Raw genomic sequence first — 229,585 nt, 5'->3', positions numbered from 1 at the left:
GATCGCCTTCGGCATCAGATCCTGGCTGTCCTCGCCATAGATGCCGAGGCGTGGATCGTAACGGAACGGCCGGTCGATCTCTTTCGCGTAAGGATCGGTCAGCAGTTTGGAGGGATCGAACCAGAGGCCGTTGTCGGGCGCATAGATGCCGTCGGCGCGATAGCCGTAGCGGGCGCCTTGCCTGAGGCCGTCGACAAAGAGACGATGAATGTGGTTGCCATCGCGCGCCATCGGCAGGCGCGCGAATTCCCTGTTGCCGTCATCCTCGAAGAGGCAGAGTTCGATCTGTGCGGCATGATGCGACCACGCGGCAAATTCGACGCCGGTCTCGAAGACGATCGCGCCCCGCGCCGAATTGCTATCCCGCATGCTCCCCCCGGATCAGGTGATCACGGTTGGCTCGTCGCGTCCCGTGCGCTCACGAATACTGGCGATGCTTTCGGCGGCCGCGATCAGATCGGCGAGCGCTTCCTGCGTTTCGATGTTGTGGCGAGTCGAATCCGGCTCGTAGCGCTCGATATAGACACGCAAGGTTGCGCCAGACGTGCCGGTGCCGGACAGGCGGAAGACGACGCGGGAGCCGCCCTCGAAGAGCACGCGGATGCCCTGATGCTCGCTGACCGACTTGTCGATCGGATCGTGATAGGCAAAATCGTCGGCCTTCTCGACCTTGAGGCTGCCGAAGCTCTTGCCGGGAAGCGAGGAAAGCTGGCTGCGGAGATTGTCCATCAGGCCGTTCGCGGCGTCGGTGTCGAGGCCTTCGTAATCGTGGCGTGAATAGTAGTTGCGGCCGTAGGTCTGCCAGTGCTGGGTGACGATATCGACAACGCTCTCGCCGCGCACGGCAAGGATGTTCAGCCACAGCAGCACGGCCCAGAGGCCGTCTTTTTCGCGGACGTGATTGGAACCGGTGCCGGAGCTTTCCTCGCCGCAGATCGTCGCCATGCCGGCGTCGAGCAGGTTGCCGAAGAACTTCCAGCCGGTCGGCGTCTCGTACATGCCGATGCCACGCTTTTCGGCGACGCGGTCGGCCGCACCCGATGTGGGCATCGACCGGGCGATGCCGGCGAGGCCGCCGGAATAGCCGGGGACGAGATTGGCGTTGGCGGCAAGGATCGCCAAGCTGTCGGAGGGCGTCACGAAAATGTCGCGGCCGATGATGAGATTGCGGTCGCCGTCGCCGTCGGAAGCGGCGCCGAAATCGGGCGCGTCATCGCCCATCATCTCATCGAAGAGTTCCTTGCAGTGAACCGGGTTCGGATCGGGATGATGGCCGCCGAAATCCGGCAGCGGCATGAAGTTGCGCACCGAGCCCGAGGGGGCGCCGAGGCGATTTTCGAAGATTTCCTTCGCATAGGGGCCGGTGACGGCGCTCATTCCGTCGAAGGCGATGCGGAAGCCGAGGCTGATCAGATTGCGGATGGCGCCGAAATCGAACAGCTCCTCCATCAGCGCGGCATAGTCTTCGACCGGATCGATGACCGATAGGATCATGCCGCCGGGAAGCTCGTCCTTGCCAATGCGATCGAGATTGACGTCGGCGAAATCGGCGATCTTGTAGCTGTCGATCGTTTTGGAGCGGGCATAGATCGCGTCGGTGATCTTTTCCGGCGCCGGGCCGCCATTGTTGATGTTGTACTTGATGCCGAAATCTTCGGTGGGGCCGCCGGGATTGTGGCTGGCCGAGAGAATGATGCCGCCGAAGGCCTTGTATTTGCGGATGATGTGAGATGCTGCCGGCGTCGACAGGATGCCGCCCTTGCCGACCATGACCTTGCCGAAGCCGTTGGCGGCGGCCATCTTGACCGCCTTCTGGATGACTTCGCGGTTGTAGTAGCGTCCGTCGCCGCCGATGACGAGGCACTTGCCCTGATAGCCTTCCAGAGAATCGAAGATCGACTGGATGAAGTTCTCCGCATAGTTCGGTTGCTGGAAGACCGGAACCTTCTTGCGCAGACCCGATGTGCCGGGCTTCTGATCCAAATAGGGCGTGGTGGGTACGGACTTGATCATTTTAGGTCACATGCCTTTCGAGACGAGGCTTGAATAGAGGGCAGCGTAGCGTTCGGCGCTCTTCTCCCAGGAGACATCCGATTTCATGCCTTGCTTTTGCAATTGGGTCCAGAGTTTTCGGTCCGCGTAAAGATGCATCGCACGGCGGATTGCCTGTAGCATGCCCGTTTCGGTTATGGGTGCAAATTGTATGCCCGTTGCCACTTTCGCCGCAAGTGCGGCGTGATTGGCGTCGATGACAGTATCGTTGAGGCCGCCGGTGCGGGCGACGATCGGCACGCAGCCGTAGCGCAGGCCGTAAAGCTGTGTGAGGCCGCAGGGTTCGAAGCGCGAGGGAATGATGATCGCGTCGCAGCCGGCCTGCATCAGGTGCGACATCGGCTCGTTGTAGCCGATCGAGACGCCGATCCGACCGGGATGGCGGGCGGCCGAGGCGAGCAGGGCGCCTTCGAGCGCCGCGTCGCCCGAGCCGAGCACAACGAGTTTGCCGCCCATGGCGACGATCTCATCGGCGACGTTGGCGACGAGATCCATGCCCTTCTGCCAGGTGAGGCGGCTGATGACGCAGAAGATCGGGGCATCGTCGTTGTCGAGGTGGAAGAACTCGGCGATCGACCGGCGGTTTTCCTCGCGGTTCTTCAGCGTCGTCGGGCCATAATGAGTGTGGACGACGGGATCGGTCGCTGGGTTCCAGATATCGGTGTCGATGCCGTTGACGATGCCGTGCAGATGGTCGATGCGGCTGGTGATGACACCCTCCAGCCCCATGCCGAATTCCGATGTCAGGATCTCGTCGGCATAGGTCGGGCTGACCGTGGTGATCGCGTGGGCGGTCTGCAACCCGCCCTTGAGGAAGCCGATGGTGCCGTAATATTCGATGCCGTCGACAGCGAAGGCATGGCTTGGCAGCCGCAGGGCGGGAAAGATTTCAGGGCCGAACTGGCCCTGGAAGGCGATGTTGTGGATCGTCAGCACGCTCGGCAGTTCCGGCGTCGGATAATAGCGCATATAGACCGACGTCAGCGCGGCCTGCCAGTCATGGGTGTGGACCAGGTCCGGCTGCCAGCCGGGCAGCAGGCCGGCGGCGATTTCGGAGGCTGCGAGCGAGAGAGCCGCGAAACGGCGCCAGTTGTCGGGAAAGTCCTTGCCGAGCGGATCGAGATAGGGACCGCCCGGCCGGTCGTAATAGGCGGGCGCATCGAGGACGAGCAGATCGAGGCCCTCGTGCTGGACCTCCAGCACGGTCGCCCGCTCACCGAGCAGGTCGGGAAATTCGAGTTTTGCGACGGGATCGCGAATGACCTTCATGACGGCGGGATAGCCGGGCAGAAGGGTCTTGGTCTCGATCCCGAAGGCTTTCAGAGCAATGGGCAGGGCGCCGGACACATCGGCCAGGCCCCCTGTCTTGATCAAAGGGAAGACTTCGGACGAAACCGAAAGAACTTTCATAAGTCAGATATCCAGCTTGTCGATCATCGGTTGCGTGATCAGGCAGATGCCGCCTTCCGACCGCCGGAAGCGTTTGGCGTCGAGTTCGGGGTCCTCGCCGACGACCAAGCCTTCCGGAATGACGACACCATGGTCGATCACGACGTTCTTGAGCTGGGCGCGCCTTCCGATCTTCACATTCGGCAGGATGACCGCTCCTTCCAGCTTGGAAAAGGAATTGGCCCTGACACCGGTGAAGAGCAGGCTCTTATTGAGGCTGGCGCCCGAGATGATGCAGTCGCCCGAGACGACGGAGGAGGTGGCCGAGCCGCGGCGGTCCTCGTCGTCATGGACGAATTTCGCCGGCGGGGTGATCTCGGCATAGGTCCAGATCGGCCAGGACTTGTCGTAGATGTCGAGCTCCGGGACGATCGCCGTCAGGTCGATATTGGCCTGCCAATAGGCATCGATCGTGCCGACGTCGCGCCAGTAGGGCTCGTGCTCGAAATCGGAACGGACGCAGGACTTGGCGAAGCGGTGGGCGACCGCCTTACCGTGCTGGACGATATAGGGGATGATGTCCTTGCCGAAATCGCGGCTCGAATTCGGGTCGGCGGCGTCGCGGCGCAGCGCGTCGAGCAGGAATTTCGTGTGGAAGACATAGATGCCCATCGAGGCGAGCGCGAAATCGGGCTTGTCGGGAATGGCAGGCGGATCGGCCGGCTTCTCGACGAAGGCGATGATATTATCCTTTTGGTCGACATGCATGACGCCGAAGCCCACCGCTTCCATGCGCGGCACTTCCAGGCAGCCGATGGTGACGTCGGCGCCGGAATCGACGTGCTGCTGCAGCATCCATTCATAGTCCATCTTATAGACATGGTCGCCGGCGAGGATGACCATGTATTCGACGCCGTAATCCTCGATAATATCGATGTTCTGATAAACGGCGTCGGCGGTGCCTTCATACCATTGCGTTTCGGAAACGCGTTGCGAGGCGGGCAGGATGTCGAAGCTTTCGTTTCGTTCCGGGCGGAAGAAGTTCCAGCCGCGCTGCATGTGGCGGATCAGCGAATGCGCCTTGTATTGCGTGGCGACGCCGATGCGGCGAATGCCTGAGTTCAACGCGTTCGACAAAGCGAAATCGATGATGCGAGCCTTGCCGCCGAAATAGACGGCGGGCTTGGCGCGCCGGTCGGTGAGTTCCTTGAGACGGCTCCCCCTGCCGCCCGCCAGAACATAGGCCATTGCATCGCGGGCAAGTGGCTGAATACGCTTTTCTACCATTTTCTCCTCCCACCAGTCTTAATTTTCAGGTTCAAGCATGATCGTTGCCAAAGGCGGCAGCGTAATCGAGCAGGTGATTTCGCCGCCGGCATTGACGGCCTGCACGCGCCCGCCATTGCCCTTGCCGCTGCCGCCGTAAATATCGGCATCGGTATTCAGTATCTCCCGCCAGCGGCCTTCGGACGGCAGGCGGATCGAATAGTTCTCGCGGTAAACAGGGGTGAAATTGGTGATGACGGCGACGGGCTTCTGGCCGGGCGCCTTGCGCAACCAGGCAAAGACTGAATTCTCGCTGTCGTCGGCCACCAGCCATTCGAAGCCGTCACCCTCGCAGTCGCGCTCATGCAGCGCCGGTTTGCTGCGATAGGTGAAGTTGAGGTCGCGCACCAGGCGGCGCATGCCCTCGTGCATACGGTACTGAAGCAGGTTCCAGTCAAGCGACTTCGCTTCGCTCCATTCGCTCCATTGGGCGAATTCCTGGCCCATGAACAGCAATTTCTTGCCGGGATAGCCCCACATATAGGCATAATAAGCGCGCAGATTGGCGAATTTCTGCCAGTCGTCGCCGGGCATCTTGGCAATCAGCGAGCCTTTTCCGTGGACGACCTCGTCATGCGACAGCGGCAGCACGAAATTCTCCGAATAGGCGTAGAGCAGGCCGAAGGTGAGCTCGTTGTGATGGTGCCTGCGGTGCACGGGATCGCGGCTCATGTAGCTCAGCGTGTCGTGCATGAAGCCCATGTTCCACTTGAAGCCGAAGCCGAGGCCGCCTTCGTGCACGGGCTGGGAGACCTTCGGCCATGAGGTCGATTCCTCGGCGATGGTCATGACATTAGGGTGCTGGCCGTAGATGCGGATGTTGAGATCCTGCAAGAAGCGGACGGCTTCGAGGTTCTCGTTGCCGCCATATTCGTTCGGGATCCATTCGCCGTGTTTGCGGGAATAATCGAGGTAGAGCATCGAGGCGACGGCATCGACACGCAGGCCGTCGAGATGGAATTTCTCCGCCCAGTAGAGGGCATTGTTGACGAGATAGGAGACGACCTCGGTGCGGCCGAAATTATAGATCGCCGTGTTCCAGTCGGGGTGGAAGCCCTTGCGCGGGTCTTCGTGCTCATAGAGCGCCGTGCCATCGAACCAGCCGAGACCATGTTCGTCGGTCGGGAAATGCGCCGGTACCCAATCGAGAATGACGCCGATGCCGACCTTGTGGCAGCCATTGACGAAACGGGCAAAACCCTCCGGCTCGCCGAAGCGGGCCGTCGGGGCGTAAAGGCCGGTCGTCTGATAGCCCCAGGAGGGATCGTAGGGATGCTCGGTGATCGGCAGGAATTCGATATGGGTGAAGCCCATGTCGACGCAATAGGGGATGAGGTTCGAGGCGAGTTCGTCCCAGGAGAGCATGGTGCCGTCCTGCCGGCGCTGCCAGGAGGCGGCATGCACCTCGTAGATCGAGATCGGCTGGCGGCGCTTGTCGGTTTCGCGCCAGTGCTTCAGATGGGCTTCATCCTCCCAGACCTGCTCCAGCTCGGCGGCGGCGATGGAAGCGGTTTTCGGCCTGAGCTCGCTGCGGCGGGCGAAGGGATCGGCCTTCAGCGGCAGCAGGACGCCGTCCTGGCCGCGGATCTCGAACTTATAGGCAACGCCGAGCGGTACATCGGGGGCGAAAATCTCCCAGATGCCGCTGTCGGCGCGAAAGCGCATAACGTGGCGACGGCCGTCCCAATTGTTGAAATCGCCGACGACGGAGACGCGCTGCGCATTCGGCGCCCAGACGGCGAAGTGGACGCCCTGGGCGCCGTCATGCTTGATGAGGTGGGCGCCCATCTTGTCGAACAGGCGCAGATGCGAGCCTTCGCGGGCGTAATAGTCATCCATCGGTCCGAGCACCGGACCGAAGCTGTAGGGATCGGTCACCGCCCATTCGCCATCGCCGCGCCGGGCGCGGTAACGCACCGGCTGGAGCTTGGTCAGCGAAACCGGTCCGGCGAAGAAGCCGTCGCCATGGAGCTGCTTCAGTTCGCCGATGACGCTGCCGTCGAGCGTCATGGCGGTTACTTCTTCGGCGCCGGGAATGAAGCACCGGGTGACGAAAGCGTCGCCGGCCTGGTGCACACCTAGGACGGCAAAGGGATTGGAATGCGAGCCGGCAAGGATCGCCTTGATTTCATCTGCCGAAATTTCCCAGGAAAGCTTTACTTCAGGGACTGTTTTCGGCGTTTTCATCCGGCTCTCCAGATTTCGTCTGCATATTGCCTGATCGTCCGGTCGGAAGAGAACCAGCCCATCCGCGCGGTGTTGTTGATCGTCTTGGTGTACCAGGCGGACTGGTTGGTCCAGATCTGGTCGACTTCGCGCTGAGCCTGGGCGTAAGCGTCGAAATCGGCGGCAACCATGAACCAGTCGTGCGAATAGATGCCGTCGATCAGCGCCGTGTAGCGGTTGCGGTCATCCGGCGAGAAGACGCCGGAGCCGATGGCCGAAAGCGCTTGAGCAAGTTCGCGTGAGCCTTCGATGATGGCGCGGGGATTGTGACCGTCGCTGCGGACCTTTGCAACTTCGTCTGCCCGGAGACCGAAGATGACGATATTGTCCTCGCCGACATTGTCACGCATTTCGACGTTGGCGCCGTCGAGCGTGCCGATCGTTAGCGCGCCATTGAGGCCGAACTTCATGTTGCCGGTGCCGGATGCTTCCATGCCGGCCGTCGAAATCTGCTCGGAGAGGTCGGCGGCCGGAACCATGACTTCGGCGAGCGAGACGTTATAGTTCGGCACGAAGACGACCTTGAGCAGGCCCCGCACCGAGGGGTCATTGTTGATGGTACGGGCGACGTCGTTGATGAGCTTGATGATGAGCTTGGCGTTGTAGTAGCTCGGCGCCGCCTTGCCGGCGAAGAGTTTTACGCGCGGCACCCAATCCAGCTCGGGATGCGAGCGGATCTGGTCATAGAGAGCGACGGCTTCGATGATGTTCAGAAGCTGGCGTTTGTATTCGTGAATGCGCTTGATCTGAATGTCGAACATCGCCGACGGATCGAGCTTGACGCCCATGCGGCTCGCGACGAGGTTGGAAAGCGCCACCTTGTTCGCCCGCTTCACGGCGGCGAACTTCTGCTGGAAGCTCGGATCGAACGCATGCGCTTCGAGCGGACGAAGCTTTTCGGCGTCATCGAGGAATTCGTCGCCGATCGCTTCGCGGATCAGGCCGGTGAGACCGGGATTGCACTGTTGCAGCCAGCGGCGCGGCGTAATGCCGTTGGTCTTGTTGTTGATCCGGTCCGGGTAGAGCTTGTGCAGGTCGGCAAAGACGGTGACCTTCATCAGGTCGGTATGCAGCGCCGAGACGCCGTTGATCGAGTGCGAGCCGATGAAGGCGAGGTTGCCCATGCGCACCCGGCGGTCGCCGCTTTCCTCGATCAGCGAGATCGAGCGGATTTCGCTGTCGGAGAAATTCTTGCCCTTGCGCGCGTCGAGCAGGATCTTGGCATTGATCGCATAGACGATCTGCATGTGGCGCGGCAGCAGACGTTCGAAGAGGGGAACGGGCCAGCTTTCCAGCGCTTCGGGCAGAAGCGTGTGGTTGGTGTAGGAGAAGGTGCGGCGGGTGATATCCCAGGCCTGGTCGAAATCCATGCCGTGCACGTCGCAGAGCAGGCGCACGAGTTCGGCGACCGAGACGGCGGGATGGGTATCGTTCAGCTGAATGGCCACCTTGTCCGGCAGCGAGGTGAAGTCGTCATATTGCTGCAGATGGCGGCGCAGAATGTCCTGCAGCGAGGCCGACGAGAAGAAGAATTCCTGGCGCAGGCGCAGTTCCTGCCCGGCGGGCGTGGCGTCGGCGGGATAGAGGACGCGGGTCAGGCTTTCTGCCTTGTTGCTTTCGCGCAGCGCGCCGATGTGATCGCCGGCGTTGAAGGCGTCGAGCAGGATCGGGTCGATCGGCTGCGCCGACCAGAGGCGGAGCGTATTGACGCGTTTTCCCCGCCAGCCGACGACGGGTGTGTCGAAGGCAGCGGCGATGACACGTTCGGCCGGCTTCCAGACATAACGCGGCTGGTCGTCATGGGTGGTGATGAATTCGACCGCGCCGCCGAAGCCGATTTCATAGGCGCTCTCGCGGCGCTCGAACTCCCAAGGGTTACCGTGGGCGAGCCAGTTCTCGGGCAGCTCCACCTGCCAGCCGTCGGCCAGCTGCTGGCGGAAGAGGCCGTGGACGTAGCGAATGCCGTAGCCATAAGCCGGTACATCGACCGTCGCCATGCTCTCCATGAAACAGGCGGCCAGACGGCCGAGGCCGCCGTTGCCGAGTGCGGCATCCGGCTCCAGGCCGGCGATGACGTTGATATCGACGCCGAGCGAGGTGAGCGCATCGCGCACCTCTTCCATCAGGCCGAGGTTGGAGACGGCGTCGCGCATCAGGCGGCCGATCAGGAATTCGAGGGATAGATAATAGACGCGCTTGGCGCCGGTCGCGTAGACTTCGCGCGTGGAAGCCATCCACTTGTCGATGATGCGGTCGCGCACCACGAGGATCGTCGCCGTCAGCCAGTCATGCGGCTTTGCCACCTTGGCGTCCTTGCCGATGCGGTAGGTCAGGCGTTCGATGATTTCTTCTGCGAGAATTTCCGGCCTTGAACTGCGGGGAGCGGGGGAGGGGATAACCGGCTTGGGAACAGTGTTCATCGTCAGATCTCGCCAATTTTAATTTGGTTTCAGGATGTTATGCCTGATGCAATCAATTTCTCGCTTGCGCTGCCGACAGTTTATGCATCGTTACTAAGCACTTGCAACAAGGGATTTGGACAAACGAAAAATTTGCGAAACCTTCATATTCACGTCGTTCAAAGAGGTTGATTTCAATCGCTTTTCCCGATCTGATGCGTGGGATGCGATAACGAAAAGCCGCGCCGGTTTGTTCCGGCGCGGCTTTTCGTTCGGCCTTTAGCCGATACTTATCAGTTCGTCAGGCGCGTCACCTGGGCAGAGGCCTTTGCCCCGATCGCCTTGAACGCGGCAAGCAGGTCTTCCATCTTTTCCGCCTGGAAATAATGGGCGTCATCGGAGGCGCAATAATGCAGCAGCGCCTGTCCGCCCTCGGGCGCCATAAAAGCGATCGTGTAGATTTCGATACCCTTTGATTTGGCGGTGTCGCATGTCGCCTTGGTCAAGGTGTCATATGAACGGCCGTAGTTGCTGTCGTCGTTATTGTCGCCGTCGGTCATGAAGACGATGTATTTCTTGGGCACCTGTCCGGTCTTCAGCTTGTGGGCGGAGTCCTCGGCGTCGTTCCCGGCGGCATTCTTGGCCGTCAGAGACGTGTAGGCGGTGCTCATAGCACCGCTTGAATTCGTGCCTCCACTTGCCTGCAGCGCGTTAACGTAACTCGTGACGCCGGCCGTTCCCCAAGCGAGACTGCTGGGTGAGTATTGAATGATATCGTAGGATACCGCGCCGGTGCGCACGTATTCCGCATTGGGATCGGCGCTGTTGAGCTGGCCGAAGAGATTGCCGGCCGCGATCTTCAGCGCCTCTATTTTGGTGTAATAGTGCGCACGACTGCCGGTGCAGGTGTCGTAGATTATTTTGGTGCCCTTCTTGTTGAGGTGGGGGTTGCAGTCATAGGTGAAGGACTCCGTCGGATCATCCGCGTTGACGGTTGCGGTGGCATCGCCCATCGACCCTGACTTGTCGAGTGCGAGGAACATGGAGATCGAGCCCTGGCTCTGCGAATGGCCGCTGGTCGTCGTGCCCGAGGTCGAAAGATGCTGGGTGCCGAACCCGACCGCTTGCATGAGCGGATTGACCGCGAGATCATAACTCGGCGAAACCGTTACCTGGTAGGATGTCGATTTGCCCGATGTCGTCGTCTGGACATTGACGGCGGTGCCGCTCGTGATGTCGACCCCGCTCTGCAGGTAATTCGCCATCTGCCCGGCGACGAAATTCCGCGCGAAGGTCTCGGCTTGCGAGGTCTGGATCGTGCCGTTCGCGAGCGCGGTAGCGGTTGCCAGAGCAGCCGAATCGGCTGCTTCCTGCAACTGTTGTTTCGAGAGCAAGATATCGCCCACCTGGATCGCCATACCGGCAGCGCCAAGAAGAACGGGCATCAGGATCGCGGTCATAATGCCGAAGTTACCGCCGCGATCGCTAAACATGCGACGCAGGCAGGGATGCGAAAAGGAGGTGCTCATCATGTTCACCTAACTGGAAACCCTGTGAGGTGATTTACGCACGCCCTCCTTTCCATCGTCCTTACGACGTCAATACAATTTTAACGAATCGGCGGATTTTTCCAGTTTTGGGATTATTTCAGCGGGATCACGTCGACCGCCTGGACCGCACGCTGGCCGCCATAGCTTTTCAAGACGCCAATGACGGGAACGACGTCGGAATAGTCCCGGCCGTAGGCGACGACGATGTGGTCCGTGCCGGCGGGGATGTTGTTGGTCGGGTCGAGCTCGATCCAGCCGATCGTTTCGCCGCACCAGACCCGTACCCAGGCGTGCATGGCGTCCGCCCCTTCCAGCCGCTCCTTGCCGGGCGGCGGGATGGTGCGCAGGAAACCGGAGACGTAGCCCGCCGGAATGCCGAGGCTTCGAAGCGCCAGGATCATGATATGGGTGAAATCCTGGCAGACGCCGCGCTTCAGCTTGAAAGCTTCGAGCGGCGTCGTGTCGACGGTCGTCGCATCGGGGTCGTAGGTGAAGTCCTTGTTGACGCGGGCACAGAGCGCATGGGCGATCTGCATTACCGTCAGCTGAGGAGTGGCGCAGCTTCGCGCATAATCGGAGATTTCGCGCGCTAGCGTCAGGCGCGGGCTGTCGCCGAGGAAATGATGGGGCGAATCCGGCGCCAGTGACCAGATGCCGGATAATTCCTCCGGCAGGTCGGCAAGGAGCGGCGAGAAATCGGCGGCGATCGGCTGGCTTTCGACCTGCACGCGGGCCTGCATACGGATGTCGAGCGTCTCGTGCGGCGCGCGCAGCATGAACGAGGTGGCGGGGTGATCGAAGAAATCGACGAAATGCGACTGTTCGTCCGGCGTCGGCGAGATGGTGATCGAGCCAGCGACCAGGCGCTGGCGATTGGTCAGCGACAGCGGCATCAGACGCATGATGTGGCGGGCGCCGGAGGCCGGCACATCGTAGCTGTAACCCATGCGGAGAGTGAGATCGTAGAGCATCGCCGTTACCCGAGATAGGTCTGGGCGAGCAGATCGGAAAGCTGCTCCAATTCGCGTTCGAGCCGCTGGTAGACCTCGACCCCCATGCCCTCCGGCGTCATCACAGCCAGGCCGGAATGAAGCCGCATCGCCTCGCGGTAGAAGGGGGACATCTGACCGTTGATCAGGGCGTTCGGCAGCTGCTCGACCTCATGGTGGATCTCGTTCACCTGGAACAGGACCGAGCGCGGGTTCAAGGGGTCGAGCGCCAGCAGGTCGGTGACGGTCAGCCGCGCCGTGTTGACGTTGTAGCGGCGGCGGTGGGTCATGACGCTGTCGCCGATCTCGAGCAGCATGTCGAGCGCGCCGTCGGGCGCTTCCGGGCCGGACATGTGACCGAGCAGGCGGGTCATATGCAGGCCGCGTTCGATATAGCGGCCGAGCGAAAGGAAGCGCCAGCCGGTAAAGCGGTACATGTTCTCATGGACGAGGCCGGCGAAGCCGGCGAGCTTGCGCAGGAGGATCGTCATCGCATGGCTGGCGTCGTCGCCAGCAGAGACGGTAACGCGGAAGCGGCGGGCGGTCTTTGCGAGATCGTTGAGCGCCAGCCAGCCGTCCGGTGAGAAACGGTCTCGGATGTTGCTGGCCGAATAAACCGCGCTGTCGATGTTGCGCAGCAGCGTTTCCGGCACAGGTTCGGCGGTATCGATATCGACGGCCGCGAGATAGGCGGAGACGTCGGCGAGCAGCGGCTGGCTCGGATCGGCGGCTTCGGCAAAACGCGCATGCCAGGCACGCAGGATGCGCAACGCCCCTTCGGCGCGCTCGATGTAGCGGCCGAGCCAGAACAGATTGTCAGCCGCCCGGCTCGGCAGGCTGCCCGGCATGTTGCGGGTGAAGCTGCCTTCGGCCGGAAGCAGGGTGTGGCGCTCGACCGGCTTGTCGCTGACGATCCAAACGTCGGCTGCCGCTCCACCCGATTGCATGGCGATTGCCGCGACATCGGCGCCGGAACCGATACGGGCGAAACCGCCGGGCATGATCTGCCAGCCATTGGCCGTGCGGGCAGCGAATACGCGCAGCGACATCGGCCGCGGCACGAGCTTGCCGTCCACCCAGGCCGGCGTCGTCGAGAGCGTCACGACCTCCTGTCCCACAAGTTTCGGGCCGTCGGAACTCAGCCAATCGGTGATGGAATCCTTGGCGGTCGCGCGCAGCGACGAGCCGAGCACGGATTCGCCGTTGTCGTCGAAGAAGGGGGCTCGCGAATAGGCCGGGCCGATCACCATCTTCTCGATATTTTCGGCGACATGGTCGCGCTCTTCCTGCTGGCCGCACCACCAGGTGGCGATCGACGGCAACTGCAGATCCTTGCCCAGAAGATGCCGGCAGATGGTCGGCATGAAGGCCAGGAGCGCCCGGGTTTCGAGGATACCGGTGCCGAGCGCATTGACGATGGTGACGCTTTCGGCGCGTAGCGCTTCGACGAGGCCTGGTGTGCCGATATGCGAATTCTGGTTCAGTTCCAGCGGATCGGCGAAGGCCGAATCGAGACGGCGCCAGAGCACGCCGATCGGTTTCAGGCCGGCGACCGTGCGCACCATGATGCGGCCCTTGACGACGGCCAAATCCTCGCCCTCGAGCAGCATGAAGCCGAGATAGCGGGCAATGTAGGCGTGCTCGTAGTAGGTCTCGTTGGCAGGACCTGGCGTCAACACGGCGATGCGATCGTCGCCCGAATGCTTCATGCCCTGCAGCGCGTCGCGGAAGGCGCCGAAGAAGGAGGCAAGGCGGTGGACCGGGGTTTCGGCATAGACATCCGAGAAGGCTCTCGTCGTTGCGACGCGGTTTTCCAGCGCGAAACCGGCCCCGGATGGCGCCTGCGTCCGGTCGGCCAGCACCCACCAGTTGCCATCGGGGCCGCGGCCGATCTCGAAGGCGCAAAAGTGCAGATAGTGGCCGGATGCCGGCCGGATGCCCGCAAGCGGGCGCTGAAATTCGGGGTTGGCGGCGATCAGCGCCGGCGGCAGGAGGCCTTCCTGCACCAGCCGGTTCTCGCCGTAAATATCGGCGATGATCGCTTCCAGGAGGTCGGCGCGCTGGACAAGACCCGCCGACAGCGCCTGCCATTCGCGTTCGTCGATCAGCACCGGGATATGCGAGATCGGCCAGGCGCGTTCGCCGGTGCCCTTGCTGCCATAGGCACGATAGAAGACGCCGGCATCTCTGAGATAACGGTCGGCGCGAGCGAAACGCTCGGCAAGGTCTTTTTCCGGCATCGTGGTCAGATGCGAGAGGAACCGCTGCCAGACGGGACGGATCGCGCCCTTATTGTCGACCATTTCGTCAGCCGAGCCGGGAAGCGGCGCATAGTCGAAGGCCGCATCCTTGCCGATGCTGCCTTCTGCCTCCTCTTTGCGCTCCACTGCCGGTCTCTTACCCATCAAAAACCCAACCTCAACCCTCGGCCTTAGCCCCGGCCTCAAATTCCGGCGGGCCGCCTCAGATCCAACGTCAGCGGGAATTCCGGCGAACCCGCCTCGGCGCGCGGGATGTAACCGCCCGCCGTATGTCCCCACGGCTCAAACCGCGCGAGCCGCCTTGCTTCCGCCTCGTTGCCGTTGACCGGGAAGGTGTCATAGGTCCGGCCGCCCGGATGGGCAACATGATAGATGCAGCCGCCAATCGAACGCTTCGACCATGTATCATAAATGTCAAAAGTCAAAGGCGTGTTGATCGGAAGCACCGGATGCAGGCCGGAGGCCGGCTGCCAGGCCTTGAAACGCACGCCGGCGACGGCGACGCCCGAGGCGCCGGTCGGTGTCAGCGGCAGGGTGCGGCCGTTGCAGGTGACGGTGTAGCGCGAGGCGTTACTGGTTTCGAGACGAACCTGCAGGCGCTCGACGGAAGAGTCGACATAACGCACCGTACCGCCGACTGCGCCCTGCTCGCCCATCACATGCCAGGGTTCCAGCGCCTGGCGAAGCTCCAACTTCGAGCCTTCATATTCGACTTCGCCGCAGAAGGGGAAACGGAATTCGAGCTGTGCCTTGAACCATTCGGAGCTCAAATCGAAACCGTTTTCGCGCAGGTCCGCCAGCACGTCGAGGAAGTCGGCCCAGACATAATGCGGCAGCATGAAGCGGTCGTGCAGCGAGGTTCCCCAACGCACGAACTTGCCTTCGGCCGGATTCGTCCAGAAGCGGGCGATCAGCGCGCGCACCAGCAATTGCTGCGCCAGCGACATGCGGGCGTTCGGCGGCATTTCGAAACCGCGGAACTCCACGAGGCCAAGACGACCGGTCGGACCATCGGGGGAGAAGAGCTTGTCGATGCAGATTTCGGCGCGGTGGGTGTTGCCGGTCACGTCGATCAGCAGGTTGCGAAACAGGCGGTCGACGAGCCAGGGCAGGGGCTGGAGGCCGCCGCCGGGCGCCGGGATCTGCGCCATGGCGATCTCCAGCTCGTAGAGACTGTCGTGGCGGGCCTCGTCGATGCGCGGCGCCTGGCTGGTCGGGCCGATGAACAGGCCGGAGAAGAGGTAGGAGAGCGAGGGATGGCGCTGCCAGTGCAGCACGAGGCTCTTCAAGAGGTCGGGGCGGCGCAGGAAGGGGCTGTTGTTCGGATTGCTGCCGCCGACGACGACGTGGTTGCCGCCGCCGGTGCCGGTATGACGGCCGTCGATCATGAACTTGTCGGCGCCGAGGCGGCTCTGACGGGCCTCCTCATAGATGGCGGTGGTGATGTCGACCGTTTCCTTCCACGTCGAGGATGGATGGATATTGACCTCGATGACGCCGGGGTCGGGTGCCACGCGGATGACGTTGAGGCGTTCGTCCTGCGGCGGCGGATAACCTTCGATATGAACGGCAAGGCCGAGGGCTGCCGCGGCGCGCTCGGTCGAGGCGATGAGGTCGAGATAATCCTCCAACGTTTCCGTCGGCGGCATGAAGAGGCAGAGGCGGCCGTCGCGCGGCTCGACGGAGAGCGCCGTGCGGACGTGGCCGCCGATCTCGCTGGACGATTGCGGCGTCACCCGCTGCTGGCCGGTAAAGGGCTGGAAGTGCGCGGCCTGCAGGGGGCGCCCGCCATCCTGCCCGAAATCCGGCAGCTCGGGGCGCTGCACGAAAGGATCGAGAGGGTTGATATAGGGATATTGCGAGGGTGGGATATAGGCGAGCGAATTGAGCGGCAGGCGGTAGCCGACAGGGCTGTCGCCCGGCATGAGGAAGATGCGGCCGCGCCGGGTCGACCATTTCTCGCTCACCCAGCTGCGGCCGCTGGCGCGTGCATTCCAGGCCTGGACGGGCAGGACGTAGCCGGTCGGGCGCGTCAGCCCGCGGTCGAAGACGCGGGCGATACGGCTGCGTTCCTCGGCATCCTTGAGCTTTGAATTGGCGGGATCGACATTCTCGGGCAGGCTTGCTTCCTTGACCAGCCATTCGGCGGGGTCCTCGAAGGCGGGAACCACGTAGTCCGGCGCCAGGTCGAGCTCGCCGGCAATCGCCGTCAGCAGCCGGCCGGCATCGTCCTCCGTGGCCTTATAGTCTCGGCCCTCGGTGGCGACGAGATCGTCGTCGGACCAGATCGGCAGGCCGTCCTTGCGCCAGTAGAGCGAGAAGGTCCAGCGCGGCAGGCTTTCGCCCGGATACCATTTGCCCTGGCCGTAATGCAGGAATCCATCCGGCGCGAAACGGGCGCGAAGCCGGCGGATGAGCGCGTCCGCCTTTTCTCGCTTGGTCGGGCCGACGGCCTCGGTGTTCCATTCGGCCGACTGGAAATCGTCGATCGAAACGAAGGTCGGCTCGCCGCCCATGGTGAGGCGTACATCCTCGGCCTCGAGGATTCGGTCGACCTTCTCGCCCAGTTCGTTGAGCTCGTTCCAGCTTTCATCGGAGAAGGGCTTGGTGATGCGCGGATGTTCGGCGACGCGCGAGACCTTCATGTCGAAGGCGAATTCGGTTTCGGCCTCGCCGAAATAACCGCCGGAGATCGGGGCGGCGTTGCGGTAATGCGGCGTTGATGCAAGCGGGATGTGGCTTTCGCCGGTCAGGAGACCGGAAGTGGGATCGAGGCCGACCCAGCCGGCGCCGGGCAGATAGACCTCGGCCCAGGCATGCAGGTCGGTGAAATCGACTTCGGTGCCGGAGGGGCCGTCGAGCGCTTTCAGATCCGGCGTCAGCTGGATGAGGTAGCCGGAGACGAAGCGGGCAGCAAGGCCGAGATGGCGCAGGATCTGGACAAGCAGCCAGCTGGTGTCGCGGCAGGAACCCTTGGCGCTTTCCAGCGTCTCCTCGGGCGTCTGGACGCCGGCTTCCATGCGGATGACATAACCGATCTGCCGCTGCAGGCGGGCATTCAAACCGACGATCATGTCGACCGTCGGCTGACCAGGCGACCAGTCGAGCGTCGGAAGCAGCGCCTTCAGGCGCGGGCCGGCCGGCTCCGGCGTCATGTATATCGACAGGTCCTCGCGGATCGTTTCAGGATAGTCGAAGGGCCATTTGGTCGCCTCCTCTTCGACGAAGAAGTCGAAGGGATTGTAGACCGTCATGTCGGCAACGAGGTCGACCTCGATCTTGAATTCCGTCACCGGGTCCGGGAAGACGTACCGGGCAAGATAGTTCCCGTAGGGATCCTGCTGCAGGTTGACGAAGTGATTGGAGGGTGTGACCTTCAGCGAGTGGCTGAGCACCCGTGTCTTCGAATGCGAGGCCGGTTTCAACCGGATGATCTGAGGGCCGAGGCGGACCGGTTTGTCATAGGTGTAATGCGTCAGATGATAGATGCTGGCTTTGATCGACATATTTCTCTTTTTGTCCGGCGCGCATCGTTGTGCGGCTTGCTGTTCCCGAATTCAGTGTGTGCAATGCAGCGAGAGAAAGCAAGGGCAGAAGGCTGAAGACCCGCCGGCTTTTACGCCGCCTTGGCAAAGGTGACCGCCGCCTTCAGCCCCCTGCCGCCCGCGCCCGGCTCCAGTGTCAGGGCGGCGTTGAAAAGATTGGCGATTTCTTCGACGATCGGCAGGCCGAGGCCGGCGCCTGGCGCGCCGGAATCATTGCCGCGCGAAAAACGCCCGCGTACGGCCTCCAGTTTCTCACTGGGAATGCCGGGGCCATTATCCTCGACTTCGAGGCGGATCGTCTCAGAAGCGGCGATGATGCGGACGGTAACTTCGGCTCCCTTGCCGGCATAGGCGATGGCATTGCCGGCGAGATTGCGCAGCATTTCGCCGATCAGCAGCGGCTCGGCGCGGATCATCGCCGGGCTCTCGCCCTCGAAGCCGAGATCGATGCCGGCGACCGCGGCCGTCGGGATCTGCTCGCCGGTGATTTCCTGGGCGATGGCTGCAAGATCGATGGCGGAGGCGGTCAGCGCCTCCTTGGCAGTGGCGGCGTCGATCTTCGCCATCAGGAGAAGCTGGGCAAGGATGCGCTCGGCATGCGCAACGGCCTGATCGCCCTTCAGCGCCGCCGCCTGGGCCTCGTCAAGCGATCCGGCGCGGGCGGAAAGGGCGAGCTGGGTGCGGATGATCGCGAGCGGCGTGCGCAGCTGATGGCTGGCATTGCCGGTGAAGTGTCGTAAGGCATCGAGCGCCGATTGCAGGCGGACCATGAAGGAGTTGACCGTTCCGACCAGCGGCTCGACTTCGCTCGGCACGGTCTCCTCGATCGGATGCAGGTCGTCGGGACTGCGCTCGCCGATGGCGTCACCAAGCTTGTAGAGGGGACGAAGCGCCACGGTGACGGAGATCCAGACGATGACGGCCGCGCCCAGGATCATGAAAGCGAGGCGTAGCGCCGAGCGGACGAGGATTGCTTGGGCCAATTGCCGGCGGGCGATGGTGGTCTCGGCGACGGTGACGACGAAGGGTACGGAGCGGATACCGGTCGAGGCGGAGCGTTCGAGCGTCGCCACACGGATCGGCTCGCCGCGGAAGCTGTCGTCGGCGAAGGCGGCGGCCTCGCTCGGCGCTTTCTTGAGGACCGGCAGGGACTGGTAGCCGGTGATGAACTGGCCCGGCGGGCCATCGACCCGGTAGAAGACGCGATCCTGCGCGGCCGAGGTCAGCATTTCAAGCGCGACATAGGGGATATCGACCTGCAGCGTTCCATCCTCGGCGACGACGACTCGCTCGGCGATCGCCAGTGCCGAGCCGGCGAGCACGCGGTCGGATACGATATTCGACGTCTGGACGGCCTCGCGATAGGTATCGGCGAGCGCCAGCGTTCCGATGACGGCCGTCGATACCAGCAGCCAGAAGAGCAGGCGGCGCCTGAGCGAATAGGCTGATGTCATGAGGCCTCTGGCAGCTTGTCGAGATAATAGCCGATGCCGCGGGCGGTCTTGACCGTGAGCCCATGCGGGGAGAGGCGTTTCCTCAGACGGCTGACATATTGCTCGATGGCATTTGCGGAAATGTCGTCGTCGAAGGCCGTCAGTGACTGCATGATCGCTTCCTTGGCGACGACCTTGCCGGCCCGCATGAAGAGGATTTCGAGCAGGCCGAGCTCGCGGGCGGGAATGTCGAGGGTGTCGCGCCAGATGAAAAGGTGCGTGACGTGAGGTCGAAGGAAATGCCGCCGAAGCCGACGGTCGCCGAACGCAGGCCCGCCTGGCGGCGCAGCAGCACGCGCACGCGGGCTTCGAATTCGGCGATGTCGAAAGGTTTGATCAGATAGTCGTCGGCGCCGAGATCGAGACCTTTCACCCGCTCTTCCGGCGTGCCGCGCGCCGTCAGGATGAGGACGGCCGCCTGGTTCTGCCGGGCGCGCATGGCGCGCAGCACGTCGAGCCCATCCATCTCGGGCAGGTTGAGGTCAAGAATGACAAGATCGAAATTCTCTGCCGCGATGACGGCGTTGGCCGACGCCCCGTCATGGACGACATCGACGGCATGGCCCGTGCCGCGCAAGATCGCCGACAGGCCGTCGGCCAGCGCGATGTTGTCTTCGGTGAGCAGGATGCGCACGGACGTTCCCCCTGTTTTTCAAGGGAGATTACAGAGGTGACGCGGCGATGTCACAGCGATTTTGAAGATTGGTGCCCGATCGGGAAAGGTTCTAGCTCGCAGTCCTTTCGATCCGCTCGCGTTGCGTCAACGCCGCGGCAAGCAGCTTGCGGAAGCGAGGGTCGTGGCGGATGTTGTCGAGATCGGAGTCATTGTTGAACCATTTGATATGATAGACGGAACTGTTCGGCAGCAGCTTCTCCAGGAGGTCGATCGCTTGGTCGACATCGCCAAGCACGGAATAGACGCAGGCGAGATTGTACTGGGCGACGATGTCGTCGGGATCGATGGCGATGGCGCGTGCGGCCCAGTCGCGTGCCCTCTTGATGTCGCCGATATGGGCAAAGGCCAGCGCGCCGCGATGGGCAGGGCCGGAATTTTCCGGGTTGAGATTGAGCGCGCGTTCGGCCCGCTGCAGGCCGAGGCGCGCCCAGTTTTCCGTATCCACGAGGCGGCCGAGCGAGCGGTAGGCGGCCATCAGATGGATCGGCGAGACGTAATCGTCAGGCCGGATATCGGCGGCGCGGGTGAAATACTGAACGGCCTCGGCGAAATTGCCGCGCATGAAAAAGAAGCGAGCATAGTGGAAATTCGCCTCGTAGAGGTTCGGATCGAGCGCCAAGGCGCGTTCGAAGGCGGCGGCCGCCCGCTCATCATCGCCGCTCTGATGCAGGGCCAGCCCCCGGGAGGCGTGGGCTTCGGGAAGATCGGGATCGAGCTCCAGGGCACGGGCGCTCATGTCGAGGATGCGCCTCAGGGGCACGTCGTCGGGAGCCCAATCGCGGATCGCCGCGTCGCAATCAGCAATACCGGCATAGGCGCGGGCATAATCCGGATCGAGCTCGACCGCCTTGCAGAACATGCGCCTTGCAAGCTGCAGGTATGATTTCGTCCAGGTGTGGGAGAGCTGGCGGCCCCTGAGATAATAGGTATACGCCTCGACATTGGCCGTCGGCTCGTTGGCGATCGCCTGCTTTTCTTCCGGCAGCAGGCGTACCTTCAACTGACCGACGATCGCGTGGGTGATCTCGTCCTGGATCGCGAAGATGTCGGTCAGGTCGCGGTCGTAACGCTCGGCCCAGAGGTGGTCGCCATTGGCGGTGTCGATCAATTGGCCGGAAATACGGACGCGCTTGCCGAAGATGCGCACACTTCCCTCGAGCACGTAGCGCACGCCGAGCTCCTGGGCGAGCGGCTTCACCTTCACCGATGTGCCCTTGTAGGTGAAGATGGTGTTGCGCGGCACGACATGCAGGCTGGAGATCTTGGAGAGATCGGTGATGATGTCTTCGGTGATGCCGTCGGAAAAATAGTCCTGATCGGCGTCACCGCTCATATTGGTGAAGGGCAGAACGGCGATGAAGCATGTGTTGCGGTTCTGCGCGACTAGCCGGGTGGAGGGCGGCGGCGCGAAAGTGACGGTATAGACCTGAACCGGCTGCCTGATGTTCTTCAGCGTGTGCTCGCCGATGGATTCGAAGCCGAGATTGAGGCGTGAGCCGACCTGGTCGCGCACCGAGGCGGAGACTGCGATGCCGCCTGGCGCAGCGATGCGCTCCAGCCTCGCGGCAAGATTGACGCCGTCGCCGAATATGTCGCCGTTCTCGACGACGACGTCGCCGAGATTGATGCCGATGCGAAATTCGACGCGTTCGTCCTTGGGGACGTTCTCGTTGCGGGCCGACATGCTGCGCTGGATTTCGGCGGCGCAGGCGACCGCATTCACCACGCTCTGGAACTCGGCAAGGATGCCGTCGCCGGTGAGTTTGACGATCCTGCCCTTGTAGTCCGAAATCCTGATGTCGACCAGCTCGCAGCGATGGCGGTTCAGCGCCTGCAGCGTGCCTGACTCATCGATGCCCATCAGTCGGCTGTAGCCGACGACATCCGCAGCGAGAATAGCGCTCAGTCGTCGTTCCATGACCCCTCCCATGGATCTTCCCAGGTTAACCTAGTTTTTTCAGAGTTTTGTCGCGTAGAGCCTTCCCCCGAATAGACATCCGGGCGGTCGTTTGACGCAGCAGCGCACCCTATAACGTCGCCAATCTTCATCAATACTCTAAACGGGCTAAGGACGGCGCCAAACCATAATCCTTTATGGCGAGAACCGGCCCTCGACCAGCAAAAGGAATGTTTTCGCTCCATCCCAATACTTTGCAAGTCGGGCAAAAACCGGACGTCGATGCCCAATCAGACCGGGGAAAATCATGATCAAACCGCCGCACCGGCGGCTGCATGAAGTGGTCCCTGGCGATTGCCAGGAGGCTGGCTAGGCCTCCGGGATCAGCAAGACGGTGATTCGGTGAGGTTTCACGTCCCCGGCCTCAATATGCGCCGTCGAAATGACCGGTAAAATTGCGGGAAAGAGATTCCATGATGCTATTCCGTGAAAATTTCATCGAAGAACTATCCACTTTTTACAACCGGTAGCCAAATCGCGCAGCAGATTTTACGTGGCTGCTCAAAAGTAGAATCTTGTTAGCCATTGCCGACACGTAATCGTTCCAGGGGGCGCGAATTGGCTGGAGTTTCAAGCCCCTACGCCGCTCGAATGACTCGATATGGCTTTCTCCACCCTGACATCTTTCATTCGCCGAAGTGAAGCGGAACGATCATGTTTACTTTTTTCAATAATATCAGAATCCTGGGCAAAATGGCGCTCGTCTTTTCGCTGCTGCTCGCCCTCAGCACCATTATCAACGTCTTGAGCTACAGCTCACTGGCGACCCAGGAGAAGGCCGCGGGCTGGACCGAACATACCTATACGGTGCTTGGAACCCTGAACAACATCGTCGCGGCCATGGTCGACCAGGAAACCGGCATGCGTGGCTACCTCCTGTCGGCAGACGAAAATTTCCTTGCGCCGCAGAAGGCCGGAGCCAAGTCCTACGCCGACAACATGCAGAAGGTGCGCAGCCTTACAGCGGATAATCCGGCCCAGCAGGCGCGGCTCGACGAGCTGGCTTCCCTGGTCGACGGCTGGACGAAGGATGTCGTTGTCCAGGAAACGAAGCTGATGGCGGCCAAGGAGACCGTGCAGCAGGCGCGCGATCTTGAGGTCTCCGGCGTCGGCAAGAAATGGATGGATCAGATCCGCGCCAAAGCAGGTGAAATCGCCGGCATCGAGCAGGCTCTCCTGAAGACGCGCTCGGCCGAGGCGGCAGATGCAGCCGTGACGGCGCGTTATGCGATCATAACCGGCTCGGTCGCCATGATCGTTTTCGGCCTCCTCATGCTGTTCGTCGTGAACAGAGCCATGATCCGTCCGCTCGCCGGCATGACAGCTGTCATGCGCAGGCTCGCCGAGGGCGATACTTCCATCACCGTAAGCGGCTCCGACCGCCGGGACGAGATCGGCGCAATCGCCGGCGCCGTCGAAGTTTTCCGCCAGGCAGCCGTGACCAATCGCAAACTCGAGGCGGATGCCGATGCCAACCGCGAGCGCCAGGCGAGGGAGCAGGAAGAAATCAACCGCGTCAAGGAAACCGAGGCAGGGCAGGTCGCCTTTGTCACCAGCAATCTTGCCACAGGCCTGAAGCGGCTGGCGGCAGGTGATCTGGCCTTCCAACTGGACGATGCCTTCGCACCGAATTTCGAGCCTCTGCGCAACGACTTCAACCAGTCCATCCGCCAGTTGGCAACCACGCTTGCGGAAATCTCCGAATCCGTCTCGGGCATGGATAACGGAACCCGCGAAATTTCTTCGGGCGCCCAGGATCTCTCGCGGCGCACCGAGCAGCAGGCTGCCTCGCTGGAGGAAACCGCAGCGGCGCTCGATCAGATCACCGCCAACGTTTCCAATTCCACCAAGCGTACCGAGGAAGCACGTATCGTCGCCAGCCGCGCGAACCAATCGGCAGTCCAGTCGGCAGCGGTCGTCAGCCACGCCGAAGAGGCGATGACGAAGATCGAGGATTCCTCCCAGCAGATTTCCAATATCATTGGCGTCATCGATGAAATCGCCTTCCAAACCAACCTTCTGGCGCTCAATGCGGGCGTGGAAGCGGCGCGCGCCGGCGATGCCGGCAAGGGCTTCGCCGTCGTCGCGCAAGAGGTGCGTGAACTTGCCCAGCGTTCGGCTCAGGCCGCCAAGGAGATCAAGGGCCTGATTCACAACTCCTCCGCCGAGGTCGAAAGCGGCGTGAAGTTGGTGCGCGATACCGGCGAGGCGTTGAAGACGATCGGCGGCTTCATCATCGAGATCAATGGCCATATGGAATCGATCGCGGTCTCGGCCAAGGAGCAATCGACCGGGCTTGCGGAGGTCAATACCGCCGTGAATGCCATGGACCAGACGACGCAGCAGAATGCCGCGATGGTGGAACAGTCGACCGCCGCATCCAGCACCCTGGCGCAGGAAGCCGTCAAGCTTCGCAACCTCATCGGTCAGTTCAAGCTCGACGGCGTCGGGACGGGGTCTTCCGTGGTTCGCCAACCGGCTCGCGCCGCCGCGGCCGGCAACAAGCCGGTGTCCTCTCCCGCCCGTGCGCTCGGCCAGAAACTCGCCGGCGCCTTTGGTGGCAGAGCGGCAACTGCCACGGCTGTCGCCGCTGAATGGGACGAATTCTGATGGCTGACGTCGCACAATACGAGAAGCTTTCGGATGCAGCACTGGAAATCATTGCCTTCCATCTCGGCGACCAGCAGTTCTGCATCAAGACCACCTCGATCCGGGAAATCAGGGGATGGGCAGCGGCGACGCCGCTGCCCCACGCGCCGGCGCACGTCCTTGGCGTGATGAATTTGCGCGGCACGGTCATACCGGTGATCGACCTTGCCGCGAAACTCGGCGTGCGCAGCGCGATCGATGCCAATCGCAGCGCCATCGTCGTGGCCGAGGTGAGAAACAGCATCATCGGGCTCGTGGTTGACCGCGTGTCCGACATCCTGTCGATCGGCGGGGATCGAATTCAGCCGGTGCCGGATTTCGGCATCGGTTACGACCCGGCGTTCTCTTACGGGATCATTCCTTTCGACCAAGGAATGGTCTGCTTTCTCAATCTCGACCATATGTTTGCGGCCATCGAATACGCATCGGCCGCATAACGGGTTCCATGAAACAGGCGGCGGCCGTCTTCGGCCGTCGCCCTTGCTCCTCTTTGCCCGCTCGGGCATTGTTGCGGCATGAGGAGAGTTTTCATTTTGCTGCTGGCGCTTTGGCCGGGCTGCGTCCTGGCCGATCAGGCCTTTTATCCGGCGAAATCGGGCAATGCCGATGCCGCGGTGCTGACCGTTTACTCCTCCCTCGACGAGCCGCTGGCGCAGCCGATGATCCGGGGCTTCCAGGAGGCCAATCCCGACGTCGCGGTCAAATACGAGGACATGCTGACCGGCGACATCTACGACCGGATCGTCCGGGAGACGGATGCCGGTGAGAAGACGGCGGATTTCGCCTTCTCTTCGGCGATGGACCTGCAGGTGAAGCTTTCCAACGACGGTTATGCGCAGGTCAGCAATCTGCCGATGAGTTCGTCATGGCCGAAATGGGCGAACTGGCGCAACACCGCCTATGCCCTGACCTTTGAGCCGGCGGTCTTCGTCTATCACAAGCCGAGTTTTGCGCACGAAAAGGTGCCGAGCTCACGGGCGGAATTCGTCGACTATCTGAAGCGCAAGGGCAATGCGGTGTATGGCCGGATCAGCACTTACGATATCGAGCGCTCCGGCGTCGGCTTTCTCTTCATGGCGCGCGACCAGGAACAGTTCGGCGATATCTGGTCGGTGATCGGGGCGATGGGGGCTGCCGGCGTCAAGCTTTATTCGACGAGTTCGGCGATCCTTGAGCGCGTCGCCGATGGGCGCTTCGTGCTCGGCTACAATATTCTTGGCTCCTATGCGGCCGACTGGGCTTCACGCCACCCCAATGTCGGCATCGTGCTGCCGAAGGATTATACGGTGGTGATGTCGCGGATCGGCTTGGTGCCGCAGGCGGCCGCCGAGCCCGAACTCGGGCGTCGCTATCTCGCCTTCTTCATGTCGAAGGAGGGGCAGACGATCATGGCGCGCGAGCTGCAGATCCCGGCCGTCAGCCCCGAGGTGGCGGGGGAAAATACTGCCAACACGCTACAGGAACTGCTCGGCGCCCAGCTTCGGCCGGTGCCGGTCAGCCCCGGGCTGATGGTCTATCTCGACCAGGTGAAGCGGGCGCGGCTGATCGCGCATTGGAACGAGGTTCTGCGGGCGCAGTGAAACGCGTCAGCTTCAAAGGCGGCGGAGTACCGTATTCAGACCGGCGTCCGCCAATTGCGGCAAAAAAGTGTCCTTTCCGTCTGATTATCTCGCCGATGTCAGCTGAATGACAGGTTGTTGTGGTGGCTTTGGCTACTTCTTCTCCGTGGAGGCGGAGAGCTGAAGCCTTGGGAGGAATTCCGCTCGTCACTCAGGACAACCGTGTCCGCTGGCCGGCCATCCTTCCCGATTCCTGGAGAACAACAGGCGGCCGCTCAGCCGCCCACGGAGGACATCGTGAAGCACACGTTCATCGCAACCATTTTCGCAGCCGTCATCGCGCTGCCGGCCTATGCGGCTGACTACACCATCATCGCGCCTGCCGCTCCCGGCGGCGGCTGGGATCAGACGGCCCGTTCGCTGCAGACCGTTTTGCAGCAGGAGAAGATCGCCGGCAACGTACAGGTCCAGAACGTTCCGGGCGCCGGAGGCACCATCGGCCTTGCGCAGTTCAGCAGCCAGGCTGCCGGCAATCCGAACTCGCTGATCGTCGGCGGTTACGTCATGGTCGGCGCGATCCTCACCAACAAGTCGCCAGTGACGCTGAAGAACGTCACACCGATCGCCCGCCTGACCGGCGAATATGAAGCGGTCGTCGTTCCCGCCTCGTCCGACATCAAGACCATGGCTGACCTGGTTGCGGCACTGAAGAAGGATCCGGGTTCTGTTTCCTGGGGCGGCGGTTCAGCCGGCGGCACCGACCACATCACCGTCGGCCTGATCGCCAAGGCTTCCGGCGTCGATCCGACCAAGATCAACTATGTTGCCTTCTCCGGCGGCGGTGAAGCGCTCGCGGCCATTCTCGGCAACCAGGTCACGGCGGGTGTTTCGAGCTACAGCGAGTTCGAATCGCAGGTGAAGTCAGGCATGCTCCGTCTTCTCGCCGTCTCCAGCGACAAGCGCATCGACGGCGTCGACGCCCCGACGCTGAAGGAAGCCGGCACCGACGTCAGCATCCAGAACTGGCGCATGGTCGCCGCTGCCCCCGGCCTGTCGGCAGACCAGGTCGCAGCCGTCACCGCCGATTTCGAGAAGCTGCACAGCTCCGCCACATGGCAGGAAACCCTGAAGACCAAGGGCTGGGCAGACACCTATCTTTCCGGTGACGCCTTCAAGGCGCAGCTCGAAAAGGACGTCGCCGCCACCGAAGGCATTCTCAAAGAGATCGGACTTGTTCAATGAGCGAGGACAAGATCTCCTCGGCAAGCGAGCGCCGCCCTGATTGGGCGGCGTTCATCATTGCCATTTTCCTCTTCGCCATCGCGGGCATGATGGCCTGGGATGCATCGCACCTGAAAACGATCGCGCAATATGACCGCATCGGCCCGTCAACGGTGCCCGAGGTGGTGGCGTTCGGCCTCTTCTGTCTTGGTGTCTGGACCGTCGCCGAAGCCTGGCGTGGCGAGTTTCCGGAACGCGAGACGCAGGAAGTGTCGCCGGTCATCTGGATCGTCGCGGGTCTTGCCGGGCAGATGCTGCTTCTGCGCGTTGCCGGATTCTCGATTGCAACAGGCGTGCTGTTTGCGCTGACGGCACGCGGCTTCGGCAAACGCAAGCTCTGGATCTCGCTGCCCTTCGGCATCGCCTTGAGTTTCGTCGTCTGGACGATCTTCTCGCAGCTCCTGCAGCTGACGCTGCCGGCCGGCCCGCTCGAACACCTGTTCTTCTGACCGCGCCGGATGCGCTGTCAGCTCTTTTGATTTTTCGCGGCGCCCGATTGCGAAATGCAGGGCCGGGAATGCCGCCTGGGACACCAAGATGAGCACATTCGAATTCCTATGGCAGGGTATCCTGGTTGCGATGCAGCCGATGAACCTGGTTTACGCGCTGGTCGGCGTGACACTCGGCACCGCCGTCGGCGTGCTGCCCGGCATCGGCCCGGCGCTCACCGTGGCGCTGCTGTTGCCCGCCACATACAAGCTCGATCCGGGCGGCTCGCTGATCATGTTCGCCGGCATCTATTACGGCGGCATGTATGGCGGCTCGACGACCTCGATCCTCCTCAATACGCCGGGTGAAAGCGCCTCGATCGTCACGGCGCTCGAAGGCAACAAGATGGCGCGCGCCGGGCGCGGCGGACCGGCACTCGCGACGGCGGCGATCGGCTCCTTCGTCGCTGGCCTGATCGCCACACTCGGGCTCGCCTTCATCGCGCCCTATATCGTCAAGCTGGCGCTGGTCTTCGGGCCGCGAGAATATTTCGCGCTGATGGTGCTCGCCTTCGTCACCGTGTCGTCGGCCTTCGGCGATTCGGCGCTCAGGGGCCTGACCTCGCTGTTTATCGGCTTCGCGCTCGCCATGGTCGGCATCGACCAGCAGACGGGGCAGGCGCGGCTTTCCTTCGGCATCCCCGACCTGCTCGACGGCATCGAGGTGACGACGCTTGCCGTGGCGATGTTTGCGATCGGCGAAACGCTTTACATCGCTGCGCAGGGCAACCGGATCGCGGAAAAGGTCGAGGCGGTCAAGGGTTCGCTCTGGATGAATGCCGAGGACTGGTCGCGTTCGTGGAAGCCCTGGCTGCGCGGAACGCTGATCGGTTTCCCGATCGGCGCGATGCCGGCGGGCGGCGCTGAAATCGGCACCTTCCTGTCCTATTCGACCGAAAAGCGGCTGGCGAAGAACCCGGAAGAGTTCGGCCACGGCGCGATCGAAGGTGTGGCAGGCCCTGAAGCGGCCAACAATGCTTCGGCCGCCGGTACCCTGGTGCCGCTTCTGACGCTCGGCCTGCCGACGACGGCAACGGCGGCGATCATGCTTGCCGGCTTCCAGCAATACGGGCTGCAGCCGGGACCGCTGCTGTTTGCCACCAATCCGCAGCTCGTCTGGGGCCTGATCGCCAGCCTGCTCATCGCCAATGCGATGCTGCTCGTCCTGAACCTGCCGATGATCGGGCTCTGGGTGCGGCTGCTGACGATTCCGAAGCCGTGGCTCTATGCCGGCATCCTGCTGTTTGCGACGCTCGGCACGATCGGCGCCAATCCGTCGGTGTTCGAGCTCGGCATGCTGCTCGCCTTCGGCCTGCTCGGCTATGTGATGCGGCTCTTCGGCTACCCGATTGCGCCCGTTGTGGTCGGCCTGATCCTTGGGCCGCTCGCCGAACAGCAGCTGCGCCGGGCGTTGGCGATCAGCCAGGGCGACATCACGACGCTGGTGATGTCGCCGATCGCGGCAGGCCTGTTCATCGTGGCGGCGGCCGCCTTCCTCATCCCGTTGATCCTGCGCATCCGCGGCCGGGGCCAGGTGCTGTCCCAGCTGGCGGCAAACGAAGACTAAAAAGACCAACCTACCCCTCCCTCAGGGCCGGCCATGGAGACATGGGCCGGCCTCTTCTTTTTGCATGGCTGGGGTGATGTTACGTGCGTTGTCGCGACCTATGCGCGTTTCCATCTATGAGAGGTCAATCACAGAGCAAGAGAAAAAGACAATGTCCGCTATCCGCAATGCCATCCATACCGGTTTCCTTGGCCGCGCATTCGCTGCGCTCGGCGCCGCAAATGCCGTCAGCGCCGCCGTCGAAGCAGGCCGCCGTCCGCGCGCTCGTGACCTCAGGGAACTCGGCATCGACCCGGTCTCCTTCGGCCAGGTCATCCGCTAAGATCTGCACTTCATGCATGAATGAAACAGCCCGCAACCGGATGGTCGCGGGCTTTATTTTTATCCGATTGGAGATGCCGCAACGCCCGGCGCTGCGGCATCGTGATCGTCAGGCGTGAAGCTCTTCCCGTTGGCCGGGGTGATCTTCCGCCTGCTCGCGCTTGTTGTGGCGGATGGACGACCAGAACGACAGGCCGATCAGGGCCGCGCCGCCGAGACCGGTGATCACCTCGGGGATATGCACCAGGGTCTGGGCATACATGATCACCGAGAGGATCAGGATGGCGTAGAAGGCGCCGTGTTCGAGGTAGCGATATTCGGCAAGCGTTCCCTTCTCCACCAGCATGATCGTCATCGAGCGCACATACATGGCGCCGATGCCGAGGCCGATCGCGATGACGAAGAGGTTCTGCGTCAGCGCAAAGGCGCCGATGACGCCGTCGAAGGAGAAGCTGGCATCCAGCACCTCCAGATAGATGAAGGCGCCGAGACCGCCCTTGGCGGCAGCGCTCATCGTCTGCTGCGAGGCATCGAGCAGCCCGCCGACGACCTCGACCGCGAGGAAGGTAAGCAGGCCGTAGATGGCGCAATGGACGAAGACAGTGGCTTCCTCGCCGCCGATCAGCCAGGAGAAGACGAGCATCAGCGCCAGCACGAAGGCGATCTCGACGCCCTTGATGGTGGCGGAGCGCGCCATCACCTTTTCCAGGCCCGGAAGCCAATGGATCTCCTTCTTATGATCGAAGAAATAGCTGAGGCCGACCATCATCAGGAAGGTGCCGCCGAAGGCTGCGATTGGCAGATGCGCGTCGTTCATGATGCGGGCATATTCATCGGGCTCGCGGGCGGCCAGCACCAGAGCGTCCCAGGGGCCGATCCGCGCTGCGATGGCGACGATCGCCAGCGGGAAGACGATACGCATACCAAAGACCGCGATGACGATGCCCCAGGTGAGGAAGCGTTTCTGCCAGACCGGCGTCATCTCCTTCAGCTTGTTGGCGTTGACGATGGCATTGTCGAAGGAGAGCGAGATTTCCAGCACCGCAAGCACGGTGCAGATGAAGAAGACCGTCGCCATGCCGCCGATCGTGCCGGTCGTCTGCCAACCGAGCACGGCGCCGAGAATGAGCCCGACGGCCGTGACGACGAAGGCCCAGCGGAAATAGCCGAGCGAGGATTTATGCGGTGCAAGCTGATTCATGGCCGCACCTCGCGACCGCAAAGCTGGTTGTAGAGGGTAGGGACAGTGGAGAAACGCGGCATGCCACAACGGGCATGCTGACAAGGCATGGTGAGCTTTTTCATCGATGAAAAATCCGCCGGCTAAGCTGCAGGCGGTACCGACATCACGAGAGCGCCGTAAAAACTCTCGCCAGAGGGGCCCGGCACCAATGTTCCCCGCAGCCGATGTCTGGAAGGCGGCGGGATGGGTCCTAGGTAATCAACTTCCCGGGCCAGTCAAGGCCGACCGTCACATGGAAATTGGCGATTTTTTGGGAACCATCCGACAGCCCGCCCGTTACGCTTTGGTTGAGCTTAAAAAAGGAGGCCGATGATGCACACCTCGACCCATGTTCCCGACAAACGCACGGAAGCGTCCGACCGCATGAAGCGGGCAAGGCCGAACCGTATGCAGAAGGCCCAGGTGCTGCCGCCGCATCATGTCGACCTGACTCTGACGCCTGGCGTCATCCACGACATTCATGTGCCTGCCCATGTCAGCGGTGCGGATCTTTCCAAGGGTGGTCCCGACATCAAGGGCAAGAAATAACGGATTTTCGCAAGCCGCCGGATTTGAAATAGGATGAGAAACATATGACTGTGAATTTTGTGCCCCGCGATATCTACATCAGGCACGAGAATGAATGGCAGTCCGTCCGTGAGGCGGCGGACGAGCATATCGATATCGGCAAACGTCCAAAGCCGTCTGCTGCGTCCGGCAGTCGCCCGGCATCGATTGGGAAAAGCGAAGCTTCGGCCGCGCGCCCCGAATGAGCAACGGCCAAATTAACATGCAGACGCCCGGTATGATGCCGGGCGTTTGTTTTTTGATTGAAGTTCATTCCGATCGATGCGCCTTCAAAGATGATGGGTCACGCCAACCTTTCGGAAAGGATTGAGCGGCGATAATCCCGGCCTCACGGGAATCGGACAGATGGCCAAGACAGCGACACGAAGCCGCCGCAAGGCGCCGGCGAGAGGAAAGAGCAGGACGCGCAGCGGCAGTGGGCTGTTGCCGTGGACGGTGATCGGCGTTGCCGCGATCGCCGGCATTGCGGCCTACGACCATTGGAAGAGCATCAAGCCGATGCTTGGCCGGCAACCGGCGGCATTGATACGGGAAATGGCGGAGGAGAAGCCTGCTTTGCGGAAAGACGCGCCGCCGAAGCAGGTGGCGCTCGCGTCTCCGGCGCCGAAGCCCGCACCGGCGGCGGCCGGGCCGCTGCCGCCCGCAGCCATTCCCACGCTGACTGCCCAGCCGGTCAAGGCGACACCGTCTCCTTCCTCTCCCGCTACCCCGGAGACGGGGACAGCGGCCTTCGGCTATTGCGGCCAGGGCGCCCATATCAACTGCGTCGGAGACGGCGGCGTCTTCTGGTACAAGGGCGAAAAGATCGTGATCGCCGACATGGCGAGCCCGATCGTCGACCGGGCGCGCTGCGATGACGAGCGCAGGGTCGCCTTTGCCGGCAAGGCGCGTCTGCTCGCGCTTCTGAACGCCGGACCTTTCACCATGAATGCGGCGGGCAAGGCCGATCCCTCCGGCGCGCCGCGTGTCGTTTCGCGCGACGGGCGCTCCTTCGGCACGCAACTGATCAACGAGGGCCTGGCCCGTAAGCCGGGTGCTGCCGGCGGCGCCTGGTGCGCCGCCTGAGGAGGCTGGGCTACTTGTCTTTCTTCACCAACTGGCCGCCGGTGCGGAAGCTGCCTGTGAAGGAAGAATCCTTGCTTTCGGCGGTGCATTCGATCGCGAACGGCTTGCCGGCATAGGGATTGCCGAAGGTGCAGAAGCCGGCGACCTTGACCTGGCCGGTCATCTTGTTGCCGACACCCGTGGTGACGAGGCTCAGCGGCAGGCGGGCATTGCCGTTGGAGGCGGGCTTGATGCCGGCGCCGTCTCCCTGAAAGCCGAGCGCCTTACCGTCCGAAGTGAAGATGAAGGTCACCGTGCCGTTCGCCAGCGTGACACTGGCAAGCTCGTTCTTGCAGCCCTTGGTGGCGTCGAACTTTGCGACGACAAGCTTGGCGCATTTGCCGGAAAGCGTAATGACGCCGGGCGCGCCGGGAAACGTCTCGGGGGCGGGCGCCGGGGCGGCGGCGGCCGGCAAGGCGAGGGCGGCAGAAAAAATTGTGGCGGCAGCAAGCGCGGATAACTTCATTTCGATCTCAAACCCCATGTCCTGGCGAGACGAATCGCTGGCTCGCCTTCGGTTCGCCATGGCATGGTTCTGTGTCCGAATTTGGTTCCATGATTCCTGCAGTGCGAAGAATCCGCCGGTGACCGAGCGAGCTTGGCAGTGGGCCGCAGATGAACGAAAAGTCCAGTCAAGCCCGCCGGTTGCAAGGTCTCGCGATGGTAAAGGCGGCCTGATATTCACAACGAACCGAATGCACGATAACGGCAGGCGCTTCTGGGGCACCTGCCGTCTCGTATGCACGTCTGGTCAAGGGAATGGGCCCAGGCAGGGAAGTCCAGACCCATCCTTTCCCGATCGGAGGTCAGTCAGATCAGGAATTGGTCATCGCTGGCGGTCTACAGCGCCCGCGCGTCTTGTCAGACGCGTAAAGGGCGCTGTAGCACTTTGAATTGCTGCATAATTTTCCGCTTAAATCGATTCCGATTTAAGGAATCATGCAGCGGCCGGCAGCCTTTTCATCAGAATGCGCGCTGCAGGCGGAAGTAGCCCGAGGTTACGTCATCAGCGTTGTCAGCATCGAGGTACTGAACCGAGACCTTTGCCGAGAGGTTGTCGACGATCTGGTAGTCGATCGTTACACCGGCCTTCCAGGCGTTGACGTCGTCGTTGAACTTGCCAGCGGTGATGCCGTAGTTGTCATAGTACTGAACAGCCGGAGTGATCTTCAGCTTGTCAGTCGCCTTGATGGCGTATTCAGCGGCGATCGCCCATTCGGCCTTGTTGTAGTAGGCGTTCGGGTTGGAAGCGTAGACAGCTGCGAGGCCGAGCGTGCCCGGACCGACGGCAACCGTACCCATAGCGCGGACGGCGCCTTCTTCGTTGTCGGTGTCGTAACCGGCGGTGATCTGGTAGCTGAAGATACCAGCCTTGCCGCCGAGACCGACTGCAACGCCCCAGTTGTTGGCGGCTTCGCCGTTGTAGACCGGGCTGTCTTCCAGCTCGTCAACGCTGATGCCAGCGTAGAAGGCGTCGGTTTCGTACTGATAACGGATCGAGTTATGCAGCGTTACCGGAGAACCGATATCGTCGGTTTCGCCGGAGAGGCCGTCGTCCCACCAGCTGTAGAACAGACCAGCGCGGAAGCCGGCAATGTCGAGGTAAGCGGAGTCGAGCTGGGCCTTCTGGGCCGAAGCGTTGTCAGCATTGAACTGCATGACGATAACGCCGGTCAGCGGACCGTATTCGGTGTCGCTCTTGGCGGTGAACTGAACCTGGCCGCGCGTACGGGCGTCCCAGTCCGAGTCGTTGGCGACAGAACCGCCGCCGCCGGCGCCGATCGAGCTGGCGTGCGGGCCGACGTCAACCTGAAAACGGATGTAGCCGTTGATCTTGAGGCAGGTTTCGGTGCCCGGGATGTAGAAGTAGCCGGTGCCGTAAGCGTCGCAGACGCGGACATATTCAACCGGTTCCGGCTCAGCAGCAACGATAGCGTCAGCAGCGTGAGCACCGGATACTACTGCGAGAGCAGCAGCGGAGCCGAGAAGAAGGCTCTTGATATTCATGGAATAACCTCCAGTTCAGATGCAAGAGGATGAAGACCGTTGCCATCGGCAGTCCCTATGGATCTTCACCCCGTGTGATCGAAGCGGCACCTTTTTAGCTCGGTCCCTGCCCCGCTGCGGAAGTGACATAGGTGATGCTGCGCTGCAACGACATATCCGATTGTGACATTGAGCCGCACTTGCTATGTGGCTGAAATAACACGCATTTCGTCACAAATTTGTCATCTGTCCGTCACAAAATCGCAGTTCTGGATGCAAAGCCAACGAGGGGCTGAATTTGGGCGGAGGTATGCAATTTAAGCTCGTGTGAGCATATGTTGATATGCGAAAATGTCATAACTGCAATCTGCGCGGATCGGCAAAGGGCGCGCGCGCAGGGTTTGCCGGGGCGTGCTGATCGACCTGGAGCATGCGAATCAAGGATTGCGATATGCTTTAGTTGCCTGCCTCGGGACTTGCCGTCATCATGTTGCCGACGCCCGCGTTGACGCGGCTCGGCGGCAGGCGGATATGGCCATTGAAGGCGGGAGTGCTCCCGATCGGGAAGGGCGGCGGCCTCAGCCTCTTGCGCCCTGGGGATTACTCCAGGATGGCTTCCTTGCGCGCAATATTGCCGCTGACGTCGATATCGATACCCAGCATCGTGCTGCCGGTCAGGTCGACGCCGAAGTCAATGAGGTTTTGTCGCGTCAGGGGGAGCATGACACGGCCGGCTTGCTCGACCGGCCTGCCCCGCATGTGGGACACGACATATTCGGCGGTGACGGGGTAGCGTCCCTGCGGAAGGCTGATGCCTTTTGCCAGCGAAATCTTGTCGCTGGAAACCACGAGAGTTTTACGTCGTTTGATGACCTGTGCCACGCTGAAGAACTCCTACCGGTCAGGTTTATCAAACCTGTAACCCGAATGTAAAAGGCCTCTCGATTTCTCGAAAGGCCTTATAGATCAAGCAATCTGGATGGTGGGCGTGACAGGGATTGAACCTGTGACCCCTACGATGTCAACGTAGTGCTCTCCCGCTGAGCTACACGCCCATCCGATGGCGGCGCATAGATCACAAAACCTTCGGAGCCGTCAATAGGCTTTTTTCAGTTTTGTGACGCACCGGCCGGCAAGCCTTACGCGGCAAGCATTTTGTTGACCTCGTCGACGAGGTCGCGCAGGTGGAAAGGCTTGGAAAGGACCTTGGCATCCTTCGGCGCCTTCGAATCAGGGTTCAGCGCGACGGCGGCGAACCCGGTGATGAACATCACCTTCAGGTCGGGGTCGAGTTCGGTGGCGCGGCGCGCCAGCTCGATGCCGTCCATTTCAGGCATGACGATATCGGTCAGCAAAAGGGAAAACGGCTCCTCGCGCAGCCGGTCATAGGCGCTGGCGCCATTGTCGTAAGAAAGGACCTTGTAGCCGGCCTTTTCGAGCGCTTTCACCAGGAAACGGCGCATGTCGTTGTCGTCTTCGGCGAGAAGTATCTTCTGAGTCATTAATCCAGACCGCTGATCAATAGGTTTTGGGTGGGCTACCAGCCGTTTACACTAGTCTTTACCCGGTAAACAACCGGTGAATTGCCTATGTGCGACCGCCATCCCTTCTACATAGTATGGACTTGAGGCCGGGCAACTGGCAACATGGGCGAAGCAGTCAGTTCATGACATGGTAAAGAGGCCCAGAAGTGCCGGAAATCCGCGAATACGAGCTTTTTGACGTTCATGAGCCCGTGTCGCAGACCATTCCCTTCGTCTACAACTCTCCCCACAGCGGCCGTATTTATCCACCGGAATTCATCGCCCAGTCCAGGCTCGAGGGCATCGCCATCCGCCGCTCCGAGGATCATTACGTCGACGAGCTCTTCAGCTCGGCGGTGGCGCTCGGTGCGCCGCTGCTCGCCGCCAACTTTCCGCGCGCCTATCTCGATGTCAATCGCGAGCCCTACGAGCTCGATCCGCGCATGTTCGACGGGCTCTTGCCGCCCTATGCCAACATCAATTCGCTGAGGGTCGCGGGCGGCCTTGGCACCATTCCGCGCATCGTCGCCGAGAACATGGAAATCTACGCGCGGCGCCTGCCGGTGCAGGAAGGGCTGGACCGGGTCGAAGCCGTCTATAAGCCCTATCATGCGGCGCTGCGCCGGCTGATCGCGCGAACGCACGTGCAGTTCGGTTTCGGCGTGCTCATCGACTGTCACTCGATGCCCGGCAACGTCAGGGTCGCCGGCTGCACGGCGCGGCCCGATTTCATCATCGGCGATCGTTACGGCACCAGCGCTTCGGCCGAGCTTTCGCGCGCTGCGATTGCCATCCTCGAGGAAATGGGCTTCACGGCGATCCGCAACAAGCCCTATGCCGGCGGCTTCATCACGGAACATTACGGCCGGCCTTCACGTGGTCTGCATGCGCTGCAGATCGAAGTGAACCGGGCGATCTATGTCGATGAGGTGACGCTGGAGAAGCGCGACGATTTCGCTGCGGTGGTTGATTCGGTCACCTGCTTCATGCGGCAGATGGCGGAATATGTCGAAAAATTCGCTGGCGATCGGGCGCTTGCCGCCGAATAAAGCCGCTTACTCTTCCGACTTCGTTTTCCCTGGCCAAAAAAAACCGCGCTTGAAGCGCGGCTAGTCTAGGGAGGAAACACCCAAGGAGGGTATTTACAGTCAGAAGACTGTACTGATGACGTTACTATTGCATTGCACAAATGTCAAGCAATATATTGCGTTGCGATATCTTTGGGCATCCGTCGCATAATTGCATTCCTGCTGCTTTTCGCTATGAAGGCGATATCCCGCCAGCAAAACGGTGCCACCATGCTTCCTGACCGCTCGTTCTTCAATCGTCTGGCGGAGGCCGCCAAGGCCGAGACCCTGCCGCGTTTCCGCTCCGGCCTCGATGTCACGAATAAGCTTTCCTCAGGGTTCGACCCGGTAACGGAAGGCGACAGGGCGGCCGAACTCGCCATCCGGGCGCTGATCGAGGAGAATTTTCCAGACCACGGTATTCTCGGCGAAGAGCATGGCGATGTTGGGCTCGACCGCGAGTATGTCTGGGTGATCGATCCGATCGACGGCACGCGCGCCTTCATATCGGGCGTGCCGGTATGGGGGACGCTGATCGGCCTGCAGAAGCAAGGCCGGGCGATCATGGGCATGATCGAGCAACCGTTTACCGGCGAGCGGTATTTCGCCGATGAGAATGGTTCGATCTATATCGGGCCGGAGGGCGAACGGCGACTGGCGACACGCCGGTGCGAGACGCTTTCCAACGCCATTCTCTTCACGACGTCGCCGCATCTCTTCACCGGGCAGGAGATGGAGAAATACAGGGAAATCGAGCGTCAGGTGCGGCTCTTCCGCTATGGGTGCGATTGCTACGCCTATGCGCTGCTCGCCGCCGGTCACATCGACCTCGTCGTCGAAAACAGTCTGAAGCCCTATGACGTCGGCGGCATCATTCCCGTCATCGAGGGGGCGGGCGGCATCATCACGACCTGGGACGGCGGGCGTCCGGAAAATGGCGGCTCAATCATCGCCGCCGGCAGCCGTGCGGTCTACGAGCAGGCAATCGCCATTCTGCAGCGCTGATTCTAGCTTAGCGGCATCACGTCCCGAGCGCGGCGACGTCCTGGTTTTCCTCGGCATCGCTGCCGGGAATGAAGGCGTGGAAGGCGGCGAGCGCTGCGGCGCGGTAGATATCCCGTTCCTGAAAGATCTCGTGGCGGGCTCCGTTGATCGGCACCAGTTGACCGGCGCGGAAATAGCGCGAGAGCCGCTCCTGCGCCGTATAGGGCACGACGCCGTCCCGCGTCGGGGCGATGACGATCGTCGGGATAGTGATCGAGAAGAGATGATAGGGCGAGGTAACCCGCTCCATCGTGTGGAAGGCCTCGGTCAGCCAGCGGGCCGTCGGCGGCCCGAGCGTCAACTCCGGGTGAGCCTTCATCATCGCGATATTGCGTTCGAAGCGGGCTTCGTCGGAGGTCAGCGGATTGTCGCGGAAATCCGGCTCCTTCAGTTTCGAGGTCAGCGGCAGGGAGCCGAGGCCGAGGGCCGTCATCATCCCGGCAAGAGTGCGGATGGTGCGGGGCGAGGCCGCCTGTCCCGTCAGGCCGATGAAGGGGGCTGACAGCACCATGCGATCGATGCGGGTGTTGAGATAGGGAGCTGCCGACAAAGCGATAAGCCCGCCTGTGGAATGGCCGAGCAGGTAGAAGGGTAGACGGGTATCCGGCAGCACCACTTTTTCGAGGAAGGTGTCGAGATCGCGCTCATAATCGGCGAAGCGGCGGATGTGGCCGTGGTTGCGGCGCTTGAGGAGCCGCGACGAGCCGCCCTGGCCGCGCAGATCGAAGGTCGCGACCCAGAGGCCCTTGGCGGTCAGATCGCGAATCGTCTCGAAATATTTCTCGATATATTCGTTGCGGCCCTGGATGATGACGACCGTACCCTTGGCGACCTGGGCGCTGGAGCGGAAAACGGCGTAGCGCAGACGGTGGCCGTCATAGCTCTCGAAAAACCCCTCGGTGCGGTTTCCCGGGGCGGGATTGTCGGGCGTCGAATAGAGAACCTGATCCATGACCTTGCCACTGCGCCGCTGCTGACTGCTTCGCTATTAGAGCGCCGTGCATCCTTTCGGAAGCACGATGCGTTAGGGATAGCGCATGGCATGCGGCTTGGAAAGCGGCGCGCCCGCAAGGCGGGCGGCGGCAAAAGGGCCGGCAGGAGCATGAGGGTGCTCGCAGCCGGCCGAAGTTGGGCCGAAGAAGAAGGGACGATGCACTTCAGCCATCGGGACCAGATTTACCCCGACACCGAAATTCCTAGGCGAATGCGCCTGAATGCCTTCCGAACCGATCGTTCATATCGGGTTCACCGGGCCGAGCGGTGCAATTTCAAAAAGGTTCTTGAACTCCACGAAACCCATCACCATCTCCATCCTGCGGGTGCCAAAAGGGCCTGCGCAACCGTCCCGAGGCCGCCAAAGATGGGGTTTCAGGGGCATTTTATCGCAACACGTCGCTTCCACAGGAGGACATCATGCGTCACGTAGACTTCTCTCCCCTTTATCGCTCCACCGTCGGTTTCGACCGGCTTTTCACCATGCTCGACAGCCTTGCCCAGCCGGAGCAGGCGCAGACTTATCCGCCCTACAATATCGAGCGCACCGGTGAAAACACCTATCGCATCACCATGGCAGTCGCCGGTTTCGACGAGACCGAACTTTCGATCGAGGCTCATGCCCATGTGTTGTCCGTGAAGGGTGAAAAGAACGAGGAAACCGCTGAAGGCGGCGAATTCCTCTATCGCGGCATTGCCAAGCGCACCTTCGAGCGCCGCTTCCAGCTTGCCGATCATGTCGAGGTGTCAGCCGCTTCGCTGAAGAACGGCCTGCTTCACATCGACCTCCTGCGCAACATTCCCGAGGCCATGAAGCCCCGCAAGATCGCGATTGCCGCCGAGCCGGTCGAGGCTCCGAAGGCCATTGAGGCGCAGGTCATCAACGGCTAATCATTGCTCCCTTGCAAGGAAACGGACGGCGCTCCATCGGGGCGCCGTTTTTCTTTGGTGCTCATTTTATTTGGTGCTCAGGCCGGGCTGGCGGCGTCCGCCAGTTGCTGTTCCGTCGCGCGCCGGGCCGCGGCGGCGGCATATTTCTGAGCGATGACGGCGCAGGCCATGAGCTGGATCTGGTGGAAGAGCATCAGGGGAAGGACGATCGCGCCGATCGACTGGCCGGCGAAGATGACGTTTGCCATCGGCACACCGCTGGCCAGGCTCTTCTTCGAGCCACAGAAGGTAATGGTGATCTCATCAGCCTTGTTGAAGCCCAGCCGGCGGCTGCCGAACATCGTCAAAGCAAGGACAAACGCCAGAAGGACGATGTCGGCAACGATGACGACGGCGATGTCGGCAATCGAGAAAGTGTGCCACAGCCCTTCGACGACCGCCGTCGAGAAGGCGAGATAGACGACCATCAGGATCGAGCCGCGGTCGACTGGCATCAGGATCTTCTTCTTGGCGCGGATCCAACCGCCGATCCAGGGCTGCAGGATCTGGCCGACGATGAAAGGGGCAAGCAAATGCAGCAGGATCTGCTGAAGTGCATCGAAGGAGAAGCCGCCGTGACCGCCGACCGAAAAGAGCAGGCCGACGAGTAGGGGCGTCAGGAACATGCCGAAAATGTTGGAGGCCGAGGCTGAACAGATCGCGGCAGGCACGTTGCCGCCTGCCATTGAGGTGAAGGCGATCGACGACTGCACCGTCGAGGGCAGCACGCAGAGGAAGAGGATGCCGAGATAAAGCGGCTGCGGCAGGATCGTATCGGGGACCAATCCGAGCGCCAGGCCGAGCAGCGGGAAGATGCCGAAGGTGGTCAGCAGGATGACGAGATGCAGGCGCCAGTGCAGGAGGCCAGCAATGACGACGTCACGCGACAGGCGCGCTCCATGCAGGAAGAACAGTGCCGCAATGGCAAGATCGGTGGCGATGCCGAAATAGCCCGCGAATGTGCCGCTCGCCGGAAGCAGTGAAGCAAGGATGACGGTGCAGACGAGCAGGATCGTGAAAGTATCGGGCAGAAAGCGGCGCATGGCGTTCTCGCGGCGTAATAACAGTCATTGTTCTGTCGTCCATTATGATCCAGGATGCAAGGAATAACAGTTATCGAAAAACTGGATTTGTCATGCTGGATCTTTCGCAACTCCGCAGTTTCGTCGCCGTCGAACAGATGGGCAGTTTCACGCTGGCCGCAGAAAGGCTTGGCCTTGGCCAATCGACGGTCAGCCAGCACATCCAGCGGCTGGAGACCACACTCGGGCGCAAGCTGCTTGCGCGCGACACGCATAAGGTGATGCTGACGGGCGATGGCGAGGCGCTGCTTTCGCATGCGCGCGCCATGCTTCAGATCGAGGGGCAGGTCCAATCGCTGTTCAAGAGCCACAGCCTGCGCGGCAGCCTGCGGCTCGGCGTGTCGGAGGATTTCGTTACCAGCCAGCTGCCGGCAGTGCTGGAGGATTTCGTGCGTTCGCATCCTTCCGTCGACCTTGAGCTGACCGTGGCACTATCAGGCGTCCTTTACGAGATGCAGGACAATGGCGAGATCGATCTGGTGCTCGCCAAGCGTCGGCTCGGCGATGCGCGGGGAAAACTCGTCTATCGCGAGCCGCTCGTCTGGCTGGCGCGCGATCCCGAACATGTGCTCGCCTCCGGTCTCCTGCCGCTCATCGCCTTTCCGCCGCCGAGCGTGACGCGAGCCATCGCGCTGGAGGCGCTTGGTCGAAACGGCGTGGCGTGGCGGATCGTCTGCACCTGCGGCAGCCTGAGCGGGCTGACGGCGGCGGCGCGGGCCGGCATGGGCGTCCTGGTGCAGCCACGCAGCATGGCGCCATCGGGGCTGAAGGAGATCGCCGCGGGAAAGCTGCCGGTGCTGGAGGACGTGGAGTTCGTGCTGGTGCCGCGCAAGGGCGCAGATCAGGCGCTGGTCGCCGCACTTTCGGAGGATATTCTGCAAAAAGTGAGGAGGCTGAAGTCAGCGTGAGGCATCGCGCCGCTCGACAGGCCCGCCGCACCGGCAGGCCAGTCGATCGGAGGTCATGCGGAGAGGCACTTCAGGAAACCATCGACATCGGCCTCTGTCGTCGCGAAGCTGGTGACGAGACGGATGAGGGTCTCGCTTCCGGAAACGAGATCCGGCGTTGTCGCCGGCACCGGCCATTCGTAGAATTTCGCGCCCTTCTCCTCCGCGGTTTTGGCCGCGCTTTTGCTGACGACGGCAAAAACCTCGTTGGATGCGGTCCGCCAGGCGAGGCGGGCGGTACCGCTCGCGCCGATGCCGGCGCGCAAGCGCTCTGCCATGCCGTTCGAATGGCGGGCGAGATCGAGCCAGAGGCCGTTTTCGAAATAGGCATCGAACTGGGCGGCGATGAAGCGCGACTTGGAGAAGTGCTGGGCGGCCCGCTTGCGGATGAAGGGCATTTCCTTTGCCTGATCGGGATTGAAGAAGACGATCGCCTCCGCGCACCAGCAGCCGTTCTTGGTGCCGCCGAAGGACAGCATGTCGACGCCGCGCTTCCAGGTCATCTCGGCTGGGGTGGCGCCAAGCGCCACCAGCGCGTTGGCAAAGCGGGCGCCGTCCATGTGGAGCGGCATGTTGCGCTTCCTTGATATGGCAGCGATCTCGCCGATCTCAGGCAGGGAATAGACGGTGCCGATCTCGGTCGCCTGGGTGATGGTCACCGCGCTGGCGCGGCCATGACGGAGGGCGTCTTCGGGGAAGTGCGCGATCCTTGCCGAAAGCCTGGCCGGATCGATCTTGCCAGCTTCACCGTCGACAGCAACGAGGCGGGCGGAGCCGGAGAAGAATTCCGGCGCGCCGCATTCATCCTCGATCACATGGGCTTCCGAATGGCAGAAGGTGATGCCGCCGGGGCGCTGGACGCTCGCCAGAGACAAGGCGTTGGCAGCGGTGCCGGTGGCGACGAAGAAAACCGAAACCTCACGCTCGAAGATCTCGGAGAAGCGGGCCTCGACCTTTTTATCGAGATCGCCGGCGCCATAGGCAGGGGCAAAGCCGGCCGATTCCGCCAGCAAGCGTTCGGCAATGGATCTGTGGGCGCCGGCCCAATTATCGGAAGCAAAGAACATGAATGGAGACCTGGGGCGTGGATCGGGCTGGGAGGTTCGCAGCGGACCTTACGCCAAAGCTTCACGGGATCAAGATTGCCACGCCTGACACATCACGAAAATTGAACTACGCAATCAATAAAAAGAATAATGCAGTAAGGAGTAATTTTATTTCGCCATCGGGGTTTATCTGGCAATCTTCCGTCGCAAAATCACGATTTTTAACGGGACGCTCTTGCGGACCATGATCGTTTCTGGCATAGAACTGATGAATTAGGACAGTGTTGCTGTCCTACTTTGGCCCTTGCGGCCGAAGAGGTGCCGAAAGCCCTGGAATGGAACGGCTTTCACGCTATAGTTCTTCCGAGCGCCAAACCCTTGGACGGGCGGCGTGCGGAGGCGAATGGCAGGCGCGGAACGCGACGGTTTGCTTTCCCGAGCAGATGTCTGCGGCCGATCTTCACAATGCAACAGCGCTGTCATGCGACGGACCTATTTTCGGGTTGCGGCGCAAGACGAAAAGCCGCCCGCGGCCCCGCGGGCTTCGACAGGAGGAAAGACGATGACGAAGACGCCATCCATGGAATTTGACCGGTTTGCTGCTGCAGATGTGCGCGCGACGGCCAATATGTCCAAATCCGGCCTGCCGAAGAAGCAAGGGCTTTACGATCCTGCCAACGAACACGACGCCTGCGGTGTCGGCTTCGTCGCGCATCTGAAGGGCGAGAAGTCGCATCAGATCGTCAAGGACGGCCTCTTCATCCTCGAGAACCTGACGCATCGCGGCGCCGTCGGCGCTGATCCGCTGATGGGCGACGGCGCTGGCATTCTGGTGCAGATCCCCGATCGCTTCTTCCGCGAAGAGATGGCCGCGCAGGGCATCACCCTGCCACCGGCCGGCGAATATGGTGTCGGCCATATCTTCATGCCGCGCGACGAAAAGCAGATCGAACACTTCAAGAAGGTAATCAAGGACGTCATCATCGAAGAGGGCCAGGTCTTCATCGGCTTCCGCGACGTGCCGGTCGATAACTCCTCGCTTTCCAAGGCGCCTGACATTGCCGCGACCGAACCGCATCATGTGCAGGTCTTCATCGGCGCCGGTGAAGATGCCGAAAATAACGACGAGTTCGAGCGCCGGCTGTTCACGCTGCGCAAGGTGATCTCCAACCGTATCTATGACGAATTCGACGGCGAGGAGAGCAATTTCTATCCGGTGTCGCTCTCCTCGGCGACGGTAGTCTACAAGGGCATGTTCCTGGCCTATCAGGTCGGCGCCTATTATAAGGACTTGGCCGACCCGCGTTTCGAAAGCGCGGTCGCTCTCGTGCACCAGCGCTTCTCGACCAACACCTTCCCGTCGTGGAAGCTCGCGCATCCCTATCGCATGGTCGCCCATAACGGCGAGATCAACACGCTGCGCGGCAATGTCAACTGGATGGCGGCGCGACAGGCCTCGGTTTCCTCGCCGCTGTTCGGCGAGGACATCTCCAAGCTCTGGCCGATCTCCTACGAAGGCCAGTCGGATACCGCCTGCTTCGACAATGCGCTGGAATTCCTGGTGCGCGGCGGTTATTCGCTGGCGCATGCGGTGATGATGCTGATCCCGGAAGCCTGGGCCGGCAACCAGTCGATGGCCGCCGAACGCAAGGCCTTCTACGAATATCACGCCGCACTGATGGAGCCGTGGGACGGGCCGGCCGCTGTCGCCTTCACCGACGGCAAGCAGATCGGCGCCACGCTCGATCGCAACGGTCTGCGGCCGGCGCGCTATCTCGTCACCGATGACGACCGCGTCATCATGGCGTCCGAAGCCGGCGTGTTGCCGGTTCCGGAGGAGAGGATCATCCAGAAGTGGCGCCTGCAGCCGGGCAAGATGCTGCTGATCGACATGGAAGAAGGTCGCATCATCTCCGACGATGAGGTGAAGTCGCAGCTTGCGACGGCGCATCCCTATCGCAGCTGGCTCGACCGCACCCAGCTCATCCTCGAAGAGCTGAAGCCGGTGGAGCCGCGGGCGCTGCGCCGCGACGTGTCGCTGCTCGACCGCCAGCAGGCCTTCGGCTACACGCTCGAGGATACACGCATCCTGATGTCGCCGATGGCGACGACCGGCCAGGAAGCGATCGGCTCGATGGGTACCGATACGCCGATCTCGGCGATGTCGGAAAAGCCGAAGCTGCTCTACACCTATTTCAAGCAGAACTTCGCGCAGGTGACGAACCCGCCGATCGACCCGATCCGCGAAGAGCTGGTGATGAGCCTCGTCTCCTTCATCGGTCCGCGTCCGAACATCCTCGACCATGAGGGCATGGCAAACGCCAAGCGCCTCGAAGTGCGCCAGCCGATCCTGACCAATGGCGATCTCGAGAAGATCCGCTCGATCGGCCATACGGAAGACCGCTTCGACACCAAGACCCTCGACTTCACCTATGATATCGAGCGCGGTGCGGCAGGCATGCCCGAAATGCTCGACCGGCTCTGCGAGCGCGCGGAAGCGGCCGTCAAGGGCGGCTATAACATCATCGTGCTCTCCGACCGCCAGATCGGGCCTGACAGAATCGCCATTCCGGCGCTGCTCGCAACGGCTGCCGTGCACCATCACCTGATCCGCAAGGGGCTTCGCACCTCGGTCGGCCTCGTCGTCGAGACCGGCGAGCCGCGCGAGGTGCATCATTTCTGCCTGCTTGCCGGCTACGGCGCGGAGGCGATCAACCCCTATCTCGCCTTCGACACGCTGCTCGACATGCATGCCAAGGGCGAATTCCCGAAGGAAGTGGATGCCTCCGAAGTCGTCTACCGCTACATCAAGGCGGTCGGCAAAGGCATCCTCAAGGTCATGTCGAAGATGGGCATCTCGACCTACCAGTCCTATTGCGGCGCGCAGATCTTCGATGCGATCGGCCTGGCATCGGAACTGGTCGACAAGTATTTCTTCGGAACCGCGACGATGATCGAAGGCATCGGCCTCGAGGCGATCGCCGAAGAGACCGTTGCCCGCCACACTGCGGCCTTCGGCAAGGATCCGCTGCTGGCGACGACGCTCGATATCGGCGGCGAATATGCTTACCGTATGCGCGGCGAAAGCCATGCCTGGACGCCGGATGCGGTTGCAGCCCTCCAGCATGCCGTGCGCGGCAATGCCGAGGATCGCTACCGCGAATTCTCCGAGATGGTGAACAATTCGGCGCTGCGCATGAACACGATCCGCGGGCTCTTCAATATCAAGAGCGCCGAAGCGCTTGGCCGCAAGCCGGTATCGGTCGACGCGGTCGAGCCGGCGGCCGATATCGTCAAGCGTTTCTCGACGGGGGCGATGTCCTTCGGCTCGATTTCGCGCGAAGCGCATACGACGCTGGCGATCGCCATGAACCGGATCGGCGGCAAGTCGAATACCGGCGAGGGCGGTGAGGAATCCGACCGCTACATGCCGCTCTCCGACGGTTCGATGAACCCGGAACGTTCGGCGATCAAGCAAATCGCGTCGGGCCGCTTCGGCGTCACCACCGAATATCTCGTCAATGCCGACGTACTGCAGATCAAGGTGGCGCAGGGTGCAAAGCCCGGCGAAGGCGGCCAGTTGCCGGGCCATAAGGTCGACGCGACCGTTGCCAAGACCCGCCATTCGACCCCGGGCGTCGGACTGATCTCGCCGCCGCCGCACCATGACATCTATTCGATCGAGGATCTGGCGCAGCTGATCTACGATCTGAAGAACGTCAACCCGACATCTGACGTGTCGGTCAAGCTCGTCTCCGAAGTCGGCGTCGGCACGGTTGCCGCGGGCGTTGCCAAGGCGCGCGCCGACCATATCACGGTCGCCGGTTTCGACGGCGGCACGGGCGCCTCGCCGCTGACCTCGCTCAAGCATGCCGGCAGCCCTTGGGAGATCGGCCTTGCCGAAACCCAGCAGACGCTGGTGCTGAACGGGTTGCGCTCGCGCGTCGCGCTGCAGGTGGACGGCGGTCTGAAGACCGGTCGCGACGTCATCATCGGGGCGCTGCTTGGGGCCGACGAGTTCGGCTTCGCCACCGCACCGCTGATCGCGGCCGGCTGCATCATGATGCGCAAGTGCCATCTCAACACCTGTCCGGTAGGTGTTGCGACGCAGGATCCGGTGCTGCGCAAGCGCTTCAAGGGCACGCCCGAGCACGTCATCAACTACTTCTTCTTCGTCGCCAACGAAGTGCGCGAAATCCTTGCCTCGCTCGGGTTCACCCGGCTCGACGAGATCATCGGCGCCTCAGAGCTTCTGGAGAAGGACGAGATGCTGGCGCATTGGAAGGCCAAGGGCCTCGATTTCAGCCGCATCTTCCACAAGGTCGACGCCCCGAAGGAGGAGACTTTCTGGACGAGCCGGCAGCAGCACCCGATCGACGACATTCTCGATCGCAAGCTGATCGAGCAGGCACAACCGGCGCTGACCGACAAGACGCCCGTCGCCTTCGAAGTCGGCATCAAGAATGTCGACCGCTCGGCGGGCGCGATGCTTTCCGGCGAGGTCGCCAAGCGCTTCCGCCACCGCGGGCTGAAGGAAGACACGATCAACGTGACGCTTCGCGGCACGGCGGGGCAGAGCTTTGGCGCCTTCCTCGCGCGCGGCGTCACCTTCAACCTGATCGGTGACGGCAACGACTATGTCGGCAAGGGGCTTTCGGGCGGCAAGATCATCATCCGGCCGCCGGAGAATTCGCGGATCGTCGCCGAAAACTCGATCATCGTAGGCAATACCGTGCTTTACGGCGCGACCGAGGGCGAATGCTATTTCCGCGGCGTGGCGGGCGAACGTTTCGCCGTGCGCAACTCGGGTGCGATCGCCATCGTCGAAGGTGTCGGCGATCATGGCTGCGAATACATGACCGGCGGCGTCGTCGTCGTGCTCGGTGGCACAGGTCGCAACTTCGCGGCCGGCATGTCCGGCGGTGTCGCCTATGTGCTCGATGAAACCGGCGATTTCGCCAGCCGCTGCAACATGGCGATGGTCGAGCTCGAGCCGGTGCCGGAGGAAGACGACATGCTGGAGAAGCTGCATCATCATGGCGGCGACCTCATGCACAAGGGACGTGTCGACGTCTCGGGTGACATGACCCGACACGACGAGGAGCGCCTCTACCAACTGATCTCCAACCATCTGCACTATACGGGTTCGGCCCGCGCCAAGCAGATCCTGGACAATTGGGCGGACTACCGTCCGAAGTTCCGCAAGGTCATGCCTGTGGAATACCGGCGTGCGCTCGAGGAAATGGAGCGCAGCCGGATGGGCATCGCCGCGGAATGATTTGAACCGGAGCATCCGCCATCTCATCGCAGATGGCGGATGACGGAAACATCTCGATGACTCCACACGAACATGACGACGGCGATGGGCCGTCCGGATCGTACGGTGTCCTACAGGAGATCTGTTCCAATGACGGTCAAGACAAGCAACCCGCCCGGAACTCCGGGGACTGACGACAGACAACTGGCCGCGGTGAGGCGGTCATGAGGGTAAGGGACGAAGAAATGGGTAAGGTTACAGGATTTCTGGAAATCGACCGGCAGGTGGCGAAGTACCAGCCGGCGTCGGATCGCATCCGGCATTTCCGCGAGTTCACGATCCCGATGTCGGACCCGGAAGTGCAGAAACAGGCCGCGCGCTGCATGGACTGTGGCATTCCCTATTGTCACGGTCCGACCGGCTGCCCGGTGCACAACCAGATTCCCGACTGGAACGACCTCGTCTACAACAACAATTGGGAAGCGGCGATCCAGAACCTGCATTCGACCAACAACTTCCCGGAATTCACCGGCCGCGTCTGCCCCGCGCCCTGCGAGGAAGCTTGCACTTTGAATCTCGAGGATGCTCCGGTCGCGATCAAGACGATCGAGCAGGCGATTGCCGACAAGGCCTATGAGCTCGGGTTCATCAGGCCGCAGCCGGCCACCGTCCACACCGGCAAGAAGGTCGCCGTCATCGGCTCCGGTCCTGCCGGCATGGCTGCCGCCCAGCAGCTGGGCCGCGCCGGTCATGACGTGCATGTCTACGAGCGCGAGACGAAGCCGGGCGGACTGTTGCGCTACGGCATCCCCGATTTCAAGATGGAGAAGAACTTCATCGACCGCCGTGTCGAGCAGATGAAGGGCGAGGGCGTCACCTTCCATTGCGGCGTCAATGTCGGCGTCGACGTCAAGGTCGAGCAGTTGCTCGCCGATCACGACGCGGTTCTCTACTGCGGCGGCTCCGAGACGCCGCGCGAGGCGGGTATTCCGGGTACGGATCTTGCCGGCGTGCATGATGCGATGCCCTATCTCGTGCAGCAGAACCGCCGCGTCGGGCGCGAAAACATCGACAGCGTCGGCTGGCCGTCGGACCCGATCCTGGCCGGAGCCAAGCATGTCGTCGTCGTCGGCGGCGGCGATACGGCCTCGGACTGCGTCGGGACGGCGTTCCGCCAGGGGGCCGTCAAGGTCACCCAGCTCGACATCCGGCCGCAGCCGCCTGAGAAGGAAGACAAGCTCGCCGTCTGGCCCTTCTGGGCGACGAAGATGCGCACCTCCTCCTCGCAGGCCGAGGGCGCCGTACGCGAATTCCAGGTGGCGACGCTCGAATTCGTCGGCGAAGACGGCGTGCTGACGGGCGTCAAATGCTGCGAGGTCGACGAACGCCGGCGTCCGGTTGCCGGCACGGAATTCGTCATCCGCGCCGATCTCGCCTTCATTGCCATCGGCTTCCGCGGCCCGTTCACGACAAGCGTGCTGAAGGAGCTCGAGGGCAAGCTGACGCTCAATACCGACAAGCGCGGCTCGACCAACGTCGTCGCCAACGACCACGACTACAAGACCTCGGTCGACAAGCTCTGGACGGCAGGCGACGTGCGCCGCGGCCAGTCGCTGGTGGTCTGGGCGATCCGCGAAGGCCGCCAGGCGGCGCGCGCGATCGATGAGGCATTGATGGGCTCGACCGTCCTGCCGAACTGACGGTCGACATAGGCTTCCGAGGACATGAACTCCGCCTTTCCGGCGGAGTTTTTTTTTGTGTGCGCCAGGCATGGCGCGTGGTGCGAGAGCACCGTTTGACCGGGATGGTATCCGGTTGATGACTTGGAGGTGAAAGTCCTCTGCAGGCCCTGGTGATGGGAACTGCTAGCCGAACAACAAGGGCGTCGTTGCAAGGCGAGGTCTGAAGGAAGTTGTAAGCAAAGTGCCGGCCTGACGAACAGGAAACGCATATGAGGCGACCGCATCCGGACGAAGGTGCACAAATGCCTGAAGTCCAATATCACCCGGAGGATGCGGCCGTAGATGCGACAGGTATATGGCACGAAGGTCACGCGTCTTACCCTGGGAGACCTGCCGACCTGCCCCTGGTTTCAGGTGTGCTACCGGCGTCGCGAGGCGTCGGGATGGGGCGGCAGGGGTCAGCAGAAGCCGTATTAGCCGACCAAGCGGTGAAGGGCCGAACATTGAGTGCCGGACGGAGGCCGGTCTTTCGATGGTGAGGACAGACGCAGAAGACGGGGCTGAGACGCCCCGTGCCCATGCTGAGAGCAGCGGCCGGAAGCCGCGAGGGCAGGCATTGGGTGCATCAGACACCACGGCAGGGCCGGGATCCTCTCGACCGGAGGCGAATGAGCGACTGATGGAGGCGATCCTCAGCCGCGAGAACATGATGGCGGCTTACCGCCGGGTGGTGGCGAACAAGGGTGCGCCGGGTATCGATAAGATGTCTGTCGAGCAATTGAAGCCATACCTTGCGGAGCATTGGCCGCGCATCAGAGAAGACCTGCTGGCGGACCGCTACAGACCGACGCCGGTGCGTGGGGTGGAAATCCCCAAGCCTGGCGGCAAAGGGATGCGGCAATTGGGCATCCCGACGGTCCTGGACCGACTCATCCAGCAGGCGATGCATCAGGTGCTGATGCCGATCTTCGACCCGGACTTCTCTGCTTCCTCCTACGGCTTCCGGCCGGGGCGGAGCGCCCACGACGCGGTTCTTGCCGCCCGGTCTTATGTGGCCGGCGGCCGTCGCTTTGTGGTCGATCTTGATTTGGAGAAGTTCTTCGACCGAGTGAACCACGATGTCTTGATGGCACGCGTGGCACGCAAAATCGGAGACACGCAGGTGCTGCGGTTGATCCGCCGTTACCTGCAGGCTGGGCTGATGACGGGCGGGATCGTAACGGCACGCAGCGAAGGCACGCCGCAAGGCGGTCCACTCTCGCCGCTGCTGTCAAATATCCTGCTCGACGATCTCGACAAGGAATTGGAGCGGCGCGGTCATGCCTTCTGCCGCTACGCCGACGACTGCAACGTCTATGTACGTTCGCAGCATGCCGGCGAGCGGGTCATGGCCTCGCTCACCTGCTTCCTTACCGAACGGCTGAAGCTCACGGTCAATGGCGCGAAGAGTGCCGTGGACCGTCCATGGAAGCGTACCTTCCTCGGCTACACCATGACCGCCCACAAGGCGCCGCGTCTGCGGATCGCGGCGTCGAGCGTGGCGCGGTTCAGGGGCAAGCTGAAGGCTGCCTTCCGTGCCGGGCGCGGTCGCGCCCTTGGCGCCACCATCAAAGACCTTACCCCGATCCTGCATGGCTGGATTGCTTACTTCCGGCTGACCGACAGTAAGGGGATTCTCGAGGACCTTGATGGCTGGCTGCGGCGCAGGTTGCGCTGCATCCTGTGGCGGCAATGGAAGAAACCGGCCACGCGCGCTATGCGGTTGAGGCAACGAGGACTGACGGAACAGCGTGCCCGTGACTCGGCGGGGAACGGCCACGGCCCTTGGTGGAATGCCGGGGCCAGCCACATGAACGACGCCTTCCGAAAAGCCTTCTTCGAACAGCTGGGGCTAGTCTCACTCCAACAGGAACTCCGACGCCTAAACCACACTCGATGAACCGCCGTGTACGGAACCGTTCGCACGGTGGTGTGGGAGGAGGGTGCCGCAAGGCTCCCTCCTACCCGATCCGACAGCACGCCTTGTCGCGGGTGCGACCGCTTGACGCGCCGGGCTGCGCCGCAAGCCTCAGGCAATGCCGGAAAGAGAAATTTTGCATCGGACGCGGGCTCGAGCGGAGCCGGCGGCGACCGGAGCGGACGTGCCCCGCCGTTTCGGCTGCGCAAGCATTTCACCATCGGCCGCGGCTGACCGCCGCAAACGATCGACAAGGATTTTTCAAATGGTTTCCGCACTCGATAATACCAGGATGGTTTCGGCCCAATATGCCCTGAAGAACCTCCGGAGTTCCGATGAAAGCTCCGGGGATACGCAGGGTTCGTCGGTCGCCAGCATCCTCAGCGGCTACGGGCTCGATTCGAGTTCGGCCTCGCTTCTTTCCAATCAGGCCCTGTCGGGGCTGCTCGACACGCTGTCGGCCAGGAGCGACACCTCTAATGAGGCCGATGCCAGCGGCGACAGCACCGACGTGACCAGTGCCTCCTTCATGTCGATGCTGAAGCAGCAGTTGCAGGATGCGGCTGCGGCTGAAGGCGAGAGCGGCAAGGCTCACGACATGCTGGCCGCACTGAAAGCGGGCACGCTCACCATCTCCGATCCCACGCAGGGGGTGTCGATCGCCGCCTGGGACGTCGACGATCCCGATGAGGCGGATACGAAAAGCAAGGCCGGCAAGGCGATCGACGTCAGCGGCTGGAGCGACTTCCTCAAAGCACATCTGGAGCGCGGCTCCGACGGCGCCTTCGTCAAGAAAAACGGCAGCTATGTCGACCAGACGAACGACAGCAACGCCTTCTTCGGCCAGATCGGCTCGAACTACTATTATCTGAGCTGGCCGCAGGCGGCGTAAGCGAGATGGCGGCGGCCCCGCGCCGCATTTTTATTTTACCGAGACTTCGGCCGGCGGCTTGGCCGCGGGCAGGCGATAATCGTCGACGCGGCCGGAAGGCGCGGGCGTCATCTCGCCTTGCTCGACCAAGAGGTCGCGCGGCGATTTCGCCAGCGTCACAGGCGGCGGCCTTGCGCCGAGAAGCTCGGCGCCGCCATCGAGATTGGGATCGGAGAGGCTGATCGGCACGGTATGCTCGACCGGATTGGCGGGCAGGCCGAGACCGGGCAGATTGCTGGAGTCGAGGCGGACCAGATCCGGGCTTGCCTGCGTACCGAGTATGCGGCGGGCGGGTTTTTCCACATAGAAAGCAAGCTTGCGCCGACCGGCCTGGGTCAGGTTGATGCCGTCGGAGGTGCGCAGGCGCACCTGCTGACCGTTCACATCGGAACCGGTGACGATGAAGGTACCGTTTTCGTCGACGAAACCATCCCAGATATCGACGAACTCGCCGTCGATGCTTTCGACCTGATTGCGGTAAAGCTGGTTCATCTGGACGGCATCGGCCGTCATCGAATCGGATTCGAAGGCAGGAAGGCCGACCCAAAGCAGCGGAATCTTGCGGTCGGTGACTTCCTTGCCGAAGGAAAGGACGCGGCGGCGATATTCGGCGAACCAGCCATCGGTGCGGAATTTCTCCTTGGCGGTATCGGTCACCATCTGCTGGCGATCGTTGGCGCCGATCATGACGACGACCATGGCCGGCTTCATCTCGTCGATCATCTTCGGCAGCTGTTCCGGCCAATTGTAATAGTCGTCGCGAACGAGACCCGACGAGACGTTGCCGCGGGCTTCGACGACGACGCCCGGCGACGTCTCGAAGGCGGCGGTGAGGCCGTCGCCGAGGCCGCTGGCGAGGAAATCGCCGACGATCAGGATCTTTCGGGCGTCGGCGAGCTTTTCCACCGCCGGCTCCTCCTCTTGTACGGGAGCGCGAACCGGTGGTGCGGTGCGGGTATTGACGATGGCTTTCTGCGCCGGCGGGCGTTTGCGCTGCTCGCGTTTCGGCTGCGGAACGTCGGGGGCCTGCGGCCCGTCGTCGAGATAGCGCCTGCCGAGGAGGAAATCGAGGATCGAACGCCGCTGATAGCGCTGCTCCTGAGCTTCTGCCACGTGTGCCGGCGCAAGTGCGCCGAGGCAAAGCGAAGCCGCCGTCAAGGCGAGCATCAGCCAACGGATTGGGGTGCGATCAGTTTTCTTCGTCATGGGCAGTTCCGCATCTGCCGGCATCTTGCACGCCGGGTAGGCCAGCGTCCACTCCCGCTGTTATGTAGGTCACGGTTGCGCCGCTTCTAGCGGCGAAGCGCGTTCAGAAGCGGCAGCGAGGGCTCGCCGTCCGGCTGCATGCCAAAGCGCTCCTGCACGGCCGAGATCGCCGCTTTCGAACCCGAGCCGAAGTTGCCGTCTACCTCGCCGCTATAATAGCCGAGCGTCTTGAGACGGGTCTGCAGCTCGAATTTCTCGGTGATGTCGAGCGCGCCGTCCGGGCGCGGCCAGCGCTGCTGCAGGCCGCCGTAGCCGGCGATCTGGTCGGCCAGCAGGCCGACGGCAAGCGCGTAGCTATCCGAGGCATTGTAGTTCTTGATGGTGAAGAAGTTCGCGGTCATCAGGAAGCCCGGGCCATCAGGCCCGGCCGGCATCTTCAGCATCGCCTTGGTATCGCCTTCGCGGAAGGCCTTGCCGTTCGGGCGTTTCAGGCCGAGTGCGGCCCATTGGGCCAGCGTATGGGTCTTGCCGACCTGCTTGGCCGCGGCCGCGGGAACGACGACCTCGTAGCCCCAGGTCTTGCCGGTGTCCCAGCCGTTCTTCATCAGGAGATTGGCCGAGGTCGCCAGCGCATCCGGCACGGAGTTCCAGATGTCGCGATGGCCGTTGCCGTCGGCATCAACGGCATAAAGCAGGTAGCTTGTCGGGATGAACTGGGTGTGGCCCATGGCGCCGGCCCAGGAGCCGGTCATTTCACGTGCCGGCACATCGCCGTTCTGCAGGATCTTCAGCGCGGCGATCAACTGCTTCTTGGCGAATTTGGCGCGGCTCGGATCGGCATATCCAAGGGTTGCCAAAGCGCGCGGCACGTAGTGCAGCCGGTCGTCCTTGTTGAGGATCGCGCCATAATTCGATTCCATCGACCAGATGGCGAGGAGAATGGTCTTGTCGACGCCGAAGCGCTGTTCGATCGCCGCCAGCGTTCTGGCATGCTTGACGGCCATCTCGCGGCCGATCTTGACGGTGTAGGGATTGACGCGGGAATCGACATAGTCCCAGATCTTCGAGGTGAATTCCGGCTGGAAGGCCGCCTTTTCGAGCACGGTCGGATCGGGATCGGTCACCCCGGAAAAGGCCTTTTGATAGGTTGCCTTACTGATGCCACTCTGAGCGGCTGTCTGGTAGAAATCCGCGATCCATTTCTGGAACCGGGAATCAGCTTTCGCGTTGTCGGGGACGAGCCCCACCTGGGCTGCGACAACGAAGGCGAGAGCAAGGCCACGAAGGGAGTTTTTGTGATTCTGGGTCATCGACAGTCGTATCCCACATCTTCAGTTTCTGGCGCAGCGGGGCATCATGTCCGCCCAAACCCGAGACTACAGGAACGGAGTCAACAAATTCTTTACCATGACGACCCGCCGGGGTCACCAGTTGCAAAACAGTAGCAATTCTATACTAACTGAAGCTAAAAAGCTCTATTTCCAAAGCGATATGATCGAAGCAGGAGGCCGGTGTGGCTCAACACAACAAAGTCCGTAAAGCAGTATTTCCGGTTGCCGGATTGGGAACGCGATTCCTGCCGGCAACAAAGGCTGTTCCGAAGGAAATGTTGACTGTCGTCGACAAGCCAATCATTCAATATGTCGTCGATGAGGCGATCGAAGCAGGGATCGAACATCTGGTTTTCGTGACCGGACGCAACAAGCACGTCATCGAAGATTACTTCGATATTCATTTCGAGCTGGAACAGACACTGCGTGAGCGCGCCAAGAAGGCGGAAATCACCCTTCTCGCCCAGCAGCTGCCGAAGGCCGGCACGGTGAGCTTCACCCGCCAGCAGGAGCCGCTCGGCCTTGGCCACGCCGTGTGGTGCGCCCGCGAGATCGTCGGCGACGAGCCCTTCGCGCTGCTGCTGCCCGACATGATCATGAAGGGCGACAAGGGCTGCATGAAGGGCATGATCGATCTTTACGGTCAGAGCGGCGGCAATATCATCGCCGTCGAGGAATGCGCGCCCGACCAGGCGCATAAATACGGTATCGTCGGCGTCGGCGAAGCGATCGGCGAAGGCTTCCGCATCACCGGCATGGTGGAAAAGCCTGCCAAGGGGACGGCGCCTTCCAACTTCTTCATCAACGGCCGCTACATCCTGCAGCCGGAGATCTTCAAGATCCTCGAAACCCAGGAGCGCGGCGCCGGCAATGAGATCCAGCTTACCGACGGCATGCTGAAGCTGCTCAAGGAACAGGATTTCGCAGGTTACCACTTCCGCGGCACCACCTACGACTGCGGCGCCAAGGACGGCTTCATCCTGGCCAACGTCGCCTACGCCCTCGAACGTGCGGACATTCGTCCGTCGGTCGAAGGCGGCTTCAAGGAACTGCTGGCCGGCCTGAACTAGGCCCCCGTTCAGCATAAATGGCAGAGCGCCGCGCGTCCCGTTGGATGCGCGGCGTTTATCTTTTCAGCTTCAGGCCGACGCCGGCGCGCCATTGCTGCGAGTCGGGACCGTCCTTGCGTGCCGTCAGCTCGTAGCCGAGCGTGCTGGTCAGATCGAGATATCGGTTGATGTTCCAGGTGAGGCCGGTCGCCGTGGTATAGACGAGTTCGTCGTTGATGCTGCTGTCCGAGGGATAGTCGCGCCACGTCACCCCGCCGATCATTGTCGCGACCAGATTGTCGCGCAGTTGGTGGGTGACCGTCGTCGTCAGCGCGTGTGAGACGTAGCCGCTCTCGCCTGCCGTGGTCGAGGGCTGGATGCTCGTCTGCAGGCCGAGATTGACATCGGTGCCGCGGATCGGCGACCAGAGCAGGCTCGCATCGAGCGTGGCCGTATCGATCGAGGACAGCCGGCTGTCTTCGAAATCCGCCATCGCGTAACCGACGCCGACTTCGCCTTTCAGCTTTTCGCCGAGATCGACCTCGACGCCCGCCTTGGCGCCATAGCTGTGGCCCGAACGCTCGTAGCCCGCGGAATCGCGTGTCTCGTCGTAGAGCGTGCGGCCGATCGTGGCCTCGATGAAGGGGATGAGCGCCGGAGAGAGCTCGTAGCCGACGCGGCCGCGCAGTGTGCCCGTCGTCTGGTTGCGGTCGCTCATGTTCACAGTCGTGCCGCTTGCGAGCGTGGCATCGGAATAGACCGAGCGGGTCAGCGCCAGCGCGGTCGTGCCGCGCAGGATGCCGAAATCGCGCTGGATGGAGGCGCCGGCCGAAAATTCCTGCACGTCGGATTGCTGGGTCGCACCTGCGATGGCGTCGGGGTCGTCCGTATCCTCGCGGTAGAAGTTGTAGCCGCCGGTGAGGTGCGCGACCGCATCGCGGGAGAGATCCAGCCTGAGATCGCCGTTGACCTTGAAGGAAGGCTGCTCCTCGCCCTCGCCGCTGACATTCTTCTGCCAGGCGCCTTCCGAGGTGACGCTCAGCTGGTGCCGGCTCCAATCGGAGGTGAGCGTCGCGGCCGCATCGGTTTCGAGAAAGGCGCGCTGCTGCCTGGTGTTGCCGTCCTTGGTCGTCTCGGTGTTGATGCTCTGGGTCACACTCGGGCGGAGCACGAAAGTGCCGATCGGAATGCCTGGCGTCTCCGCGGTCGAGGCGCTTTCGGCGGCCTTGCGGCGCGGCAATGCCTCGTCGACCGAGGCTTCGCGGGTGTTCAGCCGACGTATGTCGTCGTCGAGTATGGAGCCGGTGATATCGTCGCCCGATTGCGCGTCGGGGATGGCGGGCCTTTGTTGAGCGTTATCCGCGTTTGCGGTGGTGCCGCTTGCGGCCGGAATGGCTGAATCGTCGGTCTCGCCATCGAAACCGGCGGCGGCCGCATTGATCGTGGCGCGGTAGTCCTGGGAGGTCGCGGAGCGGTTCGCTGCCGCGCCCGCCTGCTGCGACACGGCGGACTGCGCTAGGGCTGACTGGCTCAAAAGCAGACCACCGAACGCAGCAAAAGAGACGGCACGGCTCATGGCGCGGAGCGGCGTCACACTGCTCGTCTGTTTTGGTTGGCCCATCAATTCGCGCCTGACATGCTTTTCGGTTCTTACCCAAAGGTAAAGCCTTGTGGTTAATCATTCGTTGCCGCGGGCGGACACTGTTCACAATTCGGAAATAGTGCGGGGTGGACTTGGAAAGTGAAAAGGTCTAACGCATCTCCATGAACAAAAGAGCGATAAAACTCGTTGAAAACAGCGTGCTCGAATCGGCAAAACGCACGATAGAGACCGAAAAACGCGGTCTTGAGGCGCTCGAACGGGCTTTCGACGACGGATTGGCCGGTCCTTTCACACGCGCCGTCGAGATCATCGGCGACATCTCCGGACGCGTCATTGTCACCGGTGTCGGCAAGAGCGGCCATATTGGTGCCAAGTTGGCGGCAACTTTCGCTTCAACAGGCACACCCGCCTTTTTCGTGCATGCGGCCGAGGCCAATCACGGCGATCTCGGCATGATCGCGCGCGACGACGTCGTCCTTGCGATTTCCAAAGGCGGCGAGAGCGCCGAACTCAAGAGCATCATTTCCTTCACCCGGCGCTTTTCCATTCCCCTGATCGCGATCACCTGCAGCGAACGGTCTTCACTGGCGACGGCTGCCGATATCGTCCTTCTGGTGCCGAACGAGCAGGAGGCCTGCCCTAACGGACTGGCGCCGACGACTTCGACGCTGATGCAGCTTGCCCTTGGCGACGCGCTGGCTGTGGCGCTGCTCGAGGCGCGCGGCTTTACCGCCACGGATTTCCACGTCTTCCATCCCGGCGGCAAGCTGGGCGCCAGCCTGATGCATGTCGCCGATATCATGCATACCGGCGAGCGGCTGCCGCTGGTGGCCAAGGGCACGTCGATGCCGGAGGCGATCACGGTGCTGTCGCGCAAGCATTTCGGTTGCGTCGGCGTGCTTGACGAGGATGGGCGGCTCTGCGGCATCGTCACCGAAGGCGACATGGCGCGCAACCTGACGCGCAATCTGGCCGAACTCGCTGTCGACGATATTATGACCAGGACGCCGAAGACGGTGAAGCCGACGGTGCTGGCGACGGCCGCTCTGGCGCTGCTCAACCAGCACCACATTGGCGCGCTGATCGTCATCGATGACGACAACAAGCCGCTCGGGCTGGTGCATTTCCACGATCTGCTACGGATCGGCGTCGCCTGATCACGCCTGTTTGTTCAGAGTGGCTCGACCTTCAGGTCGCGGCCGTGACACGAGACCACCTTCACCTGCGTTCCCACGGGAAGATCGGGTCCGATTACTTGCCACAGCGTATCATCGAGGCGGATGCGGCCGCGGCCTTCGCGGATCGGCTCGTGCAGCGTCGCCGTGCGGCCGACGAGGCTCGCGCCGCGCTGGTTGAGGAAAGGCTCGTCCGTCGTGGCATTTCGCAATGTCAGGTGGCGGCCGGCGAAAGTCGTGGCAACGGCGAGAAGCGCAAAAAGAAGCGCCTGAAGCTCCCAGACCCAGAAGGCGCTGTCCCAGAAGAGCAGCGATAGCGCTCCGACGATCAAGGCGGCAAGGCCGATCCAGACCAGGAAGAAGCCGGGAACGATCATTTCCGCGGCGAGCAGGACGAGACCGGCGACCCACCAGCTCCATGGTCCGAGTTCGGCGACGATCTTCGCCAGCATGGCCTATCGCTCCGGATCGGGGTTGAAGGGAGTGTTGGAGATCGGCGGATTGATCGGCGGCGTCGAGCGCGCCGGGGCGGGACGCGGGCGCGGTGGAGGCGGGGGCGGCGGATTGCCCGCATCGCCGAAGACCTCGCGGGCAATGGCGCCGATGCCGCCGAGCGAACTCAGGATGGAAGAGGCTTCCATCGGCATCAGCACGATCTTGGAATTCGGCGCCGAGCCGACCGAGGCGAGTGCTTCGGTGTATTTCTGGGCGACGAAGTAGTTGATTGCCTGGACGTCGCCGGCGGCGATCGCTTCGGAGACCATCTTCGTCGCCTTGGCTTCGGCCTCGGCCAGGCGTTCACGGGCTTCGGCATTGCGGAAGGCGGCTTCGCGCTGGCCTTCGGCCTGCAGGATGGCGGATTGCTTGGCGCCTTCGGCCCTGAGGATCTGCGCATTGCGCGCACCTTCGGCCTCCAGCACCTGGGCGCGCTTCTCGCGCTCGGCCTTCATCTGGCGGGCCATCGCATCGACGAGGTCGCGCGGCGGCTGAATGTCCTTGATTTCGACGCGCGTGACCTTAATGCCCCAAGGCTGCACGGCCTCGTCGACGACGCGCAGCAGCCGGTCATTGATCGCATCGCGGTTGGAAAGCAGCTCATCGAGATCCATGGAGCCCATGACCGAGCGAATGTTGGTCATGGTGAGATTGAGGATGGCGTTTTCGAGGTGGGACACCTGGTAGGCGGCCTGGGCAGCGTTCAGCACCTGAAAGAAGGCGACAGCATCTGCCGAAACCGAGGCATTGTCCTTGGTGATCACTTCCTGGGTCGGCACGTTCAGCACCTGCTCCATCACGTTCATCCGCGCCCCGACGCGCTCGATGAAGGGGGTGATGAGATTGAGGCCCGGCTCCAGCGTGCGGGTATAGCGGCCGAAGCGCTCGATGGTGTAACGGTAGCCCTGCGGCACGGTCTTGATCCCGGCAAAAAGCACCAGGATGACAAAAATCACCAGCACGATCACGACGATGTCGAAGCCGCCGAACAGCATGAAAAATTCCTCCCATCGGCGCATGCCAACGCGCCCCACAACTGATGTGGTGAGTTAGCATGTTCTTTGCGAGGAAGAAATGACACACCGATGCCACACTTCCGGTGAGGAGGAGGTTTGTCTCGGCGAGTTCCTTAGGCCTATCAGCTTGACGCCGCTTGCTCGCGAGGTCTCAAGCCCAGCCCTGCAATTCGCGGCGGACAACCTTTTCCAGCACCTTCATGCCGTCATCGCCGTCATTGAGGCAGGGGATATGAGCGAACTTGTCGCCGCCATTCTCATGGAAGGAGTGGGCCGCCTGCTCGGCGATCTCCTCAAGCGTTTCCAGACAGTCGGAAACGAAGCCGGGATTGATGACGGCGATGCGCTTGACACCGTCCTGGGCGAGCTTTTCCACCGTCTTGTCGGTATAGGGCTGCAGCCATTCCTCCGGCCCGAAGCGGGACTGGAAGGTGACCATGAAGTTGTCCTTGGTGAGCCCGAGCCGTTCGCGCAGCAGCCGGCCGGTCTTCTGGCACTGACAGTAATAGGGGTCGCCCTGCTTGAAATAGGACATCGGAATGCCGTGGAAGGAGGCGAGCAGCATCTCCGGCTTCCAATCGAGCGTCGCAAGATGCTTTTCGACGGATTGGGCGAGCGCCTCGATATAGGCCTCGTCGTCATGATAGTCGGGTACGGTGCGCAGCGCCGGCTGCCAGCGCATGGTCAGCAGCTTCTGGAAGGCCTTGTCGTTGACAGTGGCGGTCGTTGCCGCCGCATATTGGGGATAAAGCGGGAAGAGCACGATGCGGTCGCAGCCTTCTTCCTTCAGCGCCTCGATGCGCGAGGCGATCGAAGGCGTGCCGTAACGCATCGCCCAATCGACCTTGACGTTTGTGAGATCCTTCAGGCGCCCGGCCATCAGATCCGACTGGTTGCGCGTATAGGTGCGGAGAAAGCTTTCGTTCTTTTCCTTGTTCCAGATCAGTTCGTAGGCCTTGCCCACCTTCTGCGGGCGTCTGTTGAGCACGATGCCGAACAGGATCGGATACCACTTCCAAGGCGACCATTCGATGACCCGGCGATCGGTCAGGAATTCCTTGAGATAGCGGCGAATCGATGTGTAATCGGTGCCGTCGGGCGTGCCGAGATTGACCAGCAGAACGCCGACCTTGCCTGACTTGACGGCCGGATGGTCCGCTGGACGGAGTGAAATATCTGCTGTCATACTGGCCCCAACGCTCTTTGCTCCGTCGGCTCATACGCAGCCTCGGGATCATGGTTCACCCTATAGAAAGAAAAGCCGGCCCGGGAAACCCCGGACCGGCCGATGGCATCGGGACAAATCGTCTTACTTGGCGGGAACCTCGATCTCCTTGCCGATCGTCAGGTGATGTGGGTTCGGCTTGCCATTGGCATCCGACAGTTTCCGCCACAGCGTACCGTCGCCATAGAAGGTTTTCGCCAGATCCCAGAAAGTATCACCGGCGGCGATGACATGGGTGGATGGCGTCGTTCCGGCGGGTGCGGAGGCTGCCGGAGCCGGCGTCGGTTCCGCGGCAGGTGCGGGTGCTGCAGGGGCAGGTGCCGCAGGCTCGGTGGCTGGTGCCGGTGTTGCCGGTGCGGGAGCAGGAGCGGCCGGTTCGGCCGCGGGCGCCGGCGCGGCAGCTGCGGCGATTTCGGTGACGCGGCCGTCGGTATAGGGCTTGTAGGGCGAGTGGGCAGCCAGATACTCGGCGGTCACGTCGGCAAGGTCCGGGCCGTAATCATAGGCGTTCTTGCCATCCTTGAAGATCGAATAACCGTCGCCGCCGGCCCGCATGAAATTATTGGTGGCGACCTTGTAGGTCTTGGCTGGATCGATCGGAGCGAAATTGTCGCCCTCCTTCACCTTGATATCGCTGACGCGGCTGCCGACGGACTTTGACTGGTCGAAGGAGAATTTCAGTCCGGCGACCTGCGGGAAGCGCCCGGCGCCCTGGTCGATCTGGCTGACGCCGTTTTCGAGCGCTTTGGCGATATCCGCGCCGGTTGCCTCGAACGTGGCGAGCGTATTCTGGAAAGGCAGGACGGTGATGACTTCGCCCTGGGTGACGTCGCCGCCGTCAATCGAGGCGCGCAGGCCGCCGCCGTTCTGGACGGCGATGGTGACGCCCTGGTTCTTTGTCCGGTCGAGAATGGCATCGGCCACCAGATTGCCCATTGAGCATTCCTTGACACGGCAGACCTTGCGGTCGCCCTCGATCGGGCCTTCGGAGGAGCCGATCACCTTCTTGCGCAGTTCATCGATCGGCTTTGCCAGTTCGGCAATGCGGGCGACGACGGCCGGATCGGGCGTAAAGGACGAATCGATCAGGATCGGATCGCCCTTGGCGTCCTTGACGACGCCGTTATCGTCGAAATTGACGACGAGATCCCCGAGATACTTGCTGTAGGAGGCGGCCTGGACGACCGGCACCTTGTAGCCGCCGGGATTGTCGACCAACGTCGGGTAAGGACCCTCGGCTTTGGGGTCGGTATTCGAGAGCAGGCTATGGGAATGGCCGCCGACGACGATATCGACATCGGGGATCTTGGCGATCAGGGCGAGATCACGGGGATAGCCGACATGGGTCAGCGCGATGATCTTGTTGACGCCCTGGCCTTTCAGGTCCTGAACGGCTGATGTGATGCTCTGGACGTCGTCTGATATCGTGACGTTCGGGCCGGGCGAGGAAAGCTCGGGCGTGTCGTTGGTGACGGCGCCGACGACGCCGATCTTCTGGCCGCCGACATCGAGCACCAGCGACGGCTTGATGCGGTCGCCGAGCTTGGAGGCGGCCGCGGCCTTGACGTTCGCCGTCACCACAGGGAATTGCACCTTATCGAGGAAGGTCGCAAGCCCGTCCTCACTGTCGTCGAATTCGTGGTTGCCGACGGTCATGGCGTCGAACTTCATCAGGTTCAGGAGTTCCGCTTCGGCCGCGCCCTTGTAGGTCGTGTAGAAGAGCGAGCCTTGGAAATTATCGCCGGCATTCAAGAGAAGGACGTTCTTGCCCGACAGCGCCTGGCGGCGCTGGTCGATCGCAGTCTTCAGGCGGGCGGCACCCCCGAAGCATTCCTTCTTGCCCTCTTCCTCGGCCGAGCAGGTCGAGTCGAACTTGTTGATCGATTCGATGCGTGAATGGAAATCGTTGATATGAAGAATATTGAGTTCGTAATCCGCAAAGGCGGCGCCCGCGCTCAGCGTCAGCATGGACGCGGTCAAAAGACCGAAGCTGAAAGACTTCGTCATCCCTGTTCTCCTGATTGAGGCGAGAGATCCCCCTGATCCTCGCCGATCCCTTCCATGGTCACCGGAGCGGTTCCCGGCATGCTGATGTTTCATCAGACGGTGCATGACCGCAAGAGAAAGCTGGGCCAAAGGGAATGCTTTCCAAGAGGTGGAAGACAAAAAAGCCGGGTGGCTAAAGCGCGTCGCGATCTTTCAGATTCGCTCTTCACGCTTTAGGTCTTTGTTTTACGCATGTCGTTAACGCAAAACCGCTGCACACTTTTGCGCGACATGCTCTAACCCAGGCATTCCCCGTCGACGGCGTTTCGGTAGAGTTCGTGCGTGGCTTCCGCAATGTTGGGAAGAGTGGCGAGCGCGACGATCAGGCAGAGAAGGGAAATGACGCGGCGCAAGCGCCCGCCGCTCCGGTGGCCGAGGAACGCGCCGGCGCCATAGATCAGCAGGGCCGGCAGGGCGAAGATCAAAACCTGCAGCGGCCCGTCGCAGTCGGGAGCGGCGATGCCCTGGGCGCGATAGACGTTGGCCGGCAAGACGACCGCCAATGTTGCAAGCGGTATTGCAAGCAGCAGGACGAGGTAACCGGCCGAGGCTTGGATGGTGCTAGTCCGCAAGCCTATCGCCCTGTCTCTTCATTAGCCGCGGCGGGAAAGAGTGAATTGCGAACCTGTCGCGGTGGTGCAGTTGAGCTGACTTGGTCCAATCAAAGCGCAGTTAACAAGCGAAGTCGTCCTTTTGACATTCGAATAGAGATTTATCTGAATAATGCCATCGGGACTGGTGGTGTATGTACCCGATGCCATCTGTGTATTTGTCCCGTCGCTTGTGCGAGTGACAAATTGCCCGCTTGTGAAGGTAGAGGTTAAGCCGTTGGCGTCTGTCCAGGCGCCTTCGACGCCGGTGGGAGCGGGCGCAGTTGCAACCGGCAGGGGGCGCGGTCCTGATGAAACGCAGGCGGCAAGGGCTGCGGTTGCACCGACAAGAACGAGACCAGTTTTGATTTTCATAAGGCTTCTCCCGGCGAATCGGCGCGGCGGACAGCCGCCAAGTTCGGGCAAAACATGGCGCGGCCCCAGCACTATGGCAAGCCTTGGAGGGCTGAAGGCGGCATTTATACAGCAGGCGTTACAAAAATGCCCGCCTTGCGGCGGGCATCTTCAAGGTTGTATTCGCAGTCTCAGCGAACGAGGATGTTCCTGAACTGCCAGGGATCCTTGGTGTCGATATCCTCGGGGAAGAGACCCGGACGGCCGTCGAGCGGGGTCCAGTCCGTGTAATGGCCTTCGACCGGACCGAGATAGGGCATCTGCACTTCGAGGCAGCGCTTGTAGTCGATCTCGTCGGCTTCGACGATGCCGGCCTTCGGGTGTTCCAGCGCCCAGACCATGCCGGCGAGAACGGCTGACGTGACCTGCAGGCCGGTGGCGTTCTGGTAGGGCGCGATGCGGCGGGTTTCTTCCAGCGACAGGCGCGAACCATACCAGTAGGCGTTCTTCTCATGGCCGTAGAGCAGGACGCCGAGTTCGTCGATGCCGTCCTCCAGTTCGTCTTCGTCGAGAACGTGATGAACCGGCTGCGGCGTGCCGCCGTTGCCGAACATCTCGTGCAGCGAGAGTACGGCGTCGTTGGCCGGATGATAGGCATAATGGCAGGTCGGGCGGAAGGTCACTTCGCCGTCCTTGTCGCGGACCGTGAAATAGTCGGCGATCGAAATCGACTCGTTATGGGTGACGAGGAAGCCGTATTGCGGACCGGGGGTCGGGCACCAGGTGCGCACGCGGGTGTTGGCGCCGGGCTGCTCCAGATAGATCGCAGCCTTGTTGCCCTTCTTGTGCTTCTTGGCGTTCTTCGGCATCCACTCTTCATGCGTGCCCCAGCCGAGTTCGGCAGGCTGCATGCCTTCGGAGATGAAGCCTTCGACCGACCAGGTGTTCCAGAAGACGTTGAGCGGCTTCGGATGCTTAGTGCGCTGGGTGTCGCGTTCGGCGATGTGGACGCCCTTGACGCCGAGCTTTTTCATGAGCTTGGCCCAGCCCTCGCGATCGTGCTGGTCCGGTTCGTCGAACTTCAGGCCGATATCGTTGGCGAGGTTGACGAGCGCCTGCTTGACGAACCAGGAAACCATGCCCGGATTGGCGCCGCAGGTGGAGACGGCCGTAGCGCCGCCCGGGTTCTTCGCCTTTTCCTTGCGCATGGTTTCGCGCAACGCATAGTTGGTGCGGTCGGCATTGCTCATGCCCTTGTCGAAATAGAAGCCGAGCCAGGGCTCGACGACCGTATCGATATAGAGAACGTCGAGCTTGCGGCAGAGCTTGATGATGTCGAGCGAGGAGGTGTCCACCGAGAGGTTGACGCAGAAACCCTGGCCTTCGCCTTCCGTCAGCAGCGGCTTCAGCAGCTCCTTGTAATTGTCCTTGGTAACATATTCCTTGATGTGGCGGACGCCGTGCTTCTTGAGGATCTCCATGTCGGAGGGCTCTTCCCGCGGGTCGATGACGACCATCCGGCTCTTGTCGAATTTGAAGTGGCGCTCGATCAGGGGCAGGGTGCCGCGGCCGATGGAGCCAAAGCCGATCATCACGATCGGACCGGTAATTTCGGCATATACCGGATAGTTCTGTTCCGTCATTCTTTTCTCCTGTGGAAGGCGACGAAGGCGTTCAGCCCGAAGAATTCTTTTGAAATTGCCGCAGAAATTGCGAGGTGACCGGCTCTAACCACAAAACGGCGTCACAATAAAGAGCGTTGACGGGGAAAGGTCAAATATCGGGCGCAGCGAGATTATCTGACCGAAAAATCAGCGCTTCAGGATTTCCAGCCCTTCGACGGCCGTCGTCACGGCAAGCTCGGTGATTTCGTATTCGGCGACCCCGTGGATGGTGAAGGGATCGGCGGCGACAAAGGCTTCGATTGCGGCGCGCTCGCCGATCGCAAGCACCACGCCGCCGGTGCGCGGCACCTTTCGGCCGGAGGCGAGGAACCAGCCCTTGGCATAGCCTTCCTTCACCCAGGCCATGTGCGGCTCCATGTGCTTGTCGGCTTCCTCGTTGGGTTTCACATAGGTGAGGGAGAGAATGAACATGGTCAGTTCCTGACGAGGTTTGCGCGGATCAGGCCGCGCAGCGAGTTGCCGAGGTAAAGCGTGCCGGCATCGAGATCGGCAAGCGTGAGCCGGGCGATGCGGGCCTTGCGTGCACAAATAAGCTCGGTGCGCAGCACGCCGGCGAGCAGGCCGCAGGAGATGGCCGGCGTACGCAGAATGCCGGTCCCGTCGTCCAGGAAGATGGAGGTGATGGTGCCCTCGCAGACTTCGCCGCGTTCGTTCAAGAGGATGACTTCGTCGGCTTCTGCCTGAGCATATTCGGCGCGGGCGGTCTCGTAGACGGCACGCCGTGTGGTCTTAGCGCGCAGCAGCCTGTCGGAGGAATCGAGGCGGGTCTTGGCGATACGGACGGTCCAGACGGTCTCCGGGGCCAGCGGCACGAAGGCGGCGCTCGTCACCTCAATCTTACCTTGCGGATCGAAGGTCAGGCGGATGCGCCGCGGGCCCGCGGCCTCTACGACCGCTTCGTCGAGCTTAGCCGCCGCGTCGACAGGCTGCGGGAAGCCGAGGCGACGGGCGGAGCGTGACAGCCGGGCGAGATGCAGGCGCAGGCGGATGAAGCCCTCGTCGGGCTGCCAGCGCAGCGTCTCGATCAGCGAAAAACCGGTCATCGGGCGATCCATTGTTCGCCGACGGCGAAGCGGGCCTTGAGCAGGCATTCCTCATATTCGGCCTCGGCCGTGGAATCGAAGACGATGCCGCCACCGACATTGAAGACGGCCCTGCCGCCATCAAAAAGCGTGACGGTGCGGATGGCGACGGAAAAACGCATGGCGCCGCCCGGCGAGATCATGCCGATCGCGCCGCAATAGGCATCGCGTGGGCCGTCCTCGAGAGCGTGGAGAATCTCCATTGCCCGCAGCTTCGGCGCGCCGGTGATCGAACCGCAGGGGAAGAGGGCGGCAAAAATATCGCGGATCGAAAGCCCCGGGCGGAGCCTTGCCTGAACATGGCTCACCATCTGGTGGACGGTCGGATAAGTCTCGACGTCGAAGAGCTTCGGGACATCGAGCGTGCCGACCTCGGTGATGCGGGAGATGTCGTTGCGCAGGAGATCGACGATCATGCGATTTTCGGCTTGCGTCTTGATATCGGCACGCATGGCCGCGATGATTTCGGCGTCTTCGGCAGGGGTGGCGCCGCGTTTTGCCGTGCCCTTCATCGGATGGGTTTCTATCCAGCCCTCTTCGTCAATGCGGAAGAAGAGTTCGGGTGAACGCGACAGGATGACCGGGCCACCGAGATCGACCAGCGCACCGTATTTGACCGGCTGGCGTTCGATCAGCGACCAGAAGGCAGCGCTGGGATCGCCGGCCCAGCGCGCCTCGATCGGCATGGTGAGGTTCGCCTGATAGGCATCGCCGAGCCGCAGATGCTCGTGAAGGCGGTCGAAGCGCTCTTTATATAGGGGGAAATCCCAGGCGGCTTTCGGCGCGGTGAGGAATTCCTCGTTTTCCAAGCGATGTTTCGGCTGGGCGCGCGGGTGCGTATCCGGCTGCGGAGCGTTGAAGACGCCGAAACAGAGGAGTGGCGTTTCGCGATTTTCCCAGGCGAAGGGAGCGAGTTTTTCCTCGAAGAAATATCCGGCTTCGTAGGCCATGTAGCCCGCAAGCCATTTGCCCTCGGCCTTGGCCTCTTCCATGCGGGCAAGGCCTGCGAAGAATTCGGCGCGCGTCCCGGCAATGATGATCTCAGCCGGCTCAGCGAACAGCATTACCTGGCCGGCCGCGTCGTCGCGGAAGAGAATATAGGGTTTGTCTGCCACGCGACGCTTTCGGTTTGTTCCGCTCCTGAGGGCGAAGGACGGGTTCTGCCGAGTCGCCCCTCCGCCTGCCGGCGCCTTCTCCCCCACCGGCAGAAGGGACGCTCTCTCAGCCCTTATCCAAAGCTTCCAACTCGTCGATCAGCCCTTCGATCATCGACAGGCCCTGGCTCCAGAACGACGGATCGGTGGCGTCGAGGCCGAAAGGCTTCAAGAGCTCGGAGTGGTGCTTGGTGCCGCCGGCCTTCAAGAGCTCGAAATACTTCTCCTGGAAGCCCTTCTCGGCCTTCTGATAGACGGCATAGAGCGAATTCACCAGGCAATCGCCGAAGGCATAGGCGTAGACATAGAAGGGCGAGTGGATGAAGTGCGGGATATAGGCCCAATAGGTCTCGTAACCCGCCGAAATGTTGATCGCCGGCCCGAGGCTTTCCGACTGGACGGAGAGCCAGAGCTCGCCGATGTCGTCGGCTGTGAGTTCACCAGCCTTGCGGGCGGTGTGCAGTTTGCGCTCGAATTCGTAGAAGGCGATCTGGCGCACGACCGTATTGATCATGTCCTCGACCTTCTGGGCGAGCATCGCCTTGCGCTCGCGCTTGTCGGTGGTCTTTTCGAGGAGCGCACGGAAGGTCAGCATCTCGCCGAAGACGGAGGCGGTTTCGGCAAGCGTCAGCGGCGTCTGGCACATCAGCGCGCCCCGCGCGCCGGCGAGAACCTGGTGCACGCCGTGGCCGAGCTCATGGGCAAGCGTCATCACGTCGCGCGGCTTGCCCATGTAATTGACGAGCACATAGGGATGAGCCGAGGGAACCGTCGGATGGGCGAAGGCGCCGGGTGCCTTGCCGGGGCGGACCGGAGCATCGATCCACTGTTCGTCGAAGAAGCGCCTGGCGATCTCAGCCATTTCAGGGGCGAAATTGCCGTAAGCGGAAAGCACCGTTTCCCGTGCTTCCGGCCACGAGATAATGGCGCTGGAAGTTTCCGGAAGCGGCGCGTTGCGGTCCCAGAAATTCATCTGCTCCATCCCGAGCCATTTCGCCTTCATCTTATAATAGCGGTGCGAAAGGCGGGGATAGGCTTCGCGAACGGCGGCAGCCAGGGCATCGACAACCTCGCGTTCAACGCGGTTTGCGAGATGCCTGGAGTCGGCAATGTCTTCGAAGCCGCGCCAGCGGTCGGAAATATCCTTGTCCTTGGCGAGCGTATTGGTGATCAGCGTGAAGATGCGGATATTCGCCTTGAAGGTTTCGGCGAGCGCCATGGCGGCCTTGCGGCGCACCTCGGGATCCTTCTCCTGCAGCATGTTCAGCGCCACTTCGAGCGGCAGTTTTTCGCCATCGATCTCATAGCGGAGTTCCGCCATGGTTTCGTCGAAGAGGCGGTTGAAGGCGGCGGCCGAGGTCATCGACTTTTCGAGGAAGAGCTGTTCCAGCCTGTCGTCGAGCTGGTAGGGCTTGTCTTTCCGGAGGTCGACGAGCCAGGGGCGGTAGTGGCCGGCATCGGGGTCGTTGGCCATGCTGGCGTCGATTACGGCGTCGTCGACACGGTTCAGCTCCAGCGCGAAGAACAAGAGATGGCCGGAAAATTCAGTGATCTTGGCCTGCACGTCGCCATAGAGCTTGCCGTTTGCCGGATTGGTGGTGTCGGAGAAATAGGTGAGGCCGGCAAAGGAGCCGAGGCGGCCCATGAGGTCATCAAGCGCCTCATATTCCTTCAGCGCCGCGCCGATGCCCTCGTCGCCCGTTTTCGTCGCCGCGCCGGCAAGTTTGCCCTTCCACTTTTCTTCAAAGGCGGTCGCCGCCTTGCCGGCCTTTTCCATGTCGGCGACGAAGGCGGTTGACGTGGCGGAGGGATAGAGATCCTGCAGCTTCCAGACCGGCAGATCGCCGAGCGCGGGATCGGCAGCCCCAGCTGGCGCTGCTGCCGACAAGAGTAGGCTGGCGTGCGGAAGCTTGATTTTCATGGGCGCAATTCCTCTCCACTTTATAACAGGTCTGCTTGTCTAGCGCATCGGCCTGAAAATCGGAATCGATTTTCAAAGTGTTACAGCGTGCTTTGCGCGTCTGAAACGACGCGCGGCGCTGCAGGCGTCACAAGGGCCGGCATCAAGGGCCTTTCGGTGGACGAAAGGCGTCGCTTCGGCACGAAAATGACCCGTTCCGATCGTTAAAATGCAATTGTTTCTCAAAACTGGATGTTCAAGCCTTTCTGCCAGAGTGCGCTTCATGGTTTCGCATGAAGTGAGGCGACAATGACCGGTTACAATGAGCTCAAGGGAGCAGGGCAAATCCTCGTGGTCGAGGACGACCCGGTGCAGCGCCGCCTGCTCAAAAACGCAATCGAGCGTCACGGCCATGTCGTGCACCAGGCGGAAAACGGCCGCATCGGCCTTGAAATGGTCAAACGAGACAGCGGCCTTTTCAACGTCATCGTGCTCGACCTGATGATGCCCGAGATGACCGGCCTCGAATTCCTCGACGCGCTCCATGAATTCGGTACGCAGATCCCCGTCATCGTGCAGACAGGGCAGGGCGGGATCGAGACCGTCGTGCAGGCGATGCGCGCCGGCGCCTTCGATTTCGTCGTCAAGCCGGTCTCACCCGAACGCATCGCGACCTCGATCTCGAACGCGATGAAGCTCGACCAGCGCGAAGTGAAGGCGCGGGCCGGACGCCGGTCGCGCTCGGGCTCGGTCGGATTCGACGACATCGTTTCGGCAAGCCCGGCGATGCTCCGCGTCATCGATCTCGCGCAGCGGGCGGCACAATCCAATATTCCCGTCGTGCTCGAGGGCGAATCCGGCGTCGGCAAGGAACTGGTGGCGCGCGCCATCCAATCCGGCGGCGAGCGCTCGAACAAGCCGTTCGTCACCGTCAATTGCGGCGCCATCCCGCACAACCTCGTCGAGAGCATCCTCTTCGGTCATGAGAAGGGGGCCTTTACCGGCGCAACCGAACGGCACATCGGCAAATTCATGGAAGCCGACGGCGGCACCATCTTTCTCGACGAAATCGGCGACCTGCCGCTCGAGGTGCAGGTGAAGCTCCTGCGCGCCGTGCAGCAGGGCGAAATCGAAACGGTCGGCGCCCGTACCGCGCACAAGGTTAACGTTCGGTTGATTTCGGCGACCAACAAGGATCTGATCGAGGAGGTCAAGAACGGCCATTTCCGCGAGGATCTTTATTATCGCCTCAACGTCTTCCCGATCACCATTCCGGCGCTGCGCAAGCGCAAGGAAGACATTCCGCATCTCGTACGCGTCTTTGCCGACCGCTTCTCCAGCGAGCAGAAGAATGGCCGCCGGATGACGGTCAATTCCGGCGCGCTGGCGCTGCTGACCGCCTATGACTGGCCGGGCAATATCCGCCAGCTCGAAAACGCGATCTTTCGCGCGGTCGTACTGGCCGAGGGGCCGGAGCTGACGGAGGCGGACTTCCCGCAGATCGCCGCCCAGCTTCCGGAATATGACGTGGTCGATCACCTGGCGCTTGTTGCCGACAATACCGGCCTCGATCCTGACGAGGCCTATGGCGAGGATTTCAGGGCGTCAATGCCGGGAGAGGTGCACCACCGTCTGCCTGAGCCCTCCGGAAACGCGATCGCCAGCGTCAATCCCGCAGGCGACGTGCGCAAGCTTGCCGATGTCGAGGAGGAACTCATCCGATTCGCACTCAAATTCTATCGCGGCCAGATGAGTCAAGTGGCACGCAAACTTGGCATCGGTCGATCCACGCTTTATCGTAAGCTCAAAGATTACGGCATAGACCCCGACAATCCCCAGAAAGATGCGGCTTAAGCGCTTTTTATTAAGACTAAGGCAACCACGATTTGTTACTGATCATAAACCACTTGTTAGTGGCTCGTTCACTATGTAAAGAAAAGGTTGATCATGTGTGGCATTTTTGCCATCGTGTGACCGCATTTGACAGTCATCTGGGACAGTACGGGACATTGTCTGTCTGACGGGGATCGAGTTGCCGAATCTGAATGGGAATTCCAAGCCTTCGCGCTTGAGCTGGCGTTTGTGCGCCGACATCTGCGGAAAGGCAATGAGGACGGCGGCGGCCGCCCTTCTTGCGCTTGCGGTTTCCTCACCGGTATTCGTTGGTACGCCTTCCCAGGCAGCGGGTGAAACCCGCAGCCTCAAGCTCTATTTCATTCATACCGGCGAAAAGGCCGTCATCACCTACAAGCGCAACGGCAAGTTCGACCCCAAAGGTCTGGAGCAACTGAATCGCTTCCTGCGCGACTGGCGCAAAAACCAGCCGACGAAGATGGATCCACGCCTGTTCGACCTCATCTGGGAAGTCTATCGCCAGAGTGGTTCGAGGGACTACATCAACGTCGTCTGCGGATTCCGCTCGCCGGCGACCAACGAGATGCTGCGCGGCCGTTCGCGTAATTCCGGCGTCGCCGAAAAGAGCCAGCACATGCTCGGCAAGGCGATGGACTTCTTCATTCCCGACGTCAAGCTTGCGACGCTGCGCGGCATCGGCATGAAGATGCAGGTCGGCGGTGTCGGCTTCTATCCGACGTCGGGCTCGCCCTTCGTGCACATGGATGTCGGCGGCGTCCGCGCCTGGCCGCGTATGAGCCGCGACGAACTCGTGCGGCTTTTCCCGAACGGCAACACCATTCATATTCCGGCTGACGGCAAGCCGCTGCCCGGCTACCAGCAGGCGATGGCCGACTATAAGCGCCGCGTCAGCGGCACACAGATCGAGATTGCCAGCGCTTCAGAATCGTCGCCGAAGCACAAGACGCTGTTTGAAGCGCTCTTTGGCGGTGGGGCGGACGAGCAGGAAGACGATTCGGATGATTCCGCTCCTGTCGCCGTTGCCAAGGCGACGCCGCCGAAGGCCGCCGAGCCGGCTCCTGCCGAGCCGCAACAGACCGAAGTTGCCGATTTGAACGCGCCGGTGCCGCAGGTTCGCCCGGCATTCAGCAATCAGCCGGCCGGCAGCGAAGTGGCGAGCGCTCTCGTAGCGCCGTCGTCGGGTAATGCCGCTCAGCAGGCCCTTGCCGCAGCACTTCCAGCCGATCAGGCCCAGCCGCAGCAGTTTGCCGATCTCAGCGCCTACAGCATTCCGGTTCCGTCGCTACTCGGTCAGCGTCGGGCGCCCGGCGACGCCGAGGTCGCCTCGGTCGATCCGAACATGCAGAACGGGTTGCCGGTTCCCACACCCGTCGAACGCCCTGCCGTTGCCGAGAACCTGCTTGCCGCGGCCAATGCGGACCCGGAAGCAGAGGCCGACGAGGCCGATCAGGATGAACTCTCTCCTGCCGTCGCAGCGGCGCTTGAGCAGCAGAACAACAAGGCTGCGGAAAGCCAGGTTGCTTCGCATCAGCCGCAGATGAGCGTTGAGCAGGCCATTGCCGCTGCGATGCCGCAGGAAAAGGCGCCTCCGGCAAAGCCGACACTGCAGGTCGCCGCATTGGCGCCGGCGACGAAATCGGCGAGCTTCGGCGATGCGTTCGACGCACCCGCCGCCGCAGGCGCCGCAGCGCAGGCCCTGCCGACCAAGGGTGGACGCCCGACGCAGAAGGAAGCCGCCGCGGCGGATGCCGGCCGTGCAACGGTGCGCACCGAACCGAAACTGACGCAGAAGATGATCTCGCAGTGGGCGCTGACCAACGCCCGCCTCGAAATGGCTTCCAAGCAGGTCAAGGCGCCGCGCTTCGTCAGTCAGACGATGCGCGCCCAGCCGACCGCAGTCTATGCCGAGGGCTTCAACGTCAAGACCGCCTCGGTCGATCCGGCCCGCTTCAGCGGCACCGCCGTCAACTTCATGGAAGTGCGCAAGTTCAACACCAATTGAGCTGCCGATCATCTGGTATCGAAAGCTGCCGAGGCGATCGGCAGCCACTGGCTAGTTGTCGATCCATGGATGCAATGGCGCCCAGCCCGCTTGCAGCTAATATCCTTGCCGAAAATGTCTTCCTGAAGCATTCTGCGCGCTCAATCCCCTTGAGGGGCGAAGGGAGAGATGCCGTGACAGAGCATGCTTTGCCAGCCGCATCGGTGATCAGACGCGCGCGCCGATCTGATGCCAGGGCCTTGTCCGGCTTCGCGGCGCGACTGTTCCGCGACACCTACGGCAGCGACACGGCAGCGTCCGATCTCGAATCCTATATCGACAAGAATTTCAGTACGGAACGGCAAGAGGCCGAGATCGCCAACCCGTCAGCCGCGGTTTTTGTCGCGATATCCGACGATCTGATCATCGGATATGCCGATGTGGTGTTGCGCTCAGCCGATGGGGCCTCTGCTCTTCTCAATCGAATTTACGTCGATGCCGAGTGGAGGGGACGCGGCTTGGCCGGCGGTCTTCTCGACGCTGCTATCGGGGAGTCTGCTCAGCGTGGTGCAACCCACCTGGAACTGACGGTGTTCGAGCGGAACAGTCGAGCCTTGGCATTCTACAAGCGGGCCGGATTTGCTGCGACAGGCAGCACGACATTCATGGTTGGCGACGATCCGCAGACCGATGTAGTCATGCAATTGGACTTGATCGGACGGCTTGACGGTAGATCAGTCTGAGAAAGAAAAGCCGCCGGAAGGTCCGGCGGCTTTTATCGAAATCGGCGATATCGGCGGATCAGCCTTCCGGCGGGGCTTCGATCATGCCGAGCGCGTGCAGGTAGGTGTCGAGGATCGCTTCCTCTTCCATGCGCTCCTGCTCGTCCTTCTTGCGCAGCGCCACGACCTTCTTCAGGATCTTGGTATCGAAGCCCATTCCTTTGGCTTCGCCGTAGACGTCCTTGATATCGTCGGCGATGGTCTTCTTTTCTTCTTCCAGCCGTTCAATGCGCTCGATGAAAGCGCGAAGCTGATCGCGGGCGACGCCATGAGCATCAGACATCGTGTTCTCCTGATTGGATGATCGTTTTTTGGATGCCAGTGACTGCCGCGAAAGCGGCGTCACGGTCAAGCCCGTTCGCGGCTGCCCGAGCTATTTGTGCGGGTTGTTCAGTTCAAAAGCGGCCTTTTGCACAGGCGAGGCCTCGTTCTGGTGGAGTTTTTTCCAGTCCTCGTAGGGCATGCCGTAGACTATTTCGCGTGATTCGTCCCTGCTTACCGCGACGCCTTCGGCTTCGGCGGCTTCGCGATACCAGTTCGACAGGCAGTTGCGGCAGAAGCCCGCCAGATTCATCAGGTCGATATTCTGGACGTCGCTGCGTTCGCGAAGATGTGCGACAAGGCGACGGAAGGCGGCGGCCTCGAATTCGGTCTGCTGTTCCTTGCTGAGCGCGGTCATCTCGCTCTCCTTTCATATTCAATAGGGGCCGGTGCGCGACAGGTGCACGTCATATGCGTGCAAGGCGGGATCGGCATTCATCGCCGCAAAGATCGGCGCCAGCCGCCCGGCCCATGCCGATATGCCGGCCTCGTCGGCGATCAGGTCCTGGCGCACCTCGAGCAGCGCGTGGGGAATGCCTGTGACCATGCAGTGGTGGTACATGGTATCGCCCTTCAGCGCGCCGTCATAGGGTTCGTTGTCGCCGACGACCAGATCAGGGTCGGCGCGCAGCATGTCGAGCAGCGGGCTGACGGCGCGCCGGTCGCTGTCCCAGAGGACCGCGGCGTGCCAGGGCCGGGGAATGCTCTTCCAGGCCGGTGTGAAGGAATGCAGCGACAGCACCAGTGGCGCCCTGCCGGTGGCATTCGCCACCTTGTCGATCGTTTCGGCCACAGCGCCGTGATAGGGGCGGTGAAAGGCTTCGATGCGGTAGTCCCACTCCTCAGGCGTGATCGGATGGTTGCCAGGTATGACGGCGCCGTCCGATATTTTCATGATCAGTGTCGGATCGTCCTCGCCGCGGTTCGGGTCGATCAACAGCCGCGAGAAGCCGCCGAGCACTGCGGGAACGTCGAGCTTTGCCGAAAGCTGCCGCGTCAGGCCTTCGATGCCGATGTCATAGGCAATGTGACGGGCAAAGGCAGACTCTGGCAGGCCGAGCCTCTCATATCGGGCGGGAAGACGGTTCATCGCATGGTCCGCGAGGATCACCATGCCTTTGTCATGTTTTCCGGATAGGATTTCGAAGGATTGGAAGTCGTCCATGAAGGAATTGCCGTTCGTCATTGCGCAGTCGGACCTAGTGATCGCATGAGGTTGCGGCCGGTTCAAGCGCGGCAGGCGGTAAGTGGCGGATATGAACGCTCAACGAGCAGTTTATGAAAGGAAATATAATCGATTAGCATTGCGTTGACTTTCGCATGACGGCGGCGCAAGAAGACACGGACAACGAATAACCGTGGAGCTATTTGGGAGCCGTGTTGATCCAAGCCGCGCCAAGTTTCCTCACGCGGTCCGGGCCGCTGGTCCGTCTCGCATTGTTCGCTCTTGCAGCCGCCATGCCGTTCTTCATCGCAGATGCCGCGCGCGCGGATTTTCGCGTTTGCAACGGAACGCAGAATCTCGTCGGCGTGGCGATCGGCTATCGGGCCAAGGACGGCTGGATTACGGAAGGCTGGTGGCAGGTGCCGGCAACGACTTGCGCCACGCTGATCGAGGGAGAATTGCAGTCGCGTTATTATTACCTCTATGCAGAGGACGCCGCCCGGGGAGGACGATGGACGGGTGACGTACAGATGTGCGTAGCGGAAAACGAATTCAAGATCACGGGTGTGCAGGATTGTTATGCCCGGGGTTACCAGAAGATGGGATTCAAGGAATACGACACGGGCCGCCAGGGCAGCTGGATGGTCCAACTCTCCGACACCCCAGGGACGCAAGAAAGTCAGAATTGATGAAGCGTAATCGCAAAATTAAAATCCTCGCCACCCTCGGGCCTGCCTCCTCCGAGGAATCGATGATCGAGAAGCTGCACCAGGCCGGTGCCGACGTCTTCCGCATCAATATGAGCCATGCGAGCCACGACCTGATGCGCACGCTCATCCAGCGCATCCGCTCGGTCGAGGCGCGCTCCGGCCGGCCGATCGGCATTCTGGCTGACCTGCAGGGACCGAAACTGCGCGTCGGCAAGTTCGCCGACAGCAAGGTCGACCTGAAACCCGGCCAGACCTTTACGCTCGACAACAATGAAGCGCTCGGCGACGCCACGCGCGTCTATCTGCCGCATCCCGAGATTCTGGAATCGGTGCAGCCTGGCCACCGCCTGCTGATCGACGACGGCAAGCTCGCGCTGCGTGCCGAAAAGTGCGACGGCAAGAGCATCGTGACGACCGTGATTTCGGGCACGCGCATCTCCGACCGCAAGGGCGTCAGCCTTCCCGACACGCTGCTCGGCGTCGGTGCGCTGACGGACAAGGACCGCGCCGATCTCGACGCGGTGCTTGCCACCGACGATGTCGATTGGGTAGCGCTCTCCTTCGTTCAGCGTCCCGACGACCTTGCCGAAGTGCGCAAGATCGCCCGCGGCCGCGTCGGCCTGATGTCGAAGATCGAAAAGCCGCAGGCTCTCGAGCGCATCGAGGAGATCATCGAGCTTTCCGACGCCTTGATGGTTGCCCGCGGTGACCTCGGCGTCGAAATGCCGCTCGAATCGGTTCCGGGCATCCAGAAGCAGTTGATCCGCGCCTGCCGCCGTTCGGGCAAGCCTGTTGTCGTCGCCACGCAGATGCTGGAATCGATGATCTCGGCGCCGGTGCCGACGCGCGCCGAAGTCTCCGACGTCGCCACCGCTGTCTTCGAAGGTGCGGATGCCGTCATGCTCTCGGCCGAATCGGCCTCGGGCGACTATCCTGTCGAGGCGGTCTCGACCATGGCGTCGATTGCCACCGCCATCGAGCGCGAGCCGCATTATCCCGGGATCATCTATGCCCAGCGCGCCCAGCCGGAAGCGACCGGCGCCGACGCGATCTCGCTCGCCGCCCGCCAGATTGCCGAGACGCTGAAGCTGTCGGCCATCGTCTGCTACACCTCGTCGGGCACCACAGGCCTTCGCGCCTCGCGCGAGCGCCCGCAGGTGCCGATCCTGGCGCTGTCGCCGATCATCAAGACGGCGCGCCGCCTTGCCATCGTCTGGGGCCTGCATTGCGTCGTCACCCATGACGCGACCGATCTCGACGACATGGTCAACCGCGCCTGCCGCATCGTCGCGGACGAAGGCTTCGGCAAGCCTGGCGACCGCATCATCATTTCGGCTGGCGTGCCGCTCGGCACGCCCGGCGCCACCAACATGATCCGCATTGCCTATATCGGCTCGGACGGCCAGAGCGGCATCTGATCCGATCGCTTCCCTTCGAAAGCCCGCTGCCTGAAGAGGCGGCGGGCTTTTTCGTTCATGAGACGAGGCATTGCCAAGGATCGCGGCGTGTGCAAGTTTCGATTCCTGGGTTCGGAGGGGTCATCATGGATATCGTCACGCTTCTGGCTTTTGCAGCCGTTTCCTTCGTCGGCATCGCCACGCCGGGACCGACGGTTCTGCTGGCGCTGACCAACGGTTCGCGGCATGGCCTGCGCAGGGCGGTCGCCGGCATGGTTGGCGCGGTGCTTTCCGATTTCGTTTTGATCGGCGCCGTGGCGATCGGGCTCGGGGCGCTGCTTGCGGCATCGGAATTCTGGTTCTCGATGCTGAAATGGGCGGGCGCCGCCTATCTCGCCTTCCTCGGCATCATGCTGCTACGCTCGAAAGGCACGATCGATGCGGCGCTGAACGCTGGCGCATCGGCGGGTGCGAGATCGACCTTTTCGATCGGGCTGAAGAGCTTCATGGTCGCGGCGACCAACCCGAAGGGCTATCTGTTCTTCTCGGCCTTCCTGCCGCAGTTCATCGATCCAACCCAGCCGCAGGCAGGGCAATATGCGGTGCTCGCGCTCGTCTTTGCCGCACTCGATTTCATCATCATGTTCGGCTACGCCTTCTTCGGTTCGCAGGCCGTGCGCTTCCTGAAGACGTCAGGCGCCATGTGGCTGGAGCGTGCCTGCGGCGGGGCGCTGCTCGCCCTTGCGGGATCGCTTGCCTTTTATCGCCGGGCTACCGCCTGAACTCATCGGGCCAAGGACATATGGCCGACGCGATAGGCCTGTGTGTGTTCGCCGATCTCGCGAGGTTCCCGCCATAAGCTGAAACGTACGCGGGTCCATGTTGTCGGCTCGAAGCCGGAGACGGAGGCGAGCGCGCCCGCCGCCACATCGGCTTCGGCCTCTGCGCTTTCGGCTCGCCGGAGATCGGCAAGCGGTGCGTGGGGTTCCGTCTGCAGGATATTGCGGGTCGCGAACGCGGCGGCGCCGATATCGGGCGAGAATTGCGCCTCCCAGACAATCCAGGTCTTCACTTGCGGCCGGCCGAAGGCACTGGTGAGCGCTTCGAAGCCCGGGCTGCAGAGGAAATCGCTTGCCCCCTCCGGCTTCTGCCAGAGGTAGAAGGGCGCATAGAGATTGTCGCGGCTGCCGAACTCGCCCCTCCGGGCGCTGAGATAGGCTTTGAAACCGAGATTGGGGAAGCCGTCGAGGAGCGGCCCCTTATCGCGGATGCGGCGGTCTATGATCGACATGTCGTAATCGGCCGGCAGGGTAAAGCTGTATTGCATGGCGATCATGGCTGAGCCTCCACTGGATCGAGCCATTCGACAAAGCTGCCGTTTTCCGCCGGCTGGATACTGATATAGCTGAAGGGGCTGTCATCGGCAGCGCCATGCCAATGGCGTTCGCCGGGCGCAAACCAGACCGCATCGCCGGCGCGCAGTTCTTCGACCGGGCCGCCCTCGTTCTGCGCCAGGCCCTGTCCCGAAAGCACATAGAGCAATTGCCCTCTGGGATGGGTGTGCCAGCGGGTGATGGTGCCGGGATCGAGCGTGGCGCGCATCGCGGTGTTCTCGCCGTCGGCGCCTTCGAGCAGCATCTCCACCCAGAAAGGTGCGGTTGCCACGCCCTCCGGCGAGCGGACCACCTTGCCGGGACGGCTCACGGTCATCGTTTTCGGGTTCGAAGCGTTCATTGCCGGCCTCCGGCCACCTGTAGTCGCCAGTCCGGATCGGTCATCTGGGCGATGCCGTTGCCGAAGGACCAGTCATCAGGCGAGCTCGTGCTGATGACGATCATGATGTCCTCAGGCCGGAGGCCGGGCGAAACAGCCAGAAGATCGGCGAGCCGCCGGTAGAGCGCTGCCTTCATCTCGGCCGTGCGGGGCCTGCCGATCGTGATCGAGATGTAGACGAAATCGCTCGAGCGCGGACCTGCGAGATAGCTGCGGTCGAAGATCAGCTCATTCTCGTCGTGCTGGTGGATGGCCTGGAAGCGGTCGTTTTCGGGCACGTCGAAAGTCTCGACCAGGGCGCGCTGGATATTGTCGGCGAGCGCTGTGAGGTAGTCCGGCGACTTGCCTTTACGAAGAGAAATGCGAACGAAGGGCATCGGGTTCTCCATGGTTCTGGCCGGTCCCCGGCCTTGACAACGAAACCATCGCACAGCACGATAATGCTGAAAATCAGAATTTTTTGAATCAATGATCCCAAAAATCAGGACTATCCGATGCGACGGACAATCTTCGATCTCGATGTGCTTCGAACCTTTTCGACAGGTATCGAACTCGGCAATTTCGCCAAGGCGGCGGAAAAGCTCGGGCGGTCGACTTCGGCCGTCAGCGCACAGTTGAAGAAGCTGGAGGAGCAGGCGGGTACGCCGATCTTCCGCAAGTCGGGGCGTGGGCTGGCGCTGACCGATGCCGGCGAGACGATGCTTGGCTATGCCAGACGGTTGCTGGATCTCAACGACGAAGCGGCGGCGGCCGTTCACAGTGTCGAGCTGGAGGGCTGGGTGCGGCTCGGTCTGCAGGAGGATTTCGGCGAGAACCTGCTGCCTGACGTGCTCGGGCGTTTCGCGCGCGCCCATCCGAAGGTGCGCATCGAGGCCCGAGTCGTGCGCAATGCCGAACTGCTCGATCGCGTCACCTCGGGCAAGCTCGATCTGGCGCTCGCCTGGAGCGATGGAACGCTGACGGCACATTGTGAGGCGATCGGCGAGGTGCCGATGTGCTGGATCGGCCCAGCAGAGGGGCAGCCGGGCTGGCGTGCCGCGAGCGGCGAGCCAATGCCGCTCGCCTCGCTGGAGGCGCCGTGCCTGCTGCGCAATGCGGCCACTCGGGCGCTCGACGAGGCCGGCATTTCCTGGCGGCTCGCCTTTGTCAGCCCCAGTCTCGGTGGCCTCTGGGCCGCGACGGCGGCCGGCCTCGGTGTGACCATCCGTACGCCGGTCGGTTTGCCGGCAAAGGTCCGGACGCTTCAGCCCGAGGCCATCGGTCTGCCTGCTTTGCCGAAGCTCGGGCTGGTCCTGCACCGGGCCGAAGCCGAACTGCAACCAGCCGCGGCGCGGCTTGCCGAGCTCGTGCAACAGTCGGTGCGTGCCGCCCTGCCTGGGAGTAATGGCCTGATATCCCAGCATTGACCCCTCAGGCACGCGGCTGTAGCTTTGTTGCCATGACGATGACGACTCTCAATATCGCTACGGTCTTCTTCCTGAGCCTCTAAGGCTCCGCCTTCGGGCGTCAGGAGATGCGGCCGCTTGCTAGCCTTCGGCTGGTACGCTGCCGTTGGCTGTAAGCACCCTGCATCTGGCCAATGAAAGAGCCGGCAGGTTTGGCGATAGAGAGATATTTCATGACACCAGCTGTTTACCCGCCGGCGCTCAGCGCCGCGCAGATCGAGCAATTCATCGAGGATGGTTTCGTCAGGATCGATGATGCTTTTCCTCGCGCGCTGGCCGAGGAAGCCCGTGCCATCATGTGGCGCGACATTCCCTTCGATGCCGACAATCCAAGCACATGGGCGGAGCCGGTCGTGCGGCTTGCCGGATACGGTGGCGGGCCGTTCGAGAAGGCCGTCAATACGCCCGTTCTGCAGTCCGCTTTCGACCAGCTCGTCGGCGCCGGGCGCTGGGAGCCGCGCGATGGGCTCGGCAGTTTTCCGGTCCGTTTTCCCCACACTGATGATCCAGGCGACACCGGTTGGCATGTCGATCTGAGCTTTCCAAGCGAGCATTCCGATCCGAACGAGGAGCGGGACTTTTCCGCCTGGCGGGTAAACGTCACCTCACGCGGACGGGCGCTCCTGATGCTCTTCCTGTTCTCGGATGTCGGGCCGGAGGACGCGCCGACCCGCATTCGCGTCGGCTCGCACAAGGATATCGCACGCCTCCTGGCACCCGCGGGCGAGGCGGGAATGGCGCACCTCTGGCTGGAACATGTGGGGGAGGACCGGCCGCTGGCGTTGGCGACAGGTTCGGCAGGCACGGTGTATCTCTGCCATCCGTTCCTCATCCATGCGGCGCAGATGCATCGCGGCAAAGAGCCGCGTTTCATGGCGCAGCCCGGCCTTGCGCCTTCCGAACCTCTTCGGCTCGACCGGGAGGACGGCGGCTATTCGCCGGTCGAGATCGCGATCCGCCGGGCGCTTGACCTGTAGCAGCGAGCAAAAAGCACGCGGTCGTCGCAGACCGGGTGCTCACATCTGCCGTTCCAGCTGGGCGTTGCGGCGGATCGCCTGGGGCGGCTGACCGAAGACGCGCAGGAAGGCGCGGCGCATGCGTTCGCGATCGGCAAAGCCGGTCTCGTCGGCGACCACGTCGATCGGATGGCGGCCTTGCTCCATCATCAGCCTTGCGGCTTCGAGCCTTAAGTTCTCGACGGCCTTGGCCGGCGACTGGCCGGTTTCGGCGCGAAAGGCGCGGCTGAACTGGCGGGGGCTGAGATGAGCGGCTTCCGCCAGCTCTTCCACCGAAAGCTGGGATTTCAGATTGCTGCGCGCGAAATCCAGCGCCTTCTGAATGCGGTCCGATTTCGGTTCGAGCTCCAGCAGCGCGGAAAACTGCGACTGACCGCCGGCGCGGCGGTGATAGACGACGAGCATGCGTGCGATGGCGCGGGCGACCTCGATGCCGTGGTCCTTCTCGACCATCGCCAGCGCAAGGTCGATCCCGGCGGTCATGCCGGCGGATGTCCAGACCGAACCGTCGATGATGAAGATGCGATCCTCCTCCACCCTGATTTTCGGGTAACGCGCCTTCATCTCGCGGGCGAGGCACCAATGTGTCGTCGCGCGGCGAGCATCAAGAATGCCGGCTTCGGCGAGGAAGAAGGCGCCGGTGCAGATCGAAGCGACGCGGCGAGAGGCACCCAGTGCGGCGCGAATGAAGGTGATTTCGCCAGGCTTCGGCAAGACGAGGTCGGGTGCGCCGACGACGATCAGCGTGTCAAAGGCCGGATCGCCGAAAGGTTCGGTCTCGACCGACATTCCGAGCGAGGTGCGCAGTGTGCCGCCGGCCTCGGAGATGTAGGTGATGTCATAGGCCTTCCGGCCGAGTTCGAGATTGGTGAACTCGAAGACCGAGACGGCGGCCAGGCTCATGATCTGAAAGCCGGGATAGAGCAGGAAAGCGATGTGCTGCATGGCTGAACCTCCAATGTCCTAAAAGGTGGTATATATGACATTCAGGACGCCGACAAGCTGGCGTATGGTTCTCTGGAGGCGCAGGCATGGGTCAGCGCAACGAAAGAGACCGAGCATGACACAGGAATATAAGGGTACGGCGCTCGTTACCGGCGCATCCTCGGGCATCGGCGCGATTTATGCCCACCGGCTGGCGCAGCAGGGCTACGATCTGATCATCGTCGCCCGCAATGAAGAGCGGCTGAAGGCATTGGCAAGCCGGCTGACGACGGAGACCGGCAGGATGGTCGAGACCCTCGTCGCCGATCTCGGCAGCAAGGCGGACTTAGCCCGCGTCGAGCGCGTGCTGAAAGAAGACAAGAGCATCACCCTTCTCGTCAACAATGCCGGCTTCGGGGGAACGGCGCCGCTGCTTTCTGCCGATGTCGACAAGATGCAGGAGATGATCGAGCTCAACGTGACGGCGCTGATGCGGCTGACCTATGCCGCCGTTCCCGGTTTCGTCTCGCGCGGCGGCGGTACGATCATCAACATCGCTTCGGTCGTCGCGATCGCGCCGGAACTATTGAACGGCGTCTATGGCGGTACGAAAGCCTTCGTGCTTGCCTTCAGTCAGTCGCTGAAGCATGAACTGGCAGAAAAGAACATCCGTATCCAGGCGGTTCTGCCGGGCGCCACCGCGACTGAGTTCTGGGGCATCGCCGGCACGCCTGTCGAGCACCTGCCTGATGAGATCGTGATGTCGGCGGAAGATATGGTCGATGCCTCGCTCGCAGGCCTCAAGCAGGGCGAATTCGCGACGATCCCCGCACTCGAGGATGCCGGTCTGCTGGCCGCCTATGAACAGGCGCGCCAGGCATTGATGCCGAACCTTTCACGTACCGCGCCGGCGCAACGTTACAAGGCGGCCTGACCAAGCCGCCGGTCCATTTCAGCCGAAGCGTTCCAACGCCATGGCGAAGATATCGGAGTCGACATTGCCACCCGAGGTGACGGCGACGACGGTTTCGCTTTCCAATGCCTCGCCGTGAAAAAGCGCGGCGGCGAGCGCCACGGCGCCGCCGGGCTCGACGACGATCTTCAACCGCGAGAAGGCGAGTGCCATGGCGCGCAGTGCCTCTTCATCGGTGACGACGATACCGGGGCCGGCAAGGCGCTTCAAGATCGGGAAGGTGATATTACCAGGCTGCGGCGTGAGGATCGCGTCGCAGATCGAGCCCGATATCGAGGCGTTGCGCTCGATCCTGCCAGAGGCGAGCGAGCGGGTGGCGTCGTCGAAATTCTCGGGTTCGCAGGGACGGACGCGAAAGCCTGGGGCGCTGGCTTCAAGGGCGAGCGCGATGCCGGAGGTCAATCCGCCGCCGCCGCAGGGAGCGAGGACTTCAGCTGATGTGATGCCTTCGTCTTCGGCCTGTTCGGAGATTTCGAGGCCGGTCGTGCCCTGGCCGGCAATGACGAGCGGCTCGTCGAACGGCTTGATCAGCGTCAGGCCGCGTTCTGCCGAAAGCCTCGCGCCGATTTCGTCGCGATCCTCGTTGGCGCGATCAAAGAGCACCACTTCGGCGCCGAACGCGCGGGTGTTGGCGATCTTAAGCTTCGGCGCATCGCTCGGCATGATGATGACGGAGGGCACGCCGTGCAGCTTGGCGGCAAGCGCGACGCCCTGCGCATGATTGCCGGAGGAGAAGGCGATGACGCCTCTTGCGCGTATGGCCGGATCGAGACCGGAGACGGCAGACCAGCCGCCGCGGAACTTGAACGAGCCGGAATGCTGCAGGCATTCCGCCTTCACGAACAGGCGCCGGCCGGCGATCTCGTTCAGGAAGGGGGAGGAGAGAAGCGGCGTACGTCTGGCATGACCGCGCAGGCGGGCGCGGGCGGCAACGATCATTTCAATGCTGGCCATTCGGGAATCGTCCTGCTTGCGGAATTCGATCATGCATAGGGCGAGGCAAGCCGTTTGTGAACGGTGACTTTGTCACCGTGACACGAATGGTCTTACGCTCGTCATCGGCTGGTCAATAGCCGTTGGCCGATCCTTCCGCCGCACGGCTGTCCATGGCGCCGTTATACCGTGCGCCGCCGCCTTTTGCGATGGCGGCAAGGCTCTTGCCGCCGACGAGGATACCGGCGGCCTGCCCCCAGACCGGCCCGTCATTGCCGCCATCGAAGCTGTAGCCCATGGCGGCAAGCGTCTTTTCGGTATCCGGCGAAAGCGCATAAGGCTCGAGATAGATCTTGTCGGGCTGCCATTGATGATGGAAACGCGGGGCGTTGACCGCCTGGCTGATATCCATGCCGAAATCGACGACGTTGAGGATCGCTTCCAGCGTGATGGTGATGATGCGCGAGCCGCCGGGGCTGCCGATCACCATGAAGGGTTTGCCATCGTGGGTGACGATCGTCGGGCTCATCGAGGAGAGCGGCGTTTTCTTAGGCGCGATGGCGTTCGCCTCTCCCTGCACAAGGCCGTAGAGGTTCGGCACGCCGGGCTTCGAGGTGAAATCGTCCATCTCGTTGTTGAGAAGGACGCCGGTGCCCGGCGCCACGACGGCCGCGCCGAAGGAACCGTTCAGCGTATAGGTGACGGCAACGGCATTGCCCTGATCGTCTATGATCGAATAATGCGTCGTCTCGGTGCTTTCCTTACCACCGAGCGGTTTCAGGTTCGCCGAGGTCCCGGCCTTGTAGGGATCGATCTTTGCGGCGATCTCCTTGGCATAGCTCTTGTCCAGCAGCTTTTCGACGGGGTTCTCGACGAAATCAGGATCGCCGAGGGCAGCATTGCGGTCGACATAGGCGTAACGCATCGCCTCAACCATGACGTGGACCGTTTCGGCCGAGCCGTAGCCGAGATAGGAGAGCGGGTATCCCTCAAGAACGTTCAATATCTCGCAGATGATGACGCCGCCGGAGGAGGGGGCGGCGACGAGATGATGTCGTAGCCGCGGTAATTGCACTCGATCGGCTTCAGTTCGCGCACGGCATATTGCTCGAAATCCTCCTTGGCAAGGACGCCGCCCTTGGCCTGGCTTGCCTTGACGATCGCCTCGGCGGGTGCGGCCTTGTAGAAGGCGTCGGGGCCTTTTTCAGAGATGGCCGAGAGCACCGCCGCGAGATCCGGCTGCTGGAGTTTTTCGCCCGAGGCATAGGGCTTGCCATCCGGTTTCAGGAAGATCTTCGCCGCTTCTTCATCCCTGGCGAGGCGTTTGGCATTGCCGGCGAAACCAGCGGAGTCGCCCTGTTCCAGCGTGAAACCTTCCCTAGCGAAGCGGAGCGCCGGGGCGATCAGATCCTCACGGGGTCGGGTGCCGTATTTCTCGCGCGCCGTCTCCAATCCCATGACGGAGCCGGGAACGCCGACGGCAAGATAACCGTCGAGGCTGGCGCGCGGCACGATATCGCCCTTGGCATCGAGATACATGGTTTTCGTTGCGGCGAGCGGCGCGCGTTCGCGGAAATCGAGGAAGGTCTTCGTGCCGTCCTTCAGGCGGATGGTCATGAAGCCGCCGCCGCCGAGATTGCCGGCCGAAGGATAGACGACAGCCAGCGCATAACCGACGGCGACCGCAGCATCGACCGCATTGCCGCCGCTTTTCAGCACCTCGACGCCGACATCGGTCGCCAGATGCTGGGCGGTGACGACCATGCCGTGCTCGGCTTCGACAGGCGCCGGCGATGCGGCGAAGGCCGTGGTCAGGCTCAGCGACAGCGCTGATATGACGGAGATCGTCCCGATATGCAGGCGGCCCATGGTTTCCCCTCCTGTGGACAATGATGGAAAGACATATGGGACTGCCTCAGCCCGAGGCAATGCAAAGGATTCGCCTTTATGCGAGGAGTTCGGCGAGTTTCCTGTTGGTGTCGTCGTCATCGAGCGGCGTATAGACGATGAGCTTCATCTCCGGCCGGTTCGTCACGGTCAGACCGGTATGCTCGAAGCACATGCGGCCTTTTGTCGGATGATCGATGCGTTTGACGCCGGATAGCGGGCTGACGACCTCGTGGCGCTGCCACCAGTCCCGAAACTCGCCGCTCGCCTGTTTCAGCAGCGCGATCAGCCGCTCGAAGTCCGGATCGCCGGCATAACGCGCGCTGTCGGCGCGGAACATCGCCAGCGACATGCGGGCAACCGCCTCCCAATCGACAAGCAGCCTGCGATGCGCGGGGTCGGCGAAGAGGCGATGCATGATGTTGCGCTCGTCGCCGTCCAGCGTATCGTAACCACCGAAAAGCACCTCGGCGGCACGGTTCCAGGCGAGCACGTCCCATCGGCGGCCGAGCACATAGGCCGGCTGATGGGTCAGGTTGGCGAGCATGCGCTGCAGCGGCTCGTCGACACATTCCGGCGTCGAGGATATTGCCTGCGGTGGCTGGCGATTGTTGAGAGTAAAGAGATGCTGCCGCTCGGCTTCATCGAGGCGCAGCGCGTCGGCAAGGGCGTTGAGCACCTGTGCGGAGGGTCTGATGTCACGGCCCTGCTCCAGCCATGTGTACCAGGTGGTGCCGACACCGGCGAGCATGGCGAGTTCTTCACGGCGCAGACCCGGCGTGCGCCGCCGAAAGCCTTCTGGCAGGCCGACATCGGACGGCGTCAGCCGTTCGCGACGGGAGCGCAGGAAGGCCGCGAACTCGCGGCGGCGGGCTTCGAATGTGTCGGCTCTTTGGTCCATGACGGCAATCATATCAGTATCGATACCAGGATAAAATCGGAACTGTTTGGAGTTTTCAGGGCACGCATGATGCAGGTGTCGCAGGCGATTGAAGTGCATGCGGCTCGATCAATTCAAGGAGCAGCATCATGTCATTGCAGCATGTGGTCGTCATCGGCGGTTCTTCCGGCATCGGCTTTGCCACGGCAAAATTACTTTTGAAACAGGAGTATACGGTCACCATCGCGGGCCGCGACGGCGAAAAGCTCGCCGCCGCGAAGGCTTCGCTCAACGGCGATATCCGCAACCTCGTGCTCGATGCGTCGGAGCTTTCCGCACTTGGCGAGGCTTTCGACCGGATCGGTGCGTTCGCTCATCTGGTGCTGGCGATGGGAAGCGGCCATGGCGCCGGACCCTTCGCCACGCTCGACATGGCGGATCTGCTCGCCGGATTCCGGAGTAAGCTTATTCCGCATGCGGCTGCGGCCCAGGCGGCATTACCATTCCTGCAGCCGGGCGGCAGCATCACCTTCGTCTCGGCGGTCAGCGCCCAGGCCGCAATGCCCGGCACGGCGGGACTTGCGGCCGTCAACGCCGGCATCGAGGCGATGGTGCCGGTGCTTGCGGCGGAACTGAAGCCGTTGCGCGTTAATGGTGTCTCCCCGGGTGTCGTCGATACGCCCTGGTGGAGTTTCCTGGCGCCGGAGCAACGCGACGGCGTCTTTGCGGATTTCGCCGGCCGCACGCCGGTCGGCCGTGTCGGCAGGCCGGAGGATATCGCGGAGGCGATCGCTTTCCTGGTCGGAAACGGCTTCATGAGTGGCCATGTCCTCACCTGCGATGGCGGTCTGCGTTTCGGCACATGAAGCAGATGTCCCGCGGGCTGCGGATCGTCTTGTCGGCGGAAAATTCCAAGCCGGAGAAGTCATGTGCCGTGCAGCGCGCTCGGCGCCAGCGACGGTGCGGTTTCGGCCAAACGATCGGTTGATGCGGCGGCAAGCCTTTCCTCGGCCCTGCGAGCGATTGCCTGCAGGTCGCGCGGCTTGCCGGCGATCTTTTCCATGGCGGCGATGGCGACATCGGTTGCGAGGTAATCCGGCTTATGGCCGACGCCGGCAACGGTGATGAGCTCAGATCCCGATATATCGCGGGCAAGGCCGCGTGAATGCAGGTGTTCCCAGACGATCTCGTCGCTGTCGCCTGTTATGATGACGGTCGGTGCGGTGATCTGCGAATAGAGCGTCGACTGCTCCTTTACATAGGCGAGCAGCCTTTTGAAATCGGCCGCATTGTTGTGGAAAGCGTCGGGTCGCAGCACCAGCGACGGACCGGTCTTTTCGATGTAATCGGCAGGGCGTGGATTGGGACGGAAGACGTTCAGCGTGCCGCGCTCCAGCCGGCGCAGCCCGAGCGGCACGACGACTGCGTGATTGAAGAGCCAGCCGATAACAGGCGTGGTCGCCACGTGATAATACCAGTCGATGCCGCCCGGCCAGGGATGGGTGGCGGGTGCGAGAAAGAGCAGGCCAGCCGTCTTTTCTGGATGGCGCAGGCCGAAGGCCGCGGTTATCGCGCCGCCGAAGGAATGGCCGATAATGATCGCCTTCTCGATGCCGCGCTTTTCCATCAGCCGGGCGATCGCATCCGCCTGGCCGGAGGGGACGGCGTTCTCGGGGCCGCCGCGCTCGGAATAGCCGTGGCCGGGGCGATCGACGAAAAGCATTTCCGCCCGGCCCTCGAGTGCTGCGCGGAAAGCAACGACCTGATCGAGCAGGTTGCCGCTGGCGCCGTGAATGAAGACGAGCGCCGGCAGATCCGCATTTTCGGGACGGGGGATGTGGACGGCGTTCATGCGGTAGCCGCCGACATCTGTCAGCTCGCCGATATTCGGATATGCCTGTTCGATTTGCCGCGCCTTGTAGAAGGAATAGCCGATGGCGGCGGCGAGCGGGGCGAGAAGGGCGGAAACTTCTGCGAACATGATCTCAACGGACGAAAATTGCGGCGGTTCCTGCGGGGCGGGCGAAGCGTTGCATCTGTTTTGCCCGACGTTCGAGAATTGCTCGGCGAGGGCGCGTCAAGATCGGCGAGCCAGGATCAGGTGCGGTTGCCGGCGAGTTTTTCCGACAGCGTGTTGAGCTGTTCCTGCGCCGTGCGTTCGGCCGGATAGATGGTGAGGAACTGCTCCCAGGCCTTCAAGGCCAGCTGATCGTTGCCAGCATTGCTGAGGATCGCCGCCATGCCGGAGAGCGCGCCGAAGTGGCGCGGCTCAAGATCCAGCACGTGCTCGATGTCGGACATCGACTTGCGATAGTTGCCCATGATGAAATTCAGCGTGGCGCGGCGATTCCAGCTCTCGGCATAATCCGGCTTCAGCGCGATTGCCTCGTCGAGGAAGTCGAGGGCGGCCGGATTGCGTTTTTCCTCGATCGCCTTGTCGGCCCACTGCATCAAGAGATTGATCGTGGCGCTGCCGGAATCGTTCCATTCCATGCGGATTTCGTTGGCGATGCCGCTGGCCTTGTCGGGGTCGCGCTCGCGTTTCAGCTGGCTGAAGAGCTGGTCGAGGCGCTGTTTCGGCGAGCTGTTGACATTCTTCTGCTCGACGATGACGTCCTTTTCCGCGGCGGCGGCCGGAAGGGCGGAGGTGAGCAGGATCAGAGCGAGCGGCAGTGCCGCAGACGTCAAAGCAAAAAAGCGCATGGCGGACATATTAGCCCGCCAATGCCGAAGATCAAACAAATTTGACGTGATCACCGTAGCGACCCACCGGATATGGTTGCGTGCGCAGCTCGCGCGGCAAGGCGATCCGGACGCGCGAAATCAGCCCTGACGAGCCTTGTAGCGCGGGTTCAGCTTATTGATGATGTAGATGCGGCCCTTGCGGCGAACCAGACGGTTGTCACGATGGCGAGCCTTGAGCGACTTGAGCGAATTCTTGATCTTCATTTTTCTGATCCGCGATCTCTATGGGGGAATTCACATTCGCCCGTATCTTTAACAATCAAAAGCGCGCCGTCGGGGCGCGCTCTTTAGGTGGGGGAGCAGATACCCCGTCACCTTATGTATGTCAACCGCATGAAGGTGTTTTTCCCGGGGCTTGGCCGCGTTTTCTCACCGGGAAATCGGCGATTTCGGCGTCACCGTGGTGACATGGCCCATCTTGCGGCCGGGGCGCCAATCGCTCTTGCCGTAGAGATGGACCAGCGTATCGGGTCGCCGCAGCCAGTCGGGAACGGCAAGGATATCGTCGCCGATCAGGTTCTGCATGACGCAGTCCGAGTGCCGCTCGCCACTGCCGAGCGACAGACCGGCGACGGCGCGGATATGCTGTTCGAACTGGCTGACGACGCAGGCAGCCTCCGTCCAGTGGCCGGAATTGTGCACGCGGGGAGCCATCTCGTTGGCAATGAGGCTACCGTCTGCGAGCACAAAGAATTCGATGCCGATGACGCCGACATAATTCAAGGCGGCGAGGATCTTTTCGGCCGCTTGGCGGGCGGCGTCGGCCGTCGCAGCCGGGATTGAGGCCGGGACCGTCGAAGTGTGGAGAATGCCGTCGCGGTGAACATTCTCGGCAGGATCGAAACAGACGACCGTGCCGTCGGTCGCGCGCGCGGCTATGATCGAGACCTCGCGCTTGAAGGCGACGAAGCTTTCGAGGATCAGCGGCACGGCGCCGAGCGCGGCATAGGCCCCGTCAGGACTGTCGGCTGCCGATCGGAAAACCTTCTGTCCCTTGCCGTCATAACCGAGACGACGGGTTTTCAGCACGCCCTGGCCGCCGAAATCCTGGAGCGCCGCCTCGAGATCGGCCTGGCTGTCGATCGCATGGAAGCGGGCGGTTGATATGCCGCAGCCATTGAGGAAGCGTTTTTCGACGAGCCGGTCCTGGGCAGCTTCCAGCGCTTTGGCGGGCGGATAGACCGGGACCTGCGCAGCAAGCGTTTCGGCGGCTGCGACGGGCACGTTCTCGAATTCGTAGGTGACGAGATCGCAGGCGGCCGCGAGTTCGGCAAGCGCCGCCGGATCGTCATAGGCGGCGACGATCTGCCGGTTGGCGAGCTGGGCGGCGGGGCAGTCGGCCTGCGGCTCGAGGATGATCGTGCGGAAATTCAATCTGGCGGCGGCAATGGCCAGCATGCGGCCGAGCTGGCCGCCGCCGATAATGCCGATCGTTGCTGCGTTCATTGGTCGTCCATCGGGTATTCGGCGACGGCCGCACTCTGGCGTTCGCGCCATTCGTCGAGCCGGTCGGCGATCTCCTCGTCGGAGAGGGCAAGCACGGCGGCGGCGAGAAGGGCGGCGTTGACGGCGCCCGCCTTGCCGATGGCGAGCGTTCCCACAGGAATGCCCGCCGGCATCTGTACGATGGAAAGCAGGCTGTCCTGCCCGGACATGGTTTTCGACTGGACCGGCACGCCGAAGACCGGCAGCGGCGTCATCGACGCGGCCATGCCGGGCAGATGCGCAGCGCCGCCGGCGCCGGCGATGATGACCTTGAAACCTTCCGCGCGCGCGCCTTTGGCAAAATTGACCAGCCTGTCGGGTGTGCGGTGAGCCGAAATGATGCGCGCATCATAAGGGATCTCCAACGCTTCCAGCGTGTCGGCGGCGTTCTTCATGGTCTCCCAGTCGGACTGGCTGCCCATGATGATGGCGACGGGTGGTCTGTCTGTCATCTCTATGGCTATTCCTCTCAGGCGATGATGTCAGGGATGATCTGATCTTCCAGCTTGGAGAGCTTGTCCTTGATGACGAGCTTCTTCTTCTTCATGCGCTGGACCCGCAGGGCATCGCATCCCGTCTGGATCATGGCATTGATCGCGGCGTCGAAATCTTCGTGCTCCTGGCGCAGACGCGCCACCATGAGCCTGATATCCGCCTGTTCCTGATCGGCCATATGCATTCCCCGTTATCGTCCTCGGATCTTGTCCGATCTGCCGATGATTTCCGCAAGCTCCTATCACCAAATACAGGTAACGGCTAGTTAGTCTTGATCATGAATTTGCCATCGAGTCTTCATCTTTTGGCCTTCGACAAGCCTTCAAAAATGTGTCACAGTCCGGCGGTTGACACCTTGGTCCCCGACGAAGATGGCCGGGGAAAGGTAAGAGGAAGGAAGGGTCAAATGACAGTTGAAGCTCATCTTGAATCACTCCAGAAGAAGCATGTAGCACTCGAGGAGGAGTTGCACGCGCTCAGAACAGCTCCCTCGATCTCCGATACCGAAATTGCCGAATGCAAGCGCCGCAAGTTGCGCATCAAGGACGAGATTCAGCGTCTCAAGTCATCCGTCCACTAATCCTCCCAAGAGATCCTGGTGGATCATCTTGCGTTAGAAGAGGTAAATCCATCCATTCCGCCTGAAATCAGCAAGATCCGGTGATCTCATACCAGATTTGCGCCAGTCCGATGCTTGAGGCATTGCGGCTGGCGCTTTCACGATGGGGCATATTCAAGCGGGTTCACGTGATCCGCATCGTGTCCACGGCGGGAACACGCATCAGGCCCAGAATTGATCCAGCCATAGATTGAGCTTGTCGAAGCCGCGGTTGTTGACCGTGTAGATGCGCCTCGTGCCTTCCGAGGTCACCGAGACCAGGTTGCTGTCGAGCAGCGCCTTCAGGTGTTGTGAGACAGCGGGGCGGCTGATCGGCAGGCCTTCGGCGAGCTCGTTGACCGTTCTTGGAGCGCGACGCAATTCTTCCAGCAGAAACCGCCGGTTCGGATCGGCAATCGCAGAGAAAGGGTCCGTGTTCGACATGCCGGGAAAGCTACGTCAAACCGGCCGTTCCGGCAAGGAAATTGTGCGTTGCAGCGTAGGGTGGCCTTTATCAGCCGCTTAGGCCCTCACGCACGATCAGGAAGGCGGCGATCAGTGCCATGGCATACATGAAGGGATAGAAGATCTCCGGCCTCATGCGCCGCACGCACCAGGCGCCGGCAAGGGTAGCGAGAGGCGCGAAGGGCAGAAGCGTTGCCGAGGTCGCAAGATTGTGCGTGTCGAGCTGGCCGAGCGCGAAATAGGGGATCAGCTTGATGGCGTTGAGGATCGCGAAAAAGCGCACGCTGGTGCCGGTATATTCGCGCGGCTGCAGTTTGAGCGGCAACGCATAGATCTGGAAGGGGGCGCCGCCGGCATGGGCGACGAAGCTGCCGTAGCCGGAGAACGTGCCCCAGAGACCGGCCGCCACCGGCCGCTGGCCGCGCGGCGGAATCACCTTGCCGGCGCCGGGGCCGAAATTGTTCCAGAAATAGCGCAGGCAGAAGAGGATGGTCACCGCTCCGATGACGATACGCAGCATATTGCCCGGAACGATCGCCGAGGTCGCCCAGCCGAGCCCGATGCCGAAGATCGCGCCTGGCAGCATGATTTTTAGCGTGGCCCAGTCGCCATGCCCGCGCCAGACGACGAGAGAAATTATGTCCATGAAGACCAGGATCGGCAGCAGGATCGCCGCCGCCTCGACCGGCGAGACGACAAGGGCGAGGAAGGGCAAACCGATCAGCGACAAAGCGTCGCCCATGCCGCCTTTGGCAAGACCCACCAGCAGAACGGCAGGTACGGCAGCGTAATAGAATGATAAGTCCTGCGGCATGCTTTCGACGTCCTCCCCTTGCAAGCCTCCTCTAACGGAACTACTCACACAAAACGAGTGCGGATCCGCCATTTCGAGGAGGAATTCGCAGGAAACGGAAAGACCCCATGACCGAACCGGAAAACCGCTGCCGCCTTGTGCTCATCGCACCCGATATCGCCGATGCCGACGAGCAGGCAAAGATCATCGCCGACGCCCTGAAAGGCGGCGACGTCGCCTCGGTGATCCTGCCGCAATACGGGCTCGACGACGGCACCTTCCAGAAACATGCCGAGAAGCTGGTGCCGCTGATCCAGGATGCGGGTGCCGCGGCGCTGATTGCCGGCGACAGCCGCGTCGCGGGGCGGGCCAAGGCCGACGGCCTGCACCTTTCCGGAAACGCGGAGGCGCTGTCGGAAGCGATCGACAAGCACGCACCGAAGCTGATCGTCGGCGGCGGTAATGCGGCCGACCGGCATCATGCGCTGGAGATCGGCGAAGTCAGGCCGGACTACATCTTCTTCGGCAAGCTCGACGGCGATATCAAACCTGAGGCGCATCCAAAGAACCTTGCGCTCGGCGAATGGTGGGCCTCGATGATCGAGATTCCCTGCATCGTCATGGGCGGCACCGATCCGGCCTCGGCGCTTGCGGTTGCCGAGACCGGCGCCGAGTTCGTGGCGCTGCGGCTGGCGGTCTTCGGCGAGCCCGGCCGTGCCCCCTCGGTCGTCGCCGATGTCAATGCGATGCTTGACGAAAAAGCGCCACGGTTTGAGGATTGAAATCGCGCTCATGCCGATCCCGCCCGCCCGTCTCTTGAAATATTTCCTCGCCAGCCTGGCCGTCTCCATCGCGGCCGAGCCGGATATTGCCCAGGCACAGGCGCCCGACAGCGTCATCAGCCAGCCCGGCACGGCGCCGGCTGCGACCTTCCGCACCGACCGGCTTGGCGACAAAGACGTGAAACCCTCCGATGGTGTCGGCGTATTCGATCGCATGGGAGCGAAGCTACCCGACCTGCCGCCGGAGAAGGATTACAAGGGGCCGATCGACGAGGCCTATGGCGCCTATCAGCGCGGCTATTATCTGAGCGCGATGGACAAGGCGCTGCCGCGCGCCCAGCTCGGCGATCCGGCGGCGCAGACGCTGATCGGCGAAATCCTTTCGCAGGGCCTTGGGGTGAAAAAGGATGTGAAGAACGCCGCCTTCTGGTACGGCAAGGCAGCCGAGGGCGGCGATGCGGCGGCAATGTTTAAATATGCGCTGATGCTGATGGAGGGCGAGGGCGTCCCGCGCGACAAGGCCAAGGCCGACGACTACATGCATAAGGCGGCCGAAGCCGGCAATTCCTCAGCGGAATTCAACTGGGCGCAGATTCTCGTCGCCGACAATCCCGGCGAAAAGGGGCTGAAGCTCGCGCTTCCCTTCTACGAGAAATCGGCCGAGCAGGGCGTTGCGGATTCGCAATATGCCGTTGCGCAGATCTATGCATCGCTGAAGGACCTGCCGGAGGAAAAGAAGCAGCTTGCCCGCGAATGGATGGTGCGCGCCGCGCGCGCCGGCTTCGATACGGCCCAGCTCGATCTCGGCATCTGGCTCGTCAACGGCGTCGGCGGACCGAAGGACTACGTGAAGGGTTTCGAATGGCTGAAACTTGCCGCCAATGGCGGCAATGTCGTCGCGCAGAACAAGCTCGCCCATCTCTACATCAACGCTATCGGCACGCCGCCAAATCCGGTCGAGGCGGCGAAATGGTACGTGCTGTCGCGCCGGGCCGGACTCGCCGATCCGTCCCTCGAGGATTTCTATCTCGGCATAGAAGACAATCAGCAGAAGGCTGCGATCGATGCGGCCAACAAGTTCCGGCGGCGATAGCCGCTGCGCTCGCCTCTGACGGCGGGCAGAGGCTCGCTTGCCGCGACAAAGATCAGAAAAGCGCATCGGCGAAAAGGTCTTCGTCGTCGTTTTCGATTTTGGCGGTTTCGGCGGGCGCGGCGGTGCTCTCGTCACTCGCCGGAATGATATCGCGATGCGTATTGCGCTCCTGAACCATCGTGTAGAGCTTGAAGATCTTGCGGTCGAGCGGTGCGATCGTCTCGGCGAGATCGGAGACATCGGCAATCTCGGCACCGGCGACGCCTTCGAGCATATTGGCGCAGCGGGCGAGCACGTCGCCGAGATCACGCTGGAAATCGAGTTTGCCGATCAGCAGGTTGATCTTGGTGGCGACTTCGCGGCCACTTTCGGCGAGCACCTTCAGCTCATTTTCCATGACCTTGGCGGCGGAGCGGATATTGCCGACGGCCGACGTCAGGCTCTCCCCCATGCCACCGGCTCCGGCGTCGGTCGCCGGGGCCACGCGACCGGCCGCGGCTTCGAGCGCGGGCAGGCCGTTGACGATCGCATCGGCGGAATCATCGAGCTTGCCGGCGAAGATACGCAGCTCGGCGGTGACGACGTTGATCGACTTGCCCTCTTCGCCGAGGCGGCTACAGCGCAGGTTGGTGTTCAACGCCATATAATGGATGTCGGTCTTGACGGCGCGGATGTTGCCGATCGCCTCGAAGAGCTTGGCGGCCGTACCGATTGTCGACTGGCTCACCTGGTCGGCCTGCCGGCTTGCCGTATCGACCTGCTTGACGATTTCGTGGGCGGCCGAAACGCTGGATTCCAGCGCGCGCATGAAGTTGCCGCCGGCCTCACCATTCTCGCCGCTCATCTGATCGCGCAGCTTGAGAATCTCTCTCGTGTCGTGGTCGAAACTTGCGATCGTCTTGACGACGCTTTCCGAATCCCGCTGGAAATCGACGCACATCTCGCTCATCTGCGCTGCCGTCAGATGATGAACGATGTTCTGTAGGCGCTGGCGCGCGCTTGCGTCGAGCCGGGCGCCGTCCTCGCCGGAAAGGAAATCCTCGAGCAGCGAAAAGGTGGCCTGCACATGCTCGATGCGCTGGCGGGTGATATCGCCGATCTGCAGGGCCGACAATGTCGAGGCGACCTTGCTCTGGACGCCGCGGGCGATCGCGCCGACCTCGCGGGCGATGACGCCGAGGTCCTTGCGGTGCTCGGTGATTTTTGCGGCATCGTTACGCAGCGCCGCCGCGACGGCCGGGACGGTATCGGCATAACCTCTCGAAACGCTGGCGCCCAAGGAGGCGGCAAGTTTGACCTCCTTTTCGAGGCTGTCGAGATGAGCGGCGAAACGGTTGACCTCATCGGTGCCGGAATAAATGCGCTCGAGGATCTCCTGGGCGAAGCCGGCAAATTCGGCAAGCCCGGCGCCGGTGATCTTGACGGTCACGGCGAAGGTTCTGAGATAACGCATCGTCTCCTGCATGTCGGCGACATGCTTGCGCAGATCCCTTCCGGTCTGCGCCAGCGAGACGAGCGCCTGCTGGCGGTTTTCCTCGGTGACCGGCAGCGCCGTCAGGCTCTCGACCGTGGCGCGGAGATCGGCACTGGTGTCACTCGACTCCCCGTTGTCGAGCGCCTTGGTAACGCTCTCAAGCGAGTTCAACAGACGGTTGAGGACGTCCATCACCGACAGCAGCACCGTGCCGCCTTCGAGGAAACGTTCCTCGACTTGGGCGCGGGCAGATTCCAGGGTCTGGCTAATGTCTCGCCCCGACGTATAGGCTGCAGCGTGTGACGTTACCTCAGCGTGTGCCAATTTTATACCTTTTCTTAAAACACAGGCAATTTGACTCTATTTTTACGGGCAGGATGGAAACGACCGGTAAACGCGCCAGACTCGCCTGCGTTGTGATTAATGAAAGATGTTGGGGTTTGTCGCCGTAAGCTGCATAGCTGGCGATTATTATCTAACTTGCTGTTTTCTCTCGCTTTATTTTTGAATTCTGAGAGAAAAATACAACTTTTCCTGGATGAGAAATGGGAGTCGCGGGATGCGCTATACAGCCGTTTCATACAACCGCTGTTTACCCGCCATTAACGCTGCCGTGAGAGTCCTTTAAAGGCCATCAAGTATTTCTCTGGCCCAGGAGGCTGCATTGGATGCTCCTAAACAATATTACGAATCTATAAATTTGCCGGATGTGCTGGGTATTCGTCATGCGTCCGAATTGTACTCCAAGCTCTCCGATGAATTTCATAGCCGCGATACAATCATCATCAGCATTCCCGAAGGTGCGGAAGCAGATTTGAGTTTCGTTCAACTCATCGAATCCACGCGACGTCAAGCAAAAGCCAAGGGAAAGACGTTCAAGCTTTCTTCGCCAGCCAGCGGCTCGGTCCTGAAGGTACTTGAACGTGCAGGTTTCATCAATTCCTTCGATCAAGAAGACGAAAAGTTCTGGTTGCATAAAGAGGTGACGTTATGAGTGCAAATATCCTGACCGTTGACGATTCCGCCAGCATTCGCCTGACCACCAAGGTCACGCTGACCAATGCAGGTTACAGCGTCACCGAGGCGGTCAATGGGGCAGAGGGCCTCGCGGCAGCCAAGGGCAGCAGCTTCGATCTGATCGTGACCGATCTCAACATGCCTGTCATGGACGGGCTGACGATGATCGAGGAACTGCGCAAGCTGCCGGCGCAGGCAGGCGTCCCGATCATCTTCCTGACGACGGAATCGGACGCCGACCTCAAGGCTCGCGCCAAAGCCGCCGGCGCGACGGGTTGGCTCACCAAGCCATTCGACCCCGAGAATCTCGTGAAGATCGTGAAAAAGGTCTTAGGAAGATGAGCACCCTCGATCCCGTTGCCGTATTCCGCATGGAAGCTGCCGAATGCCTCGAAGCGATCGAGGCGGGTCTTCTCGATCTCACCCACGATCTCGACAACAAGGATCTCGTCGACGCCGTCTTCCGCGGGCTCCATACCCTCAAGGGTTCGGGTGCGATGTTCGGCTTCGAGGCGCTCGCCGCCTTCACTCATCATTGCGAAACGGCCTTCGACCGCGTCCGCAAGGGTGAGGTCGCGGCGACCAGCGAACTCGTCGCCGCCGTCCTCGCGGCACAGGACCATATGCGTGCCCTGGTCGACCAGCCGGACGCCGATCACGGCGACGCCGGACAAAAGCTTCTGGCGCAGCTGCAGGCTGCGGTCGGCGGCAAGGCTGCGGCACCCGCCGCAGCGGCTGCCGCTGTTCCCGCGACGGTGCGCGAGGTTCCGGCGAAAAAGAAGAACAGCTGGCGCATCCGCTTCAGCCTGCCAGCCAATTCGATGGCGAACGGCACCAATCCGCTGGGCCTGCTGGACGAGTTGCGAGATCTCGGCGAATGCACAGTGCGCGCCAACACGTCAGCCATTCCGCCTCTCGATGAACTCACTCCGACGGAACTCTACGTTTCCTGGGATGTGACGCTGACCAGCGAGCAGGATCGTTCGGCGATTGACGATGTCTTCATCTTCGTGCTCGACGACATGGAGCTCAGCGTCGAGGAGATCGACGGTGCTGCGGCGACCGCCGCACCCGTCGCCGCAAAGCCGGCATCTGCGCCCGTCGCCGCAGCATCGCCGGCCCCTGTTCAGGCGGCCGCCGTGCCTGAATTCCGTCCCGTCGAAGCGGTTCCCGCCAAACGCGAAGCGCCCGCTGCCGCCAGCCAGGCAAAGGCTGCCGAGAACGTGCGCGTCCCGGCCGAACGCCTGGACGAACTGATGGACCGCGTCGGCGAGCTCGTCATCGCACAATCGCGCCTCAGCCAGCTCGCCAGCGCCAGCACCGATATCGCGCTGCGCTCCGTCTCGGAAGAAATCGAACGCCTTTCCGGCGAGTTGCGCGACACGATGATGGTGCTGCGCATGGTGCCGGTCGCAACCCTCTTCTCTCGCTTCCGCCGCCTTGTCCACGATCTCGCCCGCGAGACCGGCAAGGTGATCGAGCTGGTGACCGAGGGCGAGACCACCGAAGTCGACAAGACGGTCATCGAGCGCCTGGCCGATCCGCTGGTGCATCTGGTGCGCAACTCGATCGATCACGGTCTCGAGACGCCCGCTGACCGCCTTGCCGCCGGCAAGACCGAAGCCGGTACGGTGACACTTTCGGCCCGCCAGGCCGGCGGCGAGGTGATCATCTCGATCAAGGACGACGGCCGGGGCATCAATCGCGAACGGGTTCGTGCCAAAGCTGAATCCTCCGGTCTCATTCATCCCGGTCAGCCGCTTTCCGACTCCGAGCTCTTGCAGCTGATCTTCGCGCCGGGCTTTTCGACGGCGGCGGCGATCACCAATCTGTCCGGCCGCGGCGTCGGCATGGACGTCGTCAAGAAGACGGTCGAAGCGCTCCGCGGCGCGATCGATATCGTCAGCGTGCCCGGTCAGGGTTCGGAAGTGTCGCTGCGCATCCCGCTGACGCTTGCTATCATCGACGGCCTGCTGGTGCGCGTCGGCTCCGGCCGCTACGTCATTCCGCTCTCGGCGGTCGAGGAGTGCCTCGAACTGTCGCTCGAGGAAGATCTCCGCTCGCGAGGCCGCAGCTTCATCTCGCTGCGCGACAGCCTGGTGCCATTCCTGCGCCTGCGCGATCTCTTCCGCACCGGCACAAAACCTGACGTTCACCAGAAGGTCGTAGTGATCTCGACCGGCACGGAGCGCGTCGGCCTCGTCGTCGACCAGATCATCGGCGACCACCAGACGGTCATCAAGTCGATGTCGAAACTGCACAACGATGTGGCGACCTTCTCGGGTGCGACCATTCTCGGCGACGGCAGCGTCGCTCTCATTCTCGACGTCGGGCACCTGGTTGCCGCGGGTCAGCAACAGGAGGCGCAATTGCGGGTAGCAGGATGAGTGCAACAGCAGCAACGGCCGAACGGTTCGACAATCACTGGAGCTATGCCGAGGAGGTCGAGGTGCTGACCTTCGATCTCAACGGCGAGACCTTCGCGCTGGAAGCGGTCATCGTCCAGGAAATCCTGGACCTGCTTCCGGAAACCGCGGTGCCGGGCAGCCAGCCCTTCGTCGCAAGCGTCATCAATTTCCGCGGCAAGGTCATTCCGCTCGCCGACCTGCGTCTCGCCTTCGGGATGGAGGCGGCGGAAGCCACGATCGACAGCCGGATCATCGTCATCGAGATCGATCTGCAGGGCGAGCAGACGCTCGTCGGCCTCAGGACCGACAAGGTGAACGAGGTGACGACGCTGGCAAAGACGGCGAGCGAGGCGCCGCCCAGCGTCGGCATGCGCTGGCGAGCCGATTACATCAACTGCCTGGTGAAGAGGGGCGGGGAGTTCATCATTCTCCCGAACCTGCAGGCGATCTTTTCATCGCGCAATGCGGCGGGTGCCGTCAACTGACACCGGATGGGTTCAAATTGGGGTTAAACCGATGCGATTGACAATCAAGACAAAACTGGTGACCGCGTTCACCTTCATCATCCTCATGCTTTTGGGCACCGCCGCTTACGGTATACTCAGCCTTGGATCGCTGAACGACACGATCGGCAATCTTCTTGCCGGTCCGGCGGCCCGCCTCGACCTTGCGCAACAGATCGACATCGCGCAGCTCCAGGCCATCCGCCAGCAGAAGAACCTGCTCACCGCCCGCACAGACGAGGAAACGGCAGGGGCGATCGAAAAGGGCAATCTGGCCCGTAAGGAATTCAGCGAGGCCTTCAATCAGGTACAGGCGCTTGCAACGGAAGAAGGCAAGGCGCGCTGGGCACGCATCGCCGAATTTTCCAATGCTTTCAATACAGCCGACGACCAGATCCGGGAATATATGAAGGCCGGCAATGCGGAGGGGGCAAACACCGTCTCGATCACTGCTGCGCGTGCCGCCGCCAATGGCATTGACGCGACACTCGCCGAAATTCTGGCGCTTGAAAAGCAGCGAATGAGGGCAGCTGACGATAATGCGGACGTGCAGTACACAACAACCCGGATGACAATGATCGCCGTCGCTACCGTTGCTCTGGTGATTGCCGCCATCACCGCTTTCTGGATCGCCAGCACGATCAGCAAGGGCCTCGGCCGTGCCAACACCGTGGTTCGCGAAGTGGCCGAAGGCGATCTGACGAAGATGGCCGAAATCACCGGCCACGACGAAATCGGCGAACTTCTGGGCAACGTCAACATCATGATCGAGCGCCTGCGCGGCGTTGTCGCCGACGCCCTGTCGGCCGCCGAAAACGTCTCTTCCGGCAGCCAGCAGCTTTCGGCAAGTTCCGAGCAGGTGTCGCAGGGCGCGACTGAACAGGCCGCTTCCGCAGAAGAAGCCTCCGCCTCGATGGAGGAGATGGCCGCCAACATCAAGCAGAATGCCGACAATGCTGCCCAGACAGAGAAGATCGCCCGCCAATCGGCCAAGGATGCGGAAGCCAGCGGCGAAGCAGTGACACGCGCGGTCGATGCGATGCGCACGATCGCGCAGAAGATCAGTATCGTTCAGGAAATCGCGCGGCAGACCGATCTTCTCGCCCTCAACGCCGCCGTGGAAGCCGCGCGCGCCGGTGAGCACGGCAAGGGTTTTGCGGTGGTCGCCTCGGAAGTGCGCAAGCTTGCCGAACGCAGCCAGTCGGCCGCAGCCGAAATCAGTGCGATGTCGGGTGACACGGTCAAGGCCGCGGCCGATGCCGGCGAGATGCTCGGCCGCCTGGTGCCGGACATCCGCAAGACGGCGGAACTGGTCGCAGAGATCAGCGCCGCCTGCCGCGAGCAGGATATCGGCGCCTCGCAGATCAACGAGGCGATCCAGCAGCTCGACAAGGTGACGCAGCAGAATGCCGGCGCCTCCGAGCAAATGTCGGCGACTTCCGAAGAGCTTGCTTCCCAAGCGGAAGAACTGCAGACGTCGATCGCCTTCTTCAAGGTCGATACGGCAGGCAGCGTTCGCACCGGTGTCCAGAGGACGCAGCCGAAAGGCTCGTCAAAGGCGAAAGCGGCGGTTGCTGCCCGCAACCCCACCCCGCAGGCATACGGACAGGGTCGCGGCCAGACCGTTTCAGCTCAGCAGCAGCGCCTCAAGGGCTTTGCTCTCGACATGTCGATGGGCGGTCCTGATGCCGGCGACGACGACTTCAGGGAGAGCGCATAGCGCTCCCCGGCTGGGCGCCCGAGCGCCCGCCCTCATATGATCCCTCGGGCCGCTCCGGCGGCCCGAGGCGGAAATATCCCAACGTGTGTAAGCGTTGGTGCTGCGACCGATAGATGTCCGGCCGCCGGGAAGTGAATGTAGTCGCTTCCCCCCTTTCAGACACATCACTTTAAAGTTCGACGTTCCGTGGACGGGAGCGTCTCCTGACTCGGCATGTTTTGCCGGTCGGAATTTCGTTGCTGCATGATGCCGCGTGTTCCGGTTCACATTTATTGCTTCGCTCTCGTAGGGGAATATTGAGATGCGTATTACGATTAAACTTAAACTCGCTGCCGCATTTGGTTTTGTCATACTATTGCTGGTGGGTAGCGCGGCTTACGGAATCCTCAGCCTCGGCTCGCTGAACGACGCCCTCGGCAATCTTGTTTCGGGGCCTGCAAAAAGATTGGAACTGGCTCTGGAGGCCAAGGCTGCAGAGCTCAATGCCGTTCGCTGGCAGAAGAATGCCCTTCTGGAAATGAACCCCGAAGTGGTCACGAAGGACTACCAGAACTCGGCGAAGAGCATGGAAGAAATGCTCACCTTTGCGACGGGCGGCCAGCAGCTTGCAACTGCCGAGGGCAAGCCTACCTGGGACCGGCTGGTGGAGCTCGCCAAACGTTTCACTGAAGACTCAAACAAGGTCGCCTCCCTGCAGCAGAGCGGCGATAGGACAGGCGCCGCCGCCCTTTCGTCCGGAGAGGTTCGCGCCCTGGTCATGGAACTGGAAGACGTTTTCGAGACGCTTGTCGCGCTTCAGCAGAAGGCGATGGCGAGAGCTGATGCCGACAACGACGCTCTCTACAGTTCCACGAAGAACATGCTGATCGGCATCGCAATCGGCGCGTCCCTCATCGCTTTCGCTGCCGCGCTTTGGATCGCGCTCGGCGTCAACAGCGGTCTGCGCAAGATCATGAACGTTGCAAGCGCCGTTGCCATCGGCGATCTGAACCAGAAGGTCGAGATCAGGAGCAATGACGAGATCAAGGATCTTGTGAACACGATCAACGTCATGACCGACAATCTCCGCAACACCGCGGAGATCGCAAACGAAATCTCGAACGGCGACCTCAGCGTCACGCCGAAACCGCTTTCCGACAAGGATACGCTCGGCATCGCCATGCTCGGCATGGTCAACAATCTGCGCGCCACAGCCAATGTCGCCAGCCAGATCGCCGAAGGCGACCTTTCCGTCGAGGTGAAGCCGCTCTCGGCCAAGGATACGCTCGGCACCGCCATGCAGAGCATGGTTACCAATCTCCGTGTCACCGCCGAGATCGCCACACAGATCGCGAACGGCGATTTGATGGTGTCCCCCAAGCCGCTCTCGCCCAAGGATACGCTCGGCCTTGCGCTCGAGCAGATGGTCGCACGCCTGCGCGATGTCGTCGCCGATGCGATTACCGCCGCCGAAAGTGTCTCGGCCGGCAGCCAGGAACTGTCTGCCAGCTCGGAACAGGTTTCGCAGGGCGCCAGCGAACAGGCGGCTTCTGCCGAAGAGGCTTCCGCCTCGATGGAAGAGATGGCAGCGAACATCAAGCAGAACGCCGACAACGCCGCCCAGACCGAGAAGATCGCCCGTCAATCCGCCAAGGATGCGGAGATGAGCGGAAGCGCAGTTGCCCGCGCCGTCGACGCCATGCGCACGATCGCCCAGAAGATCGGCATCGTTCAGGAGATCGCCCGTCAGACCGACCTCTTGGCTCTCAATGCCGCCGTCGAGGCCGCTCGTGCGGGTGAACACGGCAAGGGCTTTGCGGTGGTGGCATCGGAAGTACGCAAGCTTGCCGAACGCAGCCAGTCGGCAGCCGCCGAAATCAGCGCCATGTCGAGCGATACCGTGATCGCCGCTCAGGAAGCCGGCGACATGCTCGGCCGGTTGGTGCCCGACATCCGCAAGACGGCGGAACTGGTCTCCGAGATCAGCGCCGCCTGCCGTGAGCAGGACGTCGGCGCGATGCAGATCAATGAGGCGATCCAGCAGCTCGACAAGGTGACGCAGCAGAATGCCGGCGCCTCCGAGCAGATGTCCGCGACCTCCGAAGAGCTCGCCGCCCAGGCGGAAGAGCTGCAGGCCTCGATCGCTTTCTTCAAGGTCGAGATGGCGGACAACGGCAAGGCGGCGGCGAGCGGTCGCCAGGGCCGCGCTGCGCCCGTCAAGATGACCACGCGAAGCCCGGCCGGGGGGCGCAAGCCTGCCGGCAAGACGGCTCCCGCCAATAGCGTCGCCGGCCAACAGGCTCGAGCGAAGGGGTTTGCTCTCGACATGTCGATGGGCGGTCCCGACACGTCAGACGATGAGTTCCGGGAGAGCGCGTAGTTCTCCCGGGGGGAGAGCGCGTGGGCGCTCTTCCCACAGTGCAGAACGGGGGGCAGGACCAGCTCCCGAATAAGACCGCCGCATGGATGCGCCGGAGGATGATGGCAGAACCGGGAACGCATGAAGCGTCTTCGCCACTGCGCAATTTGAAATTCGCAGGATATCCACAGCATCTAGAGGGGTGTTAGAAATGCGCTTTACGATCAAACTCAAACTGAGCCTGGTGTTCAGTTTCATCGTTCTCCTGACCTGCGCCATGGCAGGTCTTTCGATCTACAATCTCTCGTCGCTGAACAGCGACATTTCGATCATGGTCGCCGGTCCGGTCGCCAATCTGCGCGATTCCGGTGATCTCTCCGATGCCGTGATGCGTTCCATCCGCGCCGAAAAGGACGCGATCATCAATACCGATGCCAGCAAGATCGGCGGCTATGTCGATGAGATCTCGCAGCAGCGCGACCTCATCAAGACGCTCCATGGCCGGCTTTCCACCTCCGACGATCCGGAGATCAAGCGGGCAATGGCGCAGTTCGGCGATCTCTACGGCAAATGGACGGCGCTGCAGGATCATATTGCCGATCTCGCAAAGCAGAACACGACGGAATCCAACGCGCAGGCCGGCGTCATCTCGATGGGCGAAGGCCAGCAGGTGACAACCCAGCTTCTCGGCATTCTCGCCAAGCTGAACGACACTGTGACCGGCAACGTCGCCGAAACGGATGCAGCCACCAACGACCAGTATGCGCAATCGCGCAACATGCTTTTGATGATGACGGTCGGCCTGATCGTCGTCTCGTCGGCGGCTGCCATCTGGATCCTGCTCAATATCTCCCGTGGCCTGAAGCGCGCCGTCAGCCTTGCCGATGCCGTCAGCATCGGCGACCTCGAACAGAACATCGAGCATAAGAGCAATGACGAAATCCGCGATCTCGTCGTTTCGATGAGCCGGATGACCGCGAATCTGCGCAATACCGCCAGCATCGCCAACCAGATCTCCAACGGCGACCTGATGGTGTCTCCGAAGCCGCTCTCGGAAAAGGATACGCTGGGGCTTGCGCTCGAGCAGATGGTCGAGCGCCTGCGCGGCGTCGTCGCCGACGCGATCTCGGCTGCTGAAAATGTTTCGGCCGGCAGTCAGGAGCTTTCCGCAAGTTCCGAGCAGGTGTCGCAGGGCGCCAGCGAGCAGGCCGCCTCCGCCGAAGAGGCCTCCGCCTCGATGGAGGAGATGGCAGCGAACATCAAGCAGAATGCCGATAACGCCGCCCAGACGGAGAAGATCGCCCGTCAGTCGGCCAAGGATGCGGAAGCCAGTGGCGACGCGGTGACGCGGGCGGTGCAGGCGATGCGGACCATCGCCGAGAAGATCGGCATCGTCCAGGAAATCGCCCGTCAGACCGATTTGCTGGCTCTCAATGCGGCTGTGGAAGCAGCACGTGCCGGCGAGCACGGCAAGGGTTTTGCGGTGGTCGCCTCGGAAGTGCGCAAGCTTGCCGAACGCAGCCAGTCGGCAGCCGCCGAAATCGGCTCGATGTCGAGTGACACGGTCAAGGCTGCTCAGGAAGCCGGGGAAATGCTTGGCCGCCTGGTGCCTGACATCCGCAAGACGGCGGAGCTAGTTTCCGAGATCAGCGCTGCCTGCCGCGAGCAGGATATCGGGGCTGCCCAGATCAACGAGGCGATCCAGCAGCTCGACAAGGTGACGCAGCAGAATGCCGGCGCTTCCGAGCAGATGTCCGCGACTTCCGAAGAGCTCGCTTCCCAAGCAGAAGAACTGCAGACGTCGATCGCCTTCTTCAAGGTCGATACGGCAGGCGGGCGTCGCGAGCGCGCACCGGTGGCCAGGATGACGGTGCGCAGCCCGGCTCCGGCCGCCGCGCGCAAGCCCGCGGCCAAGAAACCGGCCGCCAACAGTGTCGCCGGCCAGCAGGCGCGGGTGAAAGGTTTCGCTCTCGATCTCTCCATGGGCGGTCCCGATGACGGGGACGCCGAATTCAAGGAAAGTGCATGATCATGGCCACGACATCTCTGGAAGCACAATTCGTGACCTTCAGCCTCGGCGACGAAATTTTCGCCGTGCCGGTTGAGGTGGTGCGGGAAATTCTCGACTATGCGGAAGCCTTCAAGATTCCGAATGGTCCCGACTATCTGCTCGGCCTGCGCGATGTGCGCGGACAGGGTGTGCCGACGATCGATCTTCGATTGAAGCTCGGCATGACGAAGACCGTGCCGACGCCGCACACGCGGGTGCTCGTCCTTGACGTGCCGATGGAAAGCCGGCTGCTCACCCTCGGCCTCGTTGCCGATCGCGTCTTCGAGGTCACGCCCTTCCGGCGTGACCAGATCGAGGCGGCGCCCGATATCGGCGTGCGTTGGCGCTCGGACTATATCGCCGGCGTCGTCCGCCGCGAGAACGGTTTCGTCGTCATCATCGATCTTGCACGACTGCTGTCGCGCGAGGACGCCTCGGCACTGCAATCGGCGGCCTGACGCCGCGCCAACCCCGGAGTACTGCGTTCTATGAGTATGGCAGCGGTGGAAAGCCAATTGCCCGGCGACCGGATCAGCAAGCGCAATTTCGACATGCTTGCCCGGTTCATCTACGACTATAGCGGCATCAAGATGCCGCCGACCAAGCTGACGATGCTCGAAGGGCGGTTGAGACGTCGCCTTCGCGCGACCAATCATTCGACCTTCGACGACTATTGCGACTTCCTGTTCAACCACGATGGTCTGGCCCAGGAAACCGTCTACCTCATCGACGTGGTGACGACAAACAAGACCGACTTCTTCCGGGAAGCCAAGCATTTCGACTACCTGCAGACCGTGGCGTTGCCGACGATCGCCAGCAGCGGCGTGCGCACCATCCGCACCTGGAGTTCGGCCTGCTCGACGGGGGCGGAACCCTACACGATGGCGATGGTGCTGGCGGAATTTGCCGAAGGCCGTAACGACGTCTCCTACAGCGTGCTTGCCACCGATCTTTCCACCGACGTGCTGCAGACGGCGCGCCGGGGCATTTATCCGGAAGACATGATCGCGCCGGTGCCGCGCGACCTGCAGCGCAAATACGTGCTGGTCGCCAAGCAGCCGGGCCGGAAGGAGGTGCGTATCACGCCGAAGCTGCGCAGCAGGGTGGGATTTGCCCGAATGAACCTGATGGACGATAAATACCCGGTCGGCGACTTGATGAACATCATCTTCTGCCGCAACGTGCTGATCTACTTCGACAAGCAAACCCAGGCCGGCGTGCTCAACCGTCTCTGCAATTGCCTGGCGAAGGGCGGCTACATGTTCATCGGCCATTCCGAGTCGATCACCGGCTTCGACCTGCCGCTGAAACAGGTTTCGAACACGGTGTTTCAGCGTATCTAGAGTATTCCCGCTTTTGTCCTAATCGCGGAAATGCTCTATCTCTTCGTTTTCACGCAATTCCAGCAAAGCCGTTACACGCTTTTGTTGGAATTGCTCCAGAGGCATCCATGCGTAAGAAAATCCGCGTTCTCATCATCGACGATTCCGCCAGCATCCGCCAGACGTTGAGCCATGTGCTGGAGCAGGATCCCGATATCGAGATCATGGGGGTCGCATCCGATCCCTTCGTGGCGGCGCGGAAGCTGCAGGAAGAAATCCCCGATGTCATCACGCTCGATGTGGAGATGCCGCGGATGGACGGCATCACCTTCCTTCGCAAGCTGATGTCGCAGCGGCCGATCCCCGTCGTGATGTGCTCGTCGCTGACGGAGGCGGGTTCGGAAACGTTGCTGCAGGCGCTGGAGGCCGGCGCCGTCGACGTCATTCTGAAATCGAAGATCGGCGCCGCCGACAGCCTGGCCGACGATGCCATACGCATTCGCGAAGTCGTCAAGAGCGCCTCATATGCGCGGCTTTCCACCGTGCGCCGCGCCGCCGGCACCATTCGTTCCGCTTCCGCCGAGGGGCCGGCCAAGAAGCTGACGGCGGACGCGATGCTGCCGCCGCCGACGGGACGGGCGATGGCGAAGACGACGGAGATGGTCGTCTGCGTCGGGGCCTCCACCGGCGGCACCGAGGCACTGCGCGAATTCCTGGAGGAACTGCCGGCCAATGCGCCTGGTGTGGTGATCGTCCAGCATATGCCGGAGAAATTCACCGCCGCCTTCGCGAAGCGCCTGAACGGGCTCTGCGAGGTCGAGGTCAAGGAGGCCGCCGATGGCGACCCGGTGCTGCGCGGTCACGTGCTGATCGCGCCTGGCGACAAGCACATGCTGCTCGAACGACAGGGCGCGCGCTACTATGTGAGCGTGAAGACCGGACCGCTGGTCTCCCGCCACCGGCCTTCCGTCGATGTGCTCTTCCGTTCGGCCGCGCGTTCGGCCGGATCGAACGCGATGGGCATCATCATGACCGGCATGGGAGACGACGGCGCGCGCGGCATGCTGGAAATGCATGAGACCGGCGCCTACACCGTGGCCCAGGACGAGGCGAGTTCCGTTGTTTTCGGCATGCCGAAGGAGGCGATCGCCAAAGGTGGCGTCGACCGTGTCCTGCCGCTCGATCAGATCGCCCGCGAAGTGTTGATGACACAGCAGAAATTCTGAGATCGGCTCCAACCGGTCGGCAAAGGGAGCGATTTCCGCAGCTGCAGGGCAGCCATGCGCGCCTCCCCTTGAAATTTCCGTGATTTTGTGGTCTTGAGGCCGCCAATCTTTGCAGCGCTGCCTGTCTGCATGTTCAGGGACATTTCCCGCCCTGGCAGCGCGCATCCCGTATCAGTCCCAAGGAAAATGCGCAGATGGCCCGTTCAGCTCTTCTCAATGTCATGGTTCAGGCTGCCCTCAAGGCAGGAAAATCGCTGGGGCGTGATTTCGGCGAAGTGCAGAACCTGCAGGTTTCCGTGAAGGGACCGGGCGATTTCGTTTCCACCGCCGACCGCAAGGCCGAGAAGATTGTTCGCGAAGAGCTGATGAAGGCTCGTCCGACCTATGGTTTCCTCGGCGAGGAAAGCGAAGAGATCAAGGGCACGGACGGCGCGCATCGCTGGATCGTCGACCCGCTCGATGGCACGACGAACTTCCTGCACGGCATCCCGGCTTTCGCCGTCTCCATCGCGCTCGAACGCAATGGCGAGATCGTCGCCGCCGTCGTCTTCAATCCGGCAACCGACGAACTTTATACCGCCGAGCGTGGCGGCGGCGCCTTCCTCAACGACCGGCGCCTGCGCGTCGCCGCGCGCCGTGTGCTCTCGGATTGCGTCATCGGCTGCGGCGTGCCGGCGCTTGGCAAACGCAACCACGGTAAATTCCTGGTCGAGCTTCGACATGTGATGGGCGAAGTGGCAGGCATCCGCCGTCTCGGTTCGCCGACGCTCGATCTCGCCTATGTCGCTGCCGGTCGTTTCGACGGTTTCTGGGAAGCGGAGCTTGCGCCCTGGGACATGGCGGCCGGCATCCTGCTCATCCGCGAAGCCGGCGGTTTTGCCACCGACTGGGACGGCGGGACGGCCATTCTGGAGAGCGGCGCGATCGTCGCCGGCAACGAAGCCATCCAGAAGGCGTTGATCGAGGTCATCAAGCGGCCGATCCCCGCCAAGTGACCGGGTGAAAATCCGCCTGTTGTAAACTCACGGTTTTCGCCCCGGCATACTTCAATTCGGCACAATGTTGCTCTAGTCTCCGCCAGCAATGAGTTCGGAGGCTGCTGAACCTATGGAAAATGTGAATGTGGCGGAGATCGGCTCCACCGAAAAGACGACGGGCGGCTATGCCCACAGGCTTTCGAGTCCGATGCCTTTCCTCTGGACGATGCTGCTTTTCCTCGTCATCGTCGGTTTCATTGCCGCCATCCTTTTCCGGCAGACACAGACCGCCTTCATGCACAATCCAGGCCTCAACGGCCTGATTCTCGGCGTTCTCGCCGTCGGAATCATCCTTGTTTTCAATCATGTGCTGGCGCTTCGCCCCGAAGTGCGCTGGTTCAATTCCTTCCGCGCCGCTGGCAACGCCGACAAGGTCAACCGCAATCCCCGGCTGCTTGCGCCGATGCGGGCGCTGATCGGCAGCCGCAAGAGTTCGGTGGCACTGTCGACCACGGCGTTGCGCTCGATCCTCGATTCGATCGCCACCCGCCTCGACGAATCGCGCGACGTTTCGCGCTACCTGATCGGCCTCCTGGTCTTCCTCGGCCTGCTCGGCACCTTCTGGGGTCTCATCGGCACGATCGGTTCGATCAGCACCGTCATCCAGTCGCTCGATGCCAGCTCGAACGGCACGGGCGACGTGCTCTCGGCGCTGAAGGAAGGGCTTTCCACGCCGCTTTCGGGGATGGGCCAGGCCTTTTCATCCTCGCTGCTCGGCCTTTCCGGTTCGCTCATTCTCGGCTTCCTCGACCTTCAGGCCGGCCGCGCTCAGAACCGCTTCTATATGGAGCTGGAAAACTGGCTCTCCTCCGTCACCGATGTCGGCTCCGATCTTGCACCCGCTTTCGAGGCCGTGTCCGGCGCTTCCTCGGAAGACATGCGGGCGCTTTCCGACTATCTGCGTAAGGTCTCCGAAGAGGGCGGCGTCGGCAGCCAGCGTTCGGTCGCTGCGATGGCGAGCCTTGCCGAAGGCATTCAGGGTCTCGTCAAGAACATGCGCAACGAGCAGCAGATGCTGCGCGACTGGATCGAGGCGCAGCAGGACGAGGCGAAGGCGATGCGCCGCACGCTTGATCGGCTGGCCGAACGCATCGGCCTGCAGGAGCGCGGTGGCGACAGGACCGAGCGCGCGCGCGATCGGTCGAGCCAGACAGAGAAGAGCGAGGGCAAGTAAGCCATGGCTCTTGCCCGCAATCGCCGCCGCGAACGCACGGTGGATTACTGGCCTGGCTTCGTCGATGCCTTGTCGACGCTGCTCATCTCGATCATGTTCCTGCTGACGGTCTTCGTCGTCGGGCAATTCATTCTTAGCCGCGAAATCACGGGCCGCGATGAGGTGCTGAATCGCCTCAACAGCCAGATCAACGAGTTGACGCAGCTTCTGGCGCTCGAAAAGGGCAGCAACCAGGATCTCCAGGATTCGGTCGCCAACCTGCAGGCTTCGCTTTCCAATGCCGAAGGCGAGCGGTCGCGGCTGCAGGCGCTGCTGAACGCCGGCGCCGGCGGCCAGGACGCGGCACAGAAGCGGATCGGCGCGATGACGCAGGAGCTCGACGAGCAGAAGCAGGTGAGCGAGCGGGCGCTTAGCCAGGTCGAGCTTCTGAATCAGCAGATCGCAGCACTTCGCAGCCAGATTGCCGCCGTCGAAGCGGCGCTTCAGGCGTCGGAGGAGAAGGACCGGGTCTCGCAGACCAAAATCGCCGATCTCGGCAGCCGCCTTAACGTGGCTCTTGCCGCGCGCGTGCAGGAGTTGAACCGTTATCGTTCCGATTTCTTCGGTCGCTTACGCGAAATCCTCTCGGACCGCGAGAATATCCGCATTGTCGGCGACCGGTTCGTCTTCCAGTCGGAGGTGCTGTTTCCTTCGGGCGGCGCCGATCTCAATCCGGAAGGGCAAACGGAGATGGCGAAGCTCGCCGCAGCCCTTCTCGATCTCGCCAAGGAAATTCCCCCAGAGATCAACTGGGTTCTGCGCGTCGACGGCCATACCGACAATGTGCCGCTTGCCGGAACCGGCCGCTATCGCGACAATTGGGAGCTTTCCTCGGCCCGCGCAATTTCGGTCGTCAAATTCCTGATCGCCCAGGGCGTGCCGGCCGACCGGCTCGTTGCCGCCGGCTTCGGCGAGTTCCAGCCGATCGCTCCGGGCGACACGCCGGATGCGCGCGCCACCAACCGCCGTATCGAGCTCAAGCTGACCGAAAAATGATCAGCCGGGCATTGCCTGCGGCAGCTCCTTCAGCCGGCCGGTGAGAAAGCTGCGCACGGCGGGGCTGTCGCTGAGGCCGATCGCCGCCATGTAGGCGTCGGCCGCGGCGGCATCATCGCCGGCGCGCGCCAGAAGAAAGGCGCGCACGGCCCAATAGGGCTGATACGCGGCAATGTCGCGCGGATCGAGCCTGTCGAGTTGCTCCAGACCGGCGGCCGGACTCAACGCCCTGCCGATCACCGCAGCCTGGCTAACCCGCGCGCCAAGCGCCGGCTTCATCGTCACGAGCGCGGCGTAGAGTGTCGTCAGCGCCTGCCAGTCGGTCGCTCCCGAGAACCGGCGCGCCGCATGCACGGACTGGATCGCTGCCTGGCACTGGAAGGGGCCGAAACGGTCGAGCCCTCCTGCCTTGCGCAACAGCGCATCGGCCTCTGCGATCATGATCGCGTTCCAGGTCGCCGTATCCTGTTCGTCCAGCGGCACATATCGGCTGTTGCCGTCGCGCCGGGCGCTGCGACGGGCTTCACAGTGAAGCATCAGCGACAGGAGACCGATCGCTTCCGGTTCGTCGGGCAATACGGCGAGGAGCGCGCGGCCGAGCCAGATCGCCTCACCGGCGAGCGAATGGCGCTCTTCCTCGCCGTCGAGACCGTCCCAGCCGAGACCATAGGCGGCGTAGATTGCCGAAAGAACGGCGACGAGCCGACCTGATAAGGCCGGGCGAGGGGGAACGGCGAAGGGAATGCCGGCGTCGCGGATCTTCATCTTGGCCCGCACCAGCCGCTGACTCATCGCCTCCGGTGAAACGACGAAGGCTCGCGCGATGGTTTTTGCCTCGATGCCGAGAACGGTCTGCAGCATCAGTGGAGTATGCACGGAGCTGTCGATGGCGGGATGAGTGCAGGCGAAAAGCAGCTTCAGCCGCTCATCAGGAAAGACGGATTTGCCGGCTTCGTTCATGCGTTCCTCGGCCTCCTCGAAGGCGAGCGATATCGTTGCCTGCGCGTTGGCCTGGACAGTGCGGCGGCGGGCGGCCTGCATGAGGTTGCGGCGCGCAGCCACCAGCAGCCAGGCTTCCGGTTTGTCGGGAATGCCACGCTCCGGCCAGACGCTGAGAGCCGAAGCCAGCGCCTCCGACAATGCGTCTTCCGCCGCCGGCACGTCACGCGAGCGGGCGGCAAGAAAGGCGATCAGCTTGCCGTAGGATTGACGCGCTACCCGTTCGGCAGCGCGTCCGGCATCGGAAAGCACCGTGGCCTCACATCTGCAAGCGCGGGCGAAGCTCGACCGAACCCTTGTCGGAGATCGGAACGCGCGTGGCCCATTCCATCGCGGTGTCGATGTCGGGAACCTCGATCAGATAGAACCCGCCGAGCTGTTCCTTGCCTTCCGGATAGGGACCGTCTTGAACATCGTGGTTCTCACCTTTGCGGCGTATGATCGTGCCGGTCTCCGGCGCCGTCAGCCCGGCGCCGCCGGTCATAATTCCTGCCTGGGCGAGCGCCTTGCTGTAGGCGACCCAGCCGTCGCGATAGGCGGGATCGTTGCGCCGGGCGAAATCCTCGGCGGCTTCGCGAATGATGAGAGCATATTGCATGGAAAACTCCTGATCTCGTTGTTGGCGTTGAGCCCGGCAGGCCGCTATCGGGGATCGATACCTCGAAAGCCGCGAACCCGGCGGAGCGGCTTACCCGTCCCGAGACAATGAGGCGCGGCCAACGGTCATTTCGACATGGCCTTTAAAAAATATTCGAAAAAGCGAAATGGCGCCCAAGATAATAGACAAAGGGCCGGACTCAAGGCACCAGCGCTGCCTATCGGCGCTAAAGGGCAGAGCGGCGGTCAAGCCGCCGCTGCCGTCTTGATCAGGCTTCGGCCTTGGTCTGATCGACGATATCAGCGCCGGGCGAGTTCTTCTTGATGGATTCGATGGCATTCAACGCGGACGCCTTCGCCTTGTAGCCCTCGGAACTGAACATGGTTTCCCCGTTCGATGCCTTGAAGCGGAAACGGAATTCGCCTGCCTTATCCTTGTAGACTTCGAATTTATACATTGATGTCTCCCAAAACGCTGAATTCCAACCATCAGCAGGACGGAGGCTAGACCAAAATGGTGAGCTTTTCCACTACCTTAATTAGAAATGGATTGCATAGCGTCCAATTGCCGTCGCTTGCTTCGGGCGCGAGCCAAGCGGAGGGCGGCGGCTGTGCCGCCCCGCGTCATTCCATCTGGATGTTTGCGCCCTTGACGACCGGTCCCCATTTGGCGAGCTCGGCCTTCACATGGGTGGCGAGTTCTTCCGGCGTCGAGCCGACGATGGTGGCGCTGAACTCCTTCATGCGCTCGGCAACTGCCGGGTCCGCGAGCGCTTTCTTGGCCGAGGCGTTGAGGCGCATCACCACCTCCTTCGGCGTTTCGGCCGGGGCGAAGAGCGCATTCCACGTATAGGTCTCGTAGCCCGGTATGCCCGACTCGGCGATCGTGGGCACGTCGGGGAAGGAGGGCGCGCGCTCGGCCGTCGTCACCGCCAGAGCCCGTAGAGTGCCTGCCTTGATGTGACCGGACGAAGACGGCAGGTTGTCGAACATGATCGGCACCTGGTTACCGATGACATCGTTCAATGCCGGGCCGGCTCCCTTATAGGGGATGTGCTGCATACCGACGCCGGCCATGCTCTTGAAGAGTTCGCCGGACAGATGCAACGGCGTGCCGTTGCCCGAGGAGGCATAGCTGTATTTGTCGGGCTCGGCCTTCAAAAGCGCGATCAGTTCCTGCACGGTCTTTGCCGGCAGCTCGGGATTGACGACCAGCACGTTCGGCACGACGACGAGCAGCGAGACCGGCGTGAAATCCTTCTCGGGATCATAGGGTGTCGATTTGAGAATCAATGGATTGAGCGCATGGGTCGCGACTGTTCCCATCAAAATGGTATAGCCGTCGGGTTCGGCGCGGGCGACGTTACCGGCGCCGAGATTGCCGCCGGCGCCCGCAACGTTCTGGACGATCACCTGCTGACCGAGATCCTCCGACATTTTCTGCGCGACGATGCGTGCGACGACATCGGTCGAACCGCCGGCCGCAAAGGGCACGACCATGGTGATCGGACGATCGGGAAAATCCGCCGCAGCGGATGCTGTGCCGAGACCGAGCGTGGCGGTCAGGCCGAGAGCAAGCGCAAGGCTCGTGCGTCGCGTGATATCGGAAAGCGCCATTCCTATCTCCTCCCAAGGATTTCAGCAGCGATATCCCCACCCGGGGCATGAAGAGGGTAGGGCAGGAGGCGCCAAAGACAACCGCAGGGAGGTGCAGTCGGCGTGAGACTTTAGTCTCTGTCGGTAGAGGCGCACATGCCGGTTATTTGGCGGGGGCGAGCACATCCTCATTGGCGGCATCGAATTGGAGGCGCGCCAGCCGGGCATAGATGCCGCCGTGGCGGATCAGGCTCTGATGCGTGCCTTCCTCGACGATGCGGCCTTGATCCATGACGAGGATGCGGTCGGCCTTCAGCACGGTCGCGAGCCGATGGGCGATGACGAGCGTCGTGCGCCCGTCCACCAGCCCGTCGAGCGCCTTCTGCACCAGCGTTTCGCTTTCGGCATCGAGTGCGGAGGTCGCTTCGTCGAGCAGCAGCACGGGCGCGTTCTTCAGGATGGCGCGGGCAATGGCGATGCGTTGGCGCTGGCCGCCGGAAAGGGTCACGCCACGCTCGCCGACCTCGGTCTCGTAGCCCTTATCCAGGCGGGCGATGAATTCGTCGGCCTGGGCCGCGATTGCTGCGGCGCGGACTTCGTCGCGCGAGGCACCGGGGCGGCCGAAAGCGATGTTGTCATGGATCGAGGCGGCGAAAATGGTGACATCCTGCGGCACGATGGCGATGCGCTTGCGCAGCTCGTCGGGCGTCGTCAGCCGCGCGTCGACGTCGTCGATCTTCACGCTGCCCTGCTGCGGATCATAGAAGCGCAGCAGCAGCGAGAAGACGGTGCTCTTGCCGGCGCCAGAAGGGCCGACGATCGCGACCGTCTCACCGGGCGCGACCGCGAAGCTCAAGCCGTGCAGCGCCGATTTGCCGGGACGCGAGGGATAGGCGAAATGCACGCCGGAAAATTCGACACGGCCGCGGCCGGGCGAAGGAAGAGTTTCCGGATTGGCGGGAGCTGCGATCGGCGAGACTTCGTCGAGAAGCTCGGTCAGTCGGTCGGCAGCGCCGGCTGCCTGGGAGAGTTCGCCCCAGACCTCCGACAGCGCGCCGAGCGAGCCGGCGGAGATGACCGCATAAAGCAGGAACTGGCCGAGTGTGCCGGCCGAAAGCGTGCCGGCAAGCACGCTATGTGCGCCGACCCAAAGCATGGCGACGACGCTGCCGAAGATCAGCGTGATGGCGATGCCTGTCAGCAGGGCGCGGGAACGGATGGCGGCGCGGGCGGCCTCATAGGCGGATTCGACGGCTGCGCCATAGCGTGTCGCTGCGATATCCTCGCCGTTGAAGGCCTGGACGGTGCGGGTGGCGGCAACCGTCTCGTTGGCGAAGGCGGAAGCCTCGGCGAGCGTATCCTGGGCGGCGCGGGAACGTTTGCGCACCGAGCGGCCGAAGGCGACGAGCGGAAAGACGATCAGCGGGATCGCGCCGATGACGAGGCTTGAGAGCTTCGGCGAGGTCACGATCATCATGCCCATGGCGCCGAGACAAAGGATGAGGTTCCTGAGCGCGACCGAAGCCGTGGCGCCGACGGCGGACTTGATCTGCGTCGTATCGGCGGTCAGCCGCGAGACGATCTCGCCGGACTGATTGACATCGAAGAAAGAGGGTGACAGCCGCGTCACATGGGCGAAGACGTCGCTACGAAGATCGGCGACGATGCGCTCGCCGATGGTAATGACGAAATAATAGCGCAGCGCGCTTGCGACCGCGAGCACGACCGCCATGACCATCAGCATGGCGAAGTAGCTGTTGATGAAGCTGCCATCGGACTGGGTGAAGCCGTGATCGATCATGCGGCGTACGGCAAGCGGCAACGCCAGCGAGGTAACGGCGGCGAGCGCCAGCGATATCAACGCGCCGGCCACCATGGCACGATAACGCATGACATAGGGCGTCAGCCTGCCGAGTGGCCGCAGCGACCGCCTTTTGTTTTCCTCACCCCGTGCCTGCTCTGCCAAATCGTCTCCGATCACCCTCAGGACCCGCGCAATGCGGCCTGTAGGCTCTTGTTATCCCGGCGTCCTTCATGTATAGGCACCGCATCCTAATGGGAAGCCGTAGCCATCACGACTGCGGCTTCATTTATTCAATCGGTTCGTTGGCCGCAACTGCATGCGGCAAATTGAACTCCGGTATCGCAGGAAGATTGTTATGAAGGCAGGCATCCATCCCGACTATCACGTCATCAAGGTAGTCATGACCGATGGCACCGAATACGAAACCCGCTCGACCTGGGGTTCGGAAGGCGCTGTCATGAACCTCGAAATCGATTCCAAGTCGCATCCGGCCTGGACCGGCGGCAACCAGCAGCTCATGGACCGCGGTGGCCGCGTCTCCAAGTTCAACAAGCGCTTCGGCGGCCTCGGCCTCTAATCGCTTCTGCTCGACGGATTTCGAAAAGAGCCCGGTTCTGCCGGGCTTTTTTGCGTTTGCATGCTGGGGGACGCGGCTGTCGAACGACAAACAAAAAACCGGCCGCGCAAAGCGCAGCCGGTCTGGTATCGAATTCCCGAAAATCTGATCAGTTGTTCCCGAAGGCGGTCTGCAGCAGGGAAAGCTGGGCCTGGACACTGTTCTGGTTGTCGTGGACGATCACGGCTTCGGCCGGACGATAGATTTCGCGATCGAGCAGGGCGATGCGGTTCTGCAGGCGCAGCGAACGTTCGACGAGGTCGCGGAAGGATTCCGGCAGGTCGCCCCAGCCGGGTGCGGCGCGATCGACGTTGAAGCCGTCGAGGCGAACCTTGTTCTTCTCAGCCAGTACCTGGTCGCGTGACATCTCGCCGTTATTGACGGCGCGCTGCAGTAGCAGCCAGGACGCCATCTGCATCAGGCGGGTGGTCAGGCGCATCGATTCCGCCGCATAGAGGACCGAAGCCATCCGCGGCAAAACCTTCGAGGCAGCGCGGCCCTGGCCATCGAGATAGGCTGCAGTCTCTTCGACCAGCGACATGCCTTCCGAATAGAGCGCCTTGAACTGTGAGGATGCAGCCGCGCGGCCCGCAAAACTGATCGTGTTCAATCCAACTTCCGACATCGCAATAGTCCCTGTTGCACGCAGCTACTTATGTTCAGGTAACGCCCGTGCCGATGGAAAAGTTTCCGAGCCCGGTCTTTATGACTTTAAGATGGTATCATTAGCGCAAATGCGCAAGCCGTTTCTTAAGAAAGGGTTAATCTCCACAGTTTCGTGGAAGTGCGCCGGCTGCAAGTAAAAAGAAGAGCCGCAAAAGCGGCTCTCAAGGTAAAACAGGGAGAAAAATCAGACCAATTCACCGCTTGGAAAATCGTCTGAGATCCAGAGAAAATCTGGATGAGTACAGTAATACCTTATAAAGCTTAATATTTTATTAACATTGTGCCGGATTTAGACTTGAGGCAGTCTCATTTTCTCGCCTAGACTCCTGTTTTTTAGGCGTTTCGGCGATCACGAACGGAAGAAGCTCTCCGCCGCCTGCCGTCCGGACGCCTTGCGGGTGGCCTCGGCTTCGAGGCGGGCGATCTCCGCCTTCAGCAATTCCACCCGCGCTTTCAGCTCGTCCACCGACAGCATGGAAAGATCGGCGCCGATCTCATGGACGGCCTTCTTCTGCGGCCGGTCGTCATCGATGAAGCTCATGGTTCGTCCTCCGTTTGAAGTTCAGCCGAACTTTACAGCAGGATCGCCACTTTCGGGAGACTTTCCGGTTTCCGAAGATTTGCCGGTGCCGCGGTCGGCGAGCGACATGCTTTGCGGCGTCAGCATCGGCGAAGTGCCGGTGGGGATCGTCGTATAGGCGTCTCGGTCGCTCGCCGGAACGGCGGCGCGGATGCGGCTTCTGATGATGGCGTAAACCGTAATCAGCAGATGGGCGACGGCGGTGACGAGGAAGAGCGCATGCGGGGTAATCACCGACATGACGGGGCCACCGATCGTCGGGCCGATGACCGTGCCGATGCCGTAGAGCAGCAGCAGGCCGCCGGAGACCTTGACGAAATCCTCGGCCGCCGCGAAGTCGTTCGCATGGGCGACGGCGATCGGGTAGAGCGTGTTTGCCACCGCGCCATAGAGAACGACGAGCCCGATCAGCAGAGCGGCAGACGTCGGATGGATCAGGAAGATCAGCAGGCCGGCAACGGCCGCGATCCCCGACATTGCGGCCAGCACGTAACGCCGGTCGATCCGGTCGGAAAGCCGGCCGGCCGGCAGCTGCATCAGCGCACCGGCGAAGATGGTGGCGCTCATCATGACGGCGATGCTTGTATCGGAGAGCCCGGCGCCGGCACCGAAGACGGCGCCGAGCGTACCGTAGGCGCCGTTGGCGATGCCGACGAGCAGGATGCCAAGGCAGGAAACCGGCGAGTTGCGGTAGAGCGCCGGCAGGTCGAGGCGCACCGCCTTCAGCGGCTGCGGCGAGGCGGCGGTCGACAGCGTCGTCGGCAGCATGGCGATGCAATAGAAGATGCCGCAGATCATGAAGAGCACCGGCGTGCGCACGTCTTCCAGCGGGATCATCATCTGGCCGCCAACGACGCCGAGGAGCGTGATGCCGATATAAAGCGAGAAGATCGCGCCGCGGCTCTCATTGCTGGCGCGCTCGTTCAGCCAGCTTTCGATGATCATCGAGGTGCCGGCCGTCGAAAAGCCGGTGACGGCGCGCAGGACCACCCACCAGACCGGATGGATGACGATGCCGCTCACCAGCGCGATGATGGCGATGATCGAGATGAAGCCTGAGAAAGCTCTGACATGGCCGACGCGGCGCACCAGTTTCGGCGCCACCAGGCAGCCGATGACGAAGCCCCCTGCCCATGAAGTGCCGAGCAAGCCGAGCGTGGTCGTGGCATAGCCCTCGAGGTTGCCCCTCACCGGAAGCAGGATGCCCTGCAGGCCGTTGCCCATGAAAAGAAAGAGCGTGCCAAAGAGCAGCGCGGCGACGGACAACAGGTTTCTCTTCATTTCCCCGACTCAAGTCTCAAGCGATTTGACATGGACATAAGGCAAGACTGCTTCAGCCCAGCCTCAAGATGATTGATTGTGCCCCGGAATGTCTTTACGGCGTGTAGTGATCCTCTTGTTCGCGCGGAAAAATGTCCGTCCTGTGACATTCCGAAAAACGGAAAAAATAAAGCATGACAAAGCTGATAGCCTTGCTGCTCATCCTTGCCATGGCGATACAGGTGATCAAGCCGCTGGGGCTCCCCGGCCTCAGGCGACGGATGGATTTCTGGAGGATCGCGCTGATCGCTTTCGGCGTCTGGGCTTTGGCACTGCTTTCGCGCGACTTCCTGATGTAGACGTGCCTCGCCAGGTCTGCGATCGTCAGTCGCGAAGTAAGATTTCTCCGCGCATGACGGGCACGCAGCTTCCCGAGATCACGACGTCGGTGACGATGCCGCCGGATTTCGCGACATCGAGGGCGATGAGGCTGCGACGGCCCATTTCGACGCCCTGTTCGATGGTGATGCGGACGTTCATATCGGCCTCCGGCGCCAGCGAGACGAGATAGGCGGCAAGGGCTGCCGAAGCGCTGCCGGTCGCCGGATCCTCGGACACATTGTCGAGCGGCGCGAACATGCGGGCGCGAATATTCCACGGATCCTCAGTTGTCCTGACATAGACGAAGAGCGAGAAGTCGTGGCCGCTCGTCACTTGACGGCCGGCAGCTTCATGGAAGCCGGCAAGATTGGGACGGGCGGCGGCCAGGGAATCGAGTCCATCCAGTTCGGCGACGGCGAAGTTCAGGCCGACGGAGGCAAAGACGGGCGCGTGGGTGGTCGCGATGACGGCGCCGGGATCGAGCGTGATACAGCGGGCGATGGTTTCCCTCGTGATGGTATCGCCGATCGTCAACGGCCCCGGCGCGCGGATGGCGGCGGCCGTGACCCTTCCCTCCCGACGTTTCAGACTGACCTCAACGATGCCGGCCTTTTCCTCGAAGCGCAGCGTATCGCCGACCGGCTTGCCGAAGATCTCCGCCTGCTGGCCAAGCACGTAAGCCGTGCCGACATTCGGATGGCCGGCGAAGGGGATTTCCATTGTCGGAGTGAAGATGCGCACGCGGGCGGAATTCTGAGGATCGTCCGGCGGCAGGACGAAGGTGACTTCGGAATAGTTGAACTCGGTGGCGATCTTCTGCATCGCCGCATCGGTGAGCCCGCCTGCACCGGAGATGACGGCAAGCGGATTGCCCTCGAAGCGCGTGGCGGTGAAGACGTCGACGGTGACGTAAGAAACGGTATCCATAGCGGCTCCTGTTGCAGCGGGCCTCTATCGATAATCATGAATTTCCGGTGAGGCGAACCGGTTTCTTGTCGCCGTTACAATGCAGAAGGGGCCGGCAACATGGTGTTGCCGGCCCCTCGTCATTTGAATCAAAGCTCCTGAGAACTCAGGCGGCCCGTTCCAGATCTTTCTTCCAGCTGCCCTTGGCCGCAAGGCTGTTCATCTCGGCGCGATGGGTGAATTCGCGCTGGCCGGCAGCGACGTTTTCCGGCTTGCCGTTCCAGGCCTTCAGCGCGCTGTCCTGCAGGGCGCGGCCGTAGGAGAAGGTAACGAGCCAGGGCAGGTCGGCCGTGGCATTGATGGCGGAAAGATGCGCGGTCGCCTCTTCGGTCGACTGGCCGCCGGAGAGGAACGCGATACCCGGAACCGCTGACGGCACCGTGCGCTTCAGCACCTGAACGGTGCGCTCTGCGACTTCGGCGACCGAGGCCTTGCGGGCGTTCTTGCCGTCGATGACCATATTCGGCTTCAGGATCATGCCTTCGAGGCTGACGCGGGCATCGGCCAGTTCCTCGAAAACGATGCGCAGCGTGGATTCGGTGACTTCGGCGCAGCGATCGATATTGTGGTCGCCCGGCTTGCCGTCCATCAGGCATTCCGGCTCGACGATCGGGACGATCTTGGCTTCCTGGCAGAGAGCCGCATAGCGTGCGAGCGCCTGCGCGTTGGCGCGAACCGAGCCGCGGGTCGGCAGCGACGAGGAGATGGCGATCACGCCGCGCCACTTGGCGAAGCGCGCGCCGGCTTCGTAATAGCGGGCAAGGCGTTCGCCGAGGCCATCGAGACCTTCGGTGATGGTTTCGCCTGGGAATTTCGCCATCGGCTTGGCGCCGGTATCGACCTTGATGCCGGGAATCGAACCGGCGGCGCGGATGATGTCGACGAAGGGCGTGCCGTCGGCGGCCTTCTGGAACAGCGTCTCTTCGTAGAGGATGACGCCGGAGATATGTTTCTTCATCGCTTCGTCGGAGCGGAAGAGCATCTCGCGATAATCGCGGCGGCTGGTTTCGGTCGATTCCAGGTTGATCGTGTCGAAACGCTTCTTGATGGTGGAGGTCGATTCATCAGCCGCGAGCAGTCCCCGGCCGCCTGCAACCATCTGCACTGCAATGTCTTCCAGTCGTTCGCTCATCTCGTTCTCTCCACAGCATTAAACATCAGCAGTTTACGAATATAGGACGGCGATAACAGAAGTTTATAGAGAGGAAAATGGAAGGCTAAGTCATTGAAACGATTGAAATCAATTCAATCGTTTGAAAAAATGGGATTTTTTCCGGCTCTTGAGCAAAAGACCGCGGCAGGCTCTTCGCCCCCGCGGTCTATCCACATGTAAAACCTGTCAAATCCGCTTGGTGGTCATTTGCCGGCGTTGAGGACGGCGACGCCGGGAAGCTCCTTGCCTTCCATCCATTCCAGGAAAGCACCGCCGGCAGTGGAGACATAGCTGAACTCGTCGGCAACGCCGGCGTGGTTCAGCGCAGAGACGGTATCGCCGCCGCCGGCAACGGAGGTCAGCTTGCCGGCCGCTGTGCGCGCGGCCGCGTATTTTGCGGCAGCGACCGTTGAGGCATCGAAGGGTTCGATCTCGAAAGCGCCGAGCGGACCGTTCCAGACCAGGGTTGCGGCGCGTTCGATCCAGGCGTTGATGGCCTGGACGGATTTCGGGCCGACGTCGAGCACCATGGCATCGGCCGGAATGGCGTTGATGTCGACGATCTCGTTGGCGGCGCCCGCCTTGAATTCGCGGGCGACGACGCCGTCTTCCGGCAGGATGATGGCGCAGCCTGATGTCGCGGCCTCGATCATGATCTGCTTGGCGGTATCGGCGAGATCATGTTCGCAAAGCGATTTTCCGACATTGGTGCCGCGCGCAGCGATGAAGGTGTTGGCCATGCCGCCGCCGATGACGAGCGCATCGACCTTCTTCACGAGGTTCATCAAGAGGTCGATCTTGGTCGAGACCTTGGCGCCGCCAACGATGGCGACGACCGGGCGGGCGGGAGCGCCGAGACCCTTTTCCAGCGCTTCCAGCTCGGCCTGCATGGTGCGGCCGGCATGGGCCGGCAGGTGGTGGGCAAGGCCCTCCGTCGAGGCATGGGCGCGGTGGGCGGCGGAGAAGGCGTCGTTGACGTAGATATCGCCGTTGGCTGCAAGCGCCTTGGTGAAGTCTGCGTCGTTCTTTTCCTCGCCCTTGTGGAAGCGGGTGTTTTCCAGGAGCAGGATATCGCCGTCGTTCATTGTCGCTACGGCGGAGGCGGCGGCCTCGCCGATGCAATCGCCGGCCGTCAGCACGGCGTGATCAAGCACTTCCTCGACGGAAGGAGCGATCAGCGACAGCGAGAGATCCGGCGACGGACCGTCCTTCGGCCGGCCGAAATGGGCAAGCAGGATGACCTTGGCGCCTTTCTCGGACAGTTCGAGGATCGTCGGCGCCACACGCTCGATGCGCGTCGTATCGGTGACCTTGCCGTCCTTGACGGGTACGTTGAGGTCGACGCGCACGAGAACGCGCTTGCCGCGGATGTCGGAAAGATCGTCGAGGGTCTTGAAAGAAGGCATGGGGAGGATCCAGTCTTGGTTGGCGGAAGTCGCGCCGACCATAGCAAGGATCATCCGAGACGCAAGGCGTTCAACGGCCGTTTTCGTGTCTGGCTTCTTCGCGTCCGGTCGGCGCTTTTTGTGCGCTTTCAGAGGTCGTGGTTTCGCGGTTGCGGCGTCCTTTCAGCCGGTCGCGGACGCGCTGGATGATATCCTTGAGATTGATGAAGATCGGCAGGGTGATCGCCGGTTCGACCGCTTCCAGCGACATGCCGACGGAGGTGACGTGATCGTGCTCGTCGAGATCGCGGACGATGAGAATGATCGAGCCGAGGCGGACGCGGTCGGCATAATCGGCCTTGCCGCCGAGGCGCTGCCGCATCAGTTCGGCAATCGTCAGACCCTTTTCGGACTCATTGAGAAGCCCTGGGCCATAGGCGGCGTCGAGATCGGCGGCCGGGCGGGCGGGAGAAAGCGCGAAGGCTCCGAAGAATTCGGCATCGTCCTCATCCACCGGGGCACGGCTGGCAAAGAGCCGGTCGAGCAGGCGAGAATAGCTCGGCACGATGAAGAGATAAACGAGATCGTTCTCGCGCAATCGCCCGGCATATTGGTAGCGCATCGACTTGCCGTCGCGAATGACGAGCGATGGTGTTGCCCAGCGCGGAATGCGCTCGCCGCGCAGCACCGGGCTATCCTTGATGACGCGATAGGAGAGCAATTCGTGGTTGGCGGCGCCCGGCAGATCGACTTCCACCTTGTCGACGGCGCCGATGCGCGGCGGAATGATCAGGCCGAGCTTCTTGGCGACCGGCTTGATCGTCCAGCCCTGGACGAGCAGCGAGACCAGCACGATGATGAAGGCGGTGTTGAAATAGATCTGGCCGTTTTCCAGCTTGCCGAGGATCGGCATGATCGCAAGCAGGATAGAGACGGCGCCGCGCAGGCCGACCCAGGCGACGAAGCCGATTTCCTGCTGCGTGTAGTCGAAGGGAAGCAGCGACAGCCAGACGGCCAGCGGCCGGGCGACGAAGATCAGGAAGAGGGCGAGCAGAATGGCGGGCACGATGATGACGGGGAATTGCGATGGCGTGGCGAGCAGGCCAAGCACCAGGAACATGATGATCTGCGCCAGCCAGGTCATGCCGTCCTGGAAGCGCTTGATCGTGCCGATCGCCTGCATCTTGCGGTTTCCCGCATAGATGCCGGCGACATAGACTGCAAGGAAGCCGCTGCCGCCGACAGCACCCGTGAAGGAGAAGACGAGAAGGGCGAGCGCCAGCACGAAGATCGGCGTCAGACCGCGGTCGGTATCGAGCCTGCTGACGATCAGCACGATCATCATCCCGCCGAGCAGGCCGAGGATGACGCCGAGGCCCATCTGCTGGATGAACATGGCGAGCATGCCGATATTGATGCCGGAGTAGCGCTCACCGCTCGCCAGCACCTCAACGAGGGCGATGGTAAGAAAGATCGCCATCGGGTCGTTGGTGCCGGATTCGACTTCCAAGGTCGAACGCACCTTGTCGCGGATGTTAATGCCGCCGATGCGCAGCAGGAAGAAGACGGCGGCGGCATCGGTGGACGCCACGATCGAGCCGAGCAGCAGACCTTCGAGCCAGGTGAAATTCAAAAGCCACATCGCGGCGAAGGCAAAGAGCGAGGCGGTGATGAGGACCCCGACCGAGGCGAGCGCGAGTGATGGCACCGCCGCAAGCCGGAAGGCCTGCATCGGCGTGCCGAAGCCGGAATCGAACAGGATGACGGCGAGCGCAATGGAGCCGAGAATATAGGCGAGGTAATTGTTGCTGAACTCGATGCCGAGGCCATCGACGCCTGCGGCAAGGCCGATCATCAGGAAGAGCAGCAGCAGGGGGGCGCCGAAGCGGAAAGCGAGCAGGCTCGAAAAAGCGGCAAGAAGCACGAGCGCCGTCGAGACCAGCACCACGATGTAGAACGCTTCCATGCCCACCCCTTTCCATCGACCGCTTCGCCGATGCGGCCATCCCCGGTCGCCTCGCCTTGTCTCAAAGCCTCCGCCACACGTGACGATCCATCAGTAAACGGCAAAACGGCAGAGAAGGGTAGGCCTTGCGGCTTAACCTCGTCTCGTGCTGCATCATGCTGCTGAACGGCTGCCGGACGGCCACCGACACGGAAATGCTACGGGAGAAACTCTCTATAAAGAATGTATAAGAAAATCAGGCAAGAGCAGGGCGAAAGACAGGGAGATCGATTTTTCCTGCCCGTAATTTTTCCTGGCCGTATCCGCCAACCGCGACAGGATAAGACACATTTCTCCACGCGGGCCCGTTCGCGGGTGAACGCGGAGATTTTTCGATGTCGGGCGGGAAAGGCAGGCCGCAGCTTTGTGCTGGGCGCGATCCGAAACCTCGCTATTAGAATACTGCCTGAAGTATGATGACGGCGAGAAACGCAAGACCAATGAGCGCGGCAACCGAAATGACCAGACGATTAGCCTTCGCCAACACTGCAGGTCTGACATCCCGCTTGGCGTGAAAGCGCTGCCGCCGCTTGAGGGTGGTCTGGGACAAGCGTTTTTGCACCTCTGCCATTTGTCGCCTCCGCCTGGGTCATTTCAGCCATTGTGCCGCGCTGTACATTTCCTCAGTTTATCACGCTTAGCCGGCGAATTGCCAACCGTGATTCCACCCTTGCGGCCACGTCGAACCCATGGCTTCGAAATCGCTTTTGCAACCGGAAGACCGACGCAGGTCGACTGTCAGTCTTCGGTGTCCTCGCCCTCGTCGATCAGATCTTCGACAGGGACCAGGAAAACGACGAACTCGTCGTCGATGGTCCTCTCGGGATCGTCGTCGAATTCATAGGCATCCTCGACTTCGCTTGCTTCCTCGGCGGTCGCCTTGCGCAGGCTGAGCGTCGCCTTGCGGTCCCACAAGGGTTTGCCTTCGGACTCGAGTATGGTCAGGTCGTCGCGAAAATCTTCCGCTTCGAAGAAATGCGTCGCTTCCTCATCGTTTTTCGAGCGAAAGCTGGCGACGGCGCGGCCGGCGATTTCAACGGTAAAGTAATCCATCTATCCCTCTTCATCTCCCCGGGTGTCGATGCGGTTCCGGGGGTATCAACGATGCCACGACCAGTTTCGATCGCCTATAACAAAACGGCCCGGTTTCCCGGGCCGCTTGCGATATTCAGTCGTCAGGCTCTCAGATGAGCTTGGCGAAAGCGACTGCCGTGTCAGACATGCGGCTGGAGAAGCCCCACTCGTTGTCGTACCACGACAGGACGCGCACGAAGTTGCCTTCCATGACCTTGGTCTGATCGGTCGCGAAGATCGAGGAGTGGCTGTCGTGGTTGAAGTCGCGGGAAACGAGCGGCTCGTCGGTGTAGCCGAGGATGCCCTTGAGCTTGCCGTTGGAGGCGGCCTTGATGGCTTCGTTGATTTCGCCGACCGTGGTGGCCTTCTTGGACACGAACTTGAAGTCGACGACGGAAACGTTCGGGGTCGGAACGCGGATCGAGGTGCCGTCGAGCTTGCCCTTCAGATGCGGCAGCACCAGGCCGACGGCCTTTGCGGCGCCCGTCGAGGTCGGGATCATCGAAAGAGCAGCGGCGCGGGCGCGATACAGATCCTTGTGCATCGTGTCGAGCGTCGGCTGGTCGCCGGTGTAGGAGTGGATCGTCGTCATGAAGCCGTGGTCGATGCCGACGGCGTCGTCGAGAACCTTGACAACAGGCACCAGGCAGTTGGTGGTGCAGGATGCGTTGGAAATGACCAGGTGCTCCTTGGTGAGCTGGTCATGGTTGACGCCGAAGACGACCGTCAGGTCAGCGCCGTCGGCAGGTGCCGAGACGATGACGCGCTTGGCGCCGGCCGTCAGATGGGCGGCGGCCTTGTCGCGGGCGGTGAAGATGCCCGTGCATTCCATGGCAATGTCGACGCCAAGCTCGCGGTGCGGAAGCGTTGCCGGATCCTTGATTGCCGTGACCTTGATCGGCTTGCCGCCGCCGACCACGATCGTATCGCCTTCGACCTTCACGTCGGCCGGGAACTTGCCGTGGATCGAGTCGTAACGCAGCAGGTGGGCGTTGGTCTCGACCGGGCCGAGGTCGTTGATGGCGACGACTTCGATGTCGGTCCGGCCGGATTCGACGATAGCGCGCAGAACGTTACGACCGATGCGGCCGAAACCATTAATGGCAACCTTGACTGTCATGTTCATTCACTCCCGATAGAATAGGGCCCGATAAAGCAGGGCCTGGAATTGAGGAGATGGAGAGCGCCTCAAGGCGCTCTCATTAAAGCTTTGCTTCCGCGGCCGCAATGATGGCGTCAGCGGTGATGCCGAAATGCTTGAAGACGTCCTTCGCAGGGCCGGAAGCGCCGAAACCCTTCATGCCTACAAAGCTTCCTTCCGGACCGACGAAGGCATCCCAGCCTTCGCGGACGGCGGCTTCGACGGCGATTTTCACCGGCGAGTTGCCGAGGACTTCCTGGCGATAGGCTTCCGGCTGATCGAAGAAGAGCTCCGTGCAGGGAACGGATACGACACGGGTGCTGACACCCTTGCCCTCAAGCGTTGCGCGGGCGGCGACGGCGAGTTCCACTTCCGAGCCCGAAGCGAAGATCGTGACCTTGGCGTCGGCGCTGCCTGCGAGCGTATAGGCGCCGAGTTCGCAGAGGTTCTTCTCATTGTACTCGGTGCGGACGGTCGTCAGGTTCTGACGGGTGAGAGCCAGAGCGGACGGATGGTCCTTGCTCTTCATGGCGATCTGCCAGCATTCCGCGGTTTCAACCGCGTCGGCCGGGCGGAAGACGCGCAGGTTCGGCACCGCACGCAGGCCGGCGATCTGTTCGACCGGCTGGTGGGTCGGGCCGTCCTCGCCGACGCCGATCGAGTCGTGGGTCAGCACGTGGATGACACGGATGCCCATCAGTGCGGCGAGGCGGATCGGCGGGCGGCAATAATCGGAGAAGATCAGGAAGCCACCGCCGTAAGGAATGAGGCCGCCGTGCAGCGCGATACCGTTCATGGCCGAGGCCATGCCGTGTTCACGGATGCCCCAGTGCATGTAACGACCGGCGAAATCCGTCGGCGTGATCGAGTGCATCTGGCTGGTCTTGGTATTGTTCGACGGCGTCAGGTCGGCGGAGCCGCCGAGCGTCTCCGGTACGAAGCCATTGATGACTTCAAGTGCATCTTCGGATGCCTTGCGGGAGGCGATCGTCGGCTTGGTTTCGGCAAGCTTCTTCTTGTAGTCGTCGATGGCCTTGTCGAAGCCTTCAGGGAGGTCTCCGGCAAAACGGCGGGTGAACTCGGCCTTGGCGGGCGACTTGGCAAGCGTCTCTTCCCATGCCCTGACGATATCGCCGGAGCGAGTGCCGGCTGCGCGCCATTCATCAAGAAGGTCGGAGGGGATGACGAAGGGCTCGTAATCCCAGTTCAGCGCCTTGCGGGTGGCCGCGATTTCTTCAGCGCCGAGCGGGTTGCCGTGCACCTTGTGGGAGCCCTGCTTGTTCGGAGCGCCGAAGCCGATGATCGTCTTGCAGGCGATGAAGGTCGGGCGGTCGGACTTGTGGGCGGCTTCGATCGCAGCGGCGATGGCGGCCTGGTCGTGACCGTCGATCTCGATCGTATTCCAGTGAACGGCTTTGAAGCGGGCAATCTGGTCCGTCGAGTCAGACAGCGAGACGGCGCCGTCGATGGTGATCGAGTTGTTGTCCCAGAAGAGGACCAGCTTGTTGAGCTTCAGATGGCCGGCAAGCGCGATCGCCTCATGGCTGATGCCTTCCATAAGGCAGCCGTCGCCATTGATGACGTAGGTGTAGTGATCCTGCAGTTCGGAACCGAATTCCTCGCGCAGCTTGCGCTCGGCGATCGCCATGCCGACGGCATTGGCAATGCCCTGGCCGAGCGGCCCGGTGGTGGTTTCGATGCCTGTGGCATGACCGTATTCCGGATGGCCGGCGGTCTTGGAACCGAGCTGGCGGAACTGCTTCAGATCCTCGACCGTCATGTCGGGATAGCCGGTCAAATAAAGCAGCGAGTAGAGCAGCATCGAGCCGTGGCCGGCGGAGAGAACGAAGCGGTCGCGGTTCGGCCAGTGCGGCTTCTTGGGGTCGAAGCGCAGATATTTGGTGAAAAGGACCGTTGCCACGTCAGCCATGCCCATCGGCATGCCAGGGTGGCCGGAATTCGCCTTTTCAACGGCGTCCATGGCGAGGAAACGGATCGCGTTCGCCATCCGATCGTTTTGTTGGAGAGAGGTCATGGCTTTTCCGCAAGCTCCGGGTGTCGGGGGATGGCCTCGAGCCTCCAAGACCATCGAGTGAAAGCGGCAGAGACATAGCAGTTGGGGCTGGCAAGTCAATAAATGCCGGGCCAAATCCGGGCGCGCCGCGGTGATTTTTGACATTTGATCACGCGATTGTACAAAAGATGAATCCGCGGCCGCGAACATGGGCAGAGCATTCATCCACAGGATAGGCCGACCGGCAGATGACGGGATTTATTGACGGGCCGTCGGCGAGCTGCATATCCTCTTGAAATGACAGGATCGGCGCAGAGGGCCGATTCGCGGATCCTGCACGGGAATCGAAAATGACGCCCACGGGCAAAACCATGGAAGCAGCGCTCAACGAGCTGAGACAGGCGATTTCGGGTCTCGAAAATGCCGTCGACATGCGTATCGAGCGGCAGCGCGAGCAGGGCGAGATCGAGGGCGAGGTTCGCCGCGTGCATGCTGACCGCTCCCGGCTGGCACAGGAACTCGACCAGGCCGAATTCCGCGCCAACCGCCTCGAGGAGGTCAACCGCGAGGTGTCGCGGCGGCTGGTGACGGCCATGGAAACGATCCGCGCGGTTCTGGATCGCTGATAGGAAGAGTGTGGCATGGCGCAGGTTACGGTAACGATCGACGGCAAGGCCTATCGCATGGCCTGCGAGGAAGGGCAGGAGGAACACCTGACCGATCTCGCCATCCGCTTCGACCGCTATGTCGGCCATCTCAAGGGTCAGTTCGGTGAAATCGGCGATCTCCGGATCACCGTCATGGCCGGGATCATGATCATGGACGAGATTGCCGAGCTGACGCGGCGCATCGCCGGACTGGAATCCGAGCTCGAGACGCTGCGCGGTAATCGCGATACCGTGCTCGCAGCGACCGCGCGCACCGAGGAAAACCTCGCGGCGGCGCTCAGCGAGGTTTCCAGCCGAATCCGCGGCATCACCGACAAGCTGAACGGCCGCGCCGGCCCCGAACTCAACTGATCTCAATTAAATAAGGACGGCCCGCCGTCGCCACTGGCGCGCCAGCGCAAACGACCTTATATATCGCGATGCGGTCTGCGCCTCTCGACAGGAACCACAATCCCTGGGGCCATACTCGATCCAAAGGGAGCTGTCCCTGGCCAGGCCCGTGGGCCTGGACACACGGCGCCCACCTACGTTTGTAGGCGCCCAGGATCGTAAACATCCATCGGTTGTCGTGGATCGCACCTTCCCCTTCATCGCAAGGAAGATGCCGGATTAATGGGCGAACGCGGCTTGCGCGTCCACCCTATTCAGCGTGCCGTTACTTCTTCAGGCCCGGAAGGGTGACCTGGAAGACCTGGAACATGGTGTCGACGTCGGCACCGCCATCGGCCTTGTAGGCTGCGCCCACCTGGAAGCCATCCTGCGTCAGGAAGTCGTTGTCGTTGGCGACGAACAGGAAGTAGTCGTCCGGCAGGTTCGGGTCGAGAACGCTTGCAAGACCCATGGCTTCCCATTTTTCCGACAGATTGTTCTTGTCGTTCGGTGCGCCGTTGTGCAGGCCGAAGCGGGCAAGATCGGCCTTGTCGTTGAGGTCGATGAACGGCGTCAGCGTTGCCGGCGTCAGCGAGGGATCGATGACGCCTTTCGGCGCGATCGGCTTGCCGGCATCGAAATTGCCGCCGGCGATATCAGTTGCGGTGGAAAGATCGACGATGTTGATCTTACGATAGAGCGAGGTGTCGCCTTTCACGCCCTGGCCGTTGTTGCTGTCGCGGGTGAGCATCAGGAAGGTCGTGTCGGAAAGGGCGACGATTTCGCTCTCTGCGGCGATTGTCGTCTTGTCCTTGGCGTCCTTGAAGACCGGCAACGGCACGACATATTCGTGCACCAGCTTCAGGTGATCAGGATCGGCGGCGTCGTAGATCATGGCGCGGGTATTTTGCCGGGTCGAGCTGGAATCGCCGCCGTCCTGGCGGGCCGCCGACTGCAGCACTGCTATGATGAACTTACCGTCGGGCGTCATCGCCATGCCTTCGAGGCCCTGGTTGTTCTGGCGGCCGGTCTCCGGGTCCTTCGGATCGGGCGCAGAGGCGCCGGGGCCGGGATTGTTGGAGGCAAAGCTCAGCGCGCCCTTGCGCATCGGCAATAGCGCCTTCGTCGGCTGAGTGGCCGAGAGCATATGGCCGTCGGCCGAGAAGCGATAAATATAAGGACCGTATTCGTCGCTGACGAACATGGTGCCGTCGGCCATGCGGACGATGGCTTCGTCGTCGAGCGATATCTTGCCGTTTGCCGCTTGCGGCAGCGGCGGGAAGTTGCCGGCGGCGGGGCGAACGCCGGATTCCGGATCGAGGCCGGTCATGTCTCCACCCTTGTCGTCGAGGAAGAGCATGGAATCGACGAGCTTTGCGTCGACGCCGGATTGCTCCTTGCCGGCCTGGGGTGCGGCACCCGGAGCGGTCGGGGTCAGGTCAATCGAGATGGTGTTCAGGCGAAGGCGGTAATCGACGGTGCCGGCGGCATTGTAGCCGCGGTCGGGCAGCAGGTAGAGTGTGCCCTTGTAGCTGGCGCCGTCGCGGCTCCAGGCGGCAGGATCGATCGCCATGCCGGAGCCGGAGCCGAAGGTTTCACCGAACTTGTCGCGCTGGTTGGCCGGGATGCGACCAACGCCGACCAAACCCTTGTTAACGAAGGTGAGACTGCCGACGGCGGCCGAATTCTCAGCACTCGCGACCGCCGGAATGGCGACGGAAGCCGCGAGAACAGCGGCGAACAGCCGCGATGCATATGATCTGACGTTCTTCATGAAATAGCCTCTCGGTCAAAAGCGTTCCTGCAACGGCGCCCTCCCGCAAGCCGGACACCGCTTCAAATGCAACCTGGCCTTGGATTCGATTTGCCGCGAGCGGAACAAGCCCCGGTTTTCGTCCCCCATATGCCCGGCTAACGGTCTAAGGCGGGATCGTGATATCTGGATGACGCTTTTGAGAGACTGGCTTCGGTGTGGCGCGATCTTTCGGGTTCGCATGCCGCGCTTCAGATCTTCGATTTTGTGCATGTCGTGGCCGCAAAACCGCCGCACGCTTTGCGTGAACGCTCTAGCCGACAGGATAGGGACCTTCGGCAAAGACCTCGTCGTGGTAACCCTTGGAGCCGACATCGAGCGCCAGCGGGCTTCGCCATTCCCTGCGGTCGCGCAAGCAATCGAGCAGGAAACGGAAATCATATCGCGGCTGCCAGCCGAGTTCCCGCCTTGCGCGTTCGTTGACATAGACGCGATCGAGCGTCGGAAACATTTTCCAGCCGTGGTCGGCATAGAGAGCGCCCGCGCCCGGAAAGAGTCGCTCGACGACAACAGGCGCATCGTTCCTGAGCTCGGCGAGATCGCCTGACGAAAACGGTGTCGTGGCGGAGACGATATAGCGGCCGAAGCCGATTGCCGGCGCTCTTTCGAGCGCCAGAAGATGGGCAGCGACCACATCGCTGATGTCGACGCGGCGATGAAGCAGTTCGTTCGCCTGGGCATTTTCCGCCGAATAGCGGCTACGAATATCAGGATCGTCGTCGGTTTCCGGGAAAAAGCGCGAGGTCCGGAGAATGACAACAGGCAGGCGGGATTTGCGGGCGAAGAGTTCGCAGACGCCCTCGGCGGCGAGTTTCGTCACGCCGTAGATGTTTTTCGCTAGGGGAAGCACGTCCTCGGTAACCCAAGCCGCCGGTTCGCCGGCGGCCGGCGTCAATGCGGCGCCGAAGGCGCTAGTGGTGCTGGTGAAGACGAAACTTGAAACACCCGAGGCCACGGCCTCTTCGAGCAGGTTCAGCGTGCCGCCGACATTGGTGTCGAGGAAATCGCGATTGCCGTGGGTCGCCACATGCGGCTTGTGCAGCGTCGCGGCGTGGATGACGTGGCGGACGCCAGACATGGCCTGCTTCACGAAGGCGCGGTCACCGATCGAGCCGACCACGTCAGTAAATGCCGAAGGCTTGATATCGATGCCGCGCGCCCACCGGCCTTCCGCCCTCAGAGTGCGCATCAGCGCCTCTCCGAGGTGGCCGGCACTTCCCGTCACCAGTATCGTCATCGCATCCTCTCCTGACCCTTCGGCGGCGGACGCTATAAAGACCGGTGTCCGGAGACAACGCATAAATTATGCATGGGAATGCAGGAAAGCTGCAAGCTCAGTCGGTCGTTGTGACGAGGCGGCCGGCGCTGCCGTCGGAAAGCGTGATCCGCTCCCATGTCACACGGCCGGCTGCGATCGGCATCAAGGCATTGTCGTTGGCGCCGGTTTCGAACGTCAGCGACAAGAGGCTGCCCTCATGCCAGCCACGCTCATCGAGAGACTGTTCGGTGGCGGCGATTTCAGCGGATGCATAGGAGAAAAGCGAGCGGCCGAGAAAGGCGGCGAGCGGTGCGCGCCATTCCGCCTGGCGCGAGCGGGAAGCGGACAGCAGCCGGTGCGTGACGTCGCAGATCAGATGCACCGGCCGTATGGAATCCTCGACCAGTCGCTTCAGTGCTGCATCGGCTGAGGCATGTCGCGGCGAGGCGAAAATTCGTTCCAGCCTGAAAGCCTGCTCAGGCGAAAGGGCGAGCTGACCGCGTTCCCAACGCGAAACTGTTGCCTGATTGACGCCGAGGAGTTCGGCGAGATGCTGCTGCTTCATGCTGCGCAGCAGCCGCATACGGCGTATGCCTGACCCCGATATCGTCATCTGTCCTGCGTCCCATATTTTCGGCCAGCTTACGCTTTCGGCGAGCCGGGACAAGTTGCGCTGTTACTCTGGCTGGTTTTCCAGATCATTTCTCAATTGGTCGAGGATCGAGAGCGCATGGCCGGCATAGGCGCTGATCCACCGGTCGTGGATATGTTTGATCGGCAGGCTGTTCAGATGGTTCCAGCGTTCGCGGCCTTCTTTTCTGGCGATGACCAGGTCGGCTTCCTCCAGCACCTTCAGATGCTGCATCACCGTACAGCGGTCCATCTCGGGAAACATCTCGCAAAGCGCACCTGTCGTGCGGGGGGCGTCCTTCAGGAGATCGAGGATTTCACGTCGGCGGTGATGGGCCAAAGCTTTGAAAACCGGATCGTCATTTGATTCGCTTGACATGTTATATTTTTATAACATAATGATCCCAGGTGCAATGGAGAAGAGGAGAAGTACCATGTCTCTCGGAATCCGCGTTTCCGGCCGCATCGGCCGTCCCGTCGCAGATGTGTTCGATGCCGTCGTCAACCCGAAGAAGCTCAGCAGCTATTTCACCACGATCGGCGGGGCGAGCGCGCCGCTTGTTCAGGGCACGACGGTGACCTGGTGGAAGGATGCAGCAGTCGAGGTCGTCGAGCTCGTGCCGGAAAGCCGCATTGTGCTGCGCTGGGATGGCGGCACCGCTGAGGACAAGACCAGGTACAAGACGCTGGTCGAAATGAACTTCAAGCCGCTGGAGGATGGCGGCACACTGGTGACGATCGCCGAGAACGGCTGGCGCGAGGACGAGGCCGGCCGGCGCGGCACCTATCTCAACTGCGAGGGCTGGACGCAGATGCTTTGCAGCATGAAAGCCTTCGTCGAATACGGCATCAATTTGCGCGAAGGCATGTATCTCAGCGAAATGAAGGGCGAGCCGGCGAGCGCGCCGGATGTTTGACGGGCAGGCCGGTCTTGATGAGATCGGCAGGGCATCGCCAGACTTCGCTTGCCTGTCACAATGCGGGTGCTAATTTCCCGAGTTGATACTTCATCTCATTCCGGGAGATTCATTATGCAGCTGGGTATGGTTGGTTTGGGCCGCATGGGCAATTACATGGTCCAGCGGTTGATGCGGGGCGGTCACGAATGCGTCGTCTACGACGCCAGGCCGGAAAGCGTTGCCGAGCTTACGGGTCTAGGCGCGACCGGCAGCGCTTCGCTCGAAGAGTTCGTCTCGAAGCTCACGCATCCGCGCGCGATCTGGCTGATGCTGCCGGCGGCAATCGTCGACAAGGTGCTGGCGAGCCTGGTGCCGCTCTTGCAGAATGGCGATATCGTCATCGACGGCGGCAACTCCTATTACCATGACGACATCCGTCGCGGCGCCGAACTCATTACCAAGGGCATTCATTATGTCGACGTCGGCACCAGCGGCGGCGTTTTCGGCCTCGAGCGCGGTTACTGCCTGATGATCGGCGGCGAGAAGGGCACCGTCCAGCACCTTTCCCCGATCTTTGCGACGCTTGCACCTGGTGCGGGTACGACGGAAGCCTCGCCGAACCGCAGCGCGGAGGCTGCTGCGGTCAGCACCGCGGAACAAGGCTTCCTGCATTGTGGTCCGCATGGCGCAGGCCATTTCGTCAAGATGGTGCATAACGGCATCGAGTACGGCCTGATGGCCGCTTATGCGGAAGGCCTGAACATTCTGAAACATGCCAATATCGGAGCCGCCTCGCATGTGGTCGATGCGGAAACCGCGCCGCTCGCCCATCCGGAACATTTCCAATATGACTTCAATCTGCAGGATGTCGCGGAAGTCTGGCGTCGCGGCAGTGTCATTACTTCCTGGCTGCTCGATCTCACCGCTGATGCGCTGCATGTAGATCCGGCGCTGTCGAAATATGCCGGTCGCGTCTCCGACAGCGGCGAAGGCCGTTGGACGATCATGGCGGCAATCGACGAAAGCGTGCCGACGCCGGTGCTGAGCGCTGCGCTCTATGGCCGCTTTTCCTCGCGCGACAACGATGAATTCGCCAACAAGGTGCTGTCGGCGATGCGCGCGGGATTCGGCGGCCATGTGGAGAAGCCGGCTCCGAAATCGTGACGGCCGGGGGCTTTCTCGCCGTTTCGACGAGGAGAAGGCCCTTACCTTTCCTAGCCATCGGTATGGTTTCCCTACGGCTTGCTGACGACAACGGTCGCTAGTATCCATTGCAAAACGGGAAATGTCGGGGCTGCTTCGATCCGGGCCGCTGACACTCCATTGGAGGGCGGTCATGGGGCGTGGTGCGGCAGTGGGCTTGAAAGGCTCCATATCGGGCATATTAGCATTCCTCATACTATTGGGGGTGGCTTCCTCAGCTTTCGCCCAAACATCGCAAGCGCCGGCCGCGGCCGCCACGCCGCCAGCGCAGGTGCGTGAAATGATGCAGCTCATGCAGACGCCCGAGGTCAAGCAGTGGATGTCGACGCAGATGGCAGCGACGCCCGCTGCCGCTGCCGCGTCTGAAAATCAGATGTCGATCCTGTCCGGGCTGCTGCAGCATGCCCGCCGGCACGTCTCGATGGTTTCCGATGCGGCGATGACATTACCCTCGCAGATCGGCAATGCGTCCTCGCTGTTCTTCGGGGAAATCGCGGCCAACGGCCGGCAGCGCATGGCGGCACAGTTCCTGGCGATCTTCCTGCTCGGCGGGATCGTCGAAAGCATTGCCCGTTATACCTTTCGCCGCCGTCGTCGCCGGCTGACTGCGATGGCCGGCATGCATCTGGCGCCGCGCGTCATTCCGGCGCTGGTCTTCGCGGCGGCAACGGTGTTTACGCTTCTGAGCTTCGGTTGGCCGCCGATCAGCCAGAACATCGCGATCGTCTGCGTCGTCGCGCTGATCGTCCAGCGTTTTACGATTAGCCTCGGCGGGGTGATGGTCGATCTCATCGGGCTGGCCAGGGCCGAAGAGGAGCGGCAGGGCGTCCCCGCTCCAACCATGCCAGGGCGCGCTGTCGCACTCTTCTGGTATCGCCGCTGCGCGATCTTCGTTATCTATTTCGTTTTCGGCTGGGCGGTGATCCAGTCGACGGAGCCGCTCGGCTATTCCCAGAGCGCCCGGCTCCTGATCGGTTATTTCCTCGGCATCGGTCTGCTGCTGATCGCGATCGAGGCGGTCTGGTCGCGGCCTGACAAGGACGAGAAGCGCGGTCACGGGATATCCTGGGCGTTCACCGTCTATTTCCTGCTGCTGTGGAGCATTTGGGTCGCAGGCTTCAATTGGCTGCTCTGGCTCGGCATCTATGCGCTGCTGCTGCCGCGCGTGCTTGCGGTTTCGACGCTTGCGGTGAAGTCGCTGCAGCAGACTGAAGCGAGCTTCCTTGCCACGCGCCGCATTGCGACGGTGCTGCTCGACCGCGGTGTGCGGGCGCTGATCATCGCCTTTGCCGCCATCTGGCTCGGGCGGATGCTGGGCGTCGGTGCCGACACGATGGCCGCCGGCGATACGATGGTCGACAAAATAGCCCGCGGGGTCATCGGCGGCGTCGTCATCCTGCTGGCGGCCGATCTGTTTTGGCACGTCGTCAAAGCCTTTATCGACGGCCAGTTGCTCGACTCGCCGCTCGACGGTGCCGCGACGGACGAGGAGAAGGCCAAACGCGCGCGAATGCAGACGCTGCTGCCGATCTTCCGCAACATCCTCGCCGTGGTCATCGCCGTCATCGCCGCTCTGATGGTGCTTTCGGGCCTCGGCATCGAGATCGGTCCGCTGATCGCCGGTGCCGGCGTCGTCGGCGTTGCGGTCGGCTTCGGCGCGCAGACGATCGTCAAGGACGTCATCAGCGGCATGTTCTATCTCTGGGACGATGCCTTCCGCGTCGGCGAATATATCGAAAGCGGCAGCCACAAGGGTGTGGTCGAAGCCTTCAGCCTGCGCTCGGTGAAGCTCAGGCATCATCGCGGCCCGTTGACGACGGTGCCGTTCGGCGAACTCGGCGCGGTGAAAAACCTCAACCGCGACTGGACGATCGACAAGATCAGCCTCAACGTTAAATACGACACCGATCTCGTCAAGGCGAAGAAGGTGATCAAACAGATCGGCCAGACGCTGCTCGACAATCCGGAATTCGGACCGCATATCATCGAGACTCTGAAGATGAAGGGTGTCGAGCAATTCGGCGAATTCGCGATCGAGATCCGCTTGTCGATGATGACGAAGCCCGGCGAGCAATTCGTCATCCGTCGCAACGCGCTGGCGATGATCCGCAATGCCTTCAAGGAAAACGGCATCGAATTCGCCGTGCCGACCGTGCAGGTGGCGGGCGATCGCGATGCGGATCTCGATGCTGCCGTTGCACGCTATGCTGCGCACGCGCGGGCCGGCGGCGAGCCGGCCGCGTGAATGCTTAAATCTCCGTCATGACGGCAAAGCATTCGCAAGCTTACGAAAATGCAATACGACGTTAAGCCCCGCCTGCGCAAATTCGCCCCAATTGAGGATGATGGAGGCGCAGGCGGCGGGCTGGGGTAGCGTCGGGCATGGCTTCATAGAGCTTATATGCCTTTCATGTTACGTCTCTCGGAAATGATTCCCCGCCACTGGAAATTGCGCGTAGGTAAGAGATGTCGGGTCACGGCAATTTGGAAAATATGGAAGAGGCGAACGGTTTTTCGTTCCGTGGGCTTTTCAGACGTTACAGAACGCCGTTGACGGCAGTCGCGACACTGGTGGTCTTCTGCCTTGTCGGCTACGCCATCATGCAGCTTACCAACGAGGTGCGCTATGACGACGTCGTCGATGCGCTGGCGGCGACCAGGCCGAGCGCGATCCTGCTGGCGCTGTTCTTTACGGCGCTCAGTTTCCTCTCGCTGGTCTTCTACGATCTCAACGCGATCGAATACATCGGCAAGAAGCTGCCCTTTCCGCATGTGGCGCTGACGGCGTTCAGCGCCTATGCCGTCGGCAATACCGCCGGTTTCGGCGCGCTTTCGGGCGGCGCGATCCGCTACCGCGCCTATACGCGCCTCGGGCTCTCGCCGGAGGACATCGGCCGCATCATCGCCTTCGTCACACTCTCCTTCGGTCTTGGTCTCGCGGGTGTGGCGGCGATCGCTCTCATCATCATCGCCGATGAGATCGGCCCGCTCATCGGTGTCAGTGCCCTGCTTCTGCGGTTGATTGCCGGTTCGATCGTCGCCATTCTGGGCGCTGCGATGATCATCGGCCGCGACGGGCGCGTGCTCGATCTCGGCCCTGTGGCAGTTCGTCTGCCGGATTCGCGCACCTGGTCGCGTCAGTTCCTCGTCACCGCCTTCGATATCGCCGCTTCGGCCTCGGTACTCTACGTGCTGCTGCCGCAAACGGCGATCGGTTGGCCGGTCTTCCTTGCTGTCTACGCGATCGCTGTCGGCCTCGGCGTGCTGAGCCACGTTCCGGCCGGATTGGGCGTGTTCGAAACCGTCATCATCGCTTCGCTCGGCAGTGCCGTGAACATCGATGCGGTGCTCGGATCGCTGGTGCTCTACCGGCTCATCTATCATGTGCTGCCGCTTCTGCTTGCCGTGCTTGCCGTCTCGGCGGCGGAGCTGCGCCGTTTCGTCGATCATCCGGCCGCCTCCAGCATGCGGCGCATCGGCGGACGGTTGATGCCGCAGTTGCTTTCGACGCTCGCGCTGCTGCTCGGCGTCATGCTGGTGTTTTCGAGCGTGACGCCGACGCCGGACCAGAACCTCGAATTCCTCTCCAATTACCTCCCGCTGCCCTTGGTCGAAGGCGCGCATTTCCTCTCCAGCCTGCTTGGGTTGGCCCTCGTCGTCGCCGCGCGCGGCCTCGGCCAGCGACTCGACGGCGCCTGGTGGGTGGCCGTGTTCTCGGCTCTAGCCGCGCTGACCCTGTCGGTCCTGAAGGCGATCGCGCTTGTCGAAGCAGCTTTTCTCGCCTTCCTGATCTTCGGGCTTTTCGTCAGCCGGCGGCTCTTTACCCGCCATGCCTCGCTGCTCAACCAGGCGCTGACGGCGTCCTGGCTGATGGCGATTGCCGTCATCGTCGTCGGCGCTGTCGTCATCCTGCTCTTCGTCTATCGCGATGTTGAATACAGCAACCAGCTCTGGTGGCAGTTCGAATTCACCGCTGAGGCGCCGCGCGGCTTACGCGCCGTGCTCGGCATCACCATCATCTCCTCGGCGATCGCGATCTTCAGCCTGCTCCGGCCGGCGACCTTCCGGCCGGAACCGGCGACCGACGAGGCGCTGGCACGGGCCGTCGAGATCGTCGGAAAGCAGGACAATGCCGACGCCAATCTGGTGCGCATGGGCGACAAGAGCATCATGTTCTCCGAGAAGGGAGACGCCTTCATCATGTACGGCCGGCAGGGCCGCTCATGGATCGCACTCTTCGACCCGGTCGGCAATCCTCGCGCTGTGCAGGAACTCGTCTGGCGTTTCGTCGAGGCAGCGCGTGCGGCGGGTTGCCGTGCGGTGTTCTACCAGATCTCGCCGGCACTGCTTTCCCATTGTGCCGATGCGGGCCTTCGCGCCTTCAAGCTCGGCGAGCTGGCGGTAGCCGATCTCAGAACCTTCGAGATGAAGGGCGGCAAATGGGCGAACTTGCGCCAGACGGCGAGCCGTGCCCAGCGCGACGGTCTGGAATTTGCTGTCGTCGAACCCCAGAATGTTCGTGAGATCATCGATGATCTCGCCGCTGTTTCCACGGCCTGGCTCGAACATCACAACGCCAAGGAAAAGGGCTTCTCGCTAGGCTCCTTCGATCCCGACTATGTCTCGGCGCAGCCGGTCGGCATCCTGAAAAAGGACGGCGGGATCGTTGCTTTCGCCAATATCCTCGTTACCGAATCCAAGGAGGAAGGCACGATCGATCTCATGCGTTTCTCGCCGGATGCGCCGAAAGGCTCGATGGACTTTCTCTTCGTGCAGATCATGGAATATCTGCGCGGTCAGGGTTTTACCCACTTCAATCTCGGCATGGCACCTCTCTCCGGCATGTCGAAACGCGAGGCGGCGCCCGTCTGGGACCGCATCGGCAGCACCGTTTTCGAACACGGCGAGCGGTTCTATAACTTCAAAGGCCTTCGGGCATTCAAATCCAAGTTTCATCCGCACTGGCAACCGCGTTATCTTGCGGTCTCTGGAGGGGGCAATCCGATGATCGCGTTGATGGACGCGACGTTTCTGATCGGGGGCGGATTGAAAGGGGTAGTGAGAAAATGATCAGGACAATACTTCTTGCCGCGGCATGCGCCTGCATGCTCGCGGCCGCCTCGGCGAGCGCTGCCGAGGAGACGACGCAGAGCTTTGAAACCGGGCTTATCCCGTCGCCGCACATCTTCCTGCCCGAGGGCGAGGTCAAGGGCACGGTGATGCTGATCTCGGATGCCGCCGGCTGGGGCGACTATGAGAAGGGCGAGGCAGACAGGATGGTCGCCGAGGGCGCCGTCGTCATCGGTATCGACTTTCCCTCCTATATCGAGGCGCTCAATCGGTACGACGTCAGCCTCAATGACGGCTGTGTCTACATGGTCTCGGACATTGAATCGCTCAGCCAGCAGGTGCAGCGCGCAACCGGCAATAACGCCTATCACCTGCCGATCGTCGCCGGTATCGGCGAGGGCGGGGCCTTGGCGCTGGCGATCGCCGCGCAGACGCCGGATGCGACGATCGGCCAGACGCTTGCCGTCGATCCGCTCGCCGGAATTCCCCTTGCCAAGGAGCTTTGCACACCGGCTTCGAAGAAAGTGGTCGGGCAACGTACGGTCTATGGCCTCAGCGACGGCGCCCTGCCGGATCCCATCGTCACCGTCTTCACGCCCAAGGCCGACAAGGACGGCAGGGCGCATGCCGAGGTGCTGAAAAAAGCCCATTCCGCGATCGAGATCCGCGAATCCACCGATGACGCGCAGACGGTGTTTGCCGATACGCTCGACGATCTCGTCACCGCATCCGGCGCCTTCGGCAATCCGCTCGGCCTGCCGCTGGCGGTGCTGGAGGCGACGCCCGCCTTGGATACGATGGCGGTGATCTATTCCGGCGACGGCGGCTGGCGTGACATCGACAAGGAGGTCGGCGGCACGCTGCAGAAGGAAGGCATTCCCGTGGTCGGCGTCGATTCGCTCCATTATTTCTGGTCGGAGCGCAAGCCGGAGGAGACGGCCAGCGATCTTTCGAAGATCATCGACTTCTACCGCAAGCAGTGGAAGGTGAAGCATGTGCTGCTCGTCGGCTATTCCTTCGGCGCCGATGTCGTGCCTGCGACCTACCAGCTTCTCAAGCCGACGGAGAAAGCCGCGGTGACGCAGATGTCGCTGCTGTCGCTCTCGCATCAAGTCGACTACGTCATCTCCGTTCTCGGCTGGCTCGGCCAGAAGACCGAAGGGGCGGGGGGCGATCCCGTCGCCGATCTGAAGAATGTCGATCCGAAGCTGGTGCAATGCATCTACGGCAAGGACGACGATGACGATGTTGCTTGTCCAGCGCTGAAGGATAGCGGCGCCGAAGTCGTCGAGCTGCCCGGCGACCATCACTTCGACGAGAACTACGACCTTCTCACCAAGTCGATCATCGACGGGCTGAAGCGGCGGCTGCAGGATTAGAGGCAGCGCCTGGAATTCACATAGGCTGAAATTCGATTTCGATTTTCAGCCTATGTCCTACCGCATCATCTTCTCTTCGCTCCAGCCGAGGTTTGCGACTTCCCTGCCGCGAAACCGCGCATCGTCGGCGACGATGAATTCGTCGAGCTGCGGCGGCGCGACGCTGGTGCTTGCGAGCATTGCATGCACCTGGCCGCGATGATGCGTCTGGTGCTGGAAGAGGTGGGCGAGCACGTCTTCCATCCGCTCCTCCTGGATGCGGTCGCCGCGATGGAGGTGGACGGTCGAGACCAGCCCTTCCGGCGTCAGCGCCTCGCAAAGCGCAACCAGGCGCTGGTCGACCTTCGCCTGCGCTTGCGCCAGCGACACGACATCGTCGAAGGGTTCGTCGATGTCGAAGGCCGCGAGCCCGAGCGTGCCGCCCTCCATGCCATCGACATAGAACCAATCGACCGTGATGATGTGGTTCAAGGTTTCCTTGATCGAGGGGAAGAAGCTCGTGCGCGGCGCTTCGAATTCGCCAAGCTTCAATGCCGCGCAGGCCTCAAGCAGACGGCGGTTGGCAAGGGCGTTGTTATAGGCGAGTTTGCGAAATGCCCTGGCGGGATCGAAGGTCGGCATCGGCGCATCTCCTCTTCGCGTGCTGCTTGACTTATTTGCGTCGGCTGTTGTCATCGAGATTACCGTCGCGCCAGATGAGATGACGAGGTGCGGCGGGCAGTGTCTCGATTTCATCCGCGATGAAATAGGGCGTGATATCGAGTGCGGTCAGGGCCTTTCTCGTCGCCGGCACCCATTTGAATTCGAGATGATTGTCGCCGTCTTCGACGCGGTGGATGATCTTTTCCGGTCGGAAAGGGAATTCCGGCGGGATCTCCATCAGATAATAAAAGCCGAGTTCATGCCAGTCGCGCTGCTCGAAGTGGAAAAAATTCTCGACAGTCCAGAGCAGGCGGGTGACGGTGACTTCGACGCCGAGTTCCTCCACCATTTCCCGTTTCAGCGTCTCTACCGACGTCTCGCCGATTTCGGCCGTGCCGCCCGGAAAGGTCCAGAAGGGTTCATGCACGGCGCGATGAACGAGCACGTGGCCGTCGCGAAAGCCGAGGCCGGCAATGCGGTGGTTGAAACGCCCGACGCCTTCAGTCAGGCGAATGCGCGTACGCTTGGTCACGTCATTTTTATCCGAGATCGATCACGACGATTTCCGGCGGCACGCCGAAGCGGACCGGCGCAATGGAGCAGCCAAGGCCGCCGGAGACGATGATATTACGCCCCTCTTCGACGATGTGGCCATAGGCGTAGCGATTGCCGAAGCGTGAGGGGACGATCGGCGAACGGCCGAGGAAGCGGATCTGTCCGCCATGGGTATGGCCCGAAAGCGTCAGCGAGACCCGCTCAGGCACACGCGGAAAGATATCAGGTTCGTGGGCGAGCAGGATCACCGGCGCGTCGTCGGTGACCTGAGCCAATGTTCCATCGAGATCGTCAAGACCGAGCATCTGCGCGCGGCCCCATTTCCTTCCGGGCAGCAGAGCCAGTTGATCTTCGAGGCCGGCGAGCCAGAAGCCGCGGCCGTCCTTTTCGAGTCGGACGGCACGGTTGCCGTAAACGGGGATGCCGACGTCGGCAAGCGCCCGGTGTCCGAATGTCTCCATCCCGCCGTTCTTCTGGGCGGTCCTGTCTTCCCACCAGTCGTGATTGCCCATGATCGCATGGACGCCGAGAGGAGCCTGCAGGGTGGCGAGCGCCTTGGACCACTGGCTTGAATGCACATACTGCGTCACCACGTCCATGCCGGCGGCGTAATCTCCGAGCAACACTGTCACATCGCCTTCGAGCTCATTGGCCCGATGGCAGATTGCGGCGATGCGGCTTGCTGACATCCAGGGTTCGCACGCATGAAGATCGGCGAGCGCGACGACGCGGAGCTTGAGTCCGGGCGTCCATCCCGGAGGCGTCAACCGATATCGGGTGATGCTGAGCCGCGCCAGCGGTTCATAGGCGAAGGCGTAACCGCCGAGCGACATCACGCCCGCGACGCTGCCGCCGAGAACCTTGAAAAATCCGCGGCGGGTGATCACTCAGTCGTCCTCCTGGAACAGCCGGAACTGCGCCGCCTCCAGATCCTTGGGGGGCTGCATTCCCAGATGTTTCCACGCGATTGCGGTCAGAACACGGCCGCGTGGCGTACGCTGAATGAAGCCCTGCTGAATCATATAGGGCTCGATGATGTCCTCGATCGCGTCGCGCGGCTCGGACAGGCCGGCGGCGATGGTTTCGATACCGACCGGGCCGCCGCCGAAATTGACGGCAATCATGTTGAGGTAGCGCTTGTCGAGTTGGTCGAAACCGACATTGTCGACCAAAAGGCGGGTCAGCGCCTCGTCGGCGATCTCGCGGGTGACCGCTTCGGCCCTCGCCACTTCGGCAAAATCACGCACGCGTCGCAGCAACCGGCCGGCGATGCGCGGGGTGCCGCGGGCACGTCTTGCGATCTCGCGCGCACCCTCTTCGGTCATCGGCAGGTTCATCAGCCGTGCGCCGCGGCGCACGATCAGTTCCAGCTCCTCGACGGTATAGAAGCTGAGCCGCACCGGGATGCCGAAGCGGTCACGCAGCGGCGTCGTCAGCAGGCCGAGACGGGTGGTGGCTGCCACAAGCGTGAATTTCGACAGGTCGATCTTCACCGAGCGCGCGGCCGGGCCTTCGCCGATGATGAGGTCGAGCTGGAAATCCTCCATGGCAGGATAGAGAATTTCCTCGACGGCCGGGTTGAGGCGGTGGATCTCGTCGATGAAGAGCACGTCGCGTTCTTCGAGATTGGTGAGGAGGGCCGCAAGATCGCCGGCCTTGGCGATCACCGGGCCTGATGTCGAGCGGAAATTGACGCCGAGTTCCTTCGCCATGATCTGCGCCAGCGTCGTCTTGCCGAGGCCGGGCGGGCCGACGAAGAGCACATGGTCGAGCGCCTCGCCGCGGTTCTTCGCCGCCTCAATGAAGATCTTGAGATTGGCGCGTGCTTCCGCCTGGCCGGTGAACTCGTCCAGCGTTTGCGGGCGCAGGGTGATATCGAGATCTTCGCCCCGCTTTTCCGGCGATATCAGGCGGGCGGGTTCGCTCATGCTCTCATTCCGTTTTGAAACCTGTCACACCAATACACCAAAAGACGGCTGTCTCGACATCCCATCATCGGTTTTCCAGCCCTTCACCGCGCCAGTTCCTTCAACCCCAGTCGGATCAGCTTGGCGCTGTCGGCGCCATCACCGGCTGTCTTCATCGCGGCGGCGACCGCGTTCGCCGCCTGGTCTCTGCTGTAGCCGAGGTTGGTGAGCGCGGAAACCGCATCGGCAACCGGTGCGGCGGCGACACCTTCGCCGAGTTCCTGTTTGAGGGCGATATTGATCGCCTCCCCGGCAAAGGCCGGCGCCCGGTTCTTGAGTTCGGTGACGAGCCGCATCGCCACTTTCGGACCGACGCCCGGCGCGCGGGAGACAGCGGCGCGGTCCTGCAGGGCGATCGCATTGGCAAGTTCGCCCGGCGTCAGCGTCGAGAGCACGGCGAGCGCCACCTTGGCGCCGACGCCCTGGACGCTCTGGAGAAGGTTAAACCATTCGCGCTCCAGCGCCGTCATGAAGCCGAAGAGCTTCAGCTGATCCTCGCGCACATAAGTCTCGATGAAGAGCACGCAGGCTTCGCCGGCCGAGCCGAGCTTGGACAGCGTACGGGTCGAGCAATGGGCGACGTAGCAGACGCCGTGCACATCGACGAGCACATAGTCTTCGCCGATCTCGTCTATGGTGCCTTTCAGCTTGCCGATCATGGGGCGCGGTCTTTCAAGGGTGCGTTTCGGGAGAAATAATGTTCAATTTGCATTATCCGGCCAGCGCTTGCCGCATCCGGTTGCTGCCGCGATTATGCGCGTGGCAGATGGCGATCGCCAGGGCATCGGCGGCGTCGTTGCCTTTGAATTCGACCTTCGGCATCAAGATTTTCAACATCATGTGGATCTGCTGCTTTTCGCCGTGACCGACGCCGATGACGGCCTTCTTCACGGCGTTCGGAGCATATTCGGAGACCGGCAGGCCGGCGCGCGCCGGCACCAGCATCGCGATGCCGCGGGCCTGGCCGAGCTTCAGGGTCGCCACCGCATCCTTGTTGACGAATGTCTGTTCGACGGCTGCTTCATCCGGCTTGTGGCTGTGAACGATTTCCGCCAGGCCGTCATGCAGTTGGCAGAGGCGGGAGGCGAGATCCATGTCGCCGTCCGAAGTCACCGTTCCCGATGCCACGAAGCGCAGGGAATTGCCCAGCGTGTCGATGATGCCCCAGCCGGTGCGGCGAAGACCCGGATCGATGCCGATGATGCGAATCGTATTTTGCATGGTTCAACCTATAGCGATTGTGAAATAAGTGCCATCGATATGTGAACAAAACAAAAACATCCAAGTTTTAGGCGCGCCATTTACTGCGAATTAAAACAGATGCTCGAATTCTAGCTCTGTCGACCAGGCATGCGCCACATGCCGGGGCTGGCAAACGCCGTTCAGAAGGGTTCGTTGCATATGGCTCAGAGATTTCAGTCCCTGTCCTTCAAGGTTATTGCCACATTCATCCTGATGACCGTGCTGTCGATAGCGGTCATCGACGTGCTCGCCTATTTCGCCAGCAGCCGCATCTCCGACGAGCAGGCGCTGAAGGCCAAGGAAAGCGTGCTGATCTTCCGCGGCGACATGCTGCAGGATCAGCTGACGCAGCTTGAAAACCAGGCCAATTCCATCGCGCGCATCGAGGCGCTGCAGATGTCGATCACCAGCCTCAAGAGCGGCTGGAAAACCATCGAAAAGACTTCCGGCGATGCCCGCGCCGAGCTGAAGAAGGTTTTCATCACGAGCAATCCGAACCCGGCGGATCAGCGCGAGAAGCTGATGAAGCCGGAAGGGCCGAGCGGCTTCTATTACTCGAATCATGAAAAGACGCAGGGCGAAGTCGCCCGCGACCTCGAGGATACCGCCTTCAGCGACCTGCTGATCGCCGATCTCGACGGTACTGTCCTCTATTCCTACAAGAAGGAGGACGACTTTGCCGAGAACCTGAAAACGGACGCCTGGAAGGCGGCCGGCGCCGGCATCGCTTTCGCCAAGGCGATCGAGAATACCGCCAAGGCGACCGATGACGCCGCGCCGACAGGTTTTTCCGGCCTTCGCGTCGATGCGGCCAGCGGCAAATCGGCGATCTTCTATGCCGTGCCGATCGTCAAGCTCGGAGCGGCCAAAGGCATCATCCTCTTCAAGGTACGTGACGATATCGTCACCGCCATTCTCGCCAAGGGCATCGTCAAGGGCAACACGGCGCAGGCTGCGATCGTCTCCGCGGATGGATCCGCCATCGGTCTTGACGGAAGCGGCAAGCTTTCGACGCTCGATGCGGCACCTTTCACCTTCATCAAGGACGCGCTTGCCAGCTCGGCAATGACGGTTGCCGATTTCGACCGGGCGGATGGTGCTGCCCGCGCCTATGTCCGCGGCATCGACTATCGCGGCGATCGCTTTCTGGTGGTCGAGAGCGTGCTGCTCAGCGAGCTCAACGCAGGCTCGGTCGAGATCGCCATGTTGCTGACGATGATCGGCATCGGGGTGCTCGTTGTCATGGCGGTTGCGACCGGGCTCGTCACCAATTTCCTGTTTTCGCCGCTGGCACGCCTTGCCGGCGTCACCCGCGATGTCGCCGACGGCAAGCTCGATAGCGAGATCGGTAGCCTGAACCGCAAGGACGAGATCGGCACGATGGCAAATGCGCTCGCCCGCTTCCGGCAGTCGCTGGTCGAAGGCCGCGAACTCGAAGCGGCCAGCGAGGAGACCCGCCTGCAGGCCGAACACGATCGCCAGCGGAACCTCGCCGAGCGTGAGGCCGAGGCGAAGACGCTGCAGCAGGTGGTGGAGGCGATCGATGAGGGCCTGCATCATCTGGCAAGCGGCGATCTCGCCTATCAGATCGATACCCGCTTCCCGAATGAACTCGAAAGCCTGCGTATCAATTTCAACGAGGCGCTTGCCACACTCAGCGAAACCATGACGGCGATCGGCGGTAACTCGATGGCGGTGCGCGCCGGGTCCGAGGAGATGCGCACCGGCGCCGACGAGCTTGCCGCGCGCACCGAGCGCCAGGCCGGCTCGATCACCGAGACGGCGAATGCGATCAACGCCATCACCCAATCCGTTCGCCGACAGATCGAGCGGGCAGAACAGGCCGAGCGCATTGCCCGCGACGCCAAGAAGGAGACGACCGGCTCCGGACAGATCATGCGCGAGACCATCGCGGCGATGGAAGCAATCCAGGCCTCCTCGCGTCAGATCAACACGATCATCTCGGTCATCGACGACATTGCCTTCCAGACCAACCTTCTGGCGCTCAATGCCGGCGTCGAGGCGGCGCGCGCGGGTGAATCGGGCAAGGGTTTTGCCGTCGTCGCCATGGAAGTGCGCGAACTCGCCCAGCGCTCGTCGAGTGCCGCCAAGGAAATCTCCAGCCTGCTGCAGAAATCGACGCATGAAGTCGAAAGCGGCGTGGCGCTTGTGGAAAAAGCGGGCGTTGCGCTGACCGGTATCGGCGCCCATGTCGAGGCGATCAACGGACAGATCAACGAGATCATGGAATCGACCCGCGAGGAAGCCGGGACGCTGCGTGAGATCAATAGTGCTGTCGCCGAACTCGATGCGATGACGCAGCAAAACGCCTCGATGGTCGAGGAGACGACCGAGGCGATCCACCGGCTGGCGACGGAAGCCCTGGAAATGGACCGCCAGCTTGGCAATTTCACGCTGCCGCATGGTCATCACACGCCGAGCGCCGAGGTGCATGTGCTGCGCCGTCACCGGTAGAGCGCCGTTTCCGACAAGGCACAAGGGTCGCGTTCGCGCGACCCTTTTTGTTTGCCTTCATGGTTTGGAATGGCGGAGGCGGGAACCTACATAAGCCGCATCCTTCAACCGCCGGCAGGTTTCCCATGGTTCCCTTCTCCATACTCGACCTTTCCCCCGTTGCCGAAGGCAGCACCGTCAGCCAGTCTCTCGCGAGTTCGGCGCGGATGGCTCAGAAGGCCGAGGAATTCGGCTATAAACGTTTCTGGCTCGCCGAACATCACGGCATGCCGGGGATCGCCAGCGCCGCCACGTCAGTCGTCATCGGCCATGTCGGAGCCAAGACCAGGCGCATCCGCATCGGCTCCGGCGGCATCATGCTGCCCAATCATTCGCCGCTCGTGATCGCTGAGCAGTTCGGCACGCTGGAGGCGCTTTTCCCCGGCCGCATCGACCTCGGTCTCGGGCGCGCGCCGGGAACGGACATGCGCACGGCGCAGGCGCTGCGGCGCAACCTCGAGGCCGGCGCGAACAGTTTCCCGAACGATGTCGTGGAACTGCAGCAGTTGCTCGGCACGCCGGTCGAGAACCAGGCAATCCTCGCCGTGCCAGGCAACAATTCGCATGTCCCGATCTGGCTGCTCGGTTCCAGCCTCTACAGTGCCCAGCTTGCCGGCATGCTCGGGCTTCCCTACGCTTTCGCCTCGCATTTCGCGCCTGACATGCTGCTCGACGCCATCGCCATCTACCGCGACCGCTTTCAGCCTTCGGCGACTCTCGACAAGCCCTATGTGATGGTCGGCGTCATGGGCGCGGTGGCGACGACGGACGAGGAGGCGCGCTACCATTTCACCTCCGCCCAGCAGCAGTTCGTCAACCTGCGCCGCAACGTCCGCGGACCATTCCCGCGTCCCGTGGCCGATATGCAGGAGTTCTGGTCGCCGATGGAGAAGATGAACGTCGAACACACGTTGCGTTATGCCGTGGTGGGATCGCCGAAGACGGCGGAAGCGAAGCTGACGGAGTTTCTGCGGGAGACACAGGCCGACGAGGTGATCATCTCGATGCCGATCCACGACATCGAGACGCGGCTGAGGTCGGTGGAATTATTTGCGGGGCTGGGAAACTTCATGCGCGCCGCCGCGTAAGATTACATGCAGCATCCCGAAAGACAGAAAACCCGGCGTTACGGCCGGGTTTTCCATTGGGGAGCGTCTGAAGAAATCAGGCGGAGAGCTTCGCCAGAACCTCTTCCGAGACTTCGAAGTTGGAATAGACGTTCTGCACGTCGTCATCGTCTTCGAGAGAGTCGATCAGCTTCATCAGCGACTGGGCCTTCTCCTCGTCCACCGGCACGTTGTTCTGGGCGCGCCAGACGGCCTTGACGGTTTCGGCCTCGCCGAGGCTCGCTTCCAGGGCTTTCGACACTTCGCCGAGAGCTTCGAAGCCACAGGTGATGTAGTGGCCGTCCTCGTCGGTCTCGACGTCATCGGCGCCGGCTTCGATCGCGGCTTCCATCATTTTGTCGGCGTCACCGGCTGAAAGCTTGTAGGTGATTTCGCCGACATGGTCGAAGGAGAAGGACACGGAACCGGTTTCGCCGAGAGCGCCGCCGGCCTTGGTGAAGATCGAGCGGACGTTGGAGGCGGTGCGGTTGCGGTTATCGGTCAGGGCCTCGACGATGATCGCCGTGCCGCCGGGGCCGTAGCCTTCGTAGCGGACTTCGTCGTAGTTTTCGCCGTCGGCGCCGGCTGCCTTCTTGATGGCGCGATCGATATTGTCCTTCGGCATGGACTGGGCCTTGGCGTTCTGGATCGCCAGGCGAAGGCGGGCGTTCATCGTCGGGTCGGGCAGGCCGGCCTTGGCGGCAACGGTGATTTCGCGCGCAAGCTTGGAGAACATTTTCGACCGCACGGCATCCTGACGGCCTTTGCGGTGCATGATGTTTTTAAACTGTGAATGGCCAGCCATGGCACCCCTGTTCACGTCTCATTGTTCGGAATGGGCCGCCTTATAAGAGCGAAACGGCACCCGTTCAAGGGAAAAGCGGTGGATTTGCCGCACGATGCGCGGGCCTGCCGCCCCACTCAGTCAACCGTCAATCGCTTGCGGCTGGCGAAGAAACCATGTCCGTCCTGGCGTCGGCAACGCAGTCCCTCCGTGCCGGAGGTGCAGGAATAGGGTCCACCCTTCCAGGTATCGCCATAGTCGAGAATATGTTCCTCGCTGCAGCAGGCGGTATCGCCGAACATCTCGAAGAGAATGGCTTTGCCGCTCGCCGTCAGGATGAGGCGCATATAGAGCGGCTCTTTGCGTTCGCAGGCAAGCTCCGGACCACCGTCTTCGGGAACGTACATTTCGACGCCACCCTTTGGCGTATAGATGCAGCCGATGTTATTTGTGGGCGTCACGAAGACGACTTGGCCATTCTCGTCGGGCTTGAAGGTCTTTTCCGCTGCAAGGACTGCAGGCGCAAAGGCTGCGCAAAAAATCAAAGTCAGAATGAAATGCTTTGTTCGCATGGTGGTCCTCTCTCGGTCCCCGGCCACTATCGCATATTCTCGCACGCTGAAAAGACGCGGCCGCCTGCTGCCTCTGCGGGGAACAAAGGCGCGGGGATGACGTTTCAAGAACTCCATCCAACGGAAAGGAACGGTCATGGCAAGTCTCAGCGAGGCGCGGGAACAACCAGCACGTCAGCTTTGGGATCAGGTCAACAGCGTTCACGCCGGCATGCTCGGCGTTTCCGGGCTGGACATGCATATGCAGCCGATGGCGCCGCATGCCGATCCCACCACCAACACCATCTGGTTCTATACCAAGACCGATGCCGATATCGTGCGCGCCATCAAGCCCGGCAGCCGCGCGCATTTCTGCGTCATCGGCAAGGACCACGATTATCACGCCTGCCTTGCCGGCATGATCGACGTGCGCCCCGACCCTGCGAAGATCGAGGAATACTGGAGCTCGATAGTGGCGGCCTGGTATGACGGCGGCAAGAAGGATTCCAAGCTCACCATGCTTTCCCTGCACGTCGACGATGCCGAGATTTGGGTCTCCACAGGCAGCACGCTGAAATTCGGCTGGGAGATCGCCAAGGCCAATCTCGATGACGACAAGATGCCTGAAGTCGGCGTCAAGCGCCACCTGCAGTTCGCCTGACGCGCAAGGCTGGAAAAGCAACCATCAGAGCAAATTCCGGACGCACTGCACGGTTTTGCCGGAATAGCGATTTACCTCTTAGCGCACGCCCTTCAGCACATAGATCAGTGGCTTCTTCGGCAATGTGCGCATGGAGACGGTGATGCTGTCGTCAGGGGCATAGGCGACATCGAAATCCTTGCCGAACATGGAGAGAAAGGCCTCGACCGGCGGACCACGTCGGTGCATCGGCAGGATCAGCGACGAACGCAGCCGCTTGATGACGCGGCTCATGCTGTCGGCGCCCATGGTGAGGCCGCCGTCGACCGGCACCATGACGACATCGAGGCGCCCGATCTCCAGATAATGCGCATCCGTCAACTCGTAGTGCAGATGGCCGAGATGGCCGATGCAGAGGCCGGCAATCTCGAAAATGAAGATGGAGTTGCCGTTCTCCTGAGAGCCGCCCAGGCCGTAGCTGAAGCGGATGTCGGTCGTGACATTGCGGATATGGGCGTCGCCGACGACCAGGTCGATCTTGGCCTTCCCGCCCGGAATGTCGCTCCATCCATGGAGCACATGCTTGATGCCGGGATCGGGCGTCAGGGTGAAGTGGGTCGGATGCGCCTTGTTCATGGTCACGACATCGGGTGTCGTTGCCGGCCTGTACCAGCCGTTATAGTCCGTCGCGATGACGATCCCGGCGGGCGTGTCGATCTCGAAGGTGGAGTGGCCGAGGAAGGTGAACTTGACGTCTTCGCCCTCGAATACGGCGGGCAAGAGCGGCGGGGCGCCGGAGAAACTAGCGAAGGTAGCTCCGGAGAGATTTTGCGCGATCGCCTGACACTGGCTGACGGGCGTTCGTTGTTCATGCGCCTTGGCAGGCGCGGCGAAGGTTGCAAGGCATGCGATAGCGAGGACAAGATATCGCGGCTCCATGCCACCCCTCCGGCGCTTTCACTGAGAGCGCCGCGCGTCCGAAGGGCGCGTCAAGGACGCTCGATCACTTTGAATAGGCGGCGCAAGGATGCGGCATGAGGTCGCAGCGGTCCAGACTGGGGATGCTCACAATCGTGTGTTGATGTGCGTGGCTTACCGCCAGAATTCCGGCACCGTTTCGGCCAGGCGCGGTCCGAGCCGGAGCGGCGCGATCTTTTCGGCCAGTCCCGTCGCATCGGAAATCTCCACGCCGACGCCGCAGATCGTTGCAGGCCCGTTTGCCGCTTCCATGCGGCCCTTCGGCATCTTGGAAATGAAGCGGTTGAGGGGCTCCTCTTTGTCCATGCCGAGCGAGGAATCATAGTCGCCGCACATGCCGGCATCCGACATATAGGCGGTGCCGCCGTTTAGGATCTGTGCGTCGGCCGTCGGCACATGCGTGTGAGTGCCGACGACGAAGCTGGCGCGGCCGTCGACGAAATGGCCGAAGCACTGCTTTTCGCTGGTCGCCTCCGCGTGGAAATCGAAGATGATCGCGTCAGCCTGCTCCTTCAGCGGGCAGGCGTCGAGGATCACCTCCGCCGACTTGAAGGGATCGTCGAGTTCCGGATGCATGAACACCCGGCCCATGACGTTGGCGACGAGTACGCGCGCGCCGTTCCTGGCATAAAAAAGGCCGGAACCGCGGCCGGGCGTGCCTTGCGGATAATTGGCTGGCCGCAGGAATTGATCGTGCCGTCCGGCAAAGACGACCGCTTCCTTCTGGTCCCAGACGTGATTGCCCGTCGTTACCACATCGGCGCCGGCATTGATCGTTTCCAGAAAGATGTCCTCGGTGATGCCGAAGCCGCCGGCGGCGTTCTCGCCGTTGACGACGACGAAATCGAGCTTGAGGTCGGAGATCAGGCCGGGAAGGCGGTCCCAGACCGCCGTGCGTCCCGTCTTGCCGACCATGTCACCCAGAAAAAGCAGCCGCATTCCCTATCCAATCCAAGAGGCAAAAAAGCGAAGGCCGCTTTCTGTCAGGATGGCATCCAGGCTTATGTCGTGCGGCTCATCGGGCACATGTGCCACTTCCTGGCAGTCGAATGCAATGCCGATCAGCTTCGGATGCAGGCCTTTTTCTCTGAGCCGGCTGATGGCGCGATCGTAATAGCCGGCGCCGTAGCCGATGCGATGGCCGCGGATGTCAAAGGCCGAAAGCGGTACCAGCAAAATTTCGGGGTCGAGAATGGCCGCATCTGCTCCCGGGCCGACGGTGCCGAAGCCGGTTTCGATGAGCGGCACGCCTTCGGCCAGTTCGCGAAAGACGATCGTCTGCTTGTCGAGGATCGCCGGCACGCAGAGCCGCGCGCCGCGCGCGGCAAAGCGCGCCATTAGCGGCTTGAGATCGGCCTCCGAACGGATCGGCAGGAAACCCGAAACGGTCGTGCCCGGCGCAAAACCGACCGCTTCGCCGGCGTGATCGGCCATGGCAAGGCTTTTAGAGGCGCGTTCCGCGGCGGGAATGGCGTCGCGTGCCGACAGCCGTTCGTTGCGCAACTGCGCTTTCAATTCTCTAGCGGTCATCGGATCTGTCCATATGGGAAAGTTCGACCGAGCATAAACGGCTGGACGCCCGATGCAATGCCGGGTGCGACAGTGCCGCGCCCGTTTCACGCCTCGCCTGAGGATCGTCAGATAACGATGCTTGTCGGTATCGTCGCCGTGGCGATGGAGAAGCCCGCTATATCGGGACCGGAATTGGCCCTGGCCTGCTGGTCCTGCTGGCGCAATTCGCGCATTGCCTTTTCGAGAAGTTGCTTGAGGTCATGCACGACGCTTTTGAACTCCTCCATCGTGTCGCGATCATCGGCGGAAATGCCCGAGAATTTAGGAGTGTCCTCGGCGACGCTCTCATAGGCCTTGCGAGCCTCTGCCGCGTCGGTCGGTTCCGGGGTTCCGGCATCTCCTGTGGTATCTGTCGGTGCCGCATCGCCCCCGCTTGTCGCCGCCGTCGCCGAATCCACGGTCGTATCCGCCGGACCGGCGGTCGCCGGGCTGCCGGTCGCGACCGATGATGCGAATTCCGAGGCGGCGGTACCAACCTTGCGGGCGAGTTCGGAGGCCAGACGCGCGACCACTTCGGCAGGCATGTTGGAGCTTTTCAGCATCTCCAACTCCTGCTTTGCCTCTTCGAGCTTGCGTTGCGCCTTCGCCTTGGCTTCGTCCCCCGAATTCGCCAAGGCCTGCCGAATCTGCTGCTGCGCCTGGGTGGTGCGCTGCAGTTTCAGCACGCCCTGGTCGGCCTCGTTTCCCGTGGCCGATATCGCTGTTGCCGAAGACGCACCGCGCAAGATGATGGACGCAGATGTGGTTGCGACCTGCATGGACAATCCCCGATTTTAATCGGGCCCCCGATTGCAATTCGGGCGCATCCTGCAACGTCAGACTTGCGTGGACCTGTGTCCCAGGGATTGCGGCAGCGCAGCGGCCAGCCGCCGCATCGTCTCCTCGAACAGGGGCCTTCCGCCGGGCGCCCAGCCGAGGGCGCGGATTTTTGCCGTGCTCATGGGGTTGAGCGTCGCCTTGTCGGCAGAGGCGGGCAGCGCGTATCGGCAACCCGTCGCCTGTCGCACAGGCGAAAGTATATCGTTCGTGTCGATCGATATATCCGAGACGTTGAAGACCTCGCCGGAAATGCGGGTGCTTTCCGTTTCCAGCATCAACCGCACTGCGCGCCCGAGGTCTCGGCCGTGAACCTCCGTTCCCGCGCGGGCGGGAATCGGCCGGCCGGCGAGGTAATCGGCGATGAGGCCGTCCCATTTATTCCGCAAGAGATCGCCATAGACGCCGGTCGCCCTCAGGCTCACACCGGCAAAACCGGGCGCCGCTAGGTCGGCAAGGGCGCGTTCGGCATCGAGTTTCACGCGGCCGTAGAGCGTTTCAGGCTCGCCCAGCATCGTCTCCGTCAACTCGGTTCCCGACGGATACTCCCCGTAGGCTGCGCGGCTGGATAGGAAGACGCAACGGCGCGTGCCGGCACGTTTGGCGGCTTCGAAAAGCCGGACGGTGCCGTCGAGGTTCAGACTGTGGAAGGTCTTCGGATCGTCACCCTCGCCACCGCGATATTTGCCCGGGACATGGCTGAAGGCGGCGTGGACGAAGAAATAGGCGTCGTCGAAAATGTCGATCTGATCCTTGTCGGGATCGAGCGAAAGCGGTGCGAATTCCACCGGCCGGGAGAAGAGGCGGGGCAGCGGCGCGCGGCGCCCGCCGACGATCACCTGATATCCGGCGGCCAGCAGTTCCTCGACGACATAGCGGCCGACGAGTCCTGTTCCGCCAGATACCAAAACCTTCATGTCGTCCCTTCCGGATTGGCTAGCGCCGCGATATCGGGCACATCGTCATCCTTGTGGAAATGGTGCCACAGATCGATCAACGGTTGTAGTCGCGCGGCCTTGGGATGATCCTTTTCCCACGGTTTTTCATACTGGTAGTGCAGGATCGAAATGCTCTTCCAGTCCCAAAGCTCGGGCATGGTGAACCATACATATTGCAGCATGTTGAAATAAACCGGCAAGCCGTGCCAATCCGGGAAGAAAGCCTCGAGAAAGGTCTGATCGGTGCGCCGCCAGAAGGTGTCCGGCCTATCGAGCCTTTCGAGCATGTGCCGGAACGTGTCATCAGAAGGCGTGGCGACGAAGACGCCGGAATTCATCCGATGGAAATCGGCGAGGCTTTCATAGACATTGGGGGCGGCGGAAAATTCCGGGTAGAGGAAGAGCCGGTCGATATTCTTCAGCACCAGCGCGTCGGCGTCGATGAAGACGCAGCGCTTGTATTCGACGAGCTGCCAAAGCCTGAGCTTGCAGAAATTATCGAGCGGCGAATGGAAATCCGGCTTGCGGCCCTTGGTAAAGGGGGCGGCGGAATGGAGCTGTCCGCGGGCGTGGCGCTCGTTGAAGGCATCGGACAGCGGCAGATGCTCGACCTCGATCAAGCGGCAGGCGAGGGTTTGCAGCGGCGCGAGGGCGGCTGCATCGACGCCGCCGGTGTGGAGGATGACGATGTCGGCATTGGTTCCGGTGCGGCGCAGGGAATGGGCAAGGGCGGTCGCGCCCGTCGCGTAATCGGCATTGGTGACGAGGGTGACGTAGGCGAGGTGCGGGGTAAAGGTCATCGGCGTCGGCCCCTTCCACACACGCCCTCATTCCTGTGCTTGTCACAGGAATCCAGCCACGGCGCGTCCACGCCGTGAATGACTCTCCTGCGCCCAAAGACTTGGGCGCGCTGGATTCCTGTGACAAGCACAGGAATGAGGGGGAGATCATTGGACTGGTGGCGTTTCAATCGCAAACCATTGCTCACGACACCGACTTCAGCCGCTTGCCTTCCGGATCGTGATTGATCGTCGCGGCGATGTCCTTGGTCCAGGCCGAAACGGCCGGCACGCGCGAGCGGTCGACGCGATAGGCGAATTTCTTTGCCACGTCGACGATCTCGTCGAGCAGGGCTGCTTCCAGCGTGATGGGGGAGAGGCCGAGATCGAGGAACTTCTCGTTCCTGACGATCAGCTCGTTCTCGGCGGCTTCTTTACGCGGGTTGGGCAGCCAGGCGATCTTGGAGCCGGTCATCCTGGCAATCATCTCGGCGAGGTCGCGCACCCGGTGTGTTTCCGTCATCTGATTGAAGATCTCGACGCGGGCGCCGCGGGCAGGCGGGTTTTCCAGCGCCAGCTCGATGCAGCGCACCGAATCCTGGATGTGGATAAAGGCGCGGGTCTGGCCGCCGGTGCCATGCACGGTGAGGGGATAGCCGATCGCGGTCTGGATGAGGAAACGGTTCAGCACCGTGCCGTAGTCGCCGTCGTAATCGAACCGGTTGATGAGCTGCGCGTGGCGGCGGGTCTGCTCGGTGTGCGTGCCCCAGACGATGCCTTGGTGCAGATCGGTGATCCTCAGGCCATCGTTCTTTGCGTAGAACTGGAAGAGAAGCTGATCCAGGCACTTGGTCATGTGGTAGATCGAGCCCGGATTGGAGGGATAGAGGATCTCCTGGCTGACGGTCTCGCCGCCCGCGGTTTCGATGCCGACGGGCAGATAACCTTCGGGAATGGCGGCGCCGACCGTCGAGTAGCCATAGACGCCCATGGTGCCGAGATGGATGAGGTGGGTGTCGAGATTGAGCTCGGTCAGCGCGTTCAGGAGATTATGCGTGGCGCTGACATTGTTGTTGACCGTGTAGTTCTTGTGGCGGTCGCTCTTCATCGAATAGGGCGCGGCGCGCTGTTCGGCGAAATGGATGACGGCATCGGGGCGGTTTTCGGCAAGCCACTTCTTCAGGAGCTCATAATCCTTGGCGAGATCGATCAGATTGAAGTGGATGCGGCGCCCCGTTTCGGCATGCCAGATACGGGTGCGCTCCTGGATCGAATCCATCGGCGTCAGTGACTGAACGCCAAGTTCGGTATCGATCCAACGGCGGGAGAGATTGTCGAGGATATGGATGTCGTGACCGGCATCGGAAAGATGGAGCGAAGTGGGCCAACCAATGAAACCGTCGCCGCCCATAACCGCAATCTTCATCGCATCGTCTCCTGATCGGTCGCTTATTATCGGGAATAGTTAGGAATTATGACAATCATTCAATGCCCGCGGGCCAGGCATTCAATGCTTGCCTGCCGCGAAGCGTTGCGCCAAAGAGGGCACCTGAGTTTGGAGCAAATTATGACGGAACGCCCTTTTTCCATTTCAGGAGAGCTGACGGAGGCCGGTCACAGCCTCGTCCAGCGGGTCTATTATGAAGATACGGATTTCTCGGGCCTGGTTTATCACGCCCGCTACCTCCACTTCCTCGAGCGCGGCCGCACCGACTATCTGCGCTGTCTCGGGGTGGAGCAGCGTGAGCTCGTCAGCGCCGACGAGGAGGGCCTCGTCTTCGTCGTCCACCGCATGGAAATCGACTTCAAGAGCCCGGCGCGCATGGACGACGTGTTGACGATCCTAACGCATACCGAAAAGGCCGGTGGCGCCAAGATGGTGCTCAACCAGCAGATACGTTCGGGCGAGACGCTGCTGATATCAGCCAAGGTGATCATCGCCGTCATCAACGCCAAGGGGCGGCCGAGGCGGCTGCCGGAAACGCTGGCGGAAAAATTCCTGGAAGGCAGCAAACCGCTTTAATTCGAATCGCCTGAAATTCGCAGTTCCGCGTTTGTAAAAACATGAGCTTTATGTGAAGGAATTTCCGCGTCGCAGAATAGGCGCTCCGGCAGCCGGACTTTGGCCCGGTCAAGTAATTCATGGAACAAAATCTTCCGAACGCAGGCTTGCTGTCACAGTGCGGCACTAACGATCTATTAACCATAATAGTGTCTTACTAGGAAAGTCAGAGTTTGTGCGGTGCACGCCTTCCTTTGACCAAATTTGACGGCAAGAAGGCGAAAGATGAGCTTGGAAGCTTGACCAGGGCTTTGGGCAGCGGCCGCCAGACACTTCTTGCGAGATCACTTTGTGCCGCCCGGTCCTGCGCCGGGCGTTTGGATTCGGGGATTTTGGATCAATGGAACAAGTAGGATTGGCAGCAGCCACGACGGACGTCAGCCTCTGGTCGCTATTCATGCAGGCCGGCATCGTCGTCAAGCTCGTCATGCTCGGGCTCATCGCGGCCTCGGTCTGGACGTGGGCGATCGTCATCGACAAATATCTGGCCTATGGCCGTGCACGGCGCCAGTTCGACAAGTTCGAACAGGTGTTCTGGTCGGGCCAGTCGCTGGAAGAACTCTACCGCTCGCTGTCGGAACGCAACAATACGGGTCTGGCGTCGATTTTCGTCGCGGCCATGCGCGAATGGAAGAAATCCTTCGAACGCGGCGCCCGCTCGCCGATCGGCCTGCAGATGCGTATCGACCGCGCCATGGACGTGACGCTCGCCCGTGAAACCGAATATCTCGGCGCCCGTCTCGGCTCGCTTGCGACCATCGGTTCGGCCGGCCCGTTCATCGGTCTCTTCGGCACCGTCGTCGGCATCATGACCTCGTTCCAGGCGATCGCCGGTTCGAAGTCGACCAACCTTGCGGTCGTGGCCCCCGGTATCGCCGAAGCGCTTCTTGCCACCGCCATCGGTCTCGTCGCCGCTATCCCGGCGGTTATCGCCTACAACAAGTTCTCCGCTGACGCCGGCAAGCTCTCGGCGCGCATGGAAGGTTTTGCGGATGAATTCTCCGCCATTCTTTCGCGCCAGATCGATGAGAAGCTGCAGCCGCGTCAAGCTGCGCAGTAACCAACGGAGTATTCTGACATGGGTATGGCTGTTGGAGGCAATGGCGGCGGGGGCGGCGGACGCCGCCGTCGCGGCGGTAGGAACAAGGCCGTGATTTCCGAAATCAACGTGACGCCGCTCGTCGACGTCATGCTCGTGCTTTTGATCATCTTCATGGTCGCGGCACCGATGATGACCGTCGGCGTGCCGATCGACCTGCCGGAAACGCAGGCCAAGGCACTGAATTCCGAGACGCAGCCAATCACGATCTCGGTCAAGAACAGCGGCGAAGTCTATCTGCAGGAAACGCCGATCCCGGCGGCCGAGATCGCCGCCAAGCTCGAGGCGATTGCGACCACCGGCTATAACGAACGCATCTTCGTGCGTGGCGACGCGACGGCGCCCTATGGCGTCATCGCCGACGTCATGGCTCGCATCCAGGGGGCCGGGTTCAAGAATATCGGCCTCGTGACGCAGCAGAAGAAGGACCAGTAGCGTTCAAAATGAAGGCCAGCGTCGTCACATCTGCTGTTCTGCATTGCCTGGTGCTCACCTGGGCGATGGTGTCTTTGAGCGCGCCCGAATCCTTCAAGGTGGAGGATTTCGAGGCGATGCCGGTCGATCTCGTGCCGGTGGAATCCATCACCCAGATGCAGCAGGGCGACAAGAAGGCTCCAAAGAAGGAGACTTCCGCGCCCGTTCCGACGACCCGGCCGCCGATCGCGCAGCCTGCCGAAAACGCCGGCGATAACAATGCCGATCTAAAGACGCCGCCGGTTCCGAACGCCAAGCCCAGCAATAGCGAAGCCGCCGCGGCGAATTCCAGTGAAAAGCCGCTGCCGCAGGTCGATCCCAAGCCGAACGACGTCAAGGAAATCAACAAGGAAGAGACCGAGGTCGAGCAGCCGAAGGAAGTCGCTTCCATTCCACCGCCGAAGCCCGTTGAAGTGACGCCGCCGAAGCCCGAGGAAAAGCCGCCTGAAGAACAGGCCAAGCCTGAAGAGCCGCCGAAGCCGGATGCCGAAGCATTGCCGGACAAGGTGCCGACGCCGGTCGTCAAACCTCAGGTGAAGCCGCCGGAACCGCAGAAGCCCGCTGAAAAGCCACCGGAAAAGACACCGGACGAGCCGAAGGCCGCGGAAAAACCGACAGACAAGAAAAAAGCCGACAAGAAGCAGGAAGTGGCGAAATCGGCTTCTTCAATGAAGAGCGACTTCAATGCTGACGAGATTTCGGCCCTGCTGAACAAGACCGATCCTTCGGCTGGCGGTGCCAAGCGCTCCACGCAGGAGGCCTCGCTGGGCGCGAAGAAGAGCAACGGCGGCTCGAAGCTCAGCCAGAGCGAAGAAGATGCTATGCGCAGTTTGATCGAGGGCAACTGGCTTGTCACGCCTGGGATGGAAGGCCTTTCCGGCATGGTCATCAAGGTGCACATGAAGCTCGACAAGGACGGCAATATCGTCGGTCAGCCGGAAGTCGAATCGTCAGGCGGCAGCAGCAGCGACTCCACACGCCGTGCGTTGGAAAGCGGTGCCTATAGAGCTGTGATGAAGTCCGCCCCCTTCTCGACGCTTCCGAAGGACAAATATGATGCCTGGAATGAGGTCGAACTCAACTTCGATCCAAGCAGCATGGGAATCTAGATGCTGATGGATCCGTCCCATGGCAAAAAGTCTCTTTTAGTTGCCATCGTACTCGCCGCAAAAAGTTTGACGGCTAAGGTTTTCGCGCGGTGCGGCGCTCGTCGCCTTCGCCATGCTCCCCAAAGAGAAATGCGAATCCTGGAACGAAGTGTTCTGCGCTTCGAACCCAGCGATCCGGCTCCAATAGATGCTGAAAGGCTGTTTGGTATGACAAAGTGTTCCTTTTTCCGTGCCGTTTTGGCCGCAGCCGGTCTTATGACCGCTGCCGTCTTCGCGACGCCAGCCAACGCGCTGGTCACCCTCGACATTCGAAAGGGCAACGTTCAGCCGCTGCCGATCGCGGTGACCGATTTCCTGCAGGGTGACATGGGCGCGCAGGTTTCGCAGGTGATCGCGGCCGATCTGCAGCGTTCCGGCCTCTTCGCGCCGATTAACAAGAGCGCCTTCATCGAAAAGATCTCCAACCCGGATGCCGCGCCGAGATTCGAAGATTGGAAGGTCATCAACGCCCAGGCGCTGGTCACCGGTCGTGTGACCCAGGAGGCCGACGGGCGTCTTCGCGCGGAGTTCCGTCTCTGGGACCCGTTTGCCGGCCAGCAGATGACCGGTCAGCAGTTTTATACGCAGCCGGAGAACTGGCGGCGTGTCGCTCATATCATCGCCGATGCGATCTATAAGCAGATCACCGGCGAAGAGGGGTATTTCGACACCCGCGTCGTCTTCGTCTCCGAATCCGGCACCAAGCAGCAGCGCAAGCGGCAGCTCGCGATCATGGATCAGGACGGCTTCAACGTGCGCATGCTGACTGATGGCAGCGACCTCGTGCTGACGCCCCGCTTTTCGCCGAGCCGGCAGGAAGTCACTTACATGTCCTTTGCCAACCAGCAGCCGCGCGTCTATCTGCTGCAGCTCGAAACCGGGCAGCGCGAGGTGGTCGGCAACTTCCCCGGCATGACCTTCTCGCCGCGCTTCTCACCGGATGGTCAGAAGGTGATCATGAGCCTGCAGCAGGACGCCAATTCCAACATCTATACGATGGACCTGCGCTCGCGTACGACGACGCGCCTGACCTCGACGGCGGCGATCGACACCTCGCCCTCCTATTCGCCTGACGGCAACCGCGTCGCCTTCGAAAGCGACCGCGGCGGACAGTCGCAGATCTATGTCATGAATGCCGATGGTTCGGGCCAGACGCGCATCTCCTTCGGCGACGGCAGGTACTCCACGCCGGTCTGGTCGCCGCGCGGCGATCTGATCGCCTTCACCAAGCAGTCGGGCGGCAAGTTCTCGATCGGCGTGATGAAGCCGGACGGTTCGGGCGAGCGCATCCTGACGACCGGCTTCCACAACGAGGGCCCGACCTGGGCGCCGAACGGCCGCGTGCTGATGTTCTTCCGCCAGGCGGCGGGGGCGGGCGGTCCGCAGCTCTACTCCATCGATCTCACCGGCTATAACGAGCAGCTTGTGAAGACGCCGAGTTACGGCTCCGACCCGGCCTGGTCGCCGCTTCTGGAGTAGCAGGTGCGGGAATGCCTTTATGTCGCCCCAGAATCATGAAAACCGGGCGGCTACGGGACAAATCAGTAAATTGTTAACCATAATCTTTGAGGGGCGGTTAACCGAGTGCGGTTACTGTCCGGAAACCCTGAAATCGCAAGGAGACCCGGCCATGAGCCGAATTCACACCCCGGCAATGAGCCGCATGCAGAATTTCGCCCGCAACCCCGTCATGATCGCGCTTGTCGCCGGTCTTGCGCTTGCAAGCTGCGCCAAGAAGAACGGTGGCATGCCGAACAATGCCGGTGAACTCGGCCTTGGTGCCGGTGCAGCGACACCGGGCTCCGCTCAGGACTTCACGGTCAATGTCGGCGACCGCATCTTCTTCGACACCGACTCCTCGTCGATCCGCGCCGATGCTTCGCAGACGCTCGACCGTCAGGCGCAGTGGCTCGCTCGCTACCCGAACTACCAGATCACCGTAGAAGGCCATGCCGACGAGCGCGGTACGCGCGAATACAACCTTGCACTCGGCGCCCGCCGTGCGGCTGCCGCCAAGGACTATCTCGCTTCGCGCGGCGTTCCTGCACAGCGCCTGAAGACGATCTCCTACGGCAAGGAACGTCCGGTCGCTGTCTGCGACGATATTTCCTGCTGGTCGCAGAACCGCCGCGCGGTCACCGTGCTCGGCGGCGCCGGCATGTAATTTCCTCGACAGAGTTGCTTTCAGAAGGCGGTCCCACGGGGCCGCCTTTTCTTTTTGACCACACTTTGGCCAGACTCCGTTGCTTTTTGACAGCAATTGGAAAAATCTCCTGTTCGTGCCATCCAGGCGCGAAGAATCACTGGGACAGGACCATACATATGAAGAAACTTGTCGTGGCAGGCATGCTGTGCCTCGCGGCTATGACCGGTAGCGAACGGGCGGCCTATTCCGCCTCGTTCTTTGGGCTGCATCTCGGCGACCGATCTAGGGAAAACCAGGCGGCGCCGCCCGTCGTCAAGGTGCAGAGCGGCGATGCGGAGGTCCGCGTGCAGCAGCTCGAAGAGCAGTTGCGGCAGTTGAACGGCCGGATCGAGGAGATGAGCTTTCAGCTTCTGCAGATGCAGGAGACGATCCGCAAGCAACAGGAAGACAATGAATTCCGCTTCCAGCAGCTGGAAAAGACAGGCTCCGGCGGTGCCGCCAAGGCTCCCGTCAAGAAAAGCGAAACCGATCCTGCTCCGGCAGCCTCGGGCGGCGACGATATCGCCAAGGTGATCCAAGCGCCGCAGGGAGCCGAAACGGCTCCCTCCACCAGCGTGCCTAGTAATAGCGGCCTCGGCCAGCCGCCGAAGGAGCTTGGCTCGATCGATTTCGATAAGAACGGTAATCCGATCGGTGGCACTGTCGACGACAATGCCACGATCGGCTCCGGGCCGATTCCTGATGCCAAGAGCGGAACGCCGCAGCAGACCGCCTCGCTCGGCAGCGAGGCCGATCAGTACAAGTCCGCCTACGGTCATGTGCTTTCCGGCGATTACAGCACGGCCGAGCAGGAATTCACCCAGTACATCACCCGTTACCCGAGCAGCGCGCGGGCAGCGGACGCCAATTTCTGGCTCGGCGAAGCGCTCTATTCGCAGGGCAAATACAATGAGGCGGCGAAGACCTTCCTCAATGCGCACCAGAAATACGGCACATCCGAAAAGGCGCCGGAAATGCTTCTGAAGCTCGGCATGTCGCTTGCTGCCCTCGACAATACCGAGACGGCCTGCGCGACGTTGCGCGAAGTCTCGAAGCGCTATCCGAAGGCCTCGCGCGCCGTCATAACCAAAGTTGCGAGCGAACAGAAACGCCTCGCCTGCTAGGCCTGCCGGCATGCACGCCGAAGGCACGTCACCGCCTCGACTGGCGATCCACCAGTTTCTCTCCTCGCTCCAAAGCCCCGTGCGCATTCTTGTCGCAGTATCGGGCGGCAGCGATTCTACCGGCCTGCTTCTCCTCCTCGACGAAGCCGTGAAGGCCGCTCCCCACCTCAAGATTTCCCTTTGCGCCGCGACCGTCGATCACGCGCTGCGCGCCGGCTCCGCAGACGAGGCGCGCCAAGTCGCTGCCCTCTGTGCCTCGCTCGGCATTCCCCATACCGTCGCCACCTGGCGGGGCGAGAAACCGAAGACAGGTGTCATGGCCGCGGCCCGCGAGGCTCGCTATGGTCTTCTGGCCGAGGCAGCAAAAGCGCTTGGCGCCGATCTCATCGTCACCGGCCATACATTGGACGATCAGCGCGAAACGCTTGCCATGCGCGGGATGCGAACGGAACAGGTCTCGTCAGGTATTGCCGATGCGGTGCTTTTCGACCGGCGCTTCTGGATTTTGAGACCGCTCCTTTTTTCCACCCGGACAGATATCCGCGCATTCCTCAGGGAGCGGGGCGTGACTTGGATCGACGATCCGAGCAACGAGGATACGAAGTACGAGCGTGTCCGGATGCGCCGGCGGCTTTCCGCCGGCACGGATACCAAGCAAGATATTCGCGCGATCTGGGGCGAACGGCTGATCCTGTCGTCCAGAGGCGCCGAATGGCTGGATCGCCATTTCCTGCTTCACGGTGGCCTGCTGGGACAGGTGATGCATGACGGGTTGCGAGAGGATCGCGCGGTTCTCGATTATGCGCTCGGCCGCCTGACGGGGGTGTTCGGCGGGCAGCCATTCGTGCCGGGCAGGGCGCAGATGGACCGCATTCTCGCATTCGCGGCCGGCGGTGAGCCGGGGCGGATGACCGCTGGCAGGGTGGTGTTCGATCTGAGGCGCGATGGGCTCTATCTGGCGCGCGAGAGCAGGGGGATATTGCCGTTGGTGCTGCAGCCGGGAGAGGCTGGGGTTTGGGACGGGAGGTTTCGCGTGAGGAACGATTTGACCACGTCGACAAAGGTTGACGTCGTTGCTGGGTCAAGTCCGAGCGCGGGAATGAGGGGAGATCATTTTGATCGGTTGCCTCAGTCAGCATGGAAGCGCGCCGTCGCCTCGGCGCCAGCCTTATCCTCAAATGGAGCCTATTTATCTCCCGAATCCGCCCGGTCGGTCGAGCTGACGCCCTATTTCGCGCCCTTCGACCGCTTTTTGACACGATTTGATTTCATCTTTGCCAACAGGCTTTCGGCGATTTTCGCGACGGCGCCCTATGCGAGGCCGCCTTTAAGAACTATTGACGGAAAAACCATCTGACATGGGGGATCGCCTTGGCAACAGCGCGGCGCAACCCTATGTTAGAAACGAATAAGACGGTCGCCATGAGGCGGCTGTTCCAGTGCTGGGGAGTTCGATGAACCCTAACTTACGTAATTTCGCCTTGTGGGCGATCATAGCGCTTCTGCTGATCGCCCTTTTCAGCATGTTTCAGACGGCGCCGGCGCAGACGGGCTCCCGCGAAATCCCTTATTCGCAGTTCCTGCGTGAGGTCGATGCGGGCCGCGTGAAGGAAGTCGTGGTCACGGGCAACCGTGTCTCGGGAAGCTATGTTGAAAATGGCACCACCTTCCAGACCTATTCGCCTGTCATCGACGACAGCCTGCTCGATCGCCTGCAGCAGAAGAATGTCCTGGTTTCCGCGCGCCCTGAAACGGATGGATCCTCCGGTTTTTTGAGCTATCTCGGCACGCTGTTGCCGATGCTTCTCATTCTCGGCGTCTGGCTGTTTTTCATGCGGCAGATGCAGGGAGGCTCGCGCGGCGCGATGGGCTTCGGCAAGTCCAAGGCCAAGCTTCTGACCGAAGCGCATGGCCGGGTGACATTTGAAGACGTTGCCGGTGTCGACGAGGCCAAGCAGGACCTCGAAGAGATCGTCGAATTCCTGCGTGATCCGCAGAAATTCCAGCGTCTCGGCGGCAAGATTCCGCGCGGCGTGCTGCTCGTAGGTCCTCCGGGCACCGGCAAGACGCTGCTCGCCCGCTCGGTCGCCGGTGAGGCCAATGTGCCGTTCTTCACCATTTCGGGTTCCGACTTCGTCGAAATGTTCGTCGGCGTCGGCGCAAGCCGCGTGCGCGACATGTTCGAGCAGGCGAAGAAGAATGCGCCCTGCATCATCTTCATCGACGAAATCGATGCCGTCGGCCGCCATCGCGGCGCCGGTCTCGGCGGCGGCAACGACGAACGCGAGCAGACACTGAACCAGTTGCTGGTCGAGATGGACGGCTTCGAAGCGAATGAGGGCGTGATCCTGATCGCCGCCACCAACCGCCCCGACGTTCTTGATCCTGCGCTGCTGCGTCCCGGCCGTTTCGACCGCCAGGTCGTGGTTCCGAACCCGGATATCGTCGGCCGCGAGCGCATCCTCAAGGTACACGCCCGCAACGTTCCGCTGGCGCCGAATGTCGATCTCAAGGTTCTCGCCCGCGGCACGCCCGGTTTTTCCGGCGCCGATCTGATGAACCTAGTCAACGAAGCTGCCCTCATGGCCGCCCGCCGCAACAAGCGCGTCGTCACCATGCAGGAATTCGAAGACGCCAAGGACAAGATCATGATGGGCGCCGAGCGCCGTTCCTCGGCCATGACCGAGGCGGAGAAGAAGCTCACCGCCTATCATGAGGCCGGTCACGCCATCACCGCGCTCAACGTCGCCGTTGCCGATCCGCTGCACAAGGCCACGATCATTCCGCGTGGCCGTGCACTCGGCATGGTCATGCAGCTCCCCGAGGGCGACCGCTACTCGATGAGTTACAAGTGGATGGTTTCGCGCCTCTGCATCATGATGGGCGGCCGCGTTGCCGAGGAACTTACCTTCGGCAAGGAGAACATCACCTCGGGCGCTTCCTCCGATATCGAGCAGGCCACCAAGCTTGCCCGCGCCATGGTCACGCAGTGGGGCTTCTCCGATCAGCTCGGTCAGGTCGCATACGGTGAGAACCAGCAGGAAGTCTTCCTCGGCCACTCGGTTTCGCAGTCGAAGAATGTTTCGGAGGCAACCGCGCAGAAGATCGACAATGAAGTGCGCCGCCTGATCGACGAAGCCTATACGCAGGCCCGCACGATCCTGACGGAAAAGCACGACGAATTCGTCGCTCTTGCCGAAGGCCTGCTCGAATACGAGACGCTGACCGGCGAGGAGATCAAGGCGCTGATCCGCGGCGAGAAGCCGTCGCGCGATCTCGGCGATGATTCGCCGCCGAGCCGTGGCTCGGCTGTTCCGAAGGCCGGCGCACGGCCCGCCACCAAGGGCGACGAGCCCGAAGGCGGTCTCGAACCGCAGCCGCATTGATCGGTGCTGACACTTTGAACAAGGCCGGATTTCCCACGAGGGAAACCCGGCCTTTTCTATTGGTAACGGGATATATTCATTTTTCTCGGTAATTTACGTGCCGATTTCGATGTTTTATGGCATCCCGATGAAATAAGGCAGGTCCGACTCACCCGCTCTGGAGTTGACGACGGACCTTTGAGGCCACATTCGCTGGAACGATGCGCTGCCTTGAATGGCGCGCGGAAAGCGCAGGAGTGCAGATGAAAAGACGCTATTTCGGTACCGACGGCATTCGCGGCCAGTCCAATGTCTTCCCGATGACGCCGGATCTCGCGATGCGGGTCGGTATTGCTGCCGGCACGATTTTTCGCCGCGGCAACCATCGCCATCGCGTCGTCATCGGCAAGGACACGCGCCTTTCCGGCTACATGCTCGAAAACGCCATGGTCGCGGGCTTCACGGCCGCCGGCCTCGATGCCTTCATCCTCGGCCCGATCCCTACACCTGCCGTCGCAATGCTGACGCGTTCGCTACGCTGCGATATCGGCGTGATGATCTCTGCTTCGCACAATCCTTACGAGGATAACGGCATCAAGCTTTTCGGTCCTGATGGTTACAAGCTTTCCGACGACATCGAGGCAGAGATCGAGGATCTGCTCGAGAAGGATCTGAATGCGCAGCTCGCCAAGTCCGACGACATCGGCCGCGCGAAGCGCGTCGATGGCGTGCATGACCGTTATATCGAACATGCCAAGCGTACGCTGCCGCGCGACGTGACGCTGCAGGGCCTGAGGATTGCGATCGACTGCGCCAACGGTGCTGCCTACAAAGTCGCCCCCGCCGTGCTCTGGGAGCTTGGCGCTGACGTCGTTACCATCGGCAACGAGCCGAACGGCACCAACATCAATCTCAACTGCGGCTCCACCAGCCCGGTCGCGCTGCAGAAGAAGGTCGACGAAGTCCGCGCCGATATCGGCATCGCGCTCGACGGCGACGCGGACCGCGTCATCATCGTCGACGAGAATGGTTCGATCGTCGACGGCGACCAGCTGATGGCTGTCATCGCCGAGAGCTGGGCCGAAAGCCAACAGTTACGCGGCAACGGCATCGTCGCCACCGTGATGTCCAATCTCGGCCTCGAGCGCTTCCTTGACGCGCGCGGCATGGCGCTTGCCCGCACGAAGGTCGGCGACCGCTACGTCGTCGAGCATATGCGCCAGCACAATTACAATGTCGGCGGCGAGCAGTCCGGCCACATCGTGCTCTCGGAATACGGCACGACCGGCGACGGCCTCGTCGCGGCGCTGCAGATCCTTGCCGCGGTCAAGCGCACCGGCCGCACCGTCAGCGAAGTTTGCCGCCGCTTCGATCCTGTGCCGCAGCTCTTGCGCAATGTCCGTATCAGCGGCGGCAAGCCGCTGGAGGATATCCAGGTGCAGAAGGCGATCGCCGATGCCGAAGCCGAGCTCGCCAAGAACGGCCGGCTCGTCATCCGCCCCTCGGGCACCGAACCGCTGATCCGCGTCATGGCCGAAGGCGACGACCGCGCTCAGATCGAGCGCATCGTCAACGAACTGATCGGCACGATCTCAAACGTCCGCACGGCCGCCTGATCCCTGCGAGGCAGATTGTCGAAAGCCGGTGCGCAAGCGCCGGCTTTTTTTGTGCCTGTTGGCGGACCGATCCGCCCGCCGGGACCAGGCCTCAAGCGCCTTATGTCTCAGGCCGCCGAGATGCCTCGACATCAAGGTAAATATTCGTGGTTAAGCAGCTTTTAACGTTTCCCATTCATTATCCATGCCGAAGCGTATCAGATTGGCAGCGATGCAGCCTGCCGACGCAACGAATTTTGGAGTGGGATCCATGAAAAGAAGCTTGTCCGGCATCTTCGCCGCACTGTTGATCGCGACAAATGCCTATTCGGCGGATCTCGCGCCTGCCGAGCCGATCCCGGAACAGCCGCCAGAGGTGACCGTCACCGAAGCGACCGGCTGGTACCTGCGCGGCGATGTCGGCTACGCCTTCACCGATCTGCGCGGTGCCCGCTACTTCCAGGGCAGCAATGCCACGGAAGTCGATTTCGACCGTGCCGATATTGATGACGCATGGACGGTCGGCGGCGGTGTCGGTTATCAGATCAACAGCTATCTCCGTACCGATCTGACCTTCGACTATCTCACGCAGGCAGATTTCCACGGCTCGACGGTCGGGCAGTGCGGCTTCCCGCTGGTGGATTGCACCTCGCGCGACTCCTCTTCGCTCACTGCCTACACGCTGCTCGCCAACGCCTATGTCGATCTAGGCACCTATGGCTATGTGACACCTTATGTCGGCGCCGGTATCGGCGGTTCCTACGTGAAGTGGAAGAACCTGCGCAACGTCGCCTGCGCCGATGACGGCAGCTTCTGCGACGACGAGGTCACCCATGGCGGCAAGGGCAACTGGCGCTTCACCTACGCCCTCATGGCCGGCGCCTCGATCGACGTGACCTGCAACATCAAGGCCGATGTCGGCTATCGCTATCTGCACATCGATGGCGGCAACATGTTCGGCTATGCCGAAAACGGTGGTCCGGGCCGCGACAAGGGTCTCAGCGCCCACGAAGTCCGCGTCGGCGGCCGCTACCTCTTCGGCGGATGCGCCCAGCCTGTCGCCTACGAGCCGCCCGCAATCCCGCTGCAGCAGCCGGTCTACAAGTAAAACTCGATCATCCTTTCATTCGAAAGCCGCCCGGTCTGGGCGGCTTTTTCGTTGCGTCAAGCGTGCCTGCGTCAAAATATCCTCCCTCTGCGACACTTCGATCTTGACTATGACGCCTCCGATCCATAAACACGGCGGCGGGACACCCTTCCCCAACGAAGGGCTTTCTATCTGAGAGGATAGCATCATGGCGAAGACCGCAAAGCCGGACATCCGTCCGCAAAATACTCATTTTTCTTCTGGCCCTTGCTCGAAGCGCCCCGGTTGGTCGCTCGAAGCCCTTTCCGACGCGGCTCTTGGCCGTTCGCACCGCGCGAAGGTCGGCAAGGTCAAGCTCAAGCAGGCCATCGACCTTACCCGTGAAATTCTCGAGGTGCCGGCGGATTACCGCATCGGTATCGTTCCGGCATCCGACACCGGCGCCGTTGAAATGGCGCTCTGGTCGCTGCTCGGCGAACGTGGCGTCGACATGCTCGCCTGGGAAAGCTTCGGCGCCGGCTGGGTTACCGACGTCGTCAAGCAGCTGAAGCTCAAGGACGTGCGCAAGCTCGAAGCCGGTTACGGCGAGCTTCCCGATCTCTCCGCCGTCGATTTCGACCGCGACGTCGTCTTCACCTGGAACGGCACGACCTCGGGTGTCCGCGTTGCGAATGCCGATTTCATTCCCGCTGACCGCAAGGGCCTGACGATCTGCGACGCCACCTCGGCCGCCTTCGCGCAGGAACTCGATTTCGCCAAGCTCGATGTCGTCACCTTCTCCTGGCAGAAGGTTCTGGGCGGCGAGGGCGCGCATGGCGTCATCATTCTTTCGCCGCGCGCCGTCGAGCGTCTCACCACCTATACGCCGGCCTGGCCGCTGCCGAAGATCTTCCGCATGACTTCGGGCGGCAAGCTGACGGAAGGTATCTTCCAGGGCGAGACGATCAACACGCCGTCGATGCTCTGCGTCGAGGACTATATCGATGCGCTCCTCTGGGCCAAGGAGCTCGGCGGCCTCAAGGCGCTGATCGCGCGCGCCGATGCCAACGCCAAGGTCATCCACGATTTCGTCGCGGCAAACGACTGGATCGCCAATCTCGCCGTCAAGGCGGAGACGGCCTCCAACACCTCCGTCTGCCTGAAGATCGTCGACAAGGACATCACGGCGCTCGACGACGACGGCCAGGCGAATTTCGCCAAGGGGCTTGTCGGCCTCCTGGAGAAGGAAGGTGTCGCCTATGACATCGGCCATTACCGCGACGCGCCGTCGGGTCTCCGCATCTGGGCGGGTGCCACGATCGAAGCATCGGACATGCAGAAGCTGATGCCCTGGCTTTCCTGGGCCTTCGAAACGCAGAAGGCGCAGCTTGCTCAGGCCGCAGCCTGACCTGATCGCATCCGGCTCCGCCACAGGCGGAGCCCAGTATTCCGGATTTCATCCATCGCTGAACACTTTTGAAGGAGGCCATCATGGCACCTCGCGTTCTCGTATCCGACGAATTGTCGGAAACCGCTGTCCAGATCTTCCGTGACCGCGGCGTCGAAGTCGATTTCGAACCGCAGCTCGGTAAAGACAAGGACCGTCTGCTCGAAGTCATCGGCAAGTATGATGGCCTCGCCATCCGCTCCGCCACCAAGGTGACGGAAAAGATCATCGAAGGGGCGAAGAACCTCAAGGTTGTCGGCCGCGCCGGCATCGGCGTCGACAATGTCGATATCCCGGCAGCCTCGCGCCGCGGCATCATCGTCATGAACACGCCCTTCGGCAATTCGATCACCACGGCCGAGCATGCGATCGCTTTGATGTTCGCCGTCGCCCGCCAGCTTCCGGCAGCCGACACCTCGACGCAGGCCGGCAAGTGGGAGAAATCGAAATTCATGGGCGTCGAAATCACCGGCAAGACGCTCGGCGTCATCGGCGCCGGCAATATCGGCTCGATCGTCTGCGCCCGCGCCATCGGTCTGAAGATGCATGTCGTCGCCTATGACCCGTTCCTTTCCAAGGAACGCGCCGAGGAAATGGGCGTCACCAAGGTCGAGCTCGACGAGCTTTTCGCCCGCGCCGATTTCATCACGCTGCATGTGCCGATGACCGACAAGACGCGCGGCATCCTCAACAAGGAAGCGCTGGCGAAGACCAAGCCCGGCGTGCGCATCATCAACTGCGCCCGCGGCGGCCTCGTCGATGAGGCAGCGCTTGCCGAAGCGATCAAGTCCGGTCACGTCGCCGGTGCCGCCTTCGACGTCTTCGAAGTCGAGCCTGCCAAGGAAAGCCCGCTCTTCGGCCTGCCGAACGTCGTCTGCACGCCGCATCTCGGCGCCTCGACGACCGAGGCTCAGGAAAACGTCGCCTTGCAGGTGGCCGAGCAGATGTCGGACTACCTCGTCAAGGGTGCCGTCTCCAACGCCATCAACATGCCGTCGATCACAGCGGAAGAAGCGCCGATCCTGAAGCCTTTCATCCGTCTTGCCGATGTTCTCGGCGCTTTCGTCGGCCAGGTCACCGAGGAGCCAATCAAGGAAATCGAAATCCTCTATGACGGCGTCACCGCCAACATGAATACGCGGGCACTGACGAGCGCGGTGCTTGCCGGTCTCATCCGTCCGCAGGTCGCCGACGTCAACATGGTTTCGGCGCCGATCATGATCAAGGAAAAGGGCATCGTGCTTTCCGAGGTCAAGCGCGACAAGACAGGCGTCTTCGACGGCTATATCAAGCTGACGGTAACGACCGAAAGCATGACGCGCTCTGTCGCTGGCACGGTGTTTTCGGATGGCAAGCCGCGCTTCATCCAGATCAAGGGCATCAACCTCGATGCCGATGTCGGTTCGCACATGATCTACATCACCAATACCGACGTTCCCGGGATGATCGGCTTCATCGGCACGACGCTCGGGACGGCCGGCGTCAATATCGCCAACTTCCAGCTCGGCCGTGACAAGCAGGGCGGCGATGCGATCGCGCTGCTCTATGTCGACGGTGAGGTGGAGGACGGCGTGCTCGCGCAGCTGACGGCCCACCAGGCGATCCGCCAGGCAAAGCTGCTGACCTTCAACATCGACTGATTTTCCTCCTCCCAAGGAAACATGGAAAACCCGGCGCTGGAAACGGCGCCGGGTTTTTGCTGCGTCACGAATAAATGAAATTTAGTGGTGCCGGCGTTTGCGGCGGACCATCTTGCCGAAGCGGGCGACGTCGTCCTCAGCCTGCGTGCGGTGAAGAAAGGCGAGCCTGCTGTCGTCGAGGCCCTGGAAGAATTCATCCCAGGAGATCTCATCCTGCGGTTCCGAGGAAAAATCGACACGGACAGTTTCGCTATCCCGTGCGTTCTTGATACGGGCGGGATGGCCGCCGCGTACCTCGATCCAATGTCTGATCCTGCTGTAATCGGTCGTCGTGCCGAACCTGCCCATGAAACCCTCCTCAGCAATTCGATTGCGACATCGATGACCCGCAACGCACGATTGGCGGAATGGTTCCATGAGGGCCAAATTATTTTTAAGAAAGTCCGTCTTTGCTCATCCTGCGGAGAGAACCCACGGTCGAGCCGTATATGATTCTGATTTTATTTAACTTTTATCGATATACGGCTGAGATCGCCATCAACTCCTGCGAACTCCATGGCCCCCTTGAAGAAGACCGAGCAGACCGAGGCAGTGAACGAAGACTTTCGAGCATTGTTTGCGATGCATCCGTCGCCGATGTGGGTCTATGATCCGAGATCCCTTCGTTTTCTCGCCGTCAACGAGGCGGCAGTCGCCCTTTACGGCTATGGTGCAGACGAATACCCAGGCATGACGGTCCTGGATATTCGTCCCGAGCATGAGCACAAGCGGATGCTCGATGCCGTCAACGGCCGCACCGACATAGAAATGGCGGAGCGCTGGGTTCACCGCAAGGCGAGCGGCGAGACCTTCGAAGTGCTGACTTATGGCCGCGAAGTGTGTTTCGAGGGCGGGACCGCGATCCTGGCCGTGGTGCAGGACCGCACCGAAATCAATGCCGCCAGGCGTCAGATCAACGACACGCGCTCGCTCCTCGACAGCATCGTCGACAATCTGCCGGTCGGCGTCTTTGTCAAAGACATGGAAGCGGACGGGCTCTATATCCTCTTCAACGAAGCCTGCGGCGACATCGTCGGCATGAGGGCTAGGGATATCGTCGGCCGAACCGACCGGGCGCTGTTTGCCGGCGGCCAGACGGATGCCTTCCGCGACCAGGACCGCCAGGCCTTTGAAGCGGACGCCGCGATCAGCTTCGAAGAAACGATGCTGCGCCCCGATGGCGCGCAGCGAATCCTGCGCACAGTCAAGCGCGCCCTGCCGGCGCCGGATGGTCATGCGCCGCGCTATCTGCTCGGTATTTCGCAGGATGTGACGGAGGAGCGTGCGGTCAAGGCAAAGCTTGCCCATCTCGCCATGCACGATTCCCTGACGGGCCTGCCGAACCGGGCGGCATTTGCGAGGCATATCCGCGAGTGCGCGATCGCAGAGAGCCCGATCGCGCTGCTCTATATCGACGTTGACCATTTCAAGCATATCAACGACAGCAGGGGACATGCCGCCGGTGACGCGCTGCTTTGCCAGGTGTCTGAACGTCTGATGGGACAGGCGGAGGAGGGCGATCTCGTCGCCCGTCTCGGCGGCGACGAATTCGCCGTCGTGCTGCGGCTCGACGAAGCGGAGAGGGCCCAGCGTTTTGCAGAACGGTTGCTGCAGGCGCTTGGCAGCGCCTTCGATCTCGACGGCGCCCGGGAGCACGTTACCTGCAGCGTCGGCATTGCATTGGCGCCGGATCATGCCGTCGATGCTGATGTGTTGATGCGGCACGCGGATCTGGCGCTCTATGCCGCCAAGGAGAGCGGGCGCTCGACCTATCGTTTCTATGAGGCGGAGATGCGGCTTGCCGCCGAGCGCCGGCACGTCATGACAGCCGAGCTGTGGGAGGCGCTGGAAAAGCGCCAGTTCGAGCTGCATTACCAGCCGATCGTGCAGCTCGACGATGACGGGATCGCCGGTTTCGAAGCGCTGATCCGCTGGCGCCATCCCAGGCGCGGGCTGGTCGCTCCGATGGACTTCATTCCGCTTGCCGAGGAAACCGGCCTCATCGTGCCGATCGGCGACTGGGTGATCCGGGAAGCCTGCCGCACAGCCGCGGGCTGGCCTGAGCACCTGAGGATCGCGGTCAACCTCTCCGTCAGTCAGTTCAGGCATGCGAGCCTGCTGTCGACCGTGGTCGGGGCCCTCGACCAGACGGGTCTCAACGCCGACCGGCTTGAAATCGAAATCACCGAATCCGTGTTTCTGACCGATGTCGACCAAAGCCTGCCTTTGCTGCGTGCTCTAAAGGAGCTTGGTGTGCGCATCGCCATCGACGATTTCGGCACGGGTTATTCATCGTTGAGCTATCTCAGATCCTTCCCTTTCGACAAGATCAAGCTCGATCGCAGCTTCGTTTCGGGCATCGAGACGGATGCCGGCAATCTCGCCATCGTGCGCGCCGTCGTCGGCATCGGCTCCGGTTTCAACGCCACGACGCTGGCCGAAGGGATCGAGACGGAAGAGCAGTTGCAGAAGCTGCGCGCCGAAGGCTTCAGCGAGGTGCAGGGCTATCTGCTCGGCCGGCCGATGCCGCGGGAAAAGGCGGAGGCGCTGATTTATGGCGGCGCCCCAAAGGCCGCCTCGTCATATAAGTGAGATTTTCGAGCGGGCGCCTGTGACACCGCGACATTGCGCTCTGGTCGCGCTCGAAAGGGCGTGGGGCCGGCATCCGCCTAAATAGTTAAGTGCTGGCTTGACAATTAATCGTCACGCCGAAATACTCAAGTCCATGCTTAACTATTCTGATATAGACGACATTTTGAAGGCGCTGGTCGAGCCGACGCGGCGGCAGATCGTCGAGCGGCTGAGCCGCGGCCCCGCCAGTGTCAGCGAGCTGGCGCGCCCCTTCGACATGTCGCTTGCCGCAGTCGTCCAGCATTTGCAGGTGCTGGAGGAAAGCGGCCTCATCCGGAGCGAAAAGATCGGACGGGTGCGCACCTGCCGCATCGAACCATCAGGACTCGACCGGATCGCCGGTTGGGTGGCCGAACGCAGAAGCCTGATGGAGCAACGGTTCGATCGCTTGGGCGAGATACTTTCACAGCCGGCCGTCGACAACCAGGTCAACAATCAGCAAGAGGAGAAAGAGTGATGAACGAGCAGTCCACGAAGCCAGCCGCCACCCAGCCAGCCGTTTCCCACGCCACCTTCGCCGTCGAGCGCGCCTATCCCGTTCCGCCCGAGCGCGTCTTCTTCGCCTTTTCCGATCTTGACAGCAAACGGCGTTGGTTCGCCGAAGGCGAAGGGTGGGAAGTGATCGAATTCACCTCCGATTTCAGCGTCGGCGGCTCGGAGTTTTCGCGCTTCCGCTTCGGCGATGGACCTGAGATGACCAACGACACACAGTATCAGAATATCGTGCCGAACGAGCGCATCGTCATCTCCTACCGGATGGCGGTGGGCGGAGCTCCGATCTCGGTCTCTCTGGCAACCATCGAATTCAGTCCCTCCGGCAAGGGCACCGTCATGACCTATACGGAGCAAGGCGTCTATTTCGACGACGCCTCGGCCGGCGCCAACCGCGAAATCGGCTGCCGCGAGCTGATGGAAGCCTTGGCAAGGGAGCTTGATGTGGCTGCGTGACGGCATCAAGCATTCGTTATTTTGAGAAAGGCGGTCGAACCGTCATAATTGCGGTGGGCTGGAAGGAGGATGACTATGAAACGCTATTCATTCTCGATAATCGGGCTGGCGCTTGTGGCTGCCATCATCGCCAATCCGGGCATCGCATTCGCCTGTAACAAGCTGATCGGCACCTGAGCCGCACCCCTCGCTCTCCGAGGCGCGGCTTCGGCTGCGCCTTTCCCTTCACGCGGGAACGCGAAACTGCCCTGGCGTCCAAAGCCCGCCCCTTGCGTCCAAGGACAATCCTTTCTATATCGATGCCTCATCGAGAGACGGCGGCCGATCCCGCCTGATATCAGCAAATCCGCCGTAATTGCAGCGCAAGAGCGGATCGTGACCGCGCAGAATTGGCATCATCGTTGAACACACTGGATTTTGATAAGAAGCCGGAAGAGACCCGTGTCGTCGTCGCCATGTCGGGCGGCGTCGATTCATCCGTCGTGGCCGGCCTTCTCAAACAGCAGGGTTACGATGTGCTCGGCATCACGCTGCAGCTCTATGATCACGGAGCGGCCGTTCACCGCGCCGGCTCCTGCTGCGCCGGCCAGGACATCGACGATGCGCGCCGCGTCTGCGAAACCCTTGGCATCCCGCATTACGTGCTCGATTACGAGAAGCGTTTTCGCGAAACGGTGATCAATCCTTTCGCCGAGAGCTATGTGGCGGGCGAAACGCCGATCCCCTGCGTTTCCTGCAACCAGACCGTCAAGTTTGCCGATCTTCTGGCGACCGCCAAGGAGCTCGGCGCCGATGCGCTGGCGACCGGCCATTATATCCGCTCGCGGCCGAATCCTTCGACCGAAAATCCCGGCCGCCGCGCGCTGTTCCGCCCGGCCGATGCCGACCGCGACCAGAGCTATTTCCTCTTCGCCACGACCCAGGAACAGATCGACTACCTCCGCTTTCCCCTGGGCGGCCTGCCGAAGGCCGAGACCCGCAGGCTCGCCGAAGAGATGGGCCTCGTCGTTGCCAAGAAGGCCGACAGCCAGGACATCTGTTTCGTGCCGCAGGGCAAATATTCCGACATCATCACCAAGCTGAAGCCCAATGCGGCGCTGGCCGGCGAAATCGTCCATCTCGACGGCCGTGTGCTTGGAACCCATGAAGGCATCCTGCATTTCACGATCGGCCAGCGCCGCGGCATTGGCATTGCCACGGGTGAGCCGCTCTACGTCGTCTATCTCGACGCCCGCTCGCGCCGCGTCATCGTCGGACCGAAGGAAGCGCTGGAAACGCACCGCGTCTATCTGCGCGACGTCAATTGGCTCGGCGACGAGCCGCTTGCAGAAGCCGCTTCCGGCGAAGGCTTCGCCTGTTACGCCAAGGTCCGCTCGACGCGGGCGCCGGCACCCGCCGTGCTGCATGTCGATGCGACCGGTATCTATGTCGACCTGACGGTCGGCGAGGCGGGCATTGCGCCCGGCCAGGCCTGCGCGCTGTATTCCGCGCCCGGCGACGATGCCCGCGTCTTCGGCGGCGGCTTCATCGAGCGCTCGGAGCGCGAACCCTCGGCGGAAGCTTCCCTCAAGGCTCTGCTGGCAAGCCCGGTCGCCGCCTGAGCATCTGCGAAACGGCATCCCGCAAAGCCCACCGTTTTTCTCCATCATGCGCTTGACACAAAGCCGAAGCGCACCTTATAAGCCGCTCATCCCACGAGCCCGCAGCGCTTCGCGAGCAGGTATCGTTTGACCAGTGGCGGAGTAGCTCAGTAGGTCAGAGCAGAGGAATCATAATCCTTGTGTCGGGGGTTCAAATCCCTCCTCCGCTACCATTCTTTTCTTGTCCAGCCCGGAGACATAGGTAACAGATCGTACCTAAGACATGGGTGACAACCTCGTGCCGAACGGGTTGTCGATGGTTTGTAAGGTCCTCTGCTCCAGGTCGATATATCCGAGATCATAGTGCATGAAGCTGACGAGCCAAATACCGTCGTCGACTTCCTTGATGCCGAGTTTCTGTCCGGCCAGCACGGTGGAGATATTGATCTTCTTGCGGTGCATGCAGATGCGGCCGCAATTGGTCACCAGTGCGTCACGGTCGTGGAACGGATAATCGATCTCCGGTAGCCCGTTATATCGGCGCGCCGATGGCGTGTAGAGATCGACCGGCACCTTCATCGCCAGGGCTTCATGCGGCCGTTCGGTATTGAATTCGCTGACGAATGCATCGAAGCGGGCCTGCTGCTGTAGGATATTTTTGCCGGGTGGACGCGTCGCCTCTTTCTTCAGCGTCAGGTGCATGCGCTCATGCCGGCCATTCTCTTGCGGATGGCCCGGCCTGATGCGCTCGAGGCCGATGCCGAGCCGCAGCCACCAGACCGACAGCTTCGACAGATTGTAGAGGCCGTTGGGACTGGCGAATGGCAGGCCGTTGTCGCTGCGGATGGCATCCGGCAGACCGCGTTCGGCAAACAATCGGCGGAACGCCTCGAACACACCCACCTCCTTTGTCGATTCGAAGGCCTCGCAGGCGAGCAGGAAGCGTGACATCTGGTCGGTGACCGTCAGCGGGTAACAGTATCGGCCGTCACCGAGCTTGAACTCGCCCTTGAAGTCGGCACACCACAGATCGTTCGGCAGCAATGCTTGCGATAGGGCCGTTCCCTCAGCCCGAAAGCGGTGTCGCCTGCGGGCATGAGCGACCAGCCCGTGCCGGTCGAGCACCGCGTGCACCGTGCTCTTGGCGGGAATGCGCACATCGCCGGCCAGGCGCTTGACCAGCAGTTCTCTGATCTTCCTGGCACCCCAATGCGGCTTGTTCTTCTTGCACGAGATGATCATCGCCTCGACCGGCTCAGGCAGTTGATTGGCGTAACGCACCGGCCGGCGAGACCGATCCGTCAGCGCCTCCAGGCCATCATCCTTGTAGCGGTTGAAGATCTTGTAACCGGTCTTGCGCGAGATGCCGAACTCCCGGCACACATCGCTCATGCCTTCGCCCTCAAGCAGCCGGGCGACAAAACGTAGACGTTCCTCCATCACCGAAGTCTCTTTCCACGGCATCAACACCTCCCGCCAAAACCGAAAAGTGTTACCCATGTCTCCGGTACAAAACGTCACCTATGTCTCAGGTCGGGCACTCGATAAAATCATCGAATTGAACAGGGCATCATCGCAGGTTCTGCTGATGGTCTTGTGGCTGCTGACGGTTGCCATGCGGCAAACGCTTGCAGCCATCATGCCTGGTATTGCGGAGACGAAAGACGGCGCGGACGCGACCCGTCCGGAACCACGCCAGCATGGCAAGCTGTCCCCCGCGGCCGCCGAAGCGGCCGCCGAGCCGCACGTGCCCGCCTGGTTCGAGAATGGAATGGCGACAACCATGTCAGGGATGTAGTGGAGGACGGCTTCATCTACGCCGGCAGCCGGTATCGATCGCTCTCGAAGATCGCCCGCGAGATCACCAGGGGTTCCTCAGCACCGCATTCCACCGTGTCATTATGAAGCCGTGCCATGACGCATCGACTCTGGGTCTCATGTATTTGCCCGTGGTGGTCCCGTTTCGATCGCAGTTAGTATCTCCAGATGGGATACCTCTGATAGCAGGAGAGAGGAGTACTTCTAGGACTGGTTTGTAGGCGACATGAATAATTCGAAAAGCGACGGCGCTGGCGGTTAAAGTTAAATCTAAATTAGCAAACCGGGCGAATTCTCGCAGTTATCTCAGCCGCACTTGCGCCAAAAGATTCGGAGAATCGAATGAAGCGTCCGACCGTCAAACAAACCCTGATCGCCGTCTTGGCTGTCATTTGTGCCTTTCTGATTGCTTTGTCCTGCAACTCTCTCAGCACGATTTCGACGCTGAATGACAATGCTCAGCAGATCGGCGGCTTTTGGATGAAGCGGATGGTAACCGCCAGAGATATCAAGGGCGGCTTCTCTGATTTGAAGTTGGCCTATGCGCGGTACCTTTTGGAGGCGTCGCAGGAAAAGCGAGCCGCGGGAGCGAAGCTGATCGGCGACACGAACGAGGCGGTCGACAAAGCAGTCGAAGAATATGTGAAAGGCGTGCGCACGGAGAAAGGCCGCGAGTTGATCAATCAGGTCAAGTCGGGACTAGCAAAATACAGCGACCTTGCCGGGCAAATGGTTCGATTGCAGGACGGCGGGAAGAGCGCCGAGGCGATCAGTTTCTTTCGGGAAAACATGGAGCCGCAATCTGATCTGGTCAGCCAGGAGATTGCAGACCTTGTGGCTTTTATTCTCGGGCAGACGGAAACATATGTGACCACTAGCGGCGCCACGGCGAGCTTGGCTTTCACCATTACGGCATTGATTGCCGCTCTCTCGATCATTGTCACATTCGCCGGAGCAATGTTTGCCGTTTTCGGAATTGCCAATCCCATCCGCCGGATCGCCGCCGCCATGAAGGTTCTCTCCGAGGGCGCTCTACAAAGCGAGGTTCCGTACGCTGGGCGCGCCGACGAGATCGGCGCGATGGCAGCAGCAGTGGAGGTGTTTCGACAGAACGCCATGAACGTTCTCCGCTTAGAGCAGGAAGCAGCGGTATCGCGGAGCCAGTCCGAGTCGGCTCGTGCTGCAGAACAGGAGCGCGCGGAGTGGGAGGCGCAGCAGTTGCGTTTTGCAACAACGACGCTGGGTGATGGATTAAGACGCCTAGCCGGAGGTGACGTCTCTTTCCAGCTGGCGCAGCCGTTCGCTCCGGAGTACGAACGCCTGCGTGGCGATTTCAATGCTTCCCTCAAGCAGCTCGCAACAACCATCAGCGCTGTACTGCAGACGGTTCACGGCATCGACAATGGAACAGGCGAAATCGCCTCTGGTGCACAGGATCTTTCCAAGCGTACCGAGCAACAGGCCGCCTCGCTGGAGGAGACGGCTGCAGCTCTTGACCAAATCACCGCTAACGTGTCGACCGCCTCCAAGCGAACCGAGGAGGCTCGCAATGTTGCACGCGATGCTAATGTGAGCGCGGGACGTTCTGCTTCCGTCGTGTCTCATGCTGAACGGGCGATGAGGCGGATAGAGGAAAGTTCCGAGCGGATATCGAGCATTATCGGCGTAATCGACGATATCGCTTTTCAAACCAACCTCCTCGCGCTGAATGCCGGTGTCGAGGCGGCGCGGGCCGGAGAAGCCGGCAAGGGTTTTGCGGTTGTCGCTCAAGAGGTTCGCGAGCTTGCCCAGCGGGCAGCGACGGCGGCGAAGGAAATCAAGGGGTTGATTGAAAAGTCCTCCACTGAAGTCGGCACTGGCGTGAAATTGGTGCTTGAGACCGGCCAGTCGCTCAACAAGATCAGCGAACAAGTCTCTCAAATAAATCAATTGATGGAAGCAATTGCGACGTCTGCGCGCGAGCAGTCCACCGGACTTGCTGAAATCAACACAGCCGTCAACCAAATGGACCAGTCCACTCAGCAGAATGCGGCGATGGTCGAGCAATCCACGGCAGCGGCAGCGACATTGTCGGCTGAGGCAAGCAAGCTGCGTGATCTGGTCAATCAGTTCACTCTCGATGGCGAGGCTGCTCAGGTCGTTGAACGCCGTGACGTCCGCACTATGGCGGCATGATCGACCATCGAGATCTCTTGCGAACGTGTCCGCGAAATTCTGCTAGGGCCGGATAACGAAAGACGCCGCTCTCGAAGTCGCGCATCGCTGACATCGGTGCCTGTAAAGGGTATTCCAGCTGGCGAAGATCAACCAGCAGAAGACGCTGCGCCGCGAAAAAATTTTGCCAATGCCTGCGCCGTTTCAATGGGATACTCTTCCGGAAAGAAGTGGCCACGTGGCCAATGCACCGGTTCCATTCCAGAGAACTATCAGGGACAACCAATCCGGCGCCCGGAGATTTGGTCGCGCATGTCATGGTCGTGACAACCACTTGATTTCAAACGTCGTCACTTCGGCTCCGGCTGTTGGATGACTGCTGGCGGTGTTTCGCTCTTGCCGCTGCCGCGATCGAATGGCTTGATCACCAGGATGCCGAGGATCGATGCTACCATCGCTCCGATGATGATCATCATCAACATTCTCATGAGTTTGCCTCGCGCCGCAAACGTCGGTCGTTAATGCGGATGGTGAAGATCTGGTGGGCGGTTGCTGGTTCGGCCTTTGCGGCGCGGCATCTTTGACATGCGGCTGCCGATCAGGTCGGGCGCATCATCCGGAAGCAGGGCAATGCCGGCAGCTCTCGCCGCGGCGACAAAAGCCTTGCGAGCTCGATCACCGCCCGACTGATCTGTGAGAGCGGTCAGGCACGCAACCAACGCTCGCTGGAATGTCGGGTCCCCGGCTTGGCTGAGCCAGTCATCGGATATCAGCATTCCGGCGAGATCGGCGACGGTGTGGGCGCTTCGATATCTGCCGACACCCTGGATTTGAACAGATATCATCCTGATCGGGACGGGTGTCGGGTCGGTCAAGTCGGACATTTCTGCACCTCACGAATCATTGATTCGCGATTCAACAGATGTCGGTGCGATTCGTTCCGGTGTAACCAATTGCTTTCGAAGGAATCTCCGTAAAAGGCTTCCGACCGACTACCGTCCTTTCCTCGTTAAAACCGTCGTGGAGCCGCCGGTTTGTTTCCGACAATGTCATCGATTCGGGTGAGCACATCGGCGGTAAGCTTGTCCTTGTGGGCAAGCGCAGCAAGGTTGTCCTCCAACTGGCTCATCCGCGAGGCGCCGAGGATCACCGTCGAGACATTGCGGTTGGAAAGACACCAGAGCAGGGCAAGGTGGGTGATCGAAATGCCGATCTGCCCGGCGAGATCGGCCAGTTTCGCGACTTGCGCAAGCTGCGCGCGGCCGGCGTCGCTGGCCCATTTCTCCTTCAACCATTCATAACCCGGCAGGTTCATGCGGCTGTCGTTGGGCACGCCGTCATTGTACTTGCCGGTCAGGACGCCCGAGGCAAGCGGCGACCAGATCGTGGTGCCGAGCCCCATCAGATCGTAAAGCGGCAGGTAATCAGCTTCGACCTTCTGGCGTTCGAAAACATTGTATTGCGGCTGCTCCATCGTCGGCGGCGTGATCCTGAGATCGCGGGCTACCGCATAGGCTTCGGTCAATTGCTGGGCCGACCACTCCGACGTACCCCAGTAGAGGACTTTGCCTTGGGCGACGAGGTCGTGCATGGCACGAACCGTTTCTTCGATCGGCGTATCGATATCGGGACGGTGACAGAAATAGAGATCGAGATAGTCCACCTGCAGGCGCTTGAGGGCGGCGTGGGCGGCGTCGGTGACGTGCTTGCGCGACAGCCCGCGCTGCGTCGGCTTGCTGCCGCCCCAGAACACCTTGCTCGAAACGATGAAGCTATCCCGGCTCCAGCCCAAGGTCTTGAGCGCCTGGCCCATGACGATCTCGGATTTTCCGCTTTCGTAGCCTTCGGCATTGTCGAAGAAGTTGATGCCGGCGTCATAGGCACGCGTCATCAGACTGACGGCATCGCTGCCTTCGACCTGCCTGCCGAAGGTAACCCACGATCCGAACGAAAATTCACTGACCTGCAGGCCGGATTTTCCAAGACGACGATATTCCATGGCGCGGTCCTCCGAGACAAAGATGCGGCAACATAGACCCGTAGCGGGAACAAACACAATTGCCTTCATCCCGGAAACCGACCTCTTGGCCAGGCCAATGGCGGCTCGCCTTCGCTTACATATTGACGTTGGCTAGGAACCTCGGGGCAGGATCACGGTGGGCGCTTGACGTGTTGCCGCGCCTATCAAGCTCAGATTTCCCGGAGGGGCGCCCGCCTCTCCTTCGCCGATCAAACGAGGAAATGAAAATTGTCATATTGCGCGCCGAAATAATCGGGGCCGCTCGTTTCGGTGATGATCGGTTCGCTATCGAGCAGAAGATAGTCGATCGGGCCGTAGCCGCTGAGGTCGATCAGCTGGGGATCGTGGATGCTGTCGGCGGTTATCGTCACGGTGGTCGAGAACACGATATTGTCGTTCAGCCGGCCTTCGATCGTCAGGACGTTGTCATAGTCCGATGTGCCGTTGGCAACTTCGAATTGTTTGATCTGGAACGGGCCGCCATCAGCCGAATAAATGGGCGTCCAGAATACGCCGCCCGACAGATAATGGTTGCCGTCAGCCTCCTTCTGCACCGTCGCATCGTCGCCGTCTCGCCAAGCGCCCCAATCGAAGCCCTTGTAGCCGGTGGGAAAGTCATGTTTGCCGACATCCTCGAAATTGACGAAGACGTCCCCCCGTTCCGGCAGGTCGACCGCGATGTTGAGTAGGCCGAAGTCGGTGGCGCCTTTGCCGTCCGAGATCTTGAAATTGAACTGGTCGGCGAGTTGGTCGCCCGGGCCAAGTGCTGATACCACCGGGTTGGAGTGATCGAGTTCATAGGTGTAGTTGCCGTTGGAATAGACGGTCAGCGTGCCGTATTTCCCCGCGATTGTCGTTGTCGTGGCGGGTCCATCCGGATCGGACGGCTGCTGAATTCGCTGCCCGTTGACGAAATTCAGGCGCAGCTGATCTCCATCGGAATCGGAGGAGTTTTCCAGGATGTCGCCGTCGATCGGGTGGTCGATGTCGAAAACAGGCAGGTAAACATCACCTGCGACCGGCTTGTGGTTTGCCATTTCTATCCCCCGTTTAGATGTGTGGTCGACTATGCAACTCTATCGGGTATCTGGCAATCGAAATTGAAGGGGCGTCAGATCAATTCCACCCGTTAAATCCAACAGGTCCATTGTGCCCAGCTCGAACATTCCAACAGAAGAACCGGCCCCGGCATCTGTCCCTCTGATGACGAAGATTCATGTCGTATATTGCGCTGATATTGCGCTGATATTGCGTCGCCCGAACCCGGTATTCTCTGCCTATTCATGCGATTTATCAATTTCGGTCAGCAGAAACCTTCAGACGATATAATGCCGGGACAACGATGACGCCATCATGACGATCTACTGTGGCGGCTGCTTCAGTGCAGGCCGCCCGATTCCAGGATCGGGCGTATCGAGCTATCCTGTTATCAGAACGGCAGGCCCACATAGTTCTCCGCGAGCGCGGTGGAGGCTGCGCGGGAATGTGTGAGATAATCGAGTTCCGCCTCCTGGATCTTCTGGTCGAAATCGCCCGTATCGGGAAATCGGTGCATCATCGTCGTCATCCACCAGGAGAAGCGCACGGCTTTCCACACACGGGCGAGCGCCCGTTGGGAATAGGCGTTAATGCCGCCGCTCGAGCCTTCCCGGTAATGTTCAAGAAGCCCGGAGAAAAGATAGTGGACGTCGCTGGCGGCGAGGTTCAGCCCCTTGGCACCCGTCGGCGGTACGATATGGGCGGCGTCGCCGACGAGGAAAAGTCGGCCGAAGTGCATCGGCTCGGCGACGAAGGAGCGCAACGGTGCGATCGATTTCTCGAAGGACGGCGCGGTCGCCAGTGCCTCGGCGTGATGCGCCGGCAGGCGCCGTCTCAACTCGTCCCAGAAGCGGTCGTCGCTCCAGTCCTCGACCTTTTCGTCGAGCGGGCACTGGATGTAGTAACGGCTGCGCGTGGCCGAGCGCATCGAACAGAGCGCAAAACCCCTTGGATGGTTGGCGTAGATCAGTTCATGGCTGACAGGCGCCACGTCGGCAAGAACACCGAGCCAGCCGAAGGGGTAGACCTTTTCGAAATTCCTGATCGCTCGCTCGGGGACAGCCTTGCGGCTCGATCCATGAAAGCCGTCGCAGCCAGCGATGAAGTCGCAATCGATGCGCTGGACAATGCCGTCTTTTGCGTAAGTGACGAAGGGAGAGCGACCGTCGAAATCATGCGGCGTGACATTGACGGCATCGTAGATTGACGGGGCGCCGCTCGTTTCGCGCCGCTCCATCAGATCGCGTGTCACCTCGGTCTGTCCATACACCGTGACGCGCCTGCCGCCGGTCAATTCGTAGAGGTCGATGCGATGGTCGCGTCCGTCGAAGGCGAGTGAGAAACCGTCATGCGGCAGGCCTTCGGCATGCAGCCGTGCTCCGGCCTTGGCCTCATCCAACAGCCCGACCGTGCCTTCCTCCAGAACCCCGGCGCGGACCCGGCCAAGGATGTAGTCTTTGTTCACACGATCGAGAATGACATTGTCGATGCCGGCTTCCGTCAGAAGCTGGCCGAGCAGCAGGCCGGATGGCCCCGAACCGATGATGGCGACCTGGGTTCGCAAATGCGTCCTCCCTGCAATTTTGCGTTTTGCCGGATTCTGCCGTGTCATCCCCACTGCAACAATGGACATTCCAGCCTAAAAATTGCATTAATCGAACATTGGCGCGGGAGGAGCCCCATGAGCAGGCATGTACCCACCTATGAGCTCTATGGTGAAAATACCGGCCGAGAACCGGATTTTTGGTTGCACTGCGAAACAATTCGCTCCCGCAGCAGCCTGCATCAATGGGAGATTCGGCTCCACCGCCACGAAAGCTTCTTTCAGATATTGTACATCGAAGCCGGTTCGGGCGATGCGATCTTCGGCGAGAAGAGCCACGCCATCCATCCGCCGGCGGTCATCACCGTTCCCCCTGGGCTCCACCACGGCTTTCGTTTCTCACGCGATATCGATGGCATCGTCATCACCACGCTCAGATCCCATCTCAGTCATCCGCCCGGCGAGCGAAGCCACGTCGGCGAGTGGCTGGCAACGCCGCATCTGACGCCGCTCGATCCTCATAATGCCGAAGCGATCTATGTCATGCAGACATTGAGGCGATTGGGCGAAGAATTTGAAAGCCGCCGCAGCGGTCGCAACGAGGTGCTGGCCGCCTATGTCGCCCTGGTGTTGCGGCTGACGGCAAGGATTTCCCACCAGGGGAATAAGCAGGAGCCTCCGTTAAACGAGAACGTGCGGCGGATGGAAATGCTGAACGAACTGATCCAGCGGCATTTTCGATCACACAAGCCCGCTTCCTTCTATGCCAGGGAAATCGGGGTTTCGCCGACGCACCTCACTCGGATCGTCCGGTCAATGGCCGGTAATACGCCTCACGAATTGATCGCGGGGAAGCTCATCGAAGAAGCGAAGCGTCAGCTCGTTTTTACGCTCGCCAGCGTTCAGGAGATCGGATTTCAGCTCGGCTTTGCCGATCCCGCTTATTTCTCGCGCTTCTTCCTCAAATATACGGGAGAAACGCCGCGGGTCTGGCGCATGAAGGAGAAGGTCCGGCTTGAGGGAGCATAGAGCTTGCAATCGATCGCCGGAGGGCGATCACTTACCAAGCAGCCTCGGCGCGCTCTTCCGCATCACGGGCGCGTTCGCTCGTGCGGATCTCATGCGCCTCGCGTTCTTCCATCGGCTCAACCGGATCGGCTGAACCATCCCGCCGGGCTTCCGACGTCATATAAAAAGCGAGCGCCTTTTCCAGCCGCGCGGCGGTGAGCGTGGCAGCGAAACCCTTCATATCGTTTCCTCGGTTGGACCTTGCATCTTGCCCAAGATGCATAGCCGACGATACGGCCTTCCGGGAACAACGCCTGATGGTTTTCACCAACTTTAGATTTTGCTTGTCGGCTGTTCCGTTCGATGCCCGGTCAATGGAACATTTTGCCGGGTGCCGCGTTCGCACCGCACAGATGGGAGGGCATCACATGACTCGATATCTCGATGACCACAACAATCTGCCCGTGGATGAAAAGACCGGCCTGCCGCTGGAGCAGGTGCCGGACGACGACGAGGATGAAGATATCACAGCCGGCGGTCGGCGCGCCTTTTCGGCCTGGCATGTGATCGGCACCGGCATCGTCATCGTTCTCCTCGCAACCGCAGGCGCCGCACTCTGGCCGAGGCAGACGACCGATCCCACTCAGACCGCATCGACGACGCCCGCGGTCCCGAGCGCGGCCGAGCCCTCAGGACCGGCGGTGTCTCCGAAGGCAGCCGGGACTGTGCCGATCACGCCTGGTGCAACCGACAAGGCACAGTAGCGGCGATCCTGCCGCCATTGATCTTGATCAGTCACTGCGAAGAATGGACAGCGCCTCGTCGGCGATGATCTGTTCCTCATCGGTGGCGACGACATGAGCGGCAATGCGGCTCTCCCGCGTGCTGATGGTGAAATCATTGGCGGCGTTGGCCTCCGGGTCGATTGAAAGGCCGAGCCAGGACAGCCGTTTCGCCACGCCGGCGCGGATCTCCGGCTGATGCTCGCCGATGCCGGCAGTGAAAACGACGGCGTCGATGCCGTCGAGCGTTGCCGCCATGCGGCCGATTTCGCCGGCGATGCGCAGTGTGAAAAGGTCGATCGCCTCCCGCGCCTCCTGTCGATCGTCCTTCAACAGCTCGCGCGTATCGGCGCTGATGCCGGAAACGCCGAGCAGGCCGGAGCGATGATAGAGCAGATCCTCGATCTCCTTGAACGACTGCTTCTTCTCGCCTGCCAGATGCAGGATGACGCCGGGATCGAGCCAGCCTGGGCGCGTCGCCATGGGAATGCCGTCGAGCGCCGAAAAACCCATGCTGCAATCCCGGCTGACGCCTTGATCCAAAGCGCAGAGGCTGGCGCCGCTGCCGAGATGGGCGACCACCGCCTTTGCCGCGCGGGGCGCCTCGCGGCGAAGTTCGCGGGAGATGAACTTATAGGAAAGTCCGTGGAAGCCGTAACGCTTGATGCCCTGCTCATGCAGAGCGCGGGGAATGGCGAGGCGGCGGACGAGATCTTCCTGGGTCGCGTGGAAGGCCGTGTCGAAGGAGGCCGTCTGGGCAAGTTGCGGCTTGAAATGCCGGAGCGCACGGATGAAGCGCAGCGCCTGCGGCTGATGCAGGGGCGCAAGCGGGGTCAGGGCCTCGATGGCATCGATAGCGGCCTCGTCGAGGGCAGCCGCTTTCGTGAAGCGGTCGCCGCCATGCACGACGCGATGGCCGGCGCCACGCACTGCGGTCATGTCGAAATGGTCGGCGAGAAGGGCGAAGGTCTCGTCGACGATGTCGCGCAGATCTTCCGTCACCTTGGCCTTCAGCGGCACCTCGAATGTCCGCGCTCCCTCCGTCAGATCGAGCGAAAGCGGTTCGGCGCGAAAATCGATCACGCCCTTGCCGATCCGCCGCGCCTCGGCGCCTTCGATTGCGAAGATGCCGATCTTGACGGTCGAGGAGCCGGCATTGAACGTCAGCAGGAGATCGGTCGATGGCATATCTTCAGGGCCTCCGCACAATCGTTGATCTAGCGCCGGGGCTTCGGCCGGAAAGGCACTCATACGCCTGTCAGGCATTCCTATTGTTGCGAGGCTATCACCCCGACCGACCGGGATTGTGACACGGTAACTCTTGCGAATGCGCCGGACAACTACGACGGCTAATATTGCCTGATGTCAGTGCGTTACGGGATGGGTGAGGCGAGGCGTCATGAGAGCTTCACGCTGCGGAATTATTAACAAAAGGCAAATTTGAAAACGGAATAAGGAACTATGCCATGGCCGATATCGCCCCCAGCCAGGTTCATAGCGACACTTCCCACCCGCTCCACGGTTCGAATTCATCCGGCAAATGGTTCTTGCCGGTATTCGCACTCGTTCTTATCTGCGGCCTCGGATATGTCGCCTATGCACTCACCCGCGACCTGACAACCGCAGTTGCCGTTCCCTGGATTCTGCTTGGTCTTGCGCTGCTGATCGCGCTCGGGTTCGAATTCGTCAACGGCTTCCATGATACGGCCAATGCCGTCGCCACCGTTATCTACACCCGTTCAATGCCGGCGGAATTCGCCGTCATCTGGTCGGGTTTCTTCAACTTTCTCGGCGTGCTGACCTCAAGCGGCGCCGTCGCTTTCGGCATTCTGGCGCTGCTGCCGGTGGAACTGATCCTGCAGGTCGGCTCCGGTTCCGGCCTCGCGATGGTCTTTGCGCTGCTGATTGCCGCGATCGTCTGGAACCTCGGAACCTGGTATCTCGGCCTGCCGTCGTCGAGTTCGCATACGCTTGTGGGATCGATCATCGGCGTCGGTCTTGCCAACCAGTTCCTGGCGCCGGCAGGCACCGCGACGAGCGGCGTTGACTGGACGCAAGCGACCAATATCGGCCTGTCGCTTCTGATCTCGCCGCTGATCGGCTTCGGTCTTTCCGCGGTCCTTCTCGTGGTCATGAAGTTTCTGGTGCGCAACAAGGCGCTCTATGAAGAGCCGAAGGGCAACAAGCCGCCGCCGCTCTGGATCCGCGCGATCCTGATCTTCACCTGCACCGGCGTCAGCTTCGCCCACGGCTCCAACGACGGCCAGAAGGGCATGGGTCTCATCATGCTCATCTTGATCGGTCTGGTGCCGACGGCCTTCGCGCTGAACCGCACGCCCGATGTCAATTATCTCGAAGCCTATAAGTCGGCATCGGTCCAGGTGGAAACGGCGCTCGGCAAATATGTGAAGCCCGGTGTGGCCGTCACCGACTACAAGGCCGAAGTCAGCAACGCCGTCAAGAACAAGACCTGGACGGATGCGACGACGCCGGCCCTGCAGCAATATATCCATCAGACGAGCGCCGAAGTCGCTGCCTTCCCGACGCTCGAAGCGGTGCCGACCCATCTCGTCGGCAACGTCCGCAACGACATCTACCTGATCGGCGAGGCGCTGAAGCTGATCGACAAGCAGAAGCTGCTGCCGATGGACGCCGGCGACCTCACCGCGGTGACGAGCTATCACAAGGCGGTCGACAACGCGACGAAGTTCATTCCGCTCTGGGTGAAGGTGGCGGTTGCTATTGCGCTTGGCCTCGGCACGATGGTGGGCTGGAAGCGCATCGTCGTCACCGTCGGCGAAAAGATCGGCAAGACGCATCTGACCTACGGGCAGGGCGCGGCAGCCGAAGTCGTGGCGATGGTCACCATCGCTTCGGCGGACCATCTCGGCTTGCCGGTTTCGACCACGCATGTGCTGTCGTCAGGCGTTGCCGGCACCATGGCGGCGAACGGTTCCGGCCTGCAATGGTCGACCGTGCGCAACATGCTGATGGCCTGGGTGCTGACGCTGCCGGCCTCGATCGCGATCGCCTTCGTGCTGTTCGTTGTCCTGCGGCAGGTGTTTTAAGGCATTCCGTCAGGCCGTCGAGGCCAGACTGGCAGTGCGATTGCTGATGAAGATGCCCGCCTCTGCGGCGGGCATTGCCTTGCCGAAAAGATAGCCCTGGCCGATGTCGCAGCCGAGCTGCAGCAGGAAGGCAAGCTGGCCGTGCTCCTCGACGCCTTCCGCTGTTGTCTTGATGTTGAGGCTCCGGCCGAGGCCGAGCATGGCGCGGACGATCTTTTCCTGACGTTCGTCTTCACGGCAGGTGGCAGTGAAGCTCTTGTCGATCTTGATCTTGTCGAAACGATAGCGGGCGAGCTGGGCGAGGCTCGAATAACCCGTGCCGAAATCGTCGAGCGCGATCTGAATGCCGGCAGCGTGCAGTTCCTCGAGGATGACGGCGGCGACAGCGGGATCCTGGATCAGCGCGTTTTCGGTGATCTCAATTTCAAGGCGCTGCGGCGGCAGCCGGCTTGCCGAGAGGACCTTGAGGATGCGCGAGGTCAGGAGCTTGTCTTCCATCTGCACCGGCGAGACGTTGAAGGACAAGGTCACATGCTCCGGCCAGCTGAGTGCATCACTGCAGGCCTGGGCGAGAAGATCCTCGAACAGGGCGGTGATCATGCCGGTTTCCTCGGCGATGTCGATGAAGACGGGCGGCGGGATATTGATGTCGTCGTCGCCGATCCAGCGCGCCAATGCCTCGAAGCCACAGAGCTGGCCGGTCTTGAGATCGATCAGCGGCTGGTAGAAGGGTTTGATCGCCTTGTTGGAGATTGCGGCGCGCAGCCTCGTTTCCAGCGCAGCGCGTTCCGTCACCTTGTCCTGCATCGAGGCTTCGAAGACGAGAAAATGGTTGGGTCCGCGCGATTTCGCCTCGTACATGGCAAGATCGGCACGATGGGCGGCATCTTCCAGCGGTTCGGCGCCCTCGGCCCAGCGGTCGTAGCCGACGCTGGCGCCGACCTCGACAGCAAAGCCGTCGATATGGATAGGGCGGGTGACCGCCTGGATCAGCAGCCTGGCAAAATGCTCCTCGCGCTGCGCCGTCAGGGCGAAGGCGACGATGATGAATTCGTCGCCGCCGAAGCGATAGACGCAATCGGCATTGCCGAGCGCACAGATACGTTTGGCAACTTCGATCAACAGCACATCGCCGCCCTTGTGGCCGACGAGGTCGTTCACCTTCTTGAAGCCGTCAAGATCGACAGAGAAGATGGTGACGTTGCCTTCCGACCCCTCGATTTCGGCCTCGTCGTCCTTGGTCGGCCGCGACAGGATCTTGCGCTCGAAGGCATAGCGGTTCGGCAATTTTGTCAGGTGATCGTGGGTGGCGGTCCAGTCGGCCTTTGTCTGGGCCGCCGAGCGCAGCTCCATTTCCTTGCGGAGATCGGCGATGCGCAGCACCGAGTAGACGAAACTCATGGCGCCGGCGATGCCGAGCGCCAGGACGAGTTTGTCGGCGCCGTACTCGCCGAAACCGATCATGAAGGAGACCAGGTTGTCGCCGAACTGCAACAGCGTGCCGAGGAGCCAGAGGGTTACTCCGAACGCCATGATCGACACGCATTGCCTTCCGGCCCTGCTTTGGAAAAACACCGGCATATGGCCTTCTCCGTCTCCGCCCGCGCCGACGTAATCACGAAAGTCTGAAATGTTCGTTGAAACCAGAAGGCGAATTATCAGAGCGGCGGCCTGCTACCGGCCTCGAAAGGCGTGAGCCGTGGCGGCGGATACTCGTTCTGCGGGCGGCGACAAAGGCTGACCATGGGCGCGTATCTCGCGCCTGAGAAGAACGAAGGCGAGCGTGCAATTGCATCGCTCGCCCTTTCTCGTACTTCAGGCGGTGACGATCAGCAGCGGTACGCTGACGAGGAGACCGACCAGAACCGTAACCGTGGCGACACGCATAAAACGCAGGCGCCGCGTACGCTCCCCACTCCAGTCATATGTCATTTCTTCCATCTCCTTGGGACAAGGAAGTAGTTCCGGCAAAGCCGGGTTCAATAGAGATGACGCGATTTGCTTGCGTAAGGCTGGATAAGATCAGAGGTCACTAATGCTGAAGCGCAGCGACCAGCGTCGCCCGTCGCTGGTCATGCGGACGATTGCGAGCGGTCCGACGTCAATCAGCCAGAAGGAAGAGAGCGGCGCCTGAAGCACATGCACGACCGCCGCCCGGATGATTGCCGCGTGGCTAACGGCGATCACATGTCCGCCGAGGGTGGACTGAGCATCCATCCAGCCGGCGACGCGCGTGCGCAGGTCGAAAAGACTTTCGCCGCCGTGCGGGGCCGCTTGCGGATCGCTCATCCAGATTTCCAGATTCTCCGGCTCTTCGGACCCTATCGTGACGATCGGCCTGCCGGCCCAGCGGCCATGGTCGCAATCGCGAAGCGCCGGGTCGATCCCGGCGTCGAGGCGGAGCGCTGTCGCGGTCTGGCGGGTGCGCAGGGCGGGACTGGTGAAGATGCGGTCGGCGCGGGGCAGCGCGGCCATCTCGGCCGCGTCCTTCGCGGCCTTGCTTTCCAGCGGTTCGTCGAGCGGGAACAGGGCCTTGCGGCTTGCCGCCGTCGCGCCATGGCAGATCCAGGTGAGACGCGTGTTCACCATCGTTCTGATCTCCGGAATGCGGCTACAGCGCCGCGCGCCTCTTTAGGCGCGCAAAGGACGCTCTAGCGCTTTAAATTGCTGCATAATTTTATCCTTAAATCGGTTCCGAGTTAAGGAATTATGCTGTGGGACGGCCCTTCACCGGCTCGTGAAGTTCCGTTGACAGTCTCTCCAGCGTGCAGATATAACCGTGCTGTTGCGGGTTTGGAAGCCGGTGGAAATCCGGCGCGGTCGCGCCACTGTGACCAGCGTGTCGAAAGCTCTTCGTGCTGGAAGTCAGACCCTACCGCACAAGCACTCTTTCGACTGAACGCGTCATTCTGGAGGAATACATGTCTGATACCACTTTCGCCCCCGTCGCGGCACCGGCGCCGATCCCTGTGGGAGATATCCTGCCCTGGGCGATCTTTGGCGGCCTGCTGATGCTCATCGCCCTTTATTTTGTCGGCACCGAGGAAGGCGCGATGGCGCTGTTCAACGGCATGTATGTGCATGAATTCGTGCATGACGGCCGCCATCTCCTCGGTTTTCCCTGCCACTAAAGGGATTCTGACATGGTTGGAAACCTTCTGCTTCGCGGCATGCTCGCGGGCCTGATTGCTGGTATCCTCGTTTTTGCCTTCGCCCACACCTTCGGCGAGCCGTTGGTCGATGCGGCGATCGCCTTCGAGGAGGCGAGCGCACAGGCGGCGGGCGAAGCCGCCGAACCCGAAATCGTCAGCCGCGCCACCCAGGCCGGTCTCGGCCTTTTCACCGGCGTCATGGCTTACAGCGTTGCCGTCGGCGGGCTTTTCGCGCTTGCCTTCGCCTTCGTGCATGGTCGCTTCAGCAGTCTTTCGGCGCGCGGGACCTCGGCCGTCATCGCTACCGCCGCTTTCGTGGCGATCGTACTCGTTCCCGCCGTCAAGTATCCGGCCAACCCGCCGGCAGTCGGCAACCCCGATACGATCGGCGTCAGGACCGAGCTGTTCTTCCTGATGATCGTCGTCTCGCTCGCCGCGCTGATTGCGGCGGTGGCGCTTTCGCGCCGTCTTTCCGAGCGTTTCGGTCTCTGGAACGGCGCGATCATCGCCGGCATCGCCTATCTCGTCTTCATCGGCCTCGTGCTCTATCTGCTGCCGCCGATCAACGAGGTGCCCGAGAATTTCTCGGCACTGGTGCTCTGGCGCTTCCGCACGACCTCGCTCGGCATGCACGTCATCCTTTGGGCCACGCTCGGCCTTGCTTTCGGGGCGCTCGCGGAAAGACGGCTTGCCGTCAAGGGCGGGTTGCGGCCGGCGTTCCGGTGAGCCGGCGTCGTAAAGGGCTTGCCGCTCTCGGTCTTGCGGCAAGCCTGTTTCTGTTCGGGGTTGGAACCGCCTTTGCCCATGGCAGCAGCGAAGGCGGCAGCCATGCCGGTCTGGATATTCCTGAAATTTCCCACGGCGAGATGGCGGTGATTTCAGAATATCGCAGTGGGATCATCGACCTTGCGTCGCGGGCAGTCGATACGAACGAGCCGTTCCGCCGCATTCTGAACTATGCCGAGATCCAGTATTCCTATTGTCTGTGGGGCAGGGTACCGGGCAGCGTGACGGATGAGGGAAGTCCGTTCAACGAATGCGCCCATGCCTATCTCGCGGCAACCAAAGCTGTGCTGATGGCGATGCGGGAGATGCCGCAGGAGGCGCTTGCCGCCAACCGGATCATCTCCGCCGTCGACGTCGATATGGTGCGACGCGGGCTTGCGCTCGTCACGTGCCAATTCAGCGGCGAAGCTTTCAACACCGCCGATATCGTCAAGCCGCGATGGAGCAGGGTGCCGATCCATTTCGCCAGTATGGCGTCGCTGACAGGGCTCTCTGTCTTGCTCGGTCTCGCGGTTTTTACACTTCGCCGCTTCCTGCGCCCGCGGGATCAGTTGTCGGAATAGCGCTGCTCGCGCCACGGATCGCCAAGCATATGGTAGCCGTTCTTTTCCCAGAAGCCGGCCGCGTCAGCGGCGATTAGCTCGATGCGTCGCAGCCATTTGGCGCTTTTCCAGAAGTAGAGATGCGGCACGACGAGGCGCATCGGGCCGCCATGATCTGCTGTCAGAGGCAAGTCCTCCCAGGAGGTTGCGAGGATGGCATCTTCGGCGGCGAAATCGACAAGCGGCAGGTTGGTGGTATAGCCGTCATAGCTCGTCAGCATGACGTAAGCTGCTTCTGGTTTCGGCATGGCGAGGTCGAGCAGATCGCGGGTCGAAACGCCCTTCCATTTATTGTCGTAGCGCGACCAGGTGGTGACGCAGTGAATATCGCTCATCCCAATGCTTTGCTCGATCGCCTGGAAATCGGCCCAGGTGAGGGTGAGCGCAGTTTCGACGAGGCCTCGCACCTCAAGCCGCCAGCTATCGGTTGAAACCACCGGCTGCTGGCCGAGATCGAGCACTGGCCAGTTCTTGACGAGGTGCTGGCCGGGCGGCAGGCGCTCGGCCTCGGGACGGCTGATACGGCCGGTCAGGAATTTGCCCTCCGCCGCCCAGCGGCGCTTGGAACTGGTGAGCTTGCTGTCAGCGGGCGTCTGGTCGTCGCTCATGAGCGGGGTCTCCTTGCGATGCAGCAATAGGACATCCGGTCTCGCCGGGTGTCAAGTTTCGGCAGGCCCTTGGAAATCCTCGCTCGTCTTACTAAACTTGGGCCGGTCGGGCATGCCTTGCTGGGGAGCGGAGGCAGAAAGGGAGGAGCGGGATCTGTCTTCGAGATATCGTGGGATAGCGGCGCTGCTGGCGGTTCCGCTCGTCATCTTCGCCTTCTTCACCTTTGGAAGCGCGATTGCGACGCGCGCCTATATGGAGGAGGCTTCGGCCCAGGCGGGAACAGCGCTGCGCCTTGCCGTTTCGGCGCTCAGCGGCCATCTCAACCGCTACGAGGCGCTGCCGGCGCTGATCGCCGATCACGACGATATCCAGGAGCTGGTCAGCGCCCCCGACGACATGGCGCTGCGCGATACGGCCAACCTCTATCTCAAGGCCATCAACGGGCTTCTGAAATCCTCCGATATCTATGTGGTGAACCCGGATGGAGAGACGATCGCGGCGAGCAATTATGATGGACCGGGCAGCTTCGTCGGCCAGAATTTCAACTACCGGCCCTATTTCCAGGAGGCAATCGAAGGCCGGCAGGCCCGGTTTTATGCGCTCGGCACCACCTCGCTGAAACGCGGCTATTATTTCTCGGCTCCGATCCGGGTCGGCGCCGATATTCGAGGCGTCATCGTCTTCAAGGTCGATATCGACATGATCGAATCCTCCTGGAGCGGCGGGGAATACAAGATTTTCGTCTCCGATCCCGAAGGCATCATCTTCATGTCCGGCAGCCCGGAGTGGCTCTACAGTGCGATCCTGCCGCTGACGGCGGATCGTATCGCCCGCACGCAAGCCTCGCGACGCTATGCCAATGCCAGGCTGACGCCACTGCCCGTGACGTATCACCGCTTCGAACAGCACGATCTGATGACGCTGGCGAGCGACCGGAGCGCGAGCGAATATCTGGTGCTGTCGCATTACATGCCGGCCGAGGACTGGACAGTGAACGTGCTGATGGAGACGCGCTCCATCCGTGCGCAGGCGCGCACGGCGCTTGTCGCCGTCTTTCTCATCCTTTGCATCGCCGCCCTGGCAGTTGCCGTCCTTCGCCAGCGGCGGGCACGCCTTGCCGAGCGCATGCAGATGCAGGCCGAAGCGCGGGGCGAACTGGAGCGGCGGGTGGAGGAGCGGACGGCCGATCTTGCCCGCGTCAACAGCCGCATCGAGGAGGAGATCGCCGAGCGGCGGCAGACCGAGCAGCAGCTTCGCCAGACGCAGGCCGATCTCATCCAGGCGGGCAAGCTTGCCGGGCTCGGGCAGATGTCGGCTGCGCTTTCGCATGAGTTCAACCAGCCGCTCGCCGCCGCCAAGACCTATACGGACAGTGCTTCGGTGCTGATCGACCGCGGCCGGGTGGAGGAGGCGCATGACAATATAAGACGGATCGGCGGGCTGATCGACCGCATGGCCTCGATCAGCCGGCACCTGCGCAACTTCGCCCGCAAGCCGAACGAGAAGCTCGGACCGGTTTCTCTCGACGAGGCGATGCGCGACACGCTGGAGATCATCGCCTGGCGGCTGAAGGCGGCAGACGCCGAGCTGCGGCTCGATCTCGGCACACGGCCGCCGGTCGTGCGCGCCGGCTCGGTGCGTCTGCAGCAGGTGCTGGTGAACGTGATCTCCAATGCGGCCGATGCGGTGGAAGGACTTGATGACAGGCGCATCGAGGTTTCGGCGGTCGAGGAGGCAGGCAAAGTGGTCTTGACGGTGCGCGACCACGGACCGGGCGTGCCGGCGGCAATCGCCGAGCGCATCTTCGATCCGTTCTTCACGACCAAGGGCGTCGGCAAAGGTCTCGGCCTTGGACTTTCGATCTCCTACAATATCGTCAAGGATTTCGGCGGCAGCCTCACGACCGCCAATCATCCCAAAGGGGGCGCGGTCTTCCGCATCGAGCTGCAGTCGGCGGCGGGGCTGATGCCGGAGGCGGCGGAATGAACGATGCGAAGATCCTGCTTGTTGACGACGAGGAGGAACTGCGCCGCTCGACCGCGCAGGCGCTGGAACTCTCCGGTTTCAGCGTCGAGACCTTTTCGAACGGCGACCATGTGCTCGAGCTGATCGGCTACAGCTTTCCCGGCGTCGTCGTCAGCGATATCCGCATGCCCGGCGTTGATGGCATGACGTTGATGCAAAAGATCCGCGAGATTGATCCCGAAGTACCGGTCATCCTCGTGACCGGCCATGGCGACGTGCAACTGGCGGTGAAGGCGATGCGCGAAGGCGCCTATGATTTCATCGAGAAACCGTTCACGCCTGAAATGCTCGCCGGTGTCATCCGCCGGGCGATGGAGCGGCGCGGGCTCGTGCTCGAAAACCGGCTGCTGAAGGCGGTCGCCGGGAAACGCGACGACATCGAGGCGCGGCTGCCGGGGCGCACGCAGGTGATGGTGGACCTGCGCTACCGCATCCGAGCGATCGGTGCCAGCGATGCCGATACGCTCATCGTCGGCGAGACCGGGGCGGGCAAAGAAGTGGTGGCGCGCGCGCTTCACGATATCAGTGCCCGGGCGAGCCGGCCGTTCATCGCGATCAATTGCGCGGCGCTGCCGGCGAACCTGATCGAGAGCGAACTCTTCGGCCATGAAGCCGGCGCCTTTCCCGGCGCGGTCCGGCCGCGTTACGGAAAATTCGAGCATGGCCGCGGCGGCACCATCCTGCTCGACGAGATCGGCTCGATGCCCTTCGATTTGCAGGCGAAGTTTCTGCGGGTGCTGCAGGAGCGGGTGATAACAAGGCTTGGATCGAACGAGGTCGTGTCGCTCGACGTGCGCTTCATCGCCACGAGCAAAGTGGATCTCGAGGCGGAAGTAACCGCTGGCCGCTTCCGCGCCGATCTTCTCTACCGGCTGAACGTCGCGACGCTGCACGTGCCGTCGCTGTCGCAGCGGCGGGCTGATATTCCGCTGCTTTTCCTGCAGCTGGTGCGGGAAGCGGCCGCCCGCTACGGCCGCGACGAGGCGGCCGTGCCGCCGGAGGTGATCTCCGACATCGCCCAGCGCGACTGGCCCGGCAATGTGCGGGAACTGAGGAACGCCGCCGACCGCGTGGTTCTCGGTCTCGACAATGGCGGGCGGCAGGCCGAGGACGCGACCGGTCTCGCCGAACGCGTCGCCGAATTCGAGCGAGGGGTGATCGCCAGCGCGCTGGTGGCGCATGGCGGCAGCCTGAGGCCGGTCTATGAGTCGCTCGGCATCTCCCGCAAGACCCTCTATGAAAAAATGCAGAAATACGGCCTCGACAAGCGGATGCTGACTACCGAAAGCTGAGTCCTTTTTGGGGAAGGAGCGTGCTTTTCAGATCGTATTCTTGGCTTGACATGCAACCATTTGGTTGCCTATAAGGAGCATAACAGGCAACCAGATGGTTCCATATAAAGACATGGATGATGATGTGGTTTTCCGGGCTCTGGCGGATGCGAGCCGACGGCAATTGCTGGACCGGCTGCATGCCAGGAACGGCCAGACGCTGGGCGAACTCTGCCAGGGACTTGCCATGACACGCCAGGCGGTGGCGAAGCATGTTACGATCCTGGAGGAGGCTAATCTGGTTTCATCCGAGCGCCGGGGCCGGGAGAAGCTGCATTTCATCAATCCGGTGCCGATCAACGCGATCGCGCAGCGCTGGATCAGCAAGTTCGAGCGGCAGCGGCTGAATGCGCTGGCCGACCTGAAGGAAACCCTCGAAGGCAAGGGCCGCAACTGACGGCCCTGCCATCGGGAGTACTGACACTTGGCCAAAAGGAGCATCATCATGGCTGGCAGTACATATAACTACGTCACCTTTATCCGCACGACCCCGGACCAGCTCTGGGCGGCGTTGACGACGGCGGAATTCATGAAAAAATTCTGGCTCGGCGCGCATTTCGAGACCGAATGGAAGGCGGGCGCGGCCTGGAGACTTCTGTTCGAGGACGGATCGGTCGCCGATACCGGTGAAATCCTGGAATGCGACCCGCCGAAACGGCTGGTGCTGAAGTGGCAGAACGAGTTCATGCCGGAGTTGAAGGCCGAAGGTTATTCGCGATGCGTGATGGAGATCGAGCCGGTGACTGAGACAGCCACCAAGCTGACGGTCACGCACTCTATCGAAGTCGAGAATTCCAAGCTCATTAATGCCGTGTCCGGCGGCTGGCCGCGCATTCTCTCCAACCTCAAATCGCTGATCGAGACCGGCGAAGTGGTGCTGCCGCCCAAGAAATAAGGCAGTTGCCGTCAGCGATGGGTGGATTTCCACCCATCGCATCCGCCGTTTGTTTCCAAATCGACCCATGCTGCATCTTATCCTCGCAGAATCGTCTTTCGAAAGCGGCGGGGATGATTGCGGTTCGATTTTTCCCGGCGGCAGATAGGTGATCCCCGGCGCAGAGGATGCGTCGGTGGGCTCGCTTGTTTCATCAGGGAGGAAACGATGAAAATCCTGAAGGCCATGCTCGGCCTGACCGCGGCTGCTGCGGTCTCTCTTCTCGCCGGCGTCGCTTCGGCGCAGACCTATCCCGAGCGCACCATCACCATGGTCGTGCCTTTTGCCGCGGGCGGCCCGACCGATACCGTTGCGCGTCTTGTCGCCGAATCAATGTCCAAGGATCTCGGCCAGCAGATCGTCGTTGAAAATGTCGGCGGCGCCGGCGGCACGCTCGGCGCCGGCCGCGTGGCGAGCGCCGATCCCGACGGCTACACGATCCTGCTGCACCATATCGGCATGGCGACCAGCGCCACGCTCTACCGCAAGCTCGCCTACGACACGCTTGGGGCCTTTGATTATGTCGGCCTCGTCACCGAGGTGCCGATGACGATCGTCGCACGCAAGGACTTCGAGCCGGTCGACCTCAAGGGGCTGATCGACTATGTCAAGGCCAACAAGGACAAGGTGACGGTCGCCAATGCCGGCATCGGCGCGGCCTCGCATCTCTGCGGCATGATGTTCATGAGCGCCATCCAGGCGCCGCTGACGACTGTTCCCTACAAGGGGACCGGTCCCGCCATGACCGATCTGCTCGGCGGCCAGGTCGATATCATGTGCGACCAGACCACCAACACGACGAAACAGATACAGGGCGGCACGATCAAGGCCTATGCGGTGACCTCGCCCAAGCGGCTCGACGTCATGAAGGATATTCCGACGGCCGTCGAAGCCGGTCTGCCGGGCTTCGAAGTCGGCATCTGGCACGGCATCTACACGCCGAAGGGCACGCCGGCCGCGATCAACGAACGCCTGTCGAAGTCGCTGCAGGTGGCGCTGAAGGACCCGAATGTCGGCGCCCGCTTCGCCGAACTCGGCACCGCACCTTCGTCCGACGCTGATGCGACGCCGGCTGCGCTCAAGGCCAAGCTGGAAAGCGAGATCGCCCGCTGGAAGCCGGTGATCGAGGCTGCCGGCGAATATGCCGACTAATCTTGAGGGTGTGCCAGGAGCCCTTCACCCTACCCTCTCCCCGCTGGGGAGAGCGGACGTCCCATGTGTAGGCTGCATCCGCCGCAACGTCGTCGCTGTCGAAAGACGGGAAGAGCATGCCGCGAGTCTTCCTCTCCCCTCGGGGAGAAAGTGCCCGGCAGGGCGGACGAGGGGCGCCACGACACGACATCAACCATCTCCAAACCCAGGAGACACCATGAAATCCATCAGTTTCGATAGGACCAATGCGATCTGCGGCGCGCTTTTCGTCGCGACCGGCGCTTTCTTCGCTTTCCAGTCGCTGGGGCTCGATCTCGGCACGGCGTTGCGCATGGGCCCCGGCTATTTCCCGTTCATCCTTGCCTGCGCGCTGATACTTCTCGGCGCGATCATCTTCGTTCAGGCGCTGCGCGTCGAGGGGGAGCCGGTCGATCCCTTCGCCTGGCGCGGCATGTTCTTCATCCTGCCGGCCCCCGTCTTCTTCGGTCTGACGGTGCGGGGGCTTGGATTTGCGCCGGCGCTGTTTTTCACCGCCTTCATCGCCTGTTTCGCGTCGCGCAAGATGAATGTGGTGTTCGCGGTCATCCTCTCGCTGCTGCTGACGATCTTTTCGGTCGCCGTTTTCAGTTATGGGCTCGGGCTGCCATTCGAACGCTTCGGCCCCTGGGTCCGGTTCTAGGAGGCGATGGTGGATCTTTTCAGCAACCTCGCGCTCGGCTTCGCCACGGCGGCGACGCTCGACAACCTTCTCTTCTGCCTGATCGGCGTGCTGCTCGGCACGCTGATCGGGGTGCTGCCCGGCATCGGCGCCACGGCGACGATCGCCATGCTTCTGCCGATCACCTTCCAGCTCGAGCCGGTTTCCTCGCTGATCATGCTCGCCGGCATCTATTACGGCGCGCAATATGGCGGCTCGACGACGGCGATCCTCATCAATATGCCGGGCGAATCCTCTTCCGCCGTCACCGCGATCGACGGCTACCAGATGGCGCGCAAAGGCAGGGCGGGTGCGGCTCTGGCGATCGCAGCCCTCGGTTCTTTCTTCGCCGGCACGGTCTCCACCTTCCTCGTGGCGATCTTTGCGCCGCCGCTGACCGCTATCGCGCTGCAATTCGGATCGGCCGAATATTTCTCGCTGATGATTGTCGGCCTCGTGTCCTCGATCGCGCTCGCGCATGGTTCGGTGGTCAAGGCTTTGGCGATGGTGGCGCTCGGGCTGCTGCTCGGCCTTGTCGGCACCGATATCTATACCGGCACGCCCCGCTTTACGCTCGGCATCCGTGAATATGCGGACGGGCTGAACTTCGTGGCGCTCGCCGTCGGTGTCTTCGGCGTGGCGGAAATCCTGCGCAACCTCGAGGGCGAGTCGACACGCGCGGTGCTGATGGCCAAGGTGTCCGGCCTCCTGCCCTCCCGTCAGGAATTCAGGGAGATGATCGCGCCGATCATCCGCGGCACGGCAATCGGTTCGGCGCTCGGCATCCTGCCGGGCGGCGGGGCGATCCTTGCTTCCTTCGCTTCCTATACGGTGGAGAAGCGCATGTCGAAGACGCCGGAGGAGTTCGGCCAAGGCGCGGTTGCCGGCGTGGCGGGGCCGGAATCGGCCAATAATGCCGGGGCGCAGACCTCGTTCATTCCGCTCCTGACGCTCGGCATCCCGGCCAATCCCGTCATGGCGCTGATGATTGGCGCGATGATCATCCAGGGCATCGTCCCGGGACCAAACGTCGCTACCGAGCAGCCGGCCTTGTTCTGGGGCATCATCGCCTCGATGTGGATCGGCAATCTGATGCTCGTCATCCTCAACCTACCGCTGATCGGCCTGTGGGTGAAGCTGCTGACCGTGCCTTATTACGTGCTCTTCCCCGTCATCATGGCCTTCTGCTCGATCGGGGTCTACAGCGTCAATTCCAATGTCTACGACCTCTATGCCGTCGCCTTCTTCGGCCTCATCGGCTACGTGCTGGCGAAGCTTCGCTGCGAGCCTGCGCCGCTGCTGCTCGGCTTCGTGCTCGGGCCTTTGCTGGAGGAGAACCTCAGGCGCGCCATGATCTTGTCGCGCGGCGATCCCAGCACCTTCATCACTCGGCCGATCAGCGCCACGCTTCTGGCGATCGCGCTCGCCGTGCTCATCGTTGTCTTCCTGCCGAGCGTCAGGAAGAAGCGCGAGGAGGTCTTCGTCGAAGAGGCTTGAGGGTTGAACTCGGAGGCTGTTTGATGAACAAGAGATCATCTCAGCGGGCGCCGTTCGGGCGCCCGTCTCGCATGAAGGGATATCCAGGCCCCATGAGCATTTCCCGATGAGCATTCCCGCCCGGATCAAGGACGATCTGCCGTTCCTCACCGCTTTGCGCCGCGATCTGCACGCTCATCCGGAACTCGGCTTCGAGGAGGAACGGACCGCCGGCATTGTCGCCAGGCTTCTTGAGGAGGCCGGCATCAGCGTGCATCGCGGGCTTGCCGGCACCGGCGTCGTCGGCACGCTGCAGGTCGGCAATGGCACGCGTAGGATCGGGCTGAGGGCCGATATGGATGCGCTCGCCATGCCTGAAATGGCGGAGCGGCCCTATAGGTCGACAGTGCCTGGAAAGATGCATGCCTGCGGCCATGACGGCCATACGGCGATGCTGCTCGGCGCCGCGCGGCATCTGGCGGCGACGCAGATTTTTTCCGGCATTGTGCATTTCATTTTCCAGCCGGCGGAAGAGGGCCGCGGCGGAGCCAAACGCATGGTGGAGGAGGGGCTGTTTCAGCTTTTCCCCTGTGACGCGGTCTACGGCCTGCACAATATGCCGGGGCTCGATGTCGATGAGGTCGCCGTGGTCGAAGGGCCACAGCTTGCCTCCTCCGATAGCTGGCGCATCAACTTTCGCGGCATCGGCACGCACGGCGCCAAGCCGCATCTCGGCCGCGATCCGATTACGGCCGCTGCCACTTTCCTGTCATCGCTGCAAACAATCGTCGGGCGCGTGGTCGATCCACTGCAGCCGGCCGTCGTCAGCGCCTGTTTCCTGCGGGCGGGCGATCCCAAGGCGCTGAACGTCATCCCCGATACGGCCGAGATCGGCGGGACGGCACGAGCCTATTCGCCTGGTGTCCGCGACCAGCTGGAAACGGAGATCGGTCGGCTGGCCAGCGGAACGGCTGCGATGTACGGCGTAACGGTCGACTATAATTTCGAGCGTCGGATTCCGCCTGTCGTCAACGATGCGGACGCGATGGCGAGGGCGCTGGTTGCGGCCGGTGCTGTCTTCGGCGAGAAAGTGCGAACGAGCTTCCCGCCGTCGACAGCAGGCGACGATTTCGCCTTCTTCGCGCAGAATGCGCCGGGTTGTTATGTCTGGCTCGGTAATGGCCCGGCGGTGGACGGGGCGCTGCATCACAATACGGCTTATGATTTCAACGATGGGGCGCTTGGTTATGGGGCGGCTTATTGGGTGGCGTTGGTGGAGCGGGAGTTGAAGGGTTAGCTGGCGCGTACAGCCCCCTCATCCGGCTGCCGCCACCAACCGGGGCGAGCCACGGGTCTCGCCCGTCCTTCGGACCCCCGCTGGGGAGAAGGGACTCGCGGCAACGTCTCGATTCCTCTTCTCCCCTCGGGGAGAAGGTGCCCGTAGGGCGGATGAGGGGGCTGCACGGCAATCCCCTCGTTTGCGGTCTGTGCGTCTCGACTTACCAAGTCTCCAGCACCGGGCTTTCCAGCACCTGCCCCGTCAGCACATCGGCAATCCCCCGGTCCGTCTGGTGCGGGCCGGCATTGCAGGCGAGGGTGGCGCCGAAGCAGGCCTTGAAGACGCGGTAGGGCGGTTTCCAGTCGACGATCTTGTCCATGCCCTTGCGGATGTCGGCGAAGGCGGAGGCGGTGTCTTTCAGTGAGGCATCGGTGACGAGGCCCGAGAGCGGCAGCGGCAGGATCGCCTCGATTTGGCCGTCCACGGCGACGGCCATGCCGCCGCCGGCTGATATCACGGCGTTGGCGGCGAGCGCCATGTCGCGGGTATTGCCGCCGAAGACGGTGAGGTTGTGGCTGTCATGCGAGACGGTGGTGCAGAAGGCGCCGCGCCATTCGCCCCAGCCGGTGAGGAAGCCGATGTGCGTGATACCATCAGCTTTTCCGTGGCGATGGGCGACGGCGATCATGGCGCTGCCGGCGGGCGGGACGACAAAGCCGTCCCTGACTTCCGTTTCGGCCTCGCCCCATTGGGTGAAGCGCGGGCGGTCGATGGTGGCGACGCGGACGCGCGCGCCCTTTGCGGGGATGCGGAAGTCGTTCTCGGTCAATGCTGACAGTTTCACGGAATTGGTGAGAGGAGCCGTATCGAGCGGCTGAACGGCCGCCTCCATGGCGCCGTTGCGGGCAACGATGCGGCCGCTTGATATGACGAGCCGCGCGCGGAATTCCGTGACGTCGTCGAAGAGAACGAGGTCGGCGCGGCGGCCGGCGGCGACAAGGCCGAGATCCGAGCGTTTCAGCCGCTGCGCCGCATTGAAGGTCGCGGCACTGAGCGCCCATTCCGGCTTCATGCCGTAGCGCACCAGGCGTTTGATGACATCGTCGAGACCGCCGCTTTCGAAGAGTTCATCGGGAAAAACATCGTCGGTGCAGAGCGTCACGGTTGGGGGCAGGTGGCCGAGATCGTTCAGCACGTCGACGAATTCCTCCAGGAGATGGTCGTGAGAGCCGCGCAGCTCGATCGTCAGGCCGGCGGCAAGCTTGGCAGCGAGGTCGGCGCCGGAGGTGAGTTCGTGGTCGGAGGTGACCCCCGCTGCCATGAAGGCGTTGAGGTCGGCGCCTTCAAGACCCCGGGCATGGCCGCAGACGAGCTTGCCGGCGGCAAGGCCCGAATTGACGATGGCGTTCATGTGCGGATCACCATCGATGACGCCGCGCATGTTCATGACTTCGGCAACGCCACCGACGGCCGGAGAACGCAGCATCTCGGCGATGATAGAGGCATCGAAATCCGCACCGGCCAGTTCCAGGCCCGGCGCTGAGGGCACGCAGGAGGGCGCGAGCAGGATCATGCGCAGCGGCAGCACGCGCGCCGCCTCGATCGCCCAGCGCACACCGTCGAGGCCGTGAACGTTGGCGAATTCATGCGGATCCCAGACGACCGTGGTGACGCCACGCGGCAGCACGGCGCTCGCATATTCTGCTGGCGTCACCATCGAGCTTTCGACATGCATGTGCGTGTCGATCAGGCCCGGCGTCAGGACGGCGCCGGTTGCATCGATGATCTCGACCGCGTCCGTGCGGCTTGCCGGGGCATGGACGCTTGCGATGAGGGCGCCAACGAGACCGATATCAGCCTCCCGGATCAGGCCTGTCACCGCATCGAGCAGGCGCCCTCCGGTGATGAGCATATCGAAGGGGGCGTCGCCGCGGGCGGCGGCAACGGCACGGGCACGCAAGGCCGGGTGGTTGAGATCGAAAGGCTCCTGATGAGGGGTGGCGGTCATTTGCGGGCCTCGCTGATCAGGGCGGCGAGAATGATGGCACGCGCCTTGTCGGCGTCGATCTCGGCAGCAAATTGCGCATTGAAGGTCGCATGCGTGACGCGGGTCTCGACGACGGTGCGGCCGCGGGTCAAGGCGCCCTGCAGTTCGACGTCGATGCGCGCGGGGCGGAAGCTGACGAGATCGGGAGCGACGAAGGCGACGGCGGCCGCGGGATCGTAGATCGCCATGCCGGGACGGCCGCGGCTGGTGCCGATGTTTATATAACCAGCGAACATGTCGGCGAGCAGTTCGGCATTGGCGCCGCCGGCATTGCGCACCGGCTCGGCATCTTCGGGCCGGGCCACCACCTTGCGGCAGAGGTCGAGATCGACCATACGCAGCGGCAGGCCATGGGCGATAACGATTGCGAGGGCCTCGGGATCGGCGAGCGCGTTGAACTCGGCAGAGGCGGTATGGTTGCCTGATGTGACGCCGCCACCCATCCAGACGAGTTCGGTGACGCGGGCGGCGAGATCGGGGCGGGCGAGTGCTACGGCGGCGATGTTGGTGAGCGGGCCGAGCGCCAGGATGCGGGGCTGGCTCTGGTTTTCCAGCCAGCTGCAAAGTGCTGCGAAGGCATCGGTTTCGGCAAGGGCGGCGGCCTTCGGCAGGCTCTTGCCTGACGTCTGAATGCCGGTTTCGCCGAGGATCCCTTGAGCGGTTTCGAGCTTGCCGAGAACGGGTGCCGCGCGGCCGGTATGGATGGGGAAGGTCCAGCCGAAGGCGCTGGCGGCACCGGCGGCGTTCGCCCGCACCTGCGGGAGCGGCGCATTGCCGAAAACCAGTGAGATGCCATCGATCTCATGTTCCGACTGCGCCACCACCAGAATGGCGGCGATGTCGTCGAAGCCCATGTCGGTATCGATCCACACACCCATGATGTCACCCAAAGCGGTTGAGGTTGGCTGCGCCGGCAATCGGCAGGTCGAAGGCGAGCGCGCTGCCGATCTGGTGCGGCGGCAGGCTTGCATCGATCTCTGCCTTGATGGGCCCGAGCGGCGTATCGAGGAGATATTCGCGAGTGTTGCCGGCAAAAGACGTGCCGCGCACCGTGCCCTGGAAGGGACCGGCGCCGAGGACCACCGCCCGTGGACGCCAGGCGAGGCCCGCCGGGGCCTGCGGCGCCGGACCCGAAAGAGCGACTGGACCGTTCGGCGTCACAAGCTTTCCCTCCTTTAGCGCGAAGACATTCTCGAAGCCGACGAAATCGGCGACGAAGGCGGAGACGGGGTTGTTATAGATCTCTTCCGGCGTACCGATTTGCTCGATGCCGCCGTTCAGCATCACGACGATGCGGTCGGCGAGCGCCAGGGCTTCCACCTGGTCGTGGGTGACGAAGATCATGGTGACGCCGGTTTCCTTCTGCACGCGCTGCAATTCCGCGCGCATTTCGAGACGAAGCCGGGCATCGAGATTGGAGAGCGGCTCGTCGAGCAGCAGTACCTTCGGCTCCATCACCATCGAGCGGGCCAGCGCCACGCGCTGCTGCTGGCCGCCGGAGAGTTCGGCGGGTTTGCGGCCGGCGAAAGCGGTGAGGCCGACGGATTTCAGGCCGACGCCGAGGCGGGCGTCGAGGTCCGCGCCGGAGATGCCCTTGAGACGCAGGCCGAAAGCGACATTCTCATAGACTGTCAGATGCGGGAAGAGGGCATAGGACTGGAAGACCAGGCCGACGGAGCGCTTGTTGGCGGAGACGCGAGTTATATCGGCACCGTCGAGGCCGATGCGGCCGGAAGCCGGCGTCAGCAGGCCGGCAATGGCACGCATCGTCGTCGTCTTGCCGCAGCCGGAGGGGCCGAGGAGAGCAACGAGTTCGCCTTTGCCGATCTCAAGATCGAGGTTCCTCACGGCGACCGTATCGCCATAGCTCAGCGTCAGTTTGTCGAGTTGAAGATAGGCATCAGACATAACGCGAGAATCCCAGGAAGCGTTCGGCGAGGAAGACGATGCCGATCGAAAGGAAGGCGAGAAGGGCGGAAAGTGCCGCGATGGAAGGGTCGTAGGTGGTTTCCATATAACCCAGCATGTCGATCGGCAGCGTTCTGACGCCCGGGCCGGAAAGGAAAAGCGAGACCGGCACCTGATTGAAGCTGGTGACGAAGCCGAGGATGAAGGCGGCCAGGATGCCGCCGCGAATATTCGGCATCACCACACGGAAGAAGGCGCCAAGCCTCGAGGAACCGAGCAGGACGGCCGCTTCCTCGATATCCGAGCGCAAATTGTCGAGGCTCGCCGAAACAACACGCACGGCATAGGGCAGCACGAGGGCCGCATGGGCGAAAAAGAGGGCGAGCGTGATGTTGAAGCCGAAGGGCACGACGAGGTAACGCAGCAACGCCAGGCCGACAATGATGCCGGGGACGATGATCGGCAGCGAAACGATCGTGCGGACGATCTCCGCGGCGGGCAGCCGATAGCGCGACAGGGCGTAGGCGGCGGGGATGCCGAGGATGAGGGCCGCGAGCGTTCCGAAGACGGCGAGGAACATCGACATGGCGAAGCTGTCGCGGAAGCTTTCGATGGTGAAGACCTTCATCACCCAGCGCAGCGACAGGCCCTGTGGCGGGAAGGCCAGTGTGTCGCCCGCCGAGAGCGAGGCGGCGATGATGATCAGGAATGGACCGATCAGGAAGACCAGCAGGAGGAAGAGGACGGCGGGCGAAAAGAGACGGATGCTCATCTGCGGCTCCTCGCGGTCGCAAGACGTTTCAGCAGGATATTGGCGGCAAAGCTCATGACGATCAGGATGAAGGCGATGACGCTTGCCGAGACGAAATCACTGGCGACCGAAACCTGCTGATACATCAGCGTTTCCAGCATCAGCACCTTGGAGCCGCCGAGGATGGCGGGCGTGATGTAGGCCGTGAGCGAACCGGTGAAGACGAGTGTGCCGCCGATGACCAGACCCTCGCGCGTCAGCGGCAGGACGACCTTCCAGAAAACCTGGAACCAGTTGGCGCCGAGCACGCGCGCCGCGGGAATCGCATCTTTGGGCATGTTTTCAAGCGCGCTGATCAGCGACAGGATCATCAGCGGCAGGAAGAGCTGCAGGAGGCCGATGAAGACAGCGGTTTCGGTGAAGAGCAGGCGCAGCGGCTCGGCGCTCAGGCCTAGGCCCGTAATCGCCTGGTTGACGATGCCGGTGCGGCCGAGAATGACGATCCAGGCATAGGTGCGTGCCACCGGCGAGATCATCAGCGGTAAGGTGACGAGGCCGATCATGCGACCTTTGCCCGTTGGCGGCAGGTTGACGATCGCGAAGGCTGCGGCATAGCCGATGGCCGCCGAGACGGCGGTGACTTCAAGGCCGAGCCTGAAGGAGCGCAGGAAAACGGTGCGGTTCAGCGTCTCGGAAAAGAAGCCTGTATAGGCCGACAGCGTCCAGGCGCCGCCGGCGCGAAAACCCTCCGACAGCAGGATTGCGACAGGCAGCAGGAAAACCACCGTCGCAAAGACGGCTGCCGGCAGGGCAAGCGCCAGGGCTTCCGCACGGTTCTGGAACATGAGACGCCTTTTCAGGTGAGGAGGGCGGCCCCGGCGGGAGAGCCGGGACCGGTTCATGCGAGCCTTACTGGCCGACCTTCTCGTTCCAAGTCTTCAGCCAGCCGGCGCGATTGTCGAGGGCTATGGCGGAAGGGATCAGCTTGAGGCTCTTGGCCGTCGCCTCGCCATAGGTGAGATTGTTGGCGGCTGCCTCGGAGAGCTTGACCTCGCTATTGGCAGGGCTGTCGATCAGCTTTTCGGCGAGTTTGGTCTGGGTCTCGGTCGAAAGCCAGAAATCCACGAACTGCATGGCGAGATCCTGGTTCTTCGAACCCTTGGTCAGCACGAGAACGTTCATGCCGCCGGTCTGGCCCTCCTTCGGCGTCGCCCAGGCAACCGGGAGGTCGAGCTTGGTGAAACCCGCCCAGGAGAAGCGGCCGATCGGCGCTGCCCAGATCTCTTCCTGCTGCATGAGCTGCACGAGCTGCGAGGATTTTTCGTAGAAGGTGACGATGTCGTCCTTCTTCTCGCCCAGCGTTTCGATCGGGCCTTTCAGATCGGGCGTATCCTTGCCGAGCGCCAGGCCGAGCATATAGAGCGCCGGCGGGCCTTGATTGGTGGTCACGTTCGGAAACGCGACGTGGCCGACATATTCCGGTTTCAGGAGATCAGCCCAGCTATCGATCTTCATCTTATCGGAACGGTACGCGATCGAGGTGGCATAGAAGGTATAGCCGACGCTCATGCCGTCGCCGTTCGGATCCTTGGCGACGTCGTAGAGCTTGGAGAAATTGCTAAGCTTTGCGGTGTCGATCTTGTCGATCAGGCCGTTGCGCGCGGCGGCGAGTGCATCGGCCATGGAAACGGCGGCGAGATCGATGACGGGGTTGGCCTTATTAGCCTGCATCTTGGCGAGGCGCTCGACGCTGTTGCCAGTTTCGACCACCAGCTTGCAGCCGCATTTGGCTTCGAAGGGATCATAGACCAGCGTCTTGAAATCATCCTGGGCGAAGGCGTAGACGGAAATGGTCAGCGTTCGCTCGGCTCCCGAGGCGCCAAACGGCGATAGCGCGAGGAGCGCTGCCGAGGCAATCAGAGTTTTCTTCATCCTACATGTTCTCCATCTCTGAGGTTTTTAGTGCCGGGTTCGCTGGCCCGGATGATTGGCGGACGATCAATTGCATGGCGACACGTTCGATCTCCGCGGTAACGAGCATGCCTTCCCGGCTGCCGCTCGTTCTTATGGTGCTGACCAGGGCCGACACGGCGATCTCGGCAATCCTGTCCATATCCATCCTGACCGTTGTCAGCGACGGTGTAACCACGGACGACCAGATGAGGTCGTCGAAGCCGGTGACGCTGACATCGGTGGGAACATTGATTCCGGCCTGCTGCAACTCCGTCAGGGCGCGAACTGCCTGCAGATCGGAGAGGGCTGCGAAGGCGGTAAAGCCCTGCCCGACCTTTTCGGCGAGGCCAAGCGGGCAGCCACTGCCGATATCCTGCTCCAGCCTGTTGATCCACAGCGTTTCGCAATCGATATTCGGGCGCATGCCGAAGCGGACGCCGCCGGCGCGATCGTTCTGGACGTTGGATTCCTGATTGTTGCCGATGATGAGAATGCGACGGTGGCCGAGTCCCGCGAGATGCGCGGCGATCTCGCGCCCACCCTGCCAATGGTCGGCGGCAACGGTGTTGCCTGGTGTCGAGGGGGTATCGATGACGGCGACCGGACAGGCGGCGGAAGAAATGCGCGTGGCGCGGCGGGGGATGATGACCATGCCGTCGACGCCGCGCTCGACCAGCCGGCCGATCGCCTCGGTCTGGGCGGCGATATCACCACGGGAGTCGGCAATCAGGACGCCGTAACCCGCGGCGGAGGCGGCGAATTCGATCGCCTGCGCGATCTTCGGAAACAGCGGGTTGGCGATATCGGGCAGGACCAGCCCGAGAACGCCGCTGCGGCCAGTTCTGAGGGCCCGGCCGGCCTGGCTCGGGACGTAGCCAAGCTCTGCGGCATGCTCCCGGATTCTTTCAACCAATTGGCCGGAGACCCGGCCCTTGCCGGAAAGCGCGTTGGAAACCGTGGCGACGGAGACGCCGAGCGACGTCGCTATCTTGCTGAGGTTCGGACCCGGGCGCGGTGAAGCCATGATCGAGCGCGTTCTGATTAATCGTTTAATCAGGCTTATATCAGCAGCTGCCGCTTGTCGAATCCAAATTCCTCTTGTGCGCACCTATTCCGTGCGGAGTGGTATGAAAAAAGCCCCGCGAGACGATCGCGGGGCTTTGTATTTTCCAGAAAGGCAATGCCGATCAGCTCTTGGCAGGTTTTGCCGGCGCAGGCTTCACCGGCGCAGTGATCTTGCCGTCCGGAGCATAGCCGCCGCCGACTGCGATGTTCAGCGAGACATAGTCCTTGGCCATCTGCTGGACGGACTGGGCAAGGCTTGCCTGGGCGAGCGAAACCTGACGCTGTGCGTCGAGAACGTCGAGCAGCGAAGAGGCGCCGTCCTTATAGGATGCTGTGGAAAGTTCGAGCGTTTCCTGCGTGGTCTTCACCTGCGCCTGGAGTGCAGCGACCGTCTGGGCATCGCGCCGGACAGCCGAGAGTGCGTTCTCGACCTGCTCGACTGCGGTCAGCACCGTCGACTTCCAGTTGAGATAGGCGGTTGCGGCAGTGGACTGTGCCGACTTGACGTTGGCGCGCAGGCGGCCACCATCGAAGATCGGCAGGTTGAGGGTCGGGCCGAAGGACCAGGGCGTCAGTCCGCCATGGATGCCGCGCTGGTTGATATAGGACGGCGAGATCGAACCGCTGAGCGAGATGCTCGGATAAAGCTGCGCCTCGGCAACGCCGATATTGGCCGTTGCGGCCGCAAGATCACGTTCCGCGACGCGGATGTCAGGACGGTTGCGGATCAGATCGGCCGGGATGCCGGAGGTGATGCCGCCGCGGAATACCGGCTGACCGGAGCCCTTCAGCAATTCATCGACGAGAGCCGAGGCCGGCAGGCCGAGCAGCGTGGCGATGTGATGGGCTGATATGCGGATATTGGTTTCGAGGCCGGGAATTTCGGCAAGCGTCGACTGGACGAGACCTTCGGCCTGAACGACGTCGAGACGCGAGGCGGCGCCAGCTTCAAGCTGGAACTTGGTCAGTTCGTAGGTTTCCTGGCGAGACTTCAGGTTGGCCTTCGAAAGCGCCAGACGCTGTTGATAGAAGCGAACGTCGATATAGCTCGAGACGAGATCCTGCACGAGGGTCAGCCTGGCAACGTCAGCCGATGCGTAAGCGGAATCGAGCGAAGCAAGCGCGCTCTCCGTGTTGCGCTTGTAGAGCCCGAAGAGATCGAGCAGCCAGCTCAACTGGACGTCGCCGCCACTGGTGTTGCGCGTGTCGACCTGGGTGCGTAGCTCGCCCCTCTGGCCGCTGACCGTGTGCGAGGCGCCGACCGTCAGGCTCGGCAGGCCGCCGGCGCCGGCGGTGGTGACGTTTGCGGAAGCCGCATTGATTCGTTCGATCGCCTGCTGAACCGTCAGGTTCTGATCGAGGCCGGCCTTGACGTAGCCGTTCAGTCTTGGGTCCTTGAAGGCGGTCCACCATGCTGCGGTAGCAACGTCGCCGTTACTCTTAGTCCCGCCTTCTCCAAATTTGGCGGGCAATGGCATTTCAGGAGGAACATGATCCGGGCCAACGACACAGCCCGACAGTAATAACAATAATGCCGGTGTGGCAAAACGAAGAGATACCATTCATTTCATCCTGTACTCGAGCAAGTCAATTCTTGTCGGAAGCTTCATACTTCACTATTGGCCGCCGCGCCTCGTCCTACCAAAACACCATGCCGAAGCAGTCGGGCGCAATGTAGCAATCGGAACAGCATTATCACAGTGCATTTTTATCACAGTCCTGCCGCATTTTTGTCGCGTGTGGCAAAGATGCGTCGGATGACGACGAAAAACGACGGCACGAAGAAAATGCCGAGCATCGTCGCCGACAGCATGCCGCCGAGAACGCCGATGCCGATGGCGTTCTGCGCCGCCGAGCCCGCGCCCGTCGCGATCGCCAGTGGCACGACGCCGAGAATGAAGGCAAGCGAAGTCATGATGATGGGCCGCAGGCGCAATCGCGCCGCTTCCAGCGTCGCTTGGTAGAGCCCCATGCCGCTTTCCATGCGGTCCTTGGCAAATTCGACGATCAGGATCGCGTTCTTCGCGGCCAGCCCGATGGTGGTCAGCAGACCGACCTTGAAATAGACGTCGTTCGCCTGGCCGAAGACCGTTGCCGCCGTCAGCGCGCCGAGAATGCCGACGGGCACCGCCATGATCACCGAGAAGGGGATCGACCAGCTTTCGTAGAGCGCCGCCAGGCAGAGGAAGACGACGAGAACCGAGATCGCGTAGAGCATCGGCGCCTGCGAACCGGAAAGGCGTTCCTGATAGGAGATGCCCTGCCAGGCGACCGTGTAACCGCCGCCGAGCTGTTCAGTCAGCGCTTCCATCTCGTTCATCGCATCGCCGGAGGAAACCCCGGGCGCGGAGGCGCCGTCGAGCGGAATGGCGCTGACGGCGTTGAAGCGGGCGAGCGAAGGCGCGCCCTTCACCCATTCGGTTTTGGTGAAGGCGGAGAAGGGCACCATTTTGCCGGCATTGTTGCGGGCATACCAGTGATTGAGATCGTCCGGCTGCATGCGGAAGGGCGCGTCGCCCTGGACGTAGACCGGCTTGATCTCCCCGTTCAGCGTGAAGTCGTTGACGTCGCGGCCGGTGAAGATGATCGACAGCATCGAATTGACCGAGGCGATGTCGACGCCCATGGCGCCGATTTTTTCCTGATCGAGGACGATGCGCATCTGCGGCTCGACCTCCTTGTTGCTGCTGCGCAGCGCTACGATCTTGCCCGACGTATTGCCCATCTGGATCAGCCGCTTGGAGGCGGCGGTCAGGGCATCATTGCCGTGGCCGCCGGTATCGACGAGATACATGGAGAAGCCGCTTGACACGCCGAGACCCTGGATCGCTGGCGGTAGGAGCGCGAAGACCTGCGCCTCGCGCATCGCAAAGAAGCTGCGCAGCGCACGGTTGACGACCGACTGGGCGCTCAGGTTCGGGTCGGTGCGTAGCGAGAAGTCCTTGAGCTTGGTGAAGACGATGGCACTGTTCTGTCCTGAGCCGTTGAAGCCGAAGCCCAGCGCGCCGAACACCGATTCAACGGCATCCTTTTCATTTTCGCGATAATATTTCTCGACTTTCTCAACGACCGCCTGGGTCTGCTGCGTGGTCGAGCCCGGCGGCGTGGTGACGATGGTCAGCAGCACGCCCTGATCTTCCTGCGGCAGGAAGGAACTCGGAAGGCGGGCGAAGAGATAGGCGCAGCCGGCGCCGACGAGGAGGAAGACCAGCATGACGCGGATCGGCCGCTTCAGGAGATAGCCGATGGCTCTGACATAGCCGTTGGTCGAGCGCGTGAAATTGCGGTTGAACCAGTCGCCGACGCGGTGTTTCCTGTGTTCGCCGACCGGCTTCAGCATCGTGGCGCAGAGCGCCGGCGTCAGGACGATGGCGACGAGCGCCGACAGCAGCATGGCCGAGACGATGGTGATCGAAAACTGGCGGTAGATGATGCCGGTCGAACCGCCGAAGAAAGCCATCGGAATGAAGACGGCGGTCAGGACGAGCGCGATGCCGACGATGGCGCCGGTGATTTCGCCCATCGATTTCTCCGTCGCCTCGAGCGGCGAGAGCTTCTCTTCGGACATGATGCGCTCGACGTTTTCGACGACGACGATGGCGTCGTCGACGAGAAGGCCGATCGCCAGCACCATGGCGAACATCGTCAGCGTATTGATCGAGTAGCCGGTGACCGCCAGCACCCCGAATGTGCCGAGCAGCACCACGGGAACGGCGATGGTCGGGATCAGTGTCGCGCGGAGATTCTGCAGGAAGACGAGCAGCACCACGAAGACGAGGACGATCGCCTCGATCAGCGTATGCACGACCTTTTCGATCGACAGCTCCACGAAGGGCGTCGTGTCATAGGGATAGGTGATCTTCACGCCTTCCGGCAAGGTGCGGCCGATGACGTCGAGCGCGGATCGCACGCGGGCGGCGGTATCGATAGCGTTGGCGCCGATCGCGAGGTTGACGGCGAAACCGGTCGACGGAAGGCCGTTGTAGCGCGAACTGCCGCCGTAGCTTTCCTGGCCGATTTCGATGCGCGACACGTCGCTCAGCCGCACCGTCGCACCGTCCTTTTCGACCTTCAGAATGATGTGCTCGAAATCGGCGACAGTGGTCAGCTGGCTTTGCGCGGTGATGGTGACGTTGATCTCTTGACCGGGGATCGTCGGCTGGGCGCCGAGCGAGCCGACGGAGACCTGGGTGTTCTGGGCTTGGATCGCCGACGTCACGTCGCTTGGGGTCAGCTGGTATTTCAAGAGCTTGTAGGGATCCAGCCAGACCCGCATGGCATATCCCGAACCAAAGACGTTGATGCTGCCCACACCTTCCAGGCGCTGGATCTGATCCTCGATCGAGGTCGACATGAGGTTGCCGAGGTCGACCGAATTACGCTTGCCGTCTGTTGAAACGAGCGAGCCGACGAGAAGGATGCTCGAGGTCGAGCGCGTCACGCGGATGCCGGCATCGATGACGTCGCCCGGAAGCTGCGACTGAACCAGCTGCAGCTTGTTCTGCACCTCGACCTGGGCGATGTCGGGGTTGACGCTGGTTCCGAAGGTCAGTGAAATGCTGGCCGAACCCGTCGACGAGGTCGAGGTCATATAGGTGAGGTCGTCGAGACCGGTCATGCCGTCCTCGATGATCGTCGTTACCGATTTTTCGACGGTCTCGGCGCTGGCGCCGCGATAGGTAGCATTGATGCGCACTGTCGTCGGGGCGATGTCAGGATATTGCGAGATCGACAGGGTGAAGATCGCGAGCAGCCCGGCGAGCATGATGGTGATCGCAATGACCCAGGCGAAAATCGGACGTCGGATGAAAAACTTGGCCATCAGTTGTTCCTGTGCGGCTGAGACGGTGACGATGCAGGCCTGGAGCGGTTATTTCGCTGCGGGTTTTTGCGTGTCACCGGCCGCTGGCTGCTCGGCAGCCACGACCACACCGTTGTCGTTGATCTTCATCGGGACGGGCTTCACCGGCATGCCTGATGTGATCGATTGCAGGCCGCTGACGATCAGCTGATCGCCGTCCTTGATGCCTTCGGTCACGAGCCAGGAATTGTTGGAGGGTGAGCTGTTTTCAAAGGCGCGAGTTTCGACCTTGCCGTCGGCGGAAACGAACTGTGCCGTCAGCCGGCCGTTGGCATCGCGGCTCGTCGCCAGCTGCGGCAGCGCATAACCGGCCTCGGCGCCGAGCTCGACCGTTGCGCGGACATACATGCCGGGCAGGACGACACGGTCCGGATTGGGAAAGAGTACGCGGATGATGAAGGTGCCGGTGGTCTCGCTGACCACCTGCTTCGACATGTCGAGCTTGCCCTGCTGGTTGTATTCCTTGCCGTCTTCGAGGATCAGATGGAAGGCGACGTTCTCTGCGCCCTTGATATCGCCGGCGGCCATCGCATCGCGCAGCCTCAGGAGGTTAGTGCTCGATTCCGTCAGAGAGATATAGATCGGATCGAGCTGACGGATCGTCGTCAGTGCCGTCGACTGGTTGGCCGAGACGACGTTGCCGATATTATAAGCGGTCTGGTCGATGACGCCGTCGAAGGGGGCGAAGATCCTCGTGTGGTCGAGGTCGATCTGCGCGGCGGAAAGCGCTGCCTTCGTCGATTCGACTTCGGCCTTGGCCTGGAGCAGCGTCGTCTTGGCCGTTTCGAATTCGATCTGGGTAGCGCCGCTGCCGACCAGGCGTTGATATCGTTCGAGGTTGCTTTCAGCGCTCGGGACGCTTGCCTCGGCCTTGGAGATTGCCGCCTTGGCCTGTTCGACGGCAGCGATATAGGGCGCGTCCTCGATCTGATAGAGGAGATCGCCTTTCTTGATCTCGCCACCTTCCTTAAAGGCGATTTCGCGGATGATGCCACTCACTTGCGGCCGGATGTCGGCCGTCTGGAAGGTTTCGGCGCGGCCGGGAAGGATCGTGGTGATCGGGAAACTGTCCTTCTTCAGCGTGACCACCCCGACCGGGGCGGCTTGCTGCGCCGCGCCGGCGTTTCCGGCAGGTTTGCCGGCGTTGTCGCTGCAGGCGGCGAGCAAAGCGCTGAAAGCGAGCGAGGAGATGAGGAGGGCACGCCGTATCATGCTGAAGTCCCTGTACGGTGGCAAACGCCGCTCGATCCACGGGCTCGGCCGGGCCGAGCGCAGGCTTATTTAAGCGTCAGGATTGAGTTGGCTGCAAATGCCGCGATCCGAATTTAAGAAAAGCTTTACAAAGTGACGTAAGTCAGCAATCGTCACTTAGCAAGCTTTATTTCGCAGTGCGGCATCCACCATGCACACGATTTCTTCGGCGCGGTGCACGAGTGTGTCCTTGTCGTCCCGGGCGATGAGGATGGGATGCAGGACGCAGGCGAGCACGTCGGCAACCGTATGTGCCGCGCGTTCGGGATTGGGGCAATGATAACCGCCCTCCGCCACGCCCGTGCGGATGATCTCGCCGAGCTTTTCCTCGATTCGGGCGCGATAGCGGTTGCCGGCCTCGAGTTTGGCCTCGATCGTCGACAGCACCATTTCGAAGATATAGGGGTTCTTCTGGATGTCCTGCAGATGGCTTTCCAGCAGGCGCAGAACGAAGCGGAGCAGTTGCTCCTTGGGCGACAGGTCCTCGTCGAAGGCGGCGAAACGTTCGGTGGCGTTGTCGAGATGGCGCCCGGCGATGGCATCGACCAGTGCGACCTTGGAGTGGAAATGCTTGAAAACGTTGGCGGGTGACATGTGGAGCGCGCCTGATATATCGGCGATCGACACGGCAGCGTAGCCGCGCTCCCGGAACAGCATCTCCGCCATGGAGAGGATGTCCTCCCGCGTTTCCTCGGCCTTGCGTCTCGGCCTTCTTGCCATTCGTCCCCCGCCGGGCAGAGCCCGATCCTTTTTGTCGATGCTAGCGCGACTGAATGAGATGCCGCAAGCCGGCGATCGGCATGGCGGCTTTCGCGCTTGGCCTTTTCAAGCGAAATAGGGGCTGAGGTTGTTTCGGATACGGGCAAGCGGGGTCTCGCCGCTGTCGTCGGGAACGAAGCGTTCGCCGGTGATTGCCTCGTAAGCTCTCATGTATACGGCTGAAGTCTGCTCGATCAGTTCGACAGGGATCTCGGGGATTTCGTCCTTATAGGGATCGCAGCGCTCCGCCACCCAGGCGCGGACGAAATCCTTGTCGAAGCTTTCCGGGCGCTTGCCGGCGGCGAAACTTGCCGGATAGCTTTCGGCAAGCCAGTAGCGGCTGCTGTCCGGCGTATGAATCTCGTCGGCGAGGATGATATTGCCGTCGGCATCGGTGCCGAATTCATATTTGGTGTCGACGAGGATCAGGCCGCGTTTTGCGGCCATCTCCTGGCCGCGGGAAAAAAGGGCAAGCGCGTATTGCGACAGGGTCTCCCATTGCTGCCTGGTCAGAAGACCGCGCGTGACGATTTCGGCAGGCGTCAACGGCTCGTCATGGCCGCCGTCGAATTCCTTGCTGGTCGGCGTGATGACGGGTTCGGGCAGGATCTGGTTGTCGCGCATGCCGTCGGGCAGACGCATGCCGTACATCTCGCGCTCACCTTTTTTGTAGAGCGTCAGGATCGAGGTGCCTGTCGTGCCGGCGAGATAGCCGCGCACGACGATCTCGACCGGCAGAATGTCGAGCCGCTTGCCGATGACGACATTCGCATCGGGATAGTCGAGGACGTGGTTCGGACAGATATCCCTAGTCGCCTCAAACCAGTAGCGCGCCGTCTGCGTCAGCACCTGGCCCTTATAGGGAATGCAGGTGAGAATGCGATCGAAAGCGCTCAGCCGATCGGTGCTGATGATGATGCGGCGCCCATCCGGGAGGTCGTAATTCTCGCGTACTTTGCCGCGATAATAGTTCGGCAATTCCGGGAAATGGGCTTCGGAGAGAATTCGCACGACGCTCGACTGTCCTTGTAGTTGGGTGAAGGTTTCCTGCTCTACTGCATAATTCCTTAAATCGGAATCGATTTAAGGACAAAATTATGCAGCACTCAAAATGCTACAGCGTCCTTTGCGCGTCTGAAAGACGCGCGGCGCCGTAGTTCCATTGCCGGCGAAGTCAAGCCGAGCTCCGAATATCGCATCACAGCCAGAACAGAGCCAGGAGAAATAGAGCGAGGCCGTAACTTGCAACAGCAAGCGGCCAGCCGGCGCGCAGGAAGTCGGCGAAGCGGTAGCCGCCGATACCCATCGCCAGCGTATTGTTGTGATGACCGAAGGGCGTCAGGAAATCCAGCGAGGCGCCGGCGGCGACCGCAATCAGATAGGCGTTCGGCGCATGCTGGCCGGCTCTTGCAAATTCCAGTGCGATCGGGCTCAGCACGATCGCAACGGTCGCATTGTTGACGAAGGGCGTCAGCGCCATCGCGAGGAAGAGGATGAGGGCGATGCCGAAGAGCGGATGGGCGATCGGCACCGCCAAGCTCAGCCAGCCGGCAATGGTTTCGGCCGCTCCCGTGCTTGCCACCGCCTGGCCGATCGGAATCATCGCCGCCAGCATGATGATGATCGGCCAATTGAGATCGGCCATGGCCTGGCGGATGTTCAGATGATTGAGCAGGGCGAGGACGAGCACGACGCAGGCAAAGGCGATGTCGGGATGCAAGCCGGCGGCCGAGGCGGCGACGCCGCAGGCAAAGAGAGCGAAGGGCCGCCATGAGGGGAGGGCCGGTTCGACCGGAGCTGTCGGGGCAAGCGGCAGGCACTCGCTTTCATCAAGCGCTTCGGCGATCGCCAAGCTAGGCCCCTCCAGCGTCAATATATCGCCGATCGACAGCTGGAGATCGAGAAAGCGGCCCTCGATGCGCGGCGCGCGCATGGAAAGGGCGGTGACCGCCACGCCGCGACTGTGAAAGACTTCGAGCGAGCGGATGCGCGAACCGACCAGCGTGCTTTCCGGCATGACGACGCTTTCGACGCGGGCGAAATCCGGATGCAGGGCATGCGGATGGTCGTCGCCGATCAGCGCCTGGGTGGCGGTAAGACCGGCAAAGACCGCGTCTGCGCCTTCCGCCAGCAAGACATCGTCCGGTCCGATCACCGACTGGTCGAGCGGACCGAAGACGAAGTTGTCGTTGCGGATCAGCGCATGCGGCTTGATACCGAAACGGGCCGGACAGTCGGAAAGCCGCGTGCCGATCAGCGGCGAGACATCGGGGACACGACGCTCGACGACGATGCGGCGGACAGCCGACGAAATCGTTGCCGGCGCCTCGTCGGGTTCCGGGAACAGGCGCTGTATTCGGAGGGTGACGAGCAGAATGCCGGCGATTGCGACCGGCAGGCCGACATAGGCGAAATCGAAGAAATGAAAGCCTGCTCCCGTCGCCTTGGCGAGCGCATCGCTGACAAGCAGATTGGCCGGCGTACCAATCAGCGAAACAAGACCGCCGAGCAGGGCTGCGAACGAGAGCGGCATGACGAGCTGTCGGCGGGGGATCGCGAGCGCCGTGCCGAGCCGCAACGCCACCGGCAAGGTAATGGCGAAAGCGCCGATATTGTTCATGAAAATCGAGATGAAGCCGGCAAGCGAGGACGTGCCTGATATCACCTTGAAATCGGAAGGCCTTGCGGCTGCGAAGCGGGCGGCCAGATTGTCGAAGAGCCTGGCGCGTGCCAGCACCTGGACGATCAACAGGATCTCGACGACGGTGATGACGACGGGACTGGCAAAGCCTGTGAAGATCTGGTCGGCCGGATAGAGACCGAGCGCATGGCCGGCAAGCAGCCCGGCGATCGAGACGACCTCGATGCGGAAGCGATCGAGTGAGAAGAGAACCAGCATTACCAGCAGAAGGATCAGCAGGGATGCTTGTTCGAACGACATAGGCGGATCCGGTGGTTCATCGATCAGGCGGACTGTAGCCGTTCTTCATCCGCTGTATAGAGCACTGGCCGGCAAAGATTGAACAATCCTCACGTCCTGCTTGAACTTCGTGGCACCTGCCACCTGCCTGCGGCATTCCGCTCCAGCATGGGCGTTGCGAAGACGCCGACGGTGCGTGCCATCCATTGTGCGCCGGCGGCTGCCAGCCTTTCGCGCCAGCGTTCCGATTGCAACATGGCAGCGCCGATGGCGACCGGTTCGATGCCGCAGGCCGTCAGCAGATTGAGGCCTGCAACGATCGAGGCGCCGCTCGAAATGACGTCGTCGATCAGCGCGACGCGCCGTCCCTCAAGCAGCGGCAGCATGCGTGGATCGACATAAAGGCGCTTCTGCTGCGCCGGCGTGGTGATCGAGGATAGGGCGACTGAGAGTTCGTCGCGGTACCAGAATTTACGGGAAGTGCCGAGCGGAACGTAGCGGCCCTGGCCAAGCTTCTGCGCCACGGCGGCGGCCAATGTCAGGCCGAGCGTCGGCAGGCCGGCGACGATATCGACGTGCATGGGCCTGATCTTTTCGGCGAGATTTTCCGCCAACGCATCGAGCACGGCGAAGCTCGTCTGATTGACGATCAGTGAGGCGAGGGCATGATCGCCGCCATCAAGCACGCGAATCGGCAGGCGAAGCTGGCGGCCGTCGTCGAGTGTTGCGACATAGAAGGAGGTAAATTCTTCCGCGTCGGCAA

General features: G+C 61.9%; 205 protein-coding genes, 2 tRNA genes, 1 other RNA gene, 2 pseudogenes and 1 riboswitch (2 of these 211 running past the window's edge). Of the genes and pseudogenes, 94 read left to right on the top strand and 116 right to left on the bottom strand.

The features are described from left to right. The 13 genes and pseudogenes from glgX to NE852_RS18920 form a co-directional block, all read right to left on the bottom strand. Positions 1-369, bottom strand: partial view of a glycogen debranching protein GlgX gene (glgX, locus tag NE852_RS18980; protein WP_008533290.1) — the beginning only. 1,602 nt of this gene lie to the left of the window's left edge; only the first 369 of its 1,971 coding nucleotides appear in the window; it begins with the start codon at positions 367-369; its stop codon lies beyond the left edge, outside the window. A 12-nt stretch (positions 370-381) separates the two neighbouring features. Then, the gene (locus tag NE852_RS18975; RefSeq protein WP_008533289.1) at positions 382-2,013 is read right to left on the bottom strand and encodes an alpha-D-glucose phosphate-specific phosphoglucomutase; all 1,632 of its coding nucleotides are present in this window, start codon (positions 2,011-2,013) and stop codon (positions 382-384) included. Between the two features lie 6 nt (positions 2,014-2,019). Then, entirely contained in the window at positions 2,020-3,462 is a 1,443-nt protein-coding gene (gene glgA, locus NE852_RS18970) for a glycogen synthase GlgA (RefSeq protein WP_258155940.1), read from the bottom strand. A gap of 3 nt (positions 3,463-3,465) precedes the next feature. Then, positions 3,466-4,728 (bottom strand): glucose-1-phosphate adenylyltransferase, encoded by a 1,263-nt coding sequence (glgC, locus tag NE852_RS18965; protein ID WP_008533284.1) that lies wholly within the window; start codon positions 4,726-4,728, stop codon positions 3,466-3,468. Between the two features lie 18 nt (positions 4,729-4,746). Then, positions 4,747-6,954, bottom strand: a complete 2,208-nt coding sequence (gene glgB, locus NE852_RS18960) for a 1,4-alpha-glucan branching protein GlgB (protein ID WP_008533282.1) — start codon at positions 6,952-6,954, stop codon at positions 4,747-4,749. Beyond that, complete coding sequence (locus tag NE852_RS18955; RefSeq protein WP_258155939.1) at positions 6,951-9,413, bottom strand: glycogen/starch/alpha-glucan phosphorylase; 2,463 nt, start codon at positions 9,411-9,413, stop codon at positions 6,951-6,953. Before NE852_RS18955 ends, glgB begins: the two co-directional genes overlap by 4 nt. Positions 9,414-9,685: 272 nt before the next feature. Next, on the bottom strand, positions 9,686-10,921 hold the full coding sequence (locus NE852_RS18950) for a TadE/TadG family type IV pilus assembly protein (RefSeq protein ID WP_258155938.1): 1,236 nt from the start codon (positions 10,919-10,921) through the stop codon (positions 9,686-9,688). 113 nt (positions 10,922-11,034) lie between these two features. Next, positions 11,035-11,913 (bottom strand): transglutaminase family protein, encoded by an 879-nt coding sequence (locus NE852_RS18945; RefSeq protein ID WP_008533277.1) that lies wholly within the window; start codon positions 11,911-11,913, stop codon positions 11,035-11,037. A 5-nt stretch (positions 11,914-11,918) separates the two neighbouring features. Then, positions 11,919-14,336, bottom strand: coding sequence for a circularly permuted type 2 ATP-grasp protein (locus NE852_RS18940; protein ID WP_008533276.1), 2,418 nt, complete (start codon positions 14,334-14,336; stop codon positions 11,919-11,921). 38 nt (positions 14,337-14,374) lie between these two features. Continuing rightward, the gene (locus tag NE852_RS18935; protein WP_258155937.1) at positions 14,375-17,698 is read right to left on the bottom strand and encodes a DUF2126 domain-containing protein; all 3,324 of its coding nucleotides are present in this window, start codon (positions 17,696-17,698) and stop codon (positions 14,375-14,377) included. A gap of 110 nt (positions 17,699-17,808) precedes the next feature. Continuing rightward, positions 17,809-19,191: a sensor histidine kinase gene (locus NE852_RS18930; protein ID WP_008533274.1), complete on the bottom strand. Its 1,383-nt coding sequence runs from the start codon at positions 19,189-19,191 to the stop codon at positions 17,809-17,811. Further along, positions 19,188-19,864: pseudogene (locus tag NE852_RS18925) on the bottom strand (response regulator). The gene NE852_RS18930 and the pseudogene NE852_RS18925 overlap by 4 nt, the downstream one beginning before the upstream one ends. 91 nt (positions 19,865-19,955) lie before the next feature. After that, positions 19,956-21,824 carry an adenylate/guanylate cyclase domain-containing protein gene (locus NE852_RS18920; RefSeq protein WP_008533272.1) on the bottom strand — a complete coding sequence of 623 codons (1,869 nt, stop codon included), beginning with the start codon at positions 21,822-21,824 and terminating at the stop codon, positions 19,956-19,958. A gap of 693 nt (positions 21,825-22,517) precedes the next feature. On the opposite strand from NE852_RS18920, the gene NE852_RS18915 reads away from it, so the two are divergent. The 7 genes from NE852_RS18915 to NE852_RS18885 all read left to right on the top strand — a co-directional run bounded on the left by NE852_RS18915 (position 22,518) and on the right by NE852_RS18885 (position 29,729). After that, a complete protein-coding gene (locus NE852_RS18915) occupies positions 22,518-24,473 on the top strand; it encodes a methyl-accepting chemotaxis protein (protein WP_008533271.1) in 1,956 nt (651 codons plus the stop codon). Continuing rightward, the gene (locus NE852_RS18910) at positions 24,473-24,949 is read left to right on the top strand and encodes a chemotaxis protein CheW (RefSeq protein WP_008533270.1); all 477 of its coding nucleotides are present in this window, start codon (positions 24,473-24,475) and stop codon (positions 24,947-24,949) included. Before NE852_RS18915 ends, NE852_RS18910 begins: the two co-directional genes overlap by 1 nt. Before the next feature lie 96 nt (positions 24,950-25,045). Beyond that, positions 25,046-26,092: an ABC transporter substrate-binding protein gene (locus NE852_RS18905; RefSeq protein ID WP_008533268.1), complete on the top strand. Its 1,047-nt coding sequence runs from the start codon at positions 25,046-25,048 to the stop codon at positions 26,090-26,092. Between the two features lie 276 nt (positions 26,093-26,368). Then, a complete protein-coding gene (locus tag NE852_RS18900; RefSeq protein WP_008533267.1) occupies positions 26,369-27,313 on the top strand; it encodes a tripartite tricarboxylate transporter substrate binding protein in 945 nt (314 codons plus the stop codon). Continuing rightward, positions 27,310-27,801 (top strand): tripartite tricarboxylate transporter TctB family protein, encoded by a 492-nt coding sequence (locus NE852_RS18895; protein WP_008533266.1) that lies wholly within the window; start codon positions 27,310-27,312, stop codon positions 27,799-27,801. Before NE852_RS18900 ends, NE852_RS18895 begins: the two co-directional genes overlap by 4 nt. A gap of 88 nt (positions 27,802-27,889) precedes the next feature. Further along, a complete protein-coding gene (locus tag NE852_RS18890; protein ID WP_008533264.1) occupies positions 27,890-29,407 on the top strand; it encodes a tripartite tricarboxylate transporter permease in 1,518 nt (505 codons plus the stop codon). Between the two features lie 151 nt (positions 29,408-29,558). After that, a complete protein-coding gene (locus tag NE852_RS18885) occupies positions 29,559-29,729 on the top strand; it encodes a hypothetical protein (RefSeq protein ID WP_258155936.1) in 171 nt (56 codons plus the stop codon). Between the two features lie 108 nt (positions 29,730-29,837). On the opposite strand, the gene NE852_RS18880 is transcribed toward NE852_RS18885, so the two are convergent. Beyond that, positions 29,838-30,929 carry a DUF475 domain-containing protein gene (locus NE852_RS18880; RefSeq protein ID WP_008533259.1) on the bottom strand — a complete coding sequence of 364 codons (1,092 nt, stop codon included), beginning with the start codon at positions 30,927-30,929 and terminating at the stop codon, positions 29,838-29,840. Positions 30,930-31,280: 351 nt separating this feature from the next. Here NE852_RS18880 and NE852_RS18875 point away from each other — a divergent pair, with 351 nt between their 5' ends. The 3 genes from NE852_RS18875 to NE852_RS18870 all read left to right on the top strand — a co-directional run bounded on the left by NE852_RS18875 (position 31,281) and on the right by NE852_RS18870 (position 32,603). Continuing rightward, complete coding sequence (locus NE852_RS18875; protein WP_008533258.1) at positions 31,281-31,499, top strand: hypothetical protein; 219 nt, start codon at positions 31,281-31,283, stop codon at positions 31,497-31,499. A 44-nt stretch (positions 31,500-31,543) separates the two neighbouring features. Then, complete coding sequence (locus NE852_RS32765; RefSeq protein WP_008533257.1) at positions 31,544-31,723, top strand: hypothetical protein; 180 nt, start codon at positions 31,544-31,546, stop codon at positions 31,721-31,723. A 160-nt stretch (positions 31,724-31,883) separates the two neighbouring features. After that, complete coding sequence (locus tag NE852_RS18870) at positions 31,884-32,603, top strand: hypothetical protein (protein WP_037174488.1); 720 nt, start codon at positions 31,884-31,886, stop codon at positions 32,601-32,603. A gap of 10 nt (positions 32,604-32,613) precedes the next feature. Here the strand turns inward: NE852_RS18870 and NE852_RS18865 are convergent, their stop codons facing one another. The 5 genes from NE852_RS18865 to cpdR1 form a co-directional block, all read right to left on the bottom strand. Next, positions 32,614-33,108 (bottom strand): hypothetical protein, encoded by a 495-nt coding sequence (locus NE852_RS18865; RefSeq protein WP_205621980.1) that lies wholly within the window; start codon positions 33,106-33,108, stop codon positions 32,614-32,616. A gap of 497 nt (positions 33,109-33,605) precedes the next feature. Beyond that, positions 33,606-34,649: a porin gene (locus NE852_RS18860; RefSeq protein ID WP_008533253.1), complete on the bottom strand. Its 1,044-nt coding sequence runs from the start codon at positions 34,647-34,649 to the stop codon at positions 33,606-33,608. Between the two features lie 579 nt (positions 34,650-35,228). Next, positions 35,229-35,510 carry a hypothetical protein gene (locus NE852_RS18855; protein WP_128623627.1) on the bottom strand — a complete coding sequence of 94 codons (282 nt, stop codon included), beginning with the start codon at positions 35,508-35,510 and terminating at the stop codon, positions 35,229-35,231. Positions 35,511-35,608: 98 nt separating this feature from the next. Further along, positions 35,609-35,683: transfer RNA gene (locus tag NE852_RS18850), tRNA-Val, on the bottom strand. Positions 35,684-35,767: 84 nt separating this feature from the next. Further along, a complete protein-coding gene (cpdR1, locus tag NE852_RS18845; protein ID WP_003542883.1) occupies positions 35,768-36,130 on the bottom strand; it encodes a response regulator CpdR1 in 363 nt (120 codons plus the stop codon). A 188-nt stretch (positions 36,131-36,318) separates the two neighbouring features. Here cpdR1 and NE852_RS18840 point away from each other — a divergent pair, with 188 nt between their 5' ends. Continuing rightward, positions 36,319-37,200: an N-formylglutamate amidohydrolase gene (locus tag NE852_RS18840; RefSeq protein ID WP_258155935.1), complete on the top strand. Its 882-nt coding sequence runs from the start codon at positions 36,319-36,321 to the stop codon at positions 37,198-37,200. 249 nt (positions 37,201-37,449) lie between these two features. Beyond that, positions 37,450-38,223, top strand: a complete 774-nt coding sequence (gene hisN, locus NE852_RS18835; protein WP_008533239.1) for a histidinol-phosphatase — start codon at positions 37,450-37,452, stop codon at positions 38,221-38,223. A 16-nt stretch (positions 38,224-38,239) separates the two neighbouring features. Here hisN and NE852_RS18830 read toward each other — a convergent pair whose 3' ends face one another. After that, complete coding sequence (locus NE852_RS18830) at positions 38,240-39,214, bottom strand: alpha/beta fold hydrolase (RefSeq protein WP_008533238.1); 975 nt, start codon at positions 39,212-39,214, stop codon at positions 38,240-38,242. Positions 39,215-39,675: 461 nt separating this feature from the next. Between NE852_RS18830 and NE852_RS18825 the strand changes: the two genes are divergently transcribed. Beyond that, entirely contained in the window at positions 39,676-40,146 is a 471-nt protein-coding gene (locus NE852_RS18825; RefSeq protein WP_008533237.1) for an Hsp20 family protein, read from the top strand. A 77-nt stretch (positions 40,147-40,223) separates the two neighbouring features. Here NE852_RS18825 and NE852_RS18820 read toward each other — a convergent pair whose 3' ends face one another. After that, positions 40,224-41,228, bottom strand: coding sequence for a bile acid:sodium symporter family protein (locus NE852_RS18820; protein ID WP_008533236.1), 1,005 nt, complete (start codon positions 41,226-41,228; stop codon positions 40,224-40,226). A gap of 92 nt (positions 41,229-41,320) precedes the next feature. Between NE852_RS18820 and NE852_RS18815 the strand changes: the two genes are divergently transcribed. After that, positions 41,321-42,175, top strand: coding sequence for a LysR family transcriptional regulator (locus tag NE852_RS18815; RefSeq protein WP_008533235.1), 855 nt, complete (start codon positions 41,321-41,323; stop codon positions 42,173-42,175). A 53-nt stretch (positions 42,176-42,228) separates the two neighbouring features. Here the strand turns inward: NE852_RS18815 and NE852_RS18810 are convergent, their stop codons facing one another. Next, a complete protein-coding gene (locus NE852_RS18810) occupies positions 42,229-43,281 on the bottom strand; it encodes a low specificity L-threonine aldolase (RefSeq protein WP_258155934.1) in 1,053 nt (350 codons plus the stop codon). A 541-nt stretch (positions 43,282-43,822) separates the two neighbouring features. Between NE852_RS18810 and gltB the strand changes: the two genes are divergently transcribed. From gltB to NE852_RS18790, 4 genes are all read left to right on the top strand, one after another. Then, positions 43,823-48,538, top strand: coding sequence for a glutamate synthase large subunit (gene gltB / locus NE852_RS18805; RefSeq protein WP_008533230.1), 4,716 nt, complete (start codon positions 43,823-43,825; stop codon positions 48,536-48,538). Between the two features lie 224 nt (positions 48,539-48,762). Further along, entirely contained in the window at positions 48,763-50,217 is a 1,455-nt protein-coding gene (locus NE852_RS18800) for a glutamate synthase subunit beta (protein WP_258155933.1), read from the top strand. Positions 50,218-50,878: 661 nt separating this feature from the next. Next, positions 50,879-52,138 carry a group II intron reverse transcriptase/maturase gene (ltrA, locus tag NE852_RS18795; RefSeq protein WP_245270929.1) on the top strand — a complete coding sequence of 420 codons (1,260 nt, stop codon included), beginning with the start codon at positions 50,879-50,881 and terminating at the stop codon, positions 52,136-52,138. Between the two features lie 283 nt (positions 52,139-52,421). After that, complete coding sequence (locus tag NE852_RS18790) at positions 52,422-53,048, top strand: hypothetical protein (RefSeq protein ID WP_008533224.1); 627 nt, start codon at positions 52,422-52,424, stop codon at positions 53,046-53,048. A 30-nt stretch (positions 53,049-53,078) separates the two neighbouring features. Here NE852_RS18790 and NE852_RS18785 read toward each other — a convergent pair whose 3' ends face one another. Both NE852_RS18785 and NE852_RS18780 read right to left on the bottom strand, forming a co-directional pair. Continuing rightward, positions 53,079-54,317: an SGNH family hydrolase gene (locus NE852_RS18785; RefSeq protein WP_008533223.1), complete on the bottom strand. Its 1,239-nt coding sequence runs from the start codon at positions 54,315-54,317 to the stop codon at positions 53,079-53,081. A 62-nt stretch (positions 54,318-54,379) separates the two neighbouring features. Continuing rightward, positions 54,380-55,603, bottom strand: coding sequence for a lytic murein transglycosylase (locus tag NE852_RS18780; RefSeq protein ID WP_008533222.1), 1,224 nt, complete (start codon positions 55,601-55,603; stop codon positions 54,380-54,382). A 203-nt stretch (positions 55,604-55,806) separates the two neighbouring features. Between NE852_RS18780 and galU the strand changes: the two genes are divergently transcribed. Beyond that, on the top strand, positions 55,807-56,694 hold the full coding sequence (galU, locus tag NE852_RS18775) for a UTP--glucose-1-phosphate uridylyltransferase GalU (protein WP_008533220.1): 888 nt from the start codon (positions 55,807-55,809) through the stop codon (positions 56,692-56,694). 55 nt (positions 56,695-56,749) lie between these two features. On the opposite strand, the gene NE852_RS18770 is transcribed toward galU, so the two are convergent. Beyond that, entirely contained in the window at positions 56,750-58,294 is a 1,545-nt protein-coding gene (locus NE852_RS18770; RefSeq protein WP_258155932.1) for an outer membrane beta-barrel protein, read from the bottom strand. Between the two features lie 143 nt (positions 58,295-58,437). On the opposite strand from NE852_RS18770, the gene NE852_RS18765 reads away from it, so the two are divergent. Beyond that, the gene (locus NE852_RS18765) at positions 58,438-59,433 is read left to right on the top strand and encodes an SIS domain-containing protein (protein WP_008533210.1); all 996 of its coding nucleotides are present in this window, start codon (positions 58,438-58,440) and stop codon (positions 59,431-59,433) included. A 14-nt stretch (positions 59,434-59,447) separates the two neighbouring features. On the opposite strand, the gene NE852_RS18760 is transcribed toward NE852_RS18765, so the two are convergent. The 11 genes from NE852_RS18760 to NE852_RS18710 all read right to left on the bottom strand — a co-directional run bounded on the left by NE852_RS18760 (position 59,448) and on the right by NE852_RS18710 (position 71,019). After that, positions 59,448-59,903, bottom strand: coding sequence for an NfeD family protein (locus tag NE852_RS18760; RefSeq protein ID WP_008533209.1), 456 nt, complete (start codon positions 59,901-59,903; stop codon positions 59,448-59,450). A gap of 3 nt (positions 59,904-59,906) precedes the next feature. Then, positions 59,907-60,941, bottom strand: coding sequence for an SPFH domain-containing protein (locus NE852_RS18755; RefSeq protein WP_037174483.1), 1,035 nt, complete (start codon positions 60,939-60,941; stop codon positions 59,907-59,909). A gap of 172 nt (positions 60,942-61,113) precedes the next feature. After that, the gene (hemH, locus tag NE852_RS18750) at positions 61,114-62,148 is read right to left on the bottom strand and encodes a ferrochelatase (protein WP_008533207.1); all 1,035 of its coding nucleotides are present in this window, start codon (positions 62,146-62,148) and stop codon (positions 61,114-61,116) included. Between the two features lie 123 nt (positions 62,149-62,271). Next, positions 62,272-64,194: a 5'-nucleotidase C-terminal domain-containing protein gene (locus NE852_RS18745; protein WP_258155931.1), complete on the bottom strand. Its 1,923-nt coding sequence runs from the start codon at positions 64,192-64,194 to the stop codon at positions 62,272-62,274. 275 nt (positions 64,195-64,469) lie between these two features. Continuing rightward, complete coding sequence (locus NE852_RS18740) at positions 64,470-64,790, bottom strand: hypothetical protein (protein ID WP_037174480.1); 321 nt, start codon at positions 64,788-64,790, stop codon at positions 64,470-64,472. A gap of 36 nt (positions 64,791-64,826) precedes the next feature. After that, a complete protein-coding gene (locus NE852_RS18735; protein ID WP_128623626.1) occupies positions 64,827-65,198 on the bottom strand; it encodes a hypothetical protein in 372 nt (123 codons plus the stop codon). Positions 65,199-65,368: 170 nt separating this feature from the next. Next, on the bottom strand, positions 65,369-66,820 hold the full coding sequence (locus tag NE852_RS18730) for a homospermidine synthase (RefSeq protein WP_258155930.1): 1,452 nt from the start codon (positions 66,818-66,820) through the stop codon (positions 65,369-65,371). A 168-nt stretch (positions 66,821-66,988) separates the two neighbouring features. Beyond that, positions 66,989-67,273: a YciI family protein gene (locus tag NE852_RS18725; RefSeq protein ID WP_008533199.1), complete on the bottom strand. Its 285-nt coding sequence runs from the start codon at positions 67,271-67,273 to the stop codon at positions 66,989-66,991. 2 nt (positions 67,274-67,275) lie between these two features. Beyond that, a complete protein-coding gene (locus tag NE852_RS18720; RefSeq protein WP_258155929.1) occupies positions 67,276-67,905 on the bottom strand; it encodes an aminotransferase class IV family protein in 630 nt (209 codons plus the stop codon). Next, positions 67,902-69,008 carry an aminodeoxychorismate synthase component I gene (locus NE852_RS18715; RefSeq protein WP_245270736.1) on the bottom strand — a complete coding sequence of 369 codons (1,107 nt, stop codon included), beginning with the start codon at positions 69,006-69,008 and terminating at the stop codon, positions 67,902-67,904. The genes NE852_RS18720 and NE852_RS18715 overlap by 4 nt, the downstream gene beginning before the upstream one ends. Before the next feature lie 157 nt (positions 69,009-69,165). Next, complete coding sequence (locus NE852_RS18710; RefSeq protein ID WP_008533192.1) at positions 69,166-71,019, bottom strand: M3 family oligoendopeptidase; 1,854 nt, start codon at positions 71,017-71,019, stop codon at positions 69,166-69,168. A 288-nt stretch (positions 71,020-71,307) separates the two neighbouring features. Here NE852_RS18710 and NE852_RS18705 point away from each other — a divergent pair, with 288 nt between their 5' ends. The 3 genes from NE852_RS18705 (at position 71,308) to NE852_RS18695 (ending at position 75,597) form a co-directional block, all read left to right on the top strand. After that, entirely contained in the window at positions 71,308-72,852 is a 1,545-nt protein-coding gene (locus NE852_RS18705) for a sigma-54 dependent transcriptional regulator (protein WP_258155928.1), read from the top strand. 178 nt (positions 72,853-73,030) lie between these two features. Then, complete coding sequence (locus tag NE852_RS18700; RefSeq protein WP_258155927.1) at positions 73,031-74,875, top strand: DUF882 domain-containing protein; 1,845 nt, start codon at positions 73,031-73,033, stop codon at positions 74,873-74,875. 173 nt (positions 74,876-75,048) lie between these two features. Further along, the gene (locus tag NE852_RS18695) at positions 75,049-75,597 is read left to right on the top strand and encodes a GNAT family N-acetyltransferase (RefSeq protein ID WP_245270734.1); all 549 of its coding nucleotides are present in this window, start codon (positions 75,049-75,051) and stop codon (positions 75,595-75,597) included. Positions 75,598-75,655: 58 nt separating this feature from the next. Here NE852_RS18695 and NE852_RS18690 read toward each other — a convergent pair whose 3' ends face one another. The 3 genes from NE852_RS18690 to NE852_RS18680 all read right to left on the bottom strand — a co-directional run bounded on the left by NE852_RS18690 (position 75,656) and on the right by NE852_RS18680 (position 77,122). Next, positions 75,656-75,919 (bottom strand): DUF2312 domain-containing protein, encoded by a 264-nt coding sequence (locus NE852_RS18690; RefSeq protein WP_008533181.1) that lies wholly within the window; start codon positions 75,917-75,919, stop codon positions 75,656-75,658. 90 nt (positions 75,920-76,009) lie between these two features. After that, a complete protein-coding gene (locus NE852_RS18685; protein WP_008533180.1) occupies positions 76,010-76,315 on the bottom strand; it encodes a DUF1244 domain-containing protein in 306 nt (101 codons plus the stop codon). Positions 76,316-76,333: 18 nt separating this feature from the next. Continuing rightward, on the bottom strand, positions 76,334-77,122 hold the full coding sequence (locus NE852_RS18680; protein WP_258156713.1) for an N-formylglutamate amidohydrolase: 789 nt from the start codon (positions 77,120-77,122) through the stop codon (positions 76,334-76,336). Positions 77,123-77,325: 203 nt separating this feature from the next. Here NE852_RS18680 and NE852_RS18675 point away from each other — a divergent pair, with 203 nt between their 5' ends. From NE852_RS18675 to NE852_RS18665, 3 genes are all read left to right on the top strand, one after another. Then, entirely contained in the window at positions 77,326-77,811 is a 486-nt protein-coding gene (locus NE852_RS18675; protein WP_088683157.1) for a DUF1036 domain-containing protein, read from the top strand. Further along, on the top strand, positions 77,811-79,250 hold the full coding sequence (gene pyk / locus NE852_RS18670; RefSeq protein ID WP_258155926.1) for a pyruvate kinase: 1,440 nt from the start codon (positions 77,811-77,813) through the stop codon (positions 79,248-79,250). The genes NE852_RS18675 and pyk overlap by 1 nt, the downstream gene beginning before the upstream one ends. Before the next feature lie 125 nt (positions 79,251-79,375). Further along, the gene (locus tag NE852_RS18665; protein ID WP_258155925.1) at positions 79,376-80,011 is read left to right on the top strand and encodes a LysE family translocator; all 636 of its coding nucleotides are present in this window, start codon (positions 79,376-79,378) and stop codon (positions 80,009-80,011) included. Positions 80,012-80,013: 2 nt separating this feature from the next. On the opposite strand, the gene NE852_RS18660 is transcribed toward NE852_RS18665, so the two are convergent. From NE852_RS18660 to NE852_RS18650, 3 genes are read right to left on the bottom strand one after another with little or no spacing between them, the layout of a single operon-like run. Continuing rightward, a complete protein-coding gene (locus NE852_RS18660) occupies positions 80,014-80,565 on the bottom strand; it encodes a DUF4865 family protein (protein WP_008533175.1) in 552 nt (183 codons plus the stop codon). Then, entirely contained in the window at positions 80,562-80,963 is a 402-nt protein-coding gene (locus tag NE852_RS18655) for a cupin domain-containing protein (RefSeq protein ID WP_008533174.1), read from the bottom strand. Before NE852_RS18655 ends, NE852_RS18660 begins: the two co-directional genes overlap by 4 nt. Then, complete coding sequence (locus NE852_RS18650) at positions 80,960-81,379, bottom strand: tautomerase family protein (protein WP_008533173.1); 420 nt, start codon at positions 81,377-81,379, stop codon at positions 80,960-80,962. Before NE852_RS18650 ends, NE852_RS18655 begins: the two co-directional genes overlap by 4 nt. A gap of 117 nt (positions 81,380-81,496) precedes the next feature. On the opposite strand from NE852_RS18650, the gene NE852_RS18645 reads away from it, so the two are divergent. Then, entirely contained in the window at positions 81,497-82,408 is a 912-nt protein-coding gene (locus NE852_RS18645; protein WP_258155924.1) for a LysR substrate-binding domain-containing protein, read from the top strand. Between the two features lie 212 nt (positions 82,409-82,620). Next, positions 82,621-83,424 (top strand): phytanoyl-CoA dioxygenase family protein, encoded by an 804-nt coding sequence (locus tag NE852_RS18640; RefSeq protein ID WP_008533164.1) that lies wholly within the window; start codon positions 82,621-82,623, stop codon positions 83,422-83,424. Positions 83,425-83,463: 39 nt separating this feature from the next. Here NE852_RS18640 and NE852_RS18635 read toward each other — a convergent pair whose 3' ends face one another. Beyond that, the gene (locus tag NE852_RS18635) at positions 83,464-84,408 is read right to left on the bottom strand and encodes a GlxA family transcriptional regulator (RefSeq protein WP_008533163.1); all 945 of its coding nucleotides are present in this window, start codon (positions 84,406-84,408) and stop codon (positions 83,464-83,466) included. A 115-nt stretch (positions 84,409-84,523) separates the two neighbouring features. Between NE852_RS18635 and NE852_RS18630 the strand changes: the two genes are divergently transcribed. Next, positions 84,524-85,321, top strand: coding sequence for an SDR family oxidoreductase (locus tag NE852_RS18630; protein WP_258155923.1), 798 nt, complete (start codon positions 84,524-84,526; stop codon positions 85,319-85,321). Positions 85,322-85,339: 18 nt separating this feature from the next. On the opposite strand, the gene NE852_RS18625 is transcribed toward NE852_RS18630, so the two are convergent. The 3 genes and pseudogenes from NE852_RS18625 to NE852_RS18615 form a co-directional block, all read right to left on the bottom strand. Next, a complete protein-coding gene (locus NE852_RS18625) occupies positions 85,340-86,314 on the bottom strand; it encodes a threonine/serine dehydratase (RefSeq protein ID WP_008533156.1) in 975 nt (324 codons plus the stop codon). Between the two features lie 112 nt (positions 86,315-86,426). Then, positions 86,427-88,057, bottom strand: a pseudogene (gene ggt / locus NE852_RS18620) (gamma-glutamyltransferase). A gap of 181 nt (positions 88,058-88,238) precedes the next feature. Beyond that, positions 88,239-89,093, bottom strand: coding sequence for a helix-turn-helix transcriptional regulator (locus tag NE852_RS18615; RefSeq protein ID WP_008533152.1), 855 nt, complete (start codon positions 89,091-89,093; stop codon positions 88,239-88,241). 116 nt (positions 89,094-89,209) lie between these two features. On the opposite strand from NE852_RS18615, the gene NE852_RS18610 reads away from it, so the two are divergent. Continuing rightward, positions 89,210-89,926, top strand: coding sequence for an SDR family oxidoreductase (locus NE852_RS18610; protein ID WP_008533150.1), 717 nt, complete (start codon positions 89,210-89,212; stop codon positions 89,924-89,926). A 59-nt stretch (positions 89,927-89,985) separates the two neighbouring features. On the opposite strand, the gene NE852_RS18605 is transcribed toward NE852_RS18610, so the two are convergent. The 6 genes from NE852_RS18605 to NE852_RS18580 form a co-directional block, all read right to left on the bottom strand. Next, the gene (locus NE852_RS18605; RefSeq protein ID WP_258155922.1) at positions 89,986-91,041 is read right to left on the bottom strand and encodes an alpha/beta fold hydrolase; all 1,056 of its coding nucleotides are present in this window, start codon (positions 91,039-91,041) and stop codon (positions 89,986-89,988) included. A gap of 116 nt (positions 91,042-91,157) precedes the next feature. Then, positions 91,158-91,772 (bottom strand): tetratricopeptide repeat protein, encoded by a 615-nt coding sequence (locus NE852_RS18600; protein ID WP_008533144.1) that lies wholly within the window; start codon positions 91,770-91,772, stop codon positions 91,158-91,160. Between the two features lie 111 nt (positions 91,773-91,883). Next, entirely contained in the window at positions 91,884-92,009 is a 126-nt protein-coding gene (ykgO, locus tag NE852_RS18595) for a type B 50S ribosomal protein L36 (protein ID WP_003582204.1), read from the bottom strand. A 165-nt stretch (positions 92,010-92,174) separates the two neighbouring features. Next, complete coding sequence (locus tag NE852_RS18590) at positions 92,175-93,251, bottom strand: 5-(carboxyamino)imidazole ribonucleotide synthase (RefSeq protein WP_008533143.1); 1,077 nt, start codon at positions 93,249-93,251, stop codon at positions 92,175-92,177. After that, positions 93,248-93,742: a 5-(carboxyamino)imidazole ribonucleotide mutase gene (purE, locus tag NE852_RS18585; RefSeq protein WP_258155921.1), complete on the bottom strand. Its 495-nt coding sequence runs from the start codon at positions 93,740-93,742 to the stop codon at positions 93,248-93,250. The genes NE852_RS18590 and purE overlap by 4 nt, the downstream gene beginning before the upstream one ends. Positions 93,743-93,759: 17 nt before the next feature. Next, positions 93,760-93,963: a YdcH family protein gene (locus tag NE852_RS18580; RefSeq protein ID WP_008533140.1), complete on the bottom strand. Its 204-nt coding sequence runs from the start codon at positions 93,961-93,963 to the stop codon at positions 93,760-93,762. Positions 93,964-94,191: 228 nt separating this feature from the next. Here NE852_RS18580 and NE852_RS18575 point away from each other — a divergent pair, with 228 nt between their 5' ends. Then, a complete protein-coding gene (locus tag NE852_RS18575) occupies positions 94,192-94,365 on the top strand; it encodes a YdcH family protein (RefSeq protein WP_008533139.1) in 174 nt (57 codons plus the stop codon). A gap of 201 nt (positions 94,366-94,566) precedes the next feature. On the opposite strand, the gene NE852_RS18570 is transcribed toward NE852_RS18575, so the two are convergent. Beyond that, entirely contained in the window at positions 94,567-94,827 is a 261-nt protein-coding gene (locus NE852_RS18570) for a helix-turn-helix transcriptional regulator (protein ID WP_008533138.1), read from the bottom strand. Between the two features lie 70 nt (positions 94,828-94,897). Next, positions 94,898-95,662: a sulfite exporter TauE/SafE family protein gene (locus NE852_RS18565; protein WP_008533137.1), complete on the bottom strand. Its 765-nt coding sequence runs from the start codon at positions 95,660-95,662 to the stop codon at positions 94,898-94,900. 107 nt (positions 95,663-95,769) lie between these two features. Here NE852_RS18565 and NE852_RS18560 point away from each other — a divergent pair, with 107 nt between their 5' ends. Next, entirely contained in the window at positions 95,770-96,423 is a 654-nt protein-coding gene (locus NE852_RS18560) for a thiamine phosphate synthase (protein ID WP_258155920.1), read from the top strand. A gap of 10 nt (positions 96,424-96,433) precedes the next feature. Further along, positions 96,434-97,516 (top strand): tetratricopeptide repeat protein, encoded by a 1,083-nt coding sequence (locus NE852_RS18555; RefSeq protein WP_037174439.1) that lies wholly within the window; start codon positions 96,434-96,436, stop codon positions 97,514-97,516. A 52-nt stretch (positions 97,517-97,568) separates the two neighbouring features. Here the strand turns inward: NE852_RS18555 and NE852_RS18550 are convergent, their stop codons facing one another. Continuing rightward, positions 97,569-99,314, bottom strand: a complete 1,746-nt coding sequence (locus tag NE852_RS18550; protein WP_258155919.1) for a chemotaxis protein — start codon at positions 99,312-99,314, stop codon at positions 97,569-97,571. Between the two features lie 340 nt (positions 99,315-99,654). On the opposite strand from NE852_RS18550, the gene NE852_RS18545 reads away from it, so the two are divergent. The 13 genes from NE852_RS18545 to NE852_RS18485 all read left to right on the top strand — a co-directional run bounded on the left by NE852_RS18545 (position 99,655) and on the right by NE852_RS18485 (position 114,820). Then, positions 99,655-99,984, top strand: a complete 330-nt coding sequence (locus NE852_RS18545; protein WP_037174430.1) for an STAS domain-containing protein — start codon at positions 99,655-99,657, stop codon at positions 99,982-99,984. Continuing rightward, positions 99,981-100,349 (top strand): response regulator, encoded by a 369-nt coding sequence (locus NE852_RS18540; RefSeq protein ID WP_008533128.1) that lies wholly within the window; start codon positions 99,981-99,983, stop codon positions 100,347-100,349. The genes NE852_RS18545 and NE852_RS18540 overlap by 4 nt, the downstream gene beginning before the upstream one ends. Continuing rightward, on the top strand, positions 100,346-102,394 hold the full coding sequence (locus NE852_RS18535) for a chemotaxis protein CheA (RefSeq protein WP_008533127.1): 2,049 nt from the start codon (positions 100,346-100,348) through the stop codon (positions 102,392-102,394). Before NE852_RS18540 ends, NE852_RS18535 begins: the two co-directional genes overlap by 4 nt. Next, positions 102,391-102,900 (top strand): chemotaxis protein CheW, encoded by a 510-nt coding sequence (locus NE852_RS18530; RefSeq protein WP_008533126.1) that lies wholly within the window; start codon positions 102,391-102,393, stop codon positions 102,898-102,900. The genes NE852_RS18535 and NE852_RS18530 overlap by 4 nt, the downstream gene beginning before the upstream one ends. Positions 102,901-102,931: 31 nt before the next feature. Continuing rightward, complete coding sequence (locus NE852_RS18525) at positions 102,932-104,638, top strand: methyl-accepting chemotaxis protein (RefSeq protein ID WP_008533125.1); 1,707 nt, start codon at positions 102,932-102,934, stop codon at positions 104,636-104,638. 301 nt (positions 104,639-104,939) lie between these two features. Continuing rightward, entirely contained in the window at positions 104,940-106,997 is a 2,058-nt protein-coding gene (locus tag NE852_RS18520; RefSeq protein WP_008533124.1) for a methyl-accepting chemotaxis protein, read from the top strand. Positions 106,998-107,187: 190 nt separating this feature from the next. After that, positions 107,188-109,005, top strand: a complete 1,818-nt coding sequence (locus tag NE852_RS18515; protein ID WP_008533122.1) for a methyl-accepting chemotaxis protein — start codon at positions 107,188-107,190, stop codon at positions 109,003-109,005. Further along, positions 109,002-109,484 carry a chemotaxis protein CheW gene (locus tag NE852_RS18510; protein ID WP_008533121.1) on the top strand — a complete coding sequence of 161 codons (483 nt, stop codon included), beginning with the start codon at positions 109,002-109,004 and terminating at the stop codon, positions 109,482-109,484. Before NE852_RS18515 ends, NE852_RS18510 begins: the two co-directional genes overlap by 4 nt. 30 nt (positions 109,485-109,514) lie before the next feature. Continuing rightward, the gene (locus tag NE852_RS18505; protein WP_258155918.1) at positions 109,515-110,369 is read left to right on the top strand and encodes a protein-glutamate O-methyltransferase CheR; all 855 of its coding nucleotides are present in this window, start codon (positions 109,515-109,517) and stop codon (positions 110,367-110,369) included. A gap of 107 nt (positions 110,370-110,476) precedes the next feature. Next, positions 110,477-111,574 carry a chemotaxis response regulator protein-glutamate methylesterase gene (locus tag NE852_RS18500; RefSeq protein ID WP_008533116.1) on the top strand — a complete coding sequence of 366 codons (1,098 nt, stop codon included), beginning with the start codon at positions 110,477-110,479 and terminating at the stop codon, positions 111,572-111,574. Positions 111,575-111,768: 194 nt separating this feature from the next. After that, positions 111,769-112,569, top strand: a complete 801-nt coding sequence (locus NE852_RS18495; RefSeq protein WP_008533115.1) for an inositol monophosphatase family protein — start codon at positions 111,769-111,771, stop codon at positions 112,567-112,569. A gap of 112 nt (positions 112,570-112,681) precedes the next feature. Then, positions 112,682-113,785, top strand: coding sequence for a MotA/TolQ/ExbB proton channel family protein (locus tag NE852_RS18490; RefSeq protein ID WP_008533114.1), 1,104 nt, complete (start codon positions 112,682-112,684; stop codon positions 113,783-113,785). A gap of 3 nt (positions 113,786-113,788) precedes the next feature. Next, entirely contained in the window at positions 113,789-114,820 is a 1,032-nt protein-coding gene (locus tag NE852_RS18485; protein ID WP_008533113.1) for a peptidoglycan -binding protein, read from the top strand. Here the strand turns inward: NE852_RS18485 and NE852_RS18480 are convergent, their stop codons facing one another. The 5 genes from NE852_RS18480 to NE852_RS18460 form a co-directional block, all read right to left on the bottom strand. Then, positions 114,821-116,071, bottom strand: coding sequence for an RNA polymerase sigma factor (locus NE852_RS18480; RefSeq protein WP_008533112.1), 1,251 nt, complete (start codon positions 116,069-116,071; stop codon positions 114,821-114,823). It lies immediately after the preceding gene. 7 nt (positions 116,072-116,078) lie between these two features. Next, positions 116,079-116,417, bottom strand: a complete 339-nt coding sequence (locus NE852_RS18475; protein ID WP_258155917.1) for a YciI family protein — start codon at positions 116,415-116,417, stop codon at positions 116,079-116,081. A 268-nt stretch (positions 116,418-116,685) separates the two neighbouring features. After that, on the bottom strand, positions 116,686-116,874 hold the full coding sequence (locus NE852_RS18470; RefSeq protein WP_008537135.1) for a YegP family protein: 189 nt from the start codon (positions 116,872-116,874) through the stop codon (positions 116,686-116,688). Between the two features lie 166 nt (positions 116,875-117,040). After that, positions 117,041-118,033, bottom strand: a complete 993-nt coding sequence (locus NE852_RS18465) for a tripartite tricarboxylate transporter substrate binding protein (protein ID WP_258155916.1) — start codon at positions 118,031-118,033, stop codon at positions 117,041-117,043. A 142-nt stretch (positions 118,034-118,175) separates the two neighbouring features. After that, positions 118,176-119,978: an ABC transporter transmembrane domain-containing protein gene (locus NE852_RS18460; protein WP_258155915.1), complete on the bottom strand. Its 1,803-nt coding sequence runs from the start codon at positions 119,976-119,978 to the stop codon at positions 118,176-118,178. Positions 119,979-120,171: 193 nt separating this feature from the next. Here NE852_RS18460 and rpmE point away from each other — a divergent pair, with 193 nt between their 5' ends. Then, positions 120,172-120,393, top strand: coding sequence for a 50S ribosomal protein L31 (gene rpmE, locus NE852_RS18455; RefSeq protein WP_008533100.1), 222 nt, complete (start codon positions 120,172-120,174; stop codon positions 120,391-120,393). Positions 120,394-120,541: 148 nt separating this feature from the next. Here the strand turns inward: rpmE and NE852_RS18450 are convergent, their stop codons facing one another. The 3 genes from NE852_RS18450 to NE852_RS18440 all read right to left on the bottom strand — a co-directional run bounded on the left by NE852_RS18450 (position 120,542) and on the right by NE852_RS18440 (position 122,959). Then, positions 120,542-121,057 carry a DUF1465 family protein gene (locus NE852_RS18450; RefSeq protein WP_008533099.1) on the bottom strand — a complete coding sequence of 172 codons (516 nt, stop codon included), beginning with the start codon at positions 121,055-121,057 and terminating at the stop codon, positions 120,542-120,544. Positions 121,058-121,447: 390 nt separating this feature from the next. Continuing rightward, positions 121,448-121,639 (bottom strand): DUF1192 domain-containing protein, encoded by a 192-nt coding sequence (locus NE852_RS18445; protein ID WP_008533098.1) that lies wholly within the window; start codon positions 121,637-121,639, stop codon positions 121,448-121,450. Between the two features lie 21 nt (positions 121,640-121,660). Continuing rightward, entirely contained in the window at positions 121,661-122,959 is a 1,299-nt protein-coding gene (locus NE852_RS18440; RefSeq protein ID WP_258155914.1) for an MFS transporter, read from the bottom strand. 173 nt (positions 122,960-123,132) lie between these two features. Here NE852_RS18440 and NE852_RS18435 point away from each other — a divergent pair, with 173 nt between their 5' ends. Next, complete coding sequence (locus tag NE852_RS18435; RefSeq protein WP_008533093.1) at positions 123,133-123,297, top strand: hypothetical protein; 165 nt, start codon at positions 123,133-123,135, stop codon at positions 123,295-123,297. A 25-nt stretch (positions 123,298-123,322) separates the two neighbouring features. Here NE852_RS18435 and NE852_RS18430 read toward each other — a convergent pair whose 3' ends face one another. The 8 genes from NE852_RS18430 to tkt all read right to left on the bottom strand — a co-directional run bounded on the left by NE852_RS18430 (position 123,323) and on the right by tkt (position 133,078). Further along, positions 123,323-124,246, bottom strand: coding sequence for a PhzF family phenazine biosynthesis protein (locus tag NE852_RS18430; RefSeq protein ID WP_008533091.1), 924 nt, complete (start codon positions 124,244-124,246; stop codon positions 123,323-123,325). A 145-nt stretch (positions 124,247-124,391) separates the two neighbouring features. Continuing rightward, positions 124,392-125,417: a class I fructose-bisphosphate aldolase gene (locus tag NE852_RS18425; protein ID WP_258155913.1), complete on the bottom strand. Its 1,026-nt coding sequence runs from the start codon at positions 125,415-125,417 to the stop codon at positions 124,392-124,394. Between the two features lie 224 nt (positions 125,418-125,641). Further along, positions 125,642-126,844, bottom strand: a complete 1,203-nt coding sequence (locus NE852_RS18420) for a phosphoglycerate kinase (protein WP_258155912.1) — start codon at positions 126,842-126,844, stop codon at positions 125,642-125,644. 70 nt (positions 126,845-126,914) lie between these two features. Further along, complete coding sequence (locus NE852_RS18415; RefSeq protein WP_258155911.1) at positions 126,915-128,789, bottom strand: potassium/proton antiporter; 1,875 nt, start codon at positions 128,787-128,789, stop codon at positions 126,915-126,917. A 433-nt stretch (positions 128,790-129,222) separates the two neighbouring features. After that, positions 129,223-129,399, bottom strand: coding sequence for a hypothetical protein (locus NE852_RS18410; protein WP_008533081.1), 177 nt, complete (start codon positions 129,397-129,399; stop codon positions 129,223-129,225). Positions 129,400-129,566: 167 nt separating this feature from the next. Continuing rightward, a complete protein-coding gene (locus NE852_RS18405) occupies positions 129,567-129,881 on the bottom strand; it encodes a hypothetical protein (protein WP_008533079.1) in 315 nt (104 codons plus the stop codon). A gap of 130 nt (positions 129,882-130,011) precedes the next feature. Beyond that, positions 130,012-131,022: a type I glyceraldehyde-3-phosphate dehydrogenase gene (gene gap / locus NE852_RS18400; protein WP_008533078.1), complete on the bottom strand. Its 1,011-nt coding sequence runs from the start codon at positions 131,020-131,022 to the stop codon at positions 130,012-130,014. A gap of 82 nt (positions 131,023-131,104) precedes the next feature. After that, positions 131,105-133,078, bottom strand: coding sequence for a transketolase (tkt, locus tag NE852_RS18395; protein ID WP_008533077.1), 1,974 nt, complete (start codon positions 133,076-133,078; stop codon positions 131,105-131,107). A 329-nt stretch (positions 133,079-133,407) separates the two neighbouring features. Here tkt and NE852_RS18390 point away from each other — a divergent pair, with 329 nt between their 5' ends. The 3 genes from NE852_RS18390 to ssrS all read left to right on the top strand — a co-directional run bounded on the left by NE852_RS18390 (position 133,408) and on the right by ssrS (position 134,304). Continuing rightward, on the top strand, positions 133,408-133,683 hold the full coding sequence (locus tag NE852_RS18390; protein WP_008533076.1) for a DUF4164 domain-containing protein: 276 nt from the start codon (positions 133,408-133,410) through the stop codon (positions 133,681-133,683). A 15-nt stretch (positions 133,684-133,698) separates the two neighbouring features. Then, positions 133,699-134,076, top strand: a complete 378-nt coding sequence (locus tag NE852_RS18385; RefSeq protein ID WP_008533074.1) for a cell division protein ZapA — start codon at positions 133,699-133,701, stop codon at positions 134,074-134,076. A 69-nt stretch (positions 134,077-134,145) separates the two neighbouring features. Beyond that, positions 134,146-134,304: non-coding RNA, 6S RNA (gene ssrS / locus NE852_RS18380), on the top strand. A 76-nt stretch (positions 134,305-134,380) separates the two neighbouring features. On the opposite strand, the gene NE852_RS18375 is transcribed toward ssrS, so the two are convergent. The 4 genes from NE852_RS18375 to NE852_RS18360 all read right to left on the bottom strand — a co-directional run bounded on the left by NE852_RS18375 (position 134,381) and on the right by NE852_RS18360 (position 138,174). Then, positions 134,381-135,868, bottom strand: coding sequence for an esterase-like activity of phytase family protein (locus NE852_RS18375; RefSeq protein WP_008533073.1), 1,488 nt, complete (start codon positions 135,866-135,868; stop codon positions 134,381-134,383). A gap of 292 nt (positions 135,869-136,160) precedes the next feature. Continuing rightward, on the bottom strand, positions 136,161-137,144 hold the full coding sequence (locus tag NE852_RS18370; protein ID WP_258155910.1) for an NAD(P)-dependent oxidoreductase: 984 nt from the start codon (positions 137,142-137,144) through the stop codon (positions 136,161-136,163). A gap of 97 nt (positions 137,145-137,241) precedes the next feature. Then, complete coding sequence (locus NE852_RS18365; protein ID WP_037174402.1) at positions 137,242-137,778, bottom strand: helix-turn-helix transcriptional regulator; 537 nt, start codon at positions 137,776-137,778, stop codon at positions 137,242-137,244. 63 nt (positions 137,779-137,841) lie between these two features. Beyond that, positions 137,842-138,174: a helix-turn-helix transcriptional regulator gene (locus NE852_RS18360; protein WP_008533067.1), complete on the bottom strand. Its 333-nt coding sequence runs from the start codon at positions 138,172-138,174 to the stop codon at positions 137,842-137,844. 55 nt (positions 138,175-138,229) lie between these two features. Between NE852_RS18360 and NE852_RS18355 the strand changes: the two genes are divergently transcribed. The 5 genes from NE852_RS18355 to NE852_RS18335 all read left to right on the top strand — a co-directional run bounded on the left by NE852_RS18355 (position 138,230) and on the right by NE852_RS18335 (position 146,346). After that, a complete protein-coding gene (locus tag NE852_RS18355) occupies positions 138,230-138,712 on the top strand; it encodes an SRPBCC domain-containing protein (RefSeq protein WP_008533065.1) in 483 nt (160 codons plus the stop codon). A gap of 114 nt (positions 138,713-138,826) precedes the next feature. Then, a complete protein-coding gene (gene gnd / locus NE852_RS18350) occupies positions 138,827-139,858 on the top strand; it encodes a phosphogluconate dehydrogenase (NAD(+)-dependent, decarboxylating) (RefSeq protein ID WP_008533064.1) in 1,032 nt (343 codons plus the stop codon). A 172-nt stretch (positions 139,859-140,030) separates the two neighbouring features. Continuing rightward, a complete protein-coding gene (locus NE852_RS18345; protein WP_258155909.1) occupies positions 140,031-142,142 on the top strand; it encodes a mechanosensitive ion channel family protein in 2,112 nt (703 codons plus the stop codon). Positions 142,143-142,363: 221 nt separating this feature from the next. Further along, positions 142,364-144,967, top strand: a complete 2,604-nt coding sequence (gene mprF / locus NE852_RS18340; protein WP_008533062.1) for a bifunctional lysylphosphatidylglycerol flippase/synthetase MprF — start codon at positions 142,364-142,366, stop codon at positions 144,965-144,967. Next, positions 144,964-146,346, top strand: coding sequence for a virulence factor family protein (locus tag NE852_RS18335; protein ID WP_258155908.1), 1,383 nt, complete (start codon positions 144,964-144,966; stop codon positions 146,344-146,346). Before mprF ends, NE852_RS18335 begins: the two co-directional genes overlap by 4 nt. A gap of 57 nt (positions 146,347-146,403) precedes the next feature. Here the strand turns inward: NE852_RS18335 and NE852_RS18330 are convergent, their stop codons facing one another. The 6 genes from NE852_RS18330 to ruvC form a co-directional block, all read right to left on the bottom strand. Further along, positions 146,404-146,967: a DinB family protein gene (locus NE852_RS18330; protein ID WP_008533055.1), complete on the bottom strand. Its 564-nt coding sequence runs from the start codon at positions 146,965-146,967 to the stop codon at positions 146,404-146,406. Between the two features lie 31 nt (positions 146,968-146,998). Continuing rightward, positions 146,999-147,520 carry an NUDIX hydrolase gene (locus NE852_RS18325; protein WP_008533054.1) on the bottom strand — a complete coding sequence of 174 codons (522 nt, stop codon included), beginning with the start codon at positions 147,518-147,520 and terminating at the stop codon, positions 146,999-147,001. A gap of 7 nt (positions 147,521-147,527) precedes the next feature. Continuing rightward, positions 147,528-148,430 (bottom strand): metallophosphoesterase, encoded by a 903-nt coding sequence (locus NE852_RS18320; RefSeq protein ID WP_008533053.1) that lies wholly within the window; start codon positions 148,428-148,430, stop codon positions 147,528-147,530. After that, complete coding sequence (gene ruvB, locus NE852_RS18315) at positions 148,431-149,471, bottom strand: Holliday junction branch migration DNA helicase RuvB (RefSeq protein ID WP_008533052.1); 1,041 nt, start codon at positions 149,469-149,471, stop codon at positions 148,431-148,433. An 83-nt stretch (positions 149,472-149,554) separates the two neighbouring features. Next, positions 149,555-150,169: a Holliday junction branch migration protein RuvA gene (gene ruvA / locus NE852_RS18310; protein WP_008533051.1), complete on the bottom strand. Its 615-nt coding sequence runs from the start codon at positions 150,167-150,169 to the stop codon at positions 149,555-149,557. Positions 150,170-150,221: 52 nt separating this feature from the next. Then, the gene (gene ruvC, locus NE852_RS18305; protein ID WP_008533049.1) at positions 150,222-150,731 is read right to left on the bottom strand and encodes a crossover junction endodeoxyribonuclease RuvC; all 510 of its coding nucleotides are present in this window, start codon (positions 150,729-150,731) and stop codon (positions 150,222-150,224) included. A 180-nt stretch (positions 150,732-150,911) separates the two neighbouring features. On the opposite strand from ruvC, the gene NE852_RS18300 reads away from it, so the two are divergent. Beyond that, on the top strand, positions 150,912-153,227 hold the full coding sequence (locus NE852_RS18300) for a methyl-accepting chemotaxis protein (protein ID WP_258155907.1): 2,316 nt from the start codon (positions 150,912-150,914) through the stop codon (positions 153,225-153,227). Positions 153,228-153,352: 125 nt separating this feature from the next. Further along, positions 153,353-154,354: an LLM class flavin-dependent oxidoreductase gene (locus tag NE852_RS18295; RefSeq protein ID WP_008536660.1), complete on the top strand. Its 1,002-nt coding sequence runs from the start codon at positions 153,353-153,355 to the stop codon at positions 154,352-154,354. Positions 154,355-154,430: 76 nt separating this feature from the next. Here NE852_RS18295 and NE852_RS18290 read toward each other — a convergent pair whose 3' ends face one another. Together NE852_RS18290 and NE852_RS18285 are read right to left on the bottom strand one after the other, a co-directional pair. Further along, positions 154,431-155,177, bottom strand: a complete 747-nt coding sequence (locus NE852_RS18290) for a YebC/PmpR family DNA-binding transcriptional regulator (RefSeq protein WP_258155906.1) — start codon at positions 155,175-155,177, stop codon at positions 154,431-154,433. A 116-nt stretch (positions 155,178-155,293) separates the two neighbouring features. Next, entirely contained in the window at positions 155,294-155,728 is a 435-nt protein-coding gene (locus tag NE852_RS18285; protein WP_008536256.1) for a DUF6636 domain-containing protein, read from the bottom strand. 136 nt (positions 155,729-155,864) lie between these two features. On the opposite strand from NE852_RS18285, the gene NE852_RS18280 reads away from it, so the two are divergent. Further along, the gene (locus tag NE852_RS18280) at positions 155,865-156,368 is read left to right on the top strand and encodes a pyridoxamine 5'-phosphate oxidase family protein (protein WP_008536257.1); all 504 of its coding nucleotides are present in this window, start codon (positions 155,865-155,867) and stop codon (positions 156,366-156,368) included. 78 nt (positions 156,369-156,446) lie between these two features. Here the strand turns inward: NE852_RS18280 and NE852_RS18275 are convergent, their stop codons facing one another. The 7 genes from NE852_RS18275 to NE852_RS18245 form a co-directional block, all read right to left on the bottom strand. Continuing rightward, positions 156,447-157,286: an MBL fold metallo-hydrolase gene (locus NE852_RS18275; RefSeq protein WP_008536259.1), complete on the bottom strand. Its 840-nt coding sequence runs from the start codon at positions 157,284-157,286 to the stop codon at positions 156,447-156,449. Between the two features lie 153 nt (positions 157,287-157,439). Continuing rightward, complete coding sequence (locus NE852_RS18270; RefSeq protein ID WP_008536261.1) at positions 157,440-158,264, bottom strand: YmdB family metallophosphoesterase; 825 nt, start codon at positions 158,262-158,264, stop codon at positions 157,440-157,442. A 3-nt stretch (positions 158,265-158,267) separates the two neighbouring features. Next, positions 158,268-158,855: a 5-formyltetrahydrofolate cyclo-ligase gene (locus NE852_RS18265; protein ID WP_037175499.1), complete on the bottom strand. Its 588-nt coding sequence runs from the start codon at positions 158,853-158,855 to the stop codon at positions 158,268-158,270. A gap of 107 nt (positions 158,856-158,962) precedes the next feature. Continuing rightward, the gene (locus tag NE852_RS18260; protein WP_008536265.1) at positions 158,963-159,655 is read right to left on the bottom strand and encodes a hypothetical protein; all 693 of its coding nucleotides are present in this window, start codon (positions 159,653-159,655) and stop codon (positions 158,963-158,965) included. Between the two features lie 57 nt (positions 159,656-159,712). Beyond that, the gene (locus tag NE852_RS18255; protein WP_008536267.1) at positions 159,713-160,630 is read right to left on the bottom strand and encodes an NAD(P)-dependent oxidoreductase; all 918 of its coding nucleotides are present in this window, start codon (positions 160,628-160,630) and stop codon (positions 159,713-159,715) included. After that, the gene (locus NE852_RS18250) at positions 160,627-161,451 is read right to left on the bottom strand and encodes a glycosyltransferase (RefSeq protein WP_008536269.1); all 825 of its coding nucleotides are present in this window, start codon (positions 161,449-161,451) and stop codon (positions 160,627-160,629) included. Before NE852_RS18250 ends, NE852_RS18255 begins: the two co-directional genes overlap by 4 nt. A gap of 184 nt (positions 161,452-161,635) precedes the next feature. Beyond that, the gene (locus tag NE852_RS18245) at positions 161,636-162,856 is read right to left on the bottom strand and encodes an NAD-dependent epimerase/dehydratase family protein (RefSeq protein ID WP_008536270.1); all 1,221 of its coding nucleotides are present in this window, start codon (positions 162,854-162,856) and stop codon (positions 161,636-161,638) included. 141 nt (positions 162,857-162,997) lie between these two features. On the opposite strand from NE852_RS18245, the gene ybgC reads away from it, so the two are divergent. From ybgC to serA, 13 genes are all read left to right on the top strand, one after another. Next, positions 162,998-163,453, top strand: coding sequence for a tol-pal system-associated acyl-CoA thioesterase (ybgC, locus tag NE852_RS18240; protein ID WP_008536273.1), 456 nt, complete (start codon positions 162,998-163,000; stop codon positions 163,451-163,453). 379 nt (positions 163,454-163,832) lie between these two features. Next, on the top strand, positions 163,833-164,552 hold the full coding sequence (gene tolQ / locus NE852_RS18235) for a protein TolQ (RefSeq protein ID WP_008536276.1): 720 nt from the start codon (positions 163,833-163,835) through the stop codon (positions 164,550-164,552). 18 nt (positions 164,553-164,570) lie between these two features. Continuing rightward, positions 164,571-165,026, top strand: a complete 456-nt coding sequence (gene tolR, locus NE852_RS18230; protein WP_008536277.1) for a protein TolR — start codon at positions 164,571-164,573, stop codon at positions 165,024-165,026. A gap of 8 nt (positions 165,027-165,034) precedes the next feature. Further along, a complete protein-coding gene (locus tag NE852_RS18225; RefSeq protein WP_008536279.1) occupies positions 165,035-166,174 on the top strand; it encodes a hypothetical protein in 1,140 nt (379 codons plus the stop codon). A 207-nt stretch (positions 166,175-166,381) separates the two neighbouring features. Beyond that, positions 166,382-167,692, top strand: a complete 1,311-nt coding sequence (gene tolB / locus NE852_RS18220) for a Tol-Pal system beta propeller repeat protein TolB (RefSeq protein WP_008536281.1) — start codon at positions 166,382-166,384, stop codon at positions 167,690-167,692. Positions 167,693-167,843: 151 nt separating this feature from the next. Beyond that, positions 167,844-168,377: a peptidoglycan-associated lipoprotein Pal gene (pal, locus tag NE852_RS18215; protein WP_037175501.1), complete on the top strand. Its 534-nt coding sequence runs from the start codon at positions 167,844-167,846 to the stop codon at positions 168,375-168,377. A gap of 158 nt (positions 168,378-168,535) precedes the next feature. Then, entirely contained in the window at positions 168,536-169,522 is a 987-nt protein-coding gene (ybgF, locus tag NE852_RS18210) for a tol-pal system protein YbgF (RefSeq protein ID WP_258155905.1), read from the top strand. Between the two features lie 10 nt (positions 169,523-169,532). After that, entirely contained in the window at positions 169,533-170,879 is a 1,347-nt protein-coding gene (tilS, locus tag NE852_RS18205; RefSeq protein ID WP_037175512.1) for a tRNA lysidine(34) synthetase TilS, read from the top strand. Between the two features lie 97 nt (positions 170,880-170,976). Next, entirely contained in the window at positions 170,977-172,908 is a 1,932-nt protein-coding gene (gene ftsH / locus NE852_RS18200; protein WP_008536287.1) for an ATP-dependent zinc metalloprotease FtsH, read from the top strand. Positions 172,909-173,150: 242 nt separating this feature from the next. After that, complete coding sequence (gene glmM / locus NE852_RS18195; protein WP_008536288.1) at positions 173,151-174,503, top strand: phosphoglucosamine mutase; 1,353 nt, start codon at positions 173,151-173,153, stop codon at positions 174,501-174,503. Positions 174,504-174,753: 250 nt separating this feature from the next. After that, positions 174,754-175,590, top strand: a complete 837-nt coding sequence (locus tag NE852_RS18190; protein ID WP_008536289.1) for an outer membrane protein — start codon at positions 174,754-174,756, stop codon at positions 175,588-175,590. Between the two features lie 187 nt (positions 175,591-175,777). Further along, entirely contained in the window at positions 175,778-176,956 is a 1,179-nt protein-coding gene (locus NE852_RS18185; RefSeq protein WP_258155904.1) for a phosphoserine transaminase, read from the top strand. Between the two features lie 83 nt (positions 176,957-177,039). Beyond that, entirely contained in the window at positions 177,040-178,635 is a 1,596-nt protein-coding gene (serA, locus tag NE852_RS18180) for a phosphoglycerate dehydrogenase (RefSeq protein ID WP_008536301.1), read from the top strand. An 81-nt stretch (positions 178,636-178,716) separates the two neighbouring features. Here the strand turns inward: serA and NE852_RS18175 are convergent, their stop codons facing one another. Next, a complete protein-coding gene (locus tag NE852_RS18175; RefSeq protein WP_008536302.1) occupies positions 178,717-178,983 on the bottom strand; it encodes a hypothetical protein in 267 nt (88 codons plus the stop codon). A gap of 207 nt (positions 178,984-179,190) precedes the next feature. Between NE852_RS18175 and NE852_RS18170 the strand changes: the two genes are divergently transcribed. From NE852_RS18170 to NE852_RS18150, 5 genes are all read left to right on the top strand, one after another. Then, positions 179,191-181,266 carry a bifunctional diguanylate cyclase/phosphodiesterase gene (locus NE852_RS18170; RefSeq protein WP_258155903.1) on the top strand — a complete coding sequence of 692 codons (2,076 nt, stop codon included), beginning with the start codon at positions 179,191-179,193 and terminating at the stop codon, positions 181,264-181,266. Positions 181,267-181,399: 133 nt separating this feature from the next. Next, on the top strand, positions 181,400-181,762 hold the full coding sequence (locus NE852_RS18165; RefSeq protein WP_008536312.1) for a helix-turn-helix transcriptional regulator: 363 nt from the start codon (positions 181,400-181,402) through the stop codon (positions 181,760-181,762). Beyond that, positions 181,762-182,253 carry an SRPBCC family protein gene (locus NE852_RS18160; RefSeq protein WP_258155902.1) on the top strand — a complete coding sequence of 164 codons (492 nt, stop codon included), beginning with the start codon at positions 181,762-181,764 and terminating at the stop codon, positions 182,251-182,253. The genes NE852_RS18165 and NE852_RS18160 overlap by 1 nt, the downstream gene beginning before the upstream one ends. Before the next feature lie 401 nt (positions 182,254-182,654). Then, positions 182,655-183,854 (top strand): tRNA 2-thiouridine(34) synthase MnmA, encoded by a 1,200-nt coding sequence (gene mnmA / locus NE852_RS18155; protein WP_258155901.1) that lies wholly within the window; start codon positions 182,655-182,657, stop codon positions 183,852-183,854. Positions 183,855-183,989: 135 nt separating this feature from the next. Continuing rightward, a tRNA-Met gene (locus NE852_RS18150) sits at positions 183,990-184,066 on the top strand. A gap of 43 nt (positions 184,067-184,109) precedes the next feature. On the opposite strand, the gene NE852_RS18145 is transcribed toward NE852_RS18150, so the two are convergent. Next, the gene (locus NE852_RS18145; RefSeq protein WP_037175932.1) at positions 184,110-185,297 is read right to left on the bottom strand and encodes a helix-turn-helix domain-containing protein; all 1,188 of its coding nucleotides are present in this window, start codon (positions 185,295-185,297) and stop codon (positions 184,110-184,112) included. A 34-nt stretch (positions 185,298-185,331) separates the two neighbouring features. Here NE852_RS18145 and NE852_RS18140 point away from each other — a divergent pair, with 34 nt between their 5' ends. The 3 genes from NE852_RS18140 (at position 185,332) to NE852_RS18130 (ending at position 187,826) form a co-directional block, all read left to right on the top strand. Next, complete coding sequence (locus tag NE852_RS18140; protein WP_258156726.1) at positions 185,332-185,631, top strand: hypothetical protein; 300 nt, start codon at positions 185,332-185,334, stop codon at positions 185,629-185,631. Next, on the top strand, positions 185,589-185,738 hold the full coding sequence (locus NE852_RS18135) for a DUF2924 domain-containing protein (RefSeq protein WP_245270876.1): 150 nt from the start codon (positions 185,589-185,591) through the stop codon (positions 185,736-185,738). The genes NE852_RS18140 and NE852_RS18135 overlap by 43 nt, the downstream gene beginning before the upstream one ends. A gap of 255 nt (positions 185,739-185,993) precedes the next feature. Continuing rightward, the gene (locus NE852_RS18130) at positions 185,994-187,826 is read left to right on the top strand and encodes a HAMP domain-containing methyl-accepting chemotaxis protein (protein WP_008536325.1); all 1,833 of its coding nucleotides are present in this window, start codon (positions 185,994-185,996) and stop codon (positions 187,824-187,826) included. A gap of 329 nt (positions 187,827-188,155) precedes the next feature. Here NE852_RS18130 and NE852_RS18125 read toward each other — a convergent pair whose 3' ends face one another. The 5 genes from NE852_RS18125 to pobA form a co-directional block, all read right to left on the bottom strand. Continuing rightward, positions 188,156-188,281, bottom strand: a complete 126-nt coding sequence (locus NE852_RS18125) for a hypothetical protein (RefSeq protein WP_258156725.1) — start codon at positions 188,279-188,281, stop codon at positions 188,156-188,158. Positions 188,282-188,323: 42 nt separating this feature from the next. Further along, positions 188,324-188,650 carry a DUF982 domain-containing protein gene (locus tag NE852_RS32760; RefSeq protein WP_374992010.1) on the bottom strand — a complete coding sequence of 109 codons (327 nt, stop codon included), beginning with the start codon at positions 188,648-188,650 and terminating at the stop codon, positions 188,324-188,326. A gap of 164 nt (positions 188,651-188,814) precedes the next feature. After that, positions 188,815-189,804 (bottom strand): aldo/keto reductase, encoded by a 990-nt coding sequence (locus tag NE852_RS18120; RefSeq protein WP_008536331.1) that lies wholly within the window; start codon positions 189,802-189,804, stop codon positions 188,815-188,817. A 230-nt stretch (positions 189,805-190,034) separates the two neighbouring features. Then, complete coding sequence (locus NE852_RS18115) at positions 190,035-190,862, bottom strand: VCBS domain-containing protein (protein WP_008536333.1); 828 nt, start codon at positions 190,860-190,862, stop codon at positions 190,035-190,037. Positions 190,863-191,254: 392 nt separating this feature from the next. Continuing rightward, positions 191,255-192,427 carry a 4-hydroxybenzoate 3-monooxygenase gene (gene pobA / locus NE852_RS18110; RefSeq protein ID WP_008536335.1) on the bottom strand — a complete coding sequence of 391 codons (1,173 nt, stop codon included), beginning with the start codon at positions 192,425-192,427 and terminating at the stop codon, positions 191,255-191,257. A gap of 117 nt (positions 192,428-192,544) precedes the next feature. On the opposite strand from pobA, the gene NE852_RS18105 reads away from it, so the two are divergent. After that, positions 192,545-193,435 carry a helix-turn-helix domain-containing protein gene (locus tag NE852_RS18105; protein WP_008536336.1) on the top strand — a complete coding sequence of 297 codons (891 nt, stop codon included), beginning with the start codon at positions 192,545-192,547 and terminating at the stop codon, positions 193,433-193,435. A 31-nt stretch (positions 193,436-193,466) separates the two neighbouring features. Here the strand turns inward: NE852_RS18105 and NE852_RS18100 are convergent, their stop codons facing one another. Continuing rightward, positions 193,467-193,655 (bottom strand): hypothetical protein, encoded by a 189-nt coding sequence (locus NE852_RS18100; RefSeq protein ID WP_008536337.1) that lies wholly within the window; start codon positions 193,653-193,655, stop codon positions 193,467-193,469. A 187-nt stretch (positions 193,656-193,842) separates the two neighbouring features. Here NE852_RS18100 and NE852_RS18095 point away from each other — a divergent pair, with 187 nt between their 5' ends. Continuing rightward, a complete protein-coding gene (locus NE852_RS18095; RefSeq protein WP_008536338.1) occupies positions 193,843-194,178 on the top strand; it encodes a hypothetical protein in 336 nt (111 codons plus the stop codon). A gap of 27 nt (positions 194,179-194,205) precedes the next feature. Here the strand turns inward: NE852_RS18095 and NE852_RS18090 are convergent, their stop codons facing one another. Then, complete coding sequence (locus NE852_RS18090) at positions 194,206-195,384, bottom strand: acetate/propionate family kinase (RefSeq protein WP_008536339.1); 1,179 nt, start codon at positions 195,382-195,384, stop codon at positions 194,206-194,208. Positions 195,385-195,662: 278 nt separating this feature from the next. On the opposite strand from NE852_RS18090, the gene NE852_RS18085 reads away from it, so the two are divergent. Next, a complete protein-coding gene (locus tag NE852_RS18085) occupies positions 195,663-197,264 on the top strand; it encodes an inorganic phosphate transporter (protein ID WP_008536340.1) in 1,602 nt (533 codons plus the stop codon). A gap of 9 nt (positions 197,265-197,273) precedes the next feature. Here the strand turns inward: NE852_RS18085 and NE852_RS18080 are convergent, their stop codons facing one another. Next, positions 197,274-198,845 carry a bifunctional diguanylate cyclase/phosphodiesterase gene (locus NE852_RS18080; protein WP_008536341.1) on the bottom strand — a complete coding sequence of 524 codons (1,572 nt, stop codon included), beginning with the start codon at positions 198,843-198,845 and terminating at the stop codon, positions 197,274-197,276. Positions 198,846-199,286: 441 nt separating this feature from the next. Beyond that, positions 199,287-199,850, bottom strand: coding sequence for a histidine phosphatase family protein (locus NE852_RS18075; RefSeq protein ID WP_037175529.1), 564 nt, complete (start codon positions 199,848-199,850; stop codon positions 199,287-199,289). A 180-nt stretch (positions 199,851-200,030) separates the two neighbouring features. Continuing rightward, positions 200,031-200,187, top strand: a riboswitch (adenosylcobalamin (AdoCbl) riboswitch). Here NE852_RS18075 and NE852_RS18070 point away from each other — a divergent pair. From NE852_RS18070 to NE852_RS18060, 3 genes are all read left to right on the top strand, one after another. Beyond that, positions 200,186-200,395, top strand: coding sequence for a CbtB domain-containing protein (locus NE852_RS18070; protein ID WP_008536344.1), 210 nt, complete (start codon positions 200,186-200,188; stop codon positions 200,393-200,395). Its footprint overlaps the riboswitch before it by 2 nt. Before the next feature lie 12 nt (positions 200,396-200,407). Beyond that, complete coding sequence (locus NE852_RS18065; RefSeq protein WP_008536345.1) at positions 200,408-201,142, top strand: CbtA family protein; 735 nt, start codon at positions 200,408-200,410, stop codon at positions 201,140-201,142. 44 nt (positions 201,143-201,186) lie between these two features. Then, positions 201,187-201,765, top strand: a complete 579-nt coding sequence (locus NE852_RS18060) for a hypothetical protein (RefSeq protein ID WP_052034603.1) — start codon at positions 201,187-201,189, stop codon at positions 201,763-201,765. Here NE852_RS18060 and NE852_RS18055 read toward each other — a convergent pair. Next, positions 201,750-202,412 (bottom strand): sulfite oxidase-like oxidoreductase, encoded by a 663-nt coding sequence (locus tag NE852_RS18055; protein WP_008536349.1) that lies wholly within the window; start codon positions 202,410-202,412, stop codon positions 201,750-201,752. The genes NE852_RS18060 and NE852_RS18055 overlap by 16 nt on opposite strands. Positions 202,413-202,524: 112 nt before the next feature. On the opposite strand from NE852_RS18055, the gene NE852_RS18050 reads away from it, so the two are divergent. The 8 genes from NE852_RS18050 to NE852_RS18015 all read left to right on the top strand — a co-directional run bounded on the left by NE852_RS18050 (position 202,525) and on the right by NE852_RS18015 (position 211,325). Then, positions 202,525-204,399, top strand: a complete 1,875-nt coding sequence (locus NE852_RS18050) for a sensor histidine kinase (RefSeq protein WP_258155900.1) — start codon at positions 202,525-202,527, stop codon at positions 204,397-204,399. Then, positions 204,396-205,730 (top strand): sigma-54 dependent transcriptional regulator, encoded by a 1,335-nt coding sequence (locus tag NE852_RS18045; protein WP_008536351.1) that lies wholly within the window; start codon positions 204,396-204,398, stop codon positions 205,728-205,730. The genes NE852_RS18050 and NE852_RS18045 overlap by 4 nt, the downstream gene beginning before the upstream one ends. A 112-nt stretch (positions 205,731-205,842) precedes the next feature. Beyond that, positions 205,843-206,166: a helix-turn-helix transcriptional regulator gene (locus NE852_RS18040; protein WP_008536352.1), complete on the top strand. Its 324-nt coding sequence runs from the start codon at positions 205,843-205,845 to the stop codon at positions 206,164-206,166. A 48-nt stretch (positions 206,167-206,214) separates the two neighbouring features. Further along, complete coding sequence (locus NE852_RS18035) at positions 206,215-206,664, top strand: SRPBCC family protein (protein WP_037175534.1); 450 nt, start codon at positions 206,215-206,217, stop codon at positions 206,662-206,664. Positions 206,665-206,871: 207 nt separating this feature from the next. Next, entirely contained in the window at positions 206,872-207,855 is a 984-nt protein-coding gene (locus tag NE852_RS18030) for a tripartite tricarboxylate transporter substrate-binding protein (RefSeq protein ID WP_008536354.1), read from the top strand. Positions 207,856-208,072: 217 nt separating this feature from the next. After that, the gene (locus NE852_RS18025; protein WP_008536355.1) at positions 208,073-208,534 is read left to right on the top strand and encodes a tripartite tricarboxylate transporter TctB family protein; all 462 of its coding nucleotides are present in this window, start codon (positions 208,073-208,075) and stop codon (positions 208,532-208,534) included. Positions 208,535-208,543: 9 nt separating this feature from the next. Beyond that, on the top strand, positions 208,544-210,049 hold the full coding sequence (locus tag NE852_RS18020) for a tripartite tricarboxylate transporter permease (protein ID WP_008536357.1): 1,506 nt from the start codon (positions 208,544-208,546) through the stop codon (positions 210,047-210,049). 106 nt (positions 210,050-210,155) lie between these two features. Beyond that, on the top strand, positions 210,156-211,325 hold the full coding sequence (locus tag NE852_RS18015) for a M20 aminoacylase family protein (protein WP_008536359.1): 1,170 nt from the start codon (positions 210,156-210,158) through the stop codon (positions 211,323-211,325). Positions 211,326-211,527: 202 nt separating this feature from the next. Here NE852_RS18015 and NE852_RS18010 read toward each other — a convergent pair whose 3' ends face one another. From NE852_RS18010 to NE852_RS17945, 14 genes are all read right to left on the bottom strand, one after another. Further along, a complete protein-coding gene (locus NE852_RS18010) occupies positions 211,528-213,315 on the bottom strand; it encodes an adenine deaminase (protein WP_258155899.1) in 1,788 nt (595 codons plus the stop codon). Then, the gene (locus NE852_RS18005; protein ID WP_008536362.1) at positions 213,312-214,232 is read right to left on the bottom strand and encodes a nucleoside hydrolase; all 921 of its coding nucleotides are present in this window, start codon (positions 214,230-214,232) and stop codon (positions 213,312-213,314) included. The genes NE852_RS18010 and NE852_RS18005 overlap by 4 nt, the downstream gene beginning before the upstream one ends. Positions 214,233-214,236: 4 nt before the next feature. Next, a complete protein-coding gene (locus tag NE852_RS18000; protein ID WP_008536363.1) occupies positions 214,237-215,262 on the bottom strand; it encodes an ABC transporter ATP-binding protein in 1,026 nt (341 codons plus the stop codon). Beyond that, positions 215,255-216,034: an ABC transporter permease gene (locus NE852_RS17995; RefSeq protein ID WP_008536364.1), complete on the bottom strand. Its 780-nt coding sequence runs from the start codon at positions 216,032-216,034 to the stop codon at positions 215,255-215,257. The genes NE852_RS18000 and NE852_RS17995 overlap by 8 nt, the downstream gene beginning before the upstream one ends. After that, positions 216,031-216,858, bottom strand: a complete 828-nt coding sequence (locus tag NE852_RS17990; RefSeq protein ID WP_008536365.1) for an ABC transporter permease — start codon at positions 216,856-216,858, stop codon at positions 216,031-216,033. Before NE852_RS17990 ends, NE852_RS17995 begins: the two co-directional genes overlap by 4 nt. Before the next feature lie 64 nt (positions 216,859-216,922). Further along, a complete protein-coding gene (locus NE852_RS17985; protein ID WP_008536366.1) occupies positions 216,923-217,945 on the bottom strand; it encodes an ABC transporter substrate-binding protein in 1,023 nt (340 codons plus the stop codon). A gap of 1 nt (position 217,946) precedes the next feature. Then, a complete protein-coding gene (locus tag NE852_RS17980; RefSeq protein ID WP_008536367.1) occupies positions 217,947-218,990 on the bottom strand; it encodes a LacI family DNA-binding transcriptional regulator in 1,044 nt (347 codons plus the stop codon). A gap of 163 nt (positions 218,991-219,153) precedes the next feature. After that, complete coding sequence (locus NE852_RS17975) at positions 219,154-220,593, bottom strand: efflux transporter outer membrane subunit (RefSeq protein ID WP_037175546.1); 1,440 nt, start codon at positions 220,591-220,593, stop codon at positions 219,154-219,156. A gap of 149 nt (positions 220,594-220,742) precedes the next feature. Beyond that, on the bottom strand, positions 220,743-223,853 hold the full coding sequence (locus tag NE852_RS17970; protein ID WP_258155898.1) for an efflux RND transporter permease subunit: 3,111 nt from the start codon (positions 223,851-223,853) through the stop codon (positions 220,743-220,745). A gap of 48 nt (positions 223,854-223,901) precedes the next feature. Next, a complete protein-coding gene (locus tag NE852_RS17965) occupies positions 223,902-225,104 on the bottom strand; it encodes an efflux RND transporter periplasmic adaptor subunit (protein WP_008536372.1) in 1,203 nt (400 codons plus the stop codon). 156 nt (positions 225,105-225,260) lie between these two features. Further along, positions 225,261-225,863 (bottom strand): TetR family transcriptional regulator, encoded by a 603-nt coding sequence (locus tag NE852_RS17960; protein WP_008536373.1) that lies wholly within the window; start codon positions 225,861-225,863, stop codon positions 225,261-225,263. A gap of 105 nt (positions 225,864-225,968) precedes the next feature. Further along, complete coding sequence (locus NE852_RS17955; RefSeq protein WP_258155897.1) at positions 225,969-226,913, bottom strand: phosphoribosylaminoimidazolesuccinocarboxamide synthase; 945 nt, start codon at positions 226,911-226,913, stop codon at positions 225,969-225,971. Between the two features lie 187 nt (positions 226,914-227,100). Beyond that, positions 227,101-228,843, bottom strand: a complete 1,743-nt coding sequence (locus tag NE852_RS17950; RefSeq protein WP_008536374.1) for an SLC13 family permease — start codon at positions 228,841-228,843, stop codon at positions 227,101-227,103. An 89-nt stretch (positions 228,844-228,932) separates the two neighbouring features. Beyond that, on the bottom strand, positions 228,933-229,585 hold the 3' portion of the coding sequence (locus tag NE852_RS17945; protein WP_037175558.1) for a phosphoribosyltransferase. It continues 46 nt past the right edge of the window; 653 of the gene's 699 nt are visible here — the last part of the coding sequence; its start codon lies beyond the right edge, outside the window; it ends in the stop codon at positions 228,933-228,935.

It is taken from the genome of Rhizobium sp. Pop5, from assembly GCF_024721175.1.
Taxonomy (GTDB): Bacteria; Pseudomonadota; Alphaproteobacteria; order Rhizobiales; family Rhizobiaceae; genus Rhizobium.
The sequence above is the reverse complement of the archived record's forward strand: the minus strand, read 5'-3'. Positions and strand labels throughout refer to the sequence as shown.

Excerpts from the sequence above, each read along its gene's own strand:
- NE852_RS18710 (WP_008533192.1), bottom strand. The coding sequence starts at position 71,019 with ATGAAAATCAAGCTTCCGCACGCCAGCCTACTCTTGTCGGCAGCAGCG.
- NE852_RS18120 (WP_008536331.1), bottom strand. The coding sequence starts at position 189,804 with ATGGAATATCGTCGTCTTGGAAAATCCGGCCTGCAGGTCAGTGAATTT.
- NE852_RS17950 (WP_008536374.1), bottom strand. The coding sequence starts at position 228,843 with ATGTCGTTCGAACAAGCATCCCTGCTGATCCTTCTGCTGGTAATGCTG.
- NE852_RS18045 (WP_008536351.1), top strand. The coding sequence starts at position 204,396 with ATGAACGATGCGAAGATCCTGCTTGTTGACGACGAGGAGGAACTGCGC.
- NE852_RS32760 (WP_374992010.1), bottom strand. The coding sequence starts at position 188,650 with ATGATATCTGTTCAAATCCAGGGTGTCGGCAGATATCGAAGCGCCCAC.
- NE852_RS18070 (WP_008536344.1), top strand. The coding sequence starts at position 200,186 with ATGTCTGATACCACTTTCGCCCCCGTCGCGGCACCGGCGCCGATCCCT.
- NE852_RS18665 (WP_258155925.1), top strand. The coding sequence starts at position 79,376 with ATGGATATCGTCACGCTTCTGGCTTTTGCAGCCGTTTCCTTCGTCGGC.
- NE852_RS18955 (WP_258155939.1), bottom strand. The coding sequence starts at position 9,413 with ATGAACACTGTTCCCAAGCCGGTTATCCCCTCCCCCGCTCCCCGCAGT.
- NE852_RS18250 (WP_008536269.1), bottom strand. The coding sequence starts at position 161,451 with ATGACCTTTACCCCGCACCTCGCCTACGTCACCCTCGTCACCAATGCC.
- NE852_RS18875 (WP_008533258.1), top strand. The coding sequence starts at position 31,281 with ATGATGCACACCTCGACCCATGTTCCCGACAAACGCACGGAAGCGTCC.
- NE852_RS18485 (WP_008533113.1), top strand. The coding sequence starts at position 113,789 with ATGGCTCTTGCCCGCAATCGCCGCCGCGAACGCACGGTGGATTACTGG.
- NE852_RS18090 (WP_008536339.1), bottom strand. The coding sequence starts at position 195,384 with ATGCCATCGACCGATCTCCTGCTGACGTTCAATGCCGGCTCCTCGACC.
- NE852_RS18370 (WP_258155910.1), bottom strand. The coding sequence starts at position 137,144 with ATGACGATACTGGTGACGGGAAGTGCCGGCCACCTCGGAGAGGCGCTG.
- NE852_RS18225 (WP_008536279.1), top strand. The coding sequence starts at position 165,035 with ATGAAGGCCAGCGTCGTCACATCTGCTGTTCTGCATTGCCTGGTGCTC.
- NE852_RS18505 (WP_258155918.1), top strand. The coding sequence starts at position 109,515 with ATGAGTATGGCAGCGGTGGAAAGCCAATTGCCCGGCGACCGGATCAGC.
- NE852_RS18575 (WP_008533139.1), top strand. The coding sequence starts at position 94,192 with ATGACAGTTGAAGCTCATCTTGAATCACTCCAGAAGAAGCATGTAGCA.
- NE852_RS18630 (WP_258155923.1), top strand. The coding sequence starts at position 84,524 with ATGACACAGGAATATAAGGGTACGGCGCTCGTTACCGGCGCATCCTCG.
- NE852_RS18105 (WP_008536336.1), top strand. The coding sequence starts at position 192,545 with ATGAGCAGGCATGTACCCACCTATGAGCTCTATGGTGAAAATACCGGC.
- NE852_RS18435 (WP_008533093.1), top strand. The coding sequence starts at position 123,133 with ATGACAAAGCTGATAGCCTTGCTGCTCATCCTTGCCATGGCGATACAG.
- NE852_RS18705 (WP_258155928.1), top strand. The coding sequence starts at position 71,308 with ATGACCGGTTACAATGAGCTCAAGGGAGCAGGGCAAATCCTCGTGGTC.
- NE852_RS18375 (WP_008533073.1), bottom strand. The coding sequence starts at position 135,868 with ATGAAGAACGTCAGATCATATGCATCGCGGCTGTTCGCCGCTGTTCTC.
- ltrA (WP_245270929.1), top strand. The coding sequence starts at position 50,879 with ATGGAGGCGATCCTCAGCCGCGAGAACATGATGGCGGCTTACCGCCGG.
- NE852_RS18640 (WP_008533164.1), top strand. The coding sequence starts at position 82,621 with ATGACACCAGCTGTTTACCCGCCGGCGCTCAGCGCCGCGCAGATCGAG.
- NE852_RS18915 (WP_008533271.1), top strand. The coding sequence starts at position 22,518 with ATGTTTACTTTTTTCAATAATATCAGAATCCTGGGCAAAATGGCGCTC.
- NE852_RS18470 (WP_008537135.1), bottom strand. The coding sequence starts at position 116,874 with ATGTATAAATTCGAAGTCTACAAGGATAAGGCAGGCGAATTCCGTTTC.
- pyk (WP_258155926.1), top strand. The coding sequence starts at position 77,811 with ATGAAGCGTAATCGCAAAATTAAAATCCTCGCCACCCTCGGGCCTGCC.
- NE852_RS18050 (WP_258155900.1), top strand. The coding sequence starts at position 202,525 with ATGCCTTGCTGGGGAGCGGAGGCAGAAAGGGAGGAGCGGGATCTGTCT.
- NE852_RS18275 (WP_008536259.1), bottom strand. The coding sequence starts at position 157,286 with ATGGAGCCGCGATATCTTGTCCTCGCTATCGCATGCCTTGCAACCTTC.
- NE852_RS18650 (WP_008533173.1), bottom strand. The coding sequence starts at position 81,379 with ATGCCCTTCGTTCGCATTTCTCTTCGTAAAGGCAAGTCGCCGGACTAC.
- NE852_RS18625 (WP_008533156.1), bottom strand. The coding sequence starts at position 86,314 with ATGGCCAGCATTGAAATGATCGTTGCCGCCCGCGCCCGCCTGCGCGGT.
- NE852_RS18600 (WP_008533144.1), bottom strand. The coding sequence starts at position 91,772 with ATGTCCGCCATGCGCTTTTTTGCTTTGACGTCTGCGGCACTGCCGCTC.
- NE852_RS18510 (WP_008533121.1), top strand. The coding sequence starts at position 109,002 with ATGATCATGGCCACGACATCTCTGGAAGCACAATTCGTGACCTTCAGC.
- glgC (WP_008533284.1), bottom strand. The coding sequence starts at position 4,728 with ATGGTAGAAAAGCGTATTCAGCCACTTGCCCGCGATGCAATGGCCTAT.
- NE852_RS18270 (WP_008536261.1), bottom strand. The coding sequence starts at position 158,264 with ATGCGGCTGCTTTTTCTGGGTGACATGGTCGGCAAGACGGGACGCACG.
- gnd (WP_008533064.1), top strand. The coding sequence starts at position 138,827 with ATGCAGCTGGGTATGGTTGGTTTGGGCCGCATGGGCAATTACATGGTC.
- NE852_RS18975 (WP_008533289.1), bottom strand. The coding sequence starts at position 2,013 with ATGATCAAGTCCGTACCCACCACGCCCTATTTGGATCAGAAGCCCGGC.
- NE852_RS18580 (WP_008533140.1), bottom strand. The coding sequence starts at position 93,963 with ATGGCCGATCAGGAACAGGCGGATATCAGGCTCATGGTGGCGCGTCTG.
- NE852_RS18895 (WP_008533266.1), top strand. The coding sequence starts at position 27,310 with ATGAGCGAGGACAAGATCTCCTCGGCAAGCGAGCGCCGCCCTGATTGG.
- NE852_RS18865 (WP_205621980.1), bottom strand. The coding sequence starts at position 33,108 with ATGAAGTTATCCGCGCTTGCTGCCGCCACAATTTTTTCTGCCGCCCTC.
- NE852_RS18945 (WP_008533277.1), bottom strand. The coding sequence starts at position 11,913 with ATGCTCTACGATCTCACTCTCCGCATGGGTTACAGCTACGATGTGCCG.
- NE852_RS17980 (WP_008536367.1), bottom strand. The coding sequence starts at position 218,990 with ATGGCTTCACCGCGCCCGGGTCCGAACCTCAGCAAGATAGCGACGTCG.
- NE852_RS18055 (WP_008536349.1), bottom strand. The coding sequence starts at position 202,412 with ATGAGCGACGACCAGACGCCCGCTGACAGCAAGCTCACCAGTTCCAAG.
- NE852_RS18880 (WP_008533259.1), bottom strand. The coding sequence starts at position 30,929 with ATGAATCAGCTTGCACCGCATAAATCCTCGCTCGGCTATTTCCGCTGG.
- NE852_RS18160 (WP_258155902.1), top strand. The coding sequence starts at position 181,762 with ATGAACGAGCAGTCCACGAAGCCAGCCGCCACCCAGCCAGCCGTTTCC.
- NE852_RS18870 (WP_037174488.1), top strand. The coding sequence starts at position 31,884 with ATGGCCAAGACAGCGACACGAAGCCGCCGCAAGGCGCCGGCGAGAGGA.
- NE852_RS18165 (WP_008536312.1), top strand. The coding sequence starts at position 181,400 with ATGCTTAACTATTCTGATATAGACGACATTTTGAAGGCGCTGGTCGAG.
- NE852_RS18285 (WP_008536256.1), bottom strand. The coding sequence starts at position 155,728 with ATGCGAACAAAGCATTTCATTCTGACTTTGATTTTTTGCGCAGCCTTT.
- NE852_RS18255 (WP_008536267.1), bottom strand. The coding sequence starts at position 160,630 with ATGAAGGTTTTGGTATCTGGCGGAACAGGACTCGTCGGCCGCTATGTC.
- NE852_RS18885 (WP_258155936.1), top strand. The coding sequence starts at position 29,559 with ATGTCCGCTATCCGCAATGCCATCCATACCGGTTTCCTTGGCCGCGCA.
- tolB (WP_008536281.1), top strand. The coding sequence starts at position 166,382 with ATGACAAAGTGTTCCTTTTTCCGTGCCGTTTTGGCCGCAGCCGGTCTT.
- NE852_RS18415 (WP_258155911.1), bottom strand. The coding sequence starts at position 128,789 with ATGGAAGCGTTCTACATCGTGGTGCTGGTCTCGACGGCGCTCGTGCTT.
- NE852_RS18785 (WP_008533223.1), bottom strand. The coding sequence starts at position 54,317 with ATGCCGGCAGATGCGGAACTGCCCATGACGAAGAAAACTGATCGCACC.
- NE852_RS18030 (WP_008536354.1), top strand. The coding sequence starts at position 206,872 with ATGAAAATCCTGAAGGCCATGCTCGGCCTGACCGCGGCTGCTGCGGTC.
- NE852_RS18000 (WP_008536363.1), bottom strand. The coding sequence starts at position 215,262 with ATGTCTGATGCCTATCTTCAACTCGACAAACTGACGCTGAGCTATGGC.
- NE852_RS18755 (WP_037174483.1), bottom strand. The coding sequence starts at position 60,941 with ATGCTGTTCGGCGGCTTCGACATCGTCGTGATCGTGCTGGTGATTTTT.
- NE852_RS18745 (WP_258155931.1), bottom strand. The coding sequence starts at position 64,194 with ATGACGAAGTCTTTCAGCTTCGGTCTTTTGACCGCGTCCATGCTGACG.
- NE852_RS18780 (WP_008533222.1), bottom strand. The coding sequence starts at position 55,603 with ATGACCCAGAATCACAAAAACTCCCTTCGTGGCCTTGCTCTCGCCTTC.
- serA (WP_008536301.1), top strand. The coding sequence starts at position 177,040 with ATGGCACCTCGCGTTCTCGTATCCGACGAATTGTCGGAAACCGCTGTC.
- hemH (WP_008533207.1), bottom strand. The coding sequence starts at position 62,148 with ATGACAGCAGATATTTCACTCCGTCCAGCGGACCATCCGGCCGTCAAG.
- NE852_RS18655 (WP_008533174.1), bottom strand. The coding sequence starts at position 80,963 with ATGAACGCTTCGAACCCGAAAACGATGACCGTGAGCCGTCCCGGCAAG.
- tkt (WP_008533077.1), bottom strand. The coding sequence starts at position 133,078 with ATGACCTCTCTCCAACAAAACGATCGGATGGCGAACGCGATCCGTTTC.
- NE852_RS17995 (WP_008536364.1), bottom strand. The coding sequence starts at position 216,034 with ATGAGCATCCGTCTCTTTTCGCCCGCCGTCCTCTTCCTCCTGCTGGTC.
- NE852_RS18125 (WP_258156725.1), bottom strand. The coding sequence starts at position 188,281 with ATGATGATCATCATCGGAGCGATGGTAGCATCGATCCTCGGCATCCTG.
- pal (WP_037175501.1), top strand. The coding sequence starts at position 167,844 with ATGAGCCGAATTCACACCCCGGCAATGAGCCGCATGCAGAATTTCGCC.
- gap (WP_008533078.1), bottom strand. The coding sequence starts at position 131,022 with ATGACAGTCAAGGTTGCCATTAATGGTTTCGGCCGCATCGGTCGTAAC.
- NE852_RS18605 (WP_258155922.1), bottom strand. The coding sequence starts at position 91,041 with ATGTTCGCAGAAGTTTCCGCCCTTCTCGCCCCGCTCGCCGCCGCCATC.
- NE852_RS18890 (WP_008533264.1), top strand. The coding sequence starts at position 27,890 with ATGAGCACATTCGAATTCCTATGGCAGGGTATCCTGGTTGCGATGCAG.
- NE852_RS17990 (WP_008536365.1), bottom strand. The coding sequence starts at position 216,858 with ATGTTCCAGAACCGTGCGGAAGCCCTGGCGCTTGCCCTGCCGGCAGCC.
- ruvA (WP_008533051.1), bottom strand. The coding sequence starts at position 150,169 with ATGATCGGCAAGCTGAAAGGCACCATAGACGAGATCGGCGAAGACTAT.
- ftsH (WP_008536287.1), top strand. The coding sequence starts at position 170,977 with ATGAACCCTAACTTACGTAATTTCGCCTTGTGGGCGATCATAGCGCTT.
- NE852_RS18425 (WP_258155913.1), bottom strand. The coding sequence starts at position 125,417 with ATGAGCGAACGACTGGAAGACATTGCAGTGCAGATGGTTGCAGGCGGC.
- NE852_RS18025 (WP_008536355.1), top strand. The coding sequence starts at position 208,073 with ATGAAATCCATCAGTTTCGATAGGACCAATGCGATCTGCGGCGCGCTT.
- NE852_RS18385 (WP_008533074.1), top strand. The coding sequence starts at position 133,699 with ATGGCGCAGGTTACGGTAACGATCGACGGCAAGGCCTATCGCATGGCC.
- NE852_RS18365 (WP_037174402.1), bottom strand. The coding sequence starts at position 137,778 with ATGACGATATCGGGGTCAGGCATACGCCGTATGCGGCTGCTGCGCAGC.
- NE852_RS18940 (WP_008533276.1), bottom strand. The coding sequence starts at position 14,336 with ATGGGTAAGAGACCGGCAGTGGAGCGCAAAGAGGAGGCAGAAGGCAGC.
- ruvB (WP_008533052.1), bottom strand. The coding sequence starts at position 149,471 with ATGAGCGAACCCGCCCGCCTGATATCGCCGGAAAAGCGGGGCGAAGAT.
- NE852_RS18500 (WP_008533116.1), top strand. The coding sequence starts at position 110,477 with ATGCGTAAGAAAATCCGCGTTCTCATCATCGACGATTCCGCCAGCATC.
- NE852_RS18010 (WP_258155899.1), bottom strand. The coding sequence starts at position 213,315 with ATGACCGCCACCCCTCATCAGGAGCCTTTCGATCTCAACCACCCGGCC.
- NE852_RS18450 (WP_008533099.1), bottom strand. The coding sequence starts at position 121,057 with ATGTCGGAAGTTGGATTGAACACGATCAGTTTTGCGGGCCGCGCGGCT.
- NE852_RS18495 (WP_008533115.1), top strand. The coding sequence starts at position 111,769 with ATGGCCCGTTCAGCTCTTCTCAATGTCATGGTTCAGGCTGCCCTCAAG.
- NE852_RS17975 (WP_037175546.1), bottom strand. The coding sequence starts at position 220,593 with ATGGTATCTCTTCGTTTTGCCACACCGGCATTATTGTTATTACTGTCG.
- NE852_RS18520 (WP_008533124.1), top strand. The coding sequence starts at position 104,940 with ATGCGTATTACGATTAAACTTAAACTCGCTGCCGCATTTGGTTTTGTC.
- NE852_RS18115 (WP_008536333.1), bottom strand. The coding sequence starts at position 190,862 with ATGGCAAACCACAAGCCGGTCGCAGGTGATGTTTACCTGCCTGTTTTC.
- NE852_RS18100 (WP_008536337.1), bottom strand. The coding sequence starts at position 193,655 with ATGAAGGGTTTCGCTGCCACGCTCACCGCCGCGCGGCTGGAAAAGGCG.
- purE (WP_258155921.1), bottom strand. The coding sequence starts at position 93,742 with ATGACAGACAGACCACCCGTCGCCATCATCATGGGCAGCCAGTCCGAC.
- NE852_RS18515 (WP_008533122.1), top strand. The coding sequence starts at position 107,188 with ATGCGCTTTACGATCAAACTCAAACTGAGCCTGGTGTTCAGTTTCATC.
- NE852_RS18140 (WP_258156726.1), top strand. The coding sequence starts at position 185,332 with ATGTCTCCGGTACAAAACGTCACCTATGTCTCAGGTCGGGCACTCGAT.
- NE852_RS18565 (WP_008533137.1), bottom strand. The coding sequence starts at position 95,662 with ATGCCGCAGGACTTATCATTCTATTACGCTGCCGTACCTGCCGTTCTG.
- NE852_RS18295 (WP_008536660.1), top strand. The coding sequence starts at position 153,353 with ATGGTTCCCTTCTCCATACTCGACCTTTCCCCCGTTGCCGAAGGCAGC.
- NE852_RS18445 (WP_008533098.1), bottom strand. The coding sequence starts at position 121,639 with ATGAGCTTCATCGATGACGACCGGCCGCAGAAGAAGGCCGTCCATGAG.
- NE852_RS18570 (WP_008533138.1), bottom strand. The coding sequence starts at position 94,827 with ATGTCGAACACGGACCCTTTCTCTGCGATTGCCGATCCGAACCGGCGG.
- NE852_RS18615 (WP_008533152.1), bottom strand. The coding sequence starts at position 89,093 with ATGATTGCCGTCATGGACCAAAGAGCCGACACATTCGAAGCCCGCCGC.
- NE852_RS18735 (WP_128623626.1), bottom strand. The coding sequence starts at position 65,198 with ATGAAAATCAAAACTGGTCTCGTTCTTGTCGGTGCAACCGCAGCCCTT.
- NE852_RS18540 (WP_008533128.1), top strand. The coding sequence starts at position 99,981 with ATGAGTGCAAATATCCTGACCGTTGACGATTCCGCCAGCATTCGCCTG.
- NE852_RS18145 (WP_037175932.1), bottom strand. The coding sequence starts at position 185,297 with ATGCCGTGGAAAGAGACTTCGGTGATGGAGGAACGTCTACGTTTTGTC.
- rpmE (WP_008533100.1), top strand. The coding sequence starts at position 120,172 with ATGAAGGCAGGCATCCATCCCGACTATCACGTCATCAAGGTAGTCATG.
- hisN (WP_008533239.1), top strand. The coding sequence starts at position 37,450 with ATGCTTCCTGACCGCTCGTTCTTCAATCGTCTGGCGGAGGCCGCCAAG.
- NE852_RS18610 (WP_008533150.1), top strand. The coding sequence starts at position 89,210 with ATGTCATTGCAGCATGTGGTCGTCATCGGCGGTTCTTCCGGCATCGGC.
- NE852_RS18820 (WP_008533236.1), bottom strand. The coding sequence starts at position 41,228 with ATGCGCCGCTTTCTGCCCGATACTTTCACGATCCTGCTCGTCTGCACC.
- NE852_RS18430 (WP_008533091.1), bottom strand. The coding sequence starts at position 124,246 with ATGGATACCGTTTCTTACGTCACCGTCGACGTCTTCACCGCCACGCGC.
- NE852_RS18005 (WP_008536362.1), bottom strand. The coding sequence starts at position 214,232 with ATGGGTGTGTGGATCGATACCGACATGGGCTTCGACGACATCGCCGCC.
- NE852_RS18130 (WP_008536325.1), top strand. The coding sequence starts at position 185,994 with ATGAAGCGTCCGACCGTCAAACAAACCCTGATCGCCGTCTTGGCTGTC.
- NE852_RS18825 (WP_008533237.1), top strand. The coding sequence starts at position 39,676 with ATGCGTCACGTAGACTTCTCTCCCCTTTATCGCTCCACCGTCGGTTTC.
- NE852_RS18355 (WP_008533065.1), top strand. The coding sequence starts at position 138,230 with ATGTCTCTCGGAATCCGCGTTTCCGGCCGCATCGGCCGTCCCGTCGCA.
- NE852_RS18095 (WP_008536338.1), top strand. The coding sequence starts at position 193,843 with ATGACTCGATATCTCGATGACCACAACAATCTGCCCGTGGATGAAAAG.
- NE852_RS18950 (WP_258155938.1), bottom strand. The coding sequence starts at position 10,921 with ATGAGCACCTCCTTTTCGCATCCCTGCCTGCGTCGCATGTTTAGCGAT.
- NE852_RS18815 (WP_008533235.1), top strand. The coding sequence starts at position 41,321 with ATGCTGGATCTTTCGCAACTCCGCAGTTTCGTCGCCGTCGAACAGATG.
- mprF (WP_008533062.1), top strand. The coding sequence starts at position 142,364 with ATGTCGGGTCACGGCAATTTGGAAAATATGGAAGAGGCGAACGGTTTT.
- tolQ (WP_008536276.1), top strand. The coding sequence starts at position 163,833 with ATGGAACAAGTAGGATTGGCAGCAGCCACGACGGACGTCAGCCTCTGG.
- NE852_RS18790 (WP_008533224.1), top strand. The coding sequence starts at position 52,422 with ATGGTTTCCGCACTCGATAATACCAGGATGGTTTCGGCCCAATATGCC.
- NE852_RS17965 (WP_008536372.1), bottom strand. The coding sequence starts at position 225,104 with ATGATACGGCGTGCCCTCCTCATCTCCTCGCTCGCTTTCAGCGCTTTG.
- NE852_RS18280 (WP_008536257.1), top strand. The coding sequence starts at position 155,865 with ATGGCAAGTCTCAGCGAGGCGCGGGAACAACCAGCACGTCAGCTTTGG.
- NE852_RS18930 (WP_008533274.1), bottom strand. The coding sequence starts at position 19,191 with ATGACATCAGCCTATTCGCTCAGGCGCCGCCTGCTCTTCTGGCTGCTG.
- tilS (WP_037175512.1), top strand. The coding sequence starts at position 169,533 with ATGCACGCCGAAGGCACGTCACCGCCTCGACTGGCGATCCACCAGTTT.
- NE852_RS18560 (WP_258155920.1), top strand. The coding sequence starts at position 95,770 with ATGACCGAACCGGAAAACCGCTGCCGCCTTGTGCTCATCGCACCCGAT.
- NE852_RS18065 (WP_008536345.1), top strand. The coding sequence starts at position 200,408 with ATGGTTGGAAACCTTCTGCTTCGCGGCATGCTCGCGGGCCTGATTGCT.
- NE852_RS17970 (WP_258155898.1), bottom strand. The coding sequence starts at position 223,853 with ATGGCCAAGTTTTTCATCCGACGTCCGATTTTCGCCTGGGTCATTGCG.
- NE852_RS18935 (WP_258155937.1), bottom strand. The coding sequence starts at position 17,698 with ATGTCGATCAAAGCCAGCATCTATCATCTGACGCATTACACCTATGAC.
- NE852_RS18345 (WP_258155909.1), top strand. The coding sequence starts at position 140,031 with ATGGGGCGTGGTGCGGCAGTGGGCTTGAAAGGCTCCATATCGGGCATA.
- NE852_RS18810 (WP_258155934.1), bottom strand. The coding sequence starts at position 43,281 with ATGTTCTTTGCTTCCGATAATTGGGCCGGCGCCCACAGATCCATTGCC.
- NE852_RS18170 (WP_258155903.1), top strand. The coding sequence starts at position 179,191 with ATGGCCCCCTTGAAGAAGACCGAGCAGACCGAGGCAGTGAACGAAGAC.
- NE852_RS18085 (WP_008536340.1), top strand. The coding sequence starts at position 195,663 with ATGGCCGATATCGCCCCCAGCCAGGTTCATAGCGACACTTCCCACCCG.
- NE852_RS18300 (WP_258155907.1), top strand. The coding sequence starts at position 150,912 with ATGGCTCAGAGATTTCAGTCCCTGTCCTTCAAGGTTATTGCCACATTC.
- NE852_RS18440 (WP_258155914.1), bottom strand. The coding sequence starts at position 122,959 with ATGAAGAGAAACCTGTTGTCCGTCGCCGCGCTGCTCTTTGGCACGCTC.
- NE852_RS18860 (WP_008533253.1), bottom strand. The coding sequence starts at position 34,649 with ATGAATATCAAGAGCCTTCTTCTCGGCTCCGCTGCTGCTCTCGCAGTA.
- NE852_RS17985 (WP_008536366.1), bottom strand. The coding sequence starts at position 217,945 with ATGAAGAAAACTCTGATTGCCTCGGCAGCGCTCCTCGCGCTATCGCCG.
- NE852_RS18015 (WP_008536359.1), top strand. The coding sequence starts at position 210,156 with ATGAGCATTCCCGCCCGGATCAAGGACGATCTGCCGTTCCTCACCGCT.
- NE852_RS18330 (WP_008533055.1), bottom strand. The coding sequence starts at position 146,967 with ATGCCGACCTTCGATCCCGCCAGGGCATTTCGCAAACTCGCCTATAAC.
- NE852_RS18680 (WP_258156713.1), bottom strand. The coding sequence starts at position 77,122 with ATGGACGACTTCCAATCCTTCGAAATCCTATCCGGAAAACATGACAAA.
- NE852_RS18360 (WP_008533067.1), bottom strand. The coding sequence starts at position 138,174 with ATGTCAAGCGAATCAAATGACGATCCGGTTTTCAAAGCTTTGGCCCAT.
- NE852_RS18245 (WP_008536270.1), bottom strand. The coding sequence starts at position 162,856 with ATGAAGATTGCGGTTATGGGCGGCGACGGTTTCATTGGTTGGCCCACT.
- NE852_RS18410 (WP_008533081.1), bottom strand. The coding sequence starts at position 129,399 with ATGGCAGAGGTGCAAAAACGCTTGTCCCAGACCACCCTCAAGCGGCGG.
- NE852_RS18715 (WP_245270736.1), bottom strand. The coding sequence starts at position 69,008 with ATGCTGTTCGCTGAGCCGGCTGAGATCATCATTGCCGGGACGCGCGCC.
- NE852_RS18190 (WP_008536289.1), top strand. The coding sequence starts at position 174,754 with ATGAAAAGAAGCTTGTCCGGCATCTTCGCCGCACTGTTGATCGCGACA.
- NE852_RS18555 (WP_037174439.1), top strand. The coding sequence starts at position 96,434 with ATGCCGATCCCGCCCGCCCGTCTCTTGAAATATTTCCTCGCCAGCCTG.
- NE852_RS18405 (WP_008533079.1), bottom strand. The coding sequence starts at position 129,881 with ATGGATTACTTTACCGTTGAAATCGCCGGCCGCGCCGTCGCCAGCTTT.
- tolR (WP_008536277.1), top strand. The coding sequence starts at position 164,571 with ATGGGTATGGCTGTTGGAGGCAATGGCGGCGGGGGCGGCGGACGCCGC.
- NE852_RS18035 (WP_037175534.1), top strand. The coding sequence starts at position 206,215 with ATGGCTGGCAGTACATATAACTACGTCACCTTTATCCGCACGACCCCG.
- NE852_RS18175 (WP_008536302.1), bottom strand. The coding sequence starts at position 178,983 with ATGGGCAGGTTCGGCACGACGACCGATTACAGCAGGATCAGACATTGG.
- NE852_RS18920 (WP_008533272.1), bottom strand. The coding sequence starts at position 21,824 with ATGGAACGACGACTGAGCGCTATTCTCGCTGCGGATGTCGTCGGCTAC.
- NE852_RS18525 (WP_008533125.1), top strand. The coding sequence starts at position 102,932 with ATGCGATTGACAATCAAGACAAAACTGGTGACCGCGTTCACCTTCATC.
- NE852_RS18910 (WP_008533270.1), top strand. The coding sequence starts at position 24,473 with ATGGCTGACGTCGCACAATACGAGAAGCTTTCGGATGCAGCACTGGAA.
- NE852_RS18830 (WP_008533238.1), bottom strand. The coding sequence starts at position 39,214 with ATGGATCAGGTTCTCTATTCGACGCCCGACAATCCCGCCCCGGGAAAC.
- ybgF (WP_258155905.1), top strand. The coding sequence starts at position 168,536 with ATGAAGAAACTTGTCGTGGCAGGCATGCTGTGCCTCGCGGCTATGACC.
- NE852_RS18770 (WP_258155932.1), bottom strand. The coding sequence starts at position 58,294 with ATGGGCCAACCAAAACAGACGAGCAGTGTGACGCCGCTCCGCGCCATG.
- NE852_RS17960 (WP_008536373.1), bottom strand. The coding sequence starts at position 225,863 with ATGGCAAGAAGGCCGAGACGCAAGGCCGAGGAAACGCGGGAGGACATC.
- NE852_RS18535 (WP_008533127.1), top strand. The coding sequence starts at position 100,346 with ATGAGCACCCTCGATCCCGTTGCCGTATTCCGCATGGAAGCTGCCGAA.
- NE852_RS18260 (WP_008536265.1), bottom strand. The coding sequence starts at position 159,655 with ATGCAGGTCGCAACCACATCTGCGTCCATCATCTTGCGCGGTGCGTCT.
- NE852_RS18530 (WP_008533126.1), top strand. The coding sequence starts at position 102,391 with ATGAGTGCAACAGCAGCAACGGCCGAACGGTTCGACAATCACTGGAGC.
- NE852_RS18690 (WP_008533181.1), bottom strand. The coding sequence starts at position 75,919 with ATGTCTGATGCTCATGGCGTCGCCCGCGATCAGCTTCGCGCTTTCATC.
- glmM (WP_008536288.1), top strand. The coding sequence starts at position 173,151 with ATGAAAAGACGCTATTTCGGTACCGACGGCATTCGCGGCCAGTCCAAT.
- glgA (WP_258155940.1), bottom strand. The coding sequence starts at position 3,462 with ATGAAAGTTCTTTCGGTTTCGTCCGAAGTCTTCCCTTTGATCAAGACA.
- ruvC (WP_008533049.1), bottom strand. The coding sequence starts at position 150,731 with ATGCAAAATACGATTCGCATCATCGGCATCGATCCGGGTCTTCGCCGC.
- NE852_RS18420 (WP_258155912.1), bottom strand. The coding sequence starts at position 126,844 with ATGCCTTCTTTCAAGACCCTCGACGATCTTTCCGACATCCGCGGCAAG.
- NE852_RS18760 (WP_008533209.1), bottom strand. The coding sequence starts at position 59,903 with ATGCTGGCGAAGATCGTCGCCGAACTCGGACCATGGAGCTGGTGGGTC.
- NE852_RS18040 (WP_008536352.1), top strand. The coding sequence starts at position 205,843 with ATGGATGATGATGTGGTTTTCCGGGCTCTGGCGGATGCGAGCCGACGG.
- NE852_RS18265 (WP_037175499.1), bottom strand. The coding sequence starts at position 158,855 with ATGACCGCTAGAGAATTGAAAGCGCAGTTGCGCAACGAACGGCTGTCG.
- NE852_RS18645 (WP_258155924.1), top strand. The coding sequence starts at position 81,497 with ATGCGACGGACAATCTTCGATCTCGATGTGCTTCGAACCTTTTCGACA.
- ybgC (WP_008536273.1), top strand. The coding sequence starts at position 162,998 with ATGACGGAACGCCCTTTTTCCATTTCAGGAGAGCTGACGGAGGCCGGT.
- NE852_RS18335 (WP_258155908.1), top strand. The coding sequence starts at position 144,964 with ATGATCAGGACAATACTTCTTGCCGCGGCATGCGCCTGCATGCTCGCG.
- NE852_RS18685 (WP_008533180.1), bottom strand. The coding sequence starts at position 76,315 with ATGACCGCGCTCAGCAAGGAACAGCAGACCGAATTCGAGGCCGCCGCC.
- NE852_RS18390 (WP_008533076.1), top strand. The coding sequence starts at position 133,408 with ATGACGCCCACGGGCAAAACCATGGAAGCAGCGCTCAACGAGCTGAGA.
- NE852_RS18590 (WP_008533143.1), bottom strand. The coding sequence starts at position 93,251 with ATGAACGCAGCAACGATCGGCATTATCGGCGGCGGCCAGCTCGGCCGC.
- NE852_RS18730 (WP_258155930.1), bottom strand. The coding sequence starts at position 66,820 with ATGACGGAACAGAACTATCCGGTATATGCCGAAATTACCGGTCCGATC.
- NE852_RS18490 (WP_008533114.1), top strand. The coding sequence starts at position 112,682 with ATGGAAAATGTGAATGTGGCGGAGATCGGCTCCACCGAAAAGACGACG.
- NE852_RS18765 (WP_008533210.1), top strand. The coding sequence starts at position 58,438 with ATGAACAAAAGAGCGATAAAACTCGTTGAAAACAGCGTGCTCGAATCG.
- NE852_RS18800 (WP_258155933.1), top strand. The coding sequence starts at position 48,763 with ATGGGTAAGGTTACAGGATTTCTGGAAATCGACCGGCAGGTGGCGAAG.
- NE852_RS18080 (WP_008536341.1), bottom strand. The coding sequence starts at position 198,845 with ATGCCGGTGTTTTTCCAAAGCAGGGCCGGAAGGCAATGCGTGTCGATC.
- cpdR1 (WP_003542883.1), bottom strand. The coding sequence starts at position 36,130 with ATGACTCAGAAGATACTTCTCGCCGAAGACGACAACGACATGCGCCGT.
- NE852_RS18725 (WP_008533199.1), bottom strand. The coding sequence starts at position 67,273 with ATGTTCATTCTCTCCCTCACCTATGTGAAACCCAACGAGGAAGCCGAC.
- NE852_RS18290 (WP_258155906.1), bottom strand. The coding sequence starts at position 155,177 with ATGGCTGGCCATTCACAGTTTAAAAACATCATGCACCGCAAAGGCCGT.
- NE852_RS18635 (WP_008533163.1), bottom strand. The coding sequence starts at position 84,408 with ATGCAGCACATCGCTTTCCTGCTCTATCCCGGCTTTCAGATCATGAGC.
- gltB (WP_008533230.1), top strand. The coding sequence starts at position 43,823 with ATGACGAAGACGCCATCCATGGAATTTGACCGGTTTGCTGCTGCAGAT.
- NE852_RS18720 (WP_258155929.1), bottom strand. The coding sequence starts at position 67,905 with ATGACCGGTTTTTCGCTGATCGAGACGCTGCGCTGGCAGCCCGACGAG.
- NE852_RS18185 (WP_258155904.1), top strand. The coding sequence starts at position 175,778 with ATGGCGAAGACCGCAAAGCCGGACATCCGTCCGCAAAATACTCATTTT.
- NE852_RS18660 (WP_008533175.1), bottom strand. The coding sequence starts at position 80,565 with ATGATCGCCATGCAATACAGCTTTACCCTGCCGGCCGATTACGACATG.
- NE852_RS18475 (WP_258155917.1), bottom strand. The coding sequence starts at position 116,417 with ATGCAATATGCTCTCATCATTCGCGAAGCCGCCGAGGATTTCGCCCGG.
- glgB (WP_008533282.1), bottom strand. The coding sequence starts at position 6,954 with ATGAAAACGCCGAAAACAGTCCCTGAAGTAAAGCTTTCCTGGGAAATT.
- ykgO (WP_003582204.1), bottom strand. The coding sequence starts at position 92,009 with ATGAAGATCAAGAATTCGCTCAAGTCGCTCAAGGCTCGCCATCGTGAC.
- NE852_RS32765 (WP_008533257.1), top strand. The coding sequence starts at position 31,544 with ATGACTGTGAATTTTGTGCCCCGCGATATCTACATCAGGCACGAGAAT.
- NE852_RS18465 (WP_258155916.1), bottom strand. The coding sequence starts at position 118,033 with ATGGCGCTTTCCGATATCACGCGACGCACGAGCCTTGCGCTTGCTCTC.